211 protein-coding genes, 2 tRNA genes, 1 pseudogene and 1 riboswitch (1 of these 215 cut by a window edge) are annotated in these 230,686 nt (G+C 44.3%); of the genes and pseudogenes, 143 read left to right on the top strand and 71 right to left on the bottom strand.

Annotated elements, in window-relative coordinates; genetic code table 11:
• Positions 1-74 precede the first annotated feature (74 nt).
• The gene (locus tag ACHZES_RS14530) at positions 75-656 is read right to left on the bottom strand and encodes a biotin transporter BioY (RefSeq protein WP_395547266.1); all 582 of its coding nucleotides are present in this window, start codon (positions 654-656) and stop codon (positions 75-77) included.
• 241 nt (positions 657-897) lie between these two features.
• Between ACHZES_RS14530 and ACHZES_RS14535 the strand changes: the two genes are divergently transcribed.
• The 27 genes from ACHZES_RS14535 (at position 898) to ACHZES_RS14665 (ending at position 38,663) form a co-directional block, all read left to right on the top strand.
• Positions 898-16,185: a doubled motif LPXTG anchor domain-containing protein gene (locus ACHZES_RS14535; RefSeq protein ID WP_395547265.1), complete on the top strand. Its 15,288-nt coding sequence runs from the start codon at positions 898-900 to the stop codon at positions 16,183-16,185.
• A gap of 153 nt (positions 16,186-16,338) precedes the next feature.
• On the top strand, positions 16,339-17,673 hold the full coding sequence (gene gdhA / locus ACHZES_RS14540; RefSeq protein WP_038284266.1) for an NADP-specific glutamate dehydrogenase: 1,335 nt from the start codon (positions 16,339-16,341) through the stop codon (positions 17,671-17,673).
• Between the two features lie 256 nt (positions 17,674-17,929).
• On the top strand, positions 17,930-18,817 hold the full coding sequence (locus tag ACHZES_RS14545; protein WP_038284268.1) for a DUF3881 family protein: 888 nt from the start codon (positions 17,930-17,932) through the stop codon (positions 18,815-18,817).
• A 228-nt stretch (positions 18,818-19,045) separates the two neighbouring features.
• Positions 19,046-19,122 (top strand) — tRNA-Arg (locus ACHZES_RS14550).
• A gap of 569 nt (positions 19,123-19,691) precedes the next feature.
• Entirely contained in the window at positions 19,692-19,895 is a 204-nt protein-coding gene (locus tag ACHZES_RS14555; protein ID WP_224209075.1) for a hypothetical protein, read from the top strand.
• Positions 19,892-20,821: a DUF6017 domain-containing protein gene (locus tag ACHZES_RS14560; RefSeq protein WP_002578965.1), complete on the top strand. Its 930-nt coding sequence runs from the start codon at positions 19,892-19,894 to the stop codon at positions 20,819-20,821. The genes ACHZES_RS14555 and ACHZES_RS14560 overlap by 4 nt, the downstream gene beginning before the upstream one ends.
• A gap of 6 nt (positions 20,822-20,827) precedes the next feature.
• Positions 20,828-21,655, top strand: coding sequence for a ParA family protein (locus ACHZES_RS14565; protein WP_195255131.1), 828 nt, complete (start codon positions 20,828-20,830; stop codon positions 21,653-21,655).
• The gene (locus ACHZES_RS14570; protein ID WP_002578961.1) at positions 21,612-22,538 is read left to right on the top strand and encodes a ParB/RepB/Spo0J family partition protein; all 927 of its coding nucleotides are present in this window, start codon (positions 21,612-21,614) and stop codon (positions 22,536-22,538) included. Before ACHZES_RS14565 ends, ACHZES_RS14570 begins: the two co-directional genes overlap by 44 nt.
• 9 nt (positions 22,539-22,547) lie before the next feature.
• Positions 22,548-23,075, top strand: a complete 528-nt coding sequence (locus tag ACHZES_RS14575) for a hypothetical protein (RefSeq protein WP_227178479.1) — start codon at positions 22,548-22,550, stop codon at positions 23,073-23,075.
• Between the two features lie 54 nt (positions 23,076-23,129).
• Positions 23,130-23,771, top strand: coding sequence for a DUF3846 domain-containing protein (locus tag ACHZES_RS14580; protein ID WP_170820250.1), 642 nt, complete (start codon positions 23,130-23,132; stop codon positions 23,769-23,771).
• Positions 23,772-23,781: 10 nt separating this feature from the next.
• Positions 23,782-24,093 carry a DUF5720 family protein gene (locus tag ACHZES_RS14585; protein ID WP_395547264.1) on the top strand — a complete coding sequence of 104 codons (312 nt, stop codon included), beginning with the start codon at positions 23,782-23,784 and terminating at the stop codon, positions 24,091-24,093.
• Positions 24,094-24,129: 36 nt separating this feature from the next.
• The gene (locus tag ACHZES_RS14590) at positions 24,130-24,612 is read left to right on the top strand and encodes a PcfB family protein (RefSeq protein ID WP_002304320.1); all 483 of its coding nucleotides are present in this window, start codon (positions 24,130-24,132) and stop codon (positions 24,610-24,612) included.
• Complete coding sequence (locus tag ACHZES_RS14595; RefSeq protein ID WP_227178481.1) at positions 24,612-26,363, top strand: VirD4-like conjugal transfer protein, CD1115 family; 1,752 nt, start codon at positions 24,612-24,614, stop codon at positions 26,361-26,363. Before ACHZES_RS14590 ends, ACHZES_RS14595 begins: the two co-directional genes overlap by 1 nt.
• A gap of 12 nt (positions 26,364-26,375) precedes the next feature.
• A complete protein-coding gene (locus ACHZES_RS14600; protein ID WP_227178483.1) occupies positions 26,376-26,696 on the top strand; it encodes a hypothetical protein in 321 nt (106 codons plus the stop codon).
• Between the two features lie 3 nt (positions 26,697-26,699).
• Entirely contained in the window at positions 26,700-27,092 is a 393-nt protein-coding gene (locus tag ACHZES_RS14605) for a helix-turn-helix domain-containing protein (protein WP_118629860.1), read from the top strand.
• An 83-nt stretch (positions 27,093-27,175) separates the two neighbouring features.
• Positions 27,176-27,391 carry a Maff2 family mobile element protein gene (locus ACHZES_RS14610; RefSeq protein WP_002576404.1) on the top strand — a complete coding sequence of 72 codons (216 nt, stop codon included), beginning with the start codon at positions 27,176-27,178 and terminating at the stop codon, positions 27,389-27,391.
• Positions 27,392-27,416: 25 nt separating this feature from the next.
• Positions 27,417-28,283, top strand: a complete 867-nt coding sequence (locus ACHZES_RS14615) for a VirB6/TrbL-like conjugal transfer protein, CD1112 family (protein ID WP_002578954.1) — start codon at positions 27,417-27,419, stop codon at positions 28,281-28,283.
• Between the two features lie 17 nt (positions 28,284-28,300).
• The gene (locus ACHZES_RS14620; RefSeq protein ID WP_227178487.1) at positions 28,301-28,735 is read left to right on the top strand and encodes a PrgI family protein; all 435 of its coding nucleotides are present in this window, start codon (positions 28,301-28,303) and stop codon (positions 28,733-28,735) included.
• Complete coding sequence (locus ACHZES_RS14625; RefSeq protein WP_008791945.1) at positions 28,695-31,082, top strand: VirB4-like conjugal transfer ATPase, CD1110 family; 2,388 nt, start codon at positions 28,695-28,697, stop codon at positions 31,080-31,082. The genes ACHZES_RS14620 and ACHZES_RS14625 overlap by 41 nt, the downstream gene beginning before the upstream one ends.
• Positions 31,083-31,085: 3 nt before the next feature.
• On the top strand, positions 31,086-32,822 hold the full coding sequence (locus tag ACHZES_RS14630; RefSeq protein ID WP_227178489.1) for a C40 family peptidase: 1,737 nt from the start codon (positions 31,086-31,088) through the stop codon (positions 32,820-32,822).
• Positions 32,823-32,836: 14 nt separating this feature from the next.
• The gene (locus ACHZES_RS14635) at positions 32,837-33,094 is read left to right on the top strand and encodes a DUF4315 family protein (protein ID WP_117418651.1); all 258 of its coding nucleotides are present in this window, start codon (positions 32,837-32,839) and stop codon (positions 33,092-33,094) included.
• Complete coding sequence (locus ACHZES_RS14640) at positions 33,084-34,160, top strand: CD1107 family mobile element protein (RefSeq protein ID WP_117418650.1); 1,077 nt, start codon at positions 33,084-33,086, stop codon at positions 34,158-34,160. The genes ACHZES_RS14635 and ACHZES_RS14640 overlap by 11 nt, the downstream gene beginning before the upstream one ends.
• A gap of 133 nt (positions 34,161-34,293) precedes the next feature.
• Entirely contained in the window at positions 34,294-34,839 is a 546-nt protein-coding gene (locus ACHZES_RS14645; protein WP_039121379.1) for an AAA family ATPase, read from the top strand.
• Between the two features lie 93 nt (positions 34,840-34,932).
• Positions 34,933-37,008, top strand: a complete 2,076-nt coding sequence (locus ACHZES_RS14650; RefSeq protein ID WP_117418649.1) for a type IA DNA topoisomerase — start codon at positions 34,933-34,935, stop codon at positions 37,006-37,008.
• Positions 37,005-37,850, top strand: coding sequence for an LPD16 domain-containing protein (locus tag ACHZES_RS14655; RefSeq protein WP_117418648.1), 846 nt, complete (start codon positions 37,005-37,007; stop codon positions 37,848-37,850). Before ACHZES_RS14650 ends, ACHZES_RS14655 begins: the two co-directional genes overlap by 4 nt.
• 13 nt (positions 37,851-37,863) lie before the next feature.
• The gene (locus ACHZES_RS14660; RefSeq protein WP_117418647.1) at positions 37,864-38,460 is read left to right on the top strand and encodes a YodL domain-containing protein; all 597 of its coding nucleotides are present in this window, start codon (positions 37,864-37,866) and stop codon (positions 38,458-38,460) included.
• The gene (locus ACHZES_RS14665) at positions 38,457-38,663 is read left to right on the top strand and encodes a transposon-transfer assisting family protein (RefSeq protein WP_002578948.1); all 207 of its coding nucleotides are present in this window, start codon (positions 38,457-38,459) and stop codon (positions 38,661-38,663) included. Before ACHZES_RS14660 ends, ACHZES_RS14665 begins: the two co-directional genes overlap by 4 nt.
• A 48-nt stretch (positions 38,664-38,711) precedes the next feature.
• On the opposite strand, the gene ACHZES_RS14670 is transcribed toward ACHZES_RS14665, so the two are convergent.
• Positions 38,712-39,305, bottom strand: coding sequence for a hypothetical protein (locus ACHZES_RS14670; RefSeq protein ID WP_395547263.1), 594 nt, complete (start codon positions 39,303-39,305; stop codon positions 38,712-38,714).
• Between the two features lie 163 nt (positions 39,306-39,468).
• On the opposite strand from ACHZES_RS14670, the gene ACHZES_RS14675 reads away from it, so the two are divergent.
• The 12 genes and pseudogenes from ACHZES_RS14675 (at position 39,469) to ACHZES_RS14730 (ending at position 52,720) form a co-directional block, all read left to right on the top strand.
• Positions 39,469-39,807 (top strand): TnpV protein, encoded by a 339-nt coding sequence (locus ACHZES_RS14675; protein WP_118199520.1) that lies wholly within the window; start codon positions 39,469-39,471, stop codon positions 39,805-39,807.
• A gap of 734 nt (positions 39,808-40,541) precedes the next feature.
• Complete coding sequence (locus ACHZES_RS14680; RefSeq protein ID WP_404820392.1) at positions 40,542-46,793, top strand: SNF2-related protein; 6,252 nt, start codon at positions 40,542-40,544, stop codon at positions 46,791-46,793.
• The gene (locus ACHZES_RS14685) at positions 46,793-47,125 is read left to right on the top strand and encodes a plasmid mobilization protein (RefSeq protein ID WP_009257939.1); all 333 of its coding nucleotides are present in this window, start codon (positions 46,793-46,795) and stop codon (positions 47,123-47,125) included. Before ACHZES_RS14680 ends, ACHZES_RS14685 begins: the two co-directional genes overlap by 1 nt.
• A gap of 192 nt (positions 47,126-47,317) precedes the next feature.
• A complete protein-coding gene (locus ACHZES_RS14690) occupies positions 47,318-47,446 on the top strand; it encodes a hypothetical protein (RefSeq protein ID WP_404820237.1) in 129 nt (42 codons plus the stop codon).
• Positions 47,447-47,485: 39 nt separating this feature from the next.
• On the top strand, positions 47,486-48,181 hold the full coding sequence (locus ACHZES_RS14695; RefSeq protein ID WP_395547262.1) for a class I SAM-dependent methyltransferase: 696 nt from the start codon (positions 47,486-47,488) through the stop codon (positions 48,179-48,181).
• Positions 48,182-48,240: 59 nt separating this feature from the next.
• The gene (locus ACHZES_RS14700) at positions 48,241-48,750 is read left to right on the top strand and encodes a GNAT family N-acetyltransferase (RefSeq protein WP_008981868.1); all 510 of its coding nucleotides are present in this window, start codon (positions 48,241-48,243) and stop codon (positions 48,748-48,750) included.
• Between the two features lie 60 nt (positions 48,751-48,810).
• Entirely contained in the window at positions 48,811-49,134 is a 324-nt protein-coding gene (locus ACHZES_RS14705) for a hypothetical protein (protein WP_004613237.1), read from the top strand.
• Between the two features lie 70 nt (positions 49,135-49,204).
• Positions 49,205-49,966: a bifunctional 2-polyprenyl-6-hydroxyphenol methylase/3-demethylubiquinol 3-O-methyltransferase UbiG gene (locus tag ACHZES_RS14710; protein WP_164979758.1), complete on the top strand. Its 762-nt coding sequence runs from the start codon at positions 49,205-49,207 to the stop codon at positions 49,964-49,966.
• 37 nt (positions 49,967-50,003) lie between these two features.
• Positions 50,004-50,498, top strand: coding sequence for an HD domain-containing protein (locus tag ACHZES_RS14715; protein WP_008981870.1), 495 nt, complete (start codon positions 50,004-50,006; stop codon positions 50,496-50,498).
• Positions 50,499-50,560: 62 nt separating this feature from the next.
• Positions 50,561-50,803 (top strand): annotated as a pseudogene (locus ACHZES_RS14720) (GNAT family N-acetyltransferase); the annotation flags it as partial.
• 151 nt (positions 50,804-50,954) lie between these two features.
• A complete protein-coding gene (locus tag ACHZES_RS14725; RefSeq protein ID WP_395547261.1) occupies positions 50,955-51,239 on the top strand; it encodes a hypothetical protein in 285 nt (94 codons plus the stop codon).
• A gap of 62 nt (positions 51,240-51,301) precedes the next feature.
• A complete protein-coding gene (locus ACHZES_RS14730) occupies positions 51,302-52,720 on the top strand; it encodes a relaxase/mobilization nuclease domain-containing protein (protein ID WP_395547260.1) in 1,419 nt (472 codons plus the stop codon).
• 53 nt (positions 52,721-52,773) lie between these two features.
• On the opposite strand, the gene ACHZES_RS14735 is transcribed toward ACHZES_RS14730, so the two are convergent.
• From ACHZES_RS14735 to ACHZES_RS14780, 10 genes are all read right to left on the bottom strand, one after another.
• Positions 52,774-53,214 (bottom strand): DUF6985 domain-containing protein, encoded by a 441-nt coding sequence (locus ACHZES_RS14735; RefSeq protein ID WP_404820238.1) that lies wholly within the window; start codon positions 53,212-53,214, stop codon positions 52,774-52,776.
• Positions 53,215-53,231: 17 nt separating this feature from the next.
• Positions 53,232-53,810 (bottom strand): HNH endonuclease, encoded by a 579-nt coding sequence (locus tag ACHZES_RS14740; protein ID WP_395547258.1) that lies wholly within the window; start codon positions 53,808-53,810, stop codon positions 53,232-53,234.
• Entirely contained in the window at positions 53,810-57,106 is a 3,297-nt protein-coding gene (locus ACHZES_RS14745; protein ID WP_395547257.1) for a helicase HerA domain-containing protein, read from the bottom strand. Before ACHZES_RS14745 ends, ACHZES_RS14740 begins: the two co-directional genes overlap by 1 nt.
• A 20-nt stretch (positions 57,107-57,126) precedes the next feature.
• Entirely contained in the window at positions 57,127-57,816 is a 690-nt protein-coding gene (locus ACHZES_RS14750) for a hypothetical protein (RefSeq protein ID WP_395547256.1), read from the bottom strand.
• A 14-nt stretch (positions 57,817-57,830) separates the two neighbouring features.
• The gene (locus ACHZES_RS14755; protein WP_395547255.1) at positions 57,831-60,140 is read right to left on the bottom strand and encodes a dynamin family protein; all 2,310 of its coding nucleotides are present in this window, start codon (positions 60,138-60,140) and stop codon (positions 57,831-57,833) included.
• 2 nt (positions 60,141-60,142) lie between these two features.
• Entirely contained in the window at positions 60,143-61,504 is a 1,362-nt protein-coding gene (locus ACHZES_RS14760; RefSeq protein ID WP_395547253.1) for a dynamin family protein, read from the bottom strand.
• 51 nt (positions 61,505-61,555) lie between these two features.
• Positions 61,556-62,521, bottom strand: coding sequence for a helix-turn-helix transcriptional regulator (locus ACHZES_RS14765; protein WP_395547252.1), 966 nt, complete (start codon positions 62,519-62,521; stop codon positions 61,556-61,558).
• Between the two features lie 99 nt (positions 62,522-62,620).
• Positions 62,621-62,857 carry a helix-turn-helix transcriptional regulator gene (locus ACHZES_RS14770; protein WP_276891309.1) on the bottom strand — a complete coding sequence of 79 codons (237 nt, stop codon included), beginning with the start codon at positions 62,855-62,857 and terminating at the stop codon, positions 62,621-62,623.
• A 193-nt stretch (positions 62,858-63,050) separates the two neighbouring features.
• Complete coding sequence (locus ACHZES_RS14775; RefSeq protein ID WP_395547251.1) at positions 63,051-63,566, bottom strand: DUF4367 domain-containing protein; 516 nt, start codon at positions 63,564-63,566, stop codon at positions 63,051-63,053.
• 31 nt (positions 63,567-63,597) lie between these two features.
• Entirely contained in the window at positions 63,598-64,071 is a 474-nt protein-coding gene (locus ACHZES_RS14780) for a hypothetical protein (RefSeq protein ID WP_395547250.1), read from the bottom strand.
• A gap of 165 nt (positions 64,072-64,236) precedes the next feature.
• Here ACHZES_RS14780 and ACHZES_RS14785 point away from each other — a divergent pair, with 165 nt between their 5' ends.
• The 4 genes from ACHZES_RS14785 to ACHZES_RS14800 all read left to right on the top strand — a co-directional run bounded on the left by ACHZES_RS14785 (position 64,237) and on the right by ACHZES_RS14800 (position 67,293).
• The gene (locus tag ACHZES_RS14785; RefSeq protein ID WP_008982557.1) at positions 64,237-64,563 is read left to right on the top strand and encodes a helix-turn-helix domain-containing protein; all 327 of its coding nucleotides are present in this window, start codon (positions 64,237-64,239) and stop codon (positions 64,561-64,563) included.
• Between the two features lie 409 nt (positions 64,564-64,972).
• Complete coding sequence (locus ACHZES_RS14790) at positions 64,973-65,182, top strand: helix-turn-helix transcriptional regulator (RefSeq protein WP_117417704.1); 210 nt, start codon at positions 64,973-64,975, stop codon at positions 65,180-65,182.
• Positions 65,183-65,270: 88 nt separating this feature from the next.
• Positions 65,271-66,776 carry a class I SAM-dependent DNA methyltransferase gene (locus tag ACHZES_RS14795; protein ID WP_117417695.1) on the top strand — a complete coding sequence of 502 codons (1,506 nt, stop codon included), beginning with the start codon at positions 65,271-65,273 and terminating at the stop codon, positions 66,774-66,776.
• Complete coding sequence (locus tag ACHZES_RS14800) at positions 66,766-67,293, top strand: restriction endonuclease subunit S (RefSeq protein ID WP_395547249.1); 528 nt, start codon at positions 66,766-66,768, stop codon at positions 67,291-67,293. Before ACHZES_RS14795 ends, ACHZES_RS14800 begins: the two co-directional genes overlap by 11 nt.
• On the opposite strand, the gene ACHZES_RS14805 is transcribed toward ACHZES_RS14800, so the two are convergent.
• On the bottom strand, positions 67,290-67,904 hold the full coding sequence (locus tag ACHZES_RS14805) for a restriction endonuclease subunit S (RefSeq protein WP_395547248.1): 615 nt from the start codon (positions 67,902-67,904) through the stop codon (positions 67,290-67,292). The two genes, ACHZES_RS14800 and ACHZES_RS14805, sit on opposite strands and share 4 nt — an antisense overlap.
• Positions 67,905-68,019: 115 nt before the next feature.
• On the opposite strand from ACHZES_RS14805, the gene xerA reads away from it, so the two are divergent.
• The 8 genes from xerA to ACHZES_RS14845 are packed head-to-tail and all read left to right on the top strand — an operon-like array spanning position 68,020 to position 77,189.
• A complete protein-coding gene (xerA, locus tag ACHZES_RS14810; RefSeq protein ID WP_395547247.1) occupies positions 68,020-69,015 on the top strand; it encodes a site-specific tyrosine recombinase/integron integrase in 996 nt (331 codons plus the stop codon).
• A gap of 11 nt (positions 69,016-69,026) precedes the next feature.
• Positions 69,027-70,205, top strand: a complete 1,179-nt coding sequence (locus tag ACHZES_RS14815) for a restriction endonuclease subunit S (protein WP_395547246.1) — start codon at positions 69,027-69,029, stop codon at positions 70,203-70,205.
• Entirely contained in the window at positions 70,198-70,404 is a 207-nt protein-coding gene (locus tag ACHZES_RS14820) for a hypothetical protein (protein WP_395547245.1), read from the top strand. Before ACHZES_RS14815 ends, ACHZES_RS14820 begins: the two co-directional genes overlap by 8 nt.
• Before the next feature lie 44 nt (positions 70,405-70,448).
• Positions 70,449-71,087, top strand: a complete 639-nt coding sequence (locus tag ACHZES_RS14825; protein WP_395547244.1) for a hypothetical protein — start codon at positions 70,449-70,451, stop codon at positions 71,085-71,087.
• A 16-nt stretch (positions 71,088-71,103) separates the two neighbouring features.
• Positions 71,104-74,166 (top strand): type I restriction endonuclease subunit R, encoded by a 3,063-nt coding sequence (locus ACHZES_RS14830; protein ID WP_395547243.1) that lies wholly within the window; start codon positions 71,104-71,106, stop codon positions 74,164-74,166.
• A 38-nt stretch (positions 74,167-74,204) separates the two neighbouring features.
• Complete coding sequence (locus tag ACHZES_RS14835) at positions 74,205-74,552, top strand: MmcQ/YjbR family DNA-binding protein (protein ID WP_128132383.1); 348 nt, start codon at positions 74,205-74,207, stop codon at positions 74,550-74,552.
• A 38-nt stretch (positions 74,553-74,590) separates the two neighbouring features.
• Positions 74,591-75,619, top strand: a complete 1,029-nt coding sequence (locus ACHZES_RS14840; protein WP_395547242.1) for a hypothetical protein — start codon at positions 74,591-74,593, stop codon at positions 75,617-75,619.
• Between the two features lie 22 nt (positions 75,620-75,641).
• Complete coding sequence (locus ACHZES_RS14845; protein WP_395547241.1) at positions 75,642-77,189, top strand: hypothetical protein; 1,548 nt, start codon at positions 75,642-75,644, stop codon at positions 77,187-77,189.
• Between the two features lie 90 nt (positions 77,190-77,279).
• On the opposite strand, the gene ACHZES_RS14850 is transcribed toward ACHZES_RS14845, so the two are convergent.
• A complete protein-coding gene (locus ACHZES_RS14850) occupies positions 77,280-77,834 on the bottom strand; it encodes an ImmA/IrrE family metallo-endopeptidase (protein ID WP_110437429.1) in 555 nt (184 codons plus the stop codon).
• A 51-nt stretch (positions 77,835-77,885) separates the two neighbouring features.
• The gene (locus tag ACHZES_RS14855) at positions 77,886-78,335 is read right to left on the bottom strand and encodes a helix-turn-helix domain-containing protein (protein ID WP_002304411.1); all 450 of its coding nucleotides are present in this window, start codon (positions 78,333-78,335) and stop codon (positions 77,886-77,888) included.
• 286 nt (positions 78,336-78,621) lie between these two features.
• On the opposite strand from ACHZES_RS14855, the gene ACHZES_RS14860 reads away from it, so the two are divergent.
• The 13 genes from ACHZES_RS14860 to xdhA all read left to right on the top strand — a co-directional run bounded on the left by ACHZES_RS14860 (position 78,622) and on the right by xdhA (position 90,403).
• Positions 78,622-79,185, top strand: a complete 564-nt coding sequence (locus ACHZES_RS14860) for a hypothetical protein (RefSeq protein ID WP_008791986.1) — start codon at positions 78,622-78,624, stop codon at positions 79,183-79,185.
• Between the two features lie 261 nt (positions 79,186-79,446).
• Positions 79,447-79,752: a helix-turn-helix transcriptional regulator gene (locus ACHZES_RS14865; RefSeq protein ID WP_395547240.1), complete on the top strand. Its 306-nt coding sequence runs from the start codon at positions 79,447-79,449 to the stop codon at positions 79,750-79,752.
• An 88-nt stretch (positions 79,753-79,840) separates the two neighbouring features.
• Complete coding sequence (locus tag ACHZES_RS14870) at positions 79,841-79,963, top strand: hypothetical protein (RefSeq protein WP_395547239.1); 123 nt, start codon at positions 79,841-79,843, stop codon at positions 79,961-79,963.
• A gap of 302 nt (positions 79,964-80,265) precedes the next feature.
• On the top strand, positions 80,266-80,673 hold the full coding sequence (locus ACHZES_RS14875) for a type II toxin-antitoxin system PemK/MazF family toxin (RefSeq protein WP_346066450.1): 408 nt from the start codon (positions 80,266-80,268) through the stop codon (positions 80,671-80,673).
• 6 nt (positions 80,674-80,679) lie between these two features.
• Complete coding sequence (locus ACHZES_RS14880) at positions 80,680-80,916, top strand: helix-turn-helix domain-containing protein (protein WP_002304418.1); 237 nt, start codon at positions 80,680-80,682, stop codon at positions 80,914-80,916.
• 117 nt (positions 80,917-81,033) lie between these two features.
• The gene (locus ACHZES_RS14885; protein WP_395547238.1) at positions 81,034-81,657 is read left to right on the top strand and encodes a helix-turn-helix domain-containing protein; all 624 of its coding nucleotides are present in this window, start codon (positions 81,034-81,036) and stop codon (positions 81,655-81,657) included.
• Positions 81,658-81,661: 4 nt separating this feature from the next.
• Entirely contained in the window at positions 81,662-83,035 is a 1,374-nt protein-coding gene (xerC, locus tag ACHZES_RS14890) for a tyrosine recombinase XerC (RefSeq protein ID WP_395547237.1), read from the top strand.
• Positions 83,036-83,120: 85 nt separating this feature from the next.
• Entirely contained in the window at positions 83,121-83,426 is a 306-nt protein-coding gene (locus ACHZES_RS14895) for a hypothetical protein (protein WP_395547236.1), read from the top strand.
• An 813-nt stretch (positions 83,427-84,239) separates the two neighbouring features.
• Positions 84,240-85,130 (top strand): xanthine dehydrogenase subunit XdhB, encoded by an 891-nt coding sequence (gene xdhB, locus ACHZES_RS14900; RefSeq protein ID WP_395547235.1) that lies wholly within the window; start codon positions 84,240-84,242, stop codon positions 85,128-85,130.
• Entirely contained in the window at positions 85,123-85,587 is a 465-nt protein-coding gene (gene xdhC / locus ACHZES_RS14905; RefSeq protein ID WP_395547234.1) for a xanthine dehydrogenase subunit XdhC, read from the top strand. The genes xdhB and xdhC overlap by 8 nt, the downstream gene beginning before the upstream one ends.
• Positions 85,588-85,774: 187 nt before the next feature.
• Positions 85,775-86,503, top strand: a complete 729-nt coding sequence (locus ACHZES_RS14910) for a GntR family transcriptional regulator (protein WP_038284271.1) — start codon at positions 85,775-85,777, stop codon at positions 86,501-86,503.
• A gap of 155 nt (positions 86,504-86,658) precedes the next feature.
• On the top strand, positions 86,659-88,047 hold the full coding sequence (locus ACHZES_RS14915) for an NCS2 family permease (protein WP_084719828.1): 1,389 nt from the start codon (positions 86,659-86,661) through the stop codon (positions 88,045-88,047).
• A gap of 22 nt (positions 88,048-88,069) precedes the next feature.
• A complete protein-coding gene (gene xdhA, locus ACHZES_RS14920) occupies positions 88,070-90,403 on the top strand; it encodes a xanthine dehydrogenase subunit XdhA (protein WP_395547233.1) in 2,334 nt (777 codons plus the stop codon).
• A gap of 55 nt (positions 90,404-90,458) precedes the next feature.
• Here the strand turns inward: xdhA and ACHZES_RS14925 are convergent, their stop codons facing one another.
• The 5 genes from ACHZES_RS14925 to ACHZES_RS14945 all read right to left on the bottom strand — a co-directional run bounded on the left by ACHZES_RS14925 (position 90,459) and on the right by ACHZES_RS14945 (position 97,107).
• Positions 90,459-91,265, bottom strand: a complete 807-nt coding sequence (locus ACHZES_RS14925) for a response regulator (protein ID WP_154526246.1) — start codon at positions 91,263-91,265, stop codon at positions 90,459-90,461.
• Positions 91,258-92,982 (bottom strand): sensor histidine kinase, encoded by a 1,725-nt coding sequence (locus tag ACHZES_RS14930; RefSeq protein WP_154526244.1) that lies wholly within the window; start codon positions 92,980-92,982, stop codon positions 91,258-91,260. Before ACHZES_RS14930 ends, ACHZES_RS14925 begins: the two co-directional genes overlap by 8 nt.
• Positions 92,983-93,199: 217 nt before the next feature.
• On the bottom strand, positions 93,200-94,864 hold the full coding sequence (locus ACHZES_RS14935; protein ID WP_038284275.1) for an iron ABC transporter permease: 1,665 nt from the start codon (positions 94,862-94,864) through the stop codon (positions 93,200-93,202).
• Positions 94,861-95,961: an ABC transporter ATP-binding protein gene (locus ACHZES_RS14940; RefSeq protein ID WP_038284276.1), complete on the bottom strand. Its 1,101-nt coding sequence runs from the start codon at positions 95,959-95,961 to the stop codon at positions 94,861-94,863. The genes ACHZES_RS14935 and ACHZES_RS14940 overlap by 4 nt, the downstream gene beginning before the upstream one ends.
• Before the next feature lie 96 nt (positions 95,962-96,057).
• Positions 96,058-97,107 (bottom strand): extracellular solute-binding protein, encoded by a 1,050-nt coding sequence (locus ACHZES_RS14945; RefSeq protein WP_395547296.1) that lies wholly within the window; start codon positions 97,105-97,107, stop codon positions 96,058-96,060.
• A gap of 408 nt (positions 97,108-97,515) precedes the next feature.
• Between ACHZES_RS14945 and ACHZES_RS14950 the strand changes: the two genes are divergently transcribed.
• Entirely contained in the window at positions 97,516-99,081 is a 1,566-nt protein-coding gene (locus tag ACHZES_RS14950; RefSeq protein ID WP_395547232.1) for a methyl-accepting chemotaxis protein, read from the top strand.
• Positions 99,082-99,147: 66 nt separating this feature from the next.
• Here the strand turns inward: ACHZES_RS14950 and ACHZES_RS14955 are convergent, their stop codons facing one another.
• From ACHZES_RS14955 to ACHZES_RS15015, 13 genes are all read right to left on the bottom strand, one after another.
• Positions 99,148-99,432: a helix-turn-helix transcriptional regulator gene (locus ACHZES_RS14955; protein ID WP_038284278.1), complete on the bottom strand. Its 285-nt coding sequence runs from the start codon at positions 99,430-99,432 to the stop codon at positions 99,148-99,150.
• Positions 99,395-100,009, bottom strand: coding sequence for a 4Fe-4S binding protein (locus ACHZES_RS14960; RefSeq protein WP_395547231.1), 615 nt, complete (start codon positions 100,007-100,009; stop codon positions 99,395-99,397). Before ACHZES_RS14960 ends, ACHZES_RS14955 begins: the two co-directional genes overlap by 38 nt.
• Positions 100,006-100,212 carry a 4Fe-4S dicluster domain-containing protein gene (locus ACHZES_RS14965; protein ID WP_038284280.1) on the bottom strand — a complete coding sequence of 69 codons (207 nt, stop codon included), beginning with the start codon at positions 100,210-100,212 and terminating at the stop codon, positions 100,006-100,008. The genes ACHZES_RS14960 and ACHZES_RS14965 overlap by 4 nt, the downstream gene beginning before the upstream one ends.
• Positions 100,213-100,368: 156 nt before the next feature.
• The gene (locus tag ACHZES_RS14970) at positions 100,369-101,106 is read right to left on the bottom strand and encodes an ABC transporter permease (protein ID WP_395547230.1); all 738 of its coding nucleotides are present in this window, start codon (positions 101,104-101,106) and stop codon (positions 100,369-100,371) included.
• Complete coding sequence (locus ACHZES_RS14975) at positions 101,103-101,840, bottom strand: ABC transporter ATP-binding protein (RefSeq protein WP_395547229.1); 738 nt, start codon at positions 101,838-101,840, stop codon at positions 101,103-101,105. The genes ACHZES_RS14970 and ACHZES_RS14975 overlap by 4 nt, the downstream gene beginning before the upstream one ends.
• Positions 101,841-101,866: 26 nt before the next feature.
• Complete coding sequence (locus ACHZES_RS14980; RefSeq protein WP_395547228.1) at positions 101,867-102,841, bottom strand: ABC transporter substrate-binding protein; 975 nt, start codon at positions 102,839-102,841, stop codon at positions 101,867-101,869.
• Positions 102,842-102,876: 35 nt separating this feature from the next.
• Positions 102,877-103,461: a UbiX family flavin prenyltransferase gene (locus tag ACHZES_RS14985; protein WP_404820239.1), complete on the bottom strand. Its 585-nt coding sequence runs from the start codon at positions 103,459-103,461 to the stop codon at positions 102,877-102,879.
• Positions 103,462-103,488: 27 nt separating this feature from the next.
• A complete protein-coding gene (locus tag ACHZES_RS14990; protein WP_395547225.1) occupies positions 103,489-104,367 on the bottom strand; it encodes a 4-hydroxybenzoate octaprenyltransferase in 879 nt (292 codons plus the stop codon).
• Positions 104,336-106,066 (bottom strand): menaquinone biosynthesis decarboxylase, encoded by a 1,731-nt coding sequence (locus ACHZES_RS14995; protein ID WP_395547224.1) that lies wholly within the window; start codon positions 106,064-106,066, stop codon positions 104,336-104,338. The genes ACHZES_RS14990 and ACHZES_RS14995 overlap by 32 nt, the downstream gene beginning before the upstream one ends.
• Before the next feature lie 8 nt (positions 106,067-106,074).
• Positions 106,075-107,148 carry an FAD:protein FMN transferase gene (locus tag ACHZES_RS15000; RefSeq protein ID WP_154526226.1) on the bottom strand — a complete coding sequence of 358 codons (1,074 nt, stop codon included), beginning with the start codon at positions 107,146-107,148 and terminating at the stop codon, positions 106,075-106,077.
• A complete protein-coding gene (locus ACHZES_RS15005) occupies positions 107,138-108,253 on the bottom strand; it encodes a hypothetical protein (RefSeq protein ID WP_038285213.1) in 1,116 nt (371 codons plus the stop codon). Before ACHZES_RS15005 ends, ACHZES_RS15000 begins: the two co-directional genes overlap by 11 nt.
• A 30-nt stretch (positions 108,254-108,283) precedes the next feature.
• Positions 108,284-109,270, bottom strand: a complete 987-nt coding sequence (locus tag ACHZES_RS15010; protein WP_154526224.1) for a polyprenyl synthetase family protein — start codon at positions 109,268-109,270, stop codon at positions 108,284-108,286.
• Complete coding sequence (locus ACHZES_RS15015; protein ID WP_038283563.1) at positions 109,263-111,290, bottom strand: NAD(P)/FAD-dependent oxidoreductase; 2,028 nt, start codon at positions 111,288-111,290, stop codon at positions 109,263-109,265. Before ACHZES_RS15015 ends, ACHZES_RS15010 begins: the two co-directional genes overlap by 8 nt.
• 306 nt (positions 111,291-111,596) lie before the next feature.
• On the opposite strand from ACHZES_RS15015, the gene ACHZES_RS15020 reads away from it, so the two are divergent.
• The 4 genes from ACHZES_RS15020 to ACHZES_RS15035 all read left to right on the top strand — a co-directional run bounded on the left by ACHZES_RS15020 (position 111,597) and on the right by ACHZES_RS15035 (position 115,084).
• Entirely contained in the window at positions 111,597-111,962 is a 366-nt protein-coding gene (locus ACHZES_RS15020) for a NusG domain II-containing protein (RefSeq protein WP_154526220.1), read from the top strand.
• Positions 111,963-112,089: 127 nt separating this feature from the next.
• A complete protein-coding gene (locus tag ACHZES_RS15025) occupies positions 112,090-113,499 on the top strand; it encodes an AAA family ATPase (protein ID WP_404820240.1) in 1,410 nt (469 codons plus the stop codon).
• A complete protein-coding gene (locus tag ACHZES_RS15030; protein ID WP_038283561.1) occupies positions 113,483-114,169 on the top strand; it encodes a hypothetical protein in 687 nt (228 codons plus the stop codon). Before ACHZES_RS15025 ends, ACHZES_RS15030 begins: the two co-directional genes overlap by 17 nt.
• 81 nt (positions 114,170-114,250) lie before the next feature.
• Positions 114,251-115,084, top strand: a complete 834-nt coding sequence (locus tag ACHZES_RS15035) for an alpha/beta fold hydrolase (protein WP_404820241.1) — start codon at positions 114,251-114,253, stop codon at positions 115,082-115,084.
• A 102-nt stretch (positions 115,085-115,186) separates the two neighbouring features.
• Here ACHZES_RS15035 and ACHZES_RS15040 read toward each other — a convergent pair whose 3' ends face one another.
• The 4 genes from ACHZES_RS15040 to ACHZES_RS15055 form a co-directional block, all read right to left on the bottom strand.
• The gene (locus ACHZES_RS15040) at positions 115,187-117,001 is read right to left on the bottom strand and encodes a methyl-accepting chemotaxis protein (RefSeq protein ID WP_038283558.1); all 1,815 of its coding nucleotides are present in this window, start codon (positions 116,999-117,001) and stop codon (positions 115,187-115,189) included.
• A 179-nt stretch (positions 117,002-117,180) separates the two neighbouring features.
• Positions 117,181-118,584, bottom strand: coding sequence for an ABC transporter substrate-binding protein (locus tag ACHZES_RS15045; protein WP_154526216.1), 1,404 nt, complete (start codon positions 118,582-118,584; stop codon positions 117,181-117,183).
• A 66-nt stretch (positions 118,585-118,650) separates the two neighbouring features.
• Positions 118,651-119,466, bottom strand: a complete 816-nt coding sequence (locus ACHZES_RS15050) for a carbohydrate ABC transporter permease (protein ID WP_038283555.1) — start codon at positions 119,464-119,466, stop codon at positions 118,651-118,653.
• Positions 119,466-120,329: a carbohydrate ABC transporter permease gene (locus ACHZES_RS15055; RefSeq protein WP_038283567.1), complete on the bottom strand. Its 864-nt coding sequence runs from the start codon at positions 120,327-120,329 to the stop codon at positions 119,466-119,468. The genes ACHZES_RS15050 and ACHZES_RS15055 overlap by 1 nt, the downstream gene beginning before the upstream one ends.
• Positions 120,330-120,801: 472 nt before the next feature.
• On the opposite strand from ACHZES_RS15055, the gene ACHZES_RS15060 reads away from it, so the two are divergent.
• The 4 genes from ACHZES_RS15060 to ACHZES_RS15075 all read left to right on the top strand — a co-directional run bounded on the left by ACHZES_RS15060 (position 120,802) and on the right by ACHZES_RS15075 (position 124,224).
• The gene (locus tag ACHZES_RS15060; RefSeq protein WP_154526214.1) at positions 120,802-121,755 is read left to right on the top strand and encodes an N-acetylmuramoyl-L-alanine amidase family protein; all 954 of its coding nucleotides are present in this window, start codon (positions 120,802-120,804) and stop codon (positions 121,753-121,755) included.
• Positions 121,756-121,877: 122 nt separating this feature from the next.
• Positions 121,878-122,969, top strand: a complete 1,092-nt coding sequence (locus tag ACHZES_RS15065; RefSeq protein WP_395547222.1) for a ComEC/Rec2 family competence protein — start codon at positions 121,878-121,880, stop codon at positions 122,967-122,969.
• A 29-nt stretch (positions 122,970-122,998) separates the two neighbouring features.
• Positions 122,999-123,211 (top strand): DUF3006 domain-containing protein, encoded by a 213-nt coding sequence (locus tag ACHZES_RS15070; protein WP_038283549.1) that lies wholly within the window; start codon positions 122,999-123,001, stop codon positions 123,209-123,211.
• 20 nt (positions 123,212-123,231) lie between these two features.
• The gene (locus ACHZES_RS15075) at positions 123,232-124,224 is read left to right on the top strand and encodes a 3'-5' exonuclease (protein ID WP_038283548.1); all 993 of its coding nucleotides are present in this window, start codon (positions 123,232-123,234) and stop codon (positions 124,222-124,224) included.
• On the opposite strand, the gene ACHZES_RS15080 is transcribed toward ACHZES_RS15075, so the two are convergent.
• The 5 genes from ACHZES_RS15080 to ACHZES_RS15100 all read right to left on the bottom strand — a co-directional run bounded on the left by ACHZES_RS15080 (position 124,221) and on the right by ACHZES_RS15100 (position 129,126).
• On the bottom strand, positions 124,221-124,931 hold the full coding sequence (locus tag ACHZES_RS15080) for a response regulator (RefSeq protein WP_038283546.1): 711 nt from the start codon (positions 124,929-124,931) through the stop codon (positions 124,221-124,223). The two genes, ACHZES_RS15075 and ACHZES_RS15080, sit on opposite strands and share 4 nt — an antisense overlap.
• The gene (locus ACHZES_RS15085) at positions 124,924-126,042 is read right to left on the bottom strand and encodes an ATP-binding protein (RefSeq protein WP_242843168.1); all 1,119 of its coding nucleotides are present in this window, start codon (positions 126,040-126,042) and stop codon (positions 124,924-124,926) included. Before ACHZES_RS15085 ends, ACHZES_RS15080 begins: the two co-directional genes overlap by 8 nt.
• Positions 126,039-127,610, bottom strand: coding sequence for a D-alanyl-D-alanine carboxypeptidase family protein (locus tag ACHZES_RS15090; protein ID WP_395547221.1), 1,572 nt, complete (start codon positions 127,608-127,610; stop codon positions 126,039-126,041). The genes ACHZES_RS15085 and ACHZES_RS15090 overlap by 4 nt, the downstream gene beginning before the upstream one ends.
• A gap of 143 nt (positions 127,611-127,753) precedes the next feature.
• Entirely contained in the window at positions 127,754-128,455 is a 702-nt protein-coding gene (locus ACHZES_RS15095; RefSeq protein ID WP_395547220.1) for a TIGR01906 family membrane protein, read from the bottom strand.
• Between the two features lie 20 nt (positions 128,456-128,475).
• Positions 128,476-129,126 (bottom strand): trimeric intracellular cation channel family protein, encoded by a 651-nt coding sequence (locus tag ACHZES_RS15100; protein WP_038283544.1) that lies wholly within the window; start codon positions 129,124-129,126, stop codon positions 128,476-128,478.
• 276 nt (positions 129,127-129,402) lie between these two features.
• On the opposite strand from ACHZES_RS15100, the gene ACHZES_RS15105 reads away from it, so the two are divergent.
• Positions 129,403-130,761, top strand: coding sequence for a citrate/2-methylcitrate synthase (locus ACHZES_RS15105; protein ID WP_395547219.1), 1,359 nt, complete (start codon positions 129,403-129,405; stop codon positions 130,759-130,761).
• A 66-nt stretch (positions 130,762-130,827) separates the two neighbouring features.
• A complete protein-coding gene (locus tag ACHZES_RS15110) occupies positions 130,828-131,445 on the top strand; it encodes a lactate utilization protein (RefSeq protein ID WP_395547218.1) in 618 nt (205 codons plus the stop codon).
• Positions 131,446-131,477: 32 nt separating this feature from the next.
• Here the strand turns inward: ACHZES_RS15110 and ACHZES_RS15115 are convergent, their stop codons facing one another.
• The 7 genes from ACHZES_RS15115 to ACHZES_RS15145 all read right to left on the bottom strand — a co-directional run bounded on the left by ACHZES_RS15115 (position 131,478) and on the right by ACHZES_RS15145 (position 140,404).
• Positions 131,478-132,278 carry an ABC transporter permease gene (locus tag ACHZES_RS15115; protein ID WP_395547217.1) on the bottom strand — a complete coding sequence of 267 codons (801 nt, stop codon included), beginning with the start codon at positions 132,276-132,278 and terminating at the stop codon, positions 131,478-131,480.
• A 2-nt stretch (positions 132,279-132,280) separates the two neighbouring features.
• Complete coding sequence (locus tag ACHZES_RS15120) at positions 132,281-133,078, bottom strand: ABC transporter permease subunit (RefSeq protein ID WP_395547216.1); 798 nt, start codon at positions 133,076-133,078, stop codon at positions 132,281-132,283.
• A 10-nt stretch (positions 133,079-133,088) separates the two neighbouring features.
• Complete coding sequence (locus tag ACHZES_RS15125; RefSeq protein ID WP_395547215.1) at positions 133,089-133,961, bottom strand: ABC transporter ATP-binding protein; 873 nt, start codon at positions 133,959-133,961, stop codon at positions 133,089-133,091.
• A 16-nt stretch (positions 133,962-133,977) separates the two neighbouring features.
• Entirely contained in the window at positions 133,978-136,455 is a 2,478-nt protein-coding gene (locus ACHZES_RS15130) for a phosphoenolpyruvate synthase (RefSeq protein WP_395547295.1), read from the bottom strand.
• Positions 136,455-137,066 carry a TetR/AcrR family transcriptional regulator gene (locus ACHZES_RS15135; protein ID WP_395547214.1) on the bottom strand — a complete coding sequence of 204 codons (612 nt, stop codon included), beginning with the start codon at positions 137,064-137,066 and terminating at the stop codon, positions 136,455-136,457. The genes ACHZES_RS15130 and ACHZES_RS15135 overlap by 1 nt, the downstream gene beginning before the upstream one ends.
• Before the next feature lie 156 nt (positions 137,067-137,222).
• On the bottom strand, positions 137,223-138,647 hold the full coding sequence (locus ACHZES_RS15140; RefSeq protein WP_395547213.1) for a response regulator: 1,425 nt from the start codon (positions 138,645-138,647) through the stop codon (positions 137,223-137,225).
• Entirely contained in the window at positions 138,644-140,404 is a 1,761-nt protein-coding gene (locus tag ACHZES_RS15145; protein WP_395547212.1) for a sensor histidine kinase, read from the bottom strand. The genes ACHZES_RS15140 and ACHZES_RS15145 overlap by 4 nt, the downstream gene beginning before the upstream one ends.
• 187 nt (positions 140,405-140,591) lie before the next feature.
• Between ACHZES_RS15145 and ACHZES_RS15150 the strand changes: the two genes are divergently transcribed.
• The 4 genes from ACHZES_RS15150 to ACHZES_RS15165 all read left to right on the top strand — a co-directional run bounded on the left by ACHZES_RS15150 (position 140,592) and on the right by ACHZES_RS15165 (position 145,896).
• Entirely contained in the window at positions 140,592-141,914 is a 1,323-nt protein-coding gene (locus ACHZES_RS15150; RefSeq protein ID WP_038283530.1) for an ABC transporter substrate-binding protein, read from the top strand.
• 2 nt (positions 141,915-141,916) lie between these two features.
• On the top strand, positions 141,917-142,789 hold the full coding sequence (locus ACHZES_RS15155; protein ID WP_038283529.1) for a carbohydrate ABC transporter permease: 873 nt from the start codon (positions 141,917-141,919) through the stop codon (positions 142,787-142,789).
• Positions 142,789-143,610: a carbohydrate ABC transporter permease gene (locus ACHZES_RS15160; protein ID WP_395547294.1), complete on the top strand. Its 822-nt coding sequence runs from the start codon at positions 142,789-142,791 to the stop codon at positions 143,608-143,610. The genes ACHZES_RS15155 and ACHZES_RS15160 overlap by 1 nt, the downstream gene beginning before the upstream one ends.
• 96 nt (positions 143,611-143,706) lie before the next feature.
• The gene (locus tag ACHZES_RS15165) at positions 143,707-145,896 is read left to right on the top strand and encodes an alpha-galactosidase (RefSeq protein WP_395547211.1); all 2,190 of its coding nucleotides are present in this window, start codon (positions 143,707-143,709) and stop codon (positions 145,894-145,896) included.
• A gap of 104 nt (positions 145,897-146,000) precedes the next feature.
• On the opposite strand, the gene ACHZES_RS15170 is transcribed toward ACHZES_RS15165, so the two are convergent.
• Both ACHZES_RS15170 and ACHZES_RS15175 read right to left on the bottom strand, forming a co-directional pair.
• On the bottom strand, positions 146,001-147,764 hold the full coding sequence (locus tag ACHZES_RS15170) for a sensor histidine kinase (protein WP_395547210.1): 1,764 nt from the start codon (positions 147,762-147,764) through the stop codon (positions 146,001-146,003).
• 1 nt (position 147,765) lies between these two features.
• Positions 147,766-148,515: a response regulator gene (locus ACHZES_RS15175; protein WP_038283388.1), complete on the bottom strand. Its 750-nt coding sequence runs from the start codon at positions 148,513-148,515 to the stop codon at positions 147,766-147,768.
• Positions 148,516-148,761: 246 nt separating this feature from the next.
• On the opposite strand from ACHZES_RS15175, the gene ACHZES_RS15180 reads away from it, so the two are divergent.
• From ACHZES_RS15180 to ACHZES_RS15195, 4 genes are all read left to right on the top strand, one after another.
• Positions 148,762-150,123, top strand: coding sequence for an extracellular solute-binding protein (locus ACHZES_RS15180; RefSeq protein WP_395547209.1), 1,362 nt, complete (start codon positions 148,762-148,764; stop codon positions 150,121-150,123).
• A gap of 75 nt (positions 150,124-150,198) precedes the next feature.
• Entirely contained in the window at positions 150,199-151,110 is a 912-nt protein-coding gene (locus ACHZES_RS15185; protein WP_038283515.1) for a carbohydrate ABC transporter permease, read from the top strand.
• Between the two features lie 14 nt (positions 151,111-151,124).
• Entirely contained in the window at positions 151,125-151,964 is an 840-nt protein-coding gene (locus tag ACHZES_RS15190) for a carbohydrate ABC transporter permease (RefSeq protein WP_038283390.1), read from the top strand.
• Positions 151,965-152,001: 37 nt separating this feature from the next.
• The gene (locus ACHZES_RS15195; RefSeq protein ID WP_395547207.1) at positions 152,002-153,528 is read left to right on the top strand and encodes a glycoside hydrolase 43 family protein; all 1,527 of its coding nucleotides are present in this window, start codon (positions 152,002-152,004) and stop codon (positions 153,526-153,528) included.
• 111 nt (positions 153,529-153,639) lie between these two features.
• Here the strand turns inward: ACHZES_RS15195 and ACHZES_RS15200 are convergent, their stop codons facing one another.
• The 13 genes from ACHZES_RS15200 to ACHZES_RS15260 form a co-directional block, all read right to left on the bottom strand.
• A complete protein-coding gene (locus ACHZES_RS15200) occupies positions 153,640-154,293 on the bottom strand; it encodes a hypothetical protein (protein WP_092241657.1) in 654 nt (217 codons plus the stop codon).
• Positions 154,294-154,417: 124 nt separating this feature from the next.
• Positions 154,418-155,032, bottom strand: a complete 615-nt coding sequence (locus ACHZES_RS15205) for an RNA polymerase sigma factor (RefSeq protein WP_038283393.1) — start codon at positions 155,030-155,032, stop codon at positions 154,418-154,420.
• A gap of 206 nt (positions 155,033-155,238) precedes the next feature.
• Positions 155,239-155,859: a V-type ATP synthase subunit D gene (locus ACHZES_RS15210; RefSeq protein ID WP_038283395.1), complete on the bottom strand. Its 621-nt coding sequence runs from the start codon at positions 155,857-155,859 to the stop codon at positions 155,239-155,241.
• Positions 155,860-155,870: 11 nt separating this feature from the next.
• Positions 155,871-157,274, bottom strand: a complete 1,404-nt coding sequence (locus ACHZES_RS15215; protein ID WP_038283396.1) for a V-type ATP synthase subunit B — start codon at positions 157,272-157,274, stop codon at positions 155,871-155,873.
• 14 nt (positions 157,275-157,288) lie between these two features.
• Positions 157,289-159,055 (bottom strand): V-type ATP synthase subunit A, encoded by a 1,767-nt coding sequence (locus tag ACHZES_RS15220; protein ID WP_395547206.1) that lies wholly within the window; start codon positions 159,053-159,055, stop codon positions 157,289-157,291.
• Entirely contained in the window at positions 159,048-159,650 is a 603-nt protein-coding gene (locus ACHZES_RS15225) for a V-type ATP synthase subunit E (RefSeq protein ID WP_395547205.1), read from the bottom strand. Before ACHZES_RS15225 ends, ACHZES_RS15220 begins: the two co-directional genes overlap by 8 nt.
• Before the next feature lie 16 nt (positions 159,651-159,666).
• Positions 159,667-159,975, bottom strand: a complete 309-nt coding sequence (locus tag ACHZES_RS15230) for a V-type ATP synthase subunit F (RefSeq protein WP_038283402.1) — start codon at positions 159,973-159,975, stop codon at positions 159,667-159,669.
• 3 nt (positions 159,976-159,978) lie between these two features.
• Positions 159,979-160,410 (bottom strand): ATP synthase subunit C, encoded by a 432-nt coding sequence (locus tag ACHZES_RS15235; RefSeq protein ID WP_089996666.1) that lies wholly within the window; start codon positions 160,408-160,410, stop codon positions 159,979-159,981.
• A 22-nt stretch (positions 160,411-160,432) separates the two neighbouring features.
• Positions 160,433-162,361 carry a V-type ATP synthase subunit I gene (locus tag ACHZES_RS15240; protein ID WP_395547204.1) on the bottom strand — a complete coding sequence of 643 codons (1,929 nt, stop codon included), beginning with the start codon at positions 162,359-162,361 and terminating at the stop codon, positions 160,433-160,435.
• A 16-nt stretch (positions 162,362-162,377) separates the two neighbouring features.
• Positions 162,378-163,424, bottom strand: a complete 1,047-nt coding sequence (locus tag ACHZES_RS15245; RefSeq protein ID WP_038283407.1) for a V-type ATPase subunit — start codon at positions 163,422-163,424, stop codon at positions 162,378-162,380.
• 4 nt (positions 163,425-163,428) lie between these two features.
• On the bottom strand, positions 163,429-163,740 hold the full coding sequence (locus tag ACHZES_RS15250) for a hypothetical protein (protein WP_038283408.1): 312 nt from the start codon (positions 163,738-163,740) through the stop codon (positions 163,429-163,431).
• A 227-nt stretch (positions 163,741-163,967) separates the two neighbouring features.
• A complete protein-coding gene (locus ACHZES_RS15255) occupies positions 163,968-165,086 on the bottom strand; it encodes an SH3 domain-containing protein (protein ID WP_395547203.1) in 1,119 nt (372 codons plus the stop codon).
• A gap of 462 nt (positions 165,087-165,548) precedes the next feature.
• Positions 165,549-165,869 carry a hypothetical protein gene (locus ACHZES_RS15260; RefSeq protein ID WP_404820242.1) on the bottom strand — a complete coding sequence of 107 codons (321 nt, stop codon included), beginning with the start codon at positions 165,867-165,869 and terminating at the stop codon, positions 165,549-165,551.
• A 207-nt stretch (positions 165,870-166,076) separates the two neighbouring features.
• Between ACHZES_RS15260 and ACHZES_RS15265 the strand changes: the two genes are divergently transcribed.
• The 6 genes from ACHZES_RS15265 (at position 166,077) to ACHZES_RS15290 (ending at position 169,935) form a co-directional block, all read left to right on the top strand.
• Entirely contained in the window at positions 166,077-166,922 is an 846-nt protein-coding gene (locus tag ACHZES_RS15265; protein WP_395547202.1) for an SGNH/GDSL hydrolase family protein, read from the top strand.
• A gap of 56 nt (positions 166,923-166,978) precedes the next feature.
• Positions 166,979-167,461 carry a hypothetical protein gene (locus tag ACHZES_RS15270; RefSeq protein WP_395547201.1) on the top strand — a complete coding sequence of 161 codons (483 nt, stop codon included), beginning with the start codon at positions 166,979-166,981 and terminating at the stop codon, positions 167,459-167,461.
• A 453-nt stretch (positions 167,462-167,914) separates the two neighbouring features.
• The gene (locus ACHZES_RS15275) at positions 167,915-168,754 is read left to right on the top strand and encodes a cell wall-binding protein (protein WP_395547200.1); all 840 of its coding nucleotides are present in this window, start codon (positions 167,915-167,917) and stop codon (positions 168,752-168,754) included.
• Positions 168,755-168,869: 115 nt separating this feature from the next.
• A complete protein-coding gene (trmB, locus tag ACHZES_RS15280; RefSeq protein ID WP_038283418.1) occupies positions 168,870-169,511 on the top strand; it encodes a tRNA (guanosine(46)-N7)-methyltransferase TrmB in 642 nt (213 codons plus the stop codon).
• A gap of 69 nt (positions 169,512-169,580) precedes the next feature.
• Entirely contained in the window at positions 169,581-169,748 is a 168-nt protein-coding gene (locus tag ACHZES_RS15285; protein ID WP_395547298.1) for a hypothetical protein, read from the top strand.
• 114 nt (positions 169,749-169,862) lie between these two features.
• Positions 169,863-169,935 (top strand) — tRNA-Lys (locus ACHZES_RS15290).
• Positions 169,936-170,352: 417 nt separating this feature from the next.
• On the opposite strand, the gene ACHZES_RS15295 is transcribed toward ACHZES_RS15290, so the two are convergent.
• On the bottom strand, positions 170,353-170,730 hold the full coding sequence (locus tag ACHZES_RS15295; RefSeq protein WP_395547199.1) for a hypothetical protein: 378 nt from the start codon (positions 170,728-170,730) through the stop codon (positions 170,353-170,355).
• A gap of 107 nt (positions 170,731-170,837) precedes the next feature.
• Between ACHZES_RS15295 and ACHZES_RS15300 the strand changes: the two genes are divergently transcribed.
• From ACHZES_RS15300 to ACHZES_RS15375, 16 genes are all read left to right on the top strand, one after another.
• Positions 170,838-171,593 (top strand): IclR family transcriptional regulator, encoded by a 756-nt coding sequence (locus ACHZES_RS15300; protein ID WP_395547197.1) that lies wholly within the window; start codon positions 170,838-170,840, stop codon positions 171,591-171,593.
• A 296-nt stretch (positions 171,594-171,889) separates the two neighbouring features.
• Positions 171,890-172,468: a hypothetical protein gene (locus tag ACHZES_RS15305; RefSeq protein WP_395547196.1), complete on the top strand. Its 579-nt coding sequence runs from the start codon at positions 171,890-171,892 to the stop codon at positions 172,466-172,468.
• Positions 172,449-173,414 carry an ABC transporter permease gene (locus ACHZES_RS15310; RefSeq protein ID WP_395547195.1) on the top strand — a complete coding sequence of 322 codons (966 nt, stop codon included), beginning with the start codon at positions 172,449-172,451 and terminating at the stop codon, positions 173,412-173,414. Before ACHZES_RS15305 ends, ACHZES_RS15310 begins: the two co-directional genes overlap by 20 nt.
• An 18-nt stretch (positions 173,415-173,432) precedes the next feature.
• On the top strand, positions 173,433-174,296 hold the full coding sequence (locus ACHZES_RS15315; protein WP_038283426.1) for a carbohydrate ABC transporter permease: 864 nt from the start codon (positions 173,433-173,435) through the stop codon (positions 174,294-174,296).
• A gap of 36 nt (positions 174,297-174,332) precedes the next feature.
• Entirely contained in the window at positions 174,333-176,435 is a 2,103-nt protein-coding gene (locus ACHZES_RS15320; protein WP_395547194.1) for a hypothetical protein, read from the top strand.
• Between the two features lie 50 nt (positions 176,436-176,485).
• Positions 176,486-177,037: a hypothetical protein gene (locus ACHZES_RS15325; protein ID WP_038283431.1), complete on the top strand. Its 552-nt coding sequence runs from the start codon at positions 176,486-176,488 to the stop codon at positions 177,035-177,037.
• The gene (locus tag ACHZES_RS15330) at positions 177,030-177,479 is read left to right on the top strand and encodes a hypothetical protein (protein ID WP_038283433.1); all 450 of its coding nucleotides are present in this window, start codon (positions 177,030-177,032) and stop codon (positions 177,477-177,479) included. Before ACHZES_RS15325 ends, ACHZES_RS15330 begins: the two co-directional genes overlap by 8 nt.
• A gap of 15 nt (positions 177,480-177,494) precedes the next feature.
• Positions 177,495-178,598 carry an ABC transporter ATP-binding protein gene (locus ACHZES_RS15335; RefSeq protein ID WP_395547193.1) on the top strand — a complete coding sequence of 368 codons (1,104 nt, stop codon included), beginning with the start codon at positions 177,495-177,497 and terminating at the stop codon, positions 178,596-178,598.
• Positions 178,588-178,992: a hypothetical protein gene (locus ACHZES_RS15340; RefSeq protein WP_038283436.1), complete on the top strand. Its 405-nt coding sequence runs from the start codon at positions 178,588-178,590 to the stop codon at positions 178,990-178,992. Before ACHZES_RS15335 ends, ACHZES_RS15340 begins: the two co-directional genes overlap by 11 nt.
• A 7-nt stretch (positions 178,993-178,999) precedes the next feature.
• Positions 179,000-179,512 (top strand): hypothetical protein, encoded by a 513-nt coding sequence (locus ACHZES_RS15345; RefSeq protein WP_038283437.1) that lies wholly within the window; start codon positions 179,000-179,002, stop codon positions 179,510-179,512.
• A 4-nt stretch (positions 179,513-179,516) separates the two neighbouring features.
• A complete protein-coding gene (locus ACHZES_RS15350) occupies positions 179,517-181,493 on the top strand; it encodes a DUF4962 domain-containing protein (RefSeq protein ID WP_395547192.1) in 1,977 nt (658 codons plus the stop codon).
• A 25-nt stretch (positions 181,494-181,518) separates the two neighbouring features.
• Entirely contained in the window at positions 181,519-183,420 is a 1,902-nt protein-coding gene (locus ACHZES_RS15355; protein ID WP_395547191.1) for a heparinase II/III family protein, read from the top strand.
• 29 nt (positions 183,421-183,449) lie between these two features.
• Positions 183,450-184,184, top strand: a complete 735-nt coding sequence (locus ACHZES_RS15360; RefSeq protein WP_038283440.1) for an SDR family NAD(P)-dependent oxidoreductase — start codon at positions 183,450-183,452, stop codon at positions 184,182-184,184.
• Positions 184,185-184,207: 23 nt separating this feature from the next.
• Positions 184,208-184,537, top strand: coding sequence for a cupin domain-containing protein (locus ACHZES_RS15365; protein WP_038283441.1), 330 nt, complete (start codon positions 184,208-184,210; stop codon positions 184,535-184,537).
• Positions 184,538-184,738: 201 nt separating this feature from the next.
• Positions 184,739-185,527 (top strand): AAC(3) family N-acetyltransferase, encoded by a 789-nt coding sequence (locus tag ACHZES_RS15370; protein ID WP_154525160.1) that lies wholly within the window; start codon positions 184,739-184,741, stop codon positions 185,525-185,527.
• A gap of 134 nt (positions 185,528-185,661) precedes the next feature.
• Entirely contained in the window at positions 185,662-187,680 is a 2,019-nt protein-coding gene (locus tag ACHZES_RS15375; protein ID WP_395547190.1) for an alginate lyase family protein, read from the top strand.
• A gap of 99 nt (positions 187,681-187,779) precedes the next feature.
• Here ACHZES_RS15375 and ACHZES_RS15380 read toward each other — a convergent pair whose 3' ends face one another.
• Positions 187,780-188,589 carry an alpha/beta hydrolase gene (locus ACHZES_RS15380; RefSeq protein WP_154525156.1) on the bottom strand — a complete coding sequence of 270 codons (810 nt, stop codon included), beginning with the start codon at positions 188,587-188,589 and terminating at the stop codon, positions 187,780-187,782.
• Positions 188,590-189,143: 554 nt separating this feature from the next.
• Between ACHZES_RS15380 and ACHZES_RS15385 the strand changes: the two genes are divergently transcribed.
• From ACHZES_RS15385 to atpC, 8 genes are all read left to right on the top strand, one after another.
• Complete coding sequence (locus tag ACHZES_RS15385) at positions 189,144-189,839, top strand: F0F1 ATP synthase subunit A (protein ID WP_038283447.1); 696 nt, start codon at positions 189,144-189,146, stop codon at positions 189,837-189,839.
• Positions 189,840-189,862: 23 nt separating this feature from the next.
• Positions 189,863-190,087, top strand: coding sequence for an ATP synthase F0 subunit C (gene atpE, locus ACHZES_RS15390; protein ID WP_174715246.1), 225 nt, complete (start codon positions 189,863-189,865; stop codon positions 190,085-190,087).
• A gap of 54 nt (positions 190,088-190,141) precedes the next feature.
• Positions 190,142-190,642, top strand: coding sequence for a F0F1 ATP synthase subunit B (atpF, locus tag ACHZES_RS15395; protein WP_089990159.1), 501 nt, complete (start codon positions 190,142-190,144; stop codon positions 190,640-190,642).
• Positions 190,623-191,126 carry an ATP synthase F1 subunit delta gene (gene atpH, locus ACHZES_RS15400; protein WP_038283455.1) on the top strand — a complete coding sequence of 168 codons (504 nt, stop codon included), beginning with the start codon at positions 190,623-190,625 and terminating at the stop codon, positions 191,124-191,126. The genes atpF and atpH overlap by 20 nt, the downstream gene beginning before the upstream one ends.
• A 5-nt stretch (positions 191,127-191,131) precedes the next feature.
• Complete coding sequence (gene atpA / locus ACHZES_RS15405) at positions 191,132-192,640, top strand: F0F1 ATP synthase subunit alpha (RefSeq protein WP_395547189.1); 1,509 nt, start codon at positions 191,132-191,134, stop codon at positions 192,638-192,640.
• Positions 192,641-192,643: 3 nt separating this feature from the next.
• Complete coding sequence (atpG, locus tag ACHZES_RS15410; protein WP_038283460.1) at positions 192,644-193,540, top strand: ATP synthase F1 subunit gamma; 897 nt, start codon at positions 192,644-192,646, stop codon at positions 193,538-193,540.
• Between the two features lie 63 nt (positions 193,541-193,603).
• Positions 193,604-194,998 (top strand): F0F1 ATP synthase subunit beta, encoded by a 1,395-nt coding sequence (gene atpD / locus ACHZES_RS15415; RefSeq protein WP_089990147.1) that lies wholly within the window; start codon positions 193,604-193,606, stop codon positions 194,996-194,998.
• 16 nt (positions 194,999-195,014) lie between these two features.
• The gene (gene atpC, locus ACHZES_RS15420; RefSeq protein WP_038283521.1) at positions 195,015-195,431 is read left to right on the top strand and encodes an ATP synthase F1 subunit epsilon; all 417 of its coding nucleotides are present in this window, start codon (positions 195,015-195,017) and stop codon (positions 195,429-195,431) included.
• A 69-nt stretch (positions 195,432-195,500) separates the two neighbouring features.
• On the opposite strand, the gene ACHZES_RS15425 is transcribed toward atpC, so the two are convergent.
• Complete coding sequence (locus ACHZES_RS15425) at positions 195,501-196,307, bottom strand: ZIP family metal transporter (protein ID WP_154525152.1); 807 nt, start codon at positions 196,305-196,307, stop codon at positions 195,501-195,503.
• 352 nt (positions 196,308-196,659) lie between these two features.
• Between ACHZES_RS15425 and ACHZES_RS15430 the strand changes: the two genes are divergently transcribed.
• The 3 genes from ACHZES_RS15430 to ACHZES_RS15440 all read left to right on the top strand — a co-directional run bounded on the left by ACHZES_RS15430 (position 196,660) and on the right by ACHZES_RS15440 (position 199,441).
• Complete coding sequence (locus ACHZES_RS15430; protein WP_353655233.1) at positions 196,660-196,707, top strand: hypothetical protein; 48 nt, start codon at positions 196,660-196,662, stop codon at positions 196,705-196,707.
• A gap of 145 nt (positions 196,708-196,852) precedes the next feature.
• Positions 196,853-198,064 (top strand): peptidoglycan-binding protein, encoded by a 1,212-nt coding sequence (locus tag ACHZES_RS15435; RefSeq protein ID WP_404820393.1) that lies wholly within the window; start codon positions 196,853-196,855, stop codon positions 198,062-198,064.
• A 15-nt stretch (positions 198,065-198,079) separates the two neighbouring features.
• Entirely contained in the window at positions 198,080-199,441 is a 1,362-nt protein-coding gene (locus tag ACHZES_RS15440; RefSeq protein WP_038283467.1) for an MATE family efflux transporter, read from the top strand.
• Here ACHZES_RS15440 and ACHZES_RS15445 read toward each other — a convergent pair.
• Both ACHZES_RS15445 and ACHZES_RS15450 read right to left on the bottom strand, forming a co-directional pair.
• Positions 199,431-201,698 carry a sensor histidine kinase gene (locus tag ACHZES_RS15445; RefSeq protein WP_395547188.1) on the bottom strand — a complete coding sequence of 756 codons (2,268 nt, stop codon included), beginning with the start codon at positions 201,696-201,698 and terminating at the stop codon, positions 199,431-199,433. The genes ACHZES_RS15440 and ACHZES_RS15445 overlap by 11 nt on opposite strands.
• 8 nt (positions 201,699-201,706) lie before the next feature.
• Positions 201,707-202,402 (bottom strand): response regulator transcription factor, encoded by a 696-nt coding sequence (locus ACHZES_RS15450; protein WP_038283473.1) that lies wholly within the window; start codon positions 202,400-202,402, stop codon positions 201,707-201,709.
• Between the two features lie 149 nt (positions 202,403-202,551).
• Here ACHZES_RS15450 and ACHZES_RS15455 point away from each other — a divergent pair, with 149 nt between their 5' ends.
• The 6 genes from ACHZES_RS15455 (at position 202,552) to ACHZES_RS15480 (ending at position 208,637) form a co-directional block, all read left to right on the top strand.
• The gene (locus ACHZES_RS15455; RefSeq protein WP_395547187.1) at positions 202,552-203,694 is read left to right on the top strand and encodes a glycosyl hydrolase family 18 protein; all 1,143 of its coding nucleotides are present in this window, start codon (positions 202,552-202,554) and stop codon (positions 203,692-203,694) included.
• An 89-nt stretch (positions 203,695-203,783) separates the two neighbouring features.
• On the top strand, positions 203,784-204,764 hold the full coding sequence (locus tag ACHZES_RS15460) for a leucine-rich repeat protein (RefSeq protein ID WP_395547186.1): 981 nt from the start codon (positions 203,784-203,786) through the stop codon (positions 204,762-204,764).
• Positions 204,765-204,823: 59 nt separating this feature from the next.
• On the top strand, positions 204,824-206,143 hold the full coding sequence (locus tag ACHZES_RS15465) for a VWA-like domain-containing protein (protein ID WP_395547185.1): 1,320 nt from the start codon (positions 204,824-204,826) through the stop codon (positions 206,141-206,143).
• A 14-nt stretch (positions 206,144-206,157) separates the two neighbouring features.
• On the top strand, positions 206,158-207,669 hold the full coding sequence (locus ACHZES_RS15470) for an ATP-binding protein (protein WP_395547184.1): 1,512 nt from the start codon (positions 206,158-206,160) through the stop codon (positions 207,667-207,669).
• Positions 207,670-207,723: 54 nt separating this feature from the next.
• Positions 207,724-207,942 (top strand): DUF378 domain-containing protein, encoded by a 219-nt coding sequence (locus ACHZES_RS15475; RefSeq protein ID WP_038283488.1) that lies wholly within the window; start codon positions 207,724-207,726, stop codon positions 207,940-207,942.
• A gap of 314 nt (positions 207,943-208,256) precedes the next feature.
• The gene (locus ACHZES_RS15480) at positions 208,257-208,637 is read left to right on the top strand and encodes a zinc ribbon domain-containing protein (RefSeq protein WP_395547183.1); all 381 of its coding nucleotides are present in this window, start codon (positions 208,257-208,259) and stop codon (positions 208,635-208,637) included.
• A 68-nt stretch (positions 208,638-208,705) separates the two neighbouring features.
• Here the strand turns inward: ACHZES_RS15480 and ACHZES_RS15485 are convergent, their stop codons facing one another.
• Entirely contained in the window at positions 208,706-209,275 is a 570-nt protein-coding gene (locus ACHZES_RS15485; RefSeq protein WP_395547182.1) for a nitroreductase family protein, read from the bottom strand.
• A 107-nt stretch (positions 209,276-209,382) separates the two neighbouring features.
• Here ACHZES_RS15485 and ACHZES_RS15490 point away from each other — a divergent pair, with 107 nt between their 5' ends.
• The 10 genes from ACHZES_RS15490 to ACHZES_RS15535 all read left to right on the top strand — a co-directional run bounded on the left by ACHZES_RS15490 (position 209,383) and on the right by ACHZES_RS15535 (position 217,974).
• Positions 209,383-209,709, top strand: a complete 327-nt coding sequence (locus ACHZES_RS15490) for an MmcQ/YjbR family DNA-binding protein (protein ID WP_038283492.1) — start codon at positions 209,383-209,385, stop codon at positions 209,707-209,709.
• Between the two features lie 342 nt (positions 209,710-210,051).
• Positions 210,052-210,354: a hypothetical protein gene (locus ACHZES_RS15495; protein WP_395547181.1), complete on the top strand. Its 303-nt coding sequence runs from the start codon at positions 210,052-210,054 to the stop codon at positions 210,352-210,354.
• Positions 210,355-210,501: 147 nt separating this feature from the next.
• On the top strand, positions 210,502-211,248 hold the full coding sequence (locus ACHZES_RS15500; protein WP_395547180.1) for an MBL fold metallo-hydrolase: 747 nt from the start codon (positions 210,502-210,504) through the stop codon (positions 211,246-211,248).
• Positions 211,249-211,261: 13 nt separating this feature from the next.
• The gene (locus tag ACHZES_RS15505; protein ID WP_395547179.1) at positions 211,262-212,074 is read left to right on the top strand and encodes a threonine/serine exporter ThrE family protein; all 813 of its coding nucleotides are present in this window, start codon (positions 211,262-211,264) and stop codon (positions 212,072-212,074) included.
• The gene (locus ACHZES_RS15510) at positions 212,071-212,526 is read left to right on the top strand and encodes a threonine/serine exporter family protein (protein WP_038283499.1); all 456 of its coding nucleotides are present in this window, start codon (positions 212,071-212,073) and stop codon (positions 212,524-212,526) included. The genes ACHZES_RS15505 and ACHZES_RS15510 overlap by 4 nt, the downstream gene beginning before the upstream one ends.
• A gap of 22 nt (positions 212,527-212,548) precedes the next feature.
• Positions 212,549-213,838, top strand: coding sequence for a dihydroorotase (locus ACHZES_RS15515; RefSeq protein ID WP_395547178.1), 1,290 nt, complete (start codon positions 212,549-212,551; stop codon positions 213,836-213,838).
• Positions 213,839-213,871: 33 nt separating this feature from the next.
• Positions 213,872-215,479 (top strand): hypothetical protein, encoded by a 1,608-nt coding sequence (locus ACHZES_RS15520; protein WP_395547177.1) that lies wholly within the window; start codon positions 213,872-213,874, stop codon positions 215,477-215,479.
• A gap of 91 nt (positions 215,480-215,570) precedes the next feature.
• Positions 215,571-216,401: an amino acid ABC transporter substrate-binding protein gene (locus ACHZES_RS15525; protein WP_038283504.1), complete on the top strand. Its 831-nt coding sequence runs from the start codon at positions 215,571-215,573 to the stop codon at positions 216,399-216,401.
• 148 nt (positions 216,402-216,549) lie between these two features.
• The gene (locus ACHZES_RS15530; protein WP_038283505.1) at positions 216,550-217,200 is read left to right on the top strand and encodes an amino acid ABC transporter permease; all 651 of its coding nucleotides are present in this window, start codon (positions 216,550-216,552) and stop codon (positions 217,198-217,200) included.
• A 12-nt stretch (positions 217,201-217,212) separates the two neighbouring features.
• Positions 217,213-217,974: an amino acid ABC transporter ATP-binding protein gene (locus tag ACHZES_RS15535; RefSeq protein ID WP_395547176.1), complete on the top strand. Its 762-nt coding sequence runs from the start codon at positions 217,213-217,215 to the stop codon at positions 217,972-217,974.
• Between the two features lie 79 nt (positions 217,975-218,053).
• Here the strand turns inward: ACHZES_RS15535 and ACHZES_RS15540 are convergent, their stop codons facing one another.
• Positions 218,054-218,281, bottom strand: a complete 228-nt coding sequence (locus tag ACHZES_RS15540) for a tyrosine-type recombinase/integrase (RefSeq protein WP_404820243.1) — start codon at positions 218,279-218,281, stop codon at positions 218,054-218,056.
• Positions 218,282-218,451: 170 nt separating this feature from the next.
• On the opposite strand from ACHZES_RS15540, the gene ACHZES_RS15545 reads away from it, so the two are divergent.
• The 11 genes from ACHZES_RS15545 to kdpA all read left to right on the top strand — a co-directional run.
• Positions 218,452-218,994: a DUF4489 domain-containing protein gene (locus tag ACHZES_RS15545; protein ID WP_038283508.1), complete on the top strand. Its 543-nt coding sequence runs from the start codon at positions 218,452-218,454 to the stop codon at positions 218,992-218,994.
• 394 nt (positions 218,995-219,388) lie between these two features.
• Entirely contained in the window at positions 219,389-220,036 is a 648-nt protein-coding gene (locus ACHZES_RS15550) for a hypothetical protein (protein WP_038283510.1), read from the top strand.
• 219 nt (positions 220,037-220,255) lie between these two features.
• Positions 220,256-221,896 (top strand): ABC-F family ATP-binding cassette domain-containing protein, encoded by a 1,641-nt coding sequence (locus tag ACHZES_RS15555; RefSeq protein ID WP_038283513.1) that lies wholly within the window; start codon positions 220,256-220,258, stop codon positions 221,894-221,896.
• A 194-nt stretch (positions 221,897-222,090) separates the two neighbouring features.
• Complete coding sequence (cbiQ, locus tag ACHZES_RS15560) at positions 222,091-222,900, top strand: cobalt ECF transporter T component CbiQ (protein WP_395547175.1); 810 nt, start codon at positions 222,091-222,093, stop codon at positions 222,898-222,900.
• Between the two features lie 44 nt (positions 222,901-222,944).
• Entirely contained in the window at positions 222,945-223,781 is an 837-nt protein-coding gene (locus ACHZES_RS15565; RefSeq protein ID WP_395547174.1) for an energy-coupling factor ABC transporter ATP-binding protein, read from the top strand.
• 26 nt (positions 223,782-223,807) lie between these two features.
• Positions 223,808-223,994, top strand: a riboswitch (cobalamin riboswitch).
• Positions 223,995-224,172: 178 nt separating this feature from the next.
• The gene (locus ACHZES_RS15570; protein WP_038285200.1) at positions 224,173-224,922 is read left to right on the top strand and encodes an energy-coupling factor ABC transporter permease; all 750 of its coding nucleotides are present in this window, start codon (positions 224,173-224,175) and stop codon (positions 224,920-224,922) included.
• 1 nt (position 224,923) lies between these two features.
• A complete protein-coding gene (locus ACHZES_RS15575) occupies positions 224,924-225,256 on the top strand; it encodes an energy-coupling factor ABC transporter substrate-binding protein (protein ID WP_038285197.1) in 333 nt (110 codons plus the stop codon).
• A gap of 155 nt (positions 225,257-225,411) precedes the next feature.
• Positions 225,412-226,167 carry an exodeoxyribonuclease III gene (locus ACHZES_RS15580; protein ID WP_038285195.1) on the top strand — a complete coding sequence of 252 codons (756 nt, stop codon included), beginning with the start codon at positions 225,412-225,414 and terminating at the stop codon, positions 226,165-226,167.
• A gap of 30 nt (positions 226,168-226,197) precedes the next feature.
• Complete coding sequence (locus ACHZES_RS15585) at positions 226,198-228,012, top strand: ABC-F family ATP-binding cassette domain-containing protein (RefSeq protein ID WP_395547173.1); 1,815 nt, start codon at positions 226,198-226,200, stop codon at positions 228,010-228,012.
• A gap of 66 nt (positions 228,013-228,078) precedes the next feature.
• The gene (locus ACHZES_RS15590; protein ID WP_395547172.1) at positions 228,079-229,914 is read left to right on the top strand and encodes an alpha-amylase family glycosyl hydrolase; all 1,836 of its coding nucleotides are present in this window, start codon (positions 228,079-228,081) and stop codon (positions 229,912-229,914) included.
• 342 nt (positions 229,915-230,256) lie between these two features.
• On the top strand, positions 230,257-230,686 hold the beginning of the coding sequence (gene kdpA, locus ACHZES_RS15595) for a potassium-transporting ATPase subunit KdpA (protein ID WP_395547170.1). Its footprint extends 1,256 nt past the window's final position; 430 of the gene's 1,686 nt are visible here — the first part of the coding sequence; its start codon is at positions 230,257-230,259; its stop codon lies beyond the right edge, outside the window.

The following is a 230,686-nucleotide window of genomic DNA, read 5'->3' on the forward strand; positions in this document are numbered from 1 at the left end:
CTGTCAAGACATAAGGAAATGTTAACGACAAAAAGCCGGCGCTTTTATGGGCGCCGACCGATCAAGAATCTTTATTATTGCTGTGAAACGGCCTTTCGAATAGGAATTCCGGTGATAACAGCAATCACCGTAAGGATAATGTCCTTGGGAACAAATGCCACTATGGAATAGGAAAATACGGCTGATACCGACATATCTCCAGATAATGCGGCCCATTGAAGGCCTCCTATGGCTTCATCTAAGAGGGTACCAATAATTGGGAGCAGAAATATAAGGATCGTGTTTAAAAGTTTACTGCCGGTTTTCGGCCTGATGCCGCAGAGGAGCACCATAATAAGCCAGCCCCATTTGTAACCGCCGGTAAGATCCAGCAAGAATTGGATGCCTCCACGAAAGTTTGAAAAGACCGGCAGGCCCACAGCACCTAAGAGGATGTAAATAAGAGTTGATAAAAAGCCAAGCCTCCATCCTAACACAGTTCCTATAAGTGCCACTCCAAAAATTTGGATGGTAATGGGAACCCCTGTTGGCATGGGGATAGATAATTGGGAAATTACGGCAAGGACAGCCGCAAACATCCCAGTCAAGACCAGTTCTTTTGTCGTTATCCGGCTTGCGGATGAGTTCTTTGTTTGAAATGATTTTACTGTATTCATGAGATCAGACTCCCTTATATAGTATAAAATTCTATTGGAATGGTAACATATGTTAGGTCTATTGTCAACCTAAAATAATAACTGGTTAACAATGCGAAATGGTTACAAAGAAATTTTTTTAAATCCAGGAAAATATAACCAAACTGTAACCAACAGAAGATATACTGAATAAATAGAAAATACAGCTTCTAGCTTATCAATAGATTTTAACTTAAGATAGAAATGAATAGGAGGATAAAGTATGAAAGGTGCAGTGAAGAAAGTGCATCGCCTAAAAAGGGTAATTGCCTGGTTGCTGACAGCTGCGATTGTTTCAGGAAATATATCGCAGCTTACAGTTACTACCGCATATGCCTCAGAGACTGCAGAACGAAGAAGTATAACTTCGTCCAATGCAGGGAAAGCATCTCCGTCGGAAGCAACTCCGTCCGAAGCGGCAAGGATCATTGACGTCCAAGTCACTCAGTCAGCAATTGAAAAAGTTCTAAAAAAGGATTTTGACAGAAGACCGGAATTAAGGGAAGATCTGATCCCTTTTGAAGGGGATCAAAAGGATTTGATCATAGGAAAATTATATGAAGAGCTGGAGGGAAAGACTCTGGTGCTCCAGAAAAAAGTTGGAAAAGCCATGTACTTGGTGGTGGTATCCGATACCTTGGAGGGAGAACCGTTTTTCGAGGCCGATAAATCCGAACGGATCAAGCAGGAATCAATCCTTAAGAATATTCAAATTATTGGTGTAAATGGTTATAAGGACCGGGACTGTGAATTCAGACTGCGAATCATGGGCGATGACTTAATGATCACAGATGCACAAATGGAAGAATTTGCGGTGATAGGGGAAAGTTCAAAAACTTCCGCACAACCATCCTCAAAGGGGAAACAGTCCGGAAATTCCGGGAGCTCCGAAAGTGCCGGGACCAAGGAAACAACTGCTGTAACAGAGGAAGAGACCAAAGCTCAGGAGACGGCTGCGGAAGAAACTAAGACCCAGGAGACCGAGGCTCAGAAAAACAGTGAGACGGAAGAAACACAAATCCAGACAGAGGGTGTGAAAGAGTCTGAGACGGAAGAACATTCCAGGGAAGCCGTAGAGAAGTCCGAGGATACAGTCAAAGACGGAGATTCCAATTCTGAAAGATCCGAAGAAGATTTTTCTGTAAGCAGCCTGGATATTAATGGAATTTCAGTATCAAGGCATGAAGTTCCTGTGCTATTCAGTACTGTAAATACACGGGCAACAGCTTCTGAAGCAGACGTTGATGATTCCGGCCAGGAAGAGGCTGATCTTGTTTCTGTAGGGGATACAAAGATTCTGTCTGAAGAGGAGCGGGCCGCCCTGATGGGAACGGATGTGGCAACTTTAAATGGTGAGGAAAAGAAGATAAATCTATTCTCATTTCTCAGCCAGCCATCCTTTGGCATGGTAGTTCACAGCTATGGAATGACCCTTTTGAGTACAGAGGTAGACAGTGAAGGAAAGCTTAGTCCTTATGAAACGGCTTTGACTTATTATGGTCCAGATGCTGTGGATAAGAAGGAAGCAGTTGAAGTAAATCTGTCACAAAGCAAAACCGGTACCATAAAGGCAGGAATTTTATATACCTATACCGTCACCTATACTATGCAGGCAGCCCCTCTGTATGAATATGCTGCAGGAGGAAAGCTCTCCCTGTTTGACTCCTATGAGAATGCAAAAATTCTCTTTACTGTACCTGACGGTATTACCATAGAAGAACAGCCTGGAAAAATAAAGCTGATATCTTCTGATGGTGAGGGAAAGGTTTATGAAATCAGCGTAGGAGATGAGCAGAATGTAATCCGTCCAGGCAAATCAGACAGTATAACTATGAATGCTTTTATTGACGGAAACGGAAAAAGAGCGGTTGGTGAAGATTTTACACTCCCTCAGGACAGTGTGGCCTTCTATGCTGACGTTAAAGTAGCAGATAAGACAGATAAAGAACATGTGACTTATCCGGGAAATATTGAAACAATTACTTATGCGGAGCAGCCGGCGGACACCACATTGACTCTTGTGTCCGATGATGCATGGCATATTAAAAAGAGTGTAAGTCCTTCAGCTAACTCTTATACGGTGGTAAAAGACAACGCAGGAAATCCTAAATATGTGGACATTACCTATTTGATTGAAGTGGGTATGTACGGCGGCTCCGGTGATATATCCAGACAGCCAAATGGAACCATTTACCAGACCTATGGCCGTACCGGGTTTAAGGAGAATTCTTATAAGATAACAGACTCTCTTAAGATCCTCACGGAACATGCGCCTGAGGCTATGAAACCAATTTCTGTTACAGCCAAATGGGGAGACGGAACCGATGTCCGGGTGATAAACAATGAGGATGGGTCTATTACTATTGATCAATTTAAAACCCAGGGGCAAAATGGGGCGGACCACATTTATGTATCAGACCAGGCACCTACCTACAGCTCCTATCTGGTGACAGCCCGATACCCTTATGAACCGTTTTTGCTTAAATACAATGATGAACGTATAGGGAACAAGACCGTATTTACAGTGAACAATAAGGCTCATTTGGAATATGTAAAGCTGGGAACTGATCAGCTGGTGACAGAAGATTCTGATGTGAATGTTGCAGTCCATGAAGTCAACAAGCCGGCAGTTATTAAGATAAAGAAGGAAATTGACGAGGGTCTGGGCTATACTCAGAAATATGGAACGACCATGGAAAAGGAATATCCCGGGATGGCTGGTTTTGAAATCTACTCCCTGGATTCAGATAACAGCCAGACGCCATATAACAATTATACGGTCATAGACAGTAATAGTCAAAAAATTAACAATAAAAATATTGTAGTTAACCCTTCAAACGAAGAAACGGAAATCGGATATTACAAGACGGGGGACGATGGCTACATCCAGATCCAGGTGGATCCGGGAACCTATGTGATCAAAGAGAAGTCAAATCCTGTTGGAACCCAATTCAGTTCTGCAAAGGTGGGAACAAGTGATGTTGCCAAAGGAGATGATATTAAGGTTACTTTAAAGGCCGATGAAAAGGCAGAGGTCACGGTAATAAACGAAGTCATTGGAAAAGGAGCCATTGAGTTTTACAAAAAGGCCCGTGACTGGAACAGTGCAGATCTTAGTGAAGCTGATTTAGCTGCTTTGGCTGGAGCAGAATTTGCTCTTTGTCAGAGAAACGAAGCTGGAAATCTTACAGAGGTTAAAACTGTAAAATCAGATAACACGGGATATGTATTATTTAAACCTGTTACGCCTGGCAATTACATTGTGAAGGAAAAAAGTGCCAATGGTTATATCCTTGACGATTATGAGTATGAGGTGACCGTAGAGGCCGGTAAGACATCACCCTTAAAGACCGGGAATAACTTCCTTGTCAACACGTTAAATAAAGCAAGTGTAAATGTGACAAAGTGGATGCAGGCTGATAACGGTAATTATATAAAAGTACCGAGCGCCTACAGTGGGGACTTTAATGATAAGTTCTGGTTTGAGAAGAAGGTGGGAGACGCATGGATAAAGGTAAACATTGGCTCACAAACCACCTACTCTCTTGATCAGAGTCAGTTTACTGCGACTCTTCCTGTTCGTGATGGAAGCAACAAAGTAATTGAGTACCGCGTCGTTGAGGAAGTTCCTGATGGATATTCCGACGGAAATGGAAACAAAGACGGTTTTTCACAGGAAACAAAGGATAATAAGACTTATATTTATAAGACCTTTTCCCTTGAAGCTTTAAAGATGACTCAGGTAGATTTGAAAAATAATAAGGGCGGTACCTTAAAGCTTCAAAAGGAAACATGGTCCATTAACAACAAGAAGTTGGATAAGAATGCTTCCAAAAGTGGATTTCAGTTTAAGCTTTATTATAAAGAAGGGGATAGCTTTACTGAAGTATTGCCAACAAGGGACTATACGACTGATCGCAATGGAGAAATTCTGGTAAAAGGCCTTGATGTAACCAAGGAATACTATTGGTCTGAGATCAAAGGAAGTGAAAGGCTGGAAGCAGAGGATCCTGCTAAAACGGTTATTTCAGGAAATCAGATTTTCATTGGACCTTATAAGGTAAATAGAGAAACTGATGCTACTGTAAAAGCTTTTAACATTCCTCAAAAGATTCCTTACTGGCTTTATAAGTTTGATATCACAAATAAAGATAACCCGATATCAGCACAATTTAAAATTACAAGAGATGCTGATAAGACAGTGGTTTTCAATGGTACGGTATCCAATAAGGGAACATACGTAATTCTTGATCCTGGAACAGACTATACCATTGAGGAGACAAAGGCTCCTGATAATTTTGAAAAAGGAAAAGACATTAATTTTAAAACTCCAAATGGGCCTGTTTTAAAAGCAGATCTGGAACAGTGGTTTTCCGAGGGAAACAAGAAGACCCAGACCATTGAAAATAAACCATATAAATCCGTTTCCATCAAGAAGACACAATACGACGCAGGCGGAACGGCAAATCTCAATGCAGAAATAACGTTTGACGTCTATGTAAAGAATGACAGTAACTTTGAACATGTAAGAAGTTTGGTATCCAGTGTTCCGACTCAGCTTGCTCCTGGAGAATATTACTTTAAGGAAGCTGTTCCAAGCGATAATATCAATCCTTATTACCTGCTTTCTGAAGCTGAGAGAGCAGAAGGTACCCACTCAGGTAATCCTGGTTATGTGATTTCAGGAACCGATGTATATTATGGACCGGTCACCATAACCGCAGCAACTACAAGCAACGAGAAGAATCTGGATCTCTATCTGGCAGGTACCAAAAAGCCATTAGAGAATTATAAGGATCATGGAGAAGTCAGGGTTACGAAAAAAGATGCTTTGAGGGATATCACAGTGAACGGGGCAGTATTTGGTATTTTCAAAGCGGATGAGTTTCATGTAGATGAGTGGGAAAAGAGCATTAATAATCCGATTCAGACAGTTACCACAAGTGGAAGCGGTCAGGCGACCTTTGACAGCACAAACCTTAAGATCTTCGATGCCAATGGAAAAAGGATTGCCTATGTTATTGCTGAAATTACACCGCCGGATGGATATCTTCCTTCTCATGAAGTCTTAACTACTACTTTAATGGAAGGCAAAATCATCACTACAGTCAATGGGGATACAAACGGAAGCCCGCTCGTTATCAAGAACGAACCCAAGCTGACCATCCGCACCCAGAAATATTGGAGGGATGAATGGAATTATCAATTCTATCCAGTAGATCATGTTCTTGGAAACGTAAAACTGGCTCTCTATAAGGTAAATGCTGACGGGATCACAGCAGATTATGTGAAGTCAGAGAATACCAATACCTATGATGGAATTGCAACCTTCTATGATATTAACCGGAATGATACCTACTATGTGGTTGAGGTGAGGGTTCCCACCAAGGAAGAGACCGGCTTTGATTTTGATTTGAATATGAAAGATAAAACACCTTTGGCAGAAGGTAACGTAGAACCGCCAATAACCCTTTCTGTTTCAGAATTAGCAGCAGGTAAGTACAATGCAGTGAAATATACGGGTAAGGATCTTACAGAAACAGCGGATTCTTTAATCCAGAATACTGATCCACTTTATAACCATAAACCATGGGTTCAGTTTAATATATTAAAAACCTGTGATGGAAAGGCATTTGATGGAACTTCCCATACGGCTGAAAAAGTCAATGGAGCTAAATTCACCCTTTATAAGATGAAGGGGGATGAAAAAGATCTGTCGGGAATCCGTTTAGATGATTTGGCTAATGAAAACCTGTTTGAGAAGGTAGATGGTTATGAGAGCGGCACCCGCATCAATCCGAAGACAGGAAGCAGGGCGGATGGAGAATTTGACACCGCAATTTTGGAAAACGGTAAGGTATACTGGTTGGTCGAAGAAGAGGCAGCACCAGGATATCAGCTATCAGGAGGACGTCAGATCGTAGCAGTATTTGCTCCAAAAGACTCCGGTTATTCAGGATATAATGAAATGCTCCATCTATATGAGAACGGCCGTAATGAACAAATCGCTGTGGTAAAAAATCAGCATGGTGACGGTCTGGGAGGTCTTGATGCATACTATTTCCAGATCGCATTAAACAAATGGTTAAAGGATGATGGAAAGCCGAATGAAAAACCAACGCTGTTAGGCGGAGCCAAATTCCAGATATGGCTTCTGGATCCGGATAGTAAAGAAAAGCTGCTTCCTGTAGAGGTAGTTGAAACTGGTCTGGAATCCGACCGTGAGAACAAAACAGGCTATGCCCTTTCCAAGATGATCCGCATGGGAGAGCTTGAGGCTGCGCTTGAAAGCAAGGGATATGATAAAAACAGTATAGAAAGGATCCTTAAACTTGAGAATGAAAATGTAAAAGCTCTCTTTGGACTGGAAGAGGTATATGCGCCTTCTAAGATCCAGATGGATCCTACCCTTCATTACCTGGAAGTGACGATTCCAAAAAATAAGGATATCATAGATTCCCAGTATTTTTGGGAGCAAGGAAAATCTGAGGATTTCCGTCTGATAAACACAGTGCTGGAACAGTATCCGGTAACTCTTGCAAAATACGGATACGTACCGAGTACTGGAACCTTTGGCAAAACGGATGAGGAATTGGATGCCCTGAAAATTGACAGAAAACCTTTAAGCGGCGTTCAATTTGAAATTTGGCAGTATCAGTGGTCAAACGGCAGTTACAGCTATGTAGAGATCGGAACTTATACCACGGAAAGCAATGGCCAGGTAAAGATACCCAACGGCTTAAAAGCAGGGCGGTATAGGCTAAAGGAAATCCTGACAGATGACCAGCAGAAGAACTATCTTACCATGTATACCGGCGAGAACGACCTTTGGAGATACTTTACAGTAGGAAGCACTCCTTCCACTGTAAACGTTTATAACCCAGAGAAGCCGAATCTGGTAATTGAGAAAACCACCTGGGCAGGAAATCCACTCATAGGCCTTGATGGAATCACCTTTACTATACAAAATCAAGGCAGCGGTAAGATGTTAGCAGCTACCACGAAATTAGAGAACGGAAAATATACTGCCGGCTTTCATAATCTGGACAGCGGCATTTACACCATTAATGCGGAAGTCTTAGGAAGCGAAGCGGCAAAAATTGTGACCAGCGGATATTTTGAAAAAGCGTCAGTGAATGTGGGATATAAGGCAAAAGCGGATGGAGAAAAGGTAACCCTTGTTCCAGTAGGAAACGACGTGAAAGGAAAGCTGGCAACCGCGGCAGTTAAGAACCCACGTCTGGCTGATCTTATCATTCATAAGACAGATGCAGAAACTGATGCAAGTGGTTCTGGCATGGCAGGTGCTTCCTTTAGCGTGGAGTACTTGAAGTTCCGTTCCGGTACGGATTTAATCAAAGGAGTTCTGCAGAATGTAACGGCTGAAGGCTATAAGAAACCAGATCAGGGCTTTAAGGCTAAGGGGATCCTGACTGATAATAAAGACGGTTCCTATACCATGAAGGGATGTGAACCTGGTTGGTATCGGATCACCGAACAGAAGGCCCCGTTTGGCTATACCATTGACACTCAGCCAATAATCGTAGCTGTAGTGGGAGATATGGCAGGCGGATACGAAGGCACGGTCTCTGTGACCATTGAAAACAGAAAGAAAGCACAGCTGACTGTAACCAAGAAGCTGTTCTTTGGTGAAGGGTTCAAAAATGATGAGAATATTGCTGATAAGCTTCCGGCCGAAGTCGTATTTGATATTTACACCTATTCCAATAATGCTTATAAACAGGTGTTAGATGAAAACAGCAAACCGGTTCAGGTAAAGATACAAAGTTTTGCGGCTCAGGATGGTTATTACACGGCAAAGGGAACGGTACTTCTTCCTCAGAAGCCGGTGGGCGGCGCCTATTATTTAAAGGAGCATGAAAACACTGACTGGATGCTTTCGGCATTAAACGTGGAAGATAACGGTACTCTTCAGGCAGACGGTTATATCAAGGTAGGCGGAGTGTCTGATTTTACCTCTCAAAACCCGGTATCCATTACGGTGAACAATCAATATGCCAAGGCAAAGATACGCTTGAACAAAGTGGATGGAGTGGATCAGTTAAAGAAACTAACGGGAGCTGCCTTTAAGCTTTATTCAAATCCGGAACTGACAAAAGAGGTAGGAGATTTCACAGAGATAGGGCAAAGTGGAGTATACGAAATCATTTTTTCCACCAAGGTTTATAGCCCCGGAACCTATTATATAAAAGAAGTGAATGCTCCTGCAGGCTATATTGCGATCACAACGGCTATACCGGCGGAAGGCCTGGCAGCAGAAACAGGAAAAACAACAGAGATTACCGTGCAAAATCAGGGCGGTATTGATTTACAGATTACCAAATACAGTGGAAACGGCGGTTCAGAATCTCTTAAATCAGGAATCAGCTTTGAACTTTACAGAAAATCTGAAGCGGGTACCTGGACTTATGTTACAGAAGGAACTACTGATTCCCAAGGGAAGCTTTCCTTCCGGGGGCTTGATCTTCCAGCAGGGGATTCCTATGGGGTTTATGAGGTTACGAAGAAGGAAAATGGCTTCGAAACATTCCACATGGCTTCTTTTGAAGGGGAGACGGGAACCATCCTTCCCACGACCGCAGATGTGGTAAAGAACGGTGAAACGAAAGTCGGTCTTGATCTTTATGTTCTGACTGGAAATAATACCGTTACTCCGGGAGTATATGGCTTTAAGGCTCATAACCAGGAAGCACTGCCTTTAAGACTCATTAAGAACGATGTAAATAAATCGGATAATCCTGGAGGCTCCGTTGCCGTATTCATGAAGATAACGGAAAAGGAAACAGGAAAACAGGTTGGAGATCTGGTTGCCGTACCGTACGGAGAAACTGGAATTACGGTGCCGCTGTTACCGGGAGTCTATGTCATTGAAGAAACGGCAGTGACCCAGAACAGCCAGGGTTATGTAATTAATAAGGATGACACCAGAACCATTTACAGGGAAGAAGTAGAAATTACAAAGGGCATGATTCCAAAGGCTTGTGAATTTACGAATGTAAGACAGAAGACAGGAGTAACACTGGATAAAACATCTCTCACAACCACATTAAAGGATTTATGGTGGAATGAGGGGCAGACAGTGACCTATACCCTGACCCCTCATGTGGTCAACAGCATACCTTTAGACCGGTTTGTAATAACGGATACGGGCTTAAAGATGTTAGATGCAGAAAAATCAGTGCTTTCGGAGGCTGATTACACCTACGAAAAATATACGATCACCGGAGTGAAGCCGGGGAAAGCCACGGAACAGAACCGCATCAAGGGCGCACAAACAGGCACCATTATGGCTGATGTTACCTTCTATGATTTTAACGGAAACCAGGTGGGAGAAGTACAGAGTGTTGCGGTATCCGGTGACGGAGAGATCGGTCTGTTAAAACCGGTAAGCGGTAAAAAGGTGAAATCCTTCCAGATCAGCTACCGGGATGACACCTTAAAAGGCTCTACGGATAACCATTATGTCCTTGGAAATGATTTTGTACCGGGAGGCATAGAGGTTACAGTAAAATTGAACCGACAGGATGCAAAGCTGCCCGACGGAACCTATAAGAAAGAAATCAAATATATCCGCAACGTAGCCGATGTGGCTATGGACTTTAGAAAGTGGGATATTAACGGAACGTTGGTTCAGAGTCAGGAAAAGAACCAGGCAGAAAAGGAATGCGATATTCAGGTTGTTCAGAGCCAGGCGCCGACTATTTCGGTAAAAAAGAGCGTTGATCCCATTAAAGGTATACAACCAAGTGATACCCTGACTTACACACTTTATGTTAAGAATGATACCACAAGCAATGATCCTGATATTGTACCGATGCAAAAGCCTATTCTCATTGACTATGTACCTCTTGGAGTTACGGTGTCAGGGGAATCTGCAGGTGAAAACCGCTTGCTGAAAGCTGTAACTTTAAAGGATGCTCCCAAGGGGGTTGCCATTGAAAGCACGATTAAAAAGGTTGATGATGATACCGGACGGGAAACTCTGTTCATTAAACTAAACGGAGCCCTGGAAAAAGGTGAATCAGTTACCGTCGAAGTAAAAGCACAGATTGCGGGGAGCATTATAAATTACGGAAAGAACATTCTCAATGAACTTTATGTTACCAGCGATGTTTTGCAGCCTGCTTTTTCATTAAACCAGACAGGTGCTTCCTTTATGATAAAAACGGATTCAGGCAGCAAATGGCCCAGTCCGGATTTGCCAAAGGGTGTACTGCTTCCGGATGAAAAGTACCGCGGCTATGGCTATGCTTCGGATTCTGCGGAAAACACCATGAGCACCGGTACGGGGCTGGTCCTCCATAAGGAGGTAAAAGGAAACTTAGACACTAGATACGTATCAGGTACGACAGTAGGAACCGTGGAAAAGAGTGCGGATGATACAGATCTAACAAGTTCAAACGGCAGTGTATTATATCGGCTCATGGCAAACAATGATTCACCCAGCAATTTTATCACCCAGCTGCAGTTCATGGATATTCTTCCGGTGCAGGGGGATTACAGTACCGGCGGTTTTGACCGGAAAAGTGACTACCGGCTGAAGTATGTTGGAATCGAGTCCATTGACATTGAAAACAGAAAGGATAATGATCCAGAACGGAAGGTCTCGGGCTTTAGTTATGAAGTGACTTACTCTGATAGGATATTTAATAATGCGGCTACAGCAAAAGCAGGTAAGGATTCCATGCTTAACGATAACCATGACGGATTCTGGAACGTAGGCTCCAGCGATCCCACAGCGATCCGCATTAAGATCAAAGATTCCAAATTCTATCTGGCTCCAGGAGAAAATCTGGTAGTGACCTATGAAACGGTAGTTCCTTATACTGAAAAAAAGGATCTGGATGACGTGGCCTACGGATATGCGGTCAATGACTTTGCAACCGCCTATAGCTATAAGCAAAACTTATCAGATGTATCAGAGATTAAGTTCATCCAAGCGCAGACCAGCAATGCGGTTCAGGTAGTTCTGATTCCTGGAAAAGTAAAGGTGTCAGGTCGGATATGGATTGACGATAACAATAATGGTATCCAGGATGAGAGCATTGAAAATGATCATCTTCTTACGGATCTGCTTCCGCTGCTTCAATCCCAATATTTTAAGGTCAGTCTGCTGAAGTACGGCAAGAACGATTCCAGTAATAAGGATGGTACGGTAGGATTAAACGATGCCAGATTCCTTTTTGACGATTTGTATCCTGCAAAGCCTTTTGGCATCACAGGATCGGAATTTACCAAGGAACAGGAAAACAGCTGGTACAGCAATCAGTCCTTACTCGTATCAAAGTTAAAGGGTGACGATCCTGCTCATTACCAGATTTTTGTGGAAACCAAAGATATGCCAATGGGATATGAAGATCTGGTGCTTAAGTTGGCGAAACCAACCATGCTTTCCTCCGGGCAAAGTAATCAGGAGGCCGGAAGATCAAGACTTCCTGAGACTTTAGAAAAGTATGGAAGTAATTACGAGGAGAGCCTTGACAGTAACTTTAAAGAGGTTAAGGGTTCTTATGCTTCGGAAGACTTCTTCTTATGGTCAACGGGAGATGATTATGATAAGACAAAAGATATTGGCTTTGTGCCATTTAGAAATGTAACAGTTAAGAAGACAAATGAAGCCGGAAATCCGGTAGAGGGTGCTCATTTCAGCGTATATGGCCCATATACGAACGAAGAGATGGCGGCGTTTAAGAAAAATGGGATTAAGAATTCGGAAGTGCTTGGAAAACCGGTTGCTCAGGGCAGTACGGCTCTGGCCGGTACGGATGCTATTTGGAGTGCAGGTGAGCTTCTCTATTACCGGAATTATATCGTTGTAGAAGATGGGGCACCTGTGGGCTATGAGGTTGACAATGCACAGTCCGGCGATATGGTTCCTATGGATTCCTATCAGGTAAAGGGTCAAAAGGCCTGGGAGCTCCTCAGTAAGGAATTTAAGACAGCTGGAAACCCAATACCAAGCGTTATTACGGTTAAAAACGGATATGTGTCCGGAAGTCTGGAATTTACAAAGCTGGATGGATTGACGGAAAAGGAGCTTGGCGGAGTAACCTTTAAGATTGATAAAAAGGATGTTGCAGTAGAGGATGCCTGGAAGGCATTTAAAGAGGCCATGAAGGCAGATCCGCAATCCATGGGAGTGACAAGTGTAAAGGAGACAGAAAGTGCAGTAGAATTTGAGGTGGTAACCGGTAAAGTAACACTTACCGGAATCCCATACGGAACCTATACTCTGTCAGAAACCCAGGTGCCTGATGGATACGATATCACAAAGAAGCAGGCTGATATTGAATTCCGGATTGAAACCAACGGGCAGAAAGCAGTGCTATCTGGTCTTGATGGAAACATTATTAAGAATACCAGAACCGAATACAGCTTAAGCCTTAAGAAGGCGGATAATGCAGGCAACGACATGGTAGCCGGAATAAAGTTCGCCATAACCGGTCCTGGAAAATATGAAAGCAGTTCATGGATCCCGTTTAGTAAAGACACATTTAAGTTAAATGATCCGTCTGAAAGCGGATATGAAGTAAAACAGACCAATGAAGAAGGCCTCATCACCTGGAATCTGCCATATGGAGATTACAAAATAGAGGAGGTTGATGCAGAGGGCTATGAAACAGTAGAACCATTCTACGTAAGAATTGATGTAAATGGAACCGTTTCTCTGTTAAATGGGGAAGGACGAAGCGAGCTCACTTTAAGCAGCTCAGAACAGAACCAGATCAACCTGATTGTAAAGAATGTGATCAAAACCGGATCTCTTGACTTAGAGAAGATCGACGGAGAAACAAGTAAGGCCATCAGGGGAGCACAGTTTGAGTTAAGCGGAACCTCTGTGATAGACGGAGCATTTACCGCTTATCAGAATCATGTGACCGGTCTGGGAGTATCCATGGTATCAACAGGAAACGAGGATGGAAGACCTTGGATCAGATTCCAGGTAGATGGAACCAAAGATTCGATGAAAGGTCTTCTGACACAGATCCCATACGGCAGCTACACCTTAAAGGAGATCAAGGCGCCGGAAGGATATTTATTCAGCAACGGAAGTGAATGGGCTAAAGATTTTAACATTGAAAGTGCCGAAGGCATCAACCTGACAGGAAGCAATGGAATCATCAATATGCCTCATGAGCTGAACATTGAAAAACGGGATCAGATGACAGAAGAAATACTGCCTGGTGCAGTGTTTGTGCTGATGACCACAGACGGAAAGTATGTGGCTCTGGATGAAAACAACTCTTATACCGGATTAAAGGATAGTCAGGCGGAAGGTACTGCATTTACTACCGGAAGCGATGGAACGGTTACTGTAAAACGTCTCCCGGCAGGAAATTATGTTTTAAAGGAAATCGAAGCGCCTGCAAACTATGGCGTATCTGCTGACAAGGAGATTACCGTGCTCCAGTCCGGCAATACAGAAACCGTGATGGTATATGATGTGAGGAATAAGGCCAAAATACGTATCAACAAGGCTGCATCCCACAACCATGAGATGAGACTTGACGGAGCGGTATTTGAGATTTACTCCAACAAAGACTTAACAGCACTTGCAGGCACCATGACAACTGGAAATGGCGGCATTGGGGAATCAGAAATGCTTCCTTTGGGAACCTATTATGTGAAGGAGCAAAAAGCCCCTGCCGGTTATGAATTAAGCAACAGAGTATATGAAGTGACACTTACCAGTGAAAGAGAGGCTTACACGGTCCAGGCAGACGGAAATGATTTCGTTACCGATGATTATGGAACCGGATCTCTGGTATTTGATAAGGTCGACAGTTTAACAGGTGAAACGCTTGCATCCGCCAGATTCTCCCTGACAAGGAAGGAAGCGGAGGTAGACGGAGCCTTTGAACATTTTGCAGAAAGCTTAAAAAATAAGAGCCAGGATGAGCTGGAAGCAATGGGAATGAGCAACATTGAGACTGATGACGGAAAAATCCGCTTTACGGCGGCAAACGGTCATGTTGATATGAAGGGAATCCCATATGGAACGTATACTCTTAAGGAAGAAATGGCACCAAAGGGCTACTTGAGCCTTAATGGAAAGGCAGAATTTGATTTTACTATTACAGAGAATCAGAGGGCAGCTGATCTTGGAAACGGCAATGCAGTAGTCAATGAGCGGGCTCAGTTTGAACTTCAGCTTAAGAAAGCGAATAATCTTGGAAACAGCATAAGCGGAATCCAGTTTGAGATCTTAGGGCCAGGACGGTATGAAGAAAATGGAGTCTTATCAATTTTTGGAGCCAACCGGTTTAAGACTGATGCGGACGCTGACACCGGATTGTTTACGACCGGCAAGGACGGGACCATTTACCTGGGACTGAAGCACGGAGATTACCGGATCAGGGAAATCTCTTCCGACCGGTATGATTTCATTGAACCGTTCTATATCAGAATTGATAAGGAAGGTAAAGTAAGTATCTTAAAGGATAACAGCAATGCGGTGACGGTTTCAAATGAATCCCTTGTGACCATTGCTGTGACGAATCAGATCAGCACTGGAAATCTGGAAATGGAAAAGGTTGACAGTGAAAATACCGGAAAGAGGCTTGAGGGAGCAGAATTTGTGCTGACGAACCTTTCTACCCTGGTTCCGGGAGCATGGGACAGTTACCGCAATCAGGTGGCATCAGAGGGTGCTTCCTGGACGGCTGATCAGGTGGTGGGAAATACCATAACCTTTGTGCTGAACGGAAAAGGGGTTATTACGAACCTGCCATACGGCACTTACCGACTGACTGAGAAAAAAGCACCGGATGGATACCTTCTGGGAACGACTCCATGGACCGTAGAGTTTACCATCAATGACTCTAATAAGGAAATTAGGTATACCAAACCAGGGCTGTTTGAAAAAACAAATGGTGCGATTGAGAATATGCCGTCAAAGATCACGGTGGTAAAAACCAATGCAGTCTATGCGGATGTGAAGTTAAAGGGCGCCGAGTTTATCTTAAAAGCTTCTGACGGAAGATATGTGAAGCTGGATCAAGGGTCCTTTGCCGGATATACGGACGATAAGGCGGCAGCAGGAAGGTTTGTAACTGACAGCGACGGGCAGTTTGTGATAAAGAGGCTGCCAAAGGACACCTACACCTTCATCGAGACAAAAGCTCCGGCCGGATATTATGTTAACAATAATATAGCGCCTGTGACATTCGATGGAATCAATAGCTTTACCATTACCATTCAGGATGTGAAAATCAAAGGCAGCGGAGGCTCATCAGAAGGGCCTTCCGGAAAGGATAACCCAGGTGGTCCGGGTGAAACGGTAACGATTGTGCCAGACCCAGTGCCACTTGCAGACTTACCCAGTGGAGGATCCGTGGATCTATTAATTGTTGACGACGGAAATGTACCCCTTGCCAATCTGCCTAAGACAGGTGACCGGCAGAATTCCGCCGGTAAGGTGATGGTCGCTTTGTCTGGATTCATGATGGCTCTTTATGCAGCACTTAGCAAAAAGAAAAAAGAAAATTAAAAAAATAAAGGAAATCTGTTTATTGACTTTATTAAATGAACTTGTTATAATTTTTTAGAAGTTATAACAAGGCAAAGGGGCCGGAACTTAGAAAAGTTCTGGCCTCTTTTTGCCATTTTAAATATTACAAACCAATCAAAGGAGGAAAAAAATATGTCATATGTGGATGAAGTCTATGACAGGGTAGTGAGCCAGAACCCAGGAGAAGCTGAGTTCCATCAGGCGGTCAAAGAGGTGCTTGATTCCCTAAAGCTTGTTATTGAAGCGAATGAAGAAAAATACCGTAAGATGGGTCTTTTGGAGCGCCTTGTGGAACCGGAGAGAATCATATCTTTCCGTGTGCCATGGGTAGATGATAATGGTCAGGTACAGGTGAATAAAGGATACCGCGTCCAGTTTAACAGCGCCATCGGGCCGTATAAAGGAGGCTTGCGTCTTCACCCTTCTGTCAATCAGGGAATCTTAAAATTCCTGGGCTTTGAGCAGGTATTCAAAAATTCTCTGACAGGGCTTCCGATCGGCGGCGGTAAGGGAGGTTCCAATTTTGATCCAAAGGGAAAATCAGATAGAGAAGTTATGGCATTTTGTCAGAGCTTTATGACTGAGCTGTCCAAATATATCGGTGCAGATCAGGATGTTCCTGCTGGTGATATCGGAGTGGGAGCAAGAGAAATCGGATTTTTATATGGCCAGTACAAGCGACTGACCGGCTTATATGAAGGAGTTCTGACCGGTAAGGGCTTGACCTATGGCGGTTCTCTTGCACGTACACAGGCAACGGGATATGGTCTGGTATATATCCTGGATGAGATGTTAAAGCATAACAGCAAGGAACTGGCCGGCAAGAATGTGGTTATTTCCGGTTCCGGTAATGTAGCGATCTATGCTACGGAAAAGGTACAGCAGTTAGGCGGCAAGGTCATCGCATTAAGCGATTCCAACGGTTATGTTTATGATAAGGATGGAATTGATCTTAACCTGATTAAGGAAATCAAGGAAGTTCGCCGCGGACGGATCAAAGAATATGTGGATGCACATCAATCAGCTGTGTACACCGAAGGAAAAGGCATCTGGAGCATCCCATGTGACATCGCCCTTCCATGTGCAACACAGAATGAATTAAACTTAGATGATGCAAAAATGCTGAAAGCAAACGGATGCTTTGCAGTTGCTGAGGGCGCCAACATGCCATCCACCATAGAAGCAACGGAGTACTTCTTAGAAAGCGGAATGCTCTTTATGCCGGGCAAGGCAGCAAACGCAGGCGGCGTAGCAACTTCCGCCCTTGAGATGAGCCAGAACAGCCAGAGGCTTTCCTGGACCTTTGACGAGGTGGATGAAAAGCTCCATAACATTATGATTGATATTTACGCTAAGGCGGCTTCTGCAGCAGAGCGTTACGGCGTGAAGGGAAATTATGTGGCAGGTGCAAACATCGCCGGTTTTGAAAAAGTCGTTGAAGCCATGACGGCACAGGGAATCGTATAAGAATTAAGGGACCAGTTTTCCTAAAAGGGAACTGGTCCCAATTTTTAAAATAAGAAAATTATGCTGGCTTTCTCATCATTTTTAGTATATAATAATCGATAAGGCTTGAGGCGGAGTATACTTCGCCTTATTGTTTTCCAGAATTATTTACATAATGAAGGTTAGCATAGTGCAGCCTGAGTTTTGTAAATTAGCTGTTCGATGAGCTTTTTAAATCGAACAACCTTAAGATTATTAGAAAGCAGGTGATGATCCTATGCATAAATTCTTGAGAACCATTGGTTTCAGCCAATATCAAAAAGACAAGGAAATAGAAAAATTATTGGATATGCTCTGTGAAGATTTGTCCGGCCTGAAACGGATTCAGATTGATGAGGAATCCAATCTCTGTGAACTTCGCAGGGAAGTGGCTCCGGGTATGGGGATTGCTATCTTTGGAGAAATGGACCGGGAAGGTAAATTTCAAAGAAGCTATTATTATCCATATTTGAAAACCAATGATATGACATCAGAAGTAGCCTGTTCCATCCAGCGTCACACGGAGCGGGAAACTTACGCCGGCCTTTTGGATGAATTTAAGGTGGGAATTTCCCTCATATTCTATATAGACAATTCTTTTGAGTGCAGGGAACGGATCATTGATCATCATCCGATGGAAACCAGGAATGTCTGTCTTTCCGGCCTTGCGGTAAGTGGGAAAGTCCTTCTTCCCATTCAGAAAACAGAAATTCAGAGAGAAAAGGCCAGAGTTGCGGCAATGGACCGTAATACGCTTTTAGAAGCGGCAAAGAACGGCGATGAAGATGCGATGGAGACTCTTACCATTGAAGATATTGATTTATATTCCCAGGCATCCAGAAGGGTGATGAAAGAGGATTTATATTCCATCATTGATTCCTGTTTTATGCCCTGCGGTGTAGAATGTGACCAATACTCCATTATAGGAGAGATCATAAAGATAGATGAGATGAAAAATCAGATCACTAAGGAAGAGGTATATGATTTTACTTTGGAGTGCAGTGATCTTATTTTCCACGTGGGAATTGCAAAAAAAGATTTGGTGGGAACTCCGGAAATCGGGCGTAGATTTAAGGGACAAATATGGATGCAGGGTATCGTAAATTTTGCAGAGCCTGTAGAATAAGTACAAATATGACTTGACGAAAAGTGCGATTGTGAATATAATAGTAGTCGGACCGCATTAGAGCGTCCGTTTTTGGGGATTCGCCCCACATAAAATTTCATACTGTTTCTGTAGCTCAGCAGGATAGAGCGTCCGCCTCCTAAGGTTGCGTTACAACGGCCACCTCAAAAAAACTAAATAAGGGATTGCAGTTCGACTTTGATCGGGCTATAATCATATATCAGACACGTCCATATAGCTCAGCTGGATAGAGCACACGCCTCCTAAGCGTGGGGTCGGAGGTTCAAATCCTCTTATGGACGCCAGTGAACAACGCCGAAAGCCTTTGTTTTCAAGGGTTTTCGGCTTTTCTTATATAAAAAGCTACGAAAAAGCTCTTTCACTGTATGAGATAAAATTCTACTCCAAAATTTGATTTTTGACAACCCCTCCAGAATCGAACGGTTGTTATAAGACAAAATCGCCAGCTAATTTTTAGCAGAAAATGGGCTGTTCTTGCTAATGAAAATGCCCTTCCTGCTAATCAGCCCCAAAATCGTGCCAAAAATCCAGCTAATCAAAAAAGGCGGATGTTTTGAGTACCATGCAGTTATAGCAGATAAAATTGAATATCGTTATATACATAGAGCGTCTATTTGCCCCGCATCGGGGATGGATAGGCGCTCTTTTTTTATGCCCAAAACCATGGGCAAATACAAGAGATTGGAGGTGTTTTATTTGAGCAAGCCTGTTTATACCGCAGACAAGCCGAGCGACTGTCATTACTGCTACTTCTGGACGAATGGCAGAAAGGGTTGCCGTCTGGGTAGAAATAATTGCTACTACTTAATCTCTTTGCCACCGAAACCCAAGTCGGAATGTGATGGCTGTCCCTATGGGCGAGATCACCCGTGCATTGGCTGGTGTACGAAGAAGGTTATGCGTGAAGTGGGGCTTCGTTGATATGGATGTGTATGAACAGGAATACCGCTTCTGCTTTTTTGCCCGATGTCCTTATGAAAAGACGGATACGACTTTCCGCAGCATTCCGCTGACAACAGAAAGTTTTCCGCAGAAAGAAGGTGGTGAAGCCGTGTGAGTTTTGATTATTTTTACGGTCAGCAATCCGATCTATTCACATTCTATCGAGTTCCGAAGGTGTTGTTCACGAACGAGAGGTTCTGGAATATTTCTGCCGATGCCAAGATGCTGTATGGCATTTTGCTTGACCGCATGAGCCTGTCTGCCAAGAATGGTTGGATAGATAAAAACGGTCGAGTGTATATCATTTTTACAATCGACGAAGCGAAGATGGCTCTGAACTGTGCTGAACAAAAGGCTATCAAGCTGCTCAGTGAACTTGAGAAGAAAGCAGGATTGATTGAACGTAAGCGCCAGGGTTTGGGAAAGCCCAACCTGATCTATGTGAAGAACTTTATCTCTGCTGTGGATTCACAACTCTTGAATTGTGAAAATCACAATTCTGGAACAATGGAAATCACAACTCAAGAACTTCCGAAATCACAATGTAATAATACTGATATTAAAAATACTGAATTTAGTGATACTGATTCTATCTTTCCTTCCGGAAATGGTGGAATGATGGACGAGAATGACCGGTATCAAGAATACTTTGATTATTTCTCGGATCAGCTCAGTATTGATTTGTTGAAGAAGGATTACCCTTACGATTCTGAAATGCTGGATAACATTCTGGAGTTGATCGTTGAAACGGTTTGCACAAAGCGACCGTTGATTCGCATTGGTGCAGAGGAGCGTCCGGCAGAAATTGTCCGCAGTCGGTTTATGAAACTGAATATCGAGCATATTCGATATGTTATGGACTGCTTCAAAGAGAACACCACAAAGATTAGAAATATCCGTCAGTATATGCTGACTACGATATACAATGCGCCGACGACAATAGACACCTACTACGATGCTCTTGTTCGGCACGATATGTCACACGGATATTTGGAAGGAGGATTTAAGAAATTGAAAATGAAGCGAGAGGAAGGAGAGTGACGATAAATGTCGAAAAAAGCAACCATCATTGCGGTGGTCAATCAGAAAGGAGGCACTGGAAAGACCACCACCACCGAGAATCTGGGCGTTGGCTTGGCTCTTGAAGGAAAAAAGGTGCTTCTGGTAGACACCGATCCCCAGGCTTCCCTGACGGTCAGTTTGGGCAATCCCTGCCCGGATGATCTGTCTCCGACACTTTCCGATCTGATGGGAAAGATTATGATGGAAAACCCTATTACTCCCGATGAAGGGATTCTTCATCATCCGGAGGGCGTTGATCTGGTGCCATCCAACATCGAACTGTCAGGTATGGAAGTAGCACTGGTCAATGCCATGAGCCGGGAAACCATTCTCAGGCAATACCTGGATACGGTCAAACAGAATTATGATTACATCCTTCTGGACTGTATGCCGTCTTTGGGTATGCTGACCGTCAATGCGTTGGCAGCTGCCGACAATGTGCTGATACCGGTTCAGGCAGCATACCTTCCTGCAAAGGGCCTGGAACAGCTGCTTGGAACCATCAACAAGGTCAAGAGGCAAATCAATCCGAAACTGAGGATTGAAGGGATTCTTCTGACTATGGTAGACAACCGCACCAACTATTCCAAAGACATCAGCAATCTAATTCGGGAGAGCTATGGAGGAAAGTTGAAGGTTTACAAGACAGACATTCCCCGCTCTGTTCGTGCAGAGGAAATCAGTGCCGAAGGACACAGTATCTTTCAGCACGATCCGAAAGGGAAAGTAGCGGATGCTTACCGAGTTTTGACGAAGGAGGTGTTAAACAATGCAGAGAAAAGGCGCAAACATCAGCTTGAAGGGGTACGATGATATTTTCTCCACCGAGCAATCCAGAGCCGAATCTCAGCAGGAGCGAGTGCAGGAAATTCCGCTTTCTGAATTACACCCTTTCGAGGGACACCCCTTCCGTGTGGTTGATGATGAAGAAATGATGAAAACTGCGGAGAGCGTCCGAGATTTCGGAGTTCTCACCCCTGCGATTGTCCGACCTGACCCCGATGGTGGTTATGAAATCGTTTCTGGTCACAGGCGGCACCGGGCATCGGAGCTTGCGGGTAAGGAAACCATGCCTGCGATTGTTCGTGACCTGGACGATGATGCAGCCATTATTTTGATGGTCGATGCGAATTTGCAGAGAGAAACCATTCTTCCGAGCGAACGAGCATTTGCCTACAAGATGAAGTTGGATGCTATGAAACATCAGGGTGAACGAACGGATTTAACTTCGTGCCAAGTTGGCACGAAGTTAAGAGCAGACGAAAAAATGGCTGAAGATGCAGGCGAAAGTGCAAGAACAATTCAACGCTATATCCGTCTGACCGAGCTGATTCCGGAACTGTTGGATATGGTGGATACAGGTCAGATCAAATTCAATCCTGCGGTGGAGCTTTCTTATCTGGCAAGCGAAGAACAGCAGAATTTTCTTTCTGCAATGGATTATGCTCAAGCAGCTCCTTCCCTTTCGCAAGCACAGCGAATTAAAAAGCTCGCACAGGAGGGCGAGTGTACGCTGGATGCGATGTGCGAGATTATGAATGAAATCAAGAAGGGAGAGCTGGACAGAGTAACCTTCAAAACGGATTCGTTGCGAAAATACTTCCCGAAGTCCTATACCAACAAGCAGATGGAGGATAAAATCATTCAGCTTTTGGAACAGTGGCAGAAAAAAAGAGAAAAATCTATGGAAAGGTAAGGTGAAAAAATGTTTACACCCAAAAACATTCAGGGCGCTTTGGAAGAACTCTACGACCTTTGCGATCCTGATTATATGGTAGATATGCTCGTAAATTACAGTGAGGAGTTCGATGATATTTCTCCTACGCTTCTGGCAAGGTCGTTCCAGAAAAATGCCGAGATGGTTTGCGAGTACCGAGTATTGTCCTCTGCTGGTGATGGGATCGACTATCAGGGAACGGTACTTCTGAACAGCAGAGCCGTGCGTCTTCTGTCCTATGTAGAAGATATGAGCGGCAATGAAAAAGTTCGCACGATTCAGAGCAAGGAGCTGTGGTTAGCAGAAGATATGACATTCTATGTGGTGTCCTGTATGTCCACGATTACGATGGACAAGGAAGAAGCCATTTGTCTTAACGAACATCGCAGCGTAATTACTACGGTGGAATGCGAGGACGATATTTTCTTCGACATGGGTTCCCTGATTTGCGAACTGGACGATATTTGCTTGTTCGAGCTTTTAGCCGATGTGGATGCGACTATTTATGAACTGTAACAGGTTCATGGATGGTTGCTTTTCTTATTTCCAAAGAAACGGGGGTATCGAAACTTGAAAGAATACGATGTGAAGATTACCGAAACCTTGGAGAAAACGGTTACGGTGCAAGCAGAATCTCACGATGCGGCAGAGGAACAGGTTAGAGCCGCTTATTACAATTCGGAGTACATTCTGGACTCTGAAAACTTTACCGGTGTTGCGTTCGGCACGACCGAGGAACGGGAAGTTCAGAAAGAACAGGCAGATACCATGAATGTGTTGCTGGTAAAGCCGTTTATGTATCCGCAGGCTGTGCAGATCGGCTGTGAGCTGGAAGATTTGCAGAAAGCCGTAGGTGGCGATATTGAGGCGACTTATCCGTTCAATGAGCCGGTTGCACTGGTCATGCACGACGAAGGTAAACTCGTAGGCAAAGAACTGAACCGTGCGCTGCGTGATGATGACGGTGATATTTATGACATTGTAGCCGGAGATTTTCTGGTTGTGGGATTGGGCGAGGATGATTTTTGTTCTCTGTCCCCGGAACTGATGAAGCAGTTTGAGGAACACTTTCATCAGCCTGAGACTTTTGTACGCATGGGGCGCAGCATTATGGCGCTTCCCCTGCCGGATGACATGGTGAAGAAAGAAGATGCACCTGTCAAAGCTGATTCGGTTCCCCACAAAAGTAACCCTGACCGAGATGTTCTGTAAGGAGGTTCTTATGCAAAGAAATTCGACGATTGGAGAGCTGATGGAGCGAAAGCGGATTCAGGATGGTGCCAAGGAGTACCAGGGACATACCTATATGGACTTGGCACGATTTGATGACGCCACCAAGCACATGATTATTTTCGATGTGCTGACCAATGAATCGCCTGTCGGTTGGAAAGGCGAAAGAAATCGCCTGTATTTGAGCGATGTGGGTTATCAGAAGGCTCTGGATAACCAGAGAGCTGGCAATATCAAGATTATCAGCCATGCCGCAGTTGCCAAGGGCAATCTGTATTACGACCACAGAGATATGGCAAGATAAACTGTTCACTCTACTGCTTGCAGGAGGTGATGAATCATGCAGGAAGAAGTTGAAAACAGAACAGTAAACCTGGCGATCAGCACAACCAAGCTGACGGGGCGCACTATCATTGCCGGTATCCGCAAGTATTTGCAGCACCGGGAAAAAGTGAAGATGAAAAAGGCACGAGATCCTGCCGTTCATGGAAAGCAATCCGTGAAACAGCTTTTGGGACAGAATCAGGGTGCTACGAATGTTGAGATCGACAAAGAGAGTATCCGTGATTTTGAAAAGCTCGCCAAGAAGTACGGCGTGGACTTTGCCGTAAGAAAAGATAAGTCCGTTGATCCTCCCCGGTTTCTTGTTTTTGTCCGTTCTAAAGATGCAGATGCTTTGGATGCAATCTGCAAGGAACATCAGGCAAGGGCATTAACCAAGAATGAAAAGCCGAGCGTTCTGGCACAGCTGAAGAAGTTCAAGGAAATTGTCGCAGCGATTCCGAAGAAGGTTCGAGAGAAGAAACAGGAGCGTGATCTGTGATGGATAAGAGAAAAATGAAAAAGCTCCTGATTCTGAATTTACCGTATTTTCTGGTAGGATTGTTTGCTACGAATTTAGGAGAAGCATGGAGATTGGCTGAGGGTGCAGATTCATCTGCGAAAATCCTCAGCTTTTTTAATGCCCTTCCGATAGTCCTGAACAATCCGCTGCCCAGCTTTCACCCGTTGGATTTGCTGATTGGTATTCTCTGCGGCGCAGGACTTCGGCTGGCTGTCTATCTAAAAGGCAAAAACGCAAAGAAGTACCGACACAATGTTGAGTACGGTTCTGCTCGTTGGGGAACGGCAAAAGATATTGAGCCGTTTATTGCACCAAAGTTCGAGGACAATGTGATCCTGACGAAAACGGAGCGGCTGATGATGAGCAATCGTCCGAAGAATCCTGCCAATGCCAGAAATAAGAATGTTCTGATTATCGGTGGTTCAGGTTCCGGTAAAACTCGCTTTTGGTTGAAGCCAAACCTTCTCCAGATGCACAGCTCCTATGTGGTCACTGACCCCAAAGGCAGCATCGTGATTGAGTGCGGCAACGCCCTTTTGAAGCATGGCTACAACATCAAGATTTTCAACACGATCAACTTTCGGAAGTCGATGCACTATAACCCTTTCGCCTATATCCATTCAGAAAAAGACATTCTGAAACTGGTTACAACTCTGATTGCCAACACAAAGGGTGATGGGAAAGCCGGTGATGAGTTCTGGACGAAGGCGGAAACGCTGCTTTACTGTGCCTTGATCGGATATATCCACTATGAAGCTCCGGTTGAGGAACAGAATTTCTCCACCCTGATTGAGTTCCTGAACGCAATGGAGGTGCGGGAAGATGATGAGGAGTTCCAGAACCCGGTGGATCTGATGTTTGAAGCCCTGGAAAAGAAAAAGCCGAATCACTTTGCAGTCCGTCAGTATAAAAAATACAAGCTGGCTGCCGGCAAGACCGCTAAGTCGATTTTGATTTCCTGCGGCGCTCGTCTGGCTCCTTTTGATATTCAGGAGGTCAGAGATGTGACTGCCTATGACGAGTTGCAGTTGGATACCCTCGGAGATAAGAAAACGGCGCTCTTTCTGATTATGTCAGATACGGATGCGACCTTTAATTTTTTGATCTCCATGATTTACACACAGCTGTTCAACTTGCTGTGTGAGAAAGCAGATGATGTGTATGGCGGCAGACTGCCGGTTCATGTACGCTGCCTGATTGATGAGATGGCAAACATCGGCCAGATTCCCAATCTGGAAAAACTGGTAGCGACAATCCGAAGCCGTGAAATATCGGCTTGCCTTGTTCTCCAGGCACAATCACAGCTGAAAGCCATTTATAAAGACAATGCCGATACCATCATCGGCAACATGGATTCCCGAATTTTCCTGGGTGGTTCTGAGCCAACCACGCTCAAAGAACTGAATCAGGCATTGGGAAAAGAAACTATCGACACCTACAACACCTCCAACACCAGAGGCAACAGCCCGTCTTACGGACAAAATTTTCAAAAGCTTGGCAAAGACCTTGCGAGCGTAGATGAGCTTGCGGTTCTGGATGGCAGCAAGTGTATTTTGCAGTTGCGTGGTGTCAGACCGTTTCTTTCTGATAAGTACGATCTGACGCAGCACCCCAATTATAAGTACACATCAGACTTTGATAAGAGAAATGAGTTCAACATTGAACAGTTTCTGAGTCGAAGGTTGAAGCTCAAGGCAGGTGATGAGTTTGTGGTAGTCGATGCGGATTAAGGAGGTTTCTGTTTGAAAAATCTGAAAACGGTATCCGCCCTGGTTAAGAACATCTTGGAACACGACCACAAGGCAAGAAATACCGACAATCATTTGTACCTGAAGGTACTGGAACACTATTCCGGTCTGCGTGGCATCGACATTCATGCCATGACGGTTCCTGTGTTTTTGAAGGAACTGGATAGACGCAGCTTTCCGGGGTTTGAAACTGTCCGCAGAAGCAGACAGAAAGTGCAGGCAACCTACCCTGACCTTGCTCCCAGTGAAGCCGTAGGCAAACGCAGAGCAAAAAATGAGGTTGTATATCGAGAATTTGCAGAAAGCGAGGTGTAAAAAATGACTTGGTGGATCACGGATACCTCTATTGGGCAGCGTTTGAAGTTTATTAGACGATTTCGCCGCCTTACCCAGAAAGAGCTTGGACTCCTGATGGGGTATTCCGAGAAAACAGCGGATGTCCGTATTGCTCAGTATGAGAAAAACGCTCGAACCCCTAATGCAGAAACCACAGCGAAACTCGCAGAGGTTCTGAAGGTTTCACCTGCCGTTTTTTCACCGACGATTTGTGCTTCTCGTGAAGATTTGTTGCAGTCAATGTATTGGCTGTTTCTTATGAAAGGTGGTGGTGATATATATGATTGTGAAACTGAATATGCAAGAAGCAGAATGGAACAGAAACTTGGCGTGATAACCGTCGAGGAGTTCCTTGAAAAGATTCTCGCAAACTAAGCCTTCCGTCCGGTTTTGATACCGGTAGTACGGAGGGCTTTTTCTATTCTCAAAACAATTTCAAATTTTAGGAGGAAAATATTATGGCATTTTTCAATAGCGCAGTAACCGTTCTTCAGACTCTCGTTATCGCTCTGGGCGCAGGTCTTGGCATCTGGGGTGCAATCAACCTGCTTGAGGGCTACGGCAACGACAACCCCGGCGCAAAGTCCCAGGGCATGAAGCAGCTCATGGCTGGCGGCGGTGTTGCCCTCATCGGCACCACCCTTGTACCTCTGCTCTCCGGACTGTTCGGTTAATCACAAAACAAGGAGGTAATCGCCTTTGGACAGCATACTCCAACAGATCACAGACTGGCTGAAAGAAATGCTCGTTTCAGCCATTATGGGAAATCTGTCGGGGATGTTTGAGTCCGTCAACAACCAGGTTGGCGAGATAGCAACCTCCGTTGGCATGACCCCGGCGAATTTTTCGCCGGGTGTCTTTGCCATGGTACGAAACATCTCCGAGTCAGTGATTATCCCAATAGCAGGCTTGATTCTGACCTTCATTGCCTGTTATGAGCTAATTCAGATGATTATTGACCACAACAATCTGGCGAATTTTGAAACCTGGATCTTCTTCAAATGGGTGTTCAAGACTTTTGTTGCGGTCATGTTAATCACAAACACATTCAATATCACGATGGCTGTGTTCGATGTGGCACAGCACGTTATAAACGCAAGCGCCGGTATCATATCCGGAAATACTGCCATAGATGCTTCGGCATTGGAAACAATGGAAGAAACACTGATGGCAATGGATTTGGGGCCTTTGCTCGGCTTGTTCCTACAATCCTTTATCGTGCAGGTCACGATGTCCGCCTTGGCAATCATCATCTTTGTGATCGTCTACGGTCGAATGATTGAAATTTACCTGATGGTCAGCCTTGCCCCGATTCCGCTCTCCACTTTTGGAAACAGAGAGCAGAGCAATATCGGACAGAATTATCTGCGTTCGCTGTTTGCAATCGGATTCCAGGGATTCTTGATTATGATCTGCGTAGGCATTTATGCGGTGCTGATTCAGTCTATCGCATTTAGCGATGACATCATCGGTTCTATCTGGGGCGTTATGGGCTACACCGTCCTTTTATGCTTCACCCTGTTTAAGACCGGTTCGCTTGCGAAGGGTGTATTCAGCGCCCACTAAGGGAAGGAGGAAATTGTTTGGCAGCGTATATTCCCGTACCTCGTGACCTGACGAGGGTAAAAACAAAAGTGTTCTTTAATCTGACGAAACGGCAGTTACTTTGCTTTGGTGCGGCGGCGCTCATTGGAGTGCCGATTTTCTTTCTGGTCAAAGCAACCGGAAATGTGAGCCTTGCAGCACTGTCCATGATGATCGTCATGTTGCCATTGTTCTTTCTGGCAATGTATGAAAAGGATGGTCAGCCGTTGGAGGTGGTTGTAGAACACTTCATTCAGACTAAATTCGTTCGTCCCAAGGTTCGCCTTTATCAGACGGACAACTATTATGATGCTTTGATGCGTCAGTACAAACTGGAAAAGGAGGTTGAACGAATTGTTTTTCAAAAAGAAGCCGCAGGCAAGAAACATCAAAATGCCTGCAAATCTGAATCGGAAGCAGCAACGAGAAATTAAAGCTGTTGTGGAACGGGCAAAGAAGGACAACGGTATTCCGCAGACTGCACAGCAGTCCATTCCCTTTCAGAGAATGTTCCCGGATGGCATCTGCCGTGTCACTGACAGCTATTACACCAAGACCATTCAGTTTCAGGACATCAACTATCAGCTGGCACAGCAGGAAGATAAGACTGCCATCTTCGATGAGTGGTGCAGTTTCCTGAATTTCTTTGACAGCTCCATCCACTTCGAGCTTTCCTTTATGAATCTGAGCACCGATGCCGAGAGCTTTGAAAAGAGTATCCGCATCCCGTTCAAGAAGGACAGCTTCAATCCTGTCCGTGCCGAGTATAGCCAGATGCTGAAAAAGCAGTTGGCGCAGGGCAACAACGGTTTGACCAAAACCAAGTACCTGACATTTGGCATTGAAGCCGAATCCATGAGACAGGCAAAGCCGAGACTCAACCATATCGAAAACGATCTGCTCAATAACTTTCGTCGTTTGGGTGTCATTGCCACTACCATGAACGGCAAAGAGCGGCTGCATCTGATGCACTCCATGTTCCACATGGGCGATAACGATAAGTTCTTCTTCGATTGGAAGTATCTTGTGGAGTCCGGGCTGTCCGTAAAGGACTTCATTGCTCCGACGGCATTTGCCTTTAAGACCAACCGCACCTTTCAGATGGGCAGCATCTTCGGCTCGATGTCCTATCTGGCAATTACGGCATCAGACCTGTCTGACCGTATGCTGGCGGATTTTCTGGATATGGAATCTACGCAGATCGTAACCATGCACATCCAGTCGGTTGACCAGACTGCGGCGATTAAGACCATCAAGAGAACCATCACCGAGCTTGACCGTTCCAAAATCGAGGAACAGAAAAAGGCGGTGCGTTCCGGCTATGACATGGACATTATCCCGTCTGACCTTGCTACCTATGGCAAAGATGCGAAGTCGCTTCTGAAAGAATTGCAGAGCCAGAACGAGCGAATGTTCATGGTGACATTTCTGGTGCTGAACACCGGGCGCACCGAGCAGGAACTGGAGAACAATGTGTTCCAGGCACAGAGCATCGCCCAGAAGCATAACTGCAATCTGCGTCGTTTGGATTTTCAGCAGGAATCCGGGCTGATGAGCAGTCTGCCTTTGGCACAAAACCTGATTGAGATTCGTCGTGGCCTGACTACCAGTTCCACGGCTATTTTTGTGCCTTTCACCACGCAGGAACTGTTTCAAAATGGTGGGGAAACGCTCTATTACGGGCTGAATGCCCTGTCGAACAACCTGATCATGGTGGACAGAAAGAAGCTCAAGAACCCCAACGGACTGATTCTGGGTACTCCTGGTTCCGGTAAGTCCTTTTCCGCAAAGCGTGAAATCACCAATGCGTTCCTGGTTACGGATGACGATATTATCATCTGCGACCCCGAAGCGGAATATGCGGCTCTGGTTCACAAGTTCAATGGTCAGGTGGTAAAAATCAGTTCCTCCAGTACCAACTATATCAACCCCATGGACATCAACCTGAACTACTCTGAGGATGACAACCCGGTAGCACTGAAAGCCGATTTTATCCTGTCCCTCTGTGAGTTGATTATGGGCAGTAAGGATGGCTTGCAGCCTATCGAAAAAACGGTTATCGACCGTTGTGTGCATCAGATCTATCAGAGATATTTCGACAATCCTGCTCCTGAGAATATGCCGATCCTTGAGGATTTGTATGATGCCCTTCTGAAGCAGGACGAAAAGGAAGCCCACCATGTAGCGACCGCCTTGGAAATCTATGTTAAGGGTTCTCTGAAACTGTTTAACAACAGAACCAATGTGGATATTCAGAATCGTCTGGTGTGCTTCGACATTAAGGAGCTTGGCAATCAGCTGAAGAAAATCGGTATGCTGATCGTGCAGGATCAGGTCTGGGGGCGTGTAACTGCCAACCGTTCTGCCGGTAAATCGACCAGATATTATATTGACGAGTTCCATCTGCTTCTGAAGGAAGAACAGACGGCAACCTATTCCGTAGAAATCTGGAAGCGATTCCGTAAATGGGGCGGATTGCCGACCGGTATTACCCAGAATGTCAAAGACCTGCTTCGTTCCCCGGAGATTGCCAACATCCTCGAAAACTCTGACTTCATCTATATGCTGAATCAGGCAAGCGATGACCGAAGTATTCTGGCGCAGCGGCTGAACATTTCGCCGCATCAGCTGTCCTATGTAACCAACTCCGGTGAGGGCGAAGGGCTTCTGTTCTATGGCAATGTGATTCTTCCGTTCATTGACCGATTCCCGACCGATCTGGAACTGTATCGCATTATGACCACAAAGTTAAACGAGGTGGCACAGGAAAAGGAGGCGTAATGTATGGCGAAAAGACCTACACGACTCCGTTTTACCGAAGATGACCTTGCAGATTCTCATGTGAAGAAAGCTGCCGACCGTGCAGATAAGGCGGTTGATAAGGCTGAAAAAGCGGCAGACAAATTGGCTTCCAAAAAGGCAAAGCCGAAGCTGAAGCTGGAAACAGATGCAGCCGGTTCCCGTAAAGCAAAGCTCCGTTTTGAAAAAGCGGAGTTTACGGAAATTGAGCGCCCATCTGTGGCAAAGCACATGGCAAGCCGTGGTGCCGCAGTCACTCTCACATCCAAAGCACATCGGGCGGTGTCAGAATATGAGGATGATAATATCGGTGTTCAGGCTGCGCAGGAAACGACCAAGGCTGTTGAATCCACTGCCTATACTGTCGATCATGCCGTTTACAGCCATAAGCTGAAAGCCTACGACAAGGCAGAAAAGCTGGTTGAGAAGTCGGATAAAGCCAATGTAAATGCCCTGTATGAGAAGTTCAAAAAGGACAACCCCGATGCCGCTTCCAATCCCATTTCCCGTTGGCAACAGAAAAGGGCAATCAAAAAGGAATATGCTGCCGCCAAAGCCGGTAAGAATACCGCTTCGACAACGGCTTCTGCATCCAAGGGTGCAGGCAAGGCAACGAGCAAAGCAGCTCAGGGAGCCAAGAACATCACAGAGAAAGTAACGGAGTTTTGCACCACACACTCTAAAACGATTCTGTTTGTTTTGATTGCTGGACTGCTTTTTATGATTCTCTCTGGGATGTTCTCGTCTTGTTCGGCTATGTTCCAAGGCGGCACACAGATCGTTCTGGGAACTTCTTTTACCGCAAAAGAGGAAGATATTATCGGTGCGGACAATGATTACAAGGCTTTGGAAGCTGCGCTCCGCAATGAAATCAATAATATCGAGCGTACTCATAGCGGATATGACGAGTACCGGTATGACCTTGATGAAATCAACCACAATCCTTATGAACTTGCGGCATATCTGACGGTAAAATTCGAGGACTACACCAGAGATGAGGTGCAGGCTACCCTGCAATGGCTGTTTGAGCAACAATATGAGCTGACCCTCACAGAAGTAGTAGAGATTCGTACACGAACAACATCTTCTACTGATCCCGAAACGGGAGAGACAACAACAGAGGAAGAAGATTACGAATATTATATTCTGAATGTGAAGCTCAGAAATAAGGGCTTGAACAGTGTGATTTCAAATTCCGGCTTGTCGGAAGATGATATGGAGCGATATAGAATTTTGCTTCAGACAAGGGGCAACAGACCGGATATTTTCGGAAATGACATTTACGCCACCCCTGGCGGTGAGTACACCGATTATGATATTCCGGGTGAAGCGCTGACAGACACAAGATTTGCCAATATGATTCGGGAAGCAGAGAAATATCTGGGATACCCGTATGTGTGGGGCGGCAGCAGCCCGTCTACCTCCTTTGACTGCTCCGGGTTTGTTTCCTATGTAATCAATCACTGCGGAAACGGTTGGAGTGTTGGTCGTTTGACCGCAAACGGTTTGATGGGCGTATGCGACATTATCCCGAAAAGCTCAGCCAAGCCGGGAGATTTGATTTTCTTCCAAGGCACCTATGATACCTCTGGTGCATCGCACGTTGGTATTTATGTCGGCAATGGTATGATGATCCACTGCGGAAACCCGATTTCTTACGCTTCTATCGAATCGAATTACTGGCAACAGCATTTTTACTGCTTCGGCAGAATCAGAAATTAAAGGAGGGATGGCGATTGAGTGCCAAGTTAGACAGAATAGGTGCAGACCTTGAAAAAGCCCGTAAGAAGCGGGCAGAATGGGATGCTAAGGTGAAAGACCTGGAACGCAGATACCGTGAGGAGGAAAATTCCGAAATTCACGAAATGGTTCATGCTGCGAACCTGAATCCCGAACAGCTTTCCGAGCTGCTCCGTATGTTTGCAGCGGATATGGCTCCGAAGCCTGATACGATCAATACTATGAATGAGGAGGAACCGCAGAATGAGATTTAAGAGATTCAGTGCCATGTTGCTGGCACTTGCGATGTGCATGGGTGTGTTTTCGACAACGGTGTTTGCCTACTCCGATGAGAGTGCAACAACCACTACTACGGGAAAGGCGGAAACCGTGGAAACAGTCCCTGAGAAAACCGAAGATAAGACTTCCGAGGAAGTTCCCTACACCGTGACCGTCAATGAGGATGGCACGGTGGTTTTCTCTTTCAATGGTAAAGAATGGACTTACGGTGCAGAGGAATCCGAGGATAATAACATGGGAACTGGCAAGGTGGTAACGAGCGGTTCCCGTTTGAATGTGCGTACCGGTGCAGGCATGAATTATGAAATCATCGACCAGCTCCGCCCCGGCGAGGAAGTTGTGGTAGTCGGTGTTGAGGGTGACTGGTATCAGATCACTGTACCTGAAAAGAACGGTTATGTTCACAGCGACTATCTGGAACTGATTGAAAAAGCCGAGCAGAACAGCGAAATGGATATGGCGCTGCTTATGATGTTTATGAGTGCGTTCATGCAGAACACGGACACAAGCGAACCTGCCCTTACTCCTGACGGCAATCTGACTCTGGTTGACGATGTTGGTTCACCTACGAAAAGTGGAAAGCAATTCATTACTGCCGTTACCAAAAACGGAAACTATTTCTATATCATCATTGACCGTGATGATAAGGGCGAGGAAACCGTGCATTTTCTGAATCAGGTAGATGAAGCCGACCTGCTCAAGCTGATGGACGAGGAGGAAGTTGCAGAGTTCACCAAGCCGGTTGAGGAAACAAAGCCGGAAGTAGTTGAAACAGTTCCTGAAATTACAGAACCGGCACCGGAGGAAAAGCCGAAATCTAAGAATATGCTCCCAGCGATTCTTACTCTGATTGTGCTTGCCTGTGGTGGTGGATTCTTCGTATTTAAGAAAGTTCAGGAAAAGAAGAAGGAACAGGAAGCGGCAAAGCCTGACCCGGATGCTGATTATGTGGACGATGACGAGGACTATGGATACGATCCGGAGTTTGAGAACGATGATGCAGATAGCTCCGCCGATGAAGATGATAATGAGCCTGTGTAAGCAGGATAGGCTTGATGCCTGTGGCAACCTTCGGGTTGCCTTTACATATAGAAGTAGTTTTTCAAAAACCGATGTGATATAATTTGTAGCATAAACGAAAAGACAAATCGGAAGTTGTGGAGGTAAAATATAGATGAATCAAGGTAGAATTATTGTAATCACAGGTGCGCCGGGGACAGGAAAAACTACAACGGCATCTGCTGTTGCAAAAGAATCAGATTTGGAAAAGTCTGTGCATATGCACACAGATGACTTTTATCATTATTTGAGTAAAGGGGCAATACCACCGCATTTGCCAGAATCAAATGAGCAAAATTTGATTGTCATTGAAGCGTTTTTAGAAGCTGCGAAGCGATATGCTCGTGGTGGATATGATGTAATTGTAGATGGTATTGTAGGACCGTGGTTTTTAGAGCCGTGGCTCAACATTGTTCAAGAGCATTATGAAGTACACTATATCGTTCTAAGGGCAAGTAAAGAAGAAACTATGAAGCGAGCTATCGAACGCTCAAAGTTAGACAGAGAAACAAATATTGAATTAGTTGAAACAATGTGGAAGCAATTTTCCAATTTAGGAATCTATGAATTAAATGTTATAGATACAACTACGCATTCAATCAAAGATACTGTTTCAGCAGTAAAAGAAAAAATAGTAAGCGGTACGGCTTTACTATTTTAGACAATTCCAGCTTGTCGAACTGAATCAATTTTACATAGCAGTCATGCACTACGGTGTGTGGCTGCTTATTTTTTGCGAAAGGAGCAGATGCAAATGAAATTAGTTTTGGCTGAAAAGCCCTCGGTTGCACAGAGCATTGCCAAAGTGTTAGGTGCTGCCAAGCGTGAGGATGGCTACTTAGAGGGAAACGGATATGTGGTCAGTTGGTGTGTGGGGCATTTGGTGGAGCTGGCACAACCGGAAGCCTATGATGCGAAGTACAGCAAATGGGCTTATGCAGACCTGCCTATCTTCCCGATGGACTGGCTGTATGAGGTTTCTGCCGGTACGAAAAAACAGTTTGGGATTCTGAAAAAGCTCATGGCCAGAGAAGATGTTGCGAGTCTTGTGTGTGCAACAGATGCCGGTCGTGAGGGCGAGCTGATCTTTCGATTGGTGTACCATAAAGCCGGGTGCAGAAAGCCGTTTGAGCGGCTTTGGATTTCCTCGATGGAAGATGTAGCAATCAAGGCGGGCTTTGAAAATCTCAGGTCTGGAACTGAATATGATGCTTTGTATGAAGCAGCACTGTGTCGAGAGCGAGCCGACTGGATTGTTGGCATTAACGCTACTCGACTTTTTTCGACCCTTTACGGGCAGACTCTGAATGTCGGTCGTGTTATGACCCCTACCCTTGCTATGGCTGTCATGCGGGAAGCTGCCATTTCTGCATTCAAGCCCGAACCGTTCTACACAGTTCAGATTGGATTGAATGGTTTTACGGCTGCAAGCGAACGATTCAAAACCGAGGAAGCAGCGGAAGCTGTCAGACAAGGCTGTTCGGTGGCAATCGTTCAGAAAGCTGAATGTAGGGAGAAAACAGAAAAGCCGCCTGCGCTCTATGACCTGACCAGTTTACAGAGAGAAGCCAACCGTGTGCTTGGTTACACGGCACAGCAAACCTTGGACTACACCCAGAACCTCTACGAAAAGAAACTGGTCACTTATCCCCGTACCGACAGCAGATTCCTGACGGAAGATATGGCACACAGCCTGCCCGACCTCGTAAAGTTGGCTTTCCACACATTCCCCGTGGAGGATGTGGATAACATACCCGTTCATGCAGAGCAGGTTGTGAATAACAAAAAGGTCACAGATCACCATGCCATCATTCCGACCAGAGAATTGCGAAAATGCAATCTGAGCGAACTTCCCAAGGGTGAACTTGCAATTTTGCAACTGATTTCCAATCGGCTGTGTGTTGCAGTGGGAGATCCACACCGATACGCAGAGACAGTCATTGAACTGGACTGCGGCGGCACAGCGTTCTCCGCAAAGGGCAAAACCATCGTGCAGAACGGATGGAAGGCTTTGATTCAGAAGGGTTCTTCGACAAAAAACGACGAAAACGTGCAGGCACTCCCTTCTGTTTCCGTCGGTGACGAAATGATTGTCAGCGGCACGGAAATCAAGGAAGGGAAAACTTCTCCCCCAAAACACTTTACCGAGGATACGCTACTTTCTGCAATGGAAACTGCCGGTGCGGACGAAATGCCTGATGAGGTGGAGCGCAAAGGTTTGGGAACTCCTGCGACCCGTGCCGGTATCATTGAGAAGCTGGTTCGTATCGGTTTTCTGGAGCGTAAAGGCGATAAGAAAACAAAACACCTGATTCCGACTCACAAGGGTACGGCTCTGGTAACGGTCATGCCGGAACAGATTCAGTCCCCATCTATGACGGCGGATTGGGAAGAAAAATTGTTGCTCATTGAAAAAGGCGAATATGCCAGCGAGGATTTTATGGACGAGATCAAAGATGTGATTGCCGGTTTGATTCAGAACTATGAAGTGATCCGTGATTCCGAGGTTCTGATGTCGAAAGAAGCCAATTCTATCGGTAAATGCCCACTCTGCGGCAGTGCTGTAGAGGACAAGTCCAAGGGATACTTCTGTTCTAATCGAGGGTGCAGGTTTGCCCTTTGGAAAAACAATCGTTACTTTGCGAGTATCGGCAAGAGCATGACTTCTGCCACGGCGCAGAAACTGCTCGGTTCCGGCAAGGTAAAGCTCAAGAATTGCAAGTCTGAAAGGACAGGCAACACCTTTGATGCCACCGTCTTTATGGAGGTATCGGAAGATGGCAAAACGAAGTTCAGTATGGAATTTGAAAATGGAGGAAAGCGCAAATGACAAATGAGTACAACCCGGATGGTAAGGAAATCCGATTTATCGACAGCCACTATAAGGACTTGTTCCGTATTCCTGACGGTGGCTGCATCCAGATTCACTATCCCGATGAGACCGTCGTAAAGCCTTGTACATTCATCGACGAGTACCACACACAGATTGGATACAATGTGTTTCATATCTGCCAGTTTGCAGAGATTATGGAGCGCAACGGTGCAAGCTATATGGCGGAGCCTGAAATTATGGGCGATGAAGCCGCATGGAAGGTTGGAAGGGACAGAATCCTTGCGGTACAGACCTGCGAAGATGGTTACGACTACACCCTATTAGATGAAAACTACAACGAGATTGATGGCGGTCAGGTCGATAACCCTGAACTGTCCATGATCGAAGTCCGCCAGGATATTCTGGAATCCTTTGGATTGGAGCGCCGGGAGCTGCGGGCGATGTTCTATGAGGATGTCATGGAGCAGGCTTTTGAAGTCGGCAGACAGGCGGTGGTGGTCAATGACCCTATCGCAGAGCTTGCTTTTAAGCTCGACCGTTTTGCAGAGAACTTCGACCCCTATGAATATATGGATCAGGTCGATGATGTGCAGGCGCATATCCAAGAAATCAAGGCGGATCTTGCCGCTGGTAATACGGCTCCGTATCGTGAGTTTCTGAATACAGCCATTGCAGAATCCCGTGAGGAAACTGCGGTTGAGGTTGCCAAAGTGCTGAAAAGTCAGCTGGATAAGATCGACTCTCCGAAGCATGGGTCGGTCATGGAAAAACTGGCACAGGCCGCAGAAAAAACTGCGCCTGCCAGTCCCTCCCCCAAACGCAAAGAACCTGAACGATAAGGAGGACACTGATATGAAAAACGAAAAATGGGATGATATTCACGGAAATACCACCCCGGATGACAGAATGGTTGCTTTTCTGGAAAGCCCCACGGATTCTTATGCGATTCTTCAGCTGCGGGAAGATGTAGACGATAATATCCCGCTCATGTTTGCAAATTACAGCTACCTTCAAAAGAAAGAAATGGAGCCTGAGATTGACCGTTACGAGGTGGTCTATCATGGCTCCATTTCTGTGTCCGAGGATGTGGATCGGCAGCTGGAAGATTTGTATGTGAAGTTCAATATTGACCACCCGAATGATTTCCGTGGTCACAGCATGTCGGTCAGCGACATCGTAGCCTTAAAGGTAGCCGGTGAGGTATCCTTTCACTATGTAGATTCTGTCGGGTTTCAGAAGCTGGAAAACTTTATGAAGTCCGAAAACTACCTGAAAAACGCAGAGATGGCAATGGAAGATGATTATGGGATGATTGACGGCATCATCAATAACGGAAAAGCGCCTGGATTAGAGGAACGCCCTTCGGTATTGGAGCAGTTAAAGGAAAAGCCCGTGCCGGATGTTGCCCATAAGCCGCCCAAGAGCCACCCGGAAAGGGAGATTGAATGATGGATTTCACACAAGATGAGCGGAACATGATGATGCTTTACAGCCCTGGCACAAGGTCAGGGCTGTGTGAAGCACTGACACTGATGAAGGAACAGCTTTCGGAGGACGAGTCAGAGCTTTTTGCTTTGGCAGACTCTGTTCTCCGTAAAGTTTCAGCCATGGACGATGCCGCCTTTGAAAAGCTGAACCTTTATCCGGATTGATAGGATTGGAGGGATACAATGAACGCAAAAGAGCGATTTTATTCCGGGTTAGCAAAAGAAACGATTGGGAAAATCACCTCGAACACAGATAACTGGACTTCGTTTTTGAGAACGATGTCCCGCAACTATGAGTTCACCTATCCGGAACAGGTGATGATTTATGCCCAGCGCCCCAATGCGACCTTTTGCAAGCCTTATGAGGACTGGAACGCTGAAAATTACCGTAGATATGTAAAGCGTGGCTCTACCGGTATTGCCCTGTTTGTGATGAACAAGGATAAACCGTATCTGCGCTATGTGTTTGATGTGGCGGATACCGGCGTTCGCCGTTCTTCCCCGGAACTGAAACCGTGGGAGGTGACGCCTGAAAACCGCTCCTATGTCATGGAAGCGATGGAGCGTACCTTCGGTGTTGCCGCTGACGGGGTGCTGGAAGCACAGCTTGAAGATATTGCATCTGTACTGGCGGCTGAGTATTGGGACGATTACAAAAAGCAGCTCCTCGACATCGTTGCCAACAGCTTCCTTGAGGAGTATGATGAACTCAACATCGAAGTAGCTTTCAAAAATGCGGTGACAAACAGCGTATCCTACACGATGTATTGCCGGTTCGTGGAAAGTCCCGATAACTACTTCGAGCATGAGGATTTCCAGAAGGTGTTTGATTTTAACACCAGACAGACGGTAAATGCCCTTGGTACTGCGGTGAATGCCATCAGTACAAGGATGTTTCAGGAAATCGAAAAAGCGATTGGAGAACATGAGCAGATCAGAGCTGCTGAAAGGAGTGCAGATTATGAGCGAGATGACTTACAGACAGGCAGGAGATTATCAGATTCCGAACCTTCAGTTGGAGAACGAGGGAGAGAAACCTCTGGGCAAGTACGGCAGGATGCGTCGAGCATTTTTGGAGCAGAACAATCCGATGCTCCTGAACGACATGATTCTGACGGAGAGCCTGTTCCCACACCTGTGGGAGATCGAGGAAACGGCGAAAGCCAGAGTGGAGTTTCTGATGGAGCAGTACCTGAAGGACAGCCCCGCACCGGACAAAGAAACGCAGCAGATGGCGTGGGTACAGCACATGAACAGCCTGAAAGCACAGGCAGAGGAAGTCGTGATGACGGAGCTTATCAACAGCTGAGTCTGAACCTTTTCCTCTCCGAAAATGAACAAATCAGTTTTATCGACCGAGCAGAGAGCTTTACGCCCTCTGCTTTTTCTTTTGCCCAGGAAGAAATCGACCACTTTCTTCTGCTTGGCAGCAATACCGATGAAGCCCGAAAAGTCGTAGCGCTGGAATATATGAAGCAGAAGCCGCTGGAAGAAATTGTCCAGACCTTAAAGCAGGTCTATCACGGCGGTTATGGTCTGAAAGAAGATAGTGGGAATATCTGTGCGTGGTATGCCGAGGACGGTATCCATCTTGCCAAAGGTTCCTCTGCCATTGACAGCCCCAGGGCGCAGATCGTTTCTTGGGAAACGGTTGCCGAGCGCATTGGAGAACTTCTTGAAAATGGTCAGTTCGCAACTAATGTGGAACTGGTAGAAGCGCCCGGATATGAGCGTCAGAAGCTGGCAGAATCCCTGTGGCATCTTTATCACGATTTGAGTGAAGAAGCCCGTACCAGTAACTATCTGGCAATTCTCCATCAGGAACCGTTTCGTGGTTTCCCTGATGAAACCGCAGATTTGGCTGAAAAGTTGGATGACCCTCGTTTCCACGCAACCTTGGTGCAGCAGTATTCGGAATTCAGAAAAGCCCTTGCGGAAAATCCCGATCTGCTTCGTTTTCACTATCACAAACTGAATCTCATCCAGAAGCAGCTGTATGAACTGAATCTGCCTTTGCGTGAGTATCAGACCGATATGATGCAGATGCCCCTTGTCCGCCAGTTCATTACGGATGACGAAGTCAATGCAGACTTGACCCGTGGAAGCGGCTTTTCCGGTGGCAAAGCCCGTATTTATAACTACTGGCAGGAGAATCATTCTGCCAAGGAAAAGATGGACTTCCTGAAGCATGAATACGGAACCGGTGGTCATTCCCACGCTTGCTCCGGCGCAACGCACAGCGGTCAGGATCACGATGCCAAGGGTGTTGCTTACACAAAGAGTGGCTGCGATAAATTGCAGATGTCCTGGGCGCAGGTGGTGCAGAGAATCGACGGTCTGATGCGAAAGGGACGCTACCTCAGTCCGGAGGAAGAAGCGGAACGACAGGCTATCGAAGAAGCCAAGGTTGATCCCTTGGAAGATGTTTATGACCGTTTCGCAGTAATTGATACCGAGGATGGCGAATATGCAATCTGGGATAGCCAGACTGATGACTACTATGTAGATCCGGAAGGCGTTACGGAATATTTCACGGATGAATGGCTTGCTAATGACTATCTGGAGGAAGTTCGTCAGTCCGTAGCTGCGATGGAGTCGGTTCAGCCAGAAGCGCCTGTGGCAGAGTCTGCCGAAGTTGTGGAAGAACCCGCCCTTGAAGAACCGGCATGGAACTATCAGGTCGGTGATACGGTATATTTGGACGATACTGCTTTCCGTGTGGAGCAGATCACGGACAGAGAGGTTCAGCTGCGTGACCCTTCCCTTGCCTATCCGATCTTCCGTGCCGAGAATCGTGAAAACTTTGAGCGTATGCTCTCTCAGGATGAGAAAAACGCTGCGTTAAGGACAGTTGCAGAGAAACATCCGAACGAAATTGTCCCTGAAACAGAACAGGAGCGCCGCTATCTGGTTGCCGCCTATCATCACTTTGAAAACGGCTTCGATGATAAACTGGACTACTACACTCTGGAAGAAGCGGAAAAAGCCGCCCAGGGCTATGTGGACGGAACCATGGAGGATGACGGATTCAAGTACGATGGTGCTGCCGTTTACGATCAGCAGGAGCATAAGTGCATCCGTATCTACGGGGACTACCCTGACGAAAAGGCACACGCACAGGTCAGAGCCAGTGCGGAACCCGAACAGCAGGAACCGGAACACTTCATCGACCATTTTTATGTTGCCGAGGATATTCAGAAGCGGGGGGCGCTGGACATCAAGGAATACAGTTCCTTTGATGATGCCCTGCGAGCCTACTATGCACTTCCTGACACGCAGAGAAAAGCCCTGGGTGCAATGGATACCAGAGATCTGCCGGGTAGTCTGGACTTCGTACAGTGTGTAGATGGCAATGACACCATCATTCAGGATTATGCCAAGGTGGACGGATGGCAGAATGCCGAAGTCATGGACATTATCGCTCAGCTTGAGCAGTCCATCACCACCAGAGAAATCCCACCTGTTCCTGCGGTGAACTTCCACATCACGGATGACAACATCGGTGAAGGTGGACCGAAGCAGAAATTTGCAAGAAACATCGCAGCCATTGAAACCCTGTTCAAACTGGAAAGTGAGAACAGGAACGCCACTTCCGAAGAACAGGAGATTTTGTCGAACTATGTCGGTTGGGGCGGTCTGGCAGATGCCTTTGACCCGGACAAGGGAAATTGGGCGCAGGAGTATCAGACACTGAAAAACCTGCTTTCCGAGGATGAATATGCTGCGGCAAGAGCTTCCACCCTGAACGCACATTACACCAGTCCCACGGTCATTCGCTCCATCTACGATGCGGTCGGACAGATGGGCTTTGAAACGGGAAATATTCTGGAGCCTGCCATGGGTATCGGCAACTTCTTTGGTATGCTGCCCCCTGAAATGCAGAGCAGCCGCTTGTATGGTGTGGAACTGGATTCCATCACCGGCAGAATTGCTCAGAAGCTCTATCCCAATGCAGAAATCAAAGTGGCTGGCTTTGAAACGACAGACCGCAGAGACTTCTACGATCTGGCTGTGGGCAATGTTCCTTTCGGCAACTACAAAGTGTCCGATAAGCCTTATGACAAGCTGGGATTTTCCATCCACAACTATTTCTTTGCCAAGGCTCTGGATCAGGTTCGTCCCGGTGGTGTGGTCGCTTTTGTGACAAGCCGTTACACCATGGATTCCAAGAACTCTGACGCAAGGCGATATATGGCGCAGAGGGCGGAACTGCTTGGTGCAATCCGTCTGCCAAACGATGCCTTTAAGAAAAACGCAGGTACGGAAGTTGTGTCCGACATCCTGTTCCTGCAAAAGCGTGACCACCCGATTGACATTGTTCCGGAATGGGTAAATCTTGACCGCACCGAAGAAGGACACACCATGAACAGCTACTTTGTCACTCATCCTGAAATGGTTCTGGGCGATACGGTGGAAGAAAGTACCGCCTACGGTATGGATATTACGGTGCGTCCCATTGAGGGCATGGAACTGTCCGAACTTCTGAAAGAAGCAGTTTCCCATATTCAAGGAACCTATCAGGCGGTGGAACTTCCCGAATCTGACAAGGGCAAGGAAATCGAAACCATTCCTGCAACCCCGGATGTAAAGAATTTCTCTTATACTGTGGTGGATGGTGATGTGTACTTCCGTGAAAACTCCTTGATGCGCCGTGTAGAGCTGAACGAGAAAGCAAAAGACCGTGTGATGGGCATGGTGGAACTCCGTGGTATCGTCAACCAACTGATTGAATATCAGCTTGAGGATTACCCGGATGAAATGATTACGCAGAAGCAGGCAGAACTGAATGATGCCTATGATGCGTTTGCCACAAAGAACGGGCTTATCAATAACCGAGCCAACGGTCAGGCATTTGCCGACGATTCCTCCTACTATCTGCTGTGTTCTCTGGAAAATGTGGATGAGGACGGCAATCTGAAAAGCAAGGCGGATATGTTTACCAAGCGAACCATCAAGCCGGAACGCAGAGTGACGAGCGTAGATACTCCGTCCGAAGCGCTGGCAATCTCCATTGGTGAGCGTGGCAAGGTGGATCTGCCGTTTATGGCGCAGCTGCTTGGAACGCCCGGAGAATATGATGCGATTCAGGCAGAGCTTCGAGGGGTGATCTTCAAAGACCCGATGGCTCCCGATGCTGTGGAAGTTGGATGGCAGACTGCCGATGAGTACCTTTCCGGTGATGTAAGAAGCAAGCTGCGTGTCGCACAGATGGCGGCAGACAGGGATTCTTCCTTCCGCATCAATGTGGAAGCCTTGCAGAAAGCACAGCCGAAGGACTTGGATGCGTCCGAGATTGATGTGCGTTTGGGTGCAACATGGATTGATGCCGATTATATTCAGCAGTTTATGGAGGAAACCTTTGAAACGCCGTATTACTTGCGCCGTTCCATTGAGGTCAAGTTCTCCGAGCTGACCGCAGAGTGGCGCATCAACGGTAAGAGTTCTCCCAACTACAACGATGTGGCGGCGTATGTCACCTACGGTACAGAGCGAGCCAACGCATATCGGATTCTCGAGGAAACGCTGAATCTGAAAGATATTCGTATCTATGATACGATTGAAGATGCAGATGGTAAGCAGAAGCGTGTTCTCAACAAAAAAGAAACTACCCTGGCACAGCAGAAACAGCAGGCAATCAAGGATGCGTTCCGAGATTGGATTTGGAGAGATCCCCACAGACGAGAAACCCTTTCCACCAAGTACAACGAACTTTTTAACTCCACCAGACCTCGTGAGTATGATGGCTCTCATATCCGCTTCGGCGGCATGAACCCGGATATTACCCTCCGTGAACACCAGAGAAATGCTATCGCTCATGTGCTATATGGTGGAAATACGCTGCTTGCACACGAAGTTGGTGCAGGCAAGACCTTCGAGATGGCAGCATCGGCTATGGAGAGTAAACGGCTTGGATTGAGCCAGAAATCCCTGTTCGTTGTGCCGAATCATCTGACTTTACAGTGGGCAAATGAGTTTCTACACCTCTATCCGAGCGCCAAGCTCCTTGTTGCTACCAAGAAGGATTTTGAAACAGCAAACCGCAAGAAGTTCTGCGCTCGTATCGCAACGGGTGACTATGATGCAGTCATCATCGGTCACAGCCAGTTTGAAAAAATCCCGCTTTCTGCTGAACGGCAGGAACGGCAGCTGCGGGAGCAGATTGATGAGATTGAGGGTGCGATTGCGGAGCTGAAATGGCAGCGTGGTGAAAACTTCACGATCAAGCAGATGGAGAAAACACGAAAATCACTGGAAGCCAGACTGGACAAGCTCCTTGCCGCAGACAAGAAGGATGATGTTATTACCTTTGAGCAGTTGGGTGTAGACCGGCTGTTTGTGGACGAAAGCCATGCGTTCAAAAATTTGTTCCTCTACACAAAAATGCGAAATGTGGCAGGTCTGTCCACCTCCGAAGCTCAGAAATCTTCGGATATGTTTATGAAGTGCCGCTATATGGATGAGCTGACCGGCGGGCGTGGCGTGATCTTTGCAACCGGTACTCCCGTAAGCAACTCGATGACCGAGCTTTATACGGTCATGCGCTATCTCCAGTACAGTACACTCCAGCAAAAGAACCTGACCCATTTTGATTCCTGGGCATCGACCTTCGGAGAAACAACGACTGCGATTGAGCTTGCACCGGAAGGAACCGGCTATCGTGCCAGAACCCGATTTGCGAAGTTCTTCAACCTGCCTGAACTGATGAATATGTTCAAGGAGGTTGCTGACATCAAGACCTCTGACCAGTTGCATCTCCCTGTTCCCGAAGCAAAGTTTGAAACGGTTGTGGTTCAGCCATCTGAGTATCAGAAGGATATGGTGGCTTCCCTTTCAGAGAGAGCTGCGGATGTTCATGCTGGTATTGTTGACCCATCCGTCGATAATATGCTCAAGATTACCAGCGACGGGCGAAAATTGGGATTGGATCAGCGGCTGATGAACCCTCTGTTACCCGATGACCCTGACAGCAAGCTCAATGCCTGCGTAGGAAATATCCTTCGCATCTGGCAGGACGGTCAGGCTGACAAATTGACCCAGTTGGTGTTCTGCGACCTTAGCACACCAAAAAATGATGGAACCTTCAATGTCTATGATGATGTCAAAACTAAGCTGATTGCAAACGGTGTGCCTGCGGAAGAAGTTGCCTTTATCCATGATGCAGATACCGAGGCAAAGAAAAAAGACCTCTTTGCAAAGGTTCGTACCGGACAGGTGCGGGTGCTGCTTGGAAGTACGCAAAAGATGGGCGCAGGAACCAACGTCCAGGACAAACTGGTGGCAGTTCACCACTTGGATGTAGGCTGGCGTCCGTCTGATATGACCCAGAGAAATGGTCGTATCATCCGTCAGGGCAACCGGAACAAAGAGGTTCAGGTGTACCAGTATGTGACCGAGGGAACCTTCGATGCCTACCTGTATCAGACCTTGGAAAACAAACAGAAGTTTATTTCTCAGATCATGACCTCCAAATCGCCGGTTCGCTCCTGTGACGATGTGGACGAGCAGGTGCTGTCCTATGCGGAGATCAAGGCGCTGTGTGCCGGCAATCCGCTTATCAAGGAAAAGATGGACTTAGACATTGATGTGGCAAGGCTGAAGGTGCTGAAAGCTGACCATCAGAGTCAGCAGTACCGTATGGAAGATAAACTCCTGAAATACTTCCCGGCTGAGATTGAAAAGCAGACAGGCTATATTCATGGCTTTGAAGCTGACATCAAAACCGTGGAAGCACACCCGCAGATTGCTGAGGGCTTTTGCGGCATGGAAATCATGGGCAAAGCCTACACCGAAAAGGCAGATGCCGGTGAAATCCTCCTTGCGGCTTGCAAGGACACGAAAAGCGCCGATCCGGTTCCGCTTGGCATTTACCGTGGCTTTCAGATGGAGCTTTCGTTTGACAGCTTCCGGAACGAGTTTGATGTGACCCTGAAGGGCGCTGTGAGCCATAGAGTAGCCCTTGGCACGGATGCACGAGGAAATATCACCCGACTGGACAATGCCCTTGCAGGCATTCCTGAGCGCTTAGAACGAGCCAATGAACAGCTGAATAATCTCTACAATCAGCAGGAAGCAGCCAAGGCGGAGGTTGGAAAACCGTTCCCGCAGGAAGCAGAACTGGCAGCAAAAAGTCAGCGACTGGCAGAACTGGATGCAGCCCTGAATATGGAGGACTCTGCGGAAAATCGTGACGAAAGGAGCGAGCCGGAGCGTCCCTCTGTGTTGGCTGATCTGAAATCCAAAGCGGAGCATATTCCGCCTGCAAAATACTCTGAAACCCGAGAGGAGGTGTTGTAATGGCAAAGCGAGACCAGGATGTTCATTTCCTTGCGTCCAAAGAGGAGGTCGAGAGAATCCATGAGAAGATGGACGAGCTTGGCATCCGCAGCATGGGAGCCTATCTGCGTAAAATGGCTCTGGATGGTTACTGCATCAGACTGGATTTGCAGGATGTGAAAGCCCTGGTTTCGCTCCTGCGAATCTGCTCCAACAACCTGAACCAGTACGCAAAGCGAGCGAACGAAACAGGCAGCATCTATCATGCTGACATCGAGGATTTGCAAAAACGACTGGAGGAGATCTGGACGGATATGAGAGAAGTTCTTGTTCGCCTGTCCTCAATCCAGTAATCCGATAACTTGTCGGAAAGTCGCAGTTTCGGCTGCGGCTTTTACATAAGGAAATATTCTTTCATTGGTTGAATTATTCACATTGATACACTACAATATTGTTAAAGAAATTTGTCAGGAAACAGATTGATAAATCGGAATTTTTATAAAGAGCTGATCCAAAAAGCAGGCGCTGAAACGGAACTTGTCTATATGAAAGCCAGTAAAGAGCTTTTGCAAAAAAGACTATATAAAAGAAATCAGGTCTTAAATGCCAATTCGCCGTTTGTGATAACAGATGAAATATTGGAACATCATTATCACGCATTTCAGGAGCCATAGGGCGAAGGAGAAAAAGTAATTTTACAGAAAGAGGATATTATGCAGTATTCAAAGGAAGAAAGTAAAGCAATCTGGAATCAAAACGCTGAATTTTGGGATTGTGCAATGGGGGATGAATCAAATGATTTTCACAGAGAAGTTGTCCGCCCCAAAGTAACAGAGCTTCTAAATCCTGATCCAACAGACTATATTTTAGATATTGCCTGTGGAAATGGAAATTATTCTGCATATCTTGCAGAAAAAGCTGTCTCTGTTTTGGCTTTTGATTATAGTGAGAAAATGGTGGAACTGGCAAAAAAGCGCCAAAACCGGTATGCTGATCACATTGAGTTTTGTGTAGCAGACGCCACGAATGAAACAAGTCTGATGGCATTAAAAAGAAATAAGCCGTTTACAAAAGCAGTCTCCAATATGGCGGTCATGGATATTACCGATATTAAGCCGCTTTTTACCTCTGTTTATAAATTGCTTGAGGATAACGGAGTATTTGTATTTGCGACACAGCACCCCTGTTTTGTAACGCTTACAGAAAAATATATGACGCCGCACAGCTATTACGATATTGCGATTGAAGGACAGCCGCAAAAACAATGTTATTATCATCGTTCTTTACAGGATATTTTTAATCTGTGTTTTGATACCGGATTTGTCATAGACGGATTTTACGAAGAATGCTATTTTAATAAAGAAATCCCGGATATTATCATTGTCAGAGCCATAAAAATTGAGAGGTAGATAGTAGATTTGCCATTTCCTGTAATTGTAAAAAGCTTAAAACTATGTAGGTATCTATTTTGATTATAAGACAAGAAAGACCAGAAGATTATGATACGGTATATCATGTTGTAAAAGAAGCATTTGAAAATGCTGAATATACAGATGGAAATGAACAGAACTTAGTTGCTGCGTTAAGAAAAAGCAAATCGTTTATTCCGGAACTTTCTCTTGTTGCTGTCGAGGACGAAAAAATTGTAGGACATATTCTTTTTACAAAAGCAGTTGTTCAAGGGGTTGAGGTTCTTGCGCTTGCCCCTCTTTCTGTATTACCCGATTATCAGAACAGGGGAATCGGATTATCTTTGATGAAAGAAGGACACAGTATAGCACATAAATTGGGATATGAATATTCAGTTGTTTTGGGACATTCCAAATACTATCCAAAGGCAGGATATATTCCGGCAAGTGAGTGTGGAATAAAAGCGCCATTTGAAGTTGACGATGAAAGTTTTATGGCACTTAATCTTAACGGAAGTCAAAACAAATTAAATGGAGTTATTGAGTACGACAAGGCTTTTGGGATATGATGTAAAAATTAGAATTTATCAGAAAATGAGGAATAGTTGAAATGGAGGCGCTATAATAACATGAAGATTGAAGGGAACCAGAAAGAACTGGATGCAATGGTAGAATTTCATAAGGGAAACCGTGTCGAGGGACTGAGACTGCAAGAAGAATTTGCAGCGGAATTTCGTAAGGAGTATAAAGACAAAGATCACTGTCCTTGCCTGAAAGCCTGTCGTTATCACGGAAACTGTAAGGAATGTGTAGCAATCCACAGAGCGCATCAGGAACATGTTCCTAATTGTATGCGACCATTGATTAATAAAAAATTGAAATTGATGTCAGAATTAACAGAGCATACCTTGGCAAATGAAATAGAAGCTCCACATGAGATTTTAAGAAAATAGGCAAGACAAATTCCCGTTTATTGGGAAGTCGCAGAGAACGAAAAATCGGAAGTTTACAGCGAGGTGAAAGATGTTGAATTATGTAGAATATGGAAAAGAAAACAAATATGATGATGATATATTTTTTCAAAAATACAGTCAAATGAGTCGCTCACAGCAGGGACTAGCCGGTGCAGGAGAATGGGAAACATTGAGAAAGCTGCTGCCGGATTTTAAAGATAAGCGTGTGCTTGATTTAGGATGCGGCTATGGATGGCACTGTATTTATGCGATGGAACACGGAGCGTCTTCTGTTGTAGGTGTTGATATTTCTCATAAAATGCTCGAGGTAGCCAAAGAAAAAACACATTTTCCACAGGTTGAATATAAATGCTGTGCTATAGAAGATGTGGAATTCCCAGAGGAGAGTTTTGATGTAATATTAAGTTCACTTGCGTTTCACTATGTAGCAGATTATGAGATTTTAGTAAAAAAGATATATAGAATACTGAAGTCTGGTGGTAAGCTAGTTTTTACGGTTGAACATCCTGTTTTTACTGCCTATGGAACACAAGACTGGTATTATAACGAAAAAGGAGAAATACTGCATTTTCCGGTGGATAATTATTATTATGAGGGCAAACGAACAGCTGTGTTTTTGGGAGAAAAGGTTACAAAATTTCATAGAACACTGACCACATATCTAAATACACTGCTTTCAAATGGTTTTATAATAAATCATATTGTGGAGCCGCAGCCGCCGGAATACATGATGGATATTCCGGGGATGCAGGATGAAATGCGCCGTCCCATGATGCTGATTGTATCGGCGAACAAAAAAGTAGATAGATAGAACTAAAACACCTATAAGGTATAAATGGAGGTAATTTATGTTTAAAGAAAAAATTATTATAGAGATGAAAGAAGTATTCAAAGAAATTCCTTTTGGCATAGAGCATACTCTCAAAGTTTTGAAAAATGCAGAAGATATAATGAAAGGAGAAAATATCGGAGAGGAAGAAAAAGAATTCATCAGTATTATTGCTATACTACATGATATTGGTGCGGTTGAAGCACAAAAAAAATACGGTTCTATTGATGGTGTCTATCAAGAAAAGGAAGGACCAGAAGTAGCGAAAGAAATATTAAAAAAGGTAGGCTATAACAAAAATATTGATAGAATATGCTTTATAATAGGCAACCATCATACTCCATCTAAAATTGATGGACTTGATTTTCAAATACAATGGGAAGCTGATTTGCTTGAAAATTTAACGGTTATGGATAAAGAAAAAGAACAGGAAAAGATAAAAAAGTGTATAGATGAAAACTTTAAAACAAACACAGGAAAAAGGATAGCTTATAATCGCTTTATTTTAGATTAGTAGTAGATTATTACAGTTATGTATTTTATATCGCAAAGAAAAAATAGTAGTTAAGTTTAACCCTAGGGTTAAATGATGAATATGTTGAGGGCATTTTTGTTTCTGGTGAAATGCAATCGCAGGGTATAGGTAAAATTCTGCTGAATTATGCAAAGGATAAAAGGAATAAGTTGTACTTGAACGTATACCAAAAGAACGCACGGGCAATATCTTTTTATAAGAGAGAAGGATTTGAGATTCAGCATAGTGGCTTAGATGAGGCTACCGGAGAAAAAGATTATGTAATGACATGGCAACACAAATAGAAATTCCAGTTTGTTGAACTGAATCCGAAAAGCATTAGGGCGCAGAGGAGATAGAATCCTTTGCGTCCTTCCTTTTTTATACAAGGGTTGACATCATTGCGTTATTGCAGATACCCTTGTACAATGTAGTTAGAAGAAAGGGGTTGTTCCTATGAAAATGATTTTGAAAGTATTGGCACTGCCGATTCTGTTCGCTGTAAAATTGATTTGCGTTCTTGGAAATCTGCTTACAAATGTTGTGTCCTATGTGATTGGCATACTACTTTTGGTTATTGGCGGCTCTGCGATTTACTGCATTGTAAAGGCTTTGTGGCAGTCCTTGCTTATCCTTGTGGTTCTTGGAATTGCGACAATAGCAGTGGTTTTCCTACTCGTCTGGGCTGTTATGAAAGCTGAGAATATAGGAGAAAGTCTGGGCGCATTTATCAGGTCATAAGATAATATCAGAGAAAAGTCACCGACCGGTGGCTTTTTCTTTTTTGGAAGGAAGTGATGGGAATGGCAGCAACAAGATTGATTGCGCTCCATGTGAATAAGGGAAAGACGGTCGCTCAATGTTTGGCAGACAGAACCGACTACTCACAAAACGCCGCAAAAACCAATGATGGCGAATTTATCAGCTCCTATGAGTGTGATCCAAAGACAGCGGATGAAGAATTTCTGCTTTCCAAACGGCAGTACCAACACATTACCGGCAGGCAGCAGAAGAACAATATCATCGCATACCAGATACGCCAGTCTTTTAAGCCGGGAGAAATCACTCCGGAAGAAGCGAACCAGGTCGGCTATGAAACAGCGATGCGATGGACAAAGGGAAAACACGCTTTCATCGTTGCGACCCACATCGACAAATCCCATATTCACAACCATATCATTTATAATTCGACCTCGCTGGATGCTACACGGAAATTCAAAAACTTCTTCCTTTCCGGCCTGGCAGTTCAAAGACTCAGCGATATGGTTTGCCTGGAACACGGTCTATCCATTATTACTCCCAAGCCGTATCGGGAGCGTCAGAAAAGAACCGTTTATCCCAAGAAGCGTACCCAGCGTGACGAATTATGTGATGCGATTGATGTGGTGCTGAAGCAGAAACCAAAGAGCTTTGATGGCTTTGTTCAGGCTCTGGCTGACATGGGATTTGAGTTCAAGGATGGAAAGCAGCCTGCGTTCAAGGGCAAGAATCAGAAGCGTTTCATTCGGCTGCGTTCTCTGGGCGAAGGATATAGCAAAGAGGAAATTCAAGCAGTTATCTCCGGTAAGAACCTGCACAAATCAAAAGGCGGCTCTGCCAAGGCTCCTGCCCCGAAGCAGTTCCAGATGCTTATTGATGTTCAGGCAAAGATGGCCGAGGGTAAGACGGTCGGTTATGAAAAATGGGCGAAGAAGTTTAACCGAAAAGAAGCTGCCCGTACCGTCATTCTTCTGAAAGAAAAAGGCTTGGGAAACTACGACGATCTGACCGCTCATATTGAAAATCTGTCTGCCCGGTTCGATGCGCTTTCTGATTCTATCAAGGCCGCAGAGAAGCGGATGGTTGAGGTTCAGGCGTTGCAGCAACACATCAAAAACTATCGAAACACAAGGCAAATCTATATCGAGTACCGCAAGTCTGGATATAGCAAAAAGTTCTTTGAGGAACACCGTCAGGAAATCACAATTCATAAAGCGGTGAAGCAAGCCTTTGACGAATTGCAGATTACAAAGCTTCCATCCACGCAATCGTTGTATGAGGAGTTTCATCAGCTGGCAGTCCAGAAGAAGCAAGATTATGCGGAGTACCGTCAGATCAGAAAAGAGAAAGAGGAACTGCTGATTGCCAAACGGACGGTTGAAACGATTTTGAATATCGACAGGCAGAAAGAGCAAGAAAAAGAAAAAGAGAAAGAGAAAGAAAAAAAGAAGAACTTCCGTTAAAGCAAAAAGCCACGGCTATGCTCCGATTGGAGTGTAGCTGTGGCTTTCTGTTCTTAAAGGAATATATCCTGAGATCCTATCTCTACATCTGGTTTCAGTTGAATGGCAATCCCATGCTCGTCCCACGGGCAATCAGATAGAACGAGAATGCCGCCATCTTTCTTGAATAGAATGGTTTTGAGTGAGATAATCTGTGCTAAATCAGACGGAGTGTTAACCATTCGGGCACCACTCCAATACTCAGCAAACTCTTGACAATTATCATTGATATATCCAGAGGTCACATCATAGAGAATATTGTCTACTTCAGTGAGATTATCTTTTAACCACTGATAGGCATTACGCTGCTCGTCAGTAATAGGTTTACCAGAAAATGCTTTTGCTACGATGGTAATATCCCATTCTTTTCCGAAGAAAGAAAGAGTCTCTTTTTTGAACCATCTGTGTTTATAAATCATTTCACCGAATACTACATCGTTAGTCATTACATCCATTCTTTTCACTTCCTTTCTCATGCGTCCTTATTCTGCTTGTATTCAGACACACCGCCTGAATGTGGAATATTAGCATGAATTTCATTTGGTACTTTTTGCATGGTCTTGCAGTCCTTACATTCATGCCATGTGTAGTTGTTTTCTTTTCTCCATTTTTCAACTTCTTCTGGAGTACATCCTCTTTGCTCAGCCATTTTTTCATCAGCTTGCTCGAAGTTTGAATCACGGTTGTCGGTAAAATCATCTATTTCTACCGTGCCCCGTGCAACCTCTGAAAAGTCAGGCTCGCCATCGTGGAATGGAATACCGTCAATGCCGTATTTTTGCAATAACTCACCCCAACTAAGATTGTCAGGATTGCTATATGGATGTTCTGGATTTCTGCTTTTCTCAAGAGGGGTATTCTCAGGGTCTGGTTTCCATGTCGAATCACCTGCTTCGCCAGTCCATTCGCCACCGCTGCGAGGAAGAAATCCAGACTTTTCAAATTTGATTTTTATATCCAGTTTCTCAACGGAAATTGATTCTATGTTTGGTTGTTCCTTTGGCTGAGGAACATCAATCATAACTTTTTGGAAATTTTCAAATGAACTCATTAGCCTATCCCTCCTTTGGTTTTGGATTCGACCCATTCCTTATAGAATGGTATGCCGTCAACACATTTCTCGCTGTAATCTTTCAGGAGGTAGTGGCTAAGTGTAAGCAAAACTTCATCCGAAACATTATCTATCTTTTGTGCGATCAAAGTATTAAGGTGGCAATTAAATCCTAAGTCATTAAAGGTCACTTTCCTCGTATTTTCTACAGCTGTTGATAACCCCATAATGTCAGTAACAAGTTGAGCTTGCTTTGAGAAACAACCATCTTTCCAAATGCTTAACCGTCCTGTTGTGCGGTATTCTCTAAGAAGTGAATACAGAATAGCTTTTGTTCTTACAGTGCAATTACATTTCTCTACAGCATTAGGCAAGGTGGAAATGTCAATTTTGTCAGGGTGATCTAATCTTTTTTGAGCAACGAAATTCACGAGAATAGTTGTTGCCTTTTTTACTGCCTGTTCATCCTCGGTAATAGAACCACTTTCGATAAACTCTTTTTCTTCTCCAGCGAATTTATCAATCTTACATAGAACTGGTTCAAGCCAATCGTTTTGATAGATGACTGCAACGCCTTGAGGAAGTCGTGTAATCTCGTCAATTTGGTTATCTTTCAGTGCAGCCGCTTTTCCAGACACTCTACGATCAGATTCTTCCGGCAATCTCATAATTATCTTAGTGTTTGTATTTCTAATTGCGGAAATATCAACAGTTCCTGGAGATTGGTCTGCAATAATAAAGCCTTCTCCATAAGTTCTCATTTCTGCAATAGCATTTGAAATCATTTCGACGGATTTCCCTGCGATGTTACTTCCCTCTGGATTTGTATTTTGAGAATGATTACCAAGGATATTATGAGCTTCCTCCAGCACGGTGATATGCTTCAGCTTGTTATTCGCTTTTGTTTGGCTACTCATTCTGTGTTCTGAAAGTCTCATCACAAGGATACCCATGATTAAGGCTTTTGTTTCCTGTGAGCCTATTCTGCTCAGATCCACAACAATATTTGTGTCAAATAAAAGATTGTTGTCGATTTCGTTCGAAGAAAAAATCTGACCATTAAGACCATTTGTGAGAGAGCGAACTCTGGTCGTAAGGGAGCCTACATAATTCGATTTGACTTCCTCAGAGTAATCGGATTCTCCGATTACCTTAATTAGCTGTTCCAACAAATCCTGAAAAGTCGGGAATAGCGTTTCAGAAACCGTATTTTTCGATGTAGTCAAATCCCAACCGCAAGCACTGTAAGAAGCGAGAACTGCATCTTTAAGCACCGCTGGCATGGCGGCATACATTGGCCAACACACATTGAAAATCTCAATCAAACGGTCAATGTGTTCCAAGACATGAATCTTCTTAGGAAATTTGAAAGGATTGATTTTCAATAGTTTTGTATAGGCTGGATTAGTGCCAAAAACAGAAACATTTCGCTTGTGACCAAAAACGCCTTTATATTCGCCCTTTGCAGGTTCGATTACCATGAAAGAAATGGAATCCCTTCTGGTTGTAGTGAGTTTGTCTAAAAGGGTATATACAGTATTAGATTTACCACTACCAGTAGCACCGACAATAAATGTGTGCATAGCGAGACTATCAACATCAAGTTCAACTTTTGATGTGCTAATTTCACGTCCCATGCTAAAAATATTGCCAAGCTGGATTTTATCTCGTTCAGGATGAGAACTGTATTTTACAACATCCTTTCCAAAATCAATATGTTCAATAACCGGGAATCCGCAAACGGAGTTTCTTGGAAGTCCCATGTGGATTGCCAATTCGTTGCCGCTTACTAAACTGGTAGGAGTTACCGGAATTGTATAGTCGTTGATTGAGTATGCAAATACAGGGTGTATGAAGTTACGAACATATTTTGCGATTTGATCATTTTGGGATGTTGATTCTGCAATCAATTCTTGTGGTTTGTTCCAAGTGTTGATTGCAGATACTTCAAGCCCAGAATTTTCTCCACTCATTAGAGCTTTGTAAGTAGCAGCAGCAACTTTTGATACGGAAGAATCCGCACTCATAAAGTAAGCGGCACATTCCCACATACCAATGCTTTCAAATTCAGAAAGACGCTCCAGCTGTTTATCAATTCGTTCAAGCATTCCGATCAGAGGCTTGTTCTGGATTGTCAGCTGCAAATTTTGGCTCTCTCCAGAAGTTATTCCCAGAGAGTGAGCTAAACTGTGGGATGTTCCAATAGTTGTTGTTCTACTTTCAGAGTCGGAGGTTCCAGAAGAAGTGCTAACGCTTCCGCCACCATGAGTTATGCTAACTGTTTTGTTGGTTGCGGTAGATACAGCCGCACCGACTAAACCGCCAACGGCACTACCAATAGCAGCACCAGCCACGGTTCCCGGACCAGGAATAATACTACCCACAACAGCACCGGCGATGGAAAGGGTTGAGCCAATCGTACTGCCAATTTTGCTTCCTAAAGTTTGTTCGGATGTGGATTTAACAACTCCTGTGTTCTGAGACGCAGTTCTGTTTTCATTTGTCGTGTGAGTATTCCCCTGAGACTCGGAAAGATTTTCACTATCTGTTTCGGTATCGGTAGTTGATGTTGATGAGTTTTTTCCATAGTTGACCATTATGTTTGCATAAGGAGACAACTGTGTATATATATTTTCGTATCCCTGTCTCACGAGATTCAACTGGTCTTGAGAAGTTGAATTTGCCACAATTACCGCAGTATATCTACTTCCTTGCATTGCAAGAGCGAGTTTTTCAAGCCCCTGTAAGTATTCATCGTTATCAATGAAATCTTTATTCTTGTTGTTGGCTACACATGAAACGGCAGATATTGAATCAGATTCAAATGAGTTTAACAACGCTTCAATTTGGCCGGTTCTTAGGTTTTCGGTTTTTGTACCAGGAAACTGTCCCTTCATTGCGTTGACAAGTGCAGAGTACGATGTCTGTGTGCTGTTTTCTTCCGATAAAGAACGGATGCCAAGGTAAAAATCGGTTTTTGTTCCATCGCTATCAATAATAGTAATGATAGCACTATTAGTAGCAGCAACAGCGTTAAATACACTTGCGAATTTATATGTAGCAGACTCATCCTTTTCGTAAACCATCTCAGTGATTTTGAAAAGGCGGATCTTTCCCGTGCTATTGGTAAGTTGTTTTTCTTCTAATGGAATAACCGGCATATCGGGAAGCATCGTAATGTAGTTTTTTAAGACAACATCATCAACGAGCTGAAAGGCAGCAGAAAAACCATTCTGCAATTCCTGCATTTGCGGAACTGTTAATGATGTTTCAGATTTTACAATTTGCTCTGACATGGTTCTGTGCCTCCTTTATCCTATTTTCTTTTGTTATTTGCTTTAGTTGCAATTCCAACTCCTGCGATTGCAATTCCAGCTCCTATAATGACTGGTTTCACAGTTGCGATTCCAACGGTAGCTACCACGGCACCGCCAACAATTATTGCACTTCCAAGGTCAATACCTACTTCTGTTTTACCTTCATCAGAGCTGGATTTTTTCTCGGTTTCACTAACGGTGCGTCGTCCGGTACGATTTTGACCGCTGGAACTTCCAGTGGATTGTACTCTATGATGAGTAGCACTTTCCTTTGGATGAGTTTGAGAAGCCTTGTTCGGCACTTCACGCTCACCAATTATCGTCTTTCCTGTGCGTGAAGGTTTCCTATCTTGGTTCGTAGGTTCACTGACAGGTGCTTCAACAGGGTCTTTCTTGCTTAATACCACTCGAATAATATCTTTGATGTGATTTAGGCGTATCATAGAGAAATTGGAAACAACAGCAACAAGTTGTTCGTTGAGGTATTCCTTGTTCCAGTTTAATGGTTCCAGTTCCAACGGTGCATTGTCATGTTCCTGGAGAACTGGCAAACGACTATTAGCGTAAGAGAATGCTTCTTCAAAGGTTGCAAATGTCTGGTCTACTATCAGATAGTTAGACAAGTAGCTACGAATTTGAATTAGCTCGCCTTTGTCAACAAATTCCTTAAATTCAGGTGCTATGCTCATTATCAACTCCTCCTTTATATTTCAAGAATTGCTTCAAGCTCGTTTTTTACTTCCTCAAGGCGAGCAAGCAGCTTATTAGCATCTTCAAGAGCCTTTTTAGATGCTTCCTTAGAACTTGTTGCTTCTCGTAATTCTTTTGCTTTGGCTGCAAGAATGCTATCTACTTCATCAAACTGTTCATAGAAGTATTCTTTGATGCTATTAGTTTCTTCTTTTGCGTAGTCCAGGATTCGCTCTCTTTCCAAATGGAGAGAGTTGATAATCGGACCCACCATAGAGTTAAACAACTTATTCTTACTGATGAATGTGATTTCTTCTTTAACTTCAACGGGGTAGAATTCTGTTTCTTCGTATTCAGGGTTGAACCATCTCAACGGATTCAAAACACGCTTCAAGCCACGGGCTCTCTTTGTGACGGTGCGAGAGCGAGATTCGGTGTGTGTTTCAGTACGGCTATCCAAAGAAGAATCCATAACATTGTCTGCGTTAAGCTTGGCAAGATTTCCCTTTACAAAAGAGGTCAGATCAATGGATAATCCATCCGAACTAAATTCTTCGCTCAAAGCAACCAGTTTCTTGATATACTCGTCTAAAAGGCGACGGCTTTTTGCCTCAATATCTTCGTTTAGAAGCCTTGTAACTGCAACTTGGAACTCATCCTGTTTTTGACCTGCGAGTTTGGAAAAACGCTTAATGAATTGAAGGGCATCGTCTTCCTCCATTTCGTTAGCGCAGTTTGAAAAGAAATCAGTAAGGGTAGTCTGAACATCTTTGATCAGGTGATCAACATCTGTACTTAGTTTCGTTGTGATCTCAAGAGAAGCAATTCTTTTCTTGAACGCATCATTTTCGGTCTTACTGGTCAGTTTCTCCTCTAAACGATCAATCTGTCCTTGTAACTTTTCCTGCTCTTTTTCACGAGAAGCAATTTCACGCTTTGTCTGTTCAAAGGCTTCAGCACTGTCCAGCCCATGCTTGAATGTGTTTACAACATTAGTGATTTTCGCTGGACGACAATATTTTGTTACATACATACGAATCGTTTCTTCAATTCCTCGTATGCCTGTATGAATTAGTGCTTGTCCCAAAATATCGTTGTTTTCTATTGCTTCCTGCAATTCAGCATCAATTTGAGTTTGGCAGCTATATACCAAGGTAGGATACCTTTCCAGGTGAAGTTGCTCCTGGTCAATCAGCTTCTGAGCAATCGGTTCAAGTTCACGCATGATTTTTTGCTTTTCGGCTTCATCCTGTGTAGATTGATAACGCCTAATTAAGAGAGCAGGATGTGCTGCGGCAGGGAAAATGTTAGGATTATCAATTCCCATTTCTTCAAGATAACGAATTGTATCTGGAATAGTCTCCCCAGCGATGTCATCATCTTCCTCGTCGTAGGCATCCAGTTTATTGATTACAAACATAAATCTCTCACGAGATTGCTTACCACCAACACTCATGCTGCGTGCAATTCTTTTAAGAAATTCATCCTGAGCTTCATCGTGTAGCTTACCGCCGTTCATAACAAACAGTACTAACATTTTCGAGGACTGATCCAGAGCTTTTGCAGTAACTAAGCCGTGATTTTTGTCTCGTGCATTATCAGGACCCGGTGTATCTATCAGGATAAGTGAAATCTCATCGGATGTTACGAATGGAATATTGCCCGAAACATGAACCTCACTAACATCCGGGTTCTTATTCAGAGAAATCATAGTTTTATAGTCTAAAACGGAATGATGCGCTAATTCATTTTTATCACTGTCATACGCAACAGCCTTGAATGTATCGTCATCATCGTCTTTAATCTTTGTGATGGTTGCTGTACACGCTCCTTGCTTGGAAGGCATCAGTTTTTTTCCAAGCAAAGCATTGATAAGTGTGGATTTACCTGCACTCATGGTAGCAACAACATTTACTTCAAATTCTTCATTGAATGCCTTATTAAAAGCATCACTTACAGCTGGAGATTGAAGCTCGTCAAAAGGTAATTTGCGAACTTTTTCAAACAGTTTACGAATATCTGCTTCTTTTTCGCCAAACTCTTTTGCAGGCATTTTTTTGATTGTGATTGTCAATCCATCTTTTTCGGCAGCTTTTGATGATGCCAAAAGGTCTTGATAGTCCAGTTCTGTGCCATAGAAAGTAATAACAAATTCATCGTCATTATATTCATCTGCGAGGAGAGAAGGAATCTTGTCAACCCATAGTTGGAAACGCTGATTTAAGAATTGAATCAGCTTGCTATCTTTTTTTGGTTCTTCGCCATTTACTTTTATGGCAGAAGTTAGTTTATAAGGGTTATGCATTATAGTAACATTCTGCATAGTTACTCCTCCTTAATTGCGTTTATAATCGTAGCTTCAAATTGTGGAAGTCCGGTTCTCACATATAGCTTTTGTAGCTCATGATAGTCAAGATCGTCAAGCGGAAAACCTTCATCACAAAAATCGGCTGTTGTTTCAATAGAAAAGTATGGACTCAAATCATAGGCTTCATCTTCATACTTCCGAACGAATGTTTTTAACTCTGTAATCTCATTAGGAGAAAGTTTTGAATGAGAGAGTGCCTGCTTAAATAATAATCCAGCTTTTGCAGACATAGGGCATACGATAGGATCGGTATATCCTATATCGGTCAAATGGCTCGAAACATTGGATATTATTTCTTCGATGTCGTCATCTTCAAAATCACAAGAGTCCATCATGTTCACGGCAAAAATTATTTTCCCATATTTTACATTTTTATGTATGAAGCTCAGATGCGCAAAGTCTCCTTCAGATCCGTAGTTTTCAACGGGAATTACATATACAATCACATCGTGTTCGTTGTTTCTCAATTCATCTCTTGTTATCTGCTTATGTGCAGGATTAAGAAATGAATTTACTCCAGGGGTGTCAATCAATCGTATTTTATATTTGCCTACCTCAGAGTTAAAATAACCCGCAACGGATAAAGGTGTCTTTCTTTCTTCGGAGGTCTTACGAACCTGCGGAGCAGATAAATTCAGCTTTTCCCCTTGTTCATCAAATACATTGTACTTTGGATGATAAACAGGCGATGAGTAAAAGTCCATAACTGTTGCTGTGCAGGCGGCTTTTTTGGTGAATGAAAGCTCCTGACCGATTAAGGCGTTAATCAATGTGGATTTACCTGCACTCATAGTAGCTGTAAAAACAACTTTTTTTTCAGTTGTCCTGATAAAAGACTGTGCATCAATTAAGCTCTTTATCATCTCGTCAGTTATCATTTGGATGCCTTGCAGCTCAGACGGATTTGAAAGCATTTTGTCTAAAATGTAGTCCATCTTTTTGTGATACCGTTGATGAACGCTTCCTTTGAGCATATCACAAATTTGTGTTGCATAATTAAATCCATCAATTGACAACAAGTAGATACAATCAAACAAAAAAACATAGCGATAGGAGAAAAAACGAAATGGAGTGAAGCGTGTTTTGGTTATCTCCTTAATTGCAGATTTAATATCGTAGTTATTTTCGGATATATTTGCCAGAAAATCTGCTTTGAAACGGTCAAAACGAATTAGAACTTCGGTGTCATCCGGACATAGCTTTTTTCTGTAATGCTCGATCAAGCAGATGTATTTTAGTTTTAGCTCTGGCTTTTCATTTGCCAGCGGATGAGTAATCGCTGGATATGAAATAAAAAACGGCGTGTGTTTGGTCATCATAATATATTGTGATCGTCCCCATAGGGGATGATTCCTTTCTGCCCTGTCACTTTATTGATAGTTCATTTGCATTTTCTGTATTTCTGTTCTCATTTCTTCGACAAAATCTTTTGGAGCAGTTACCTTTACACGGCGACCTTGGCTAAGAAGCCACATTTTAATCCCATCTCCGTAAACCTCTGCTTCAATGGTGTAAGTCCTGCCATTTCTTTCAATAACTCTGGCAGTAGGGAGTTTGTCAAGAATTGCTTGGATAGCAGAACCGGTAAATTCAAATTGAATGGTTCTGAGCTTTCCTGGCCACATAAATAAACTACGTTGCCTGAGAAGTCCTTCATCAAATTCTGGAGCGTCCTCTATGGTGAAATTTTTCCGATGCTCCGTTATGTACTTTATTCTATCAACACGGAAGTACAGCGGTTTATCCGGGGCGCCCTCTGTGTTAAATGCTATAAGATAGAAGAAGTTATCTGTAAACATTACTGAAGCAGGACGAATGCGATGGGTTTTCCATGCACGATCTGCACGATAATATTCGATGGTAATCTCTCTTTTTTCTGTAATGCATTTTGCAAGTTTCCAGAGTGTTTTTTGGACACTAACGCAATCGTGTTTGATCTCAGTGTAGTGATATAATTCCTTGCGAATTAAATCATTTAGCATCGGACGGTCTTGCGCAGTAGTGAACCCTTTGAGTTTATTTGTCAAGGTCAATAGTTCTTCCTTGGAGAATACTCTTGCACCAATCATCACTTCGAGCAGAGCAAAGAGTTCTTGATTGGTAAGGAACTCGTCCATATATAAGCAGTAGCATTTCTCTTGGTTGGAGTAAACCAATTCTGTGTTTCCTACCAACTGTCTGTGATCTGCGAGAAAAGATTTCAAGTCGTTAATGTCTCGACTGATGCTTTTTGTTGAGACATTATATTCCTCAGCAAGTCTTTGAACAGATAAATCTTCTCCCCTAAGACTCCTGAAAAAAATTTCCAAAAGCCTATCATGCTTTGTGCTTTCCATAAAAACCTCCATTCCCGGTTTGCTGGATTCCCCTGTTTTTGAAATCATTATATAAAAAGTGGTGGACAGATGTATGTCTCAGCAAACCATAACAGAGGATCATTTTTCTGGTTCTTCTTGTTCTATAACAGCATCGTCGGGTACAAAATCCATCATATCCCCGGCATTACAATTCATAACCTCGGCAATCTTCAGAAGTGCAGAAAGATTCACCTCCTGATTTCGCCTTAGTTTTGTAAATGTGGCAGAGGATAATCCAGTCCGCTTGCGAAGTTCGGCTTTTCCGATTTCTCGTTCCACACACAAATACCACAGTTTCTTATAGCTAACTTTCAAAATGTGCCCTCCTTTTCATCATATTGTGTTTATTATACTCCGCAGGCGTTGTATATTCAATAAGTTAGCCGCAAAACAGGCTATTTTGGTGAAAAAAAGATTGTCTTGTTGCAAAAACAAGAAAAATATGAACTCCTTTGAGAAAAAGCCAAAGATTATGCACCAGTTATGGAGTATAACCTTTGGCTCTGGCTTATTCTACAAGTTCGGCACTTTCTGCCATTTTGATAATCTCAGAATCATCAATTTTGCTTGGAGTGTATTCCAGAACATAAGTGACTTCCGGAGAATAAGTCCAACAGAGAAATGCTGTGTCATCTTTCTTGTAAAGAGCGCCCGGCCAGTCCTGAATCATCATTTTCTCACAGCTGTCCATACTGTCAACCGGGAAAAGCACACCCACGGCCTCCGTATGTAATCCGGTGGTTTCTTCCGGGTCTCCTTCGTAAAATGTGGTTTTAAGGATACGGTAGTAGATGTTGTTATCCTTGTCGTTTTGGTCTCTGTAAGTCAGTGTGGCTGCGAGTTCTGTTTTGGTGACCTTCTTTACATCTTCTCCAAGAACTTCTTCAGCGCTTTTTTCAAAACGGTCAGCAAATTCATCGAAGTCCATTTCCTTTTTCTGATGTGAAGTCACCGCAATTATGATTCCAACCGCCACAACAAGAATGACGGCAAAAAGAATAGCTATTCGTTTCTTTTTATTCATGTTCTTCCTTTCCGAGAAAAATAAAGCGAAGTCAAAGAGGTACATCTGTCAGATTCATGATCTTTGCATCTGCCTTTTTTGCATATTGCATGGTCTGATAAGCTCCGCCAGAATTGTGTTCTATGCAGAAAATAACTAAATCCGACCGGTCAACCATGGATCGATTTCTGACTTGATGGGCGGACTTGAAGTGCTTTTCTGCGGATTCGAGACATATTTCAATTTCATCATAATACTCATGAAAAGACTCCTCGTTGTTCCGGTATTCCGCCGTCATATATGGCAGTACAAGAACGAGAGAACTGTTGTCATCACGGATGGTTCGCTTGCATTTGCGAACCGTTGACGAAACAAGCTGATCAAATTCTCCGTCTCGCCCAACAAGGAATTCGATATATTCTTTGGTAAGAAGCAGCTCACGGATGATTGATTCCAACTGTCGCTCAATCAAAAACGGATCATCAACTTGTCTGTGTCCAAAGAAACTGACAGCGAATAAATTCATAGAAATCTCTCCTTTGGAGATGCTTAGTACTGGTATCACCAATCAAGTCAAGATATTGATAATTATATCACCAATACAAGAAAGGATAAAGAGAAAAATTCGTTTTCCTGCTACCAACGTCGCCTTCCGATTCATACTACAATAGTTGAGGAAGGAGGGACAGGAATGGCCAACACGCAGTATGATGAATTTATTCGTATCAGGATTACAGAATTAAGAATAGCAAAGAATATTTCCGAACACAAAATGAGCTTGGATTTGGATAAGAGTGGCTCATACATTCGTGGAATAACCAGCGGAGCAGCCTTGCCGTCTCTCAGGGAACTGTTCAATATCATCTCGTATTTTGATATGACACCGGCAGAATTTTTCGCCCCGCTGGACGATGCGAATACCCCGTATCGTGAATTGTGCGAGAAGCTGAGAACCATGAATGAGGAAGAACTCGAAAAGGTCAGCACCTTTATTGGCTGGATTGAGAAGAAAGAATAGCCAAATGGAATTAAGATTTTAACCTGGATGCCAAATGGCAGTCCAGGTTTTTTCTTTCTCAGGAAAGCGTTCAGAATGAACGAGCAGCCGGTATCGTAGATACCGATCAAAGGGGATTGGGGATGCTTCCCCAACAAGCAAATTTGCGAAGATTGCACCGAAGGGAAAATCGAGAAAATGAGTGAACCTGTACAGGTTTACACTGCTTGCCAATTTGTAAAACCCCAAAATTCCGTTCCTCTAAGCTCTAAAAGTCCTTTCACTTCAAAAATTCGGATAATTCTTTGAAATGAGAAAATAAAATGTAGTGATAGCTCACTTTCTTGTTGAGTTTACCTATTTGCGTGCTATAATTATAAGTGCAGGTACTTTTTGAACGAAATATCTGGAAGAAAGGAATGGTGAAATGATGGCTGTCAGCTATAAGAGACTATGGAAGCTATTGATTGACCGAGATATGAAGAAAAAAGATTTGGCTGAACAGGCAAATCTGAGTAACTATACCATCAACAAAATGCATCGAGGTGAGAATGTAACTACGGATACGCTCGTAAAAATCTGTTCTGTCCTGGGCTGCACCTTTGACGATATTATGGAAATAGTTCCGGATGAAAAGTAATATGTCCGTTTTATGGGATAGCCCCTTTGGTAGAATATAAGCTGAAGAAGCATAACTACAATAAACTGTTAGAGTGGAGGAATCGGCAATGGCTGAAAAGAACAATGCCAACATTGGCTTTGAAAAACAAATTTGGGATGCTGCCTGTGTGTTATGGGGACACATCCCTGCCGCTGAATATAGAAAGGTAATCATCGGACTGATTTTCCTTCGCTACATTTCCAGCGCATTTGAAAGAAAATATAACGAGCTTGTTGCAGAGGGCGAAGGCTTTGAAGAAGATCGTGACGAGTATTTGGGCGAGAATATTTTCTTCGTTCCGGAGAAAGCAAGATGGTCTACCGTTGCAGCTGCGGCTCACACTCCGGAAATCGGCACCGTTCTCGATGAAGCAATGCGAGAGATTGAAGCAGAAAACAAATCTCTGAAAAATGTGCTTCCGAAGAATTACGCAAGTCCGGATTTGGACAAGCGAGTTCTGGGCGATGTCGTCGATCTGTTCACCAATATGGATATGTCTGATACAGAGGAAGGCAAAGACCTTCTGGGCAGAACTTATGAGTATTGCATCGCACAGTTTGCTGCCTACGAAGGTGTGAAGGGCGGCGAGTTCTATACACCGTCCAGCATCGTTAAGACAATCGTTGCAATCCTGAAGCCGTTCAATAACTGCCGGGTGTACGACCCGTGCTGTGGCTCTGGCGGTATGTTTGTGCAGAGCGTGAAGTTCATCCAGGCACACAGCGGCAATCGTCAGAGCATTTCCGTTTATGGTCAGGAATCCAATGCAGATACCTGGAAGATGGCAAAGATGAATATGGCGATTCGTGGCATTGATGCAGACTTCGGCCCGTATCAGGCTGACACGTTCTTTAATGACCTCCATGCCAATCTTCGTGCAGATTTCATTATGGCAAACCCGCCTTTCAATCTGTCCAACTGGGGACAGGATAAACTGCTGGACGATGTCCGTTGGAAGTACGGAACGCCGCCTGCCGGTAATGCCAACTACGCATGGATTCAGCACATGATCCACCACCTTGCACCGAACGGCAAGATTGGTCTGGTGCTTGCAAATGGCGCACTGTCTACGCAGTCCTCCGGCGAGGGTGAGATTAGAAAGAATATCATCAATGCCGATCTGGTGGAAGGTATCGTTGCCCTGCCTACGCAGCTGTTTTATAGTGTGACGATTCCTGTTACGCTCTGGTTCATTAGCAAAAACAAAAAGCAGAAAGGCAAAACGCTGTTTATTGATGCTCGAAAGATGGGCTACATGGTTGACCGCAAACACAGAGACTTCACGGATGAAGATATTCAGAAACTGGCGGACACCTTTGAAGCATTCCAGAACGGAACCCTGGAAGATGTGAAGGGATTCTGTGCGGTAGCCGATTTGCAGACTATCGAAAAACAGGACTATATTCTGACTCCTGGGCGCTATGTTGGCATTGAAGAACAGGAAGAAGATAGCGAACCGTTCGACGAGAAAATGGCTCGCCTGACTTCGGAACTTTCTGATATGTTTGCTAAGTCCCATGAACTCGAAGCCGAAATCCGTAAGAAGCTGGGGGCGATTGGTTATGAAATATAAGTTGTCAGAAATCATGGATTTAATCGGTGGTGGTACACCTAAAACGACCAAGCCAGAATATTGGGATGGAGATATTCCTTGGCTGTCGGTAAAAGATTTTAATAATGACTTTCGTTTCGTGTATGAAACAGAGAAACACATTACAGAGCTTGGCTTGAATAATTCGTCAACCAAGCTTCTGCAAGCAGGCGATATTATTATTTCAGCCAGAGGAACAGTAGGAGAAATTGCAACAATACCGTTCCCTATGGCGTTTAATCAATCATGTTATGGATTGAGAGCAAAAAAGGAAATTGTGACAGCAGATTTCTTATATTACTTAATCAAGCATAATATTCATGTATTAAAAAAGAATACACATGGGTCTGTATTCGACACAATTACTCGTGATACCTTTGCTGGAATAGAAGTTGATATACCGGATATGGACTCCCAATCAAAGATTGCAGAAATTCTATCTAACATTGATGAAAAGATAGAAGTAAATGTCCGCATAAACGAAAATTTAGCGGCTTAAAGTTCGATGTCAGATACATCCAGTTCGCCGGACATCAACTTGGGAAGAAGCGTATCTCTCAGTAACGAAAGCCGTTTATTCTCAGCTCTATTGGAATAGATCTGCTTAATCAGTGGTAATGCAATGGTATTAAACTCGACTAACGCTACTTCTGACGGCAAAGCAATGGGATATGTCATAATCTGCTGTTTATCTCCACGAGGCATTTTTGTTCCTTTGGCTCCAGCAACCATAAATGCGAAGAACTTGTCGGCATATAGCGTGCTGAATAGGTACGCTGAGTATTGAGGTTGATTAGGCATGAAGCAAAGAACATCGGTCGAGCAGCCACACTCGTCCTCGCAGTAGACAATCTTCTTAAAGTAAGGGCGAATGTTAGAAATCAAAGTATCACCCTTGTGGCAAGCAGTAGTCTGCGGCGTTGTTGGGAGGCTTGTAGCGTCAGTAGAGCCAGCTTTCCTCGGTAGCATATTCTCCGTTGAGAAGTAAGTGGTGACATCCAGCTCAGAAACAGCCACTCTATCTTTGGAATATGAGCAAATATCTGAAAGGACTCCCTGCTTGGCTGCTATATCAACATCGCCAAACCGTTCTTGATATACCGTTTGCAAAAGAACAGCTAAATTTTCGTTTACGACCTAACCCATAACTTCTGCGAGTGGCAGGAGTTTATACTGAGGATTGCCACTCCGTAGTCATTCCCTAATCATAAAAGGAGAATAGACTATGAATGATGAATTTGTAAATGATGTGCTACGAGATATGCTGGCATATCTCGATAATGGACAGGCAGAGCAGCTACGGCGAGTGCTGAAACATAATCTTTCCGGATATGAGATTCGGCAAAGAGCTGATAGCACAGCTGAGGATGCAAGTGCAGAAAATACACGGTTGACCGATGCGTTTCTTTCGGCAAAGCGAATTGAGGGATGTTCCGAAAAGTCGCTTTCCTACTACCGAAAGACAATCGAAACCATGTCTGAGAAAATTGGAAAAGGGATCACGCATATTACGACCAATGATCTGCGTTCCTATTTGACCGGCTATCAGACAGAGCGAAAATCCAGTAAGGTTACGATTGACAACATCCGCAGAATCCTATCCAGTTTCTTTTCCTGGCTTGAAGATGAAGATTACATCTTGAAAAGCCCGGTACGCAGGATTCATAAGGTGAAAACGGCTGTGACTATCAAAGAAACCTACACGGATGAAGCACTGGAAACCATGCGTGACCATTGTGATTCTCTGCGTGATCTGGCTTTGATTGATATGCTGGCATCAACCGGAATGCGTGTAGGCGAATTGGTTCTTCTCAATCGTGATGACATCAACTTTGAGGAGCGAGAGTGTGTGGTATTTGGTAAAGGCAGCAAGGAAAGAATGGTCTACTTTGATGCCAGAACCAAAATCCACCTTCAGAACTACCTTGCACAGAGAACGGATAGCAACAATGCCCTGTTTGTGTTGCTGAAAGCACCATACGAAAGATTGCAGATTGGCGGTGTAGAATCAAGGCTGCGTGAACTTGGCAAGCGGCTTTCGCTTCCGAGAGTACATCCGCACAAATTCAGACGAACCCTCGCTACAATGGCGATTGACAAAGGGATGCCCGTGGAGCAGCTGCAACGACTCTTGGGGCATCAACGAATAGATACGACCTTGCAGTATGCAATGGTCAAACAGAGCAATGTTAAGATTGCTCACCGCAAATACATAGGTTAGGAGCGTAAATCATGAAAAAGAGATTTCTTAGAGATATTGCTGAAATACAAACAGGCCCATTTGGAAGCCAACTACATAAAGAAGATTATGTTGATGTAGGAACTCCTATTGTGACAGTTGAACACTTGGGAAGCAGAGTGTTTTCTGAGCAGAATTTACCCATGGTTTCTGATGCCGATAAGAGTAGATTGAGTAAATATGTTCTCAAGAAAGGTGATATTGTATTTAGCCGTGTTGGGTCAGTAGATAGATGTTCGTTTGTTGACCAAAAACATGATGGTTGGATGTTTTCTGGTCGTTGTCTTAGAGTTCGTCCAAGCGAAGAAGCAGATCCATTGTTCCTATACTATTTCTTTTGCCTGAATACAACAAAGGAATTTGTTCGTAGCATTGCCGTAGGTGCAACGATGCCTTCTATTAACACAAAATTGCTTGGCGAAGTAGAAGTGGTTTGCCCTGAAATTGAAGAACAACGTAAAATCGCTGATATTCTTTCAAAAATCGACGACAAAATCGAAGAGAATCAGAAGATAAACGAAAATTTAGAGCAGCAAGCGCAAGCTATCTTTGCAAATGAGTTTTTATCTCTTGAATCACTACCCGACGGCTGGAAACGAGGCAGTTTGATAGATATTGCAGATTACCTAAATGGTTTGGCTATGCAAAAATATCGTCCTGCCGCCGATGAAGTAGGCATCCCAGTTCTGAAGATTAAAGAACTGCGCCAAGGTTGTTGCGATGCTACCTGCGAACTGTGTTCCCCAAACATAAAGACAAATTACATCATTCATGATGGCGATGTCATTTTCTCTTGGTCTGGCAGTCTGTTAGTTGATTTTTGGTGTGGTGGTACTTGCGGATTAAACCAACATTTGTTCAAGGTCACATCAAGCGAGTATGACAAGTGGTTCTATTATGCTTGGACAAAACACCATCTTGAACGGTTTATAGCTGTGGCTGCTGATAAAGCAACAACGATGGGACACATCAAGCGTGATGAACTTTCAAAAGCAGAGGTTCTTATCCCTAACGAGGCAGACTACAACCGAATCGGATCTTTACTTCATCCTATTTATGACTTAATTATCACAAATCGAATCGAAAGTAAAAAGCTTGCCGAAACCAGAGATACTTTACTCCCGAAACTTATGAGCGGAGAAATAGATATATCGGAGGTGGATTATGAATAAAAAAGTCCTCTCTATACCTTTTAATGCACCGTTGCATCCACAAGATACCGAATTACAAACCTATGGTTGCAGAGCCAATAATCCTGATATATGCGGAAATAACGGATTGCTGAATATCTGCGCTTTTTCCTCAGTAGATTGCATTTGCAAAAAGCCATCACGGGCATGGAAAAAGCAATACAACAAGCTCAAAGGCTAAGCAGCTAAATTTTCGTTTAAAATCTGTAGAAGGGAGAAATATCTATGCTTAGAGATTGGAATTTTTGGTGTACCGTGATGACATCTGTTGCATCTGTCATTGCGTTATGTGTATCAGTCCACCAAATACGACTAAGTAATAAACAGCAACTGTTTGATCGCCGCTTGAAAGCATATATGATGGCAAATAGCATTATTTCCCTTTGCAAAGAAAACTACGTTTTCCTTTCGGAGAAAAGGAAAACAGAACCTCAGTTTGCAAATGACGTTGTTTTTATATGGCTTACAAACAATACATATATGGAGGGGCAAGCAGAAGCCATAGAGCATCCCTTGGAACAGCCATTTCATAAGGATTTTTTGCAAAAACGAGAAGAACTTAGAAATATGGCAATGGAATTTGAACTTATTTTCAAAGGCAATGTTACGGCGCTTTATAGCAATTTTCTGAGAGATTACGAAAGTGTATTGGCTGTAATGTATCAGTATCAGATTATTATTAAAAAGATGGAAGAAGAAAACGGAAAACATCCTAATACTTCAGAAGTGTTATCGAAAATGTTTTCAGAAGAAGAATATCGGGATAGACTGTATGATGCATTAGGTAAGCTCAAGGCATCGTATGATGCAGTGTCACAAGAAAAGAATGATAAGCAACTGAGAAAACAGCTTACATTGATATAGGGGGAGGCGAAAGTATATGTCAGAATTTTATACCGAAGCGGACTATGAAAACTCCGTGATCGAATTATTCCGGAACATGGGGTACAGTTACCTGTATGGACCCGACATAGAGAGGGATTTTCATAATCCTCTGTATGAGGAAGAACTTGTTGCTTCCCTCTATCGTTTGAACCGTTCTCTGCCGGAGGACGCTATTAGTGATGCACTTTTTAAGCTGAAGAACTTTGAAAACGGCGAGTTGGTGCAGAAAAACGCTGTCTTTATGGACTACCTGCAAAACGGTATTCCTGTGCGCTATTTTGAGAAAGGCGAGGAACGCTCCTCCATCGTCTATCTTGTTGACTACAAGAATCCGGACAACAACTCCTTTATCGTAGCAAATCAATGGACTTTCATTGAAAATAGCAATAAACGCCCGGATATTCTGCTTTTTCTGAATGGTATTCCGGTTGTTATTGTGGAACTGAAATCTCCGTCCAGAGAAGAAACTGATGCTTCTGCGGCATACCGGCAGCTTCGCAACTACATGAAGGAAATCCCTTCCATGTTTATCTATAACGCCATCTGCGTTATGAGCGACCAGATGACCTCAAAAGCCGGTACAATTACTTCCGGCGAAGATCGTTTCATGGAATGGAAAACGGTAGACGGAAGCTACGAGAACACGCAGTACGCACAGTTTGATACCTTCTTTGAGGGAATGTTCCAAAAGGAACGCCTGCTTGACCTGATAAAGAACTTCATCTGTTTTTCCAACGAAGGCGTGAACTCCTTCAAAATACTGGCGGGTTATCATCAGTATTTTGCCGTAAGAAAAGCAATCGAATCAACCAAACGAGCTACCGTTACCGATGGTAAGGGTGGTGTGTTCTGGCATACGCAGGGCAGCGGCAAGTCACTGTCGATGGTGTTCTATGCCCATTTGCTCCAGGAAGCCTTGGATAGCCCAACGATTGTTGTGCTGACCGATAGAAATGATCTGGACGATCAGCTTTTCGGGCAGTTTGCAAAGTGCAAGGATTTCTTGCGCCAAGACCCGATGCACGCTCAGAGCCGTGAGAATCTGCGTGATCTCCTTGCCGGTCGTCAGGCAAACGGTATTATCTTTACGACTATGCAGAAGTTTGAGGAATCTCACGAAGCCCTTTCTGAACGCAGAAATATCATCGTTATGGCAGACGAAGCCCACCGTGGACAGTATGGCTTAACCGAAAAGATTAAGATGACCAAGAATGAGGACGGCGAAGAAATCGCCAAGCGAGTTGTTGGTACTGCCCGCATTATCCGAAATAGCTTGCCGAATGCTACATACATTGGCTTCACCGGAACCCCGATTTCCTCGAAAGACCGCAGCACCCGTGAGGTGTTCGGTGATTACATTGACATTTATGATATGACGCAGGCTGTCGAAGATGGCGCAACCCGCCCGGTCTATTACGAAAGCCGTGTCATTAAGCTCAACCTGGATGAAGCTACGCTGCACATGATTGATACAGAGTATGAAATCATGGCACATAATGCTGATCCGGAGGTTATTGAAAAGAGCAAGAAAACTCTCGGACAGATGGAAGCAGTATTGGGCAACGATAATACCATCAACTCTCTGGTCTGCGATATTCTTGACCATTACGAGAATTACCGGGAAGGTCTGCTTACAGGCAAAGCGATGATCGTGGCATATTCCCGCCCGATTGCAATGAAGATTTATAAGCGGATTCTGGAACTGCGCCCTGACTGGACGGAAAAAGTCGGTATTGTTATGACCGGTGGAAATAACGACCCTGAAGAATGGCATGATATTATCGGCAATAAGCGGCACAAGGACGAGCTGGCGAAAAAATTCAAGGACAATAACAGTCCGATGAAGATTGCCATCGTCGTTGATATGTGGCTGACCGGATTTGATGTTCCGTCGTTGGCTACCATGTATGTTTACAAGCCGATGAGCGGATACAATCTGATGCAGGCAATCGCCCGTGTTAATCGAGTGTTCCGTGACAAGGAAGGCGGTCTGGTCGTTGACTATGTAGGCATTGCTACCGCACTAAAACAGGCAATGAATGACTACACCACCCGTGATAAGAAAAACTACGGTGATACGGATGTTGCCAAAGTCGCTTATCCGAAGTTTATCGAAAAGCTCGGTGTCTGCCGTGATATGTTCCATGGATTTGATTACACCAAGTTCACTACCGGAACCGATCTGGAAAGAGCAAAGACCATCAGCGGTGCGGTAAACTATATCATCGCCCGTGAAAAGGAAGAAGAAAAAGACACCTTTATCAAGGAAGCCCTCATGCTTCATCAGGCTCTTTCTCTTTGTTCTTCTCTGGTGTGTGAAGCTGATCGCTTTGAAGCTGCGTTCTTTGAATCAGTGCGTGTCCTGGTGCTGCGGCTGACCAATGCGGGAACCGGCAAGAAGATCTCTCTGCCTGAAATGAACGCTCGTATCAATGAGCTTTTGAAGCAGAGCATCAAGAGCGAGGGCGTTATTAACCTGTTCTCTGATATGCAAGAGGAATTCTCTTTGTTTGATCCGAAGTTCCTTGAGGAAATCAGCAAAATGAAAGAGAAGAACCTGGCAATCGAGCTACTGAAAAAACTGATAGCGGAACAGGTATCTATTTACCGTAGAACGAATGTGGTTAAGTCCGAAAAGTTCAGTGAGATCATGCAGCGAGCGATCAACGCATATCTGAATGGTATGCTCACCAATGAAGAAGTCATTGCAGAAATGCTGAAACTTGCAAAACAGCTGGCAGAAGCCCACAAAGAGGGTGAACAGCTTGGCCTTACAGCTGATGAGTTGGCATTCTACGATGCACTTACGAAACCGCAAGCAATCAAGGACTTTTATGAAAATGAAGAACTGATTGCGATTACAAAAGAACTGGCAGATACACTTCGTAAGAATAAAACGATTGACTGGCAGCGCAAAGAGTCTGCCCGTGCCAAAATGCGTACTCTCATTAAGCGGCTATTGAAGAAACATAAATATCCGCCGGAGGGTATGGATGATGCTGTTCAGACCGTAATGACACAGTGCGAGCTTTGGACAGATAATGTGATGGAAGCCTAATCTATGGTGTATCGCCTTATCATATAGGGATGGAAACGATGGAACGAAAAGAACTATTTGAATGGGCAAAAGAAATCTATGGAGCAGAACCGGATTACCCGTGGAATGACTGGAATTGCGTTTTGCGCCATAAGAATAATAAAAAGTGGTTTGCATTGGTAGTTGAAATCAATGCAAGAAAGCTGGGATTGGCAGAAGATAAAACGGTTGATGTTTTGAACATCAAGTGCGATCCGATGATGATAGGCTCACTACGCATGAAAGAGGGATTCTTCCCCGCCTATCACATGAACAAAGAGAATTGGATCAGCATTCTTCTCGATGGTACAGTCTCGGCAGATGAAATCAAGCCCTTGCTGGAATTGAGTTATCAACTGACCCGGTAACGCAAACGAAACGGCAGATGGGTTTTAGGAGGTGCGATATGCAGATACATTATTTTCAGAGATACCACTCCAAAGAGAATGTGGATACCTCAAACACCATGCTGATGCTTTCTCGTTTGTATAACTATAACGCTGATAAGTTCTTTTCTATGCTGAACAGCCTTATTCTTGGAGAGGACGAAAGTCCGGAAATCACATTTGATTTGCAGGTCGTTGGTGACGATAGTGTTCCGGATGCGGTTATCAGCCAAAAGAGCTTCAAAATAGTGGTGGAAACAAAGCTCTACAATCAGTTTTATAAACAGCAGCTTGTGAATCATCTGGAACAGTTCGGCGCTGAGGATATAAAGGTTTTGCTCACCCTTGACCCCAAGCCGATGAAACCGCAACTGTTTGATGAACTGGCGGTTGAACTGAAAAAGTATAATAGCGAAAATGCAACCCGGCTTATCCATCCGATCAAGCACGTCAACTTGACCTTCGAGCAGCTTGTGGATGCTATGGAGGATATTGTTGACGACAGAGATACGGAAATCATTGCCGTTTTAGATGATTTCAAGAAGTATTGCTTTGATGAAAAGCTGATACCGGATGGCTATAAATGGATGAGAGCAATCGTAGCCGGTACAACTTTTCAGGACAATATGGATTTGAATCTGTTCTATGACCAGGAATCCCGCAAGTTCTCGGAACATGGATATATCGGCTTGTATAAGGACAAGAGTATCCGTGCCATTGGCAAATTGAAAAAGACCATCATCGCAGTTGAAAATAACGGCAGCATGACCTATCGTGCTGAAAGCGGAGCCGAACCTACCGCAGATGAGATTGAACGAATCAATGAGGCAATCCATCGTGCAGATAATTATGGCTATAACCTTCGGACGATTAGTCATAGATATTTTATCGTTGAAAAGTTCTACCCGATGGACTTTAGAAAAAGCAGTAAGAATCCGATTCAAAAAAGCAAGTTCTTCAATCTTGCTGATATGTTCGGATATAAAACAATGCCTAACACCGATGTTATTGCAAAAGATCTGAACGGCCGGACTTGGGAGGAGTTTTAATCCGATTCGGAAGGAGGTCGCAATGGAGTATTTAGAGCAAGTACACTTATTCGCCACAAAGTGGATTGAGAAATTCAGAGATCAGAAAATCAGCTACATAGAGTTGGTTGACCATTACCTGGCTGATGATTGTCAGGCGTTGGGATTCCAGATGGATTGCGGTCATGCCTTTTCAGAAAAATATGGCGATGCAGCAAGCAGCTGTGATGCACTAAATCGTATCATTGACGAGGTTACAGACATTAAACTGCTTGGGTCGGCAATCTATTCCCAATGGCGATATTTTGATCATTGGGCATACAATGCAGCAGACATCTTGAAGCCCGAAAATCGTTCGTGGTTTATTCTGGCATTGAGCCGCCTTGCCCTTCTTTCCGGCGAGAATCCCTTTCTGCTCCAAGGAGAGCTTAGAAGGATTCGCATTGTTTCAAACCGCCTTGGTTATGGCCCTTGCCCAGAACCGGATGAAGAAGTTGAGCAACACATAACCCTTAATTCAAAAGGACAGGTGTGGCTTTCTTCGTATGTTTTTGGACAGCGCAGAGATGGTCGATACGAAAAAGCTCGCAGTCAGAATCTGAAAATTGATAAAGCAGCTGCCGACAAAATCTTTTCTGCGTTTACAGAGTATTTCAGCAATGGGTACGATGAGGTTTTAGCAACTGATATTGGGAATTGGAATATGGAACTTACCAATGCAGAAGGAAAGGTCTATAAGTTCAGCGGCTCGTTATGCTCGTCTTTTGAAGTGGACGGAATTGACCTGTCAGATCTGCTTCGGGACAGCTTGAAAATGCCTGATTTGTATGCTTTTGATGGGAATAATAAGCCTGATATGGTGAATCGAATCGAAGTAAACTATCATCGAATCACAAAGATCAAGCCAAAAGTTCCTATTTCAGAACACGCAGAATACGCTGTCTGGGATTATACAGAGTCTTTAATTGTGGACAGAGAGAGTGAAAGCATTGAACACATTCAGAATATCGGCTCTGGGTGTTCTGTAAGCAGAAAATACAAAGTTGAGGGCGGGGTTGAAAGCCTTCTTGAAGATATGGATGCAGAAAGCATCTTTGACCATATAGAAGGAAACCCGGAGAATGTAGTGGTTGATCCGCTTGAAACCATAGACTACACCATTAAGGTCATTTCTCAAAAGGGCAATGAAAAGCTCATTCAGGGAACCTACGATAAAAAGGGACTTCCGGATGATTGGGCGGAGTTTATGGAGTCAGTCTTTGAATTTATGTCTTTTTACGGGTGGGGCGAAATTATGAACCCGTCTGTGTATGGGAAGGTACGGCGCTGTGACGATGATATTATCTATTGCAGTGTAGAGTTTGAAGATGGATACAAGAGCTACTATTATATTTCGGATGACGATACCATTGAGGTAGGCGATTTTGTGCTTGTTCCTGCTGGCAAGGATAATCACGAAGCAGTAGTTGAAGTCGTAAAGAAAGAATACTTTGCGGAGGAAGATGTGCCTTTGCCGATGGACAAAACAAAACATATTATCAGAAAATGTACGGATGCTGATTTTGACCTTCCGGACGATGAGCCTGTTTGACTTCCTGATGACAACTAAAAAGTCCACCAGTCATGATGCATTGCGCATCGTACTGGTGGATTTTTTCTGTAAAGATATAAAAACAGATATTCATATATCGCCATAACTAATGTCGTTATCGTAGGCATGAAGATCTTCTTTCAGGAAATCTGCTTTACGAATATACATCGAATTTACCAGCTCCCCCTTTTCGTGGAGCAGGCTGAATTTGTAGTCTAATAATGCTGCCGGTACATAGAGCATTTTAGCCGTTTCAAAAAATGTGTGTTCCGAAAGGCATTCCAGAACTTCTCCATCTTCTAACAGAAGCTCCGCCGCAAAGAAGTTTGCTTCATTTTCTTCGATTGATCTATCATCAAAAACTTCCATTTCTTGAAAGCCGTGCATCATGGCGATTTTCGTATGCAGGACAGCGTGTCCTAATTCATGTGCGACTAAGATACGTTCCAGGATACCGTTCACATTGTGATCTATCACGATATTCTTCTGTCTGGACTGGTAATAGAAGAAGCCCTTCAATTTCTTCTGTAAATCGTAATAATGGATTTTGATACCTAACAGCTGACACAACTCGTAAGGGTCTCTGGTGTGATATTTTCGCACAAGCTTATCGACAGTTTCAATGATATGCTCTGCCGTTTTCATTTGCTTCACCTCCGAATCGCACACAGAAAACATATTCTGTGCTTGAGGATTTTACTCCTTATCTTTATGCTTTCTGTATTTCTTCGGAGTGTACTTTTCCCGTGCTGTTTTCTTAGAGTCCATATAGACTGACATAATCGCCTGGAAGAATACATCTTTTGCGTCCTCGTCCAATTCTCCACCGGCAAACAGAGAATTTACACGACCCAGCACTTCCTGAGCTTCTTTTGCTCCCTTTGAACCGAAGTTTTCCTTTGCCTCTAAAATAAACATATCCTGATCTATATGGCTCTGGCTGTCTGTTTCAGATTCATCCAAAAGATAGGACACAGAGATATGCAGCGCTTCAGCAAGCTTTCTGATGTTGCTTTTTCTGGGGAGCGTTCCGAGTTGCTCATAGGTGTAAAGGGATCTTTCGGAGATGCCGGTCATCTGGGCAAGCTCCGTTTGAGATAGGTTCATAGCCAAACGAGCTTCTTTAATTTTTTCTCCAAATGTCATGGTAGTGTCCTTCCTTTCAAAAAATATTTATTCGTAACTTCCGATTATTTGTTGACAAACTTCTGGAAAATGCTATAATGAGAATCAGCACAGAAGTTTTAGTTCCACTTAATTATATATCGGAACTTTTGTAAAGTCAAGAACTTCCGATTTCACTTCTGTTATTTTAATCAAATATCGGAAGTTATAGTCATTCTTGTCCCATGGTATTTGTTTCCCTTTAGCCAAGTGACAGGAGTTAGAAAGGAATTCTTATTTTATGGATTAGTCTGAAAGGAGATTCTGAATGAGCAGATATAATACACAGGTATTAAGCAATATTCGAATGCTTTGCCGGATGCAGAACATTGACGAGAAGGTTCTGTATGAAAGAGCAAAGCTGATTTTATCCATATATCGAGAGGTGTGCTGGTCTACCATTGATCGTGCGAATGATGTATGTGATACCCTTATTTGTACTTACGGTGACAGCTTAGATGGTGCATTGATTTATCTGGAGAACTTTGCTCCGGATGAAGCGAGAGAACGATTTGAAGAACGCATTCGCAGCTTATTCGAGACAAAGTGGATCATTGAACTGGTAGATATGGCGATGTTGAAAATCAGAGAATATCCGGATAAAGGCGCTCTGTATTGTGAGATTATCTCAAAGGCATATCTCAACCGCTTCAAGTACAGGGAATCAGAAATGCTGGAGGTTCTGAATATGGAACGCAGCACCTACTATGACCGAAAGAAAGAGGCGATACTGTTATTTGGTCTGTCACTTTGGGGAACAGCCATTCCTAAATTGAAAGATTTCCTGGAAAGTGCCAGGGAGGAAGAAGCATTGTGTTATTGTGAATGCTAAGACAGGATTTTAGTCCGACTAAAATCCGATGAAAATACGACGGTTTCCCTACTGAAAGTCCGACTTGTCCAGTGTTAAAATGGCTATGCTGGGAGATAGCGGCATAAAATTGAATAGAGAGAGTTACGCCTCGTGCCTGTAATGGGTACGGGGCTTTTTTTATACCTGTCTATCTTCCTTCATATTAACACAAAGGCATGAACGAGAGCTTGGAGTAATTTACTCCGGCTCTTTTTTTATGCCCGCAAGGAGGACAGGCAGATGGCAAAGGGCATTGAGAATCGGGCACGATCTCCTCCCTCTGTTTTTGATTTTGTAACTTCAAAAATTCAAAAACACGGAGGAACGAAAATGTATTACGACTTGGTTGAAAGTGGAAAAAGAATTAAAGCATTGAGAAAGAAATATGGGCTTACACAGGAACAGCTTGCGGAGCAGTTGGGCGTTGCTGCAAACTCCATTGCACGAATTGAAACCGGCAACAGAGGTATCTCTATTGATTTGGCAATCGAATTGGTTGTGCGCTTTGATACAACCCTTGATTACATATTTTTAGGTCGTGAATAACATTAAAACTATACCTACGAGGCAATAAAAACTTGCATGAGGAACAGGTACAATTTAGATACAGCCAAAGAAAACGGCTGATTGTTCCTTGAAAACTGAATACACAGTCATCGAATACGTTCCTGTTGCCGGTGCGAGAGCATCAGCCACATCAGCGGTACGCCGTGACGTATCGGACAGAGAAACAGAACGACTTTTTTCTATAAATTAAGTAGTTGTCTCTCTCCCGATGCCAGCGATCAATACTGGCTTGTAAATATTGGGTTGCTCCCAATACGGCCATGAAAGCAACAGGATTAAAGATACTTCTCTACGGAGCTGGCGGAGAACCCGGCAGAGGTTAGATTCCTATGGAACTGATTCGCAATCAGTCGTTCGGTGATTCCCTGAGGGCGTAAGCCCTCTTTCCCAGGGGTGCGTGGCAAATATGGGACACATAGACTTTTGGACTGACTGCCTGATTCCTTTCGGGCAGTCAGTTATTACATACCCAACGAAAGGAGGTCATGGCACATGATGAAAGAAAATTGGGTATATTGCCGTGGTGATATTTATTGCGCCAATCTGGACCCGGTAGTTGGGTCAGAACAAGGCGGCATCCGTCCGGTTATCGTCATTCAGAACGATACCGGTAATAAACACGCTCCCACATTGATTGTGGCAACGGTCACCACCAGAATCCATAAAAAAGCGAATATGCCGACGCACTTTGTTATTTACGACAATCCTGCATTCAAAGAAGCGTCAGTTGTTCAGCTGGAACAGATTCGCACCATTGATAAAAGCAGGATTGATAATTACTTAGGTAAGGTAACGCCCCGTGAAATGGTAGCGATTGAGAAAGCCTTATCCGTCAGCCTGGCAATGGAACAGCTGAAAAAGCGTTCCCCAAAACATAAAGCAAAGAGAACGAAGGAGTGAACATAAATGTTTGAAGAAAGAATCGCTGCCATGAATCAGCGCACCGAAGAAGCGATGGCTGCTAACGCAGTTCAGTTTGATAAGAGAACCTATACGGTTGATGAGATTCAGGATATTCTGGGCATCAGCAGAACCAGCGCATACAACCTTGTGAAAAAGAAAGTTTTTCACAGCGTCCGCATCGGCGGCAGTATCAGAATCTCCAAAAAGAGTTTTGATGAGTGGTTGGATCATCAAATGTAAGATTTGTCAAGGGTGTCGTACAACCCAGCGACAAACTTCAAAACATATTGAGAGTTCGATAAAATGTAGCCATGACAAGAAACACATGGCTACATTTTTTACATAGGAGGTTGTACGATGGCGGAAATGAGAAAACGCACGAGTATGTCTGTTCCGGAAATGGGCAGGATGCTCGGTCTTGGTAAAACGGAGTCATACTGGCTCATTAAGAAGAATTACTTCAAAACCATTGTTGTCGGCAACACCATGAGAGTGATGATCGACAGCTTTGAAGAATGGTATGCCAATCAGTTCAAATACCAGAAGGTCGATGGAACCCCTCCCGGCGAGGAACTGAAGAAAACTACATATTCAATGGAGGAGCTTGGACAGCGCCTTGGGCTGAAAGAAGCGACTGCTTACGAGCTGGTTGCTAAAGGGCATTTTGAAGTGGTCGATGTCCTGGGCAAGCGCAGAGTGACCAAGGAGAGCTTTGAAAGATGGTATGCTTCTCAAACCGATTACCGCACGGTAGAGGATCAGGAACTGGATGCAGATATTATGGCATCCACCTACGGTCTGCCGGAAATGGCAAGAATGCTTGGGGTACATCGTCAGACCATTTACTATATCGTTGCCAATGAAGATTTTGAACTTATCAAGGTTGGCAGATATAAGCGAGCTACCAAAGAGAGCTTTGAAAAATGGTATCAGAATCAGACCCGCTACCAGTTAGCGGAAGATAGACAGGAAAGGAGCTGATCACATGGCATCTATCGTTAAGAGAAAAAAGAAGTATTCTGTGGTTTATACATACACCGATGAGAACGGCAACAAGCGTCAGAAGTGGGAAACCTTTGAAACGAATGCCGAAGCAAAGAAAAGGAAGTTGCAGGTTGAATATGAGCAGGAGTCCGGAACCTTTATTCCCCCCTCTGCTAAAACCGTCAACGATCTTTTGGATGAGTATATGTCAATCTATGGTGTGAACACCTGGGCGATGTCTACCTATGAAAGCAGAAAGAGCCTGATTGCAAACTATATTCGTCCCCTCATCGGTGATATGAAGCTGGAGGATGTCACACCGAGAATCATGGACAAGTATTACAGAGATTTGCTTTCTGTCAAAGCGGTTTCTTCTAAGTATGTAAAAGCCCGTACAGAATATCTGACTCCGCATACTATCCGAGAAGTTCACAAGACATTGCGAAATGCTTTCAATCAGGCGGTCAAGTGGGAATTGATGACCAGAAATCCTGTGGAGCACGCTACGCTGCCGAAGGAAGAACACAAGACCAGGGACATCTGGACAGCAGAAGTGCTCCAGAAGGCTTTGGAAGCCTGTGACGATGATATTCTTCGTCTGGCTATCAACCTTGCCTTCTCCTGTTCCCTGCGAATGGGCGAGCTTCTGGGGCTTACCTGGGACTGTATTGACGTTTCCCCCACCAGTATTGAACTTGGTCAGGCAAGCATCTTCGTTGAAAAGGAGTTGCAGAGAGTAAATCGTGAAGCGATGGCAGATCTGGACGGTAAGGACATCATGTTTAAGTTCCCGCCGACCTTCGCCAGTACGCATACCGCATTGGTTCTCAAAACTCCTAAGACCAAAACAAGTGTCCGCAAGGTATTCTTACCGAAAACCGTAGCGGAAATGTTGGTACAGCGAAAGGCTGACATCGAAGAACTGAAAGACCTTTTCGGTGACGAGTTTGTAGACTTCAATCTGGTTTTTTGTTCTTCCAACGGCAAACCGATTGAGGGACAGGTTATCAACCGTGCTTTCAATAAGCTGATTGAGGAGAACGGACTGCCGAAAGTGGTTTTCCATAGTCTCCGACATTCCAGTATCACTTACAAGCTGAAGCTAAACGGCGGCGATATGAAATCCGTTCAAGGTGATTCCGGTCATGCACAGGTCAAGATGGTAGCGGATGTTTACTCCCATATAATTGACGATGACCGCAGACTGAACGCTGAAAGATTGGAAGCTGCGTTCTACTCAGGCAGACAGACAACACCGGAGCCGGTTCAACCTGTCGCAACGGAAAGCTCCGCTGATGATAAAGAACTTCTTCTGAAGCTTCTGCAAAATCCGGAAATGGCAGCACTCCTGAAGTCGCTGGCAAAAACATTATAATAACTGCAAGGGCAGATCCTTTTACATAGCTGCAATAGCTGTAGAAGGGTCTGCCCTTATTTTTTTGTTTTGGAGGTCAACGAGTATGGATAGAATCTTTATGGACGAGTATTACGAGCATCTGAGAGCTGACAATATCGAGGAATTTTCCAAGGAACGGAACGACGAATATGTTGGCAGAGCTGAGGAATACGAAGCAGCGAAGTCAGCATTGCTTGAAGGATTGGGACTTGAGCATTTGTTTGACCATAGCCATGAACTGACTCCGAAAGAGAAAGCTATATGGATGTTATTCGATAGGGTTCATGTAGCAGAGCTTCTTGCGAGGGATGCTTTTGCCAAGGGTGCTTATATGCTCGGCGCTGAGGATAGAGAGATCATGCTGAAATAAAAAAAGACCTGCTTCGGCGGGTCTAAATTACATAGAATCATTGAGTCTGAAAAAACCTTTGAAATTCTTGATAATTCTGGTTGAAAAATTCATTTTGAAATGATATATTAAACAGACTTAAATAGGTGTCCGAAACACCAGCACCCCTGCACGGGAATGAATAGGATTTCCTATCATTTCGTATAACGAGAAGTTACATAGTGACATTTACTTGCACTTGCAACGTCCGCCAAAAATCGAAAGCCTTGCTAATTTCGAGCCAATCGGACGGTGTAAAATCCCTCTGAATTAGCTATCACAGCGTAGTATCGGATGGGATTTGAAATGCTGAAAAACCTTGTATTTCCAAGCATTTTTAAGCATCAGATGTCACTTCCCGATGTCGTATCGGGTCTACTCCTAAGCGGAAGGCCAGCGGTTCGAATCCGCTCAGGAACGCCAGAAGTTTCGCCGAAAGCCTTGTATCACTTGGTTTTCGGCTTTTTATTTTGCACTGATAAATGGTAAGGTAGCCAGTAATCCGAGGAGAGATTATATGGCTGCCTTTTCCTATATTATAAGGAATTTTTTTAGATACATAATAAATCAGATGATTGGCAATTTGTCATAAATATTAAGTTAATTGCTGTATAAAATTCATATAGACAGCTAGTTTTTAGTTTGATATTATAGTAATACAAATAGGTAATACAACTAGAAAGAAACGATGTTTGTATCGATGTTTTATAAAGATGAATGCCGGATCGGTTAATTACAAACATCATAGATTCTGAAGTTATTTCGGGAATTAATAAATATGGGGAGGTTTATACGATGTATGATATTAAGGAAATTTACCAGCCATCCAATTTATCCGAGACGCTTAACTTAATGGCCAGTAATCAGGATGGAATTGTTATTTCTGGCGGAACTGATGTATTAATCAGGCTGCGTGAACGTAAGCTTAAGGAATGTAAGCTAATCAGCATACATAAGCTTAAAGAATTACAGGGGATTTCATATAAAGATTCTCTTAATGATATGATTATTTACCCTGGGACTTGCTTTGAGGAGATCCACAGCAATACAATGGTTGAGAAAAATTGCCACTGTCTATGGCAGGCAGCCAATGAAGTGGGAAGTCCTCAGATACGGACCGTAGCGACAATCGGAGGGAATGTCTGTAATGGGGCTGTCAGTGCGGATAGCGCACCTTCACTTCTGGTGTTAAATGCAGAACTGGAATTAACGATGGCTCATTCCAAGCGGAGTGTACCAATCAGGGAGTTTTTCACAGGGCCTGGCAAAACCGTGTTAGAGAAAGGGAAAGAATTATTAACTGCAATTAAAATCCCAGCCGTTCCAGAGGGAAGTGGGAGTTATTATATTAAATTTGGAGCTCGTAATGCGCTTGAAATTTCGACTTTGGGCTGTGCTGTATTTGTAACTCTTAATGAATCTAAAGATGTTTTTGAAGACTTTAGGATTGCATTTGGAGTTGCAGCTCCAACCCCAATCCGTTGCACGCAGATAGAGGAGCGGGTAAAGGGACTTCCATTAACAAGGGAAACTTTAAAATTCATTGGGAACGAAGTTCTAAAAGAAGTGAATCCCAGAGACAGTTGGAGAGCATCCAAACAATTGAGAACACAATTAATCAGGGAATTGAGCCAGCGCGCTGCGGAAGGTGCTGTTAGGAATGCGGGAGGTGCTATCATTGATTAAGGTCATACATATGAAAGTAAATGGGAAACAGGTGGAGTTGGGAGTTGATGACAGGGAATGTCTGACGGATACCCTTCGCAACCGTCTAGGACTTACGAGCGTTAAGAAAGGCTGCGAGGCCGGTGAGTGTGGTGCGTGCACCGTGCTCATAAACGGAAAAGCTACCAACAGTTGTATATATCTGTCTATGTGGGCAGAAGGACGGGAAATTGTTACCGTGGAAGGTATCAAAGGAGAAAATGGGAACCTACACCCGATTCAGCAGGCTTTTGTTGATGAGGCAGCAATCCAATGCGGATTCTGCACACCAGGACTGATCCTGACGGCCGTTGAGATTGTGGGATCCGGGAAAAAATACACACGGGATGAACTTCGAAAGCTGATTTCAGGTCATTTGTGCCGCTGTACAGGTTATGAGAATATTCTAAATGCAGTAGAAAAAGTAGCCGGGCTGTAAAAGAAGATAGTAAGTTAAGGACCGTATATCGGATGCCAGAAAAATTCTATTTATATATTCATGCATTTAAGGTCAGCTGCTTTAGGTAGTTGGCCTTAACGTATTCGTTCTCCTAAGTTGCAGATTACGGTTCAAAATGCTATACTATCAATGAAATAGTACGATGAAGGTGATAAGGAGGGGGAAGATGGAAAAACCAAAGCAGTTATCAGATCGATACACACAGGAGATCCTCCATGAAATTCAGGCGGGGATTTACGCTCATGCGGACAGACTGCCATCAGAGCCGGATATTGCGAAGCGATTCGGCATCAGCCGCACCATGGTCAGGGATTGTCTGTCAATTCTTGAGAGAGAGGGATTTATAAGCCGTAAACATGGTGTTGGGACTATTATTAATCAACATGTGCTTAAAGTGAAGTTACGGATAGATTTGGAGCAGGAATTCCTGGATATGATCAGTGGAGCAGGATATGAAGCAGATATTGCGTTTGTGCATGTGAGACATGAAAAAGCTGACGAACAGGTTGCTAAAAAACTTCGCATAAATTGTGGCGAGGGTGTGGTAGTAAGTAAGAGACTGATAACAGCAGATGGCAAGCCAGCGATTCATTGTTCTGATTACATTGCAGAGCGCAGCATAGCTGTAAGGGACTATGATTTGAACCTGCTTAAGAAGCCAGTGTTTGAATTTATCAAGGAATATTGCGATACAGAGATTTACATGGATTTGTCTGAAGTAAGTGCTGTAGCTGCGGATGCTGAGATGGCAGAAAATTTTGGTGTGGAGGCAGGAAGCCCATTATTATACATTGATGAAGTGGGCTACAATTTTGTTGGACAGCCAATCCTGTATTCCAAAGAACACTATGCGGATGGAATTTTGAAGCATACCATATTAAGAAAGAAAATATAGGCTGTTTAATAACAATTCTTGTGAGAGTTCGACAAAATCGACTCTCTTTTTTTATGAGAAAATACATTGATTATCATTCATAAATTTGCTATTATTAAAATAATACAAATAGGTAATACAAATAGGTATCATCTAAGAAGAGAAAGGGGTTAATTATGGAGAGGGGTAAACAAGCGGGGAGTGTGAGCACATTCCTGGAGAGACAATTTCATTTGAAGGAGAACCATACGAATGTGAAAACAGAGGTGATTGCGGGTCTGACAACATTTTTAACATGCACATACATATTGGCAGTTAATCCGGCAATTCTTTCTTCTACAGGAATGGATTCAAAAGCGGTACTTTGGGCAACCGCTATCGCAGCGGCAATCGCATGTTTTGCAATGGGACTGCTTACGAACTTCCCATTTGCATTGGCACCGGCTATGGGGTTGAATGCTTATTTTGCTTACACAGTCTGTGGGGCTCTTGGACTGTCCTGGCAGAATGCATTGGCTTGTGTCTTTGTTGAGGGTGTGACATTCAGTATTTTAAGCGTAATTGGGGTGCAGGATAAGATTGTAAACGGAATTCCGGAATGCTTAAAACAGGCTATTTCCGCGGCAATTGGATTTTTTATTGCCTTTTCTGGTTTGCATAACGCAGGGATTATTGCATATGATCCGGATAATCTGTTACAGCTTGGAAATTTAAGAGACCCTGGGGTTATTCTGGCACTGATAGGGATTCTGTTGACTGCAGGGCTGGTTATTAAGCGGGTGAAAGGGGCTATTCTTATTGGAATCCTTGGTATTACATTTTTGGGACTTCTCTTTAAAAATCCGGAAACGGGGCTGGCCTATACACAATGGCAGGGATTAATTGCAATTGAAAACCCTGTTAAGGCATTAGCTCCTACCTTTGGTCAGTTGACCTTTAAAGGCCTGTTTGGAGGGGGTGTGGCTACAACCATTGGTGTACTATTTGCAATATTCAGCTTTTTATTTGTAGATATGTTTGATAGTATCGGTGTTTTAGTAGGGGTAGGTATTAAAGCTGGTTTTGTTAATGAGAAAGGGGAACTGCCGGGAGCAGGCAAGGCGCTGTTCGTTTCAGCTGCAGGAGCTGCAGTCGGTGCAATATTCGGAACGCAGACTGTAACTGTATTCGGAGCGGAGAGTACGACCGGTATTGCAGAAGGTGGAAGGACCGGCCTGACAGCAATTGTCATAGGAATATTTTTCCTTCTGTCCCTGCTTTTCACACCTCTGTTCTTAATGATTCCGGGAATTGCTACGGCTCCGGCCCTTGTCATGGTTGGTATTTTCATGATTGAGCCATTGATGCACGTAGATCTTAGTGATACAAAGATTGCATTTCCCGTGTTCATCTGTGTTGCTTTTATGGCGTTTACCTTTAATATCGCTTACGGAATCCTCTTTGGTCTGCTGGCGTATACAGGCGGACAGGTGTTTGCCGGAAACGCCAAGAAATTATCATTACCAACCTGGATACTATCGGGGATCTTTATGCTATATCTCGTATTGGAGATTATATTCAGATAGCGGAAATATGGAGGTGTAGACTATGGGAATCAAAAGTAATGTTATAAGGTTAGATGCAGTGGAAAAGGTGACAGGAGCTGCAAAATATACAGAGGATCTGATACCAGCCAACGCATTGGTGGGTAAGACTCTGCATAGTACAATTGCAAATGGGGAAGTAGTGGCCATTGATATTGAGGAGGCATTAAAAGTACCTGGAGTAGTGGATATTGTCACCTGCTTCGATGTTCCAAATCATAAGTATGCCACATGCGGACATCCGTTTTCACTGGACCCATCCCATGCTGATGTGAAGAACAAGACTATTTTAACCAGCAGAGTAAGGTATTATGGAGATGAGATTGCAGCAGTCGTGGCGGAGGACCATCTGGCTGCCCAAAAAGCACTGGAAAAAATTAAAGTGGAATACAAAGTCTTTGAGCCAGTGCTGACTCCGGAAGCGGCAGTGGAAAGTGGTAATGATCTCCATAGCCTTTCCCCAAGAAATGAGTTGGCGCGGATGGACTTCCAGATTACACCAGATGGCAAGGTGGATTTTTATAAAGGAGAATTTTCTACAGATCCCCACATCGGAGGTCATAAAGATTTAAAAGGAACCAAATTCTATGTGCCGCCTCAACAGCATTGCCACATAGAAAATATTTGCTGTTTTGCTTATATCAGCGATAGAAAAATCGTTATCGTAACACCAAACCAGGCAACTCATACCCTGCGGAGGAATGTAGCGGAGGCTGTGGGCCTCCCCATTGGGAATATACGTATCGTGAAGCCATATATGGGCGGAGGATTCGGAAACAAGCAGGATACATATTATGAACCGTTGGCAGCATTCCTGACTATGAGGTTGGGAGGCCGTTGTATATCATTTACGATGAGCAGGGAAGAAACCTTTGTAAATAGCCGGACACGTCACGCCATGGATCTCTGGTCCGCAGTTTCGGTAAATGATAAAGGGCGAATTACAAAAAAAGGATTGAGAATTAACTCCTACAGCGGGGCCTATGGAAGTAATGGGCATGCGATTACTGCCTATGCGGTAACTAATTATTTCCAGCTGTATCCGGCCCTTGAAAAGCAGGTGGGAGAATCTGCTACTGTATACACAACCATGCCATCGGCGGCAGCCATGCGGGGATATGGAATTCCTCAGGTGGACTTTGCCATGGAATGTCAGATGGATGATATAGCCATGGAACATGGCTGGGATCCTGTTGAGTTCAGGAGAAAGAACATGATGGAAAAAGGGTTCCTGGATCCATTTGACCGATTCCATTGTGCCAGCAATGGGTTGGAAGAATGTTTAGATAAAGGCTGTGAGATGATAGACTGGAAGGAACGGAGAAAGGCCTACGACGAATTCAACAAGAAATCTGCCGGCATAAAGAAAGGGGTAGGAATGGCCCTGTTCGCTTATAAAACTGGCGTATATCCGATTCAGTTGGAAACAGCCTCCTGCAGAATTCTTTTAAATGAGGATGGCAGCGTCCAGGTCCAGGTGAGTGCAACGGAGTTGGGACAGGGGTCTGACACGGTATTTGCGCAGATGGTCTCAGAAGTGACAACCATTCCAGAAGATAAAGTTTTTGTAATAGGCAAACAGGATACGGATACATCTCCACATGATGCAGGTGCTTATGCCTCTAGACAGACATATGTATCAGGCAGTGCTGTAAAACAGACAGCTGAGATATTAAGGCAGAAGATTTTAAATCGGGCGGCGTTGTTGTATAATGAGGATGAGGAAAAGCTGAATCTGACTTATGAGCATGTAGTGGCAGCTGATGGTACAGTTCTGGGATCTATCGCTGATGTAGCCTTAAAGATACAGTATATTAATGATATTAAGATAGACAGTGAACACATTACTGCCGAATCTACATATACCATGCGGAACAACGCATTCTCCTTCGGAGCAAGTTTTGTGGATTTGGAAGTGGATGTGTCCATTGGAAAAATCAAAATAAACCGTGTAGTTGCCGTCCATGACAGCGGGACAATTCTAAATCCTCAGCTGGCCAGTGCCCAAGTGCATGGAGGGGTTGCCATGGGATTAGGCTATGCATTAAGTGAACAGATGCTTTTTGATGGAAAGACCGGGAAGATGCTCAATGATAACCTATTGGATTATAAAATCCCTACATCCATGGATATTCCACCGATTGAAGTAGCTTTTATTGAAACTTATGAGCCAACCGGGCCATTTGGAAACAAAGCGCTGGGTGAGCCACCGCTGATTCCCCAGGCTCCGGCAGTCCGGAATGCAGTTTTACATGCAACAGGGGTTGGAATTAACAGCCTGCCTCTGACATCAGATCATTTAATACGGGCTTTCTTGAAGGCTGGGCTGATCGAGTGACAGAGCGGTTGTCAAATATTAGTTAGTAATGATAAAACGCTGTAAAACCTAGGTTTTACAGCGTTTTTCTTGCGTTCCCATCCCCTATCTCCATAAATTTAGCCGGAGAACAGCCTATATACTTCTTAAACACCTTAATAAAGTACTTATAATCAGAAAATCCCACCATCTCTGCAATTTCATATACTTTATACTGGTCGGATTTCAAAAGTTCCACAGCCTTCTGCATCCGGTAACGGTTTAAAAAATCATTGAAGGTGTAGCCAGTCTCGCTTTTGAATTTCGTATTTAAGTAAGTACAGGAAAGATTATATTCTTCGCTTAAATCGGTTAAGGATAGGCGGGAAGAATAGTGCTCTTCGATATACTTTACCATGGAGCTTACATATTTATTTTTGAAGGTGATGGTTTCAGAAATATCGGTTTCTAATATGCCCAGCTTTTTCTTCTCCATATCGATTTGCCGGATGTATCCCTTCATTCGTGTGTTAGCTTCCAGCTTCTCGGTTATCTTTAGAATCGCATCATAAAGCTCTGTAAAATCCACAGGTTTTAACAGATATTCTGTGACCCCAAGGCGAATTGCCTTTTTGGCAAATTCAAATTCACTGTATCCAGATACGATAATGGCTTCATAACCGTATTCTTTAATGCTTTCTTCCAACATCTGCAGACCGTTCATAATGGGCATGTTGATATCTACTATTACGATGTCTGGTTCATTATCTTTGATCTTTTGAATTCCATCGACTCCGTCTATGGCTTCGCCTACGACCATACAGTTGATCTCCTGCCAATTCACCATGAACATCAGACCTTTTCTGATGATATCTTCGTCTTCTACAAGTAAAACCTTATACATAATAATCCTCCATATCTGCCGGCATGGTTACTGTGACCCGTGTGCCGGAACCTGGCTGACTTTCGATTGTTACGCCATATCCAGGGCCATATAACAGCCGGACTACACGATGGGAATTATAGAGACCTATATGCTCCTTATATCCATCCTCCGACTCCAGTCCGGCCCGCAGACTGGCAAGGCGTTCTCCATCAATTCCGCTTCCGTCATCCTCCACGCACAGCTCCAGCAGATCATCATGCAAACGACCAGTGATCGTAATGGAGATGGAGTGGGTGTTTTTCATGCCGTGGACCAGGGAATTCTCCACAACCGGCTGAAGCAGCAGCTTGGGAATCCGGTATTCCAGCAGTTCTTCCGGAATATCAATATGATATTTCAGGCGTCGGTTATAGCGCATCTTTTGTAATAGGAGATAATCATTGATATATTCAATGTCTGTTCTGAGGGAGACAATGGTGCTGCCGTAATAGATGCTGTAGCGCATGAGTCTGGCGAAAGACTGAACCATATCAGAGGCTTTTGCTGCATCGATCATAATTTCATACCGGAGGGTCTCCATGACATTGAAAATAAAATGAGGGTTAAATTGTTCTTCTAATTGCTTGATTTCCATGGTCCGCTTTCGTTCGGACAGTTCGCTGTTGTATTTCAGCAGTTCTTCCCGTTGTATTACCATGTGGCGGTATGCATCATCCAGCTTTTGGAATTCATCAAATACTTTCGAACGGAGCTGATAGTCCATATTTCCCTTCCCCATCTGTTCAATGGAGTTCTGGAGCTCATTGATGGCCAGCAGGTTTTTCTGGGTAATGTGTTCGGTTACAGGCAGTGAAATGATGACCAGAAGGATTCCTACGATAAGCATGAATACAAAGCCGTATAACAGGAGATCTTTCTGATACTCTGTAGAAACCAGCGTATATAAGATCAGAGAACTCCCGGGAAGGGAGCTTTTTTGAATATGATAATGTTTTCCATTGACCTTTACCACACTTCCTTCCTGCCAGTCCATCCGATATTTTCCGGAAGGGTATTTGTCTATGGGGTCAGTCTTCTGGCGGCTGATAGAAAAGATAAGATTATCATACCGGTCCGTGATGATCACATCATCCAGAGGATATTCACGGATGATCTCATAAAGGTAGGAATCCAGCAGGTCGAAAAACAGATAGCCGGTAAGGGTGCCATCTTTTAGTACCGCTTTGCCTAAGATTAGATCTCCGGCTTGATCATGGGCGTAGTTTAACCGGCTTGGCAGAGTGAAGATCTTCTCGGGCTGTTCCTGCATTTGACTGGTCATGCGGCGAAAAATATCACTTTCATGGAAAATCTCTTGGTTACCGGCAAATAGATTACTGCTGACGATGCGTCCATTCTGATCCAGGAGTACAAATGTTGAACGGATTGTCTGGGCGTTGGTAAAGTGATAGAGAAGCCGGTTGTTTGCTGTGATGGCAGTGGAGTCGGTGCTGTTTAGTGCGGTTAGGAGAACCGGATTTTGAGTAAGCTCGGTCAGTCCCTGATGATAGAGCAGGAGCTGTTGATCCAGGATACCGGATAACTGAATATGATTCTTTTTATTTGGGCCGGAGATGATCCATTGTACATTGATTAGGAGAAATAAAAGTACCAGCACAAATAGTAGGGAGATGATGGATAGTGCGTATTTGATGAAGGATTTTTTGATGTAGTGTTTGTACTGGTTATTTTTCATAGTGGGGGAGGCCTCCGGGGGGGATTTGGGTGATAGGTGAGGGGGGGTGGTGGTTATTATTATATTATACCATAAGTCCGCAGTGTAGCTCATAAAACCTGCGGTTTTATGAGCTAACGGGCATTCGCCCTATGAAATAAGTCATGAAAAGATTTTCTTATGTGCAAGCACAACGAAAATCTTTTCATGACTTATTTCGCACTGCTCATTGCTTGCGCTATATGCTTATATCATTACTCCCCGTTAGTTTGAAAAACAGAAGCAGTGATAAAATACTGGTCAGGGTTAAGATAGTAGAGTAGGCAGCGGCATTGCCGAAGTTGCTTCTAATAACTTCCGCATAAATAGCTACGGTCAGTGTCTGAGTCTTACTGGTGTAGAGGATGATAGATGAGCTCAGTTCACTGATTAAAGTGATCCAGCTCATAATGGCACCGGATAGTACACCAGACATCATCATGGGAACTGTGATTTTGGCAAATGACTTTGTCTCTGAACAGCCCAGACTGATGGCAGCCTCCTCCACACTGGGGCTGATCTGACCGATTATGGCTGTACTGGAACGGATGGTGTAGGGCATACGCCGGATGGACAGTGAGATGATGATAATGAGGGCGGTTCCGCTAAGGAGAAAGGGTTTTGTGTTAAAGGCATATAAAAATGAGATACCCAGTACAGAGCCTGGTATGATGTATGGGAACATGGTGACCGTATCTAGGATATTAGTCAAAATTGATTTTTTTCGGACAGTTAAGTACGAGATTAAAATTCCCAGCACCACTACGACAGCGATGGCACACAACCCAAATAAATAAGTGTTAAAAATGGCGCCGTTGTTATTCTTTGAAAACAGCGTGTTTCGGTAGTTATCAAGTGAGAAACCGCCGGTGTATACGCTTCCTCCGCCGGTAGCCAGGAAGGAAGTGAAGATAACGGTTAGCTGCGGAAGGATTGCCACGAGGACAACCAGGTATACAAACAAATGGGATAATACATTCTTAAGACCAGTGCATTTCTCTGCTTCCATAGGTTTCAGTGCGGTCATGGAATAGGTATAGCGGTTTCCAAGATAGCGCTGGAAGAAGAATAACAGCAGGGTGATACCGATGATAATGACGCAGAGTGCAGCAGCAAAATGGTCATCGGTGCTGACCTCGCCCATAAATTGACTGTACATTAAAACTGGAAATGTTTTATAACCTTCACCGATTAACATTGGGGTACCAAAATCGGAGAACACTCTCATAAATACCAGCAGGGAGCTGGCAAGCATGGTGGGCATGACCAGAGGCACGATCACTTGAAGAACTCTCTGCATGGCACTGCACCCAAGGCTTTCTGCGGCTTCATTTAAGGAATTATCCAGATTTTTTAAAGCTCCTGAGATATACATATAAACCAGTGGAAAGGATTGCAGAGAGAAGACCAGGACAATTCCTGCAAATCCATATATGCCGTTTAACTTCACATGAAACAGATTGTTTAAGATCTTGGTGATAAAGCCATTGCGCCCCAGCAACTGGATCCAGGCATAAGCTCCGATAAATGGCGGAGAAAGATAGGACATAACGATGAGAATATTTAAATACTTACTTCCTCTGATTCGTACGCTTCTTAAAACATAAGCCATAACCAGTCCCAGAACAGCCGCCAGCAGGGTGGAAACGATGGTGACTTTGAAACTGTTTATCAGGGTGTTCCAATAATATTTTCTGGCAAAGAATTTACCAAAATATGCAAGACTGAAGGAACCATCCTCGGATAGCACGCTCTTATATAAGATCAGAACTAAGGGGTAGACTACAAAGATAAGAAAGAGACCGAGAATCCCCAGTGCCATAGCTACCCAGATATTGAACTTCTTTTCGCCGGCATATCTCATACCTGATCCCTCCTGACTACAAGATTTCTATTGCCGTCTTCGGTATATACGTTGATCTTTTGAGGCTGCACGGCAAGACGGATATTAGAGCCATCCGGGATGATATCCCAAATATCGGAATTTTGGATGACTTCAATCTCCTGACCGTTTGCCAGGGTAACAAAATAATGGGTGGTAATACCAAGAAACACACTGCTTTTTACTGTCGCAGGGATGCCGTCGCCGTCTGCCTGGTTGATAATAAATTCTTCGGGACGAATGGATACCTTAATATTTTGCCCGTCTTTCACATCCTGGCTTACATGCTCCATGGGTACGGAATAATCCTGAATCTGAATGGAAGTCTCACCGTTTTTAACCAATGCTATACCGGATAAGATATTGGATAAGCCGATAAAGGTGGATACAAACAGGTTAGCGGGGCGCTGATAGATATTTTTAGGCGTATCGATCTGTTGGATTACCCCCCCGTTCATGACAGCGATCCGGTCTGATACTGCCAAAGCCTCCTCCTGGTCATGAGTAACATAAACGGTGGTAATGCCTATTTGCTGCTGAATCCGTTTAATAGCATTTCTCATCTCCACACGAAGCTTTGCATCCAGGTTTGACAGTGGCTCATCCATTAAGAGAACTTCAGGATGGATGACGATAGCCCGAGCTAAGGCGACACGCTGCTGCTGGCCGCCTGAGAGTTTGGCTGGCATACGATTTTTTAAATGGTCGATTTTTACTATTTTTAAGATTTCATCCACCTGAGCCTCGATTTGCGATGCTGGTACTTTTCTGTTTTTCAGTCCGAACGCCACATTATCTTTGACTGACATGTGGGGGAAAATGGCATAGTTCTGGAAAACCATACCCATGTTTCGTTTGTTGGTGGGGATATTGTTGATTACTTTCTGGTCTACCTTGATTTCACCGCCCTCGATGCTGTTAAAGCCGATGATCATTCGAAGCAGGGTTGTCTTGCCGCAGCCGGATGGTCCCAGAAGGGTGAAGAACTCTCCAGGCTTGATATCCAGGGATAATCCATTGATAATGGTATCCTTTCCAAATCGTTTTACTGCGTTTTCTATACTGATTGCTACTCCCATAGTTCCTCTCTCCTAACGTAATCCGTATTTTTCGGTACAAAAAGACTGCCCCTGACTGAGTCTCAGGCAGTCTTTTGTTTGGATCGATGCAGCTTGTTAATCCATGGATGTTTCCATGTGCTCACTGAACAGATTGGTGATTTCTAATTTGTGTTCTGCCACCCATCCTTCATCGTAGTTATCAAATAATTTAATCTCGCTTTGAGGTTTCATATAATCTGCCAGAGTGGCGTCTTTTCTCAGCGGTCTTACGGTCAGTGTGGAACCGACGGCATTCTGAATCTTTTCAGACAGCATGTAATCTACAAATTTCTTTGCATTTTCCGGATGCTTGCAGTCTTTTAGTATCTGTACGGATTCACCGGGGAAGATGGCTCCTTCTACCGGGAATACAACTTCTACTGCGGCACCTTCCTTAACATAGTTGGCAGCAGGATCTTCCCAGGTTAAGCCAACCACATATTCCCCTTCAGCCACGCCTTTATATACCTGGCTGGAGCTGTTGCACATCTTGCCGTCTAAATTGGCGATGAACTTATCTACATAGGCCCATGCTTCGTCTGAAAGAGGATCGCCGTCTTTGCCCATGCCGTAAAGCATAGCCAGCAATGACTGGAATGCGGAGCTGGAGTTCACAGGATCACCAAATGCGATTTTCCCTTTTAATTCCGGATTTAATAAATCTTCGAATCCATCGATCTTCATATCACCTTTTAAGTCTTTGTTTACGATCATAACGGTAGGATCTGCAAATGCAGGTGTAAAATAACCGGTGGTATTTTTGAACGCATCGATCATGCTGCCATCTTCGGGTGATACATATTCCATAAACAGATCTTTGGATGCGGATAACATGGTCTGGTCAGCGACCCAGAAGATATCGCCAAGGGGATTGGCCTTTTCTGACTGAGCTCTCTTTAATAGCTCTCCGGTGCCGGCGACAACCACCTCGACTTTAATGCCTGTGTCTTTTTCAAATTCTGGAATCACGGCATTATTTAAGGATTCGCCGCGGGCGGTATAGACGACTAAAACCGGATCTTCTCCCCCTGGTGTCTGAGCGGCAGCTTCGGTTTTTCCGGGATCTGCCGTTGTGTTATTGTCTGTCTGTTTCCCGGAGCTGCAGCCGGTGGCTGCCAGTGCCATGGCTAATAAGACTGCTGAAATTTTAACTGTTTTCTTCATGTGATGCTCTCCTCCCTATTGATGTTTCACTGGTTTATCTGATAGTTATATTTTAGCTGTGGGGGGGTAAAATGTAAATCCGACAATATCACACAAAGGTGTAAAATACACAACATATGTAGGCTTGTTGGTAATAATATGCCCGCTTTATAACGGTTCGCAATATGCCCTGCAATGTCAGGCACCGCTGATTCCTGTATCGCCTCTATAAAAGCAAAAATATCTGGAAGAATTGATTGACTTGCTCTATTTTTTAAAGTAAGATATCTCCATAATTGACAGAATATGACAAATTCTTTAAACCCAAAAGAGTGTCATTTTATTGTCTGATAAAATACGCATTCACAAATTCTTAAAGGAGATAAAAACGTGAGCATTAAGAAACTGATATACAACACAATGGCCTGCCTCGCTCTACTAAGCATTTTAAGCACTGGCCTGATGTTTCTGTTTTTGGATCAAAACCAAAGCAACGGAAAGATTGTAAATTATTGCGGTGTTGTCAGAGGTGCAACACAGCGCATTATGAAGCTGCATTTGCTTGATCAGCCGGTGGATGATCAGATCGCCAAGGTAGAGAAGGCCATGGATGGAATTATCGCAGGCGACATAGAACTTGGGCTGCCGGTGCCAAGAGACAAAGAACTGGTTACACAGATGCAGGAGATTCGTACATATTGGAAAGAGCAAATCCTGCCTCTTTTAAACGATGGACAGAATGAAAAGCTGTTGGAGAACAGTGAGGAGCTTTTTAACAAAAGCAATGCCGCTGTTTCCCAGGCTGAAAAGTACTCTGCCCAGGGAATTACAAAGCTTAAGGCGATAAGTGCTATTACCCTGGTAATCAATCTGATCTCCATTTATTTTATTCTGATGATTATACGCAGAAAGATCCTGATTCCGGTAAAAACCCTGGAAAATGGAATGGAGCGCCTGTCACAGGGAGATTTACAGAGTGAGATTGATTATAACTCAAAGAATGAACTGGGGATGCTGGCAAATAGCATGAGGACGTCCATTAACACGCTGTCCGATTATATTTCCCGCATTGGAAATTCCATGAAGCAGATGGAACAGGGGAATTTTGACCTGCCATCCCAGCAGTATATTGGAGATTTCATCAATATCGGGCAATCCATTGAAAAATTTTCCGAACAGATATCAGAGACCCTGGGTCAGCTGCATGAGACCTCTGAACAGGTGTCATCAGGTGCAGACCATGTTGCGGCAAGTTCTCAGCTTCTGGCTGTGGGAGCGGCAGAGCAGAACGGCGCAATTGATAATTTATCTCATGCTGTGGAAACGATTGTAACAAAAATAGACTATACAAAGGAAAATGCCAGTATTTTTAACACAAAGGCACAAACAATGGGTGTGAGCCTTGATGAGAGTGAGCAGCAAATGCGGCTCCTGCTTCAGGCAATGGAGGATATTCAGAGAAATTCAGAGGAAATTATAAAAATTAATAAAACCATTGAGGACATTGCATTCCAAACCAATATTCTGGCATTAAATGCAGCCGTAGAAGCAGCGAGAGCAGGTGACGCCGGAAAGGGCTTTGCCGTGGTGGCAGACGAAGTCAGGAATCTGGCGGCAAAGAGTGCGCTGGCAGCAAAAAATACATCAGAGCTCATTGACGTATCTGTCAGATCGGTTGAAGCCGGCAAAGATCTGACGGATTCCATGGCCGGAATACTAAACACTGTTTTAATGGATGCCAGGGAGATAGCAGCAGGTATCGGGGAGATCCAGTCGGCCTCGAAAGAGCAGAGCCTTTCTGTTTCACACATTACCGACAGCATGGATAAGATTTCCGCTGTGGTTCAATCCAACTCAGCAACCGCTCAGGAGAGCGCCGCTGCAAGCGAAGAGCTGTCTGCGCAGGCAAAGGTACTCAGCGGTCTGGCAAATCAGTTTACTTTAAAGAGAATGTAAATACAAATAAAACCGTCCTGCTGACTGGAAAATCAGCAGAACGGTTTTTTATTGGAATTACTTCTATTATTCGCTGCAATAATGCTCTTTAATTGAACCGATCAGGGGGATTACACGCTGATCCTGAATTCTGTAAACAACATTCATACCCAGCTTTTCGGAAGCCAGAATTCCAGATGTTTTCAATTGGTTCAAATGCTGTGAGAGCGCAGATGCTGTAATGTTTGGAGTAAATTTGTGGATTTCTCCTACCGTAAGCGGCCCTTGTATCAGTGCACAAAGGACCAGCAGACGATGTTCATTAGCCAGTATTTTAAGCAGCTCCGCTATCTTTTTCGCTTGTTCTTCCACAGTTGGAACACTCCTTTCTTTGTTTGAGTTGGCAAATTCCCTGAGTCATTGTCCCCATAGGACAGTATACACACCAGGAGCGGGGACGAAACAGAACCATGGTAACAAGGCCCAGCACGGTGGAGGTCAGCATCACCCCGAAAAAACCAAAGGCATACTGTGCGATCCAGGGGGCCGCCATACTGACATTGGCCCATTGCCAGGGAAGCTTAAACATCCACAGGAGAGTTACCGTTTCCCGCAGCGGAGCACCGCGAAAGACCTTATAGGTGTTAATAAGCATAAGGCTGAACATGGTCATAAAAAAGGCCAGAAATCCGTACCGGAACCAGCGGCTGCGCAGAAATTTAGGCGGCTGCGCATTGCGGGAAAGCTTCAGCCTACTTCCAAGTATACCAAGCAGCTGGCCGCGCCCGCAAAAACGATTGCAATATGTTTTGTTTCCGCCGAAGACAGCAATTAACAGGGGGATCACAAAAAACAGCATTCCCAGCCATGCAAAAAGGATATTAAACAGGCCTAGCACTAAATAAAGCAGCTCGGCGACCCAGAGAAAATCATACCATTTCTTTTTCATACCGCTGTCCTCCGGTCCGCAATGGTAATGACGGCAGCAGGGCATATTCTGGAGCATTTGCCGCATCCGATACACATTTCACCGTCAATGAGGGCGATAACCCCTGAATCAATTCTGATGGCTCCTTTGGGGCAGTTTGTTACACAGCATCCGCAGGCTACGCATTCCCTGCCTACGCGGGCGATCTTGGTTGCTTTGTTCATAGATACCTCCGTAAATAAGTAATTAAGATATTGCTAATATACTTCATTTCCTTGTATTTGTCAAGGAGATATCCTGGCGTAGAGCAGAGTAATAAAAAAGCCACAGGATATGGCAATACCCTGCGGCAAATTTCAGAAGCTTTATGGTTTAGGCGGTTACCTCGTACCCTTACACATCGCCCACTGAATTCCATCTAAGATCCAGAATAATGCTGCGCCTACCACCGACATGATGACAATGCCGCCATACATCTGAATATAGTTAATCCTGGACCATGCGTCCAGAATATAGTAGCCCATTCCCCAGCGGGTTCCATAGGCTTCTACAATTAAAAGGATGGCTAAGGATGTTCCTGTACCGATCCGTATGCTGGTGAACAGCTCCGGCAATACCGCAGGCAGGGTGATATCCTTTAAAATACTTTTTTTATGAGCGCCTGCGCTTTTTGCCACATAATAAATTCCCTGATCAATATGCTCCGCTGCATCGCGGACAGCTACAATGATCTGGAATACCGTGGTAAGGACAATGATGAGGATTTTAGAGCCATTGCCAAGCCCTAAAAGAAGCATACAGACCGGAAGCAGCGCTGTTTTGGGAACTGGGTAGGAAAAGTACACCAGTGGGTGAAGTATGCGGTTTGCAATGGCAGAGGAGGCCATGAAAATCCCAACAGGAATACCGATGAGGAGGGCAATGGAGAGGCCTGCCGCCACACGGCCTAAGCTGGCTCCTATATGAAGCCAAAGCCTACCATTTACCATGTGACTGTATTTACCATATACTGTCAGAGGTCCCGGAAGCACCGGAGTGGACAAAAAGGCGGCCAGAAGGAACCAGAATAGATTGACAAGCAAAAAACCTTTTATAAAGACCCACAATTTTTTTCTCATATCTCATCCGCCTTTATGATATTCTCCGTAATCTGCTGTTCTAGCGACCGATAGGCTGCTTCTTTGGGACTCTTCACGCCTTGCCATGGGTTTTCATTTAAAAAGCTGAAGTGGCCGCCTCGTTTCATAACTGCAATTTTATGGGCAAGGTAAAGGGCGTCTTCCACCCGATGGGTGACAATGATTGTGGTGGGCTTTTTTTCCTTCCAGACCCGCAGAAACAGCTCCCTTGCCGCTAGGGCTGCCGCAATATCCAGAGCAGCGAAAGGTTCATCCATCAAAAGCAGTTCCGGATTCATCAGAAACGCCCTTGCGAGAGCCACACGCTGCGCCTGGCCCCCGCTTAACGTGCCCGGATAACGCTCTAAAAGCCCGTCAATCCCCAATTCTTTACACAGGCTTGTTAGCCGTGCTTCCATGTTACTGGTATTATCCCGGATTTTGGCCGTAAACAGGCAGTTTTCTTTTACTGTCTTCCATGGCAGCAGACCGTAGTTCTGGGGGATCAACCCGATCGAGCACGTTTTGGGGTTGAGTCCGGTTCCGTCTAAGGTGATGGATCCCGCATAAGGCAGAATGCCAGCCAGGGCGTGAACCAAGGTGGATTTTCCGCAGCCGGAGGGACCTGCGACAGCCAGAACCGTTCCGGTTTCCAGCTGCCAGGACATCTGGTCAATTACCCTATGTGTCCCGCCTTTTCCATATGTCACAGAGATATCTTTCAGTTCCAGCATCTGGCTCCCTCCGTTCTTCTTTTGTTTTATTTCAATTCACCGTTTAGCTGCTCAGGCTTTAAATCCGGGCTGCATAATCCCTTCTTTGCTGCCCATTCCACAGCAGCCTGTAAGTCGGCAGCCTTTGGCAGTTCATTTTTCCGGTATACAGGCAGCTCAATATTTCCGGTGAGTTCCTCAGGATAGCCAGCCGCCTTAATAACCGTTGCTTCGTACTCTGTCAGCGGCGTGTTATTAAGATAATCAACGGCTTCATCGTATGCCTGATACATCTTTTTAATCGGATCGGACTTTTCGTCAATGGCTTTCTTTGTAAATGCAGATACAGCAGGATACAGTCCATCGGTATTGGCGCTTCCAAGGATTACTGCGCCATCCTTAATTGCCAGGGTGGAGAATGGCTCCGGCAGAAGGACCAGATCGATCTTACCGTTTCGAAGCATTTCAAGCCTGTCAGGGATCCGCGGTACCACCTGCTTATCTAAATAGGTATCATCTAAACCGGCATTACTCAAAATATAATCCAGAGAATACTCGATTAAGGTGTTTTCTGAGATTGCAATGCTTTTTCCCGCTGCGTTCTCCAGGGATGTGATTCCTGTATCCTTTCCTGCGAGAAGGACATAATCTCCGTCCGTGCATCCGGTGGCTTTTACGTCCAGCCCTGCATTCTGATACATGCAAAGGCCGATGAAGTCAGTAAATACTCCGTCTAATTTCCCTGCCTGAAGAGCCGCATCACGGTCCTTTGCAGAAGAGAATACCTGCATGTCCAGCTGGAAACCATACTTTTTGTCAAGCCCCTGTTCTGTTATGATTGTAAGAGGTACGATATCGGAAGAATACATGACTCCCAAATGAACGGTGGTATCAACCGGAGTCTTTGCCTTACCGGCACATCCTCCCAGGATAACCGCCGCTGCACAGCCAAACAATGCCGTAAGAATTCCTGTGCGGCTTAATAAATAATGTTTCTTAGGATTTTTTTCTGATTTTTTCATATACTCTCCTTTGGTTTATATATTCCCTTTATTTCTTATTCTTCTTCTTTCCACCTGGCGTACCGGTGGTTTTCCACTCCCAGGCAATCAAGTACCCGGCCGGCCATAAAGTCCGCTATATCATCAAGGCTTTTTGGCTTTTGGTAGAAGGCCGGCATAGCGGGAACGATAAATGCCCCGCACTCTGCCAGAGTCAGCATATTTTTCAAATGAATCTGGGACAGGGGCGTCTCCCTTGGCATTAACACCAGAGGACGCCTTTGCTTTAGCGCCACATCGGCGGCCCGAGTCATTAAATCCGGTGTAATTCCTGCCGCAATGTGGGCCAGCTTTGACATGGAGCATGGTGCGATGATCATACCGTCCGTCAGATGGGATCCGCTGGCAGCAGCGGAAAACAGATCGTTGTTATCTTCCAGGATAAGCTGACCGGTAAAACGATTCTTAAAATCATCGATCCATTCTCTTGCCTCTCGACCGGTTTCGTAGGCCACGACCTTTTCTCCTGTTCCGGTCAGGATGAGCCGTACCCTGGCTCCGCCTTCAAGCAGGGCTTCTACGATCCGTAGAGCGTAAATGCTGCCGCTGGCGCCTGTTATTCCAACTACATATTGTTTCATAGTCTGCTTCATTCCCTTTCCATTGCTTTATAAGTATACATCCAGAGTTCCGAAGACCAAAAGCACGATGCTGGTGATCTGGCTGATGCTGTATGACGCAATATTGACATTCTCCAGACGATCCGGTGATACCAGCCGATGTTGAATTACCATGAGGACTGCGATGATTCCCAGGCCAATTCCGTAAAGCAAACCAAACTGGGGATAGAGCAGTACCCCGGAAATACACAGGCAAATCAGTGCGGCACAATGGAACAGAGTACTGATCCATAATCCGCCTTTCACGCCAAATTGCACCGGAATGGAGTGAAGGCCGTTTGCCTTATCAAATTCATAATCCTGAGAGCCGTAAATAATATCAAATCCTGCAGTCCAAAGGCAGTTGGCAGCGCCAAAGAAAAGCGGTATCAGGGAAAACTTCCCCGTTACCGCCAGCCAGGCTCCAACGGGTGCACAGGCGCATGTAATGCCCAGAACCAGATGGCAGGTCCAAGTGAATCTTTTCGTGTAAGAGTAGATAGTCATCAAAAACAGAGCCAGGGGAGACAGGATAAGGCATAGCAGGTTTAAACGGGAGGCGCTGAACACCATGACCAGAAAGCAGACTGCCACCAGGATCAAAGTTTCATTTTTTCCTATCTGTCCCTTGGGAATCTGGCGGCTTGCTGTTCTGGGGTTTTTTGCGTCGATCCTGGCATCCACCACCCGGTTTAAGGCATTGGCACCTGTTCTGGCGCTTAAAAAGGCGAGTGCAGCCCAGAATACCACCTTAGGGTCCGGCCGTCCGCCGGAAACAGCAAGCAAGGATACTACGGCAAAGGCCAGGGAAAAGATGGTATGGCTGAACATGACCAGCTTCCCGTATTCATTTAATTTATTTATTATTTTTCCAATGATCGATCCCATAAGCACTCCATTTCGCTGATACCTTTTTTTTGATTTCATCCGCCATTACGATATCTTCCGGCCAGGGACGGGAAAGTCCTTCTTCCAGACGCTTTCTTGTAGCATCGAAAGCCGCCCGCCTGCCATCCGTAAACATATCTCTGGTGACGTCTATATTATTGAAGACCCGCCACATGACTGTGGAATGATCCGTCGGATCTACATCCTCGTCTACAACTAAAATGAGGGAAGCCTTTTTTTCTTCCAGCATGGCAAGGGCTTTTTGTCTGCCGCCCCAGGGCTGTTTCTTGCGGATTGGTACGATTTCAAGCGCACCTTCCGTAAAGGCATCTTTTCCTCTGCTGGTGGCATCTATGCCAAGCCTCCCGCCATACAAAGGATAATCAGAAGAGTGATCAAGGGCATCTAATGGCCCTTTGCTGACCACAAAATCTTCTTCTGGATGAGCATAGCGCAGGACTTCCTGCCAGACAGCTGACGCATCACTTGGATCTATGGTTTCATCGACTGCCACAATCATCTTTGCAGTTCTCATCTGTCCCATGCCCCATATAGCGTTCATAACGGTTCTGGCGGCGCCTGGATAGGATGACTTCACTGATACTACGGCGCAGTTATGGAAGACTCCCTCAAAGGGCAAATGGATATCCCGCAGTTCGGGAATCGCTGTTTTTAATACGGGAAGGAAAATGCGTTCCGTAGCTTTTGCCATATAGCAGTCTTCCATGGGAGGTTTCCCCACTACTGTGGCAGGATAGACCGGATGTTTTTTGTGGGTAATCGTGGTGATATGAAATTTGGGATACCAGTCTGCCAGGGAATAATATCCGGTATGGTCTCCGAAAGGTCCTTCCCAAACCAGCTCTTCCTGTGGATCCACATAGCCTTCCAGGACAAATTCCGCATCCTCCGGCACGTAGAGATCGTTGGTAATGCATTTCACCATTTTTACCGGCCTTTTTCTTAAGAATCCGGCCAGCATCATCTCGTCCAGCTTCGGCGGAAGAGGAGCTGTGGAAGCATAAGTCACAGCCGGGTCGCATCCAAGTGCAACGGATACGGGCATGGGACAGCCTTTCTTCCGGTATGCTTCGTAAATACCGGCCCCGTCCTTGTGTTTCTGCCAGTGCATGGCCGTCGTTTTAGAATCCAGCACCTGCATCCGGTACATGCCTATGTTTTGAAGCTTTGTATCGGGATATTTAGTAAAGACAAGGGGAAGTGTAAAGAAACGGCCTCCGTCAAGAGGCCAGCAATGCAGAACCGGCAGCTGCCCCAAGTCTGGCTCTCTCTCTATTACCTGCTGGCAGTCGGGCCTTTTAACATGAAACCGGCTCTTTAGAGGAAAGCAGCACAACAGGCGCAGCAGCTTTGGTGCAAAGGAGATCAGCTTTGAAAACGATGAGTAATTCCCGAAATCCAGGTAGGCACCTATGTCCGTTGCGATATCATCTAAGCTTTCCGCGCCTAGAGAAAGGGCCATCCGCTTGTCGGTGCCAAAGGCGTTCATCAGCACCGGATAGGGAGAGCCCTCTACATGTTCAAACAGAAGCGCTTTGCCGTTGGTACTTTCTGCCTTGCAGACCCTGTCTGTAATCTCTGTTATTTCCAGGAGAGGGGATACTTTCTCCGTCACACGGATCAGTTCCCCTCTCTCTTCCAATTTATGAATAAAACCCTGTAGTCCTCGGTATGACATATGGCCTCCTAACGGTCATGATTGCGGTACGCTTCGTAGCCGCTGCTGGTTTTGATGGTGCTATCCGGCAGAACCCACATTGCTTCTACACCCTTCATATCCTCAATCATAGCCAGTCCCTTTTCATAGGACATATTAAATATAGCGGTAGACAGCGCATCAGCCCAACCGGAATCTCTGCATACAATGGAGACCGCCCGGAAGTATGCTGCAGGCATTAGGGTGACAGGGTCAATAATATGGTGATATCTCACCCCATCCACGATGTAATACCTTTCATAATCGCCGCTGCTGACGAGCGAATAGCCGTCTAAATTCAACGTATCTATGGACTTTTTCTCACTGTCAAGATCCGGATTTTGGATATCCAGTTTCCAGGGCTTTCCATCTGCCCGGATACCGATGGCGCGGATATTGCCTCCTACACTGAGGAGAACATGATCAATTCCCTTGGCTTCCATAGACCTTGCTACCTGCTCCGTGGCGTAGCCTTTTGCAATGGCTCCTACATCGAGACTCATCTCAGGATCCTCCAGGTATACAGTGGAGGAATCTTCATCTACGATGACCTTTGAAAAATCCGTATGTAGGGCTGCCTCCTTCAGTTTATCCATAGGAGGAACTTGGGCGGTTTCAGGGGTTTCTATGCCTTTTGTGCGATAGTCGTGCCAGATGGACAGAACACTTCCCATGGCTACGTTTACTTTGCCGTCTGTTTTTTCATAGGCTTCCTCCGCCATTTTCAGCATATCAATAATCTTCTGGTCAACTTTTACGGGATTTTTACCGGCATTATCATTGATGGTCTTAATGTTATTCACGCCGTCATAATCATTGTAAATATCATATAGCTCATGGTATACTTCCAGCTCATCGTGAATGTCCGTGGCAATTTGGGTAAATTCCTCTTTATTTTTTGCATATCCTACGATCTGGGTGACGGTATCGAAGAGATTTAAGAACTCGGCATGAAACCTTTGATCCTTTTTAGCTCCTATGGCGGCGGTATAAACCGCCGCCATAGTAAGCGCTGCCAGAGATCCGGCAATTATTAAAAATTTTACTGCTTTTTTATTTTGCATTTGCTTCTGCCTTGGAGATTCCTGTCTGGAAGTCACCAATACCAACGGTTACGCTGGCTTTTAAGTCTGCATCAGTAGGAGCACCTTCGTTTTCATCAATTGCAAGACCGGTGATCTCACTTGCTGTTTTGCCAGTTGCATAAGCTGCGAAGCTAGCAGCCTGCTCATTCCATTCTTTTCCGATTGCGGAAGCTTTTTTCATGCCATAGGCTTCACCTAACTGATTTTTGGTCTTGAAATCAGCAGCTTTTAAATCGCTGGTGATCTTACCGGCAGCGTCGAAGTTTACATTAACCTGAGAAGCGTCAATCACACAGCTTGTAATCTTACCGTCTGCGCCAAAGCTAGCAATTGTGTAGGTAGAATATGCCTGAGCTACGCCAGCAGCATCTGCAGCAGCATCTTTGGACTTGCTGATACCTGTAACGATACCATAGCCCAGTTTGTCGCCTGTCTGAGCGCCTGCGCTCTTAGCATTTGCAACAGCCTGCTCAACAACATTGATAAAATCTCCGATATGAACGGTAATGGTAGCCTTTAAGTCTGCATCATCAGCAACACCATCTGCAGAAACGGCAATTCCTTTTACTTCATCAGCTGTTTTTCCGATTACATACTTTGCAAAGCCATCAGCCTGCTCGTTCCACTCTTTGCTGATACCGGAAGCTTTTTTCATACCATACTTTTCTCCCAGCTCATTCTTGGATTCCACAACGGTTCCAAGATCTGTAAGCAGTTTTCCTTCTTTGGAGAAGTTCACTTTGGTCTGAACGGAATCGATTTTACAGTCTACAATCTTACCGCTGCCATCTACTAATACGGCTGCGAACATGGTATCAACTTCTGCAAGACCATCTTTTTCGCCGGCATCTGTGGATTTGCCGATAGAAGAAATTGCTGCATAACCGGTAGAGAGCGCGCCGCCTGCTGCTTCTGTCTTTGCAGCTTCTGTGGTGGCCTCAGCCTGGGTGGTAGGTGCTTCTGTTGTTGCTGCCTCTGTCGGTGCTGCAGTGGTTGGAGCCTGCTTTAAATTGGATGAACATCCTGCCAGGATAGTTGCTGCCGCCATAAGACCGCAGCCTAAAGCTAAAACACGTTTTTTCATAGTAAAACTCCTCCTTATGTTGCTTTATTATTATTTTTTAATACCATAATAAGATTTATCCACCACGGTCATGATCCTGGCCATTTTGGCCTCGGACAAATTAAGATTTTCGATGGTGGTTACTGCTTTTGTATAATATCTGCCAGCCATTGCTTTTGTATAAGCGGTTCCGCCGGCTTCTAAAACCCTGTCATAGAGTTCCTTAGCCGAAACCAGGCCGTTTTTCACTTGCTTTACAAACTTCTCATCCTGCTTCATGGCATGGATAAGAGGCAGAGTGACAACCCCTTCTTCATAATCGGATCGGACGTTTTTCTTCGCATCCATTTCGTCCATCTCATAATCAATGCAGTCATCCATAAGCTGAAAAATCATGCCTACATCGTTGCCGACCTTCCGGTACATGCGGAGTTTTCTCTCATCCGTTGTGGACAGCATGGCACCGCCGTGAAAAGATGCTTCAAAAAGCGCCGCCGTTTTTCCTTTGATGATGCTTAGATAGCGGTAAACGGATAGGTCCAGGTTCCCATTGTTAATTTCCTGACGTAATTCTCCCATACAAATCCTGCACAGATAATTCGTCATATCCAGGGCTTCGTATTCGTCTCTTTTAGGAATGGAAACCGCCAGTTTAAGTGCCAGGGATAAGAGGTAATCTCCGCAAATGACCGCTGCTTTTTTGCCAAATCTCTTTTGAAGTGTGTCGATCCCCCGCCTTGTATCAGCGTCATCGATTACATCATCATGGACCAGAGTGGCCAAATGCAGCAGTTCTACTGCAGATGCCAGAGTTATGGCTTCCGCCGGGACTTTATCCTCTTCATCCATGGAACAGGCCATCAGCCCATATGCACGGATGAATTTACCTGTGGACTTTGCCAGATGGGCCGTATAAGTCCTGATGACAGGAGGCGCTGAAGATAAATGCTTTTCCACAGCCGATGCCATTAACTGGAAAGCCTCTTCAAAACCATAACGCAGGTTGTCTGCATCCTCCAACAATTCTCTATTAGTCATTGTATAAATACCACTTCCTTATAAAGGGAAGTTTTCTCCATTTTTTCTTAAGCCAAGGCATGAAATAATAATCAAGGCCAAGGGTTCTGCCACCGCCGACTAACACTGCGATACCGGCGAAAATCATCCAGAACGTGTTCAAGTAAAGACCGGTTGTGCATACGAACATGAACTGAAGCACCAGGGATGCTGCAGAGGAAAGGAAGTTGAATAATCCTGCCATCAAGGCCAGACCGATCAGGATCTCCGCGATCACGATACCGCGCTGCATAAACAGCTGAAGTCCGCCGTTAGGTAAAATTACTGTGTTCACAAACCAATTCATAGGAGCAAAATCCAGTTTAAAGGCATAATCAGACAGAGTTGAATGAGATATAGCTTTGGAACTAACAAGGGTAGCATCGATTAATCCTAAAATATGATAGGAGAAAACTGCTACACCACTAGCCACTGCATCTGCGGCACCACCTGCAGCGCCTGTAGCACTGGCTACTGCATCTGCAGCTGCAGTCGTTGCGCTGGATACTGCATCCGCCGAAGGAGCTGCCCCACCGATACCTGAAATTCCGTAAGGAGCCAGTATGTTATTGAAGAATTGATTGGCGCCTCCAAAGAATCCGCTTAACATGGGCTGATCCATCCAGCCTTCAACAATCTTCATAACGCCTTCAAATACCCATACGGCACCCAGCCATACGCGCAGAGGCATCAGCAGGAAACTCGGGGTCCTGTTGGAGAAATGGCCTCCCAGGAAGCTTCTGCGGTTGCGCACGGTAAAGAATTCGTGGCATACATAGCTCCAGACCTTATTCCAGCCTAATACCTGTATAAAATAAATGACATTGATAAAATGCTTGGAAAGCATAGCAAAGAAGGAACACAGGTTAAACATGAGATTAGGAAGTCCTACCCGTGCAACTCCGTAGCGGCCGCCTACAGAAACCATAACGCCATGGAAGGACGGTTTATACTCCTCCATTGCTCCTGTACCAGCAACGGCACATACCAGATTATGGGCGGCGGTATGAGCGCTCTGCTCACAGTTTTCTACCATCTGGGGAACAGGTACATTTTCTCCCTGAGGTACATACATCATGTTGTCGCCGACAACGTAAACTTCTTCATGGTCTTTGGCTCTTAAGAAAGAATCTACCTGGATTCTTCCACGCCCTACGGATTCCAGCGTCTTAGCTGCTTCTCCGGTAATATCAGCGCTTTCAATACCGGCTGTCCAGATTGTTGTACCGGACGGATAACGGTTTTTCTTGCCATCCTGATTCAGTTCGATGAAATCCTCGCCAATGGCGGTTACACCGGTTTCCATCATTACTTTTACGCCCATCTTTGTCAGGCGTCTTTCTACCTTGCCGGACAGCTTCTCAGGAAGAATGGGCACTGCCCTCTTTAAAACATCTACGTTATACATGGAAACCATAGACGGTTCTATTTCATACTCTTCACATAAGAAAGGTACATATTCTGCCAGTTCCCCGGCCATTTCCACACCGGTAAAACCGGCTCCTACGACATAGAAAGTTAAAAGACGGCGCTTTTCTTCCTCGTTTGGCTCACTGGCAGCATTGCGGAACACATGGTGAATCCGTTCTTTTAATAACACGGCATCTTCATAAGACCAAAGCTTATAAGAATTCTTCTCTGCACCTTCCACACCAAAGTAGGTGGGCTTAGAGCCTGCGGCCAGGATCAGATAATCATAATCGTATTCGCCCTGGTTTCCGGTCAGTTTCTTCTCTTCAATGGAAATCTGACTAATCGTGTCTGTAATGATTTCCACATTCCTTCCGGCAAATACCTTTTTCAGGCTGATGCGGATACTGTCTTCCTCCACTCTTCCAGCGGCTACCTCATGAAGCTCTGTGAGCATGGTATGGTATGGATGCCTGTCAATAATGGAGATACTTACTTCGTCCTCCATTTTCATCTTGCGGAATTTTTTTTCCAACTTTTTGGCAGTTAAAATACCGGCATAACCGGCACCTAATACTACTATTTTTTTCAAGTCTTCCCCTCCTTGTATGATAGCGGCTCACAAAACGCCACTTTGACATTATTATAACATACCGAAATGATTTTTACCATATTTTTATCATAAAACGATCACTATTTTCACTTTTTGTAACTTATTACATATATAGGGAATCACTTGTCAAAATGAGCCAATAATTCTTATCCAGATCTTCATTTTGGACCGGGTTTACAGAGTGTTCTATAATGATTTTAGACCATTTTTTATTCTATAAACAGGACAGTTATGCTATAATGAGATCTTAGGACAATTACATTTAAGAGAAATATGAGGTAACAGATGAAAGATTTAAAAAAATTAACAGTAATACAAAAAAGAGAACTAATCCTGGTTGCCGCCATTCTGGTGATATCGGGACTGCTCTCCGGGATATTTTATGTCAGAAACAGAAAGCCGGCGGAACAGGTGGTGGTCACGGTTGACGGCAATGTTGTAGCAACCCTGGATCTTCATAAAGATGTAGATATGGTTATTGATGGGTATGGCGGTACGGATCACTTAATCATCAAAGATGGCTATGCCAGCATCACGGAAGCCTCCTGCCCTGATAAAGTATGTGTCCGCACGGGCAAGATTCACAGAAGCGGGGAACTGATTGTATGCCTGCCTAACCGGGTGGTCGTTACAATCGAAGGGGAAGAATAAAGAATCGCCGAATATATCTCCTGTTTATGGAGAATCATATCAAATATCGGAATAAAATGTACCGTTATGTAAAAATATTTACAGGTTTTAGGGACTAATTGATCCTTTGGATCAGGAAGGAATTGATATGGGCGTGGTTCAGTCGACGGTTCGCATAAGTGAAATTGAATTAAAAGGTTTTAAAAATACCCAGTACGGTCGAATTATAATGCCGTCTGCAGGCAATAAGGATTATTTTTCTAACACAGCGGACATTCTCGGCATTTATGGCCAGAATGGTTCGGGGAAGACCGCGGTAATTGAAGCGATGGAGTTCGTTCAGATATTGCTTACGGGGCGGCCCCTGTCCAGGGAAGCGGTTCATTATATTTCCAAAGACATGGAAACCGGTACAATCACCGTTAAGTTTATCATCCAGGCAGACGGTAAAAAAACCATGGCGGAATATTCTGTCCAGTTAGGCAGAATTTCCAAAAGCGAGTTTGAGATAACGCACGAAACCCTCTGTTTAGCTGCCTGGACCGGAGAAAAGTTTGAAAATAAAAAAAAAGTGATTGATTATGGACTGCATTCAGAAGGTCCGACGTTTACGCCGAAATATCGGTTGGAAGATTTAATACGGGAGAATGATGAAAATAAAGTAAATTTAAGCGTTGCAAAAAGAATTGCCCGGAAAGATCTGGTCTCCTTTATCTTTGGCCCGGAAGGCAGGGGGGTCTTTTTATCTGCCTGCGAAGGAGCGTCCGAGGATTACGCCTATGTTATCGAAGCACTTTATCAATATGCAGGTATGAACCTGTTTGTAATTTCCAATGCCCGGTCAGGAGCAATCAGTATGAATTTCATGATCCCGGTTGCTTTCCGCCTGGATCTTGGTGAGAGGATCGCAAAGGGCGATTTGCTTATAAGGCTTGATGAACCATCCGTGATCAGTAACGATCATTTTGAAATGGCCAGGAAGATCCTTCAAGAGATGAATGTCATTCTAGACGCCATGATCCCCGGCCTTTCCATTGGAATTTATGACTTTGGCGAGCAGCTTCTCGAACGGGGGGAAACAGGACACCGGGTCGAATTAATTTCAAAACGGGGAGAAATTACAATTCCCTTGAAATATGAATCGGAAGGAATCATTAAGATCATTTCCGTTTTAAATGCCCTCATGTGCGTTTATAACAATGCCTCCATGTGCCTGGTTATTGATGAGCTGGATGCAGGCGTATATGAATATCTGTTAGGGGAACTGCTTTCTGTCTTTGAAAAGGGCGCAAAGGGGCAGCTGATCTTCACATCACATAATTTACGGGTATTGGAAATGATTCATAAAAGCTGCATTGTATTTTCTACCACAAATCCTTCCAACCGGTATATTCGTTTGCAGAACATAAAAAGCAATCACAATTTGCGGGATATGTATTTGCGGAGTATTGTACTGGGCGGGCAAAAAGAAGCTATTTATGAAGAAACAGACAGTGTGGAAATTGGCCGTGCATTCAGGCGTGCCGGAAAGGCGGTAAGGGATGGCGGCCAAGACTAAAAAAGTAATCCTGTTTATCGTAGAAGGCCCCACTGACGAGGAGACATTAAGTCCTGTTCTTAAAAAAGTATTTCAGAGGGAAGATGTCCATTTCCACGTGGTTCATGGTGATATGACAAGCAACTGGTCGGTATCAGGCAACAATGCCGTTAAAACGGTTAATGAGCATATAGAAGTGGAAAGAAAGCGGTATGGTTTTGATAAAAAAGACATCCTTAAGGTGATTCATCTTGTTGACCTTGACGGGGCATTTATTCCGGCGGACAATGTCATAAAAAGCAAGAAGGGGACAATCCAATACTTTGATGACCGGATTGAGTCGGCGGATCCAGAAGGGGTCATTGACCGGAATTCAAGAAAGTCTCAGGTACTGTACCGGCTTTGTTCGGCTGGCACAGTTGGTAAAATTCCGTATTCCATCTTTTATTTTTCCCGGAATCTTGAGCATGTGCTTCATAACGATAATGGAGATTTAACTGACGATGAAAAGATAAATTATGCAGATGATTTTGCAGATAAGTATGGTTCCGATCAGAAAGGTTTTCAGGCATTTATTTCATCCGATGATTTTGCAGTACCGGGGGATTTTCGTGAGACATGGGATTTTATCATGGAGGGCCTCAATTCATTACACAGGCACTGTAATCTCCATTTGCTTCTTCAAGAATGAATGTTTAATCTTACATCAGGCATTTAATTAAAAAAATGGAATGATGGTTAAGGAAAAGGAATAACATAGAATAAACATATTGTGCAGAGCGAGATCATGGGATACTTTATAACCGTTGAAAAGAATGTAAACATTTACGTGGAGGATCTTAATCCGGATTGCGAAAATACCATTTTATTTCTTCATGGCTGGCCGGGAAGCCATAAGCTTTTTGAATACCAGTTTGATGTGCTTCCTGCCATGGGATTTCGTTGCATCGGCATTGATACAAGAGGATTTGGGAATTCCGACAAGCCGTTTTGCGGGTATGATTATGACCGGCTGGCCGATGATGTCAGAGCGGTCATTGATGTACTGAACCTTAGGAATATTACCCTGGCAGGGCATTCCACCGGAGGAGCGATTGCTATCAGATACATGGCAAGACACAGGGGGTTTGGGGTAGCAAGACTTGCTTTATTCGCTGCCGCAGCACCTAGCCTTATTAAACGTCCGAACTTCCCTTATGGACTTGATAAAGACGTAGTGACTCAAATTATTAACGGAACCTACGCCGACCGTCCCAACATGTTAAATAATTTTGGAGATATATTTTTCTTCCAGCATATTACTTATCCGTTCTCTCAATGGTTTTTCCAACTGGGTCTGCAGGCAGCAGGCTGGGCAACAGCAGCGATTGCAAATACCTGGCTTGAAGAGGTATTATTTTCAGATCTGGAGGCAATTGATGTTCCAACCTTAATCATTCATGGGATTCATGATCAGGTTGTCCCTTATGAGCTGGGTGTAATCCAGCATCAAAGCATTAAAAACTCCAGGCTGGAATCCTTTGAATTCAGCGGTCATGCGGCCTTCTATGACCAAAAGGATGAATTCAATAAGGTTCTGGCCGAATTCGCCAAAGGAGATTGTTAGAAAGAAGGTAAACGATTCTAGTTGTTAAAGATAGAAAAAAAGGGCGTTGATTTTTATGGATCAACGCCCTTTTTTCTATGGCATTCTTTATTTCTGCTTTAATTAATACTTTTCAAAGGACGATTCCGTCCTGGCTTCGTATTCGTACTCTTTTGTATCTTTTATCTCTGACTTTTGTTCTGTAACCAATTGGAATTTGACTACTTCTTCCCGCAGTGTATTGGCCTGGGCACTCATTTCCTCACTGGAGGCCGAATTTTCCTCAGCGGTTGCTGCATTTGCCTGTATGACTGCCGATACCTGCTCCAGGCCTATGCGGATCTCATCAATGGAAGAAGCCTGTTCAGAAGCCGATTGGTTGATCTTATTAACGATATCATTGATAAAGCCAGTGGTTTTATCGATATCATCCAGAATCTGAGCTGTTTTCTCAGTGATTTCTGTGCCTTCCTGTACAGCGTTTACGGAGTTCTGTATCAGCTCTGCTGTCTGCTTTGCGGCCTCCGCAGATTTGGCGGCAAGATTACGTACTTCGTCGGCTACTACGGAGAAGCCCTTTCCTGCAGTTCCTGCCCTTGCGGCTTCAATGGCCGCATTGAGGGAGAGGATATTGGTTTGGAACGCAATGTCCTCAATAACCTTAGTTATGTTGGTTATCTGATCGGAAAAGATGGCGATATTGTCCATTGCTTTTGTGAGCTGCTTCATATGAGCACCGCCGTTTTTCACGTTGTGGCTGGTCTGAACAACATATTCAGTTGCTTTTATAACATTTTTTGAATTTTCTGCAGCCTGTTCCGTGATGCTTGCAATGGAGGAGGAGAGTTCCTCTACGGAGGCAGCCTGTTCTGTGGAACCGGCTGCAAGCTGCTGTGCTCCTGCCGATACCTGTTCTGTTCCTGTATTTACCTGTTGTGCGGCAACATCAATCATAATGAGGGTACGATTTAAAGAGGAAACGGTTTTTATAATTGCCTTTTTAATGGCTTCAAAGTCTCCCACATAGTCAAGGTCCATGGTAAAACGCATATCGCCCTGTGACAGAAGGTTCAGTTTTTCCGTAATGTCACGGATATAGGAGGTTATGGCAGCATTAGTATTTCTAATGTTTTCAGCCATGCTTCCCAGCTCATCTTTGCTTACATATGTAATCTGGGCCTGTAAATTTCCCTTTGATATTTCCTTGTAAACCAGTTCAATTTCTTTCACAGGATCCAAAATTGACTTTCGGATGATCACGGTGATGAAAAAGGTACACAATAGGGAAATCAAAAGAGACAAGGAAAGGGAGATCCAGGCTGATTTCATGAAGTTCTGCGCTTCCTCCTTCTGGGAAACAGCAAACCGCAGCTGAATCGTTGAAAAACTTGACAGAATTTCTCCGGCCTGATCAATGGAAGGTGAATAATTGTTTTTATAAGACTCATAGGCCTTGCTGCTGTTTCCTTTGGAGGAAGCTTGAAGCAGCCCTGAAATCTCTTCTCTGGCGGACTTGCTCTTTGATAATAAATCTCTTAACTGTGCAATATCGTTATCTCTATCACCGGAAGACTGGTTGCCTGCAAATTCCTCCAATGCGACGGAAACGCTTTCTTCCTGTTTCTGGGCCTTGGCAAGGTTATCCTGTACGGACTGGATATCATCGTCAAGAATTGCCTGAAGAAGGTATTTTTGTGCCGAGGCCAGGCCGGATCTCATGGTCCATGTGTTGTTGGTGTTTGGTACGGTATAGTGGTAATAGCGTTCTACCTGGAATCCGAGATTTTTCGTATTCCATGCGGATATTATAGTGGATACTATAATGATCAGCAGTATTATGCTAAAACCTAGAATCAGTTTTTTGCCCACAGATAAGTTTTTAATCAGAGAGCCAGCTTCTTTGCCGGTATCATCGGCAGTTGTATTCTGTTTTTTCATCTTATCGTTCCTTTCTCAATTTTTTAACCGGTATGTATATAGATTGGAAATTGCGTCATGTGTCATATTATATATCGGAACGACAAGCCTAATCATAAGAATTCACTTGTTATTTTTTTAACTGCACCGTATGCTTTTATGAAAAGCCTCCGGCTTTTGTGCCGAAGGCTTTTTAGACATTATTTTGTAGATGAATTATAGTTAGCAATGGCCGCATTTACCTTTTCAGCCAGGAAACTTACCGCCTGCTCCGGAGTGTAGGTTCCGTCATAGGTCTTTTCCATGGCTTCGTTAAAGATTGTTCTGGATTCGGTTGCTACTCCTGATAATACACCTGCTGTGTATCCATTGACAGGGGTGTCCTTTAACTGGTTGATGGCTGTGGTAAAGTTGGGGTTCTGAGCAATGAAATCCTTCATGGCAGGAGTTTCATAAGCTTTCGGGTTAACTGCGAAGTATCCGGTGGACATACTCCAGGTGGCCTGGGAATCCGGTGTGGTGGTAAATTCGATGAACTTCCAGGCAGCGTTCTTTTTCGCCTCATCCTTATTGTCCATCATCCACAGGGAAGCGCCTCCAATGATGACACCGCCATCGGTAGCAGATGCATCGATCTTTGGAAGATATCCGGTACCGATTTCAAAGTCACTGCTTTCCGTAGCAGTTTTAAGAATTGCTGTGGATTCAATGATCATGGCAGCCTGACCTGAGAAGAATGCGGTCTGGGTATCTGCGGTGGTACTGCCGTAGTTATCCGCATAACCGGAATCCATGAGCTTTTTCCAGGTCTCAAAAATCTTAAGTCCAGCGCCGTTATTTAAGAAATCCACTTCGGTTGCCGGTGCTTTCCGCCCGTTTTCATTGTTTGCATAAAATTTTCCCTGGCCGGCAATCTGCTGTTCAAAGAACCAGCCGTAAATGGCCTGGGCATAACCTACAGGAGCTGCTTTGCTTTCCACAATTTTTTTGGAGAATTCCAAAACCTCGTCAAATGTTTTGGGCGGGGTATTGGGGTCTAAACCGGCAGCCTTAAATACATCCTTGTTGTAATACAGCATTGGAGTGGAAACATTAAAAGGCATGGACATCTGCTTTCCGTTTACCGTATAGTAGCTGGTGATGATATTCATAACAGTAGAAGGATCAAAGTTTGTGGTGGCAAACATATCCTGTACCGGAATGGCATGACCGCTGTCGGTCATAAACTTTGTACCGATGTCGTACATCTGGCATACATCCGGCATGCTGCCGCTCTGCATGGCGGCTTTCAGCTTGGTGATCAGGTCATCATATTTTCCCTGATATTCACTTTTTACCTCAATCTCATTCTGGGACTCATTAAAGGCTTTAACAAGAGCTTCGGTTGCCTCTCCGTTTACACCACCCATAGCATGCCAGAGGGTGATCACTGTTTTTCCCCCCTCAGCCGGAGCCTGAGTGTCAGCCGCCGCTTTCGTTGTTGCGGCGTCTGTGGATCCTGCCGCTGTGGTTCCCCCGGAAGTAGCACTTCCACCGCATGCAGCAAGAGTCATGGACATGACAGCAGCCATAATCGCCGCAAGCCATTTTTTTCTTCTTTTCATAGATATCCTCCTTTAAATTATATAGTTTTTATCTCTATACAGGCCCTTTGGGCATGCATGAAATACTTACCCTTTTACAGAACCTGAGGTGAGGCCGGAAATCAGCTGCTTTTGTCCCAGTATGAACGCCAGGATCGAGGGGACTAAGATGATCATGGAACCGGCCATGACCGGACGGAAGTCTGTGGATTCCGCGCCTTGAAGCATTCCGAGGCCGATCTGAACCGTTCGCATATTCACCGAGTCTGTAACAAGAAGAGGCCATAAATAGTGGTTCCAGCTTTGAAGGAACGTGTAGATCCCCAGAGCACCCATAGAAGGTTTTACAAGGGGAAGGGCAATGAAACAGAAGAAGCGGAAGTTGCCGCATCCATCAATATCAGCCGCCTCTTTTATCTCCATGGGAAGCTGCAGGAATGCCTGCCTCATGTTAAATACTGCAAAAGCTGATGCTACGTTTGGAAGGATCAGTGCCGTGTAAGTGTTCTTAAGCCCCAGATCGCAGATGATTAAATAGTTTGCAATGATGATTGCCTGGCTGGGAATCATCATGGTTGCAAGCATCAGCAAAAACAGGGCGTTCCGTCCCCGGAATTTCATCATGGAGAATGCGTAGGCTGCCAATGCCCCGGTGACGATCTGACCAAAGGTAACCGTGCAGGATACGATCAGGGAGTTTTTTATAAAGGTAAAGAACGGGGCCAGCTGCAGGGCTTTTATGTAATTGTCCGGGATCAGCTGCTTCGGCCAGAAGCCTCCGGAAAACACTTCCTTCATGGTCATCATACTGACGTTAAAACAGTAAAGGACAGGTGAGATGATGATGACTGCAAAAAAGATATTTAAGATATAAAGTAAATATTTAGCCATTTTGTTCTTCATCAGTAGGTCACCTTCTTTTCCAATCTGAATTGAATCAATGTCAAGACCATCAGGATGATAAACAGGACAATGGATTCCGCGCAGGCCATGCCGAACCGGCTATTCATAAATGCCTCCTGATAAATCTGGTACACGATGACATTGGTACTGCCGGAAGGTCCGCCCTGAGTCATCAGCTTGACCTGAGCATAAGCCTGAAGGGCATTGATGACGTTAATGATCAAAAGGAAAAACAGGGTAGGGGATATGCATGGGATGGTGATGTGCTTATGCTTGGCAAAAAATCCAGCACCTTCAATGGCTGCGCATTCATATAAATCCAGAGGAACGCTTTGCAAGGCAGCAGTCAGGAATATAAAGTTTAATCCGATGTTCATCCACACAGTCACAATGGTTACTGCATTTAATGCGTATTTAGGATCCGTCAGCCATCCGATGTGGGTTCCCAGGACCTTGTTGATGATGCCAAGGCTGCTGTGAAAGATGAACATGAAAACAACGGAAGCCGCTGCTGCGGAAATAGCCATGGGAAGGGCATAAAAGGTGCGGAATAAGTTTTTCCCCTTAATATCCTCATTGCTTATAATGGCCAGTATAAACCCCATGACAATTGAGCAGGTCACGGTCATGACCGCATATTTAAAGGATACAAAAAGGCTGTTTTGAAAGGCCTGTGAGGTAAAGATTGAAAGATAGTTTCCAAGGCCGACAAAGGAGGAAACTGCTCCAAGGGGAGTCGTCATGGCAAAACTGAGCCAAATGGTTTTGAGGAACGGCCAGAACAGGAAGGCCGAGAAGAAAAACATGGCGGGCAACAAATACAGATATGGTTCGATCACCCGGAAAAACTGCTTCTTTTTCATTAAAAAATATCCTCCTTTTCCCAAAAAGAAAAAGAGAATCAGCATTACACTTCGCCTCAGAGTAATGGTAGAAATGTAACATCTGCTTTCTCTTGTTCTCTTGTAAATGTTTCATTGACGTTAGCTTATCATATTAACTGTTATTATGCAATATATATCTACCTTTAATTGTCATAAAATTAGTAAAAATTTGATATGTATTTAACAATCACTTAAAAATATAAAACAATATTAATAAATTAAGTAGTATAAATAAGAAAAAAAGTATACTTAGTACACAATAAAGCCTTTGGGCTGGCTTGCCTTTTCATAAAATGGATGAAATATCCAACCTCCGATCCGGTCTCCTGATCTTAAGAATAGCCCCAAAACCTTACGAAACCAGAATGGCTATTCACAAATGCCTGAGATTGGGGTATAATAAACCTATTGGATCGCAATCTGAAATGAAATAGAAAGATGGGGATTGTATATGAAAGGTAAGAAAATTTTGTCTTTGGTGCTTGCTGTAACAATGGCAACAGGGCTTAACTGCATGACTTCCATGGCAGCATCCAGAAAGAAAATCACAACAGTAAACTTAACCGTGGCAGCGGATATCGTGCCGGGAGGTTCTGTTTCCGGACAGCAGGCTGAGATAACGACAAAAAACAGCAAGATCGATGTTGGAGAATGCGAGTTCACCAACGACGGCTTTCAGTGGTATGAGCAGGATGTACCGAGGCTGGAAGTGAAATTGTATGCGCAGGAAGGATATTATTTTTCCGTAGCCGAATCCGGTTTCACGATTGATGGGGGAACCTACGTAAAGCAGGCAAGGGAAGATTTCAGCCAGACGCTTACGGTGACCATAGATTTACCAAAGGTCGGTGAGTTTACCCAGTCCATAGAAAGCGCAGCATGGGGCTCTAAAACTATGGCTGTGTGGAGTCCTGCCGCCGGGGCGGGAAGTTATGAAGTAAAGATATACCGTGACGGAAAGGCCACGGGAGGGGTAAAGACCACCGCTGGGACGAGTCTGGATCTGGGAGTGTCCATGGGAAAGGTTGGAACCTACACATTTAAGGTACGTCCGGTCAATAAGCAGAATACCGAGAATAAAGGTGACTGGGTGGAGTCTCCTGTCAACTACGTTGACGCGGCTGCGGCGGAGCAAATCCGTACATACTCCCAAAACGAAGGCGGCTGGAAACAGGATGGAACCGGATGGTGGTATGCAAATCCGGATGGAAGCTATCCGACCGGAACCTGGCAGAATATCGATGGACAGTGGTATTTCTTCAATGAAACCGGCTATATGGCTACAGGCTGGGTTGAATGGAACGGGAAACAGTATTTCTGCGACCTAACAGGAGGTCAGATGCTGGCAAACACCACAACGCCTGATGGGGCTGCGGTTGGAGCCGATGGATCGAAACTTCCTTAAGTTAATAATTGGCGGGCTGCTTTTGGCGGTCCGCTTTTTTGACCGCTTGGAGCAGGACCCTTTTAAAAATACTTGTAGGATTAAAGATTCTATCATATAATAGCACGAAGGAGCAGACTGGGATGACAGTGAAAAAGACAGGAAAATTTTATAGACGGGTATTGGCGGCAGCGGCAATCCTTCTGGCCCTTTGTATGGCAGGATGTGGCCCAATTGCCAGCTCTTCCCCATTAACCCAGAGAGAAATGGGAAATGAGGCGGGCACGGATTTAAGGGTGCATTTTATTGATGTGGGCCAGGGAGACAGCACCTTAGTAGAAAAAGACGGACATTATATGCTAATAGACGCAGGAGAACGGGATCAGGGCGAGGTAGTCGCTTCTTATCTGGAGAAGCAGGGAGTAAAGAAGCTGGATTACGTGATCGGAACTCATCCCCATTCAGACCATATCGGAGGGTTGGAAACGGTTATCCGGAAATTTGAAGTTCAAAAGGTCCTTTTGCCGGAGAAGGAACATACTACAAAAGTTTATGAACGCCTGCTTGATGCCATAGCAGATAAAAATTTAAAAATCACCCTTCCAAAGCCAGGGGACAGCTACTCCTTAGGAGATGCATCTTTCCAGATTATCGCTCCCAATAAGGATTATGGAGACAATCTGAATAACTGGTCCATAGGTCTTCGCCTGATTTACGGAAAGAACAGTTTTGTCTTATGCGGAGACGCAGAAAAAGATGCGGAAAAAGATATGATGGCAAACGGCCTTCCATTAAAGGCAGATGTGCTGAAGCTTTCCCATCATGGAAGCTCCACCTCATCATCGGAAGGTTTTATGGATCTGGTTGATCCTGAATACGGAGTGATTTCCTGCGGGAAAAATAATGACTATGGCCATCCCCATAAGGAAATTCTGGAAATGTTAAAAAAACGAAACATCAAGGCTCTGCGGACAGACCAGCTTGGAACCATAGTGGCAGTAAGCGATGGATCAAAGGTTACTTTCCCTGAAATCACGGAAGGAACTGATGGAGACAGGTCACAAGGCACGGCAGCAGACAAGGATTATGTGATAAATACCAATACCAAAAAATTTCACCAGCCGGACTGCAAGTCTGCAGCTTCCATGAAGGAAGAGAACCGGAAAACCTATAAAGGCTCCAGAGAGGAACTGATACAGATGGGATATGAGCCGTGCCAAAGCTGCAACCCTTAGCCAGGCACAGAAAGGGATGGGAAAAGGTTATGAAGTATACCATTGACAGAATCAGCGAAATAATAGTGATCTGTGAGGATGAGAACGGAGATATGGTAAAGGTTCAGGCCTCTGCATTGCCGGAAGGTGTAAGGGAGGGAGATATCCTTACAGAAGCTGATGGGACGTGGACACTTGAGCTAGAAGAGACGGAAAGGCGCAGGCAGAGGATTCGTGAAAAGCTGCGAGGTCTGACAGAATAAAGGATTAAAGAGAGCAAACTATGAAGAATTATATTGTACTGGATCTGGAATGGAACCAGAGCGTCGGAGGGAAGGAGGAGACGGTAGAACACCTTCCCTTTGAAATCATAGAGATCGGGGCGGTAAAGCTTAATGAAGCCCTGGAAGAAGTGGGGGAATTTAAGAGGCTTATAAGGCCTCGGATTTATCCCGAGCTTCATGAAAAAATATTAGAAGTGACCCACATGGATCAAAAGACTCTGATGGAAGAGGGCCGGGACTTTGAAGAAGCTGCAAAGGAGTTTCTTACGTGGTGCGGGGATGAAGCCGTGTTCTGCACATGGGGATCCATGGACTTAACAGAACTGCAGCGGAACTTTGCCTTTTTTGGAATTCCCAATACCTTTCCCAAACCCTTTCTCTACTATGATGTGCAGAAACTTTACAGCCTGCTTTATGGGGACGGTAAGGAAAGGCAGTCTCTTGACATTGCAGTTTTAGAGCTGGGGATCATGGAAGAGCGGCCTTTTCACCGGGCCCTTGATGATGCCCATTATACCGGGCGGGTTATGAGATATATGGGTTTTGAAAAGGTTCGGGAATACTGGTCTACCGATTATTACCGTTTGCCGGAAAACAAAGCGGAAGAGGTATATCTTGTGTTTCCCGGGTATTCCAAATACATTTCGAGGCCCTTTGAGACAAAGCAGGATGCCATTGAGGATAAGACCGTTACCGATTTGATCTGCTGCAAGTGCAACCGGATGCTTCGGAAAAAGATCAGATGGTTCTCCGTGAACCAGAAGTTTTACACGGCTCTTGGTTTATGTCCTGAGCATGGAAATGTAAAAGGCAAGATCCGCATGAGACGGAACGATGACGGACGTGTCTACGTAGTTAAGACCATGAGACTGGTGGGAGAAGAAGACGTCCGGGAGATTTATATAAAAAAGGAAGAAACCAAAAAGAAACGGGTGGAAAAGACGAAGAACCGAAAGCAGAATAAAAAGAAGGGGGATTCCCCCCTTTCCTAATTATCGCATTCCTTCATTCGGTATCCAACCCCGATTTCCGTAAAAATATATTTTGGTTCTGCCGGATTATTTTCTATTTTTCTGCGGATATGCGCCATATTGACGCGAAGGATCTGATTGTTGCTGTCTGCGTAAGGCCCCCAGATGTGGCTTATAATGTAGTCATAGGTCAGGACCTTACCAGAATTTTCCGCAAGCAGGGAAACCAGCTTATACTCGATCTGGGTCAAATGGATCTTATGTTCGTCCAGTGTGACCAGTCTTTTGGCAAAATCAATGACCAGGCCGTCGCAGCTGTATGGGGTGGGAATGACAGATCCATCCACGGTGCTGACGGTAGGTCTTCCATGGCGTAGGGCAGTGCGGATTCTGGCTAAAAGCTCGCTGGTTCCAAAGGGCTTTGTTATATAATCATCGGCACCAAAATCAAGAGCGGCCACTTTTTCATGCTCCTGGGTCCTGGCGGAAATGACAATAATGGGAATCGAAGTCCAGCTTCTTACGCTTTTAATGATGTCTATTCCGTCCAGATCCGGAAGCCCTAAGTCCAAAAGGATCACATCAGGGCAAAGGGAATTGATCAAAGCCAGCCCATCCCGCCCGTTATAGGCTGTATTTACTTTATAATCATGTCTTTCCAATGCACTTTCAATAAAGTTGCAGATATTCTTTTCGTCTTCAATCATGACGATTGTAAACTTACTCATAAGCATTCTCCCCTAATGGTAATGTAAATGTAAAAACTGCGCCATGTTCTTCATTGGCAGCTGTAATTTTCCCCTCATGGGCAGTAACAATAGCTTTGCAGATAGAAAGCCCGATTCCCATTCCTTTATGGGAATCATAACTGCTGTTGGGTGATGAAGTGTAACCGTCAAATAAAGTGTTCAGCCGTTCCGGGGATATTCCATCACCCTGATCACGAATCTGAAACCAGGCATATCCATCCTGTACGAAGATTGAAAGGCTGATGGGATCCGTTGTATTGGAATGATAGACGGCATTTTCCAATAGATTTATGATAACCTGTTCAATCAAAGTGGCATCCATAGGAACCATGATAAATTCATCCGGCACAGTCACATGGACAATGGCTTTGGGCACTCTTTTGTGAAAACGTTCAATGGATTCGGAGGCTACCTCTTCCAGTGGCTCCGGACGTTTTAAAACATGAGCCCCGGAATCCCGGATCCTGGTGACGCTTAGCAGATTTTCCACCATATTCAAGAGCCAGTTGGCATCTTCCTTGATATTGGAGACCAGACTGGTTTTTTCTGATTCCGTTATCGTAGTGGAACTTTCCAGGTATGTGCTGCTGGCACCGATGATTCCTGTGAGAGGAGTCCGAATGTCATGGGAAATGGCACGTAAAAGGTTTGCTCTCAAGGCTTCCTTTTCTGCTTCCATTAATAACTTTTCCCGTTCGTTTAAGATACGGCTTTGTTCCTTTAAATTAGTCGTAGTGGCGCTTGTAATGGTTGAAATAATCAGCAGAGCAAGGAAGGTGACGGGATATCCTTCCATTATAAAATTAAACGCCATAAATGGGTAAGTAAACACATAGTTTACACAGATCACACTAATAAAGGAGGCAATGACTCCCGGTATATAGCCGCTGGAAAAGCGGGAGATGATAACCACTGCCATCATGTAGATGATTCCTACATTGTTAGTATATCCTCCCAGTATGTGCATCATGTAGGAGAGGATGGTTGCAAACAAGAGGGAAATAAAGGTGATTACAAAATTTCGAAGATGATCCTTTTTGGATAATTTTTTATGCTTATTCATGGAAAACCCCTTGTGATCTAAGGTCATTTGAAACGGCCTCCCCGTCTTCCTCTCCGCTTTGTTGAATAGGAACTGCGCCTTTGTTCCAGAATGCTGTTGAACTCATCGGCTGAAATGCCGGAGTCCCGAAGGCGTTTCATGCGCTGCTCCCGCCTGATAAGGAAATTCTGTGCTTCCTGATGTTTCCAATATATGAAAAAGGCAGTTGAGCCTCCGATTACAATGATAGCCCCCACGCTTCCTAATATAAGCCAGGCGGTTAAAGGAATCTCAAAGGGCCTTAGAGCTTTTTCCCGGTAATCTTCCGTTTCTTTATCCGGACGTTTTCCGGAAGGGTTTATGGAAGTCTGGGCCGCAGACGGGTCAAGTTCATCGTCAGATCCGGAATTTGCCTCAGCCTGGGCAGCGGTGGCGATTCTGGTTTCCGCTTCCTTATTCTGGAATAGGGCGTCATTCACCTCCAGGAAGGTACAGCCTACGACTCGGTCATTATAACGGTAATTAATTTTCGCGATGGAATTTGGAGGATCACCCGATGAAATATCATAACTGAGTTCCGCCTTTGCATCGGAAAAATTAGCCGTTTTAGGCAGAATGATCCTACTGTCGGGATCTAAAATCAGGGCTTCCGGCCTGGTGATGGACAAACCGCTGAAATTTAAATCGCTGGTAATGGAACTGTAGGTTTTTTCGTATTCTGCAGCTTTTAAGGAGACAAAATTTGAAAAACCAAAGTCCAGAAGATTCTTAGTGTCTGCCCAATACTGGGGAGTAGATCCCTTTAAAATTATGGTAATAAGCCTCATACCATTTTTTTCCGCACAGGTTATCAGGGTATTCCCGGCCAGTGTAGTGTAGCCTGTTTTGCCGCCGATAATGCCCGGATAGTAGAAAGGAGTGCTTTTTCGCATCATCTTATGACCAGGATAAATGGTAAGCCCTTCTTTATTGATGGAGTTAGGCGGAAGCTTATAAAAGGTTGTAGAGTCGATATCTTCAAAAACAGGATTGTTAAAGGCTGCTCTTGCGATGAGTGCCATGTCGTAGGGGGAAGTATAATGCTCCGGGTTATTTAAACCGCTGGGATTGGCAAAATGGGTATTGGTACATCCAAGCTCTTTCGCACGTACATTCATCATATCTGCAAAAGCTTCAGTGCTTCCTGCCACATGCTCTGCAAGGGCGTTAGCTGACTCATTGGCAGATTTAAGCAGCAGAGCATAGAGGCAGTCCCTGACAGACAGCTTGTCCCCCTCATTGATCCCGGCATTACTGCTTCCGGATTCCACATTAAATACGGCATTATGGGAAAACGTTACGGTTTCATCAAGACTGCATTTTTCAATGACTAAAAGGGCAGTCATGACCTTGGTAATACTGGCCGGAAAATATTGGTTGTGTATGTTCTGGCCCCATAGAACTGTTCCGGTGTCTGCATCCATCAGAATGGCTCCCTGTGCCTGAACAGACGGACCGGAAGGCCAGTCTGCGGCCCCCAGAGAAGTCCCGGTAAAAGATGAGACAAAAAAAGGCAGGCACAGAAAAAAAATAAAAAACTTTTTTATAAATTGAGTCATATTGAGTAATCTCTCCATAAGCGATCGTTCGGTTTCAGACAATACTTCATTCTACAGTATAGGTTATTTGTTGTAACAAGTAAAGGTTATTTGCTATTTTTTCCCCATTTGTATACGAAAAATCAGCTGAATATGCTTGCATATCCAGCTGATTTACTAACCTAAGCTGCAAGATGTTTTCTTTTAAACTTGCCCATAAGAAAAAGACAGACAGCAAAGATAAGCAGGATAGAGAAAAGATAGATGAAGCCAATGAGAAAGACGGTGTCTCGAAAGAAGCCTTCCGGAACGATGTTAATGAGCATATCGGTGGAAGGATCCAGCATCCATAGGTCATTTTTAAAGAACATATGGTGGAACATGATAAAATATCTGGTAAAATCTGTGGAAATAATCATAGCGATGACAGCGGACAAGGAAAAAAAGATTCCGGTTCCCGCACACACGGCCCTGGGAAAGGTTTGCATAAAACTGGTCCTTAATAAAAGAAGTACAATGAGGCATAACACCATCACCGTAAGGCAGCCTCTCCGTATGGAAAGAGCGCCTAAAAAAAGACCGCGGACATCCTCCATATGGGCGATTTCACGGGCATTAAAAAATTCCCGTTCTACCCCTCCCATGGTGGTATCTACATGAAGGTTATCCCTCTTTCCACGCAGATAGGACATCATTTCATCGGTAACATCAAGGAGATCATCCATAGACATGGAGACGGCTTGAGTCACATGATATTTGTTATATTCTTTTTCGAAGTATCCTGGAATCCAGTAAACGGCTGCCTCCACGGAAGTGAATAAAAGCACGATCATAAGGCAGAGAGAAAATATGATTCCAGCAGTATATTGAAGCAAACGTTTCATAGGATTCCTCCTTGAGGGAATTATTTTTTTGTTGCAGTAGGTAAGTTCCAACAAAAGTGGGTTGCCATAAGACGAATTAAAACGACGGAGCAGGCACCGATCAGCATGGCAATATTGCCATCAATGTAATTCAAAAGCCAGGCATAAAGGATGGCGCCAACAATGGAAGCACAGGCATAAATATGCTTTCTAAGGACATAAGGAGTTTGTCCGGCCATGATATCCCGAAGAATGCCGCCGCCGACTCCGGTGATAACACCTAAAAAGATGATGAGAAAATGATAGTCCCCATAGCCGGAAAGCACTGCCGTATCGATTCCTACCACGGTAAAGGCTCCAAGTCCGATGGCATCAAATATGTTCATAACCTTTTCATAGGTTTCCATGGAACGTCCGTCCAGGATTTTCTGATTCAGTCTTACGATTACAAATAAAAGCATAACCGTTATAAAGGCCAGCAATACGTAGATTGGATCTTTAAAAAGGGCAGGAGGTACATTTCCTATGATAATATCCCTTAACATTCCGCCTCCCACGGCGGTGGTAACACCTAAAACAATAACTCCAAGCAGATCCAGCTGTTTTTTAATGGCAACCATGGCCCCAGATGAAGCAAAAGCTATGGTTCCAATGACTTCTATGAAGAAAAACAGGGAAAATTCTATTTTCATGAACAACCTCCGGTACATCCCTCTTTAAGAAATTAAGGCAAGTATAAGATTTGAAAGGTCATTTGTCAATATATCATGGTTCTATAAACACCGGGCTGATTTGCAATGCTTAAATATATCTTGCTTTTTTGTATAAAATTATATATTATATTGAAAAGTTCAAAAATGAGCATTTGAATGATTCTGCAGGAGAGGAAAGGGGATGACGCCGGCTTAGAAAGCCCAATGGGAAAAATGCAGTGGAACTAGACGACCTGATTTCAGAAAGAGGTGTGCATGATGAACCAGAAAGAATTTATGAAAAATGTGGAAGAGTGGTCTGATATCTGTTTGAATGACGAAAGAATTGACTTGGAAGCCTATGACAGATTTGAAGTAAAGCGAGGGCTTAGGGATAAAAGCGGCGACGGTGTTGTGGCAGGATTAACCAAGGTATCAAAGATTTTATCAAACAAGACCGTAGACGGGGAAAAGGTCCCATGTGAAGGCCAGCTGTTTTACCGGGGATATAATATTCATGATCTGGTAGACGGTGTTGTCAGGGAAGGACGTTTTGGTTTTGAGGAAATTGCCTACCTCCTTCTTTTTGGAGATCTGCCTGATAAAAGCCAGCTGGAACGATTTACCAAGACCTTAGGCTACAGCCGGACCCTACCTACCAATTTTGTCAGAGATGTAGTCATGAAGGCCCCAAGCCAGGATATGATGTCCTGCCTTGCCAGAAGCATTTTAACCCTGGCCTCTTACGATGAAAAGGCCAGTGACATATCTGTTCCCAATGTGCTCCGCCAGAGCCTGATGTTAATCAGCGTCATGCCGATGCTGGCAGTTTACGGATATCATACATTCAACCATTATGAGCGAGGGGGAAGTATGTATATTCACAGGCCGGATGAAAAGCTTTCCACGGCAGAAAATATCTTAAGGCTGTTAAGGCCAGATATGAAGTATTCCAAGGTGGAAGCCCATGTTCTTGACCTGGCCCTGATCCTTCATATGGAGCATGGAGGAGGAAATAACTCCACTTTTACAACCCATGTGGTCACTTCCTCCGGTACGGACACATACAGCGTGGTAGCGGCAGCGCTTGCTTCTTTAAAGGGACCGAAGCACGGCGGCGCCAACATTAAGGTTGTGGAAATGATGGAGGATTTGCGTAAGGAAGTCCATGACTTAAAGGATGAAGAGGAAGTGGAGAAGTATTTGAGAAAGCTTCTTCATAAGGAAGCATTTGACCGGAAGGGACTAATTTATGGTATGGGGCATGCGGTTTATTCCAAATCTGATCCCCGTGCAGAAATATTCAAAAGCTTTGTTAAACAATTGTCAGAGGAAAAAGGACGCCTGGATGATTTTAACCTCTATTCCATGATCGAGCGTCTTGCTCCAGAAGTCATTGCAGATGAAAGAAAGATCTATAAGGGCGTAAGTGCGAATGTGGACTTTTACAGCGGCTTTGTATACAGCATGCTGGATATTCCTAATGAATTGTTCACCCCGATTTTTGCCATTGCAAGGATTGTAGGATGGAGCGCCCACCGGATCGAAGAGCTTATTAATATGGATAAGATCATTCGTCCGGCCTACATCAGTGTGATGCAGGAAGAGGAGTATAAACCTTTGAGCGACAGATAGGAAGCTGCGTGAAAATAATCGCACGATTTGACGATGATCTTATTATTAACTTTGGAGGAAAATTCTATGGATTTGGATATTCCCTTATTGATAAAACGCCTTCAGCGAAATAACATGGCAGGTTTTCAGGTTCAGGATAAAACGGAACTTCTGGAACTACTAAGAAGGCTCATTGCCGATGGGACGACTGTAGGCTGTGGGGATTCGGTGACTCTGGAACAGATGGGAGTGTTTGAGGATTTAAGGAAAAGGGATGTAGAATTTTTTGATAAGTTTGATCCTTCTCTAACCAAAGAAGAAAAACGGAAGATATACTTAAAGAATTTTTCGGCAGACACGTTTATCACCGGTGCCAACGCAATCACAATGGACGGAAAGATTTTTAATATTGACGGCAACGGAAGCCGGGTGGCCCCTATGCTGTACGGCCCGGAACAGGTCATCGTTGTTGCCGGAACGAATAAAATAGCGGAAGATGTAGAGTCAGCCGTGAAAAGAGCCAGGCAGATCGCGGCTCCCCTGGATGCGAAACGGCTGAACAAATCGACTCCCTGTGTAACTCTTGGCCGCTGCATTGACTGCGGTCACAGGGAAAGGATCTGCAATGATTTTGTTCTGATTGCAGGTCAATTTATAAAAGACAGGATTAAAGTGATTCTTGTTAATGAGGAACTGGGTTATTAAAGAGCCCAGTTCCTTTGTCTTCTTTGTAGTTATTACGAGTTGCGTAAATCCTTTCTTTCAAAAAATCTGATTGCCATGAAACAGCCGGCTAAAATAATGATCAAGGAAAGCAGGATATAAAAGGGGCTTAATCCATTTTCAGAAACCGATACTACGTTAAAGTAGCTTACCGGTGTCAAAACCTTCAGAAAATCCATGGTACCGATATAATCAAGAGCAAAGCTGATTACATAAAATGCCGTTACCGTAAGCATTGTAAAAAGACTTGCAGTCTTATAGCTTTTTGCAAGACCCGAGATGAAAATCCCGACGGAAAACAGCACGACTTGAGTAAGAAATATTCCCAGGGTTGTGATGATATGGACGCCTGTAATACTTAAATCACCCAGGGGAAGAATGATGCATAAATAGGACATGATGCCTACGGTAAGAGAAAACACGAAAAGATTTGTTACGGCGGCACCGATTTTTGCCCAAATGATTGCAGAACGCTTATAAGGTTTCGAGAATAAGAATTCGCTGGTACCGAACCGTTCTTCTCTGGATACGGCAAATATACCGGAGAAACCCGCATAAAAGAAGGCAAGCAGGTTGGTCCAGAACACCATACACTGATAAGCACCTAACGGGGTATCGACCCTCACTCCGTTTAATCCGAACAAAATCAATATAATCTTCGGGAAGCTCTCCGCCATAGCCGCAATTTCCCCCATGGCGTCTTTTAATACAATAAACTCGATTGCTGCAAATCCTGTAAGCATCACGATTAACACCAGCCAAATTACCAGGGTCTTTTGGGTCAGTTTCAGTTCTTTTAAATAGATCGTCTTCATGTTCAGCCTCCGAATATAACGTCTTTTTTAAGAAATGTTCTGCAGCTGATAAACAGCAGTCCCGCTCCAAGGAACACATACCACACCAAATAATTCCACTGGTAAGATCCGGTTTCGGCGATAGTCACGGTATTAAAAAATGCAAACGGAGTGAAATAGCCAAATACCGGCTGATTGATCTTCTTTGACATGGAGTTTAAACAAAAAAGGCCAAACATAACACAGGAGGATATGAGCACAGGTGTCCGTACATTTGGGAAGAATGTTCCGGCAGCTGTTCCGAAAACCACAAACATAAGTTCAACCAGTACAAGGGATATCCCTATAAGCAAGAACGCCGGCCAATCAATACGAATGCTTTTGACGGTCAGAAATGCAAGTGCAGCTCCAGCTATATAGGCAGTTCCCACAATCAGGCTGTCTGCCGTGCAGGCAAGTACCTTGCTCCAAAAAATCTTGCTCCTTGAATGGGGTTTTGTTAACAAAAACTCTGCTGATCTGTTCGCGTATTCCTTTGTGTGGGATGAAAAGGCAATGCTCATTCCGTGGATCGCAGCCGCTGCCATGGCAAAGCTGTTTAAAAAGCCGAACATGCCAAGAGGTGTCATGACGAAAGCGGCACTGACGCCTAATGCATCAAACAGGGGGTTATTATTTATCGCCTCCGCCATGAAAGCATCAGCTCCTTTAATAAAGCCAAGATAGGTCGGAAGCATCAGGAAGATCAGCCCGCCCATGGACAGCGCCCATATGATGATATTTCTTTTTAACTGCTTTAGCTCATACTTAAATACAGTCATCCCTTTCACCTCACCTGTAATAGTGCATAAAGATCTCTTCAAGCGTCGGTTCCTCGATGAACAGATCACGGACGTTTAAAGCAGACAGCTTTTCAAGAATCTCTCCCATATTCCCCATAAACATAAATGTGGCGGTATTGGCGTCCTGATGGTAGCTGGTAATGCCTCCAAGGTCAAAATGCCCTGCCGGTATTTCCTCTGCCGTAACACTGATTTTTTTATGGCTGTTAGCCCGAAGCTCACTGATTTTTTGTACACCAATCATTTTTCCATCTTTTAAAATGCCCACACGATCACAGATTTTCTGCACCTCAGACAGGACATGGGACGAAAAGAAGATAGTTGCCCCCCGTTTGTTCTCTTCTTTCAGTATCGAGAAGAACTCCTGCTGGATCAGCGGGTCCAGACCGCTGGTAGGTTCGTCTAATATAATGAGTTTTGGAGAGTGCAGCAGGGCGCACAGGATTCCGGCTTTCTTTTTGTTTCCAAGGGATAGGTCGGTGATTTTACGGGATAAGTCAAGGTCTAAGCGCCTGGAAAGCTCTTTTATTTTGCCGTCTCCCTTAACGCCGTATAAATCTGCCGCATACTGTACCAGCTCCCGTACCGTCATGTTATCATAATAAGCAGATTCTCCGGGCAGATAGCCCACATCCTTTGCAATTTCCGCAGCCTGTTTCATGCAGTCCTTGCCAAAGATCTCCGCGCTGCCGGAGGTGGGGCGGATCAACGCCAAAAGAGTACGGATGGTAGTGGATTTCCCCGCTCCGTTAGGTCCGATAAAGCCAAAAATCTCTCTCTCCTCCACGGAGAAGCTGATATTTTCAATCCCCCTGTGCTCCCCATAGCTTTTGGACAGGTTATTAATCTGAATTGCGTTCACCGGTAGTCCTCCTTTCTTATTTCAAAAACTCAACATATCCCAAGTTTCCGTCTACGCGGATTAAGTCTCCGTCCTTGATGTGTTTTGTGGCATCGGTTACGCCGACAACAGCAGGCAGGCCGTATTCCCGGGTGATCACAGCTCCGTGAGTTGCCATTCCGCCTACTTCTGTAACAAGTCCGCCCACAGAGATGAAGGCCGGTGTCCAGCTTGGGTCGGTAAATTTAGTCACCAGAATTTCTCCCTTTTCTATTTTTCCTGCTTCCCTGATATCCAGAATGACCCGTGCACGGCCTTCTGCCACGCCGCCTGATACGGCAAGCCCTGGCAGCGCCCCATTGGGAACCTCGCGCTTGTATTCACCTTCCACCACTTCTCCATCAGAGAAGATGAGGCGCGGAGGGGTCAGCGCAGCATACTTTTCATAATCTGCCCGCATTGCATCGATTTTCTCATAATCAGGTTCATATTCTCCGGCAAACAAGCTTGCAAGTTCCGGAAGACGAAGATAGAAAGTATCTTCCACGCTTCTTAGCTTGCCTTGACTAACAAGTGTTTCAGATTCCTTAAGGATGGCCTGTTTGTATTCCCAATAACGTTTCATCCAGTAATATTTGGGAGACTCCCGCAGCCCTAAGAAGTTTCGATAAAAGGATAACTGTTTTGCCAGCTTCTTGGCTTTTGCGGCTCCCCATTTCTTTTTTGCGGCGGAAACCATGGATTTTACTGCGTCATCGCTTTCCTGCTTTCCCTGTAGGAGCCTTTGTTCAGCATGACCCTTTGGAAGCCTTATATCTGCCAGTACGGTGGGGAGAATCTTTCCCGGATCCTCGGCAAACCGGGGTTTTGCAATATCGATCTCGCCAGGGCAGCGCATTCCGTACCGCAGGAAAAATTCTTCAAAGGCTTTTGCGGCTTCTTCGCTGCCCTTCTGCTTCCTTAATTCGTCAATGCAGAAGGAATCCCCTGCTGACTCAAGGTATTTTACAACCTCTGGGAAATCCCGGGCAGAATCTGCGATACGGCTCACGTAAAATCCCATTTCCGAGGAAATGTTGCCTTTAATGGACTTTGACACATCAACACTTACATTGTCCTGTCCAAGAAGGAGCTTTCCTGCTTTATCAATAGGTTTTGTGAGAAAGAAGGTAACAAGGAGCGGTCCTAAGCCCTCCGGATCAAACAGACCTTTCATCAGATCATCCGTATCTCTCACAATAAAATCGATTATCGCCTTACCGGACAGTTTTGAGAGTCCCTTTCTTGTCTTTTGGATTGCCGCTTCCATACGGCGGTTGTAGCCATCAATGATTGACGGATCATTTTTCCGGTAGATCCTTAATCCGGCGGTGATGCATTTTCCCACATCCTTTGGTATGGCGAAGTCGCTTTTTTGTCCTTTTGGAATGGATTTAATATATTCCTTTCTTGCCAGGACTTTATTAAATGCGCTATCCATCAGTTCGTCGGAATTGGACAGCTTTTGACGCACCAGAGCCCTGCCCACGGGACTGTTTAAGTTATGGGTAATCTCCATATAGGGCCGCCCGCCGATTTCCGTAACCTTCACGGTTTTGGACATCAATTCCCAAAGGGACATTCCCAGGGGCAGCATGGTATCTGTCATCATCTGGAGATGGCCGACGGAAATAAAACAGCGCTTAAATCCGTCCATGGTCGACGGACAGGGGTAAAGGGTTGTGATCCCCCGGGACTGGACAATATAAAATTTCATACCGTCAAAACACCATTCAATATCCTGGGGGCTTCCAAATTCCTTCTCGATCTTTTTTCCGATGGCGGCAAGAGCGGTTACCTGTTTCTTGGTGAGACAGGGCTTTTCGCCGCTTCTTTGTTTTATGTCATCCTTGACCGTCCAGGTAACAGGGGTTTTACGCCCGGATACCAGTTCCTCTCCTAAGCCTTCCACCGCTTCAATCGCTATTGTAAAGCGGTCGGAGGTAATGGGATCGGCGGTAAACATGACTCCGGCCGCTTTTGCATCCACCATCTTCTGTACGACAACGGCCATTTGAACTTCATTTTCATCGAATTTGTTTTTGATCCGGTAAGAAATCGCCCGCTGGTTATATAAGGACGCGAAGCAGTTGAGCACTGCTTTTATTACCGCTTCAGATCCGGAAATGTTTAAATAGGTATCCTGCTGGCCTGCAAAGGAAGCGTCAGGCAGATCTTCTGCCGTAGCGGAGGAACGGACGGCAACGGAAACATGGCTTCCCATGTCCTCATAAGCGGTTTGAATCAGTTCCGCCGCTTCGGCGGGTAAAGTCAGTCCGGCGACAGCGGACTTCCTATCGTTTCCTGATTCCTTTACGGTAGGACGGATATACTTTTTAAAGAATTCTGTTGTGATGATAAAACCGCACGGTACACTGTCAGGGAACCGCTGGGACAGTCTGGCAAGGCTTGCGCCCTTGCCTCCTGATATTTGTATGGAAGCGGCGCCTTTATTGTTGATTTTCAATAGATACATCACAGGTATTCCTCCTTATATAGATTACTTTTCAACATGTGGATGGTTTTTTCCAGTTCTTCGGTTATTTTACCAAGATCGCACCGTTCATCGGTCATTTCATGAGCATAGCCTTCTGCCATGAGGAATATCATGCGCATAACCACATCAATATCCACACTTTCTTTAAATTTAACCACATCTTCTTTTCTTAACACCAGGTCATAAGAAAAGCGCTGGGCCTCGGGCATGATCTTTTTTGTAATATCCGTGACCGCATCGTCAGTTTCCTCGAACATACTGATAATAAATTTCAATATATAAGGGTACTTTTCCAGTATGCCCATTTTCATTCTGGAGGCCACAAGAATGCGTTCAAATAAATCGTCATATGCATTGATTTCATTGCGCTTATAAGCCTCAATCATGACACTTCTCACATATTCCGAAAGGTATAAGTACAGATCCCTTTTTGTGCCGAAATAATGGAACAGCATTGGTTTGGATACTCCGCTGTTTTGGGCGATGTCACCCATAGAGGCCTTTTTATATCCATGTTTTCCAAAACATTTTAATGCCGCTTCAATGATAGGCAGCTGCTTTTCTTCTGATAGTTCTTTAAATTTTTCCATGTCTTCACCTTCTGATAATGTAATTGACCGAATCGGTTTATGGCATGATTATAACACCATAAACCGATTCGGTCAAAGTAGTTTTTCTTATATTTAATTGAGTCATTTGTTCCGGCATTTATAACTGAGTTATATTATTATAACGGTCTTTGACTTTTAGAAAGAGGCAGGTTTTCCTTCGCTTAATAAATGACTTTTCATATATTCGGAAGGTGATATTCCCGTACTTTTTAAGAAAACCTTGGTAAAATACCTGGTGCTGAAATATCCCACCCGCTCAGCAGTGTCCCGGACCGAGGCAGTATGTCCACCTGACATGAGTTCCATTGCCTTTTTCATGCGGACACCGGTTAAGTGGTCAACAAATTTTTCTCCGGTTTTCATCTTATAAATTTTGCTTAAGTAATTTGGTGAGATATCAATCATATCTGCAATGGTATTGATTCCGATCTGGTCCATATAATGTTCCTCAATATAAGCGTTGATTTTATCAATTAAATCAATGCTTTGATTTTGTGAAGTCATCTGCTTTAAAAATTCTACAAGCTGGCGGATAGAAAGAATGCTGGCGGGTGTTCCTGATTCCATTGAGAGAATGCGGTTTAAGGAATCATCACAAAGTTCAAAGATCTCTTTTTCATGGGGAAATTGGGATATTGCATGAAGTAGATTTTGAAAGCCCATAACATCATCTGCCTGATTGGCCATCAAAAGCTTTTCTAGTAAATCCGAAAAAGGAAGAAGCTGGGAGAACGTCAGCCGCTCCTTTTCCGATATAACTGACCCAAGGTGAACACAAAGGCGCAGGCTCTCCTCCCTTTGAACAGACTCAAACTGTGTAAACAGTTCTGAAAGGTTACCGGCAGAAACATGGAATCCGGTTGCCACACATCCGCTGGTCTGATGAAACTGGACCAGTACCCCCTGGAACTCTCCGGGAGGAATCACGGTACTGGTAAGATAACAGATTTCACCTGTAGGCAAGAAGGTGAAAGTATACCGGGCACCGTAGCGGAAGGAGATGGAAGAGAGCATGGCATTTAATACATCTAAATCGTTTTTAAAGGTTTCTTTATGATAATGATCAACATAAAAAAGAACAGCTGTGTAAGGGGGAAGAACGTATTTGGGACTCTGTAAAAAACGGATGGAGGTATGGAGGTCAAGAATTTTTTCAAACTCCAGCTCATAATCCTTTTTCAGCAAAAGCTCCCGCTCTTGAAACAGGGAAGCTGCTTTTTCCATGGTAGCTTTAACTTCCTCCAGGCTGGCCGGTTTTAAAAGATAGTCCAGGGCGCCTAGTTTTAAGGCTTCCTGAGCATAGGAAAATTCCGCATATCCGGTCAGCATGACCACAGGAATCTTTTGCATATGAAACTGGGAAAATGCCTGCAGACCGGTGAGCATCGGCATGTGGATATCCAGAAAAATGAGGTCCGGAATCTCCTTTTCCAGTTGTTTTAACAGTTTTTCTCCGTTTTCCACTTCAATGAACTGGTGCATATTGGGGCAAAGCTCCTCAATCATGCTTTTTAATCCAAGCCGGATCAGGCGTTCATCATCAGCTAAAAGAATTTTCATGCAGAAGTTCCTCCTTCCAGGGGTATCTTAATTGTCATGGAGGTAATATCTCCGGTCAGTTTTATTTCAAAGGAAGCACGGGGGTGAAAAATTTTTATACGGTTTTCCACATTTCTTATGCCAACTTTTCCATCAGAGTAAACTTCTTGAATATCAATGGGTATTCCATTGTTTTTTACCTTCAGAATCAGGACTTCGTCCTCAATCGATGCGGAAATGGAGATGGTAATGGAAATGCCGTCACCGTCCATACCATGCTTAAGGGCATTCTCCACAAGGGGCTGTATGAGAAGTCTTGGAATGGAAATAATCTTAGCCTCTTCCTCCATAGAGCTTAGAAAGGTCAGGCGCTCATCATAGCGTATTTTAAGAAGATTGCAGTATTGGATGCAGAATTCAAACTCATCCTGTACGGTAGTCAGCTTTGCATTGCTGCAGGTATAGCGGAATATTCTGGTCAGCTGGATAATGCTGTTCTCCAGCTCTTTTTTCATTCCAATCCGGTTCATGGACAGGAAGCAGTTTAAGGTATTATAGAGAAAGTGAGGGTTAACCTGGCTTTGAAGGGCACGGTATTCTGCTTCTTGCCGGTCTATCTCATATTTATAGGACTGGTTAATGTATAGCTGCAGCTTTTGGATCATCTCGTTTAGATTCTCCGCAATCAGGGACAATTCTTCCGTGTTAAAGGAATCGTTCTGCAAAAGGTCTGTGTCAGGAACAGACGCCTCCAAGTCTCCCTTTGCCACCTTTTTCATGGTATTTAAGATGGAATTTAAAGCAAGGGCGGTCTTCTTTGAATTGGAACGAAAGATTGAAAATGCAGCCAGAATGGAGGAGAAGCTTAAGATAGCAGCCAGGCTCCAGACAATGGATACCTCCTTAAATATATCCTTTTGGGAGGATACAAAAATAAGCTGCCATGGCATTCCTGAAATATCACTTTTATACAGGCGGTAAGTATCTGAGTCCGTACGGATGATGCTTCCCGCATAAGAAAGTTTTTTAAGAACGCCTTCCTCCACCTTTCCTACCTGGTAAACAGGGGTTCCGTCTTGTCCCGCGATGACAAAACCTGAATTTTCACTTAAGTTTACGCTGCTGAAGATATCCTTGATGATTTTGTCGGAGGCATCGATCCGGATGACGCCCAGCTTCCGTTTGGTGTATACGTTACGGACCGTATGAAGGGCTGAGATGACCGTTGTCTCAGAACGGATATAAGGGGGAGCCTCTGAAACCATAAAGTGATATGGCTCGGTTGTATTTAAAACCTCCTGATACCAGGTTTCCCGTTGGTAAGGGTAGTCCGTGGTGTTTATGAGATCGCTGGTTTTTGTTGCAGTAACGATGATGTGGTTGTCCGGGTTTACAGGCATGAAAGAAACGGCCAGGATATCCTCTCTGGCGGTGTTTAATATACGCTGTATGGAAGTAGTATAGTTTTGCCGGTGCAGCTCGATCCGGTAGTCAAATGAACCGTTTTCTGTGTATTTCCCATTCTCAACGGCTGCAAAAAAGTTTAGAATATCATCGTAAATATAAGGAGTCAGAGCCAGCCTTTTTAAGTCAGATACATAGGTGCTTAAATTGGTTGAAATGGAGTAAAGGGATGTTGAAAAGTATTTTTCATTGTCCCTGTAAATTCTTTTTTGAAAGTAAAAGGCAAGTATAGTGGCCATGATGATAATGGGCATAACAATACTTACGAGAAACAAGGCCAAAAACCGGTTCTGAAAGCTTTGGCGTTTTTTCATATGGGGTCACCTCCTGGGCCTATATTGTATACATATTATATACATTTTTCAATCCCCAGGAAGGAAAATGATAGAAAAGAGCCTGAAAGTGTAGATTTGGGTATCTTACGGAACCCAGAGGACTGTGATAGACTAAAGATACAAAATAGCCGGCTAAAAACTAATATAAATGTAAGGGAGAATTATTATGAAGAAGTTAGCACTTGCCTCACTGGCAGGTCTCATTGCGATCAGCGTAATAGGCTGCTCCAAGGCACCCCAGGAACCTGTGGAGACTACCACAGCGACAGAAACGGTAAAAGAGACAGAAACTAAGAAAGATGCAGTAGCCTCTACAGGTGTTACCATTGAATTTTTATATAACTTAAACGGCGAGTCAGTCAGCGATGCCATTCAGGATGTCTGCAAACAGTTTACAGAAGAAACCGGAATCGGTGTGGAAGCAGTCATGCCAGGCAGCAATTTTTCCGATATTATGAAAACCAGAATGGCTTCCAATCAGCTTCCGGATGCGTGGACAACCCATGGCTGGGCAGTAGCAAGATATGCGGAATATTTATCTCCATTAAATGATTTTGAGTTTGCTTCTCATATATCCCCAAGCATTAAGGAACAGATCACTGACGGGGAAGGAAACTTATACACCCTTCCAATTGATATGGATTTAACAGGAATGATCTACAACGAAAATGTGCTGGAAGAAGCCGGTGTGAATGTAGATGATATTAAAACCTGGGCTGATTTTGAAGCAGCCTGCGAGAAGATTAAGGCAGCAGGGCTGACCCCCATTCAGCTTGGCGGGAAAGACAGCTACACCATGGGAAATATGATGGATTTCGTGGCTCCTACCCTGATTACAAACGAGGATGAGGCCAATCAGGCAGCTCTTTTAGACGGCAGCTTTGACTGGAGCAAATGGAATACGGTTGTAAATCAGATTGATTCCTGGAGACAGAAGGGATATTTCAATACTGATGCAGTTACAGCAGATTTCATGACCGGTATTAAGGCTCTTGCGGCCGATAAGGCAGCGTTCATGTTTACCGCAGCCAGCGGAATCACTGAAACCTACGTTCAGAATCAGGATACAAAAATGGGCTTTATGCCTCTTCCTGCTAGAGAAGAAGGTTTAAAACAATCTCTGATGACAGGAGAGCACTTTGCAGTTGGCATGTCAAAGACAACAAAGCATCCGGAGGAAGTAAAACAGTTTATGGAATTCCTTGCACGTGAAGACATCAGCTCTTATCTTGCAACCAAATGCGGAATGCCTTCCGGTCTTGACAATGTAATAAGTGATACGGGAAGACTGGCACCATACTACGATAAATATGCAAATGACAGTTCCATTTTAAATATTCCGTATTTTGACAGAAAATATCTGCCAAGCGGTATGTGGAACGACCTCTGCGTAACAGGAGCAGCCATTGTCTCAGGACAGGCAGATTCTCTTACCGTTGCAGTGGATCAGATGAAGACAAGCTATGAGGAAAAGAAAGCACAGGAGTAAACATGAAGATTCAAAAAAAATCAGTAATCAATCTGTTTTATATTCCGGCAGTGATATTGTTTCTTGTTTTTGTGATTTATCCGTTTATCCAGGGAATCCGGCTGTCCTTTACCAACTGGAATGGGTATTCCCAGACAATGAAATTCGTTGGAATTAAGAATTACACCAGATTGTTTCAGGATGCAAATGTAAAGACAGCACTGGTCAATACCCTTATTTACGGTGTTATGAGTACCGTGATCCAGAACATCTTAGGTCTTGGCTACGCGTTATTTTTAAATACAAAGTTTAAGGGACGTTCCATTGTCAGAACGATTATCTACATGCCGGTTATGATTGCTCCGCTGATTATGGGTTACATCATGTATTTCTTCTTTCAGTATGACGGAGGTGCGGTCAATGATATTTTGATCGCCCTCCATATGGAGCCGGTGGATTTACTGGTCCATTCAGGGACCGCCATCCGGATCATTGTATTGGTAAACTCCCTGCAGTTTGTGGGTGTTGCCATGGTCATCTATCTGGCGGGGCTCCAGAATGTGCCCACCATGTATTATGAAGCAGCCATGATTGACGGAGCCACCTTCTGGGAGCGGTTTAAGCATATTACCATTCCGCTGCTGATGCCGGCCATTTCTTCCTCCACCATCTTAAACCTGATCGGAGGATTAAAGCTTTTTGACCTGGTTATGGCGCTTACAAGCGGCGGACCGGGATTCAGTACCCATTCCCTGTCCACTCTGGTTACAAACCAGTATTTTTCGGCCCAGTCCGCAGGATATGCTTCTGCAATCGGAATTTTCACATTCCTGCTGATCATGATCATCAGCAATGTGGTCATGGGTTACTTTGACAAAAAGGAGGTGGATGTGTGATGAAAGGATCAAGGGTTTCCAATGCCTGGAAGTATGTCCTGGCTCTCATTATCATTGCAGTCCACTTTGTACCCATATATATGGTGGTTGCCATTGCGTTCAAATCCCCATATGATCATTCATCCAGATGGGCCTTTCCGGGATACCTTTACTTAAAAAATATTTACACCGCGCTGGAGCGGGGTGGAATGCTTCTGGCCCTTAAAAATACCGTGATCATAAGCGGTATGTCAATTCTTTTTATTGTGGTCATCGGAGCTATGGCGGCTTATCCTCTTGCGAGAAATAAGAGCAGGCTTAACAACCTGGTAAAAGGGTTCATTATGGGTGTCATGATGATTCCCCCCTTAAGCATTCTGGTTCCCTTATATTCCTTTATGGCTAAAATTCAGGGAATCAATTCCTACTGGGGCATGATCGTGACTTTGATCACCTTCCAGCTTCCCACCAGCATCTTTTTGTTTTCAAGCTTTATAACCAGCATACCGGTGGCTCTTGAGGAAGCAGCAGCAATTGACGGATGTGGGCCGTTCCAGACATTTTTTAGGATCATTATGCCTCAGCTAAAGCCGGTAACAGCTTCTGTTATCATCATCACCGGTGTGAACTGCTGGAATAATTACCAGTTTGCCTTGTACTTACTCCAGTCCCCCAGGATTAAGACTATCACACTGGCTATTGCAGGTTTCTTTTCCGCAGACTCGGCCAATGTCAATGGAGCAGCGGCAGCGGCCTTTATAGGAATCCTTCCCATGATTGCGGTATTCCTGTTTTTACAGAAATATTTTATCCAGGGCATGGTGGACAGTGCAATCAAGTAATTGGATATTAACTAAATAGGGTTCAGATAAGAAAAGCGGGAATCGGATGAGACTTCCGCTTTCTTTCTAAAATTTTTTGAAAGATTGAGGTTTATAATGAGTGTAAAATATATTGAGGAAAAAAAGGTATTCTTATTAAATACGAAGAATTCAAGCTACCAGTTCCGGGTGGCGGAATATGGATTTTTAGAGCACTTGTACTATGGTAAAAAGATATCTGATGCAGCGGATTATCTACCTGTGAGAATCCGCCATGGATTTGAAGCCAATCCCTATGAGTCGGAAAAGGACAGGACCATCTGCCTGGATGTGCTGGAACAGGAGTATCCGGGGTTTGGAGTTTCAGATTTCCGGGTTTCTGCGGTCAGTGTGATTAACGGGGATGGCTCCAACTGCGTCGATTTAAGGTATGTATCACATACCGTTGCAGATGGAAAATATCGCTTACATGAAATGCCGTCCTTGCGGGAGAATGGCGGCACCTGGCAGACTCTGGAGGTCCTGATGAGGGATCCTTATAGTCAGATAGAGGTGACTCTTGTATATGGCGTTCTGGAAGAGTATGACATCATTACAAGATGCGCCAGGATACGGAATGCGGGAGATAAGACCGCGTTTGTCAATGCAGCTCATTCTACCTGTATTTCTTTCCCCACGGACCAGATGGATATGATCAGTTTCTATGGAAGCTGGGGCCATGAGCGGTGTGCAGAGAGAACTTCCGTGAGACACGGGAAGATCACAGTGGACAGCGCCAGAGGCATCTCTAGCCATTATCAGAACCCATCGGCCATTCTCTGCAGCCCTGAGGCAACAGAAGATGGGGGAGATTTTTACGGAGTTGCTTTGGTTTACAGCGGTAACTTTGCAATCACCACAGAGGTCAATGATTTTAAACAGACCAGACTGGTGGCAGGCATTAACCCGGAAACTTTTTACTGGGAGCTTTCAAAAGGCAGTGTATTTGAAACACCGGAAGCGGTCATGACCTATAGTTCCCAGGGCCTATCGAAAATGAGCCACAATTTCCACCGGGCAGTGAAGCATCATCTGATTCCCAGCCAGTTTATCAATGAGAGGTGTCCGGTTCTCATCAACAACTGGGAGGCAACCATGATTGATTTTGACGAAGAAATGCTGGTTAACATTGCTGGAAAGGCAAAGGAACTGGGCGTTGAGATGTTTGTCATGGATGACGGCTGGTTTGGAAGAAGAACCAATGAATACAGGGGCCTTGGAGACTGGCAGTGTAACTTAAGTAAGCTGCCAAGCGGAATACCTGGATTTTCTGCAAGAATTCACAATATGGGGTTAAAGTTCGGCATATGGATCGAACCGGAAATGGTCAATGAGGATTCCAGGCTTTATGAGGAACATCCGGACTGGTGTATCCAGATTCCGGGAAGAAAACCAACCCGCCAGAGATATCAGCTGATCCTGGATTTCAGCAGGGATGAAGTGGTGGAGGCTATCTTTCATCAGCTTTATGAGGAATTTAAGGATGCGCAGATTGATTACATCAAGTGGGATATGAACCGGAGCATGACGGACCGTTTCTCTGGTGCTCTTCCGGCCCACAGGCAGGGAGAGGTTTGCCATAAGTATGTGCTGGGCCTTTATAAGCTGATGGATAAGATGACAAAGGCGTTTCCAAATGTGCGGTTTGAAGGCTGCAGCGGAGGCGGAGGAAGGTTTGATATGGGAGTTCTTTACTACATGCCCCAGATCTGGTGCTCCGATGATACGGATGCGGTAGAGCGGATTCACATTCAGTATGGAACTTCCATGATCTATCCGCCTTTTGCCATGGGTTCTCATGTCTCGGAGTGTCCCAACCAGCAGACGGGAAGAACGGTTTCCATTGATACAAGAGCGGCTCTTGCCTATTTCGGGACCTTTGGATATGAGCTGGATTTAAATGAAATATCAGAGGAAGAGCAGGACGCGGTCCGCAGGCAGGTGAAATACTATCAGGATCACGGACTTGTGTCCGCCCATGGAGACTATTACCGGCTGACCAATCCGGAAAGAGAGCGGGAGTATGGGGCGTTTATGTCGGTCTCCCAGGATAGGAAAGAGGCGGTCGTAGGATATATTCAGAGAGTTTCCGGAGCAAATAAGGGAATTATTTATTTAAAGCTGCGGGGTTTAGAAGAGCAGACGATGTATGAAATTCTAGAACTTGGCATAAAGCTTTCCGGGGCAGCACTGATGTATGCGGGACTGCCTATGCCGGTGATCAAGGCGGACAATGAAGCCAGGGTGTTCACTTTGATGGCGCAGTGAGGAAATTCTAACTGGTTTTAAATACTTATAGGGAGTTATGGAAAGAGAGGATCGGAGACGGGGAACACATCAGATGTTGTTCCCCGTCTCCGATCCTGTTTATATTATTTTTTGCAATTAACAATTCGATTTTGCGGGATTTTGAATGATATGCACGTTCCCATATATTTTTTACTAAGTATTTTTAATTGAGAAGTGTTTCCATATTGCATTACCAGGCGGCTGTTAACATTGGCCAGGCCGATGTTTTCCTGACTGGGATGATTGATTTTCTCATTGAGGGCGGCCACTTCTTCTTTGCTCATGCCAACACCTGTATCTATTACGGTAATGGTAAGCCATTGATTTTTCTCCGCTATTTTGAGTTTGATAAAGCCTGAGCCTGGAAGGGGCTTGATGCCATGATACAGGCTGTTTTCAATAAGTGGCTGCAGGATGAGCCTCATGATGGGGTAAGATTCCACTGCCTTGTCATAATCGTAGTACAGGATATATTTATCCTCATATCGGTATCTCTGGATACTGTCATATTTTTTCAGATATTCAACCTCATCCCTGATGGTTACCATGGAGGTGGTATTTTGAAGCGAATATTTGAGAATATCGGAGAGTGCTTCAATGATATTGTTTAGAGACGTAGGTTCTCCGGTAAATTCAATGGCCTTAAAATCCAGTGTCTGCAGAGTGTTAAAGAGAAAATGTGGATTGATTTGCAGCTGTAGAGCAGCCATTTCCGCCAGCTTTTGTTCCTGCTTCTTTAATGTCAGCTGATTTTTCAGGAAGGTCTGATTAACAAATAGCCGGACGATATTATTCAGAATAATATCGTATTCATCCTTGATGAAGCTTGGCTTCTCCTGATTGTAGGTACCCCGTTCTGCATCGGAGAATACAGTAACAAAGTAATCAATCTGCTGAAAGTTCTTCTTGGTAATGGTATATGCAATCCAGACCATTGTGCACATTACCACTGCCAGAACCATAAGAAACTGGAAAAGAAGTGTGTACAGCGCCAGATAGTAATTAGACTTACTGATGCAAGCGGCTATATAGGTACCGCAAGCGGCCGGTATGATTCTGACATAATAGTTTTGGTGGTTAAAAGATATCCAATCCTGGTAGGGCTGGTCAGAAGAAGCCATTACCATAGATACAATGGCTTCCCTGTCATGGTCGCCTAGTTCCTGCATGTTTCCGTTTCCCTGTAAAAGAAAATTGCCCTGTGAGTCAATGATAAAAAACTGATCCAGATTAGAGCCAGAATTGAGAAGCTGTTTTAATTGCTCCTCATAGATATTAACCAGAATGACGCCCTGGAACATACTGAGCTTTCTATAATAAGTCAGAACCGGAGTAGGCCGGCTGTAGGAATATAAGGTCATATTCCGTTTTTCAATCCACTCACTTTTGTCAGAGGTTTTATAGGATTCCATCCAGTTTAAGTCAGAAAATTGCGACAACTGGGCAATACCTCCGGTATAAGAGGTAAGGATGGAATCATATCCATCCAGATAATAATATACCGAGGAGATATAAGAAGCATTACTGGTCAGAGAGGCAAAATTGGAGAAAATACTGTTAGTGAGGATCACATCCATGTAACCAAGCTGTTTATGAGATATAAAATTGCGCAGCGAAATGGACATCCTGGGATTTCGGACCAACATATCATATTGGGTAGCAGCACTGTCAAGAACAAGGGAATAGCTGTCTCTGACGGCTTGGGCTGATTTGATGGCTTCGGCTTCTATATCTTTTTGCTTTCCATACACAATGGCAGCGAGAAAAATCATAAAAACTGTGATGATGGGAAGCGTTATGATTCCTGTATAATATAAAAATCGTTTGATAAAATTCCGTTTTCTCATGTCATTCTCCGTGAGTGGGGCAGTGGTTCTGCCGGTACTGCGATGGCGTCATATGGAAATACTGATGAAAAGCCCTTGAGAAATTTTTTGGATTATCATATCCCACCCGGTAGGCAATTTCATATTGTTTATAACCGATATCCTTCAGCATCCTAGCTGCATTATCCATGCGTGTCTTAAGCAAATAATTGGAAAAGCTTAAATCGGAGTGTTCCTTCATGACCTTCGATAAGTAATTAGGGCTTAATTCCACAAGTCTGGCTGCTTGTTCCAGCGTGGCATTCTGGTAATTCGTATCCAGATAATTCTTAACCATGCCGATAAGCTTTTCATAGTAGCTCAAATTCTCTTCTTCCGGTGCAGGAGACCGATGATTTTCTATATTGAGGTTTTCTCTGATTTTTGTAAGGCAATCTACCAGATCTTCATACTTGACCGGCTTTAAGAGATAGTCAATGGCACCGCTGCGCAGAGCCCGTCTGACATAGTCGAAATCCTGGTATCCGCTGAAAAAAATAATCCGGACCTTCCTCTTTGAAGAAAGCTTTTCTGACAGTTCCAATCCATCCATAATAGGCATCCGGATGTCGGAAAGAATCAGATCGACATGATTTCCCAGTATGAATTCATAGGCTTCCTTGCCATTGGCAAAGCAGCCAGCTACTTCAAAACCCAGTTGGCTCCAGGGAAACAGGTTTACGAGGCCGCTGCGGATCTTGGCTTCATCATCAACGATGATCACTTGATACATAATGAACACTCCCTTCATAAAGATCTGATTTTATTATAAAGAAAAAAATTAAAAAAGCATCTTTTATTTTTAAGGAATCGGCGAGATCGTTGAAAATGAAGAAATTTAGTTCATAATGATACTTTGTCTGGAAAGTCTGTAAAAAATGATACGATTCTATCATGTAAGTTTCTTACTATTTCATAAAACTTCAGTTACAATAATCATAGTTAATTATTCACTTAAAAGCAAACGGAGGTAAAAATTATGAGAAAAGTGACGAAACTGACATGTCTGCTTCTAACAGGAATGATGGCAGCAACCGCCCTGACAGGCTGCACGAATAAACCCGCAGCCACGTCTTCCGGAGCAGAGACAGAAAAGGCAGCGGATCAGACAACGGCAGGAAAATCAACTGCAGAACAGATAACGCTCCGCTTCATGTGGTGGGGAGGTGATGCCAGAAATGAGGCGACCTTGGCAGTGATTGAGCAATATCAGAAGCTTCATCCGGAAGTAAAGATTGAGGCAGAGATGAATTCCGACCAGGGTTATATTGATAAGGTATCCACCATGCTGGCCAACGGAACAGCACCGGATATCATGCAGCAGAACGTGGACTCCCTCCCTGATTTTATATCAAGAGGCGATTTCTTCGTAAACTTTAATGATTACCCTGATTTATTTGATACCTCAGGTTTTGAAAAGACTTTCATCAGTCAGTTCGGAACCTTTGACGACAAGCTTCTAGCCATTCCCACAGGGATGTCCTGCTTAGCCACCGTAGCCAATGAAGATGCAGCTAAAACTTGCGGTATCGATTTAAGCAGACAGATTACCTGGGAATCAATGCTGGAAGACGGGAAAAAGCTTCATGAACAGAATCCTGAGTACTTCTATATGAATACGGATACCAGAATTTTGTGTGAATATGTGTTAAGACCATATCTTCGTCAGTTGACAGGTCAGTCTTTTATCATTGACAGCGAAAAGAAGATGAGCTTTACAAGAGAGCAGCTGGTGGAAGTGCTTCAATATATCAAAGACTGTTATAGCGGCGGTGTTTTTGAGCCTGCGGAAGACAGTGCAACCTTTAAGGGACAGATTCAAACCAATCCCATGTGGATGGACGGGAAATTTGTATTTGCCTATGGTCCTTCTTCCAGTATTAATCTGTTGATTGATGCCGTTCCAGATAACACATGTACGGTAGTGCAGATGCCCTTGTCGACTGAAAGGGTTAATGACGGGTTCTTTGCAGATACGCCCCAGTACATGACAGTAAACAAGAACTCCAAGCATGTGGAAGAAGCAGTGAAATTCCTGGATTATTTCTATAACAATTCAGAAGCTCAGGAGACATTAAAAGACGTCAGAAGCGTGCCGCCGACCTCTACAGCCAGAAACCTCTGTGCAGAGAAAAAACTGTTAAATCCGGTTGTTGTAAGCGCAGTAGATCTGGCAGCTGGGTTAAATGGTAAGAGTGACAAGGGGTATACTACCAGCGCGGAAGTTTATGCCATTCAGGAAGATATGATTGAAAGCGTTGCTTATGGACAGAGTACACCGGAAGATGCTGCCGATAACGCGATTGATTTGATCAATGATTATTTAAGCGGTTTAAAATAAAAGTACGTAATGGGCTGCCGGGAAATGAACTTTCATTTTACGGCAGCTCTTTTAAAAGGCGGGAGGAATAAATATATGGCTAATAGTAAGGTCAAAATAAAGCCCAATTGCGGCGGATGGACCAAGAGAAACAAGATTGGTTTTATGTATGTATGCATCTGGATTTTTGGATTCCTGTTATTTCAGATGTACCCCTTTATTAGTTCTCTGATCTATTCCTTTACAGATTATGATATCTTCGATAAGCCGTCCTTCATAGGCTTAGATAACTATATCAAGCTATTTACAAAGGATAAGGAGTTTTGGAATTCTCTGACAGTCACCTTAAAATATACCTTTATTACAGTTCCTGGAAAGGTAGTTCTGGCTTTGATTATCGCCATGATCTTAAACAGGGAATTGAAAGGAATCAACTTTATGAGAACTGTGTATTATATTCCTTCCCTTTTAAGCGGTTCCGTAGCGGTGGCGATCTTGTGGAAGGTGCTTTTCATGAACGACGGTTTTATCAACAGTCTGTTGGGTGTTGTACATATACCGCCTGTAAAATGGATGGGCAATCCCAGTATGGCGGTGATCACCATCTGTATGCTGGAGATCTGGCAGTTTGGTTCTTCCATGGTGCTGTTTTTATCAGCTTTAAAGCAGGTGCCTAGGGAACTGTATGAAGCGGCCAGGATTGATGGAGCCACAAAGATAAGGATCTTTTTTAAGATAACGTTACCGATGATTACATCCATCGCATTTTTTAATATTATCATGCAGCTGATCACAGCTCTACAGAATTTCACATCGGCCTTTGTAGTGACAAATGGCGGGCCTAACAAGGCTACCTACGTGCTGGGCATGAAACTATATACGGATGCATTTAAATATTTTAAAATGGGCTATGCCTGTGCCACATCTTGGATTTTGTTTATCATCATTATGATTATGACCCTGATCCTGTTTGTAACATCAAAAAAATGGGTCTATTACGATAACTAGAAAGGAGAGGCTGAATGAAAAACAAAAAAATTAACATTGTAATTACATATGTACTTTTGGGGATATTTGGTATTGTCATGCTGTTTCCGGTAATCTGGATGTTTTTCGCGTGCTTTAAGTCCAATAATGAAATATTCGGCAGCCTGGCTCTGCTTCCAGAGAGCTGGAGCCCGGAAGCTTTTATTAAGGGCTGGGCAACAACGGGTACCTATACCTATGCAAAGTATTTTATCAACACCTTCGCCTTGGTTATCCCTACCACCCTGCTGACTCTGGTGTCATGTTCACTGGTGGCCTATGGCTTTGCAAGATTTGATTTCCCGGGAAACCAGTTCCTTTTTATGATACTGATAACAACGTTGATGCTTCCCAATGCAGTAATCATTATACCGAGATATGCACTGTTTAATAAGCTTGGCTGGCTGGATTCCTACATGACATTTTTTGCACCAGCGGCCGTAGGCTGCTATCCCTTCTTTGTCTTTATGATGGTACAGTTCTTGAGGGGGCTTCCCAGAGACTTAGATGAATCCGCTTATATTGATGGCTGCGGACCGTTTCAGTGTTTTATCAGAATTTTGCTGCCTCTTTTAAAACCTGCACTCTTTTCTGCCGGACTGTTCCAGTTTTTGTGGACCTGGAATGATTTCTTTAATACAAATATCTACATTAATACTGTGGCTAAATTCCCGTTATCGCTGGCGCTGAGAGTCAGTATAGATGTAACTTCCAATATCAAATGGAATCAGGTGATGTCTATGGCTTTGGTTTCTGTAGTACCACTGATCATTTTATTTTTTGCAGCGCAGAAATATTTCGTGGAAGGGATAGCTACAACTGGTATGAAAGGGTAGTGTTGGAGAATTAGCAGAGCATAACAATGGAGGAATCATGAAGACTTATAAAAATCCAGTATTATATGCGGATTATTCCGACCCGGATGTGATCCGAGTCGGCGGCGATTATTATATGGTAGCATCATCATTTACCTATGTTCCGGGAGTTCCGCTTCTTCACTCTAAAGATTTGGTACACTGGGAAATCATTAATTATTGTGTAAAAGCGCTTCCTTTTGAAAAATATAAGGAACCGTCCCATGGTTCAGGAACGTGGGCTCCCTCCATCCGCTTTCATCAAGGAACATTTTTCGTATTTATCCCATTGGTGGATGAGGGTATCCTGGTTGCCAGAAGCGATAATCCTTATGGTGAATTTCAATTAAATATGCTGTGCGAAAGAAAAGGATGGATAGACCCCTGTCCGTTTTGGGATGAGACTGGGAAAGCCTATATGGTGTTTGCGTATGCAGGCAGCAGGGCAGGAATCAAACATCGTCTGATGCTGGTAGAGATTAATACGGACTGTAGGTATTTGGTGGGAGAACCTCAAATGATTTTTAACGGGGAACAGATAGCGCCTATAACCGAGGGACCGAAGCTGTATAAAAAGAATGCATATTATTACATACTAATGCCCTCAGGAGGTGTGGAAAACGGCTGGCAGTCATGCCTTAAATCCAGGGATATTTGGGGCCCCTATGAATACAAGGTTGTCATGCGGCAGGGGTATTCTAAAGTTAATGGCCCTCATCAAGGTGGCTGGATCACAACTCCTGACGGGCAGGATTGGTTCATTCATTTCCAGGATGTAAATGAGCTGGGTAGAATTATTCATCTGGAGCCTATGTGTTTTCTTAAAGGCTGGCCATTTATTGGCCAGGACAAAGATGGTGATGGAATTGGAGAACCGGTAGAAGAGTGGCGAATGCCTGTGGAGAACATGCCTGAATATGAAATCCTTCAATCGGATGAGTTTATGTCTGAGGTACTTGGACTCCAATGGCAGTGGCAGGCAAACCCCAATCCCAATAATTATTCTCTTACTGCCAATCCGGGCTGTCTGCGGCTGTATTGCCGGAAACATCCTAAAAGAGATAATCTTTTGTGGTATGCGCCGAATGTGCTAACTCAGATTCCACAGAGCAAGTCTTTTACTATGACGGCCAAGCTTGTATTAAACGGAGAAAAGACAGGGGATTTCGGGGGAATCGGCATGATAGGGCACTCCTATTCCTACATGGGGTTATATCAGACGGAGGATGGAACAGAACTAAGATGCTACGAAGGAATCGTCACGGACAAGATGTTCAAAGGAAAAGCTAACGAGGAATGCGTTTTTATAAGCATAGGAAATGGAAATAGAATATGGTTGAAGCTTCGTGTATTGGAGGATAAGACGTATCGCTTTTCCTATTCCTGGGATGGAGAAGAATTTCTGGAGACAGACCCTTCATTTAAGCTTTGCCGAGCTACCTGGACGGGCGCCAAGCTCTGTCTATGGGCTTGCGCCCGGGAGAATGCGGAGTCGGAAGGTTACTGCGATTATGAATATATACGTATCCGAAAGGGAGAAATATAAGCAAACATATAAGTTTTCAGAGACAGATCAGTATGGCTAAAGAATAAAATGAAGTACGAAGAAGCATAGCCTCTTAGTACTTCATTTTTTGCAGATTAGCTGCTGTCTATTTTACTTTACGTCTATAACTTCCTTCGCCATACCAATTAAATCATCACAGCTCAAATCATCAGAGGAGCTGAGAGTATACTTCATACCGTTTTCACTCCAGTTTACATAACGGTATACCTTGCGCTCTTCTTCGCTGCTTCCATAGCTGATCATCAGCTTTCCCTCTTCCTCCAGCTTTGAATCTTCCTCTGATGGTTTTGCATCTGGCGGTAAAAACAGATAGTCATCTTCATGAGCTTCTAATGTGATATCCTGATAAACTTCATGCTTTATCACCGTAGAGGATCCCTGAGGAATCATATCCTGATTTTCATGAATGTCAAGTCCCACGCGATTGTTTTCCCCATAGCCGGCATAGAGTTCCGGGTAAGTAATCAATGGATTCTGATTCTCATCCCTTCCTTCCACCTTAGTAATAGAGCCTTCATTAAAGGAAATACCATTTGAAAATGTATCTACTATCTTTGGAGTGGTCCCCATCTGGCGTTCAGCTAATTGAATCAGCTCAGCTTTTGAATGGACCATTTCGTCCCGGGAAGTAGAGCTGAACAAGCCTGTAATTTTACCGCCTGCAATCGCCGTGACAGTTCCCATTACCGTTATTGTACACACTGCGGCCAATGCGGCCACCATTCTCTTTTTATTAAATTTCATAATTCTACTCCTCATTTCTATTTTTTTATGAATTTCTCTAAGACAACGATTCTCTGCATGCGCATCCGGCTTTATCTGATCCAGTTCGGACTTAATGATTTGTTTTAATCTGTCATCCCCAAGGTTATCCATGGCAAAAACCCCTTTCCATTTCTGTTTTTTCACTACTGTCAGCCTTCAATAAATCCTTCAGCAGTTTTCTTGCTTTATGCAGACGGGATTTTACCGTCCCTTCCATGGCTCCTGTAATATGGGCGATCTCTCTGGTGCTCAATTCATTATAATAATACAGAAGAATCACGGTACGGTATTTTATATCCAGATTGCTGAGTGCTGCCTGGATTTCATTTGCTGTCTCTGCCACTAAAACAGATTCCAATGGTCCATCTGTTTTCTTGTCTTCCCGGATGTGCTCCGCACTCTTTTTGTCCTCTTCATTTTCTAAAATACCTTCATAGGAGATTTCAGCCCTCCCTTTTTTCTTTCGTTCAAGCCGCCAGGCTGTCCGGACCAAAATCTGATACAGCCACGGTTCAAAGCGTTCCGTTTGTTTCAGTTTTGACTTGTAAAGATAGCATTTAACAAATGTCTCCTGTAAAATGTCCTCACTGTCACTTCGATTACCTGTAATAAAATACGCCATACGGTATAGCTTTCCGGAATAGGAATGGTATAGTTCGTCAAATGCTGCTTCGCTGCCGTTTATCATGCTTTCCACCAAAGCCTTTTTTTCTTCCATCTTAACCTTTTTCCTTTCCTTTTTAGATGCATCTGATAATAAGAGTCATGGAATTATCATTTGGTTCATTTTTTACAGCTTATATTTTAAAAAGTATAAAAAAGGATCGGAGACGGGTAACTAACAGCTGTTGTTCCCGTCTCCGATCCTTATGGCTAATAAGACTTTTGATTTCAGGTGAGTTCTGCAGTCCCTAGAACTGACCGCTAAATTCCATTTTTATTCCTCTTAATCACCTTAAGCCTGGTAAACTCCTCCCTGTCCTTTTCTTCCAGTGAATTAGTAATGTTCTTAGTCAGCGTCTCATACCTGGGAATTGTAATATTCTTTAAGGCATTGGCCCGTTTCTGGGTCCTCTTGATGCTGTTTGCCAGACGGTAGGCGGAATTCTCCACCATGGAAAGCTTTACCGTCAGCTTCTTTACCTTTTCAAACTGGTAACGGGCTTCATCCAGGGATTCCCTGGTGCTGTAATAGGCATAGGTCAGATTTAATGGCATTTCATCATGCTCTACCAGAGGAATCTCCGTTCCCATGATGCTTCTGGTTTTTATGCGCACGGAAGTATCCGCAGGGACTGCCATGGCAATATCCTGCACATAGTTGATCCCCAGTTCAATGTTAGCCTTTTGCAGGGCCTTATAGGCGGAAGTGAAGGTGACGTCAATTTCTGACTGAATGCCTTTTGCTTCATCGATCAGGCTCATCAGCTCCTTGATGAGGATGTTCCGTTTCTTATCCATCAGCTCATAGCCCTGTCTGGCTAAAGTCAGAGAGCTTTTCGCAAGGATTAAATTCCCCTTGGTGGGAAATGTATTGGGATTCATGAATATCCCTCCTATTCTTCCGAGCCTTCAAGGGTGGTTGGCTTGTAATACTGGTCTAAGACCTTAGTGTCGATGCGGTCTAACTCGGCTCTTGGGAGCAGGCCTAAAAGCTCCCAGCCAATAGTCAGAGTTTCGATGATGTTCCGGTTGGCATGATTTCCCTGTCCGACAAACCGGTTTTCAAATTCCTTTCCGAACACCAGATATTTTTTATCAATAGGGGATAGTTCATCTTCACCAATGACCGATGCAAGCGCTCTGGCGTCTCCTACCTTGGCATAACAAGAGAATAGCTGGTTTGCCAGGCCCTGATGGTCGGCTCTTGTAAAACCTTCTCCAATGCCGTCCTTCATCAGACGGCTTAAGGAAGGAAGAACGTTAATAGGAGGATATACGGACTGGCCGAATAAGTTGCGGTCCAGAACGATCTGCCCTTCCGTGATATATCCCGTAAGGTCCGGAATGGGGTGAGTGATGTCGTCGTTTGGCATGGTTAAGATGGGGATCTGGGTTACGGATCCATGCCGGTCCTTTACGATGCCGGCCCGTTCATAAAGGGATGCCAGCTCGCTGTATAAATAGCCGGGGTAGCCCTTTCTGGAAGGGATCTCCCCCTTTGAGGAGGAAACTTCACGGAGAGCCTCCGCATAGGCTGTCATATCGGTTAAAATAACCAGTATGTGCATTCCCTTTTCAAAAGCCAGATATTCCGCCAGTGTTAACGCAACCTTTGGCGTGATCAGACGCTCAACAACAGGGTCGTTTGCCAGGTTGATGAACATAGCCACGTGGTCGGAAACGCCGCTTTCTTCAAAGGTACGCCGGAAGAAGTCGGCCACATCGTACTTTACGCCCATGGCGGCAAATACCACGGCAAATTTCTCGCTGGAAAGGGCGTCGTCTCCCAAGGAGGCCTGCTGCACGATCTGGGCTGCCAGTTCGTCATGGGGAAGACCGTTTCCGGAGAAGATGGGGAGCTTCTGGCCCCGGATCAGAGTCATCAGTCCGTCGATGGCTGAGATTCCCGTTCGGATATAATCTCTTGGGTATTCCCTGGTAACAGGATTTAAGGGTTTTCCGTTGATGTCCAGACGAATGTCGGAGCTGATGTCTCCAAGACCGTCAATAGGCTCTCCAATTCCATTAAAGGTGCGTCCCAGCATATCTTCGGACACAGCCAGCTCCATCGGATGCCCGGTGAGGCGGGTGTGAACATTTCTTAAGGCCAGACCATCGGTACCTTCAAACACCTGGATGATTGCCTTATCCTCGTAAACCTCAATGATACGTCCCAGCTTCTTTGTCTTTTTTTCTACGGTCATTTCCACGATTTCGTCGAAAGCAGCATTCTGGACGCCTTCTAAAACAACTAATGGACCATTGATCGCACTTAGTCCTAAATATTCGATTGCCATAGCCTGCCTCCTCCCTATGCGTTGCGTTCGATGACGGAATCATAGAAGGTATCTACCTGCTTTTTATAATCATCAAACATATCGAGTCTGTCATTAGGTACATCATATTTAATGGAAATAATCTTATCAAAGATCGGATCCTCCTTTAAAACAGACATCGGCATTCCCATGGAAACCAGGGAACGGGATTTCTTGTATAAATAAAGGATTAAGTCCATCATTTTAAACTGTTTCTCCATTGGCACGCAGGTATCTTCCTTATGGAAGGCGTTCTGCTGTAAAAATCCGATTCTGATTACCTTGGAGATCTCCAGAATGAGCTTCTGGTCATCGGGAAGCATGTCACCGCCGATCAGCTTTACAATCTCCATCAGGCTGCTCTCCTGGGTCAGAAGAAAGACCAGTCGGTTTCTGTAGTCCACGAATTTCTTATCAACATGTTCCACGTACCAGGGAGCTAAATCAGTCAGATATTCAGAATAGCTGCTGAGCCAGTGGATGGCCGGGAAATGGCGTTCGTTTGCCAGATTTCTGTCCAGACCCCAGAAGCAGCGAACAAAACGCTTGGTGTTCTGGGTGACCGGTTCGGAGAAGTCGCCTCCCTGAGGGGATACGGCCCCGATGATGGTAACCGAGCCTTCGGTTCCGTTCATGTTTTGCATCATCCCGGCTCTTTCATAGAAGGCCGATAAGCGGGAAGCCAAATAAGCCGGAAAGCCTTCCTCTGCGGGCATTTCCTCCAGACGTCCTGATAATTCCCTTAAGGCCTCGGCCCAGCGGGAGGTGGAGTCTGCCATGATTGCCACATGATATCCCATATCCCGATAGTATTCCGCCAGAGTAAGGCCGGAGTAGAGACTGGCTTCACGGGCGGCTACAGGCATGTTGGAGGTATTGGCGATCAGTGTGGTCCGGTCCATCAGAGGATTTCCGGAACGGGGATCAACGAGTTCAGAGAACTCCTCCAGTACCTGAGTCATCTCGTTGCCTCGTTCCCCGCACCCGATATAAATGATGATATCCGCATCAGACCATTTGGCAATCTGGTGCTGGGTCATAGTTTTTCCTGTACCAAAGCCGCCGGGGATACAGGCGGTGCCTCCCTTTGCAAGAGGGAACAGGGTATCAATGATTCTCTGCCCGGTAATAAGAGGTTTTCCTGCCGGATATCTCTTTAAAATGGGTCTTGGTACGCGGATCGGCCATTTCTGGGTCATGGTAATCTTCTTTTCAGAGCCGTCCGGTATCTGGAGAGTCAAAAGAGGATCGGATATGGTATAAGAACCATCATCTACTACATCGATGACATAGCCCTCCATATCAGGAGGAAGCATAACCTTATGGACAATGGCAGGAGTTTCGGGAACCTCGGCAATGATGGCTCCAGGAAACAGATGGTCACCCTTTTTTACTGTTATGTGAGTCTTCCAAAGCTTTTCACCGTCAAGGGAGTCCACGTGAATACCTCGGTCAATATATGCCCCACCAGTCTTTGCAATCTCACTTAAAGGGCGTTCGATTCCATCAAAGATGTTATTTAAAATACCGGGGGCAAGTGTGACGGATACGGGAAAGCCGGAGGAGGAGACCGTTTCTCCCGGCTTTAAGCCGCTGGTTTCCTCATACACCTGAACAATGGTGCGGCGGTCCGTAAGACCGATGACCTCACCGACTAAGTGGTCCTTTCCCACGTAGACCATTTCATTCATTCGAAATCCGGAATCGCCCTTTAAATAGATGACAGGGCCGTTAATGCCGGAAATGGTGCCTGTATTAGTCATTAGTCGTACCTCCCATGAGATCCTTTACATCAAAGCGGAAGTCACGTTTTGCCTCCGCCAGCTTGGTCTGAAATGAATTGTCGATTAAAATGTGCCTGGAAGGGATTACAGACCGGGTTCCTCCCAGAAAGGAATATTCGCTTACCCGGACATCAGGGCGGCCTGAGATCGCCAGTTCATTGATTCTATCCTCATCTGCAGGATCGATGTAAATGGTGATGAATTCTTTTCCTGCCAGGGCTTTTGCATCCTGTATCTGCTTTTCCAAAAGCTTTGTATATTCCGGGGATTCCATAAATGTGGCCAGTTTATCCCGAAGCTCCGAAAACAGCTTATCTTTCAGCTCATCCTGTTTTTTTCCAAAAACCCGCTTCATGCCAATCTGTTCCAGGGAAAGTTTTTTGTTGATTTCCCGTTCGATCCGATCACTCTCTAAAGCTACCTGCTGTGCGGCCCTTCGTTTTGCATCCTCCTGATGCTCCGAAAAGGACTGCTCCAAAGCAGCTGTATATTCATCAAGCATCTTTGCACTGCGGGTTCTGGCATCTTCCATACAAAATTCCAGGAAATGCTGTAATTTTTCCTCAGTCGTCAAGATGACCACCTCTTTCTTATAGTTTTAATCCGATGGCTTCATTAACATAATCCGTGATAAAATTCGGCTTGCGGCCGGTACCATGGCGGTCAGGGATTTCTATGATCAATGGAAGCTTGCGGTTCAGCTTTACATCATTGATGATGTCTGGAAATTCTTTTCCGAATTTTTCCGTCAGGAGAATAATCCCGATCTCCTTATCGGCCAGGACTTTATCCAGTTCATGTTTCAGTTCAGCCTTTTCATGAACGACAGCGCCCTCAACACCGGCTAATCTCATGCCGGTCCAGGTGTCTACGTTGTCGCTGATCAAATACATTTTCATGGATTAGAGCTTACCTAAGATCATGAAAGAAATGATCAAGCCATACAGACACACGCCTTCGGCAAGCCCCACGAAGATCAATGATTTACCAAGTATGGAACCATCCTCACTGATGGCACCGAGAGCGGCGCTGGCAGCAGCTGAAACGGCAATACCGCCGCCGATGCAGGCAAGACCTGTGGAAAGAGCTGCAGCTAAGTAACCCATTCCGGCAATGCTTCCAGTGCTGGCTGCGGCACTTTCCGCAGCGGAAGCCTGGCCATTAAACATCAAAACGCTGGAAACAATCAGTGTTCCAAAGAATAAAAGGGTGTTGATCCCAAGGGCAGTTTTATAGCGGCCCTTTGTTTTTGCGCCCATGGCAAATGCTCCGAAGGGCAGGGCAATACTTAAAGTTAATGCAATTGCTAATGTGATTTTCACTAAGATTGACATAATATTACCTCCGTTTTGGTTTTTATATTTTCTTCCCGTATGGTTTAAATGCACGGCCGGTTCCCCGATAGAAACGGCTGAATAATTCATAATATTCCAGACGCAGCACCTGGATTCCAACGATCAGGCCTTCCATGCCGCAGACAAATAAGTTGCCAAGAACTACAATCAGCCAGTTTGGTGTTCCTGCTTCCGCACCGGACAGCATGAGAACTACCTCCATCATGGCCGCATGGCTGACAGCAAAGGCGCCTACACGGACAAAGGAAAGGGTATTGGAAAAATAGCTTAATAACACTTCAAACAGTTCAAAGAAGCCCTGGACCACAAACATGCCCTTTTCCTTTGGCATGATCTGCGCTTTCTTTTCTACCAGATTGGTGAGTGGCTCCTTAAAGAACATAACAAGCAGCGGGATACCAAACATGATAACAAGGAGTATGGCAGCCGGAATGGGGTTATTTGTCATGTAAAGAACGATAGTCAGCACAAGGCTTGCGTAGAAGACAAGTCCTGCCGCACCGTTTGTGTCAAACAGGGTCTTTTCCGGATCATGAAAGCGGATGCTGTTTATGATATTAAGGACCATGGTCAACAGGATAATTCCCATTCCAATGGAAACCGCAACAATAAATACGGTATTTAGTTTCCCTATAAAGGGCAGGTTGGTCATATGCTCCATGGGTCGAAGCCAGACGGCCTGAATAATATTTTCGAATCCAAAAACGCTTCCAAACAGGAATCCGAATATGGTTGAAAAGAAACCACAGCAGGAGATAATTGCTGCCAGATTTACTTTTTTCAGTTGGTAGAGGAGAAGCCCTCCAAACAGAAGGCACATTCCCTGTCCCACATCCCCGAACATAAAGCCAAACAGGAAGGAATAGGTGATGCCGATCAATATAGTTGGGTCGATCTCGTTGTAAGCCGGCAGGCCATACATCTGTATGAACATCTCAAAGGGTTTAAAAAGCCCGGGATTTTGAAGCTTCGTGGGGGGCTTACTCATAATTTTGTTATGATCATCCTCCATGATACAGAAAGTTTTTTCGTCATCAGAGATTTCTTTCTGAAATGCGGCAGCATCCCGATTGCTCATCCAACCGCAGAGGATGTAAAAGGTGTTTACTTTCTGCTTAGTGCATGCGGCTAGTTTTCTCACATTAAAGTTGGTAGAAAATACCTCCAGCTCGTTCAATGCCGCCAATAACTCATCCTGTCTTGATGCCAGCAATTCGGACATCTGCTTTCGGATGCTGTTGATATCGAACTGAAGAGCGCTTATCTTATCTTCCAGAGAATGAATGGCATCCAAAGGCGTGCCTTTGTATTCATCTGGTAAAAAGAAGCGTTCAAAGCGCATGGAGGCATAAATGGCATCAATCTGATTTGAGATGGTTTCCGGTACAAAATAAACCAGCCAGACATATTCGTCATCCTCCCGGCATTTATAGAGAACGGTATCAATGGTATCATATACATAGTTAACAAATTTGTTGTAATACTCATGGGAAATACGCCCAAAACGGAATTTAATGTACTTAAACTGAAGGATGGAGCTTAAATCATAGTTTAGTCCGGTAAATGGAAGGATTCGTTCCAGAGACTGTTGGAAGGAATTTTGTTCCGATACAATGGCCTCTTCCTTTGCTGAAAGCTCCTTTACCTGTTCCCCGATCTCAGTGACAATTCTGGCTGCTTGCTGGATAGGGATCTTTTTCCTGCTGCCAGCCTGACTACTCTGCGGGAGTAATTCCGCCAGTCCTATGGCACGCTGGTAGGCGTCTTTGTATGGATTTGTTTCAATATAAGGCCTTAAGTCTTTCACCGTTTTTAACTCTGACAGGGCATTTTCCAAATGAATTTCATATTTGGATAAATACGTATCGATGACCCGGTCAATATCGTCCTTAGGTCCGGTGATACTTAAGAATTTCATCTTTTCTATCACGAAAAAACAACCCCCTTTACATTTTTACTACATAGGAGATGATTTCATCCGGGCTTACGCGGTAACGGATGCTCTCTATGAGGGTGATAATCTTTTGAATTTCTTCCTCCTTAAAATAAAGATAGGTATTCAGCGTGGCAATGGAATAAGGATTCTGCCGGCTGGAGGAAAGGTATATTTTGTCCAGTATTTCTTGAGTCAGTTGTTCCAAGTTCGGTATTTCTGCGGTTTCCCAATCTGATTTCCTTCCATAAAAGGTAGTTCTTAGTACGGAAAAGAACTCTTCCAGTGTGGCTGTCTCTACCATTTTCGTAATCTGCTCCTTATTCAAATGGTAATTAATAGGGATGAGCAGGGAATAAATATCAGCAGGCTGCTGATGATAATATTTTTTGGAACGGTAAATCCACTGGACATTAAGTAAATCCAGCTTGCTGCCGAAGCAGCGTGCAAGAAGCTCCTGTTCCTTCCTGGTAAGATATTTACCCATAACCCTCCAAATGGTCTTGAAGTATAGAAGGTCTAAATGAACCTCATAATCGAACAAGGTAGGCTGGTCCCTGTCGTCTAGGTGGGACAACAGGTCATAATAGGCCGAACCTTCCAAATTAGCTATGAACTCTCGTAAGTCCGCTGAGGATGACAGTTTCATCAAATCCAGCTTGGAATGTTTCTCAAAAAAGTCCTGGAAAACAGAGAGATCGATATCCAACCGGTTCCGCCCCATGGCATTGCGGAAACACTTTTTCAGGATATCGATTTCAAAGTGCATAAAATACAGGTCCAGGAATTTACGCTGGGTTAAATTGGCGAATCGGTAGAGCTTGGCAAAATCCTGGTACAGGGAAAGGATCAGCCTCTGTTCAATGGCACCCCGGTGAAGGGCCACACCCTCCAGATTTGCAAACAACCCTTCATAGGCAGGGAGGCGCCTTAAATATTCCACTGCATCAGAAACAGTTTCAAGGGCCGCCATTTCGCGGAACTGGCTGTCGGTGATCAGATGGCTCTCCATGGCTCTTACCTTGGTTGTAATGCCGCTGTAGGATAGTAAGTCTCCCATAGGATCACTCCTTTATCATAGTATTGAATAATTCCCCCACATATTGTGTATGATGATCTTCAAAACGCTGTTCCATGGCTTCAAGGACCTTTTGGGAATCATTCCGCTGTTTTTCCAGGCGGTTGTTCATGTTAATTTCCATGCTGGCCTGCAGCTCTTCAATCTTCTTATTGGTTTCTGCTTCCAGCTGCGCATCAAATGCAACGGTCCGTTCTTCCATTTCTTTGGCAAACGCCTTTTTGCGCTCATTGGCATCATTCATAATGGAAGCCGCAGCCGATTCAATCTCGGATATTTTCTCGATCACAGTATCCATACCGTGCCCTCCTTTTCGTAATAGTTCATTAAAAATATAATGCTAATTTATAATGATACTACAATTTTAAAAAATTGCCATAGGATGTTAGAAAAAAACCTTAATCTTAATGAAATTTTATCATAAATATAAGTTACGCCGCCTTAGCTATGGTTATGCATGTGCAACAAAAAAAGCGAAGTTCAGAAGGGATTTTCCCTGAAATCTTCGCTTTTTTAACGTTTTCTTTATTGGGTGGCAGTTGTTGTACTTTCTTCGGCAGAAGTGGATTCCCCTGCTTCCGTTCCTGCCCCGTCTTCCGTTACGGTCAGAAACTCGGTGGCAACATAAGCCTCTGTTCCTTCAAACATAATGGCTGTCCATTTATCATCATAGGTCTTGACGTATTCCACCACCGTACCGGAAGCCAGGCTTCCAAGCTTGGCGCCGTCGGTGGAAGGTTCGGAGCGGACGTTAAGCTTGCTCTTGGTGGTATATGTTTTAGGTGCTTCTGTTTCTGGCTGCGTAGGCTCTGCAGAAGTTTCGGCACTTGTCATGGCTTCGGTAGTGACCTCAGCAACCGTATCGGCTGTTGTTGGCTCTTTTTTTGAGTTCTTTCCGGGGATCAGCTTTACGATGATCAGGGCAAGTACAAGAAGAACCAAAAAGATGAGGGCAGGTTTCAGCAGTTCGTATACATCGAAGCCTTTCTTTTTAGTGCGCCGTCTGCTTCTGCTTGAAGTGGACCTTTGACCGCTTCTGGGAACATTCCTCTGGGCTGGCCTTTGCCCGGGCCTTGCACCGTCTGGTCTTGCTCCATTGCGCCCGGTACCGCCAGTATGCTCCTGAGTCCTTAAAGGCGCATTCCTTGCGCCGGTGCTTCTTTGATTTCCTGTTGTTTGGAATTCATTTTTAGGAGCGCCGCTTCGCGTAGGATTATTTCGGGGAGTAGAGGACATGGTCCTAACGTCTGTAGGACGTTTATTGATTGGGGTTACCCCCTCGCTTCCTCTATTATGAGAGTTTGCAAAGGTATTGACTTCCTGAGACAGAAGCTGGAATGCTTCGTTGGCATCATAGGGACTGTCATCCCCTTCGTGAACTGCCTTGTTTCCCAGCACGCGGATCCTGTGATAGTGGTCTTTGGCAGCCTGAGAAATAAAGCGTCCTTCAAAAAGCTGGTCTATGCTGTCTGCCAGATCGCCTTCCACAATCAGAGCCCTTTCTCCAAGATAATTCACCATATATTCCAGGGTTTGCCGGGCTTTGATCATGGCCATGTTATACTGCTTCTGGCTCATGAGCTTTTCCGTTTCCCTTTGACCCTGCTGGATTCTTAGTAAGAAACTGTTGTTTGTAGTTCCCATATATATCCTCCTTTGCAAAAACGGTTGTATTCCAATATACAGATATTATACTAGATTAATGCAAATTGTGCACCTGTTATTTTGTCGTTTTTTGATTTGTAAGAGAAAAGTAAAAAACATATTGATAATCATTATAAATAAAGGAAAATTTGAACTTTAAATTTTCCGTGATACTAATTTGTTACTAAATCATGTAATTTGCTTGCGACCTTACTATGCTTATTAGGGGATAAGTGCCCATAAATATTGTTTACCATATCGACAGAGTCCCCTATACGCTCTGCTATAAGATAGGGAGAGAGTGAATACGTATTGGTTTGATACCGGAAGAAGTGCTGGCTTCTCCCCCTCCTCTACAATCCGGTTGCACCACATGTTGCAATAAATACCGATGATGCAATGGATATGAGACCTTGTGCTTTTAATGATATCGGGGAGCGTATTGAAGCGGATGATTTAACATCAAGTGAACATGATAGTGAAGTCGAAGACGGTGAATAAAGCCCCTATAAAAGGAAGGAGCCGGTAAGATCGGGGGAATCCTGCCGGCTGAAGTATGAAAAAAAGTTTATTTAAAAGGGTTATTGGCCTCTTTGTGATTATTAATATACCGGGGAATTGTGACGGAAATTTGATGAATTTGTGAAGAGTCTGTGAAAGTAAGTGGTACGTTGAAAACTTAATATTGATAGTAAGTACGATTCCAAGCGGAGCATCTCGCCCCGATAGACTTAGACTTTTCTTTTCCATGTCCCTCCGGTGAGCGGCCTGTTCCTCTACCATTTCGAAAATTCTCGTTGCCGTACCCGGAAGAATTTCTTCATACTTGGCAAAATGGAATTGTAAGTGACAAGATTATACCATAAATGATAGAAATAAGATTATATGTTGTATATAGTTACTAAAATTTGATAAAAACGTGAAATAAGCCTATTTTATTACCGATTTTGGCCGATATAGTTCATGGATAACATAGGGGGAGGTAGGAGTATGAAACGTTCAGTATTAATAAAATTAGGGATAGGAATTTTGGCATTTTTGGTTATTATTTTCTTAACCGGATATTTTTTTATCTCCAGTGCATTAAAGGGTTTTAAAGTCCAGGTGATGGATTTTGACCAGGAGTTAAATTTAAGAAAACCGGCACAGGTAAAATCGGAACCCACCATTCTGTTTTTAGGAAACAGCATGACCTATTTTAATGATCTTCCGACGGTTTTTATGAATTTAAGCCGGAGCGGAGGATTCGCAGCTGAGGTATATGAATTGACGGAAGGTTCGTACCGCCTTGAATATTTTGCCGATGAAACAGATGAAGTTGGGGCACAGGTATATGATGCACTGAAAAGTTACGATTGGGATTATGTGATTTTGCAGGAACAAAGCGGTATTTCCACAATAGGAGCAGAAGAGCACATGTATCCTGCCGCAAGGACGCTTGACAGTATGATACGGGAAGCAAATGGTGAATCCGTGTTTCTAATGACGTGGGCTTATAGAGAAGGTTTTTCATTACCATTATTAGGGTTGGAATTTAAAAATACAAGAGAAGAAATGCAGACTCAAATGGCTCAAAATTATAGGGACATTGCCACTGAACTGGATGCACTGCTGGCACCTGCCGGTATCGCATTTATGCGGTGTTCTGCCAATTATCCAGAAATTGAACTCTGGGATGAGGACGGGAATCACCCATCACCGGCCGGAACTTATTTGGCTGCATGTGTTTTGTATCAGGTGTTATACGATCAGTCTCCCGGCGAACTTGGATACACCGCCGATCTGGATAGGCAGACGGCTTTAAAGCTACAGCTGGTTGCTGCGGGTATCCAATAACAGAATCTGGGGTTCTGTTCTATATGAATATTAAATTAGTTTTGGAGGATGTAAGTATGAAAAAGAAATGGAATGTAATGATTGATGAGAGAGAGCATGAGATTATTTTTAAACCCGGCGCCTTTCGAGGAAAGAAGATCGTGGATGGTGTTTCTACACCTGTTAAGAGTACAAGCATGTTTATCCGGGTATTTGATGAGCCAATCGAGCTGGAGGGAAAAACACTTCATCTTACGGCAATCGGTTCCAAAGTAGATTTAGCAGTGGATGACGTTTACTTAAATTCAAAGAAACCATATGTACCGCTTAATGAAATACCCCGCTGGGCTTATGGATTCACAGCTGCCATAATTATAATTGGCTGGATCCTAAGCGGCCTATTCGGATTATTAGTTGGTACCATGGGAGGCGTGTTTATTATTAAAAGATCGATTTCTCCGATACAGAAGAGTCCGATGCCTTCCTGCCTGGGCGTATCAGTTTTGTGTGTAGTTATACAGTTTCTATGCTTATTCGTTAGAATCGCGGTAGCTTTATAGGTGTTCATAAAAACAGGATAGATAAGAACTTAATTAAAAGCAAGAAAACAAAAAACACTGACGATCATCCTAAGGTTGACCGTCAGTGTTTTTATTGCCCTAAAGTTTGGATAAATTGAGAAAATCATCAAAGGAGCTCCGTGAACAAGATCCCAATAAAGGAGAGGAGCCGGCAGGATTGGAGGAATCCTGCCGGCTGTATGAAAAAAGTTTATCTATAAGGATATTACCTGTAACAAGTATTAATATATCGGTCGGTTGTGTAGAAAAGTTGTGGGAGATGTGAACAATTTGTGAAAGAGGCTTCGCTTTTCGCCAGGGACAATCCCGGGTTACCTCTCATATTTTTATACTAAAGAATCATGTGGATAGACATGAACATCCAATTGATTCACACTCTCAGTGTTGAAGGCTGATATTTTTTCATGCCTTACAAAAAAGAAAGGTGAGAATATGACATCACAGGAAAAAAGACAGGCTGTATGTGATAAATATGCAACCATCATAGGCCGTAATATCTATAGTCTGAATTTGCGGGATTACTGTTTTAAAAAATATATTGATAATAACTATTACAGCGACAGCAGTAGTTCCATTTGCTATTCTTATAAAGAAGCCGGCTATGGCTTTGGCATTTTGACTACAGCTGGGATATTCCAGTCCAGTGACCTTACTGTGGTAGCCGTGAATATTATAAATGGAATTCCGGATAGTTCCAAACTACGAAAGGGTGATATGCTGGAATTTGCCGGCACGGATACCGAAAGACCGCTTAAAATAGGTCACGTAGAAATGTACTATGGGAATAATATTCTTTGCGGCCATGGCAGCGGTACTCCGTCCTATAAGGATCTCAAAGGCTATTGTACCAGCCGGTACAATTCATTGGCTCCAGGAGGCTGGCGGGAAGGTCTGGTATGCGTCCGCAGATACATTCAGGATGATGCGGATACAGTGTTAGAATCCATCAAACTATCAGGCTGGAAGCGGGAAGCCGACGGCTGGCATTTTTATCTTGGAAATTCTGGGGAAGCAGTAAAAAATTCCTGGTATCAGGATTCTGACGGGAAATGGTACTGGTTCAACGCAGTCGGTGTTATAATTACAAATACCTGGTACCAGCACAAAGATGACTGGTACTATCTGGGATCGGATGGAGCCATGAACAAAGGTCTGCAGAATATTGACGGCAACTGGTATTATCTGGATCAGAATGGCAGGATGGAGGCGGAACCAGTGAAACTGACCCTAAATGAAAACGGGGCACTGCAATACCCGGGGCTGGCAGTATAAGAAAAAAATTGAAAACTTACAAACAGCAAACTTGCGTTCCCCGCACCATATATGATACAATCGATCAGTTGATGCATGTTATCATTAAGATGAATTTATTTGGAGGAATTTTAATATGAGGTTACGTCATATACCAGGCTCGGAGGAGGAAATCGCGGGCAGTCCCTACGTTGTCCAGAATCCTGTTGAGAAAAAGGGCTGCTGGAAGGATGTGTTTGGCAATGAAAATCCCATAGAGATTGAAGTAGGAATGGGAAAGGGCCGTTTTATCATGGAACTGGCTGCGATTCATCCGGAAATCAATTATGTTGGTATTGAGAGGTACCCCAGTGTCCTTTTGAGAGGCTTGCAGAAAAGGGCTCAGATGGAATTTGATAATATATACTTTATGTGCGTGGATGCAATAAACCTGGCCGATATATTTGCTCCGGGGGAGGTTCAGAAGGTCTATTTAAACTTTTCCGATCCCTGGCCAAAGGACCGCCACGCTAAGCGCAGGCTCACATCAGAGGATTTTATGGCGGTTTATGACCAGATTTTAAAGCCTGACGGCGTTGTGGAATTTAAAACCGACAACAAGGGCCTGTTTGATTATTCTCTGGAAGCAATACCTAGAGCTGGGTGGCAGGTTAAGGAATTCACCTATGACCTTCACCACAGTCAGATGGGCGAAGGAAATGTGATGACAGAGTATGAAGAGAAATTCTCCTCTAAGGGGAACCCTATTTATAAATTGATCGCAGGAAGAAAACAATAATTTTTAAAATCGGCATTCGGTTTTAATAACCGTGATGCCGGTTTTGCATATAATAGAGCAAAAGCAGATATGGGTGCAGCAGTTATGGGAATGAAAGACAAGGTTACAAGCAAGCTTCTTCAGGCAACCAGTGATAAAACGGAATTAAATAAGAAAATGCTGACTTGGAACAAATCTTTTGTAGAAGTGAACAAAACACTAGGCGGAAATGCACAAAAAAATAAGAATAATAAATAAATTCGAAAAAGTTGTAAAAAATTTGTAAAAAAGGTGTTGACTTTTGTTGGATACGGTTATATAATTACACTCGTGCTTGAGACGAGAGCACAGTGAAAGAAAAACAAAAGACATGCGCCTTTAGCTCAGTTGGTAGAGCAGTAGACTCTTAATCTATTTGTCCGGGGTTCGAGCCCCCGAAGGCGCACTAAAAAGTTCCGGTTTTGCAGACAGAGAGCTGCGGGGTTGGGGCTTTTACTTTGTCTGGATTTATGCGGGGTTCCTGGTGTTTGCTGTGTTAAATTTAAATTGGTGAGAGAGCGGATGCCAGGTGGTGTACGCTTTTTTATTTTAGAAAAAGTGCAGCTTTTCCTTTAATGAAATATCTTGTTGTCCTTGTCTGAATTTGCTTTCTGGTCCTTTCCGTAACCAAGCGTTGCATTCAGTTGCCGTGAAACTCTTTATTTTACAAGGAAAACTTCAAAGTGAACCCCAGGAGAAGATCATCTCTAGGGGTTCGCTTTTTAGGTGCAGACTTACGCCTAATCAACGATATCTGTCACTTTCGTATCTTTCCTATAATGATTGTCAAGAGTATGCGAAAGTCAATAGAAAATCGATCATCTTATATATCGAATGCCAGCGATACTGCACACCAGAGCAATACCAGAGCCTTGGCGATATTAAACGGACGATAGTACTTCTTTAAGAGCTTCTGGAATACTCCCCCAGCTGCAGCCCATGTGACAGTTCCTGCAACGCCTATGCCTGTCAGGCAAAAAGCGTGGATGAGCAAAGAACCAAGGCTGCTTTCATACGGCAACACATATCCTGTGTAGACCGTGATGGCATACAGGATAATCTTCACATTGACAAACTCAAGCAGAAAGACTTTCATAAACGACATTTGATTGCTTTCACCGCCATCCGGTTTACTACGTGCCACATAGATTGCCAGATATGCGATGTAGGCAGCGCCCACATACTTGAGTATGTTTGCCACTGATGGTAACAGAACATTGTGTTACATATTGACACTAAGACAAAAATAGAATACAATCAATCCAATTATGAATTTAATTCGTATATATAAACTTTCGGAGGTATGAAATGAATCGAACCGTAGAACGTACATTTATGATTTTGCAGTTGATCGCTGACAGGAAAAGGGGGATAACCTTACAGGAGATTACCAATGAAATGGGGATGGCTAAGAGTAGTGTTTTTGTCATTGTACAGTCATTATTGGAGCTGAACTATATTACAACACTCCGTGATAATGATAAGAAATACTGTTTAGGGATAGAGACTTTTTCCTTGGGTATGAAATATGTAGATGATATGAGCCTGATAAAAGAATGTACCGTAAATCTGCAGCCCATAGCTGAAAAGTATAATAAAACAGCATTTGTTGCAGTATTAAATGGAACCAAGATCGTATATGTGCATAAATATGTGGCTCAGAATGCAAGATTAGCTTCATGCGCCATTGGAACCAGAAAGGATGCCTATGCAACTTCTCTGGGAAAGGCAATTCTTGCATTTTTACCGAAAGAAGAACAGAGCGCAATTTTGGATAAGATAGATTTTAAGCCATTAACAGACTATACTATTACTTCCAAAGAACAGCTGCTGGAAGAACTAAGAAGAACAAAAGAACGGGGGTATTCTTTGGATCAACGGGAATTAGAGGACATAACCAGCTGCTGTGGAGCACCAGTTTTTGATTATACAGGGAGAGTGGTAGCCGCTGTTTCTTTATCGGATATCTATGATGAAACGCTTGATGATGAGCAGGTTGCTAAAGAACTTAGAGAAGTAGCACTTCATATATCTAAAAATTTAGGATATCATCCCAATCCATGATGACTTAACCTTATTATTGATGAATAAATATTATGCGAGAATCAACCCCTTTGTTTCCGAAGATATAATACGGTACAAAGGGCATTCTCGCATTTTTATTGTATGCTTTTTGAAATTCATATTTATGATAATCAAATCAGCAATATAAAGTGTACATTTATGTTGACAAGAACTAAAATGAAATGTATAATATGCTCATATTGAAAACTTAGTTCTTATATATGAACTTTTACAATTAAAGATCTCTATTAAGAGATCTCATTTTATGAAAAATAATATGAACGAGGTTCTTAATTATGAACAAGACAAATGAGGTTTTTATATTTCCATATTTGGATTTGTTATTTTTCTCCATACTTGCTGCTGTTTCAGAAATTATGAGTTATAAGATGCTGGAATTTTGGAATAGCAGCTTCTATTACAGCTTTTCCGTGGTACTCTGCCTCATATCCATGATTCGCTGGGGAGCAGCCGGAGTTGTAGTGGCCATGATCGGAGGAATTCCGGGTATACTGTTTTCCCCTATGTCCCTTTGGTCCGGATTTTTATTTTACAGCCTTTCCAATGCATTTATTGGGATTCCTATGATGGTTTACAGAAGCAGGAACAGAGATGCCATTGCTGAGGGACATGTTTTTCTGCTCCTTTATATTTTTCTTTCTCATTGCAGTCTGTCAGCAGGAAAGGGAATTGCCATATTTTTACTAACCGGAGAAACAACAGGAGCTAAGGATTATTTTGGGGCAACATTTTTCACCTTGATAATCAATATCATTGTGTGCAGTGTGCTGCAAATGCGGAAAGGGTTGATTTGTGATATGAGATATTATTTTACTGACATGGAAGGAGAAGGGTATGGAAACGGAAGAAATTAAAATGCGTGAGCCCCAGACAAAAAAGATATGGAAAGCTGTGAGGAAGGATTGGCGTTTATATGTACTCCTGCTTCCCCTGGTAATCTGGTTTGCTATGTGGGCTTATAAACCAATGGGAGGGCTGCTCATTGCGTTTAAACGGTTTGATCCTCAATTTGGGGTCTGGGGAAGTGAATTTAAAGGAATTGACAATTTTATCAACCTTGTTTCCGGAGTCAATAAGGTTGAGTTTTGGCAGGCGTTCAGAAATACATTTATTATCAGTGCTTACAGCCTGATATTTGGATTCCCTGTACCGATTATACTGGCCTTATTATTTGCTGAAATAGGAAATGATACGGTGAGGAAGCTTACGCAGACCGCAACCTATCTGCCTCATTTCCTTTCAGAGGTTACAATTACAGGAATTGCCCTCATGCTGGTATACAGTGGTGTCCGCTCAACTGGAATTATCGCTTCTCTGCTCCAGCAAATTGGATTGATTGAACCGGGTGTTTCGATCATGCAGAAATCCAATTATTTCAGGCCCCTCTATATTATGGTAGGGATCTGGAAAGAAAGCGGGTATAATTCCATTGTTTATTTTGCAGCTATTATGGGGATTTCCCCTACACTGTATGAGGCTTTAAAAGTGGATGGGGGCAATAAATTTCAGGAAATCCGCTTTATCACATTTCCGGGTATGGCACCGACTCTGATCATCATGATCATCATGAGGATAGGAAGTATGCTGACCATTGGCTATGAAAGAGTTTTGCTTTTATACAATGCCAATATTTATGTGACAGCAGATGTGCTCTCCACCTTTGAACAAAGAATAGGTATTCTGTCAGGCAACTATGGAATCGGAGCTGCTGTCAGCCTGTTCAATTCCTTGATTGCGTTTGCACTGGTGATCGGTGCCAATACAATCAGCAGAAATATATCAGAAACATCCCTGTGGTAGATTAGAAAGGCGGAAACGATGGAGCGCTTAAACAGAAGTGAAAAGATATTTAAGGTGTTTTCCTATACGATGATTATCATCTTTGCATTGCTTGCCCTGTATCCGGTTTTGTACGCATTCAGCGTTTCAATCAGCGGAAAGGTAGCATATGAAAGCGGTCAGATTGTACTCCTGCCAAAGGAAGTGACATTTCAGGCCTATGATATGGTGCTGCACAACAAAGGCTTTTGGATTGCGTATACCAATACCCTGTTCTATACCGTACTTGGTACCGCCTGGAGTATGGCAATTTCCATTACAGGTGCTTATGCATTGCAAAAAACAAAGCTGATGTTCAGACGGCAATGGAACTTTCTGCTGGTATTTACCATGTGGTTCAGTGCCGGAATGATTCCTTTGTACCTGAATTATAAGACCATGCACGTGGATAACCGATGGGGAATGATTATAGCCTTCGGCGTGCAGGCATATAACATCATTCTTCTCAGAAACTATTTCAGCAGCATACCAAAAGAAATAGAAGAAGCTGCAATCATGGATGGAGCCAATGAGTTTCAGATGCTTGGAAAAGTTTACATACCAATGTCCACTGCCAGCATTGCAACAGTAACCTTATTCTATGCCATTTCAAGATGGAATGGTTATTATTGGTCAAGGATGCTGCTGTCAAACCCCTATGAGCAGCCGCTGCAGGTATATCTGCGGCAGTTGATTGAAAATTATCAGAAACTATATGATGAGTCACCGGTTAATCTTGCATATTCCGCAGATAGCCTGGCTTATGCAATTATTATATGTTCGATTATCCCGGTGTTAGTTATTTACCCGTATATTCAGAAGTACTTTGCAAAAGGTGTGAATATGGGGGGAGTCAAAGGATAAATGTTTTATTCGCCATAAAGGCAGAAGGAGGATTTTATGAGGAACAAAGTAGCAGGGGGTATCCTGTGTGCTGCGATACTTGCATCGGCATTGACCGGATGCGGTACTTCCGTTGTGGATCAGGCATCAACCAGGGCAGCAGAAGAAACGCAACAGGAAACCAGTGAGGCAGCAGGTGATAAGACTGATCTAACAGAGATGGTAGAGCTAAAGTTTAATATTGCCAATGGAAATAAGTCAAGAACCATGACCTATAATCAGGAATCTCCATTGACCCTTCCGGATGGTACTGTTGTAACAGCCGGTATGCTTAAACCAATGTGGTCTTATATGGAAAAGGAATTAAACAGCAAGTTTTCCGACGTGACGGTACAGGATGTGAAGGCCAGCGATATGATTCAGACAGAATCTACATCAAACTTTTCCGGAGCCAATATTTTTGGAGGCGAATCAATTGCAGAACGGCTTATGTTTTATGGAACGGAAGGAAAATTTGTGAATCTGACCGACATGATGAAAACCGGCTATATGCCTAATTTCAAGGAATATTTATCAAAGAATCCTGACGTTAAGACTGCGATTACCGCTTACGACGGAAATATTTATCATGTGCCTTATATTGCGGAACTGAATCAGATCGCAAGGACCTTTGTTATCCGGGAATCCTGGGTCACCGGACTGCTGGATTCAGAAGGCGCAGCCTATGATAAGAATCCCTTTGATGTGCATTATAAAGGATTTTATGTGGAAAATAACCGCAGAACAGGGGAAAACGGGGGCACGGTTACTCCCAAAGAAGGAATCGATATTGTAAAGAAAACCGACCAGGATATTATTGAAATTCAGAATGCACTGGAAGTAAAAAATGGGGAAACCTTAACCAGGGCGTTAATTCAGTATATTAAAGACAACTACGATTACAGCAGCCCATCGGAATTATTCCTTGGGGAAAAGGCAGCCTATGACATTGATGAAATGATTGCACTGATGCGCTGCATTAAAGCCAATCCGGCCTTGCTAACCAAGGGGAAAGCTGATGTTGTATGGCCTCTTTTTGTGAGACAGTCCAACTACCGCGAGGATTTGCTTCGGTTATCTACATATTTTGACGGCGTGAAGGTACATGGAGCAGACTCCTATACCGCAAGGTGGTATATTGATGAGAACGGGCAAATCCAGTATTCCTATTCAGAAGAAGGCGTGTACAATGTCTTACAGTATTTATCCATGATGGAGGCGGAAGGACTGATCTATTCCGACGCTTATGATCTGACTGAAAAGACCAATTACCGATCCACCTTATGGGGAACTGATGACGGAGACGCCCCTTCCTTTGGTTTTATGACTTATGATTGGATTGCTTCGTCTACTTCTGAATCCTTAAATCCTGACACGGTTGTGATCCTACCTCCGGTTGCCAAGGTGAATGGTGCATGGCAGTATTATTTGGATAACGGAAGGGCCATTAAGCCGGATGGCTGGGCTATTTCTGTAGCAGGTTCTACGGATGATCAGATTCACAGAGCATGTGCAGTTATGGATTACCTTTTTACAGAGGAAGGAAGCAGATTGCAGAATTATGGCTTACCTATGAATCTGGAGGAAGGAAAAGATTATGCAGGACCGGATGGATTAAAATATCCGTTATTCACCAGCTGGGTATATGAGACCTCAGGCAAAGTGGCAAAAGGAGATCTGTCTACGTTCTTAAGAGACTGGTTGGGCTGTCTGATCCCCATTGGATACCAGAAAGAAATTGGTTTTGAGTATCAGTATACTTCTGAACGGGGATTTGAAGGCTGGGCGTTGCTTCAAAACTCCACGACTAACTTTGCAACTTATGCAGGAAAAGGAGTAAGCGGGGATAATCCAAATTATTATAAAATGGTTCCGCCGGTCTTTTCCCTGACTTCCAGGCAGAAAGAAACGATTTCAGATACGACATCCCTTGATACAGAAGATATTGTAGAATTCATGTTTAATATCATCCGCTATCAGGCAAAAGGCAATGCGCCTCAGGGGGCGGTAGTAGCAAAAAGCTATGAAGAGTATGCGGCAGAATTTAAGAAACGGGGACTTGATATTTATGAAGAAACTTATCAGGCCGCTTATGATGTTATGAAAATGGATAAACAGTAGTTAAACCGGGGGAGGAGGCTTTCTCCTCCCTTATAAAAAGGTGGGAGCTGATGATGCAGAAGTATTTTAAAACTCAAAAGTTAGCAGCAGGAATATATACCGGGATCGTTATCATTGTATTCTTCTATACTCTTTGCTTCATGACGGAGTATAAAGATTTGTTCGGGTTGAAATTAACACAGAATGATCAGATTTCTTTTTTCCATGATTACATTCTTCAGATATTTAATAAACAGATTTTTACCTTTGCGGTATTTGGAATTCTGGTGATTTTGCTTTCCTTTCTGCTGGAGATCTTCGGTAAAATACCGGATAAATTTGCTTTAATCATAATGGAGCTGTCACTTCTTCTTTGCTGCGCATGTTCCGCCTATGCCTTGTTTAATCTTCAGGCCATAGAAAGCTATTATGCCGGACTGGATTTCCAGTATTTGCGGTTAGAAAGTGCAAGTGATTATAAGCCTCATTTTGCCACGTTCCGAATTGGATTGGGAATCTACATTTCCCATATTCTCTGCTGTGCTTTTTATATCGTTGCAATTGGCAGAAGCCATTTTAAATTCCAGAAGAATCAGAAAAAGAGGAGCACAAGGAATGGATAATCGGTTGCTTAAAAAAGAAAAAAAGGCATACGTGTCATTATATAAAAAGGATGTGCTGCCATATTCACTAATACTATGTGCCATATTGGCTGAACTCATCTATGATATCTTGATTTTGGATGTGATGCCTGTAAGTTACCTGATGGGAGTTACGGTAATGATTAATATTGTGATATTATTTGTACTTTTCACCTGTGCCGTAAAAGTCAATATCTATCATAAAACTTGGGCGGCCATTGCTGTTTTTCTTGGTATTTACATGCTGGTAAGGATGTCTGTGCTGGTTCCCCTTGTATTAAAGCCCTATGCCAGGCATACGGAGATCATGGCTGCAAATTTTTTGGGAGGGCTCTTGCTTCTTACGGCCGGCTTCATCAGTTTGAAGCATACCGACAGAAGACAAAGGCTTCAGGAACAGTTAAAGCAGACAGATGCCAGCTAGGATGAGGTGAAAAATATGGGAAAACTCCTGTTTAAAAATATAAGTAAATCATATGCAAATGGATTTTGTGCGGTTAATAACTTCAATTTAGAGATTCAGGATGGAGAATTTATTGTTCTAGTGGGGCCGTCAGGCTGTGGAAAGTCAACCATCCTGCGCATGATTGCCGGGCTGGAAAAGATATCTGACGGAGATCTGATTCTGGATGAAAAGGTAATCAATAAATGTCCGCCGGTAGAACGGGATGTTGCTGTAGTATTCCAGGATTATGCGCTGTATGGCAATATGTCGGTTTATGATAACGTTGGGATGAGCATGCGTGTCAGACATGAAAAAGACACGGTTATTTATGATAAGGTGAAGGAAGCTTCCGGTATTTTAGGAATCGGAAGCCTGTTAAAGCGTTTGCCGGGACAATTATCCGGAGGACAGAAACAGAGAGTGGCTCTGGCCAGATCCGTAGTAAGAAAGCCAAAGGTATTTCTTATGGATGAGCCGCTTTCAAACCTGGATGCAAAGCTGAGGACCAGTACAAGGGCTGAAATAGTAAAGCTCCAGAGGGAATTAAAGGTTACGACTGTTTATGTTACTCATGATCAGACAGAGGCCATGACAATGGCAGACCGTATGGTAGTATTAAAGGATGGAATAATCCAGCAGGCAGGAACCCCAAATGAAATTTATTATGAACCCTGCAATTTATTTGTAGCCGGTTTTATTGGAGCGCCTCAGATGAATTTTATAGAAGGAAGGGTGGTGGGCAGTCGGTTTGTGTTTGGCTCTCATGCACTTTACCTTCCGAAGAAAATCGCGGACCCCTTAAAACAATATTCTGACAGGGAACTCATATTGGGAATCAGGCCGGAGCAATTTTCCATTTCCAATGGGGAAGACATCAATGTGATTGAAGGAGAACTGGAAAACAAAGAGTTTTTAGGTAATTGTTATATTTTATATGTAAGGATCGGAGAATCGGTCCTGGCATGTCAGATCGAAAGTATGGAGGACAGCTTTGACGAGCAGGTCAATATCCACTTTGGTATGGAACATATCTATTTTTTTGATAAGGAGACATCAGAATTGCTGATGCATGCAAAGGTGGGAGAGAATGATGAGTAAACAGTTAACCGGTATAGCGAAAGCGATGATTATAATTTCTTCTGTGGTGCATCTGATTTTTACTAATATACATGTAAAAGCTCTTCTGCTCCTGGAACATGAGATGTGCGGTTTTGTGATGTTCCTGTTTGTTCTGATTGGACTGGTAGCTTTATTTGAGGCGACCCGCATAAAGAAAAGAGAAACAGCAGAACGGATTTTCACCGCATTGATTTGTTTTGTAACAGCAGGATTAGGATCATATCTGGTCATGATTTACCGGGATGCGATTTCAGTGCAGCGATCTCTTGATGTGGGTGTGGTATATCGTGCGGTAGTTTTCAGTATGGCAATCATTTTGGCTTATGTTATTTCCGGCCTCCTGCTGATTGCTGATTTAATTAAGAACAGGTGATGGTATCATGACAGGCAGAGAAAGAAAGTATGGAAAAAAGAAGATTTCAGATAATGTGAAAGCGGGAGTTTTCAGGTGGTGGATCGCAGGAATGTGTTACTTTTTTATTGGATTTGGCACCCAGTCCGGAATTTTTGCCGATCCCCTGGATATGATTTTTTTCCTTGGGCTGGGATTGGGGCTTGCAACCTTGTTTCTTTATAATCCGGTTGCTTACCGGATGTTTGATATAGTAAGAAAAGGGAAAATTTACAATCAAAACTATTTTGAACGGAGCGGGTGGCAAAATGCAGTTTTAAAGCTGGCTGAAATCCTAAAAAATATGGTTCTTGTGTTTTTGATTTATATGACGTACCAAAGCGTAAATCTGCTGCTGGAGAGACTGCTTCACCTTCCGGAAGGAACGGTCACCATCCCGGGAGAACCCATTGGCTTTGCTGTGATTTACACCATCTATTATTACCTGCTGACCGGATTGATGGATACAGTGGCCGAAATGAGGAAGAAGGAGGAGAAATAGAGGCATGAGCAATCTTGTATTTATTGGTGATATAGGGCCTTACAAAGAACAGATCAGAGGCGTGAGAAAAAAGCAGTATCAAAGGCTGCTTCAGCAGGCCGATCGGTATGAGGCGTATCAATTGCCTGCACACCATCCAAAAGAGAGTACCACATATATGGGGGTTGCAATTATGAATCTCTCTCTTGCCTATTGCCTGAGCGGGGAGGATAAGTATCTTTCCCAGGCAAAGCGGTTCATTGGGGCGGTTTTGTCCTATGAGCAATGGGGGAATGCCCATTTAGTGAATGTGGATTTATCAGCTTCGTGGATCTTATTTGGGTTATCCTTGGGATACGACTGGTTGAAGCCGTTTTTAAGGGAAGAAGAAAAAGAGAAAATTCTGGCTAAGATCAGACATCACGCAGATATTATGTACCAGTATAAATTGGACACATACGGCCATGGCTGGTCAACCAGCTATTATCAGAACCACAACTGGATCAACATGACAGGTCTGGCAGCGGCAGGATATGCGCTTTCAGAGACTTATGACAAAGCCGGCCAATATACAGAGGAAGCAAAAAAGAATTTTGGCAGAGTGTTTTCTCTCCTTGCAGATGACGGTTCAAATTATGAAGGTGTCCCCTACTGGAGATACGGAGGAATGTGGCTGTTTGTTTATGCCCATCTGCTTAAAATACAGGAAGGTATAGATTATTTTCAGACAAGCAATTATCTGAAGAATACTTTTTATTACCGCTTATATCAATCCTGCGGCGATTTTGAGCAGCAGATGAATTTTGGAGACAGTCATGACCGCCACAGCGGACATGCCCCCTGTGTCTATTATAAGGCGGCTGCCGAGTATGGGGATGGCTTTGCTCAGACCTTTGCCAATCTTGTTCTTGATGAATTCCTCATGGCGGAAGCGGAAAAGAGTAAAATCAAGCCGGGCATCTTACCGGAGGCCGCATTTGAATTTCTATGGTATGATCCTCAAGTGTCAGAGAAGCCCCTTTCTCTTCTTCCAAAAGTCAGGTACTTTGAAGATTTGGGTTTGCTGTCAATGAGAGAAGACTGGAGCAGAAGAAGCAAGGTTCTGACAATAAAATGCGGCTGTCCTGGGGGCAGAAAACAGTGGATGAATGGCTGGGACTTATACCGCAGGGAAGGCTTGGATTGTCTTTCCCTATCCCACCATCATTCAGATAATCTTTCTTATATTTTTGCAAGGGGAAGTGAATATCTGACCTGTGAAGATGGATATAACCGGGACCTTATGCCGGATAACCACAATGTAATTCTGGTAGACAATCAATACACGGATGCGGAAAATGTAAATGATATTTATATGAGCAGTGCAGGGAAAAGGCTGGAAAAGGATCCCTTTTATCCCATTGAAGAAAGATACCGGGGAGATGTGGTTTACTTAGAGCTTGATGATTCCATGGTTATTTACAAAGGCGAAACCTCCGGTATATATCCGGAAGCCCTTGGCATGAAAGAAGTAAGCCGGCTGTTATTTACCGATCAGTTATTCTTTTTCCTGTTCGTTGACGTGTGTGTGTCTGACAGGGATCATATTTACCGTATTATTTCAAATACGGATATGCCGGCACAAAAGCAGAACGATCATACCTACTATTATCCAATGGAGACCGGAGGTATTACATATACTGTTTTTTCAGATCAGGAAATCTGTTCGGATCAGTACACCCAGGAAATTGTCAGTGTGATGACATCCCAGGAGCCGGATAAGCTTTGCAGATCTTTCATCAATACTTTGTCATTTCAATCAGCAGCTCCCACAAAAAAACAAACCTTGATTGAATGCTTTACCTTTGATGGAATGAATACGGAGATTACCTTTAAAGGTGAGAACCTTCATGTCAGACACGGAGACAAAGACTATCAGTTGATTTTTGGAGATGGAATGACTGTAAATATCATAGAGGTCTGCAGCAACAGCGGAGAAAGAAAAAGTTACCGGATTCCGTAAAGCAGGGAAAAAGTGAGGTATGGGAATGAAGTATGTAAATGACAGATTTTATGAACGGATGAATGGAGAGGACAGGAACCGGGAGCTGATACAGGAAATGAAAAAAGAGGTAGATGAGTTTCTTCCTTATTTTTCTGACTCTCCTGACCGGTTAAGCCGTTGGGGGCACTACTATTTTTGTGACGATGACGGAGGACGGCTGATTTTTGATATAAACTCCCCTGACAGGCATCGGTGTGAAGTGTGCGAAAAGGTGTATGAAAGTGAGATTTTAGATGGCGTTTGGGTTTATTTTTACCGGAATAAAGCGGTGATCATGGCGCTGGTATCTGCATTTGTTTATAAAGCCACAAAGGAAAAGAAGTATTTTGATTATTCCGTGTCAGTAATGGAATATTACGCCCGTCATTATAAGGAGTTTCTGCTGCATAACAAAGAAAATCTGACCGCAGATTCCTATGACGCAATGCCCTGGGGATGCGGAAGAATGATGCCCCAGGGGCTGAATGAATCCATAGTTTCCATACGTTTTGTCCAGACTATTGAGATATTAAGAGATGAATTAAGTCCGGAATTTCTTGATCTGGTGTATCACAATATGTTCCGGGAAATGTATTTCCTGCTGGCACCTCAGGCCACCAGAATTCATAATATCAGCTGTTGGAATCTGTCTGCTATCGGTGTTATGGGGCTGGCATTCCAGGATCAGGAGATGATTGATTTTGCATTCAACAGTGAGTTCAATGTAAGAAAACAGCTTGAAACAGGAGTGACGAAAGACTTTTTCTGGTATGAAGGATCCATTCATTATAATTTCTTTTTGCTGGAAGGCATTACGTATCTGCTTTTGTTCAGTAAGGTTTACGGTTATGATTTTGGAGAAACCGGGACTGAAATTTTGCAGAATATGTTTGTACAGGCATACAATTATGCATTTGACAATCAATTTCTGCCCAATCCCAACGATGGCTGGCCCAATCTGAATCTACGCACATTCAGTTATATTTACCATACGGCTGCCAGGGCTATGGGAGAGGACAGCCCGATCGGCAATCTTGTGAAGAACATTGAAGCGTCCGATTCCGTTCGTACGCCTCTGCCCTTGTCAGAGCCATATTATTGCAAAAACAGCGTTTGTCTGGAACAGCTGCTGTTTAACATTGACTTTGATTATGAAAAATTTACCCCGATTAAGCAGCAGTCAAATAACTTTCCTGAATCCAATTATGTAATTTTGAGAAATGCCATATGGAATGGGTTTATGAAATATGGATTAAATGGAAAATCACACGCCCATCCGGACATCATGAATGTGGAACTGATGTATGGGAATCACAGAATATCCAGGGACTTGTCAAATGCAGGGTACCGGTCCCGCCTGTGCAATGAATGGCACCGGAAAACCCTGTCTCATAATACTGTCTGCTGGAATGGAATGGATATTACCTCAGTAAGTCCTGGAGAATGCCTGTATTATGATAAAAATAAGGTGACTGCAGCTTCAAGAAATGTCTATGAAGGTATTAACTATACCAGGACGATACAGATCTCAGAGAATACCTTTACTGATGATTTTTGGGTGGAAAGCGGAATGAATGGAATTTTTGATTATGTGTTCCATTTGGAATCGGCTCTTAGCCTGGAATATGATCTGGATCTGGAAGATGGGAACCTGGGATTTGAAAAAAATGGCTATCAGCATATCCTTGAAACCAAACGGGTAAAAACAAATGAAAACCATGTTGTGTTGCGAGCCTGGGCAGAAGACGTAATGTGGAGTATCTGGATCGATCTGACTGGGGGACACCAGTTATACCTCTTAAAAACATTGGATAATCCGGTAAATCAAAGGAGAAATACAATTTTACTTAGGAATACAGGAACATCTCCCCATTATCATTTAAAAATAATGGCGGAGGCAAAATAATAAAGAAAGCTAAGAAAAGGAGATCAAAAATGAGAGCAGTAATCACAGGAGGAACAAGCGGAATTGGCTTAAGTGCCGCCATAGAGCTGGGGAAGGCTGGTTATGATATTATTATCACCGGAATTAGTCAGGAGGATGGGAAATCGGCACAGGAAACTCTGAAAAGCCATGGGATAAACAGCGAATTTATTTATGCAGATTCGATGAATGAGGAAGACGTCAATCGCTGCTTTGAAAAAATAACCCAGACTTATGATTCCTTGGATGTGTTAGTGAACAATGTGGGAGGTCTTGGCGGAAGGCAGCGTTTTGAAGAGATGGAGACTTCTTTTATGAGAAAGGTTATGGCACTTAACTTTGACAGCGCATTTTTTGCAAGCCGAGCAGCCATTCCTTTACTGAAAAAGGGCAATCACCCATCCATCATTAACTATAGTACCATTGCAGTTACCTCCGGCGGAGGCCCGGGCGCGGGAATCTATGCAGCAAGCAAGGCAGCAATTGAAGGACTGACACGGGCACTGGCAAAAGACCTTGTGGATTATGGAATCCGTGTAAATGCCGTTTCCCCTGGCACCATAGATACGGCATTTCATTCTGCAACAAAACGTGAGATCCTGGAGTCCTGGAAGGATGGGATTCTTATGAAACGGCTTGGAGAACCATCGGAGGTAGCAGCAGTGATCGGATTCCTGGTTTCTGAAAAAGCATCCTTTATTACAGGAGAGATTATACAGATCAATGGCGGTCAGGTGTTTATCTGATGATATAGAAAGGGAGCGGCGATATGGTTTTAAAATATGAAGATATAATTCCCGGGAATCCAGAGCCGGGAATCACCAGGCGTATTCTTGCAAGAGGCGGGAGCCTGATGGGGGTTGAGGCCTCTTTTATAAAGGGAGCAGTGGGTAGTGTACATAAGCATCCTCATGAGCAGGTCAGCTATATAGTATCCGGGTCCTTCCAGTATGAAGCAGATGGTGTTAAATATATTCTAAAGGCAGGCGACAGCTATTATGTAGAACCAGAATCACTGCATGGCGCAACTGCATTGGAAGATTCTATAATCCTGGATATTTTTACACCCCAGCGGGAGGACTTTATAGGGGATGTATAAGAAGGGAATAAGGTGAAAATACAGTTATAAAATTTTACACATAATGTGACAGGCTGCCAAAGTGATAAATCGGCAGGCTGTCATTATTGTATTCCAACCATTATTTTCATTTAAATTAGACTATATTGAAAAATTATGTCATAATACTTATGGTAATAGACAGGATGATATTAATCTATTTGGAAACAGAAAGGCGTTATTATGTATACAAAACAAGATCTAAAGCAGAATTTGAAAGAAATGGGAATTATGCCCCATGACACTTTGCTCCTGCACTCATCCATGAAAGCAATCGGAGAGGTTGAAGGTGGGGCGGATACCGTACTTGATGCTTTTATGGAATATATGTCTGACGGTCTGCTTATACTGCCCACTCATACATGGGCTGCCATGTCAGAATACCACAATGTATATGATCCACGAATAGAGCCGGCTTGCGTAGGAATTTTACCCAATCTTTTTATGAGACGGAAAGGTGTACTTCGATCCTTACATCCAACCCATAGTGTAGCCGTGTACGGAAAGGATAGTAAGGCATTTATTGAGGGAGAAGAAAACCGAACAACGCCCTGCCCGCCAGGTGGCTGTTATGATCGTTTAAAAGATAGAAATGGTAAAATCCTGCTTCTTGGGGTTGGTCACGAGCGGAATACTTTTATACATTGCGTGGAAGAACATTTAGATGTACCGGATCGCCTGACCAAGGAACCCACTTATTTTAAGATAGTCATGCCAGGCAATCAGATTAAGCCCTCCTTTATGCACTGTCATGAAAATCCTGTTACGGATCATATTTCTGATAATTACACAAAACTGGAACAGGCCTTCTACGACAGAAATGCAGCAGTTAAGACCTGTTTTGGCGATGCCGCCTGCATCCTGTGCGATGCGAATGCAGTATATGAGGTGACGAAAGATGTGTTGTCCCACCAGATTAATTGTATCATAGAATTAGAAACAATCCCTAAGGAGTGGTGGCTGAACGTATAAGATTTCACCCAATTCTATAGTTTTGTAAATCTAAAAAAAGAATATAAATCTGGAAATCGTTTATTTCATTTATTCATTTATTCCATTATAATAATAGTAACTAAAAAAATCTATTACGGAAGAGGTGGAACCAGATGTCAAAGGAACAGTATTTTGAAAACAAGAACAACTATATAGCCTTTGAGGACAAGGCGTGGGTCACAGATTATTGCCAAAGGAACTGGCCGGAGGAAGTGAATCATATCCTTCGCATTGCAGATGATGCAGTGGAGCATACGTTTTTGTTTGATTTGCGGTGGGATATGGAGAGAACCTATGAGCCGGTTCACTTTGATCAGGAAGTGGATTGGTACTACATGCCGGGAGATGACCCGGAGTTTATCTTTCAGTTCAACCGCCACCAGTTCTTTATATGCCTGGGACAGGCATATGCCATGACTGGTGATGAAAAGTATGCAAAGACTTTTGCAGAGCTTCTGGATTCCTGGATAAAAAACAGCCCTCTGACAGAGGAAACCAAGCAAACCACATGGAGGAGCATTGAGGCTGGTATCCGGGCTGAAACCTGGGTAAAGGCCATGGGTTATTTTAAGGACAGCCCCTCCGTAGATGACGGACTTGTGAAGGCATATATGGATTGTCTCACCGTTCATGCGGAATACCTTATGACAACCTATAAGCATTTCCAGATTAAGAGCAACTGGGGAGTCATTGAGAACAGGGGCCTTATGGAGATTGCACTGGCCCTTCCTATCAGCGATCGGACAAGGGAATATCTGGATGCAGCGCTTTTGCGCCTTGGTGAGGAGATCGAGGTGCAGATTGCAGACGATGGAGTACATTGGGAGCAATCCCCTATGTATCATAATGAGGTATTTCACTGTTATCTGGAAGTGATGCGGCTTGCCAGGCGTTACGGAATTAAACTTTCGAAGAAAAGAATGGAGAAAGTACGGCAGATGGCCTATGCAAATATTGCATGGAAAAAGCCAAACCATTGCCAGCCCATGCAGGGAGACAGTGATGAGACCGATATCAGGGACTTACTGACTCAAAGTGCCTGGCTGTTTGCAGACCCGGTATTGAAATTCTGCGCTTATGACAAAATGGATTTTGACGGAGCCTGGGACTTCTTGAAAGAAGGCATAGAGGGCTACGGAAAACTTAATGCACAAGAACCAGATTTTTTAGACAGGGTTATGGAAAGCACCGGTAATCTTTTTGTCCGGTCCAGCTGGGAAGAAAACGCAGATTATTTCCACTTCCGCTGCGGATTCCTGGGAGGAGGCCACGGCCATTCCGACAAGCTGCATGTAGATCTTGTGATCAATGGAGAAGATATACTCATGGACACAGGGCGTTACCATTATGTGCCTGGTGAAACAAGAACCTGGCTTAAAAGTGCCCTGGGACATAATGTTCCACTAATAGACAATCAAGACTATTTAAAATGCCGGGATGCCTGGGGAGTGGATCAAATGTCTGCTGCGTATTTTGGCGGATATAAGAAAAAGGCTGGGTATCGCTATATCCAGGGAAGTCACGGCGGGTATTTAAATGGAAATGAGGGAAACGTTTGGATCACCAGAAAAGTGGTAGCAATTAATACGGATCTTTATTTGATTGCTGATGAGTTTTTCTCCGGGGAAAAGCACACATACCAGCAGCTTTTCCATTTTAATAATCAGGGAAAGGTTTCCCGTTCCGGACACACCGTGCGTTATTCCGGCAGCAGGACAGACGGGGAATTGACAGTTCTTACGGAAGGTTGTGAGATGAAGCTGTCCGATGGCTGGATCTCCAGAAACTATAACCAAATGGAAACAGGAAGGCAGCTTTTAACCGGTAAAGAAGCAGATGGCTTTTCTTCCATTATTACTGTTGTATCAGGCGGGGAAAAGAGTAAATACAAATCCCCGGAACTTTCTCTTCTTCCAGTATTCGGAGCGGATCCAACGGTTCCATTAGATCCTTCTGATGCGGAAGCGGTATCTATTAACTGGAAGGGAAAGAACTATGTGGTTATTTTAGCCCACCGTGATATCGGGGATTCCTGTGACCTGCTTACAGCTGGAGGCGTGAAGGGACTTGGAACGGTAATTGTGTTTGATACGGAAAAGCAGAAGGTGGGAGGTACAGTCCTTCACTGGTAGAAAATCGAAATGAGTATATAAAGAAAGCAGCGTTTATCCAAAAAGGAAAAACGCTGCTTTTTGCAATGGCCTGAAGTTTAAAAAGATGGTATACTTATCTTAATGAGAAATCCGCGCCTCAATCCAGTGAAGGACGTCGCCGATGACTTCATCCCTGCAGTATTCATTAAAGATCTCGTGGAATAATCCACCGTAGATTTTCATCTGCTTATCTTTTGATGGGGCGCCTGCAAAGAATTGATAAGTATCCTGAACGCTTACCAATCCATCCTTTTCCCCATGAAGCATGAGGATTGGGTATTCAAACCTTTCCACTGCCTCTTCAAACCAGGCAATTCCCTGGCAGAGGGCGTAGCATAAGCCGGTGGTAAAGGTTTTGGAGTTAAGGGGATCTTTGCCGTACCATTCTACAACTTCGGCTACGGAACATACGCCGGCTCCCAGTTCATTGGGAAGCTTCGTGTGAGGATCCAGGCCTCCCGGAACACCGCTGATAAGTCCCCTGTTATCTTTTGTCAATGCTCCGCTGGTGATGATGCCACGAAGCTTCTTGTCCGGGTATTTTGCGCCGTATAAAGAAACGGTGAAGCCCCCCATACTGTGACCGATTAAAAATACCGGGATATCCGGATGCTCCATGATTGCCATGTCCACCACTACATTGGTGTCATCAAGCAGTTCATTGAAGTCTTCATAGTGAGTCCGTTCCCCCTCGGAACGACCGTGACCCCTGTGATCGAAACGGTAGGTTGCGATCCCGGCTTTGTGAAACAGCTCTGCAACATAATCATACCTTCCCTGATGCTCACATAATCCATGTACAATGACGGCTGCTCCCCGGGCTGCCTCTGGAACTTCCTTGTTTAAAAACAGCTTGGTCCCGTCGAATGAAGAAATCATTTCTCCCATAGAAATACCTCCCTTTGTTGCATTGGTTTTTGTATTTCCTTATTATACCAGATCTATATCTATTTTAATAGGAAGAAAGCCATGAAAGGCAGGAAAAATTTTTCATTAGTCTTTTGTAGGATTTGATAGCGACAAAAGAAGGAATGACCGGGAGCATATATTTTTTCCATATCTATTCTAATCTAATTATAACTGCGTTAGGTACTAATGACGGTGAAAAGAAAAAAAGCAAAAAAAACATGGTCAAATTACACAAATTATTAGAAAAAAATTCTACATAAAACCCAGAAAAATTCGCTAAAAATAAAAAACTTTATGTTTTGGACATAATTCCGGTTAAAAAATTAATAATAATTTTAGAAATTCATGCGAAAAATTGTCTCAAATGTTCAAACAATTAACTGCATTAATAAGATGTTATGAAACTTGCAAAAAGTTGACAATTTCCGCAGATGAAAGTATGATACACGGTAGACCTCTGATATATTGTACATTTAGGAGTACAATCCGTAAATCTGGTAATATATAAAGGGGAAGATAGTTTAAGAAAGGAAGTGAGCATTACGGAGGATTTGGCAGAGAAGTTATTAGAGGAACTGAACTGCGAAACGGTTTTTACCATTCCGATATTCGGAGGCATTCCCATTGCTGAATCAGTAGTGGTGACATGGATTATCATGGCAGCACTAACACTCCTTTCCATCATTCTGGTGAGAAATCTTAAGGTTGAGAATCCTGGAAAGAAGCAGCTGGTGCTTGAAATGGCAATCGGTGGAATTTACAATTTCTTTGAAGATTTAGTGGGGGAGGAAGGTAAGAGATATATTCCTTATCTCATTTCAGTGGGAATTTATCTCGGAGTGGCTAATTTGATTGGTCTGGCAGGTTTCAAGCCGCCTACCAAGGATTTAAATACCACTGCAGCGCTTGCTGTCATGAGCATACTTCTGATAGAGTATTCAGGCCTTCACAAAAAAGGGGTAAAAGGTTTTATAAAAGGCTTTGCAGAGCCGTCACCGATTATAGCCCCTATTAACATCCTGGAATTATTTATTAAACCGCTTTCTTTGTGTATGCGGCTTTTTGGTAATATCCTGGCATCATTTGTAGTAATGGAATTGCTTAAGCAGTTTGCAGCACTCCTAGTACCAATTCCGTTCAGTTTTTATTTTGATATTTTTGACGGATTGATTCAGGCGTATGTATTTGTATTTTTGACTGCCCTTTTCATTAAAGAATCGGTAGAATAAACAATAGTAAATTAAAAGGAGAGATTATTATGTTAATAGCAATTGGAGCAGGAATCGCAGTATTCACAGGTATTGGAGCAGGAATCGGAATTGGTATAGCAACCTCAAAAGCAGTGGATTCCATTGCAAGACAGCCTGAGGCAGAAAGCAAGATCAGCAAGGCCCTTCTGTTAGGTTGTGCGCTTGCAGAGGCAACTGCCATCTATGGTTTCGTTATAGCCCTTCTCATCATTTTATTCCTTAAATAATTAACCAGGTCAGGATTAAGATGGAAAAATTGAAAAGAAAGGCAGGCGGTACAGATGCTTAGACTGGATATGAACTTTGTGTGGACTATCGTGAATCTCATCGTCCTGTATCTTTTGCTTAGGCATTTCCTTATAGGGCCGGTTTTGGATGTGATGAATAAACGGCGGGGAATGATTGAGCAGAGCATTTCAGATGCCAGGAATAAGGAAGTTTTAGCAGCGGATCTTAAAAAGCAATATGAAGTAAAGCTGGCTGCCTCCTCAGATGAGGGTTCAAAGCTTATTGAAGAAGCGAAAAACCAGGCAAAGGCCCAGTACGACCGGATCTTAAAGGATGCGGAGGAAGATGCAGGCCGTTTGATGGCCGAGGCCAGGAAACAGGCTGAGGCTGATCAGGAAAAGGCATTGCGTGAGGCCAAGGCGCAGATTGCGGGCATAGTGATCGCAGCAGCGGCCAAGGTGGTTAATCAGGAGGTGAGCGCCAGGGCAAATCAGGCGCTTTACGATTCATTTATAGCAGAAGCAGGTGATTTTCATGATGCAGGCAGCAATTAATTACGGGCAGGTGCTTTATGAGCTCTCTGTTCCTGAAACAGCCATTGAGGAAACGGCTCTGGCATTAAAGACTGTGCCGGAGCTTAAGCGTGCCCTTAACAGCCCTGTGGTTGCTAGGAGCAGCAAGCACCGGATTATTGACCGCGTATTTCCTGCTGAGATCAGAACCTTTTTAAAGGTTTTGGTGGATCGCCGGGATGTAGATCTTGCAGATGATATTTTTCATGCATGGCGTGCCTGTGTTTGCAGACAAGAAGGAATCCTGGAGGCTTCCCTTTTCTACGTAACAGAACCGGAGGAAGAACAGCTTCGCGAGATCAAAGCAATGCTGTGTAAAAAATATGATAAACGTGATGTAAGGCTTCGCCTGATTCAGGACCCCGGTTTGATCGGTGGCTTCATCATCCGCGTAGGAGATGTGGAAACTGACTGGAGCTTAAGGGGACGCCTTAGAGAATTGGAACAAAAAATAATGCGGAGGTGAAAAACGTGGCTTCCATCAATTCAGATGAAATAATTTCTATATTGAGAAGTGAAATTGAAGATTATGACGCTCATGCCAGGGACCAGGAAGTTGGGACTGTTATTAGCGTTGGCGACGGCATTGCAACGGTTTATGGAATTGACCGTGCGATGTACGGCGAGATCGTTATTTTTGATAGTGGAATCAAGGGAATGGTACAGGACATCAGAAAAGAAGATATCGGATGTATCCTGTTCGGTTCTGACCGGGACGTTAGGGAAGGTTCCAAGGTAACAAGAACCAAAAAGCGTGCCGGAATCCCGGTAGGCGAGAAATTTGTGGGAAGAGTGGTCAATGCACTTGGTGCTCCCATTGACGGGAAGGGAGAGATCATCTCTGACGATTACCGTCCCATTGAACATGAAGCACCTGGCATTGTTGACCGTAAGAGCGTGTCTGTTCCAATGGAAACAGGTATTCTTGCCATTGACTCCATGTTCCCTATTGGACGGGGACAAAGAGAGCTGATCATTGGCGACCGTCAGACCGGTAAGACTTCCATCGCCATTGATGCTATCTTAAACCAGAAGGGAAAAGGCGTGATCTGCGTTTATGTAGCGGTGGGGCAGAAGGCATCTACCGTTGCAAAGCTGGTGAATACCCTGTCAAATTACGGCGCTATGGATTATACTATTGTGGTATCTTCTTCAGCCAGCGAACCGGCACCCTTACAGTATATCGCACCTTATTCCGGTACTGCTCTTGCAGAGTATTTCATGTACCAGGGGAAAGATGTGCTGATTGTTTATGATGATCTGTCTAAGCATGCGGTAGCATACCGTTCCTTATCCCTGTTATTAGAGCGTTCTCCTGGACGTGAGGCATATCCAGGCGACGTATTTTATCTTCACTCCAGGCTTTTGGAGCGTTCCAGCCGGTTGAGCGAGGAAGCAGGAGGCGGTTCCATTACTGCACTGCCTATCATTGAAACACAGGCCGGTGATGTATCGGCTTATATTCCGACTAATGTTATTTCCATTACAGACGGTCAGATATTCTTAGAAAGCGACCTCTTCTTCTCCGGTATGAGACCGGCAGTAAACGTAGGTCTTTCCGTATCCAGAGTTGGTGGAGCGGCTCAAACCAAGGCGATGAAAAAGGCTGCGGGAAGCATCCGTATCGACCTGGCACAGTGCCGGGAGATGGAAGTGTTCACCCAGTTCAGCTCAGATCTTGATCCGGCTACTAAGGAGCAGATCCAATATGGTAAGGGACTTACAGAGCTGTTAAAACAGCCTTTATGCCATCCATTGAGCCTTCATGCCCAGGTGATCAGCCTGATTGTAGCCAATAACCGTCTGCTCTTAGATGTGGAAGTTACAAAGATAAAAGAGTTTCAGAGAGAATTGCTGGCATTCTTTGATGAGCGCTATCCGGAAGTCGGAAAAGAAATTGAAGAAAGCAGAGCGCTGTCTGACGAGCTGAAGCAGAAGATTGTAGATGTGACAGCCGAATTTAAACAGAAACGGGTGTAGGATATGGCAAATGCGAGAGAGATACAAAGCAGGATGAACAGCATCAAAAGTACCATGAAGATAACCAATGCGATGTATACCATTTCCTCGTCAAAGCTGAAAAGAGCAAGGAAAGCCCTGACTGATACAGAGCCTTACTTTTACGCACTGCAAAGGACCATTGCCAGAATCATAAGGCACACGCCCGAAATTGACGACCCGTATCTGGATACCAGGCCGCATATTAAGAAAGAAGACCGTAAGATCGGATACATTGTGGTAACGGCTGACAAGGGGCTGGCCGGTTCTTATAATCATAACATTTTTAAACTGGCTCAGGAGCAGATTGACAAGGGCGGAAATCCCATGCTGTTTGTAGTTGGTGATCTGGGACAGCAGTATTTTACGAAAAAGGGAATACCGGTGGAACAGGATTTCCGGTATACCGTTCAAAAGCCAAATATGAGCCGGGCCAGAATCATTGAGGAAAAGATCGTGGATTACTTCCTGACAGGAAAGCTTGATGAGGTATATATGATCTACACCAGAATGGTGAATGCCATGAAAATGGAGGCTGAGATCGAACAGCTTCTTCCCATTCCTAAGCACCGGTTAAGCCAGGGCGTACCAATTAATGTACATTTGGAAGAGATCACCATGAAGCCATCTCCACAGGCAGTGATCGATGCCATCGTGCCGAATTACATTGCAGGCTTTATCTATGGAGGTCTGGTGGAGTCTTATTCCAGCGAGCAGAATTCCAGAATGATGGCCATGCAGGCTGCAACAAAGAGTGCTCAGGAGATGCTTGATGAGCTGGCGATAACCTATAACAGAGTACGCCAGGCGGCCATTACCCAGGAGATCACCGAGGTAATCAGCGGTGCAAAGGCCCAAAAGAAAAAAAGGAAGAAAGCATAGTATCATCGGATGTTCCGGTTAACTTTAGAGAGGAGGAGTCCTCACGACTGTGAGTAACAGAATATGAATATAGGAAAGATCGTTCAGGTCCTTGGACCTGTAGTAGATGTTGAGTTTTTTGAGGGCAGCGAACTTCCCCGCATTAAGGACGCCCTTGAGGTGAATAATGAAGGGAAACGCTGCGTAATGGAAGTTGCACAGCATATGGGAAACAGCACAGTCCGCTGCATCATGCTGGCTTCCAGTGAAGGGCTGTATAAAGGCATGGAGGTGACCGCTACCGGGGAAGGCATTAAGGTTCCGGTAGGAGAGCAGACTCTGGGACGCCTTTTTAATGTACTTGGAGAGACCATTGATAACGGCGGTTCCTTAAATGGCGGTCCGGAGTGGGTCATTCACAGAGATCCTCCGGCCTTTGAGGAGCAAAGCCCTGTGGCAGAGATCCTGGAAACGGGAATCAAAGTCATCGATCTTCTGGCCCCTTATGCAAAAGGCGGAAAGATCGGTTTGTTCGGCGGCGCCGGTGTTGGTAAGACGGTTTTAATCCAGGAGCTGATCCATAACATTGCCACGGAGCATGGCGGATATTCTATTTTTACCGGTGTTGGAGAGCGTTCCCGTGAGGGTAATGACCTTTGGACCGAAATGGGAGAGTCCGGTGTTATTTCAAAAACTGCCCTGGTATTCGGCCAGATGAATGAGCCGCCGGGTGCACGTATGCGTGTGGCTGAAACAGGCCTTACCATGGCGGAATACTTCCGTGACGAAGAGCATAAAAATGTGCTTTTGTTTATTGATAATATTTTCCGTTTCACCCAGGCAGGTTCTGAGGTTTCTGCCCTTCTAGGACGTATGCCTTCGGCGGTTGGTTACCAGCCTACCCTGGCTACGGAAATGGGCGAGCTTCAGGAGAGAATTACTTCCACGAAAAATGGTTCTGTTACCTCTGTACAGGCAGTATATGTGCCTGCTGATGACTTGACGGATCCGGCACCTGCAACTACGTTTGCTCATTTGGATGCTACCACCGTACTATCCAGAAAGATCGTAGAACAAGGTATTTATCCGGCGGTAGATCCCCTTGCCTCAAATTCCCGTATCCTTGAACCGGATGTGGTTGGGGAAGAGCATTACGAGGTAGCCCGTAAGGTACAGGAATTGCTTCAGAAATATAAGGAACTTCAGGATATTATCGCTATCTTAGGTATGGAAGAATTGGGAGATGACGATAAGATCACGGTTTACCGGGCAAGAAAAATCCAGAAATTCTTATCCCAGCCTTTCTCTGTGGCTGAGAACTTTACCGGAGTTTCAGGTAAATATGTTCCTCTTAAGGAAACAGTCCGGGGCTTTAAGGCAATTGTGGATGGAGATATGGATCAGTATCCGGAGGCTGCATTCTTTAATGTGGGAACCATTGATGAGGTGATTGAAAAGGCCAAGGCATTAGAGGCTTAGCTTGGAGGTGCTGCCTGTGAGTAAAAATACATTTTTCCTTCAGGTTCTTGCCAGTGATAAGGTGTTTTACAAAGGCTCTTGCCAGGAACTGGTGATTCCTCTTGCAGATGGAGAAAAGGCGATTCTTCCCCATCATGAGGATATGGTCATTGCAGTATCCATAGGGGAAATGCGTTTGTTGGATGAAAATGATCAATGGATTCATGCTGTTGTAGGAAATGGTTTTATCCAGATCATCAACAACCGTGTGACACTTCTTGTTGATACTGCCGAGCATCCGGAAGAAATTGACGAACGCCGTGCAGAGGAAGCTATGGAAAGAGCGGCTGAGCAGCTAAGGCAGAGTAAAAGCCTTCAGGAGCATTCTCATTTTGAGGCTTCTATGGCCAGGTCGCTGGCCAGACTGCGTACAAAACACAAATTTGAGCTTTGACAGGAAATGATGATAAAAAAATAAGGATATCCGGGAGGGAGAAATCTGCCTCCCGGATATCCTTTTTTCTTATCCTAAAGCTACGTCTAAAATCATCATGATTAGAAATCCCACCATAACGCCAAGGGTTCCAACATTGGAATGTTCTCCTAAATGAGCCTCGGGAATCAGCTCTTCCACCACTACGTACATCATGGCGCCGGCTGCAAAGGACAAAAGCCAGGGCATTAGCGGCTGGATACTGCCTGCCACAAGCACAGTGAGGATTCCGAATATAGGCTCTACGATGCCGGACATGCTGCCCCGGAAAAATGCTTTTCCCGTGGAAAGACCTTCCTGCCTTAAGGGCAGGGAAATAGCAGCGCCTTCCGGGAAGTTCTGGATGCCGATTCCAATTGCAAGTGCCATAGCAGCAGTATAAAGAGTTGGATCACCTCCATGCTGTGCGGCCAGGGCAAAGGCCAGTCCTACGGCCATACCCTCCGGAATGTTATGAAGTGTCACAGCCATGACAAGCAAGGTAGTACGTTTCCAGGTGGATGAGATTCCTTCCGCTTCATTTTCTCTACTACTATTTAAGTCGGGATGAAGGTGAGGAAGAAGTGTATCCAATACTATGAGAAAAAGTATTCCTAAAATAAATCCTCCGGCAGCGGGTATCCAACCCGGAGTCCCACTTGCCTCGGCCTCTTCGATAGCCGGAATGAGAAGCGACCATACCGAGGCTGCGATCATAACACCGGCAGCAAATCCTAGGAAGATCCTCTGGATAGACTGGTTTACCTCTTTACGGAAGAAGAATACAACCGAGGCCCCCAGGGTTGTCATTAGAAATGTAAAGCCGGTACCACCGGCAGCCCACAAAACAGGCGTCATAATAATCCCTCCTTTTCTATTTAAAGTCAAAGGTTTTGACTGTGTTTTCATTGCTTTAACTATACCATAACCTCTGTTTAGGCGCAATGAGATAAATTCCCTTTCCATTTCCGACAGTTTTATGCTAAAATAGACCTAATTTTACATAGTAAATACACCTTTATGCCCCAAGAGCGTGGGCAACAAATAGGAAACACCCTATACATAGGAAAGGAATTTGATTTATGAATATAAAAATAAGATGGAAAAGGCGTTCTGCCTATACTGTATTTCTGGCAGCAGCAACGGCTTCTTTATTAGCAGGCTGCAATAAAACAGAAGCAGTCAAAGGACCTGGAAAGGATGCAACGCCATCCATTGCCATAGCAACGGAGCGAAAAAACGAACTGCAGCCTATTGATGCACTTACTCCAGGAGGAGATTTAATGCCAAGGCTTCTTATGGTGCCGGAACAAAAGGAAAATCCTATCCCGGAGTTTTTACGGAACGGGGTGGAGCATCCGGTGGTGGCCAGTCTTCAGGAGCGTTTGATGAATTTAGGCTTTATGGATAACGATGAGCCCACACAGTACTTTGGTAACGTTACGGAGGCTGCGGTCAAGACCTTCCAGCGCCAGAATTGCCTGGTTCAGGATGGAATTGTAGGGCCTGAGACGTTAAATTCCATTATGTCACCATCTGCCAAATATTATGCTGTATCAAAGGGTGTGGAGGGTGACGACATATCACGGATTCAGAACCGTCTTTATGAACTGGGGTATCTAGCCAGTGCGGGTCAGGTATCCGGCAGCTTTGGGGATGAAACAGAGGCAGCGGTTATGAAGCTTCAGGAAGTCAACGGCTTAAACATAGATGGAAAAGTTGGGCGTCAGACCATAAACTTACTTTACAGTGAAGAGATCAAGCCGAACTTCCTGGCTTATGGAGAAAAAAGCGATTTGGTTTTATCCAGTCAGCAGCGTCTTAAAGAGTTGGGGTATTTAACAACCACTCCGGACGGAGCTTACGGAGATGATACGGTGACAGCGGTGAAACAGTTCCAGTCCAGGAATGACCTGGTTGTGGATGGGTATTTAGGGCCATCCACTCGGATAACCTTAATGAGCGCTGGGGCGCAGCCTAACGGCTTGACCTTGGGTGAACAGGGAGAATCGGTTACCAGGATTCAGCAGCTGTTAAATAAATACGGGTACTTAGCTTCCGCTAATGTGACAGGATATTATGGTGAAGTGACGGAAAAGGCGGTTAAGGATTTCCAGAGCAACAATGGTTTGAAAGTGGATGGTTCTGTGGGACAGCTTACCATGAGTAAGCTTACAGGAAGCGGTATAAAATCTGCAGGCTCTTCCGGTTCCTCAGGCGGTTCATCCAAGGGGGGTACCGTTAAGGGAGGCTCCGGTGTAAGCGGATTGCTTTCCATTGCCAGATCAAAGCTAGGGCGTCCCTATGTATGGGGGGCAAAGGGATCAGAGTCCTTTGACTGTTCGGGATTTGTTTACTGGTCTCTCAACCAGGCTGGCGTCAGACAGAGTTATCTAACCTCTTCCGGTTGGAGAAACGTAGGTAAATATACAAAGATCACCAGCTTTGGAAGCCTGCAGGCAGGTGATATCATCGTCGTAAGCGGACACGTGGGAATCGTAGCCGGAGGCGGAAAAGTTATCGATGCTTCTTCCAGTAACGGAAAGGTAGTGGAACGTTCCCTAAGCTCCTGGTGGAAGAGCAACTTTATCTGCGGCTGGCGTATATTTGGATAGGAATGGTTCAGAATAATGAGTATGAAAACGCAGAAAAAAGCAATTAATATGGTAACAGATTCACCGGGAAGGGCCCTTTTGCTCTTTGCCCTTCCCATGATTCTTGGGAATTTATTTCAACAGTTTTATAACATCATAGACTCTGTTGTAGTTGGACGGTTTGTGGGAGAAGAGGCCCTGGCATCAGTTGGTGCTTCTTATTCCATTACAAACGTTTTTATCGCCATTGCGGTAGGAGGCGGGATCGGAAGCTCGGTGGTGGTGTCCCAGTTTTTAGGGGCAAAACAGACTGGAAACATGAAAACCGCCATATCCACCACTCTTATCAATTTTTTATCCATAGGAGTGATACTAGGCGGTCTCGGACTTCTTTTCAATCATCGGATTTTAAGCTTCATGAACACCCCGGAGAATGTATTTCATGAAGCCTCGGTGTATCTGGGAATTTATTTTATAGGGCTGCCCTTCTTATTTATGTATAATGTACAGGCTTCTGTTTTTCAAGCCCTGGGAGATTCCAAGACTCCCTTATATCTGCTTGTCTTTTCTTCTCTTTTAAATGTAGTGCTGGATCTGTTGTTCGTGACTCAGTTTTTCATGGGGGTGGCCGGAGTGGCCATTGCCACTTTGATAGCCCAGGGGCTTTCCGCAGTCCTGTCCTTTCTTATTTTGATAAAACGGTTAAAGGAGTATGAGACAACAGAGCCGTTTCGGCTTTATGACTGGAATATGATGCTCCATATGATGCGCGTCGCCATTCCTTCCACTCTTCAGCAATCCATCGTCCATATCGGAATGCTGCTTGTACAGTCCGTTGTCAATGGGTTTGGATCTGCAGTCATGGCGGGCTTTGCGGCAGGAACCAGAATCGAATCCATCTGTATTGTTCCCATGCTTGCACTGGGAAATGCCATGTCCACCTACACGGCTCAGAACATTGGCGCTGGAAAGAAAGACCGGGTAAAAGTGGGATACCGTTACTGCTATCTCATGGCAGGGGTTTTTGCGGTTATTATCTGTGTGATTATGGAGACCTGGGGAGATTTGTTTATACGAAGCTTTCTAAATGAAGGCAGTGCGGATACAGCGTTTCAGACAGGCATGAGTTATGTCCGGTTCATTTCCTTTTTCTATATCTGCATAGGCTGTAAGGCGACCACAGACGGGCTTTTGCGCGGTGCAGGAGATGTGGTGGTATTTACTGTCGCCAATCTGGTTAATCTGGCGATCCGGGTATCGGTAGCAGCAGTGTTCGCTCCTATTATTGGCGTCCAGGCCGTATGGTTTGCGGTTCCAATGGGCTGGACGGCCAATTATATTATATCATTCATACGTTATCTGACGGGAAAGTGGGAGAGGATACAGCTTATTTCTTGATAGGGAAGGCGACGCCTGCTTTAAATAGATCTCCGTCAATGTAAAGCCTTAATTCTCCGCCCTGAAGCTCGGCCAGGCTTTTAGCGATGGAGATTCCCAGTCCGCTTCCTTCCGTGGTTCGGGCAACATCTCCCCGGACAAAGCGTTCCGTCAGTTCGTCCGCGTGGATGTTTAGTGGGTTTTGGGATATATTCTTCATAGTGAAAACTGCCATATCCTCTTCTTCTGTAATGTCTACGTATACCCGGCTTTGTTCCATGGCATACTTGCATGCATTGTTATAAAGATTCTCAAGCACTCTCCACAAATACCTGCCGTCCGCCTCAATCAGGATGGATTCGGCCGGCAGGGTGGAAACCAGTTCCAGGTGCCTGAGGGCAAACTTTTCTTCAAATTCTCCGTTAGTCTGGTGGATGAGCTCCACGAAATCAATGCTGGTGATATCCAGCTTCAAATTTCCGGAACTTGCCTTTGAAGCCTCCACTAAATCTTCGGTCAAAGTCTTTAATCGCTGGGACTTCTGTTCCAGGACTTCTAAGTATCCCTGAATTTTCGGGTCCTGAATCTTTTCCCTTTTTATAAGGTCCACATAATTTATAATGGATGTCAGGGGAGTCTTAATATCATGAGATACATTGGTGATTAAGTCAGCCTTTAAGCGCTCGCTCCGTACCTTTTCCTGGAGTGCTGTTTCAAGTCCGGTGCTGATGTGATTGATGTGTTCCGCTAGTTCCCGCTCTTTTCCGTTAAATTTCAGAGTATCGATCTTATATGTGGTATCACCTCTGGAAATAGTTAAAAGCGCCTCATTGATCTGATCAGTTTCCCACGCATTTTTGTACATCTGGTGGAAGATCCAGAAATCCAGACAGAAAAACAACAGAGCAACCACCCCCATAAGAATCCGGGACTCTAAGCTGTTATAGGTAAATAAAAGGAAGGCAAAAGCCATTGTCATGGCAACGTTAAAGATTAAGAACAAGGAATAAGAAAACATAATCCGCGTGGTAAAACGACGGTTTTTAAAATACAGGGATAAATTTTTAAGTCCCCGGTGCATAAGGCTTCCGGTCCAGAGATTTCCTGCTTTATAACGTTTTAACAGGCTTAAGGCGGCGGAAAGTCCCGCTGCATAATAAATGAGAACCCGAAGGGCCAGTTCCCCATACTCCCATTGGTCAACGGCAAAGAAGAGATGTATGATCTTAAATGCCAGCCGGTTAGCAAGAAACAGGGTGAGAACGGCAGCCATGAAATACAGAAGGATACAGGTTTCCGCAGGGAGCCGGTCAATCCGGCTCAAGGTAACGTGGTTCTGCTCTCTGTCCGGCTGCCCGGTCAGGCTTACCAGAGAGTAAAGGGTCGCTATACAACCCAGGATTCCAAGGCACAGGCTGATCATTCCGGTGATGAATAACAAGCGCATTCGGTCATATGAAGCAGCGGCCCTTGCGTAAGCATCGCCATAGGGATAGGAAGTATTCACGGCTATGGTCATATGATAATTGCCGTTGTTATAGGGATTCATCTTTTCCAGCTGGGAAGAAACATTCTTTGGAACCGTGGTTAAGTTGGAGTCCACATAAAGCGCTTCTCCTGTTACATAAAGATATCTTCCCATTGCCTTAAAATCATTGACGGTTTTGCCGGAAACGTTGCTGTATAGCTTATAATCTTCGGCCGTGTTCTGATAGAGGACCTCGAATTTTAAGTTGCTGGGGTTTTGGATATAACGGTAATAAAAAGAATAGTAGTTGCCCAGGTGGGTCAGCACTTCATAGGCCAGCTGGTCCATGGTAATAAATGCTTCTCCAGGCTCCGTGATCTTAAAGTCCGGTTCATAAGCCCGGTAATCTACCCGTACATACGAGTCTGAGTCATCTGCAGCCGGTTGTCCTCCGCTCACCTTAAACTGTTCATTCAGATAATAGCCCAGAGATTTGGCCCTCCGTATCATCTCATCCACCGTATATTCCACTGTGGTTCCAGGTCCTTCCATGACCCGGACAATGGGCTTTGAATAGTCAAGCTTTCCGTTAGTCTCAAACACTTCTTTATATTTCACATAATTAAAAATATCGTCAATATCAGATTTAAGCTGACGGGTAAACTCAGGCGTGTCCTCATACGTTTCATGGTTGATCCAGTGGATTCCCTCCCCATAATGGGAATTGCTGTACATGATGGTAACCCCGACGACGACAAGAAGGGAGAAGATCATATGCATAAGGGCTGCAAAATCTTTTCTTTTTTTCATAAACGCTCCTATTGTTTCTCAATCTTATAGCCTACACCCCATACCACTTTTAAATAGCGAGGTTCTCTTGGGTTGATTTCGATCTTTTCCCGGATGTGCCGGATGTGTACGGCTACCGTATTATCTGCGCCGATCGCTTCTTCGTTCCAGATCTGCTCATAGATTTCGTCAATGGAGAATACTTTTCCTGCATTCTTTACCAGAAGCAGCAGGATGTTATACTCAATGGGAGTCAGCTTGATTAGTTCTCCCTCTACTGCAACTTCCTTGTTATCATCATTGATGGCCAGGCCTCCGCATTTATACACCTGCCCGGCTGGCTGCTGGTTCATATTGCCAAGCTGGGTATAACGGCGCATCTGGGATTTTACTCTGGCCACCAGCTCCAGCGGATTAAAGGGCTTGGTAATGTAATCATCTGCTCCAATGTTTAGTCCCAGGATCTTATCTGTATCCTCAGATTTGGCAGAGAGAATGATGATTGGGATGCTGCTTGTCTCACGAACCTTTAAAGTGGTCCGGATTCCGTCAAGCCCCGGCATCATTACATCCAGAATCATTAAATCCACTTCGTTTTCTTCCAGAAGCTTTAATGCATCATAACCATCATAGGCTTTAATTACATGAAACCCTTCTCCTGTTAAATATATATCAATAGCTTCCACGATTTGTTTGTCATCATCACATACTAAAATATTCTGCATACGAAAACCTCCTTTTTCAATATTATACAACGAAGGCCGCAAAAAAGCACATTACATTTTTCTAAAGAAGCCTGTAAAGATGTCTGTTTCTGTCATGTTACGGATTTTATCATCATATGCTTTACCAATTCTGGTAAAAGGATGCTGTTATGAGTATATATGTGGTAAAGCGGGGAGACAGTGTGGACACCATTGCCGAATCCCAGGGCATTCCGGTACAAAGCCTTATATTTGATAACCAGATCGGTTATCCATACCGCCTGGCTGTAGGCCAGGCACTTTATATTAGAGAAAACCCTTCGGAAGAAAGGATGCCTCTTTATGTGTTTGGTTATGCATACCCGATCATCACTCCGGATAATCTGGAAAATACCCTTCCATTTTTGACGGATCTTTATGTTTTCTCTTATGGATTTACCATGGAGGGAGAGCTGGTTCCGCCCATGAGCCCGGATGACTGGATGATTGAGCGGGCATGGCAGCTTGGAGTGCGCCCGATTTTGACCCTTACTCCTCTTGGCCCTGACGGGCATTTTAACAACAATCTGGTATCTGAGGCTGTACATAATATGGAGGTTCAGCAGCGGCTGATCTGGAATCTGGGTCTTAAGATGCTGGAAAAAGGATTTGGAGGCCTGGATTTCGACTTTGAGTACATTATGGCGGAGGACCGCGTGGCCTATGCGGACTTTGTAAGACTGACTACCCAGATTATGAACCGGTTCGGTTATCAGGTTACGGTTGCCCTTGCCCCCAAAACGTCGGCCACACAGGCCGGGCTTTTGTATGAGGGAGTAGATTACGCACTTTTGGGTGAGGCGGCTAACCGGGTGTTTCTTATGACTTATGAGTGGGGATATACTTTCGGTCCTCCCATGGCAGTTGCCCCCATCAACATGGTCAGAAAAGTAGTAGAATACGCTGTGACAGCCATCCCAACGGAGAAAATCAGCCTTGGAATCCCTAATTACGGATATGACTGGCCGCTGCCCTATGAGAGAGGGGTGACGAGGGCAAGGACCATAAATAACTTGGAGGCGATTCAGATTGCCATTGATCATGGTGTGGAGATCCAGTTCGACGAAGTCGCCATGTCTCCATATTTCCACTATTGGCAATATGGAGTCCAACATGAGGTATGGTTTGAGGATGTGAGAAGTTATAAAGCTAAGTTTGACTTGATCAAGGAATTCGGACTGACTGGGGCCGGGTATTGGCAGCTTATGCAGTTTTTCCGTGCTAACTGGTTATTGCTAGAGCAGATGTTTATTATTAAAAAGTATGGACAATGATTTTACCTGTTACCATAAAAAGTCCATTGCATTTCTTCCGTTTTTCTGTTATATTGATGTGTTAAACGGTTAGTGGAGAGGATTTTAAGATGTTTTTATATCAGATTGCAAATGACCATGTTCGGGTTCTGGGCTGCCGGGGATATGACGGTTCCATACGGATCCCGGAGAAAATCGGAGGCCAGCCGGTGACAGAGCTGGCTGCCTATGCATTCTCCGATGGTTGGGGGAAAAACGAAATGCTTTCATTGGCAGGAAAAGAGATACGCCTGTGCGATGAAGAGGGCAGCCCAATTGAAATAGAAGAAAAAGATATTCCGCCGGAGATAAGCTGTGAAGGGTTAAAAGATATATATCTGCCGGAAACGATTAGGAAGATAGGAAATTATGCATTCTATAACTGTTATGAGCTAAGCCGTGTGGAGTGTTCGAGCTCCATCTTTGATGTAGGCTCCGGACTTTTTACCGGCTGCACTGGGATCCGGTTTTTAGATATTCATATAATCGATGGAGAACGTTCTTGCATGAAGGAACTGCTTGCGGAATTGCGGCAGGAGCTTTATGTAAACTATTTTAGCGGCAAAGGGAATGCGAGACTGGTGTTTCCCGAAATGTTTGAGGAGTCTGTGGAGCATACGCCAGCCAAAATCATCCTTCGGGAAATGCATGGCTGCGGCCATATGTACCGTTATAGCTTTGATCAGACGGAATTTCAGTTTCATAAATACGACGCTTTGTTTCCTCACATTCTGGTGCAGGAGCCGGAGCGGGTGACCGCAGCTCTGGTTTTAGGAAGGCTTTACACTCCTGTGGAACTTCTTGAAAAGGATAGGGAGGTATACGAGGCTTACTTAATGGAGCATTTTAAGGGAGCAGCGAGACTGGCGCTTGAGGAAAAGGATCCGGCCCTTTTCCTTTGGCTTGCCGGGCAGTATGGCCATATTCAGGAGGATTTTGACGGAATGGTTGACATGGCGGGAAGTGCAGACAAGCCTGAGATTCTAAGCGTTCTTATGAATCTCCGCCGCCAGCGTTTTAAAGCAGGGAAACGAAAGTTTTCTCTGATATAGTTTAATGAAGGCAAATGAACTTCCTTCTATATAGAATAAAACAGAAAGAGGGTGAAACCATGATCGATCCGGTGAAACAGAGGCAGCTTGATGAACTGGCAGAGGTGGAACTGGGCCATGAGATTCTGACCAATGCCCGCAATGAACTTTATTTAAGCTTCCGGTATCTGGATGTAGCCTTAAACAGTCTTGGTTTTGCGGCTGACTGGACAGGCCAAGGCGTAGGGACAGATGGGTTTGCGATCTATTATCAGCCGGAGCATTTGTTTTCTATATACAAGAGAAGCCGGACCCTTGTGAACAGGGCTTATTTGCATATGCTGTTCCACTGCCTGTTCTGCCATTTGAATGGCAAAGGGGAACGGGAAAAGGAATACTGGGATCTGGCTTGCGATATTACCATAGAATCTATTTTAGATGGACTTTATGTAAAACCTGTTTACCGGCACCAGACTTCTTACCGCAGAGAGGTATACGGCAGGCTGGCAGAAAAGCGAAAGGTATTTACCGCTGAGGGAATTTATAAAGAGCTTCAGGATATGAATCTGACCGCAGAACAATATGGACGGATGGCAGCAGAATTCTATGTGGACAACCATGACCGGTGGGAGGAGGAGGCCCCCCCGGGAGTTCAGATGGAGCGACAGAATAAATGGCAGAACATCCGGGAAACGATGCAGACGGAGATGGAGTCCTTCGGAGAAAAAAATGAGGATTCATCACGAAACCTTTTGGAACAGGTGAGGATCGAAAACCGGGAAAAATATAATTACAAGCAGTTTTTAAGAAAGTTTGCGGTGTTAAGGGAGGAGGCAGAAATCGATCCGGATTCCTTTGATCCCGTGTTTTATACTTACGGCATGTCTCTTTACCGGAATATGCCTCTTATTGAGCCTCAGGAAACAAAGGAAGTTTTTAAAATTGAGGAATTTGTGATTGTGATTGATACATCCATGTCCGTATCCGGAGATCTGGTTCGGCATTTTCTTCAGGAAACCTATGGAGTCCTCGGGGAATCGGAAAGCTATTTCCGGAAGATCAATATCCATATCATCCAGTGTGATGAGGAGATCCGCTCTGATGTGACCATTACAAGCAAAGAGGAGATGGAAGAATATATGGAGCATTTCACATTATCCGGATTTGGCGGGACGGATTTCCGACCGGCTTTCGAGTATGTGAACGGTCTGCTAAACAAAGGGGCTTTTAAAAAGCTCCGGGGTCTTTTGTATTTCACCGATGGGAAAGGGATATATCCGGTAAAAATGCCGCCCTATGACACGGCCTTTGTTTTTATGGAGGACCAGTATGAGGACATTTCCGTACCAGGCTGGGCCATGAAGGTGATCCTGACGGAAGAGGATCTGGAAGTTACTTGACAGGAGATTTTATTATGAATATTAAACGAGCGAAAGAAGAAATAAAGAATACTATAGAAGCCTATCTGCTAAAGGATGAATACGGCGCTTATGAGATACCGGCGGTTCATCAAAGACCGGTGTTTCTCATGGGACCTCCGGGTGTGGGAAAGACCCAGATCATGGAGCAGGTAGCAAGAGAGTGCGGGATCGGTCTGGTGGCCTATACCATCACCCATCATACCCGCCAAAGTGCGGTAGGACTTCCCTTCATAAATGAAAAGGAATATGGAGGGAGCACATACCGGGTAACAGAATATACCATGAGTGAGATCGTGGCATCTATTTACAATAAGATCGAGAGCAGCGGCCTTAAGGAAGGGATTCTTTTTATCGATGAGATCAATTGTGTGTCCGAAACCCTTGCACCGACCATGCTCCAGTTTCTCCAGTATAAAACGTTCGGAAACCACAGGATTCCGGAAGGCTGGGTTATCGTAACGGCTGGAAACCCGCCGGAATATAACAAGTCGGTCCGGGACTTTGATGTGGTGACCTTAGACCGTATCAAGCTTATTCATGTGGAAGCGGATTTCGAGGTATGGAAGGCTTATGCCTATGAGCAGGCCCTGCATCCGGCGGTTATTTCCTATCTGAATGCCAGGACCGAAAACTTCTGCCGGATTGAAACGACTGTTGACGGAAAATTCTTTGCCACTCCAAGGGGCTGGGATGACTTATCAAAATTTATTGAAATTTATGAACGCCTTGGTAAAAAGGTAGACCGGGATGTAGTGGGAGAGTATATACAGTTTCCTAAAATTTCCAAGGATTTTACCAACTACCTGGATCTTTACTATAAGTACCGGGATGATTACCAAATTGATGAGATCTTATCAGGTATCATCAGGGAAAGCCTGTGCAACAGGCTGAAGCGGGCATCTTTTGATGAAAAGCTGAGCGTCATCGGCCTGCTGCTATCCAGATTGGGTCAGAACTTCCGCTCTGTGTCTGATCAGGGGGACAGAACCGGCCTTTTGATGGAAGAACTTAAAAAAATAAGTCCGGAATCCGAAGAAGTTCAGGATACTTCTATGGTTGCCCGCCTTGCCGGATTAAGGGACCAGTGGAATGGTGATTGGGACAGGAGAAGAAAAGCCGGCCTCTTAAGCAGGAGAGAAGATTACCTGCGCCGGGATGTGGAGGCCCTTCTCCTTCAATTTGAAGATACACTCCGAATGGAAGGAACCGGGAATGAGGCTTCTTGGAACCGGATACGGGAGATGTTTGAGGAACAAAATGCCAGATATGAGGCGCTTTTAGAAGAGGGAGGAAAATCCCTGGAGCACGCCTTTGATTTTATGGAAGCCGCTTTTGGAGACGGGCAGGAAATGGTGGTATTTATAACGGAATTAAATACCGGGTATCACAGTATCAAATTTTTAAAAGAATATGATTGTGAGCGGTATTATCAATATAATGAGCGTCTTTTATTCAAGGACAGAGAGAGTGATATAAAAGCCAGGATCGATAGTTTAGGAAAATAATGTATAAAAACCAAAAAACTACTCCATAATAAAGAAAGAAAAGGAGGTAGTGCAATGGGAAATAAAGCATTGAGTTACACAGCTCTGACTATAGCAATTATAGGCGCAGTCAATTGGGGGCTGGTAGGTTTCTTTAATTTCAACCTGGTGTCATTTATTTTCGGCAGCATGACATGGATTACAAGAATCGTGTATGCTCTAGTAGGAATTTGCGGGTTGTACCTGATTACTTTTTTTGGCCGTTCAGAGGCTGGAACAGAAGATAACAGATGATTTTAAGGGCATTGCAGCATGAGCGGATCACTTACTATGCTGGAGTGCCCTCACTCATTTCGTGGAACATTCTTTGGGAATGCTATATAAAAAACATAGGAAAGGTGCTGCAAAATGGCAATTAATCAATCATTTTGCGGCACCTTTCTCTTTTGCGTTCTTTTTGAGCGAAACAACTAACGTGAATTTCGTATTCGCTTGCCTTTCATATGGCCTTATATGTGTTGTAAGCGACTTGGAATTATGATAAAATTCAAATAAATATTCATGATACATTCAAGGTCAAAACCAATATTCATTATCAGGAGGAACTTATGTTTTTTATATGTGGCATGAGCCAGGGAAAGAAAATACTCGATTATACAAAAACAGTGATCTGCGGCCTGTGTGGAGGCTATGGCAGATACCAGGTATTTATGACTTACAGTTATTTCAGTATCTTTTTCATCCCCATCATAAAATGGGACAGACATTATTACGTTCAAATGTCCTGCTGTAATACCCTTTACGAACTGAACTCCGAAAAAGGAAAAAGACTGAATCATAGGGAGTCTGTAGACATTAGCGAGCAGGATTTAACCCTGGTGCAGTCCGGCCGCAGGACTTCAGACTGGAACCGGAAGCAATGTTCCCACTGCGGATATGAAACCATAGAGGACTTTGAATATTGCCCCAAATGCGGACAGAGATTTTAAACTATGGATTAGATGCCGTATCACCGCCTGTCCGGCAGGCGACGGAAGCGTAAGCCGGCTAAGGGTTCCTAAATGATCATATCATCAAGGGCTCTTTTAGGAACATAATGTACCTGATTCTCATCCCGGTAATAACGGGTATCCCCGTCTTCTTTCATTGGGACAATGACCACTTCTTCTTTGGGCTTTCCAAGGGCCAGGACTAAATCGATGGAGTACAGGGAAGGATCGATGGAAAGAGCTTCAGCCAGATTACTTCTTTGTACGTTCCCCAATATACAGCCGCCGTATCCCTTTTCCACAGCCCCAAGCATGATGGTCTGGGCAGTAATTCCATCATCATACAGTTTGTTTTTTCCAAGGGAGAGATCGCATAGAATGATGATGTAGGCAGATGGGCGTTCCCCCTTTTCCGGGCCATCCCAATCAGGCAAAGCACCGGCCCAGCCCAGGGTATCGAATACCTTGGCATTTTCTTCCGGAGTGTTGCACAGCCGGAATTTCAGCGCCTGGGAATTAGCTGTTGAAGCGGTATGCCTGGCTAAATCCACCAGATCCCTTAAGTCACTCGTGGAAACCGTTTCATTCTCATAAAACCGGCGGCAGGTACGGCATTTTAAAACCAGTTCTTTTAACATAGAAAATTCCTCCGTTTTGTCCATATTTTATCCGTTACTTATATGATAAGTATAGCAGGTATTGAACCGGCCTGCAATGGTCATGGGGAGAGAGGGGAGAGACTGCGATGAAAACCAGAGCGGAATTAATTACTTATTGCTTAACCTATCCTGAGGCTTACGAAGATTATCCCTTTCGTGACCACCAATGGGCCGTTATCCGGCACAGGAAAAACAAAAAGGTGTTTGCCTGGATCTATGAACGGGATGGGATAGTCTGTATCAATTTAAAATGTGATCCGGAGTGGGTGGAGTTTTGGCGAAATGCATTCTCAGGTGTACTTCCGGGATATCATTTAAATAAAAAATATTGGAATACAATTCTACTTGACGGGTCTGTACCGGAGGAAGATATCAGACGGATGATAGGAGAAAGTTTTGATCTGACTACCTGATTTCCAGTTTTACCAGGAAAATGGTAGTCAAATATAACAAAAAATTTATTGATATATGGAGTATTATTGTCATATTTTTAGAGTGGACAAAATTGAAACCTGTTAAATAAAAAAAGTTCAAGAGTACAATTTCATAATTTATCATGAGACCATCCGGTCCAAGTTGTAATTATTTTTTAGATTTTGCCTGTTTTTGACCGGGGAAAAAAGCGTGTTGGAATCATTGACTTTGTTTTCTCAAGGTGCTAAACTGGGAATCGGTTTCAGGGACATAGGACAACATGGAACCGCAACAGATACATAAAACAATAACACCTATGTATCGCAAGGAGGAGAATAATTATGAAATTAACAGCAAAAAAACTGGTACTTACAGGCGTAGCCGTATTAACAATGGCATCTATCTCTGCATGTGGAAGCACAAAGACTGCTGAAACAACAGCAGCTACTGAGGCAACTGTAGAGGCTACAACAGAAGAAGTTACTACTGAGAATGAGTCTACAGAAGTTGTAGAAGAATCTGAAACAGAAGATGTTACCTTAGACGAGGCTTCTGATGAAGAGAGCAGCGAAGATGCAGCAGCAGATGAAGTAGAAACAGAGTCTGCAGAAGAAGAAGTTGAATCTACAAAAGCAGCAAACTAATCGGCAGAATTACTGATTCGGTCAGGAATGCTAAATTTCCGGAGCGGGGACTATTGTCCCCGCTCTTTTTACGTTCCCCTGCTATGCAGAATGATGGCAGTTGTGATATAATTTTTCCAAACAGCCATAAGAAGGAGGCCTTTTCCAATGAAAATCACCTATATCCATCACAGCGCATTTCTGGCGGAGCTTGAGACAGTAACCCTGCTGTTTGATTATACAGAGGGTTCTCTGCCTAAAATCAATAACAAAAAACCCCTGCTTGTTTTTGCAAGCCACCGCCACGGGGATCATTATTCTGACAAAATTCTGGAGCTTATAAAGGAGCATGAGAAAACCAGGTACATCCTTTCGGATGATATCCCTAAGGGGCGGCTGCCCAAAGAGCTTCTCAATGAGGTGGTATTTATGAAGCCCGGGGAAAAGATCTGCTTTTCTATTTCAGAAGGGAACATAACAGGCCCTGTCCCTTCGGTAGAAATGGCAGATGTTCAGGTCCTGACCTTCCGCTCCACCGACGAAGGCGTTGCGTTCCTTGTAAAAGCAGAAGGAAAGGTCATCTACCATGCCGGAGATTTAAACAACTGGAGATGGGAAGGGGAACCGGACAGCTGGAATGACCAGATGGCAAAGCAGTATTCTGCGGAAGTGGATAAGCTATCAGGCATGCACATAGATTCAGCCTTTCTCCCGCTGGATCCCAGACAGGAGAAGGCTTTTTCTCTTGGTTTTGATGAATTTATGAGAAAGACCCGGGTAAGCCATGCATTTCCCATGCACTTCTGGGGAGATTTTTCTGTGATCGGAAGGTTAAAGGATATGGATATTTCTGCATCTTACCGGGACCGGATTGTCGAGATCCATGAAGACGGGGAATGCTTAGAAATCGGGTAGGAGACAGGCTTTTATGGAAAACGAGAAGGAACAGCCAGGGGAGCTGACCCCTGAGGAACAGAGAGAGGTCTTAGAGGCCGCCATGCAGGCAGGGCATATTTTACTGGAAAACGGGGCGGAGATCTTCCGGGTGGAGGAGACCATGGACCGGATCTGCTGCCACTATGGCATACGGTCCGGAAATTCCTTTGTTCTCAGCAATGGGATTTTTACGACTTCAGGCAATGAGAGAGAAGAAATATTTGCGAAAGTCCAGCATATTCCGGTGAGCGGAACCCATTTGGACCGGGTAGCGGCGGTAAACCAGCTATCCAGGGAAATTGAGAAAGACTTTTTAAGCCCTGGTGATGTGAAGCACCGGCTGGATCAGATTCGGGTCATGCCGGGTAAACCAAGAACCATGCAGATCCTCGCCTCCGGCGTCGGAAGCGCCTGCTTTTGTTATCTGTTTGGAGGAACCCTAAGAGACAGTTTATCGGCCTTTGGCTCCGGGATTCTCCTATATGTATATGTGATATTTCTAAGCAGCCCCCATCTCTCAAAGATCGTAGGAAACATCGGTGGAGGAGCTCTGGTCACATTTTTGTGCACGGTACTTTATCTGCTCCATTTTGGAGAGAATTTAAATTTTATGATCATCGGTTCTATCATGCCGTTGATTCCGGGGGTTGCATTTACCAATGCCATCCGGGATATTGCAGACGGTGATTATATCTCTGGCTCTGTCCGGATGCTTGATGCGCTGCTGGTATTCTTCTGCATAGCCATGGGTGTTGGAATGGTTTTCAGTATGTTCCACCGGCTGACAGGAGGTGTACTTTTATGAGTGTGTTTATGGAAGCCGCTGCTGCGGTTGTTGGAACGGTTGCCTTTTCCCTTTTGTTTGGGGTTCCTGCCAGGTTTTATCCATACTGTGGGTTAATAGGCGGAGCAGGCTGGCTGGTATACGGGGGACTCATGAATGGGATGACGGCTCCATCGGCCGCATTGGCGGCCACCATTGTGGTGATTTTTCTTTCCAGGACTTTTGCCGTAAGGGAACGATGTCCTGTCACTATATTTTTAATATCCGGTATTTTTCCCCTGGTGCCTGGAGCGGGAATATACTGGACGGCTTATTATATTGTGACGGATGATCTGGCGCTGGCGGTTCGGACCGGCTTTCTTGCATGTAAGGTGGCGGTCGCTATAGTACTTGGTATTGTATTTGTTTTTGAGCTGCCTCAGAAATTTTTTACATTTGCTGCAAAGAAACAGGAGGAAGTGGACGATAGATAAGAGAGAAAGGTAGGAATAGAAGATGATATGGATTAAAAATGCTCATGTTGTAGACCCTGGGAATCAGGTGGAAGGAACTATGGATATCTGTATTGCAGATGGGAAGATTGTCGGTATGGGAGAACAGCTTAAAGTAGATGCCCTTCCCGCTTCAAAGGAAGATGTAGTAATCGATGCTTCCGGTTTTATTGTTGCCCCTGGGTTTGTTGATGTCCATGTTCATTTCCGGGATCCTGGTCTTACTTATAAGGAGGATATCCAGACCGGAGCCAGAGCAGCTGCAAAAGGTGGGTTTACGGCGGTTGTCTGTATGGCGAATACAAGGCCTCCCGTGGATAATGTAGAAACCCTTCAGTATGTGATGAAGGAAGGGAAGAAAACAGGCATCCATGTGCTGCAGGCAGCAGCTGTATCAAAGGGACTTCTTGGCGTAGAACTGACGGATATGGAAGAATTAAAGACTTATGGGGCAGTGGGATTTACTGATGACGGAATCCCCCTCCTTGATGAGAAACTGGTAAAGGAAGCCATGGAACGGGCTGTGAAGCTTAACGTTCCATTGAGCTTTCATGAGGAAGATCCCGCCTTTATCATAAATAATGGTATTAACCACGGTAAAATATCCGAACAGCTTGGAATCTTTGGTTCCCCGGCTTTGGCGGAGGACAGCCTGGTTGCCCGGGACTGTATGATCGCCCTTCATACCGGTGCAACGGTAGATATCCAGCATATCAGTTCCGCCGCCTCCGTTAAGATGGTGAGGCTTGCAAAGGAGCTGGGAGCTCATGTGTATGCGGAGGTGACACCCCATCATTTCACTCTCACAGAGGATGCGGTATTAAAACATGGGACCCTGGCAAAAATGAATCCTCCCCTTCGGACGGAAAAGGATCGCAAGGCCATAATCCAGGGACTTAAGGACGGAAGTATTGATATCATAGCCACGGATCACGCACCCCACAGTGCCGAGGAAAAGGCAAAGGAACTGACCCAGGCCCCAAGCGGAATCATCGGGCTTGAAACTGCGCTGGGACTTGGTGTGACAAACTTAGTCCGCCCCGGACATCTGACTATGATGGAGCTGATGAAAAAGATGAGTTTCAATCCTTCGAAACTGTACCGGCTGGATTTTGGGTGCATAGAGGAAGAATGTGCTGCAGATTTGGTAATTTTCGATCCTAATGAGGAATGGACAGTAGGAGAATATGCCTCCAAGTCTTCTAATTCTCCGTTTACAGGAGAACGATTGTTTGGAAAGGTGAAATATACCATCTGCGGAGGCCGGATCGTCTATCAGGATGAAAAAGACTGATTGATGTGAAAGGAACCAAAAGGGAGTGAATACATGGAGATAAAGGCACAGGATCAACCGTCTGCTACGGCTCCAAAAGGTGAACCTGCGGCCGTGGACATTCAGCGGGCCGTGGAGGAAGAGGATTTAAAAGGGCGGATTGAGGCCAGTGAGCGGTTTATGGAAGAACTGAGCCGGAACGTAGAGAAAAACCGTGAGAAAAAGAGCGAGGAAGGCGGGGAAGACAGAAGGGAAACAAGATCTGCCAGAGATACAGCCGCCCTGTCAGATGAAAGCGCCTATTATAAGCTAAGCACTGATGAGCTTTCTGATCTCGATAAAATGTGGGGAAAGGAAGAGGCTGATTTGGCATGGGAGGGTATCTTGTCGTGGAGTCCCTCTGACTTAAAGCCCTTCCCTGAGGAACTGGAGTATCTTGCAGTGATTTATAAGGAACTGCTGCAGGCAATCCTTGAAAATACCACGGCAAAAGTACAGGAGGATCAGCTTGCTGCACTGGAAAACGTTTTATCGGATATCCTTATGAAGGTGCTGGAGGCGCGCATGGGGGAACTGAAAATACTCTTTGGGAGTTTCGGGTCCCATAGCTCCATGGCGGCTTTAAAAGGTGCGCTTTACCGCAGTGTTACAGGAAATACACTAAGCAGTGTGGAGCTGGATAGGGTTTTTGAAGAACAAGAACATGCCGGTGATACGGCTAATTTAAATCCGGGCAGCATTAGAATCCCGGTAAATGAATCCGGAAATGAAGCAGAACAAGGGATGATCTATCAGCCTGCCGGGGAGGGACGGATAAAGAATGATCCCCGGTATGCCTGGCGGATGCGAAGGGAGGTTCCCCTGTCCGCCCTGGATGGGAGCAGTTTTCCAGGGAGTAAGACATCTGGTGCTAAGGCCTCCATTTCTTCTATGGGAAAAAATACGGTTTATTCTCCTTCTGATCTTGAATCGGCGGAGGGTTTTGCCGGATATATAAACCACAGGGGTAATTTATTAAGGGGCTCCGGGCTTTCCGGAGGAAGCGAGGAACTTTATGGGTTTGCAGCTGCTTTGATGGCGATTAAATCCCAAACCTTTGGTGCCTATTCCGGAATTAATAAGGGACTGGCCGCTGATATAAGGGAAGCGGTTGACCGAATGATCGATTACTATATACAGGAAGCATTTAAGCAGTCTGAGGGCGCTATGAAAAAGCTGGGGGGCAGGAATACTCTCTTTCAGCCCAGGGCTGCTTACAAAGTCTATTATTATATGATGAACCTCTATCAGACCACCAAGGATCTGCGGGAGACTGCAAACAAAGGGATAAGACATGCCTATCAGCAGTTTTTAAAGGATAAGGAATGCCTGGAAACTAAGGATGATTCCGGATCCTTTTTTACGAAGGACAAAAAGGATCCAAGGGAGGACTGGAAAGAGGGGAAGAGGATCGTAGAAAGGGACTGGAAGGAATTTCTGTCCTTTATGGGCAGAGAGGATTTAGGCGGGATTCCCTTGGGAATCCTTGAGTTAAGTCCCTGGGGAATGCTTGCGGAGCCGGAGCTGTCTCCCAGAGGGAAGGGAGGCAGCATAAGTCATGTCTTCCTGGCGGGAGCTGCGATCGCAATTCTCATTCTGGTTTTAATTATGTTCTTTTTTTGAAACTGATTTTATAATTGCAAATTTCTTCTTTACAGAAACGCTTTAGTATGCTACCATGGTAGCACATGAAAAGATAGAGGAGGATGCAATTATGAAAAAAGGAATTTTTATAGCAGCAGTGTTGGGAGCGGCAGTCCTGCTTGGGGGCTGTTCCGGGCAAAAGAGCGGAGTTACGGCTTCTGCGTCTTCCGATACCGCTGCAACGACTGCAAAAGAAACAGGATCAGGAGCTAATACATTTACCGTTGGATTTGACCAGGATTTCCCGCCCATGGGTTTTGTCGGTGACAACGGAGAATATACCGGTTTTGATTTAGAACTGGCACAGGAGGTGGCTAACCGTCTTGGCAGGAAGTTTGTTCCCCAGCCAATTGCCTGGGATGCCAAGGACATGGAGCTGGAGGCAGGAAATATTGACTGCATCTGGAATGGCTTTACCATTACAGGCCGTGAGGACGGTTATACCTGGACAAAGCCCTATATGGAAAACAGTCAGGTGTTTGTAGTGGGTAAGGACTCAAACATCAAAACCCTAGCCGATTTATCAGGAAAGATCGTTGAGGTTCAGGCGGATTCCTCTGCGGAAAAGGCATTGCAGGCGGATGGAAAGCTGGCAGGAACCTTTGGAACCCTTCAGACAACGCCGGATTACAACACCGCATTTATGGACTTAGAGATGGGAGCAGTGGATGCCATTGCAATGGATGTGATTGTTGCAGGATACCAGATCGAACAAAGAAAAGCGGATTTTCTAATCCTTGATGAGGCTCTTGCCGCAGAAGAATACGGCGTTGGCTTTAAGAAAGGGAATGATACCTTAAGAGATCAGGTTCAGGAACAGTTAGATGCCATGGCGGCTGACGGGACCCTTAAAAATATCTCAGAAAAATGGTTTGGCAAGGATGTAACCACAGTTAAATAATAATTGAACCTTATAGCATTTGCCAGATGTAGAATGCAAGCACATTCCTGCACCTGGCTCATTGCTTGCAGAAATAAAGACTTTATTATGGGTTTCGGTCCCCCAGCCATGGGCCGGACCCTATTTTTTAGAACATGGAGGAGAAATCATGGCTTTAACAAAGATATTATTACAATTGGCAGGGGGAATGTGGGTCAGCATCCAGATATTTATCGTGACGCTGGTCTTTTCTCTGCCCCTGGGACTTTTGGTATCCTTTGGAAGGATGTCAAAAAACCCTGTTATACGGGCCATTGTTAAATTTTATATTTCAGTCATGAGGGGAACTCCACTAATGCTGCAGTTGATGGTAGTGTATTTCGGACCTTACTATTTATTGGGCATAAAGGTCGGGAACGGGTATCGTCTCTGGGCCGCATTCATCGGCTTTGTCATCAACTATGCAGCGTATTTTGCCGAAATATACCGGAGCGGCATCCAGTCCATGCCGGTGGGGCAGTATGAGGCGGCAAAGCTTTTAGGTTATACAAAACCTCAGACCTTTTTTCGTATCATATTTCCCCAGGTGGTGAAACGGATCTTGCCGTCAGTGACCAATGAGGTCATTACCCTGGTAAAGGACACCTCTTTAGCTTTTTCCATCAGTGTTTTAGAGATGTTTGCAGTTGCCAAGGCTCTGGCCTCATCTCAGACAAGCCTGATACCTTTTGTGGCAGCAGGCCTGTTTTATTATGTCTTTAACCTTATCGTGGCAGTAGGAATGGAATATATAGAAAAGCGGATGAACTATTATCAATAGGAGGAAGATAAGATGTACTTACTGGAAATGAACCATGTAAAAAAAGCGTTTGATGGCCAGGGCGTGCTTCGGGATATTTCCCTGTCGGTAAAGGAAGGCGAGATCGTTTCCATCATCGGTCCATCCGGTTCGGGAAAATCCACCCTGCTTCGTTGCGCAACTATGTTGGAAGAGATGGATGGTGGAGAACTTAATTACCTGGGAGAAAAGGCCGTATGGAACGGGCCCGATGGAAAGGCCATCTATGCCAAAGGGGAAAAACGAAAGGAAATACAGAAGAATTACGGCCTGGTATTCCAGAACTTTCACTTATTTCCTCATATGACGGTTTTAAAAAACATTACCGATGCGCCGATTCATGTGCAGAAACGGGATAAGGAAGAAGTTTATTCCGAAGCCATGGAGCTTCTTAAGAAGATGGGACTGGAGGATAAGGCAGAAGCATATCCCTGCCAGCTTTCCGGTGGGCAATGCCAGCGGGTAGCCATTGCAAGGGCACTGGCCCTAAATCCAAGGATCCTGTTTTTTGATGAACCGACTTCCGCCCTGGATCCGGAGCTTACGGGAGAGGTATTAAAGGTCATTAAGTCCCTTGCAGACATGCACATCACTATGGTTATTGTGACCCATGAGATGGCCTTTGCAAAGGATATCTCAGACAGGATCATCTTTATGGCTGACGGCGTGATCGTAGAGGAGGGGACTCCGGAAGAGGTATTTTCTTCCAGTAACGAGCGGACCCAGAGTTTTCTTGGTAGGTATGGCGAAGGTTGAATTTACCAATTTTAGGCAATTCGTAAAATTAATTAAGGAAAAAGATAAAGATTTTTCACAAACCTCTCAGACCTCGTGTTTATGCATGTTTGAGAGGTATTATTTTATTATTTGACTGCATCTTGACTGCATCATAGTACGCCTCCAACTTATCCACTTTTACATCTACATAGCCAAAATGGGTGTATGTGTCAAGAGTAGTCTTGATATCATCATGTCCCAGGAGGTATTGAGCCTGCTTGATGTCAACCCCCGCCTTGTATAGATCACTGGCGTATGGCGTCATGCTCAAAGGTACTCTGATCACGGAATCCGGGATTGGCAGAGTAAAGTATAGGCAGGTTCGAGTATTTGGGGTCCATTAAAAGATTGTACCTTCAAAAGTGTAGCATACTCTTTTTTTTATAATATAATGGAATATGACTGTTGGAACAAATATTATTTTATCTGTCTATGTAAATATATGGAGGTAGCATTATGAGTGATTGTTATATTGAAGATCGTGAATGCGATTGTGATGAATGTGAGGAGTTCAACTGCAATATCGTATGCGAACGTCCCAGAAAGCACTTAAAGCCAAACAGAACAATATTAAAATGCGGCAGCCAGGGAGGCGTAACCATACCATTGGCAACAGTTGCCGGTGCTGCATTTACTCTGACCACTGTAAGTGTTGATACAAAAGCTATAAAAAACCCATGCATTAAACTTGAATTTGCAAGTAATATCGTTACTACCGCTGCTGTAATTACTCTGAATTTCCAGGTATTCAAACAGTGTAAAGATATGCTGACTCCTATTCCCGTAGGACCAATTTGGACTTTCTCACGGCTTGTAGCTATTACTGAAGCTAACACCTTCACCTTCTTCGTTTGCGACTGTGATCTGTGCAATGATGACTGCTGCACTTACAGCGTAGTTGCTAGGGTTGCCGGCGTTGCTACGGTTGGCGTTACTTCTATTAATCATGCATCGCTTTCCGCAATTATTGTAGACAATAACTGCAATTCCTGTAAATAGTAGGAAATGATTTAAGTACAAAAATGCTTTATAATTAGAGATTAATAGGAATGTAAGGAAAATGACGTACCTCATGGCATGGGTCGGGACTCATAAAAATTTAAGATAATGGAGTAATGTATAGGCGGGTATCCGGTATTCCGGGCCCGCCCATTCATAGAATTATATCATTTTCTGACTGCATTTTGACTGCAGGCCCCCTGGTTTTGACTGTTTTTAGATGGTAGCAGTTGGTAAGTGCAAAAGCCTGTAGAATCTCGATTTTAAGCGGAAAACTACCAATTTTAGGCAATTCGTAAAATTAATTAAGGAAAAAGATAAAGATTTTTCACAATCGGATGCTATACTAAGTGTGGAATCATAGGTGATTTAGGAAAGAAAGAAGAGGATGCTTATGAAAAAAACATGGATTATAGCAGTAGCTGTCTGTGCTGCAGTTTTATTTACAGCCTGTGGAAAATCTGCAAAGAATACGGAAAGTGTTGCAAATACGGTAACGGAAAGTACGGCCCCCAGCTCTGAGAGTACGGGAGAGGCAAGCCAGGAAGCACCTGGCAATGGAGCAGAATTTAAGATACTGGCCGGTACGGTCAAAAAGGTTGGGGACAACTTAGAAGACATGACCGTGGAAAGCGGCGGCAAGGAAATGACCTTTGACTTAAGCGGTACGGTGGTGGAGACCTCCTATGCGCTGGAGCCAGAGGTACAGGTTTCTGTTATCTATAAGGGAGAAATTTCCGGTTCAGATGCCACGAATGCCAAGCCTGTCCTGGTATTGGACGGGCAGGAGAACATGAAGGTGCAGGAAGTAACCGGAAGCGTTATGGACCAGGCTATGAGTACCTTTACCATTAAGACGGAGTCCGGCGAAGAGATTGGGTTTATAAAGGACAACTGCGAGGGACTGGACACTGATGTGCTTGGGACCGCCACCGATGACAGCAATGGAAGCGGGGCCATGATAAAGGTGACCTACGTGACCGTTGATTATGATGCAGGAAGCAAAACCAACTTCCCCTTAAGGGTGGAAGCCGCAAAGTAAAATAATCAAAATCCCGAATATGCAGGCATAATTTACCCCATGAAGGCAAGCATTTCATAAGCCAATGGAGTAATGTACTTCTTTTTCCAAGATAAAAAGCTTGCAAATTCGGGATTTTCATGTACAATAATAGAGATGACAGAAGAAGGGGCCAATGGACCCCTATTTTGATGATTTTGGCTAGAGAATGATAACCAGATTGCAGAAAGGGAATTTAAGATGATCAGTGCACATAACGTAACATTAAGACTCGGGAAAAAAGCATTGTTTGAAGAGGTGAACATTAAGTTTACCGAAGGCAACTGCTACGGGATGATTGGCGCTAACGGCGCGGGAAAGTCCACTTTCCTTAAAATACTTTCCGGTGAGCTAGAGCCTACAAACGGCGATATTGTCATAACGCCGGGACAAAGACTTTCCTTTTTAAAACAGGACCACTTTAAATATGATGGCTTCCAGGTGCTTGACACCGTTATTATGGGAAATACCAGGCTTTATGAGATCATGAAAGAAAAAGATGCCATTTACATGAAAGAAGATTTCACCGATGAAGACGGCATCAAGGCAGCGGACTTAGAAGGTGAATTCGCTACCATGAACGGCTGGGAGGCAGAATCCGATGCGGCAAACCTCTTAAACGGCCTTGGAATCGAGACAGATCTTCACTACAAATATATGAGTGAATTAAACGGTGCGGAAAAGGTTAAGGTGCTTCTTGCTCAGGCACTGTTCGGAAACCCGGACATCCTGCTTCTTGACGAGCCTACCAACCACTTGGATTTAGATGCCATTGCATGGCTTGAGGAATTCCTCATTAACTTTGAAAATACGGTTATCGTGGTTTCCCATGACCGTTACTTCTTAAATAAGGTCTGCACCCATATCGCAGACATTGACTACAGTAAGATCCAGCTTTATGCAGGTAACTATGATTTCTGGTATGAGTCCAGCCAGCTGATGGTAAAGCAGATGAAGGAAGCCAACCGGAAAAAGGAAGAAAAGATCAAGGAGCTGCAGGAATTTATCCAGCGTTTCTCCGCCAATGCTTCCAAATCCAAGCAGGCGACTTCCAGAAAGCGTGCGTTGGAGAAAATCGAACTGGATGACATCAAACCATCCAGCCGTAAATATCCATACATTGATTTCCGCCCTGCCCGTGAAATCGGCAATGAGGTTTTAAGTGTTAATAATTTATCAAAGACCATTGACGGAGTAAAGATTTTGGACAATATCTCCTTTACCTTAACCCGTGAAGATAAAGTGGCCTTTGTGGGACCGAATGAGATGGCAAAGACCGTTCTGTTCAAGATTCTTGCAGGTGAAATGGAGCCGGATGAGGGCGATTACAAATGGGGTCTTACCACCAGCCAGTGTTATTTCCCGAAGGACAACACAGAAGAGTTTAATAACGATGATACCATCGTTGACTGGCTGACCCAGTATTCTCCGGAAAAAGAAGCCACCTATGTGCGTGGATTCCTTGGCCGTATGTTGTTTGCCGGAGAGGATGGAGTAAAGAAGGTACGGGTATTGTCAGGTGGAGAAAAGGTGCGCTGCATGCTTTCCAAGTTGATGATTTCCGGCGCCAATGTTCTGACGCTCGACGAGCCTACGGACCATTTGGATATGGAGTCTATTACAGCACTCAATAATGGTCTGGTAAAATTCCAGGGAGTTCTGCTTTTCTCCTCCCGTGACCACCAGATCGTTGAGACAACGGCTAACCGTATTATGGAGATCGTAAACGGACAGCTGATCGATAAGATCACTACCTACGACGAGTATCTGGCAAGTGATGAAATGGCTCGTAAGAGACAGGTATTCACCTTATCAGAAGAACAGGTCGAGGAAAACGAATAATCAATATATAGGCAGACGCCGCAGTTCCGGCAAAAGGAGTATCAGTCCGGAACTTAGGCGTCTGTTTTTTATTGGCATGAAACAGCCAGGGCTTACCGTTTTAAGGGAATTATTGCGCATTTTTTTCTTATGACGTATAATCAGACAAGAAACACCCTTCGGATATCCCTTTACACCCGATAAAGCGGTACGCTGTGCCCGAAAAACATGGGCAGAAACATGGAAAGGAGGTGAGAACGATTGATACCATCGATTATTATGCGTATGCTTCCCGTATGAGGGGCTGGAACCCTCAGTTTAAGGCGGTGACGGCGGTGGCCTCCCTGCTCTTTTGTATTGGAGCGAATGATAGGAAGGTGTCTGTTCTGGTGCTTTTAACCATGGCCGCAATCACCATATTTACAGGGGGCGTTCCCTGGAAAAATTATATGGCCCTCTTAAAGATTCCTCTTGCATTTCTCCTTTTAGGGACAGCAGCTATTGTCATCGACTTATCGTCAGTGCCTCATGGACGGGTGCTTATTTCTGTTCATGGAGTTTACCTGTACCTGACGGAAGGTGGACCAGCGCTGGCTTTAGGACTGATCTTAAAGGCGCTTGCTGCCTTAAGTGCCATGTACATGCTGGTGCTTTCCACTCCTGCAAGTGAGATCATCTGCGTGTTCCGGAAGCTTCATGTTCCCAAAATAATTCTGGAGCTGATGAACATGATATACCGGTTTATCTTTGTGATGATGGATACCCAGTGTTACATGAAGCAGGCAGCCGAGTCAAGGCTGGGTTACTGCGATTTTAAGACTTCCTGCCGCTCCTTCGGTAGCACGGCGGGAAATTTGTTCGTGGTTTCCTTAAAAAAGGCTAATACCTATTATGATGCACTGATCGCCCGTTGTTATGACGGAGAGCTTTTGTTTCTTGAGGAGGAAAAAAAGGTAAAGGGATGGCAGCTTTGGACGGCGGCCTGTTATTTTATGGTCCTAATTTGGGTGCGTCTGGTGGTTTAACCTGTTTATGGAACAGTAACAACAGAAGAAGGAGGTGAGGGAAGATGGAGGAAATTCTTTTGCAGGCAGAAGACCTGTGCTATTCTTATGGACAGGGCAAAGAAGTATTAAGGGATATCAATATCACCGTGAGAAAGGGAGAGAAAATCGTGGTTCTCGGTTCTAACGGTGCTGGGAAATCCACCTGCTTTCTTAATTTAAACGGGGTATACCGACCGGATTCCGGAAGGATTCTTTACCGTGGGAAAGAGATTGGGAAAAAGGATTTAAATGAGTTGAGAAAAAATGTAGGAATCGTCTTCCAGGACGCAGACAATCAAATCATTGCTTCCACAGTGTTTGCAGAGGTGTCCTTTGGCCCTATGAATTTAAAGCTTCCAAGAGAGGAAGTGAAGAAACGGGTAGAGGATGCACTGGAATACATGAATTTAGGTTCGATGAGGGACCGGCCGCCTCACTATTTAAGCGGAGGAGAGAAAAAGCGTGTCAGTATAGCGGATATCATTGCCATGGAATCCGAGGTTGTTATATTTGACGAGCCAACGGCCTCTTTGGATCCGGTCAATGTGGAAATGCTGGAAGGTGTTCTGGATAAGATGAATGAAATGGGGAAAACTCTTTTGATTTCAACCCATGATGTGGATTTTGCCTATCGTTTTGCAGACCGGGCGGTAATTTTTGCTGGGGGACGCATTATTGCGGACGGCCCGATAAGAGAAGTGTTCGAGGATGATGAAGTATTAAATCAGGCTAATTTAAAAAGGCCGGTTCTCTTGGAAGTTTATAACAGCCTGGTGAGTCACCACATTTTAGAAGTAGGCGGGGACCCGCCCAGAGATGCCGGAGAGCTGGAAATGCTCTTGAAAATACAAAGAAATTGACAGGAATGTACTAAACAGCTACAATACTAACGTATCATGTGAAAGGTGCCTGTGAAAATTCTCCGCAGGATAATAGGGAAAAGGGTGCAAATCCCTTACGGTCCCGCCGCTGTAAGTGTGGAGCAGAGCTCAATAAATCACTGGGAAACCGGGAAGAAGAGCTGTTGTGAAGATACACGAGTCAGAAGACCTGCCTTTCGCTTTGCGACGCATCTGGTTACGAGCGATGACCGGATGCCGGGAAGTCTTTTTGTTGTACAAAGATTTACCCTGTGAGCGCCGGTCTGATGAGTGGGAATCATCGGAATTTGGTGCTTATTTTATTGGAACACCCTTCGGGTATACCTTTATACCCAAAAAGCTGGGTGGGAAAACGGAAAGGAGAATGAAAATGAGTAAGAAAGAAAAAAGAGTCATGAAACTAGTTATCGCATTTGCTCTGGCCTTTGGAATTGTTCCAAGTGCTTATGGAATGCACATTATGGAGGGATATCTTCCTGTGGGGTACTGCATTGCCTGGGGAGCTGTTTGTGTGCCATTTTTGGCAGCAGGATTTTTCTCCATCAGGAAGAGGCTTCAGGAGAACAGGAAAACCATCACCATACTGGCTATGTCGGGAGCTTTTATTTTTGTCATATCATCCTTAAAGATCCCGTCTGTAACCGGAAGCTGTTCCCATATGACAGGAACCGGCCTTGGAGCCCTTTTATTCGGGCCGTCTGCGGTCAGCATTCTGGGAATGATCGTGCTGATATTCCAGGCCATATTACTGGCCCACGGCGGTCTTACGACGCTGGGCGCCAATACTTTTTCCATGGCAATTGCAGGACCGTTCGTGTCTTTTGGAATTTATAAATTATTAAAAATGCTGAAGGTAAATAAACTGGTCAGCATTTTCCTTGCCGCGATGATCGGCGATCTGTTTACATATTGTGTGACTGCCATTCAGCTTGCGCTTGCTTATCCTTCGGAAACAGGCGGCATCTTTGCTTCTGCTGTTAAGTTTTTAGGAGTATTCGCTCCGACTCAGCTTCCTCTTGCAATTATTGAGGGAATCCTAACCACAGTGATCATCATCACCCTCGAAACTTATGCCCTTCCGGAGCTTAAGGCAGTTGGATTTTCAAAGGAGGTTCAGTAATATGACCAGCCAAAACAAAAAGATCGTAGCAACTCTTCTGATTTTAGCCTTTCTGATTGCAGCGGTTCCCCTTTTTGCTATAAAGGGAGCCGAATTCGGCGGTTCTGATGATGCTGGAAGCCAGATGATATCGGAGATTCAGGGAACGGAATATGAGCCATGGTTTACACCGATCATGGAAACCTTTATTGATGGGGAACTTCCCGGAGAAGTAGAAAGCCTTCTTTTTTGTATCCAGACCGGTATCGGAGTAGGTGTCCTGGCCTTTTTTATGGGACGGTTCGTGGAACGGAAGAAGTGGCAGGATAAAGCAAAAGGTGAGAGAGTGAGATAATAAGATAGGATAAGAACCTGATCGAGGGTGTCTTAAAGGAAAAACACCTTTGAGACACCCTCGAGTTGTAATGTTATTAGAATATCTCAAAAAAAGTGGATTCGCCAACGGGAAAATGATATACTAGTTCTATCTTTTATAAGAGGTGAAAAACAATGAAAAAAATGATTTCTTGGAATGTAAACGGCCTTCGCGCCTGCGTGGAGAAAGGCTTTTTGGATTATTTTAACGAAGTGGATGCAGATGTATTTTGTATCCAGGAAAGTAAGCTCCAGGAGGGACAGATCGAACTTGAACTTCCCGGGTATCATCAGTTCTGGAATTATGCGGAAAAGAAAGGTTATTCAGGGACTGCCATATTTACGAAGGAGATGCCTTTGTCAGTGGCTTATGGAATCGGCGTAGAGGAGCATGACAAGGAAGGCCGGGTGATTGCAGCTGAATATCCGGAATACTATGTGGTTACCTGTTATACCCCTAATTCCCAGAATGAGCTTGCCCGACTTCCTTACCGGATGACATGGGAGGAGGCTTTCTTTGCTTATCTAAAAAAACTGGAAGAGAATAAGCCGGTGATTTTCTGCGGAGATTTAAATGTGGCTCATAAGGAAATCGATTTGAAGAATCCTAAAACCAACCGAAAAAATGCAGGCTTTACCGATGAAGAAAGAGAGAAGTTTACTCTCCTTTTGAAAAATGGTTTTATTGACACATACCGTTATTTCTATCCGGAGTTGGAAGGCGTTTACTCCTGGTGGTCTTACCGGTTTAGCGCCAGGCAGAAAAATGCAGGCTGGCGTATTGACTATTTCTGCGTTTCAGAAAGCTTAGAGGACAGGCTTATAAGTGCGGATATCCATACCCAGGTCCTAGGCTCCGACCACTGCCCTGTGGAGCTAGTGATCCGTTAGAGAGTACCAGACAGGAGAGAACGATAAGGAATGAATTTACTGACCATTGAACATTTAATAAAATCATATACAGAACGTCTGCTTTTTGATGATACCAGTTTCAGTATCAATGAAGGAGATAAGATCGGGCTGATCGGCATTAACGGAACCGGGAAATCCACATTGCTTCGGATCGTGGCAGGTCTTGAAGAGCCGGATCAGGGGACCGTGGTAAAGGGGCGGAATTTAGATATCCGTTTTCTTTCCCAGAATCCGGTTTTCCATGAAGGCGATACCATTTTAGAAAGCATTGTCCGGGACAATGAAGGGCATGAGCATGTCTGGGATTTAGAAAGCCAGGCAAAGGCCATGCTGACCAGACTGGGATTTATGGACTTTGATTCTAAGGTGGAGACCTTATCAGGGGGACAGAGAAAACGGGTGGCATTAGTCAGTGTCCTTCTTGGGAATACCGACTTGCTGGTCCTTGACGAGCCAACCAACCATTTAGACAGCAGCATGGCGGACTGGCTGGAGGATTATTTAAAGCGTTTTAGAGGGGCGCTTTTGATGGTAACCCATGACCGGTATTTTTTAGATAGCGTTACCAACCGGATTGTGGAGCTGGATAAGGGAAAGCTTTACAATTATCAGGAGAATTATGAGGGCTATTTAAAGCTGAAAGCAGATCGTATGGACATGGAGGCGGCTACAGAGCGGAAACGCCAGTCCATCCTTAGAGTGGAGCTGGAGTGGATGCAGCGGGGAGCCAGAGCGCGTTCTACCAAGCAAAAGGCCCATATCCAGCGTTATGAGACCCTTCGTGACCAGGAGGGGATTAAGATCGACCAGGCGGTAGAGCTGGATTCTGTTTCAAGCCGCCTGGGGCGGACTACAGTGGAGGTCAATGACATCACCAAAGCCTTTGGGGAAAAGGTATTGATGAAGGACTTTACCTATGTTTTTCTAAAAAATGACCGAATTGGCATCATCGGTCCTAACGGAAGCGGTAAATCCACCTTAATGAAGATCATTGCAGGGTGGCTGGAGCCTGACGCCGGAACGGTTACCGTAGGGCAGACCGTAAAAATGGGATATTTTTCTCAGGAAAGCGAAGACATGGATGGGAGTGTAAAGGTCATCGACTACATCCGAAACGTGGCAGAGTATGTAAAGACAAAGGATGGTAGTGTTAGTGCCTCTCAGATGCTGGAACGCTTTCTGTTTCCTTCAAGCGTTCAATATACTACTGTCAGCAAACTATCCGGCGGGGAGAAAAGAAGGCTTTATCTGCTTAGGATTTTGATGGAAGCGCCGAATGTGCTTTTGCTTGACGAGCCGACCAATGATCTGGATATCCAGACGCTAACGATCTTAGAGGATTATCTTGACAGCTTTCAGGGGATTGTGGTCACGGTTTCCCATGACCGCTATTTTCTTGACCGGGTAGTGCGCCGGATCTTTGCATTTGAGGGCCAGGGTAAGGTGACTCAGTATGAGGGAGGCTTTACCGATTATCAGGCGGCATTTCAGGAGAAATACCCGGAAGGCCTTCCAGGCCAGGCTGAGGAAGCAGCAAAAAATTCGGAAGCAACGGAAAAAAAGACCAAGGAAAAACCAAGGGGAGAACGGAAGCTTAAATTTTCCTTTAAGGAACAGAGGGAATGGGATACCATAGAGGAGGATTTGGCGGCCCTGGAAGAAAAGATCGAAGCTCTGGACAGTCAGATAGGAGAAGCTGCCAGAGATTACAGCAGACTGAATGCATTGATGGAGGAAAAGACAGAGCAGGAAAGGCTGCTGGAAGAGAAAATGGAGCGTTGGATGTATCTAAACGACCTGGCAGAACAGATTGAGAATCAATAGGAAGCACTATAAAAGTCTGCAGGAACGATTCTGGGATCGGATCAAGTGACGGAGGAGATAAGCGATATGGAACAGTACAAGATTGCAAAGCATGAGATGGGAATCTATTCTATGGGGCTTTCAAAGGTATCCGGCGGAATCCGCCTGTGTGTGGCTGCACAAGGAGAGGAATGCAGGGTCCTTCTCTTTAAGGCGGGAGAAGAAAATCCGGTCCAGACCATTTCCTTTCCTGCAGGGTCCAGAAAGGGTGATGTATGGAGCATGTCCATTCTGGGAGAGGATTTTGAAAATCTGGAATACTGCTTTGAAATCGATGGAAAGCTGTTTTCTGATCCTTATGGAAAGCGTTTTACCGGACGGGAGGTATGGGGGGATTTTGAACACGCTTCAACCCTTTTAAGAACTCCCATTGAGTTTGATGATTTTGATTGGGAAACGGACAAGCTTCCTCAGATTCCATATGAGGACAGCATCATATACAGACTCCATAACCGGGGGTTCACAAAACACGCCTCCTCCAAAGTGAAGAACCGAGGGACCTTTGATGCCATACGGGAAAAGATCCCTTACTTGAAGGAGCTTGGCATTACTGCGCTGGAACTGATGCCGGTAAATGAATTTTCCGAGGTCATCATGCAGGAACATGTGCAAGGGAACCCTTTTGGTGTGGATAAGCCTGTTGGAAAATTAAATTATTGGGGATATACATCAGGGAATTATTTTGCTCCTAAGACTTCCTATGCCTCAGAAAAGAATCCGTCTTTGGAATTTAAAGGCCTTGTGAAGGCTCTTCATAAGGAAGGACTGGAATTGATTGTAGAGCTTTTCTTTACCGGAAAGGAGGCACCCTCTTTTGTACTTGATGTGGTCCGGTTTTGGGTGTATGAATTTCATGTGGACGGGATTCATCTGGTGGGAACTCCACCCCTGGACATCCTTGAGCGGGATCCCTATTTAAGCCGGATCAAAATGTTTGCAGTCTCATGGGATCCGGCCTATGAAGGAAAGGTTAAGCACTTAGGAGAGTATAACGACGGTTTTCTGGTAGATATGCGCCGGGTATTAAAAGGAGACGAGGAACAGATGAAAAACCTTGCCTTCCGCACCAGGAGTAATCCGGCCGGGTCCGGTGTTATTAATTATATGGCCAATACCAATGGATTTTCCATGATGGATATGGTGTCCTATGATACCAAGCACAATGAGGAAAACGGGGAGAAAAACCAGGATGGCAGTCCCTATAATTATTCCTGGAACTGCGGAGTCGAAGGACCCACAAAACGGAAAAAGGTACTGGAACTTCGGAAAAAGCAGCTGCGAAACGCATTCCTTCTCTTACTTTTGAGTCAGGGAACACCCCTTATTATGGCTGGAGATGAATTCGGAAATTCCCAGTCAGGCAATAATAATGCATATTGTCAGGATAATGAGGTGTCATGGCTGAACTGGAATCTGGTTAAGACCAATCAGGATATTCTGGAATTTGTAAAGGCAGTGATCGCCTTTCGAAAGGCTCATCCCGTGTTCCATATGCTAAAGGAGCCGAGGATCATGGACTATTTAGCATGCGGGTTTCCGGATGTTTCCTATCATGGAGTGAAGGCCTGGTGCCCGGAATTTGATAACTTCCGTCGTCAGCTTGGGATCTTTTACTGTGGCGAATATGGAAGAAAACCAGATGGGACTGCTGACAACAACTTTTATGTGGCTTATAACATGCACTGGGAGCCTCACGAATTCGATCTTCCTAATCTGCCTAAGAAGGAGCAATGGCATGTGGTCTTTCATACGGATAAAGGAGAATTAAACGGTATATACCCGGAAGGGAAGGAGCCTGCGGCAGAAGGGAAACGGTTTCTTGTTCCGCCCAGGTCGATCGTGGTGTTTATAGGGAAAAAATAATCAATAGTATGATGTTTTGAGGGCAATCAATCTTGATTGTCCTCTTTTTGTACTTATTATTTTCTGTTTTATGAGAGAACATTCTTGTTTGTTTTCAATAGACTAATTTAGGTATTCCTGTTTATTAAAGACTTGGTTTTCATTCTTGACAACTTCTTGACATGACGCCTTTTCATTTTAACACCGTCTTGATTTTTTCTCTGATATGATTGTGAGCGTAGGGAGAAGGAAAATAAAAGGATCAGGAGAGGAAATCATGGGAGCTGTTTTGATGTTTGTAAGCATTATCGGTGTTTTATTGCTAATTTATTTATTTTATATTTTATTTCGAGGTGATCAGTTATGAGCCATATTGTTTTGCAAGATATATTTTATATTGCTGTTTTAGTGGGATTGTCCATTCCCTTGGGTATTTATATATACAAGGTTATGACAGGGCAAAGGGTATTTTTGACACCTGCACTTACCCCTGTGGAAAAGGGGATTTATAAGCTTATGGGCATTGAAGCCGAGGAGGAGATGAACGCAGGAAAGTATGCGCTTTCCGTATTTTTATTTAACGGAGCAGGCTTTGTTTTTCTTTTCGGTTTATTGATGCTGCAGGGGGTTTTGCCATTTAATCCGGAGGGAATGAAAGGAACCAGCTGGCACCTGGCTTTTAACACTGCCGCAAGCTTTGTTTCCAACACCAACTGGCAGTCTTATTCAGGCGAATCCACCCTGTCTTATTTCACCCAGTTTTCAGGCCTTGCCGTCCAAAACTTCGTATCGG

Source organism: Lacrimispora sanguinis (assembly GCF_044987295.1).
GTDB classification, from domain to species: Bacteria; Bacillota; Clostridia; order Lachnospirales; family Lachnospiraceae; genus Lacrimispora; species Lacrimispora celerecrescens_B.

Excerpts from the sequence above, each read along its gene's own strand:
- ACHZES_RS15170 (WP_395547210.1), bottom strand. The coding sequence starts at position 147,764 with ATGAGAAAACGGAATTTTATCAAACGATTTTTATATTATACAGGAATC.
- ACHZES_RS14555 (WP_224209075.1), top strand. The coding sequence starts at position 19,692 with ATGGGCGAGATCACCCGTGCATTGGCTGGTGTACGAAGAAGGTTATGC.
- ACHZES_RS14725 (WP_395547261.1), top strand. The coding sequence starts at position 50,955 with ATGAAAATGATTTTGAAAGTATTGGCACTGCCGATTCTGTTCGCTGTA.
- ACHZES_RS14925 (WP_154526246.1), bottom strand. The coding sequence starts at position 91,265 with ATGTATAAGGTTTTACTTGTAGAAGACGAAGATATCATCAGAAAAGGT.
- ACHZES_RS15345 (WP_038283437.1), top strand. The coding sequence starts at position 179,000 with ATGACAGGCAGAGAAAGAAAGTATGGAAAAAAGAAGATTTCAGATAAT.
- ACHZES_RS15110 (WP_395547218.1), top strand. The coding sequence starts at position 130,828 with ATGGATTTGGATATTCCCTTATTGATAAAACGCCTTCAGCGAAATAAC.
- ACHZES_RS15575 (WP_038285197.1), top strand. The coding sequence starts at position 224,924 with ATGACCAGCCAAAACAAAAAGATCGTAGCAACTCTTCTGATTTTAGCC.
- ACHZES_RS15300 (WP_395547197.1), top strand. The coding sequence starts at position 170,838 with ATGAATCGAACCGTAGAACGTACATTTATGATTTTGCAGTTGATCGCT.
- ACHZES_RS14710 (WP_164979758.1), top strand. The coding sequence starts at position 49,205 with ATGTTGAATTATGTAGAATATGGAAAAGAAAACAAATATGATGATGAT.
- ACHZES_RS15455 (WP_395547187.1), top strand. The coding sequence starts at position 202,552 with ATGAGTATATATGTGGTAAAGCGGGGAGACAGTGTGGACACCATTGCC.
- ACHZES_RS15550 (WP_038283510.1), top strand. The coding sequence starts at position 219,389 with ATGAAAAAAACATGGATTATAGCAGTAGCTGTCTGTGCTGCAGTTTTA.
- ACHZES_RS15325 (WP_038283431.1), top strand. The coding sequence starts at position 176,486 with ATGATGCAGAAGTATTTTAAAACTCAAAAGTTAGCAGCAGGAATATAT.
- ACHZES_RS14880 (WP_002304418.1), top strand. The coding sequence starts at position 80,680 with ATGTTTGAAGAAAGAATCGCTGCCATGAATCAGCGCACCGAAGAAGCG.
- atpG (WP_038283460.1), top strand. The coding sequence starts at position 192,644 with ATGGCAAATGCGAGAGAGATACAAAGCAGGATGAACAGCATCAAAAGT.
- ACHZES_RS14895 (WP_395547236.1), top strand. The coding sequence starts at position 83,121 with ATGGATAGAATCTTTATGGACGAGTATTACGAGCATCTGAGAGCTGAC.
- ACHZES_RS15195 (WP_395547207.1), top strand. The coding sequence starts at position 152,002 with ATGAAGACTTATAAAAATCCAGTATTATATGCGGATTATTCCGACCCG.
- ACHZES_RS15505 (WP_395547179.1), top strand. The coding sequence starts at position 211,262 with ATGGAAAACGAGAAGGAACAGCCAGGGGAGCTGACCCCTGAGGAACAG.
- ACHZES_RS14610 (WP_002576404.1), top strand. The coding sequence starts at position 27,176 with ATGGCATTTTTCAATAGCGCAGTAACCGTTCTTCAGACTCTCGTTATC.
- ACHZES_RS15220 (WP_395547206.1), bottom strand. The coding sequence starts at position 159,055 with ATGACTAATACAGGCACCATTTCCGGCATTAACGGCCCTGTCATCTAT.
- ACHZES_RS14565 (WP_195255131.1), top strand. The coding sequence starts at position 20,828 with ATGTCGAAAAAAGCAACCATCATTGCGGTGGTCAATCAGAAAGGAGGC.
- ACHZES_RS15165 (WP_395547211.1), top strand. The coding sequence starts at position 143,707 with ATGAGTGTAAAATATATTGAGGAAAAAAAGGTATTCTTATTAAATACG.
- ACHZES_RS15080 (WP_038283546.1), bottom strand. The coding sequence starts at position 124,931 with ATGAGTAAGTTTACAATCGTCATGATTGAAGACGAAAAGAATATCTGC.
- ACHZES_RS15585 (WP_395547173.1), top strand. The coding sequence starts at position 226,198 with ATGAATTTACTGACCATTGAACATTTAATAAAATCATATACAGAACGT.
- ACHZES_RS15130 (WP_395547295.1), bottom strand. The coding sequence starts at position 136,455 with ATGTATCTATTGAAAATCAACAATAAAGGCGCCGCTTCCATACAAATA.
- ACHZES_RS14965 (WP_038284280.1), bottom strand. The coding sequence starts at position 100,212 with ATGAACAAAGCAACCAAGATCGCCCGCGTAGGCAGGGAATGCGTAGCC.
- trmB (WP_038283418.1), top strand. The coding sequence starts at position 168,870 with ATGAGGTTACGTCATATACCAGGCTCGGAGGAGGAAATCGCGGGCAGT.
- ACHZES_RS14680 (WP_404820392.1), top strand. The coding sequence starts at position 40,542 with ATGCCCCTTGTCCGCCAGTTCATTACGGATGACGAAGTCAATGCAGAC.
- ACHZES_RS15555 (WP_038283513.1), top strand. The coding sequence starts at position 220,256 with ATGATCAGTGCACATAACGTAACATTAAGACTCGGGAAAAAAGCATTG.
- ACHZES_RS14755 (WP_395547255.1), bottom strand. The coding sequence starts at position 60,140 with ATGCAGAATGTTACTATAATGCATAACCCTTATAAACTAACTTCTGCC.
- ACHZES_RS15435 (WP_404820393.1), top strand. The coding sequence starts at position 196,853 with ATGGATAACGATGAGCCCACACAGTACTTTGGTAACGTTACGGAGGCT.
- ACHZES_RS15115 (WP_395547217.1), bottom strand. The coding sequence starts at position 132,278 with ATGAAGACGATCTATTTAAAAGAACTGAAACTGACCCAAAAGACCCTG.
- ACHZES_RS14655 (WP_117418648.1), top strand. The coding sequence starts at position 37,005 with ATGACAAATGAGTACAACCCGGATGGTAAGGAAATCCGATTTATCGAC.
- ACHZES_RS15470 (WP_395547184.1), top strand. The coding sequence starts at position 206,158 with ATGAATATTAAACGAGCGAAAGAAGAAATAAAGAATACTATAGAAGCC.
- ACHZES_RS14995 (WP_395547224.1), bottom strand. The coding sequence starts at position 106,066 with ATGTCATACCGAGGACTACAGGGTTTTATTCATAAATTGGAAGAGAGA.
- ACHZES_RS15140 (WP_395547213.1), bottom strand. The coding sequence starts at position 138,647 with ATGAAAATTCTTTTAGCTGATGATGAACGCCTGATCCGGCTTGGATTA.
- ACHZES_RS15215 (WP_038283396.1), bottom strand. The coding sequence starts at position 157,274 with ATGGCAATCGAATATTTAGGACTAAGTGCGATCAATGGTCCATTAGTT.
- ACHZES_RS15360 (WP_038283440.1), top strand. The coding sequence starts at position 183,450 with ATGAGAGCAGTAATCACAGGAGGAACAAGCGGAATTGGCTTAAGTGCC.
- ACHZES_RS15370 (WP_154525160.1), top strand. The coding sequence starts at position 184,739 with ATGTATACAAAACAAGATCTAAAGCAGAATTTGAAAGAAATGGGAATT.
- ACHZES_RS15145 (WP_395547212.1), bottom strand. The coding sequence starts at position 140,404 with ATGAAAAAACGCCAAAGCTTTCAGAACCGGTTTTTGGCCTTGTTTCTC.
- ACHZES_RS14645 (WP_039121379.1), top strand. The coding sequence starts at position 34,294 with ATGAATCAAGGTAGAATTATTGTAATCACAGGTGCGCCGGGGACAGGA.
- ACHZES_RS15175 (WP_038283388.1), bottom strand. The coding sequence starts at position 148,515 with ATGTATCAAGTGATCATCGTTGATGATGAAGCCAAGATCCGCAGCGGC.
- ACHZES_RS15185 (WP_038283515.1), top strand. The coding sequence starts at position 150,199 with ATGGCTAATAGTAAGGTCAAAATAAAGCCCAATTGCGGCGGATGGACC.
- ACHZES_RS15155 (WP_038283529.1), top strand. The coding sequence starts at position 141,917 with ATGAAGATTCAAAAAAAATCAGTAATCAATCTGTTTTATATTCCGGCA.
- ACHZES_RS15515 (WP_395547178.1), top strand. The coding sequence starts at position 212,549 with ATGATATGGATTAAAAATGCTCATGTTGTAGACCCTGGGAATCAGGTG.
- ACHZES_RS14875 (WP_346066450.1), top strand. The coding sequence starts at position 80,266 with ATGATGAAAGAAAATTGGGTATATTGCCGTGGTGATATTTATTGCGCC.
- ACHZES_RS14845 (WP_395547241.1), top strand. The coding sequence starts at position 75,642 with ATGGAGTATTTAGAGCAAGTACACTTATTCGCCACAAAGTGGATTGAG.
- ACHZES_RS15380 (WP_154525156.1), bottom strand. The coding sequence starts at position 188,589 with ATGGGAGAAATGATTTCTTCATTCGACGGGACCAAGCTGTTTTTAAAC.
- ACHZES_RS14980 (WP_395547228.1), bottom strand. The coding sequence starts at position 102,841 with ATGAAAAAATCAGAAAAAAATCCTAAGAAACATTATTTATTAAGCCGC.
- ACHZES_RS14815 (WP_395547246.1), top strand. The coding sequence starts at position 69,027 with ATGAAAAAGAGATTTCTTAGAGATATTGCTGAAATACAAACAGGCCCA.
- ACHZES_RS14795 (WP_117417695.1), top strand. The coding sequence starts at position 65,271 with ATGGCTGAAAAGAACAATGCCAACATTGGCTTTGAAAAACAAATTTGG.
- ACHZES_RS15060 (WP_154526214.1), top strand. The coding sequence starts at position 120,802 with ATGAAAGGTAAGAAAATTTTGTCTTTGGTGCTTGCTGTAACAATGGCA.
- ACHZES_RS15040 (WP_038283558.1), bottom strand. The coding sequence starts at position 117,001 with ATGAAAAAACAGAATACAACTGCCGATGATACCGGCAAAGAAGCTGGC.
- ACHZES_RS14530 (WP_395547266.1), bottom strand. The coding sequence starts at position 656 with ATGAATACAGTAAAATCATTTCAAACAAAGAACTCATCCGCAAGCCGG.
- ACHZES_RS15010 (WP_154526224.1), bottom strand. The coding sequence starts at position 109,270 with ATGACTAATAGAGAATTGTTGGAGGATGCAGACAACCTGCGTTATGGT.
- ACHZES_RS15150 (WP_038283530.1), top strand. The coding sequence starts at position 140,592 with ATGAAGAAGTTAGCACTTGCCTCACTGGCAGGTCTCATTGCGATCAGC.
- ACHZES_RS15050 (WP_038283555.1), bottom strand. The coding sequence starts at position 119,466 with ATGAAGAACAAAATGGCTAAATATTTACTTTATATCTTAAATATCTTT.
- ACHZES_RS15320 (WP_395547194.1), top strand. The coding sequence starts at position 174,333 with ATGAGGAACAAAGTAGCAGGGGGTATCCTGTGTGCTGCGATACTTGCA.
- ACHZES_RS15250 (WP_038283408.1), bottom strand. The coding sequence starts at position 163,740 with ATGGATACTGTGATCGAGAAAATATCCGAGATTGAATCGGCTGCGGCT.
- ACHZES_RS15025 (WP_404820240.1), top strand. The coding sequence starts at position 112,090 with ATGGGCGTGGTTCAGTCGACGGTTCGCATAAGTGAAATTGAATTAAAA.
- ACHZES_RS14715 (WP_008981870.1), top strand. The coding sequence starts at position 50,004 with ATGTTTAAAGAAAAAATTATTATAGAGATGAAAGAAGTATTCAAAGAA.
- ACHZES_RS14960 (WP_395547231.1), bottom strand. The coding sequence starts at position 100,009 with ATGAAAAAGAAATGGTATGATTTTCTCTGGGTCGCCGAGCTGCTTTAT.
- ACHZES_RS14835 (WP_128132383.1), top strand. The coding sequence starts at position 74,205 with ATGGAACGAAAAGAACTATTTGAATGGGCAAAAGAAATCTATGGAGCA.
- ACHZES_RS14855 (WP_002304411.1), bottom strand. The coding sequence starts at position 78,335 with ATGACATTTGGAGAAAAAATTAAAGAAGCTCGTTTGGCTATGAACCTA.
- ACHZES_RS14760 (WP_395547253.1), bottom strand. The coding sequence starts at position 61,504 with ATGATGACCAAACACACGCCGTTTTTTATTTCATATCCAGCGATTACT.
- xdhB (WP_395547235.1), top strand. The coding sequence starts at position 84,240 with ATGTATGATATTAAGGAAATTTACCAGCCATCCAATTTATCCGAGACG.
- ACHZES_RS15270 (WP_395547201.1), top strand. The coding sequence starts at position 166,979 with ATGAAAAAGAAATGGAATGTAATGATTGATGAGAGAGAGCATGAGATT.
- ACHZES_RS15475 (WP_038283488.1), top strand. The coding sequence starts at position 207,724 with ATGGGAAATAAAGCATTGAGTTACACAGCTCTGACTATAGCAATTATA.
- ACHZES_RS14740 (WP_395547258.1), bottom strand. The coding sequence starts at position 53,810 with ATGAGTTCATTTGAAAATTTCCAAAAAGTTATGATTGATGTTCCTCAG.
- ACHZES_RS15100 (WP_038283544.1), bottom strand. The coding sequence starts at position 129,126 with ATGAAAATAGAATTTTCCCTGTTTTTCTTCATAGAAGTCATTGGAACC.
- ACHZES_RS15375 (WP_395547190.1), top strand. The coding sequence starts at position 185,662 with ATGTCAAAGGAACAGTATTTTGAAAACAAGAACAACTATATAGCCTTT.
- ACHZES_RS15265 (WP_395547202.1), top strand. The coding sequence starts at position 166,077 with ATGAAACGTTCAGTATTAATAAAATTAGGGATAGGAATTTTGGCATTT.
- ACHZES_RS15440 (WP_038283467.1), top strand. The coding sequence starts at position 198,080 with ATGAGTATGAAAACGCAGAAAAAAGCAATTAATATGGTAACAGATTCA.
- ACHZES_RS15525 (WP_038283504.1), top strand. The coding sequence starts at position 215,571 with ATGAAAAAAGGAATTTTTATAGCAGCAGTGTTGGGAGCGGCAGTCCTG.
- atpD (WP_089990147.1), top strand. The coding sequence starts at position 193,604 with ATGAATATAGGAAAGATCGTTCAGGTCCTTGGACCTGTAGTAGATGTT.
- ACHZES_RS14945 (WP_395547296.1), bottom strand. The coding sequence starts at position 97,107 with ATGGCACTGGCAGCCACCGGCTGCAGCTCCGGGAAACAGACAGACAAT.
- ACHZES_RS14800 (WP_395547249.1), top strand. The coding sequence starts at position 66,766 with ATGAAATATAAGTTGTCAGAAATCATGGATTTAATCGGTGGTGGTACA.
- ACHZES_RS14535 (WP_395547265.1), top strand. The coding sequence starts at position 898 with ATGAAAGGTGCAGTGAAGAAAGTGCATCGCCTAAAAAGGGTAATTGCC.
- ACHZES_RS14825 (WP_395547244.1), top strand. The coding sequence starts at position 70,449 with ATGCTTAGAGATTGGAATTTTTGGTGTACCGTGATGACATCTGTTGCA.
- ACHZES_RS15350 (WP_395547192.1), top strand. The coding sequence starts at position 179,517 with ATGAGCAATCTTGTATTTATTGGTGATATAGGGCCTTACAAAGAACAG.
- ACHZES_RS14695 (WP_395547262.1), top strand. The coding sequence starts at position 47,486 with ATGCAGTATTCAAAGGAAGAAAGTAAAGCAATCTGGAATCAAAACGCT.
- ACHZES_RS14970 (WP_395547230.1), bottom strand. The coding sequence starts at position 101,106 with ATGAGAAAAAAATTGTGGGTCTTTATAAAAGGTTTTTTGCTTGTCAAT.
- ACHZES_RS15490 (WP_038283492.1), top strand. The coding sequence starts at position 209,383 with ATGAAAACCAGAGCGGAATTAATTACTTATTGCTTAACCTATCCTGAG.
- ACHZES_RS14860 (WP_008791986.1), top strand. The coding sequence starts at position 78,622 with ATGAGCAGATATAATACACAGGTATTAAGCAATATTCGAATGCTTTGC.
- ACHZES_RS15090 (WP_395547221.1), bottom strand. The coding sequence starts at position 127,610 with ATGGAGAGATTACTCAATATGACTCAATTTATAAAAAAGTTTTTTATT.
- ACHZES_RS14625 (WP_008791945.1), top strand. The coding sequence starts at position 28,695 with ATGCCTGCAAATCTGAATCGGAAGCAGCAACGAGAAATTAAAGCTGTT.
- ACHZES_RS14865 (WP_395547240.1), top strand. The coding sequence starts at position 79,447 with ATGGCAAAGGGCATTGAGAATCGGGCACGATCTCCTCCCTCTGTTTTT.
- ACHZES_RS14775 (WP_395547251.1), bottom strand. The coding sequence starts at position 63,566 with ATGAATAAAAAGAAACGAATAGCTATTCTTTTTGCCGTCATTCTTGTT.
- ACHZES_RS15135 (WP_395547214.1), bottom strand. The coding sequence starts at position 137,066 with ATGGAAAAATTTAAAGAACTATCAGAAGAAAAGCAGCTGCCTATCATT.
- ACHZES_RS14570 (WP_002578961.1), top strand. The coding sequence starts at position 21,612 with ATGCAGAGAAAAGGCGCAAACATCAGCTTGAAGGGGTACGATGATATT.
- ACHZES_RS15520 (WP_395547177.1), top strand. The coding sequence starts at position 213,872 with ATGGAGATAAAGGCACAGGATCAACCGTCTGCTACGGCTCCAAAAGGT.
- ACHZES_RS15460 (WP_395547186.1), top strand. The coding sequence starts at position 203,784 with ATGTTTTTATATCAGATTGCAAATGACCATGTTCGGGTTCTGGGCTGC.
- ACHZES_RS14930 (WP_154526244.1), bottom strand. The coding sequence starts at position 92,982 with ATGAAAAATAACCAGTACAAACACTACATCAAAAAATCCTTCATCAAA.
- ACHZES_RS15335 (WP_395547193.1), top strand. The coding sequence starts at position 177,495 with ATGGGAAAACTCCTGTTTAAAAATATAAGTAAATCATATGCAAATGGA.
- ACHZES_RS14650 (WP_117418649.1), top strand. The coding sequence starts at position 34,933 with ATGAAATTAGTTTTGGCTGAAAAGCCCTCGGTTGCACAGAGCATTGCC.
- ACHZES_RS14630 (WP_227178489.1), top strand. The coding sequence starts at position 31,086 with ATGGCGAAAAGACCTACACGACTCCGTTTTACCGAAGATGACCTTGCA.
- ACHZES_RS15565 (WP_395547174.1), top strand. The coding sequence starts at position 222,945 with ATGGAGGAAATTCTTTTGCAGGCAGAAGACCTGTGCTATTCTTATGGA.
- ACHZES_RS15480 (WP_395547183.1), top strand. The coding sequence starts at position 208,257 with ATGTTTTTTATATGTGGCATGAGCCAGGGAAAGAAAATACTCGATTAT.
- ACHZES_RS15255 (WP_395547203.1), bottom strand. The coding sequence starts at position 165,086 with ATGGGAACTACAAACAACAGTTTCTTACTAAGAATCCAGCAGGGTCAA.
- ACHZES_RS15095 (WP_395547220.1), bottom strand. The coding sequence starts at position 128,455 with ATGAAACGTTTGCTTCAATATACTGCTGGAATCATATTTTCTCTCTGC.
- ACHZES_RS14765 (WP_395547252.1), bottom strand. The coding sequence starts at position 62,521 with ATGGAAAGCACAAAGCATGATAGGCTTTTGGAAATTTTTTTCAGGAGT.
- ACHZES_RS15160 (WP_395547294.1), top strand. The coding sequence starts at position 142,789 with ATGAAAGGATCAAGGGTTTCCAATGCCTGGAAGTATGTCCTGGCTCTC.
- ACHZES_RS14685 (WP_009257939.1), top strand. The coding sequence starts at position 46,793 with ATGGCAAAGCGAGACCAGGATGTTCATTTCCTTGCGTCCAAAGAGGAG.
- ACHZES_RS15105 (WP_395547219.1), top strand. The coding sequence starts at position 129,403 with ATGATGAACCAGAAAGAATTTATGAAAAATGTGGAAGAGTGGTCTGAT.
- ACHZES_RS15000 (WP_154526226.1), bottom strand. The coding sequence starts at position 107,148 with ATGCAAAATAAAAAAGCAGTAAAATTTTTAATAATTGCCGGATCTCTG.
- ACHZES_RS15500 (WP_395547180.1), top strand. The coding sequence starts at position 210,502 with ATGAAAATCACCTATATCCATCACAGCGCATTTCTGGCGGAGCTTGAG.
- gdhA (WP_038284266.1), top strand. The coding sequence starts at position 16,339 with ATGTCATATGTGGATGAAGTCTATGACAGGGTAGTGAGCCAGAACCCA.
- ACHZES_RS14545 (WP_038284268.1), top strand. The coding sequence starts at position 17,930 with ATGCATAAATTCTTGAGAACCATTGGTTTCAGCCAATATCAAAAAGAC.
- ACHZES_RS14660 (WP_117418647.1), top strand. The coding sequence starts at position 37,864 with ATGAAAAACGAAAAATGGGATGATATTCACGGAAATACCACCCCGGAT.
- ACHZES_RS14670 (WP_395547263.1), bottom strand. The coding sequence starts at position 39,305 with ATGCTCGAAGTAGTTATCGGGACTTTCCACGAACCGGCAATACATCGT.
- ACHZES_RS14990 (WP_395547225.1), bottom strand. The coding sequence starts at position 104,367 with ATGGGATCGATCATTGGAAAAATAATAAATAAATTAAATGAATACGGG.
- ACHZES_RS15580 (WP_038285195.1), top strand. The coding sequence starts at position 225,412 with ATGAAAAAAATGATTTCTTGGAATGTAAACGGCCTTCGCGCCTGCGTG.
- ACHZES_RS15590 (WP_395547172.1), top strand. The coding sequence starts at position 228,079 with ATGGAACAGTACAAGATTGCAAAGCATGAGATGGGAATCTATTCTATG.
- ACHZES_RS15005 (WP_038285213.1), bottom strand. The coding sequence starts at position 108,253 with ATGAAAAAACGTGTTTTAGCTTTAGGCTGCGGTCTTATGGCGGCAGCA.
- ACHZES_RS15310 (WP_395547195.1), top strand. The coding sequence starts at position 172,449 with ATGGAAACGGAAGAAATTAAAATGCGTGAGCCCCAGACAAAAAAGATA.
- ACHZES_RS15275 (WP_395547200.1), top strand. The coding sequence starts at position 167,915 with ATGACATCACAGGAAAAAAGACAGGCTGTATGTGATAAATATGCAACC.
- ACHZES_RS15305 (WP_395547196.1), top strand. The coding sequence starts at position 171,890 with ATGAACAAGACAAATGAGGTTTTTATATTTCCATATTTGGATTTGTTA.
- ACHZES_RS15355 (WP_395547191.1), top strand. The coding sequence starts at position 181,519 with ATGAAGTATGTAAATGACAGATTTTATGAACGGATGAATGGAGAGGAC.
- ACHZES_RS15485 (WP_395547182.1), bottom strand. The coding sequence starts at position 209,275 with ATGTTAAAAGAACTGGTTTTAAAATGCCGTACCTGCCGCCGGTTTTAT.
- ACHZES_RS15200 (WP_092241657.1), bottom strand. The coding sequence starts at position 154,293 with ATGAAATTTAATAAAAAGAGAATGGTGGCCGCATTGGCCGCAGTGTGT.
- ACHZES_RS14850 (WP_110437429.1), bottom strand. The coding sequence starts at position 77,834 with ATGAAAACGGCAGAGCATATCATTGAAACTGTCGATAAGCTTGTGCGA.
- ACHZES_RS15235 (WP_089996666.1), bottom strand. The coding sequence starts at position 160,410 with ATGTCAATCTTAGTGAAAATCACATTAGCAATTGCATTAACTTTAAGT.
- ACHZES_RS15205 (WP_038283393.1), bottom strand. The coding sequence starts at position 155,032 with ATGGAAGAAAAAAAGGCTTTGGTGGAAAGCATGATAAACGGCAGCGAA.
- ACHZES_RS15330 (WP_038283433.1), top strand. The coding sequence starts at position 177,030 with ATGGATAATCGGTTGCTTAAAAAAGAAAAAAAGGCATACGTGTCATTA.
- ACHZES_RS15190 (WP_038283390.1), top strand. The coding sequence starts at position 151,125 with ATGAAAAACAAAAAAATTAACATTGTAATTACATATGTACTTTTGGGG.
- ACHZES_RS15120 (WP_395547216.1), bottom strand. The coding sequence starts at position 133,078 with ATGACTGTATTTAAGTATGAGCTAAAGCAGTTAAAAAGAAATATCATC.
- ACHZES_RS14830 (WP_395547243.1), top strand. The coding sequence starts at position 71,104 with ATGTCAGAATTTTATACCGAAGCGGACTATGAAAACTCCGTGATCGAA.
- ACHZES_RS14780 (WP_395547250.1), bottom strand. The coding sequence starts at position 64,071 with ATGAATTTATTCGCTGTCAGTTTCTTTGGACACAGACAAGTTGATGAT.
- ACHZES_RS15365 (WP_038283441.1), top strand. The coding sequence starts at position 184,208 with ATGGTTTTAAAATATGAAGATATAATTCCCGGGAATCCAGAGCCGGGA.
- ACHZES_RS14640 (WP_117418650.1), top strand. The coding sequence starts at position 33,084 with ATGAGATTTAAGAGATTCAGTGCCATGTTGCTGGCACTTGCGATGTGC.
- ACHZES_RS14585 (WP_395547264.1), top strand. The coding sequence starts at position 23,782 with ATGCAAAGAAATTCGACGATTGGAGAGCTGATGGAGCGAAAGCGGATT.
- xerC (WP_395547237.1), top strand. The coding sequence starts at position 81,662 with ATGGCATCTATCGTTAAGAGAAAAAAGAAGTATTCTGTGGTTTATACA.
- ACHZES_RS14785 (WP_008982557.1), top strand. The coding sequence starts at position 64,237 with ATGGCCAACACGCAGTATGATGAATTTATTCGTATCAGGATTACAGAA.
- ACHZES_RS15545 (WP_038283508.1), top strand. The coding sequence starts at position 218,452 with ATGAGTGATTGTTATATTGAAGATCGTGAATGCGATTGTGATGAATGT.
- ACHZES_RS15340 (WP_038283436.1), top strand. The coding sequence starts at position 178,588 with ATGATGAGTAAACAGTTAACCGGTATAGCGAAAGCGATGATTATAATT.
- ACHZES_RS15535 (WP_395547176.1), top strand. The coding sequence starts at position 217,213 with ATGTACTTACTGGAAATGAACCATGTAAAAAAAGCGTTTGATGGCCAG.
- ACHZES_RS15030 (WP_038283561.1), top strand. The coding sequence starts at position 113,483 with ATGGCGGCCAAGACTAAAAAAGTAATCCTGTTTATCGTAGAAGGCCCC.
- xdhA (WP_395547233.1), top strand. The coding sequence starts at position 88,070 with ATGGGAATCAAAAGTAATGTTATAAGGTTAGATGCAGTGGAAAAGGTG.
- ACHZES_RS15285 (WP_395547298.1), top strand. The coding sequence starts at position 169,581 with ATGGGTGCAGCAGTTATGGGAATGAAAGACAAGGTTACAAGCAAGCTT.
- xerA (WP_395547247.1), top strand. The coding sequence starts at position 68,020 with ATGAATGATGAATTTGTAAATGATGTGCTACGAGATATGCTGGCATAT.
- ACHZES_RS15425 (WP_154525152.1), bottom strand. The coding sequence starts at position 196,307 with ATGACGCCTGTTTTGTGGGCTGCCGGTGGTACCGGCTTTACATTTCTA.
- ACHZES_RS14590 (WP_002304320.1), top strand. The coding sequence starts at position 24,130 with ATGCAGGAAGAAGTTGAAAACAGAACAGTAAACCTGGCGATCAGCACA.
- ACHZES_RS15450 (WP_038283473.1), bottom strand. The coding sequence starts at position 202,402 with ATGCAGAATATTTTAGTATGTGATGATGACAAACAAATCGTGGAAGCT.
- ACHZES_RS15085 (WP_242843168.1), bottom strand. The coding sequence starts at position 126,042 with ATGACCTTAGATCACAAGGGGTTTTCCATGAATAAGCATAAAAAATTA.
- ACHZES_RS14820 (WP_395547245.1), top strand. The coding sequence starts at position 70,198 with ATGAATAAAAAAGTCCTCTCTATACCTTTTAATGCACCGTTGCATCCA.
- ACHZES_RS15530 (WP_038283505.1), top strand. The coding sequence starts at position 216,550 with ATGGCTTTAACAAAGATATTATTACAATTGGCAGGGGGAATGTGGGTC.
- ACHZES_RS15260 (WP_404820242.1), bottom strand. The coding sequence starts at position 165,869 with ATGGTAGAGGAACAGGCCGCTCACCGGAGGGACATGGAAAAGAAAAGT.
- ACHZES_RS14735 (WP_404820238.1), bottom strand. The coding sequence starts at position 53,214 with ATGGATGTAATGACTAACGATGTAGTATTCGGTGAAATGATTTATAAA.
- ACHZES_RS15495 (WP_395547181.1), top strand. The coding sequence starts at position 210,052 with ATGAAATTAACAGCAAAAAAACTGGTACTTACAGGCGTAGCCGTATTA.
- ACHZES_RS14790 (WP_117417704.1), top strand. The coding sequence starts at position 64,973 with ATGGCTGTCAGCTATAAGAGACTATGGAAGCTATTGATTGACCGAGAT.
- ACHZES_RS14985 (WP_404820239.1), bottom strand. The coding sequence starts at position 103,461 with ATGAAACAATATGTAGTTGGAATAACAGGCGCCAGCGGCAGCATTTAC.
- ACHZES_RS14705 (WP_004613237.1), top strand. The coding sequence starts at position 48,811 with ATGAAGATTGAAGGGAACCAGAAAGAACTGGATGCAATGGTAGAATTT.
- ACHZES_RS15020 (WP_154526220.1), top strand. The coding sequence starts at position 111,597 with ATGAAAGATTTAAAAAAATTAACAGTAATACAAAAAAGAGAACTAATC.
- atpF (WP_089990159.1), top strand. The coding sequence starts at position 190,142 with ATGCTTAGACTGGATATGAACTTTGTGTGGACTATCGTGAATCTCATC.
- ACHZES_RS14745 (WP_395547257.1), bottom strand. The coding sequence starts at position 57,106 with ATGTCAGAGCAAATTGTAAAATCTGAAACATCATTAACAGTTCCGCAA.
- ACHZES_RS14750 (WP_395547256.1), bottom strand. The coding sequence starts at position 57,816 with ATGAGCATAGCACCTGAATTTAAGGAATTTGTTGACAAAGGCGAGCTA.
- atpH (WP_038283455.1), top strand. The coding sequence starts at position 190,623 with ATGATGCAGGCAGCAATTAATTACGGGCAGGTGCTTTATGAGCTCTCT.
- ACHZES_RS15315 (WP_038283426.1), top strand. The coding sequence starts at position 173,433 with ATGGAGCGCTTAAACAGAAGTGAAAAGATATTTAAGGTGTTTTCCTAT.
- ACHZES_RS15445 (WP_395547188.1), bottom strand. The coding sequence starts at position 201,698 with ATGAAAAAAAGAAAAGATTTTGCAGCCCTTATGCATATGATCTTCTCC.
- ACHZES_RS14885 (WP_395547238.1), top strand. The coding sequence starts at position 81,034 with ATGGCGGAAATGAGAAAACGCACGAGTATGTCTGTTCCGGAAATGGGC.
- ACHZES_RS15070 (WP_038283549.1), top strand. The coding sequence starts at position 122,999 with ATGAAGTATACCATTGACAGAATCAGCGAAATAATAGTGATCTGTGAG.
- ACHZES_RS15075 (WP_038283548.1), top strand. The coding sequence starts at position 123,232 with ATGAAGAATTATATTGTACTGGATCTGGAATGGAACCAGAGCGTCGGA.
- ACHZES_RS15180 (WP_395547209.1), top strand. The coding sequence starts at position 148,762 with ATGAGAAAAGTGACGAAACTGACATGTCTGCTTCTAACAGGAATGATG.
- ACHZES_RS15045 (WP_154526216.1), bottom strand. The coding sequence starts at position 118,584 with ATGAAAAGAAGAAAAAAATGGCTTGCGGCGATTATGGCTGCTGTCATG.
- ACHZES_RS15230 (WP_038283402.1), bottom strand. The coding sequence starts at position 159,975 with ATGAAAATGTATTTGATCAGCGACAACGTAGACACCTGGACCGGCATG.
- ACHZES_RS14675 (WP_118199520.1), top strand. The coding sequence starts at position 39,469 with ATGACTTACAGACAGGCAGGAGATTATCAGATTCCGAACCTTCAGTTG.
- ACHZES_RS14595 (WP_227178481.1), top strand. The coding sequence starts at position 24,612 with ATGGATAAGAGAAAAATGAAAAAGCTCCTGATTCTGAATTTACCGTAT.
- ACHZES_RS14915 (WP_084719828.1), top strand. The coding sequence starts at position 86,659 with ATGGAGAGGGGTAAACAAGCGGGGAGTGTGAGCACATTCCTGGAGAGA.
- ACHZES_RS15065 (WP_395547222.1), top strand. The coding sequence starts at position 121,878 with ATGACAGTGAAAAAGACAGGAAAATTTTATAGACGGGTATTGGCGGCA.
- ACHZES_RS14575 (WP_227178479.1), top strand. The coding sequence starts at position 22,548 with ATGTTTACACCCAAAAACATTCAGGGCGCTTTGGAAGAACTCTACGAC.
- ACHZES_RS15570 (WP_038285200.1), top strand. The coding sequence starts at position 224,173 with ATGAGTAAGAAAGAAAAAAGAGTCATGAAACTAGTTATCGCATTTGCT.
- ACHZES_RS14940 (WP_038284276.1), bottom strand. The coding sequence starts at position 95,961 with ATGGGAGTAGCAATCAGTATAGAAAACGCAGTAAAACGATTTGGAAAG.
- ACHZES_RS15210 (WP_038283395.1), bottom strand. The coding sequence starts at position 155,859 with ATGAATCCCAATACATTTCCCACCAAGGGGAATTTAATCCTTGCGAAA.
- ACHZES_RS14690 (WP_404820237.1), top strand. The coding sequence starts at position 47,318 with ATGAAAGCCAGTAAAGAGCTTTTGCAAAAAAGACTATATAAAAGAAAT.
- ACHZES_RS14975 (WP_395547229.1), bottom strand. The coding sequence starts at position 101,840 with ATGCTGGAACTGAAAGATATCTCTGTGACATATGGAAAAGGCGGGACA.
- ACHZES_RS14605 (WP_118629860.1), top strand. The coding sequence starts at position 26,700 with ATGACTTGGTGGATCACGGATACCTCTATTGGGCAGCGTTTGAAGTTT.
- ACHZES_RS15245 (WP_038283407.1), bottom strand. The coding sequence starts at position 163,424 with ATGGGAGACTTACTATCCTACAGCGGCATTACAACCAAGGTAAGAGCC.
- ACHZES_RS14935 (WP_038284275.1), bottom strand. The coding sequence starts at position 94,864 with ATGAGATATGCCGGCGAAAAGAAGTTCAATATCTGGGTAGCTATGGCA.
- ACHZES_RS14840 (WP_395547242.1), top strand. The coding sequence starts at position 74,591 with ATGCAGATACATTATTTTCAGAGATACCACTCCAAAGAGAATGTGGAT.
- ACHZES_RS14910 (WP_038284271.1), top strand. The coding sequence starts at position 85,775 with ATGGAAAAACCAAAGCAGTTATCAGATCGATACACACAGGAGATCCTC.
- ACHZES_RS15510 (WP_038283499.1), top strand. The coding sequence starts at position 212,071 with ATGAGTGTGTTTATGGAAGCCGCTGCTGCGGTTGTTGGAACGGTTGCC.
- ACHZES_RS14665 (WP_002578948.1), top strand. The coding sequence starts at position 38,457 with ATGATGGATTTCACACAAGATGAGCGGAACATGATGATGCTTTACAGC.
- ACHZES_RS15465 (WP_395547185.1), top strand. The coding sequence starts at position 204,824 with ATGATCGATCCGGTGAAACAGAGGCAGCTTGATGAACTGGCAGAGGTG.
- ACHZES_RS15055 (WP_038283567.1), bottom strand. The coding sequence starts at position 120,329 with ATGAAAAAGAAGCAGTTTTTCCGGGTGATCGAACCATATCTGTATTTG.
- ACHZES_RS14730 (WP_395547260.1), top strand. The coding sequence starts at position 51,302 with ATGGCAGCAACAAGATTGATTGCGCTCCATGTGAATAAGGGAAAGACG.